Genomic DNA, 227960 nt, shown 5'->3' with positions numbered 1-227960 from the left:
CGGACGGTGACCGGCACGGCCGCCGAGCCGACGTGCAGCGTCAGCCGCCGGGGCAGTTCCACCGCAGCCGCCCCGTGCAGGCGTACGTCGATCAGCTCGGCGGCGAGCCAGCGCCCCGGAGTGAGCAGGGCGTCGCCGCGCCGGATCCGCCCGGCGCGCGGGCCGTGCACATTGACCGCGACCCGGGCGACGGCGCTCATCTCGTCGTGGTCCTCGTTCAGCGATTGCAGACCCCGTACCCGTAGCGGCTCCGCGCCGTCCCCAGGGACCAGGTGGTCGCCCACCCGGATCGTGCCGCCGCCCAGTGTTCCGGTGACGACCGTTCCACGGCCGCGCACCGTGAACGCCCGGTCCACCCACAGGCGTACATCGGCGTCGGCGTCGGGAACGGGCAGCGCTTCGGTGAGCCGTGCCAGGGCCGCCCGCAGTTTCTCCAGGCCGGCCCCGGTGAGCGCGCTGACCGCGACCGACTCGACGTCGCCGAGGGAGCTCGCCGCCATCCGCTGCAGCGCCTCGGACCGTACGGGTTCGGGGTCGGCGAGGTCGCTGCGGGTCACCGCGAGGAGCCCGTGCCGCACTCCGAGGGCGTTCAGAATGGCCAGGTGTTCCTCCGACTGCGGCTGCCATCCCTGATCGGCCGCGACGACGAAGAGGACAGCCGGCGCCGGCCCCACCCCGGCGAGCATGTTGCCGACCAGCCTTTCGTGGCCGGGCACGTCGACGAAGACCGTCTGCTCGCCGCCGGGTGCCCGCGGAGTCCACACGAACCCCAGGTCGATGGTCAGGCCGCGACGGCGCTCCTCCTCCCACCGGTCGGGCTCCATGCCGGTCAGCGCCCGGACCAGAGCGGACTTCCCGTGGTCGACGTGCCCAGCGGTGCAGATCACGTGCATGAGGCGTCACCCCGCGCGGCGACGGTACGGATCGCGCGGGCCACATCCGGGTCCTGGTCGCCGGGGACCGCGCGCAGGTCGAGCAGACAGCGTCCGCCCTCGATCCGGCCCATCACCGGCTGCGGCCCGGTGCGGAGCTCCACGGCATAGAGCTCCGGCAGCGAGACGGCGGCGCTCGGCAGGGTCACCCCGGGGGCTCCCCCGCCCCCGACGGTCGCCTCACTGCGGACGGCCCGGGCGTCGATGCCTTCCTCGCGCAGTCCTGCGGCCATCGATTCGGCCCGGACACAGAGTGCCGCCGGATCGGCGTGCAGCGCGGCGTGAGTGGGGGTTTCCGGTCCCCGCAGGCTCGCCTCGAGTGCGGCCAGGGTCATCTTGTCGACCCGCAGTGCCCGGGCCAGCGGATGCCGGGCCATCCGCCGGACCAGGTCCTCCTGTCCCAGCACCAGGCCGCACTGGGGGCCGCCGAGGAGCTTGTCGCCGCTGGCGGTGACGAGGGCCGCGCCGGCTGCCAGCCAACTGCCCGCATCAGGCTCCTCGGGCAGCAGCGGGTCCGCCGCGAGCAGGCCGGAGCCGATGTCGGCGACGACCGGTACACCGAGGCGGGACAGGTCGGAGACGGGCACGCTACGGGTGAATCCGGTGATGCGGAAGTTCGACGGGTGAACCTTCAGCAAGAAGCCGGTATCGGCTCCGACGGCTTCCGCGTAGTCGTCAGGTGTCGTCCTGTTGGTCGTACCGACCTCACGGAGCCGTGCACCGGTCGAGACGAGCAGATCGGGGAGACGGAATCCGTCGCCGATCTCCACCATCTCGCCCCGGCTGACGATGATCTCCCGGCCGGCTGCGAGCGCGGTCGCGGCGAGTACCAGTGCCGCCGCACCGTTGTTCACGATGTGTGCGGCCCCGGCGAGCGGCGCCCGCTCCAGAAGTGCGTTCAGCACCGAGCGGCCACGGCGGTCGCGGGTGCCGGTCCGCAGGTCGAGTTCCACGTCGGTCGGTCCACAGGCGTCGGCCACCGCCTCCCGTGCCGCCGCCGACAACGGGGCGCGCCCGAGGTTGGTGTGCAGCAGCACCCCCGTGGCGTTGATCACCGGTGTCAGCCCCCCTGCTGTCCGGGGCAGCGCGGCCACTGCCGCGTCAGCGACGGCCGCCGCGGCGATCTCACCCCTTCTGGCTCGCTGCTGGGCCGACTTGACCAGAGGTTTCACCACGCCGGGGCCCAGTCGGTGCAGGGCCTCCACGAGTCGGGGATCCGTCAGCACGGTGTCCGTCCGCGTCACCTGACGCCGTATATCGGTGGGCATCCGGGCCGGTGCCCGCACGCTGTCGCCGTTCATCGCCTCGACCGCTCCTCTCGTCCCTGCTCGTCATGTCGACCGCTGCTCTGCGGATACCCACCGTGGTGCCCTTCCTGCGGGCGGTTCCGCCTCGGCCTGCGCACGCTGCCGCCACCCGGGCGAACCTGGCGCGTACGGCCCGGTTGGGGTTGCGTGCGGGCGTGTTTGCCCAGTGAATGGTGGGGCAGGCGGTTTTTCGTGCTTCGGACCGGAGGCACGTCCGTTGGGCACGGTTTGATGGCTCCGGGCGCGCGGCTTCCTGCAACAGGCCCGGCCCGGCGGCGCCGGTCCCGCGGTGACTGGTTCGGCTGCGTGCTCGAGGAGCGGATCACATGCACACTCTGACCAGGGACCGGCGTTCGTACGAGGACGCCCCCGACACCCTGGACGTGTTCACCCGACTGGCGGCGCTGCCGGAGGGCCCCGAACGCCGGGCGGTACGGGACGAATTGGTCAGGGCATGGCTGCCCATGGCCGAGCGGATCGCCCGCCGCTTCCGCAGCCGTGGCGAGTCGCTGGAGGATCTCTGCCAGGTTGCGGCCCTGGGCCTGGTGAAAGCCATCGATGGTTACGACGTCGAGCGCGGGGCCTTCGAGAGTTACGCCGTCCCCACCATCACGGGCGAGGTCAAGCGGCACTTCCGCGACTACATGTGGACCCTCCATGTACCGCGCCGAGTCCAGGAACTGCGCAACACCGTGCGCATCGCCCGGCGGAACCTGCAGGCCGCCGGCAGCAGCGAGCCCACCGTCGCTCAGCTCGCCGAAGAGACCGGGCTGAGCCAGGAGAACGTGAAGGCCGGGCTCGAAGCGCTCGGCAGCTTCAAGGCCCTCTCGCTGGACGCCGAACTCGCCGGCCCTGACGGGGGCTTCGCCCTCAGCGAGACCGTCGGCGGTCCGGACACCGCTCTCGACATCGTCCTCGACCGGGAAGCCGTCAAGCCCCTGCTGCGCCATCTGTCCCAGCGCGAACAGCGGATCCTCTATCTCCGCTTCTTCCACGACATGACGCAGAGTCAGATCGCGAAGGAGCTCGGCCTGTCGCAGATGCACGTCTCGCGCCTCATCAGCACTTCCTGCAGCCGCATCCGGGAACAGGCCACCCGGGAGCTCCCGAACCGCATCCACGGTGAGAAAGCCACGCTGACGGTGTGAGGCAGCATGGGTGAGCTGACGGCATGACGGACGCGGAAGGCCGCCTGCGGGTCCTGACCATGAACGTGCTGGAGCTGCGCTACGCCGACGGCCCCCGGCGAAGGGCCGCACTGCGCCGGACACTGCTCGAGCTGAGCCCGGATGTGATGGCTCTGCAGGAGGTCGGCCGCCAGGAGGTGACCGGCCTCCACGAGGCGGGCTGGCACGTCGCACCGCATCCTCACTGGTCCGCCGACGGCGTCGGGTCGGGTCGGGTCCGGCAGGGAGACATGGCCGAAGAGGCGGGGCGCCGGATCGATGTGATCATGGTGCGCTGCGACCGCTACGGGCCGACCCTGCACCTCGCCGACTGCCGGCGGATCCTGGTGACTCCGACGGCAGGACCACAGGTCAGCGATCACTACGGCCTGGTGGCCGATCTGACTCTTCCCGATCACCTGCCCGGGAGCTGGGCATGAAGCCAGGCGGCTGTGTCCGGTGGCAGGAGCGGTTGCGCTTCCGGCAGGCGCGCGCTCGTCAGGAGCGGCGGTGGCGAAGCGGGTAGCAGGGCAGGCTCGTGGCCGGCGTTGACGACACAGCGCAGAGCCCCGACCGTGAAGTCCAGCACGCCTTCGGGCGCCGACGGGTTCCAGCTGAGGTGAGCGCTCGGCGGTTGGGTGCGGCGCAATCGCAGGGCTGCCCGGTACAGGCTCAGCGTGCTGTCCGGGTCCTCCGACTGGGCTTCGACGGACAGCGCGCCGAAGAGGTCGGGTTGCGGCAGCCAGCCGGGTCCCGTACCGAAGCCGTACGACGGCCCGGTACGGGACCAGGGCAACGGCACCCGGCAACCGTCCCGGCCCTTGCGGGCGCCTCCGGAACGCCGGTGCACCGGGTCCTGGAGGACGTCGACCGGCAGGTCGGCGACCTCGGGCAGGCCGAGTTCCTCGCCCTGGTAGAGGTAGGCGGCGCCGGGAAGCGCGAGGAGCAGCAGGGCGGCCGCCCGGGCGCGGCGCCGGACCGCAGCAGGGTCGAGCGCGGGCTGCGTACCACCGGAGACCAGCCAACGCTCGTGGTCGGCGCCCTCGGGCAGGCACAGCCGGGAGGCATGGCGGATGACGTCGTGGTTGGACAGGACCCAGGTGGGCGCGGATCCGGAGGTTTCCGCGAGGGCGATGGACCGGTCGATGGTCGCGCGCAGCGCTGTCGCCCCCCAGCCCGCCCCGAGGAAGTCGAAGTTGAATGCCTGGTGCAATTCGTCCGGGCGGGTGTAGAGAGCCCGGCGGTCCAGGGCGGCCCAGGACTCGGCGACCGTCACACGCGGTGGGCGGTATGCGTCGGTGACCTGCCGGAAGCCCCGCAGAATGTCATGTACGCTCTCGCGGTCCCAGAAGGGATGATCGCCCTCCCAGCCGTCCCCCACGATCTTGTGGTGGACCTGGCCCGGGCCGAGATCACGCAGGGGTTCGGCCAGGTCCTTCGCCATGCCGTGGGCCACGTCGAAGCGGAAGCCGTCGACTCCGCGATCGAGCCAGAAGCGCAGCACACTGTGGAATTCCTTGACGACCTCGGGGTGTGCCCAGTCGAGGTCGGGCTGTTCGGGGGCGAACAGATGCAGGTACCACTGCCCGTCGGGCACCCGCTGCCAGGCCGGGCCACCGAACACGGACCGCCAGTCGGTGGGCGGGGTCGCACCGCCGTCGCGGCCGTCCCGGAAGACGTACCGCGCACGGGCGGGGCCGCCCGGTTCCGCCAGGGCCTGCTGGAACCACGCGTGCTGGTCGGAGGTGTGGTTGGGGACGATGTCGACGATGACGCGCAGGCCCAGTTCGTGGGCGTGGACGAGCAGGGAGTCGGCGTCTGCCAAGGTGCCGAAGCGGGGGTCCACATCGCGGTAGTCGGCGACGTCGTAACCGCCGTCGACCATCGGCGAGGGATAGAAGGGCGTGATCCATACGGCGTCCGCGCCGAGCGCGGCGACGTGGTCCAGGTGGGCCGTGATGCCGGGCAGGTCCCCGAGGCCGTCGCCGTCGCCGTCGGCGAAGCTGCGGACGTAGATCTGGTAGATGACGGCCCTGCGCCACCAGGCGTGGTTCTCGGACATGCGGGGTTCCTAACCAATCTCGGCGGTGAGTTCGGCGCGCTGGCCGGGGGTGAGCGGTCGTACGGGACGGCGGTCGCCGAGCAGCAGCTGGAGCGTGGCGCTCTCCTCCAGCTCGACCGCCGCCTGTATCGCTTCGTCAAGGGTGGCGCCGGTGGTGACCTGTCCGTGGTTGGCGAGGAGGAAGGCCCTGGTACCGGGGTCCAGTGCGGCTGTTCCGGCAGCGAGACGGTCGCTGCCGGGAGCCGCGTAGGGCAGCAGGGGCACCCGGCCGAGCCGCAGCACGGCGTAGGGGGTGAGTGGCGGCAGCACGTCGGTGGAGTCCAGCGGGTCGAGGCAGGCGACGGCGACGGCGTGCGTGGAGTGCAGGTGCACGACGGCCCGCGCGTGCGGAAGCCGGGCGTACACCGCCAGATGCAGCGGGACTTCCTTCGTCGGGGGCGGTCCTGCCCGGTGTTGTCCGGCTGCGTCGAGGGCGCTGATGCGGTCCGGAGTCAGGGCTGCCAGGGAGCTACCGGTCGGTGTGGTGAGGAAGCCGGTGGCCGTACGGACGCTGAGGTTGCCCGAGCTTCCGGGGCTGAGACCGAGTGCGGCGAGGTGGTTCCCGCCCGCTGTCAGGGCTTCGGCGGACGACTCGTCCGTCTGCGGTTTCGCGGGCTCGAGTGTTCTCACAAGAATGCCTCCGCTGTGGTGAAGAGATCCGCCTCACCGAAGTTGCCCGATTTCAACGCGAGATTGATGGTGTGGCCACGGCGCTCCGCCGCGGTCCAGGGGACGCCGGGCGCGATGGCCGGACCGATGCGCAGGAAGCGCAGGCCCAGTGCCTCGACGACCGCGCCGGACGTCTCCCCGCCCGCGACGACGAAGCGGCGCACGCCGCTGTCGGCGAGATCCCGGGCGCACCGGGCCAGTGCCCGTTCCATCGCATCGGCGGTGCGTACGGTACCGAACCTCCGTTGTGCGGACATCACTTCGGACCGGGTGTCGGCGCTGTGGATCAGCACGTTCCGGCCGGCCGTGAGGTGTCCGCGGGCCCAGGCCACCGTGCCGGCGATGGTCGGCCCCGGCGCGGACAGCAGGGCGGCGGGGTCGATCCTGCGGTGCGGCAGGCGTGCGCGGGCGTGCTCGATCTGGGCCAGGGTCGTGTCCGAGACGCTGCCGGCGAGTACGGCCGTGGGGCCGGGGGCGACGTCGATGTGCGCTGCCTCGGTGTGCTGGTGGGGCAGTGCGAGAGCCAGGCCCGATCCGCCGGTGACGAGCGGGAGATGCCGGGTCGCGCGTTCGACGGTTGTCAGGTCCTGGTGCGTGAGCGTGTCGGTGACGACGATCCGGACGCCGTCAGCGGCGAGTCCGGCCAGGCGGTCGCGTACGGCCTGGCCACCGGCCTGCAGCGCGGCGTACGGGAGCAGCCCCACGCGGTGGCCGGTCTGGGCGCCGAGCACCCGCACCAGGTCGGAGTCGGTCATCGGGGTGAGCGGATGGTGGCGCATACCGCTGTCGGCGAGGAGACGGTCACCGACGAACAGGTGCCCCTGGTAGACGGTGCGGCCGGTGTCGGGGAAGGCCGGGCAGGCAATGGTCCAGGGCGATCCGGTCGCGTCCAGCAGGGCGTCGGTGACCGGGCCGATGTTGCCGTGCGGTGTGGAGTCGAAGGTGGAGCAGTACTTGAACCAGAAGCGCCGGCACCCCAGTCGGACGAGCGCACGGTGGGCGTCGAGGGCTGCGGCAACGGCCCGGTCCGCCGCCACGGTACGGGTCTTGAGTGCGACGACCACGGCATCGGCGTCGGGAACCGGCGTACCGGGCACGCCGATGGTGACGACAGCCCGGCGACCGGTGGCCACCAGGTTTCCGGCGAGGTCGGTGGCTCCCGTGAAGTCGTCTGCGATGCAGCCGAGTTCCGTCATGTGGGCAGCTCCCGCCGGGTGAGCGCGGCCAGTTGGGCGACGCCGCTCCGGGTGGAGGTGAGCACCGGGACGGTGATGGCTTCCTGCGGAAGCCGGCCGAGCGCGGTGGCCATCGACGCCTGGGCCAGCACGAGCACGTCGTGATCGGCGGCGAGACGGTGCGCCTCGTCGGCGATCAGCGCGTCGTGCCGGGCCAGGTCCCCGGCGGCCCTGGCCGCGTAGCTCCCCGGGCAGACGGACGTCGTCAGGCTGATCGCGCCCGGAGCGGCCTGCCTCCGGACGAGGTCGGCGGTGGGGGCGAGCGTCGACTCCAGGGTGGCCAGCACCGCTATACGCGAGCCCGTACGGACCGCAGCGGCCGCCATCGGCTCGTCGACCCGCAGCACGGGGATGCCGACCAGCGGGCGGACCTGCTCGGCGGCGGCTCCGATGGAGGAGCAGGTGACGAGGACGGCTTCGGCGCCGGCGGCCGCTGCCTGGGTGATGTACGCGGCGATCCGCGCGGTGGTGCGGGCCAGCGGACCGTGGGCCACGGTGTCCGCGAGGAGACTCTCGTCCACTACGTGGTAGGGCCGGACGCCGGGGGCGAGTTCACGCAGCAGCGGGTCGAAGACGGCGGGCAACGCGGCCACGGTGTGCAGCAGGCAGACACGGGGACCGGTGCCGTTGCCGGCGGCGCCCGCTGGTGCGGCCGTCATGCCGTCACCCGCTCGCCTGCCGCGGCGGCGTCCCACCAGGGCCGGCCGTATCGGTCGACGACGTCGCCGAGGAACCTCAGCCGGTCGGCGCTCGCCCCGCGCAGCGTGCTGTCGCGGTCACCGGCCAGGGCGTCGGTCCACAACGCGCGACCCGCGAGGAAGCCGGAGGCACCGGCACGGCAAGCCGCCTCGACGGCGCGGGGGAAGTCGGCAGCCCGGACGCCCTGGGAGAGGACCACCCAGGGGACGTCGACGACGGCGTCGATCCGCTCCGCCTGCCGGGCCAGCCCGGCCACCGGACCCGCACCGCCGTCGGGGACCTGGCACTTGTACAACGACGGTCCCAGCGGCGCCAGTTCACGAGCGGCTTCGACGATGGAGTCGTTGAGCCGGAAGGCCCCCGCCCCCTCTTCCTCGTGGGTGGGACGTGCCACGGGTTCCAGCACGGAGGCGAGTCCGGCGGCTCGGCACATCCCGATGAAACGGTCGGCGAGGGCGATACGCCGGTCGCGATGGCCGTCGCGGCGCCAGATGACGAGGAGCTTCAGCCCGCGGGTGCCGTCGGCGACGATCGCTGCGGTGTCCACACTCTCATCAAGCGCGGTGTCCTCGACGGGGCCGCCCGGCTGCTGGTCGAGCACGTCGACGGCGAGGATCGGGGCGCAGCCACCGGGCAGGACGCACTCGTCCACGAGCCGGCGGTAACCGTAGTCGCGGTCGATGAGCAACGCGGAGGCGTACGGACCCAGTTCACGGGCGACGGCGAGTTTGAAGGCGGTGAGCCGGGTGTCCGGAACAGCGCTGCCCGGGATCCGCTCCTGCTGGGCCATCATGGTGCGCAGCGAGTCGCGCTGGTCCGCGGCGACCATGGCGAAGGTGCCGGACGGGCGGGCCAGCGCGGCGGGGGCGATCGAGCCGCCGGTGAGGACGGCGGGACGGGTGGTCACGCGGGGTGCTCCTTGTCGTTCGGGACGTCGCGGGGAATGTCGTTCGGGACGTCGTTCAGGGGGCTGTTCAGGGGTGGCGTCGCGGTGACGCGCGGCAGGAACCGCTCGCGGTGATGGGTTCGGTACGCGTCGGCGGCAGCGGGGTCGGGGACGAGATCGGTGGTGGGCGCGCAGACGGTCACCGGGTCGAGACCGAGCGCGGCGCCCGCCCAGGCCGCCGCTCCGAGACCGGGGGCCTCGGGTTCGCCGCACAGCAGGGTGGGCCAGGGGCTGACAGCGGCCTTGAGTTCCGTCCAGGCCCGTATCCGGGTCGATCCGCCGAGCAGGGTGACCGCCGCGGGGGCGAGCCCGGCAAGCACGGCCTGCGTGTCGGTCATCCACCGGGCGTGGTGGGCCGCGCCCTCCAACAGGGCGCGGGCCAGGTGGGCGGGCCCGTGTGCCGGGCGCAGGCCGTGGATGGCGAGGCCGGCGCCGGGACTGGGACGCGGGGAGCTGCGTCCATGGAGGTACGGTTCGACGACCAGGCCGGTGGGCGCCGCGGGAACGGTGTCGATGAGCTGCGCGAAAGCGGCGTAGCGCTCGGGACCGGAGGTACCGGGCAGGCCGAGGAATCGATCGCAGAACCATTCGACGAGAGCGCCCGACGCCTGCATACCCGCCAGCGTGATCCAGTGCGTCGCATCGACGTGACGGCCCCAGGACATCCCCTCGCCGGCGGCTGCGACGGTGTCCGGTGCACCGGCGGAGACGGTGAGGACGGCCTCGGCGGTGCCCATGGAGTCGGCGACCTGCCCGGCGCCGCGCACCCCGGCCGCCCATGCACCGACCAGGTGGTCGTGCCCGGCGACGACAACCGGGGCCCCGGGCCGCAGCCCGGTCGTCGCGGCACTTGCGGCGGTGACCGGGCCGACCGGCCGGCCGGCCCGGTGGACGGGTGGCATCCGCTCCGGGCCGATCCCCGCTTCCGCGAGCAGCTCGGGGATCCAGCATGCCCGGGCGGGGTCCCATGCCATGGTGCGCTGGGCGAAGGTGGCGTCTGTGCCGACGTGTCCGGTGAGGGCGTGGGCCACCAGGTCCGCCGCACCGGCCCAGGTCCGCATGCGGGCGAGCGTTCCGGGCGCCAGGTCCGCCATGGCGCACCACTTGGCGAGCGGCACTTTCGCGCTCGGCAGGACACCGGTGCGGCGGTGCAGGGCGGTTGCCCCGTGCGTCCCGCTGAGCCGATCGGCGTACGGGCCGGGGGTCGGGTCGGACCAGGCCTGTACGGGGCCGAGCGGCCGCCCGGCCGCGTCGAGGGCGACTCCCGCCTCTGCCATGCCGGTGAGTCCGACGGCTTCCGGGCTGCGGCCCGCCGCCCGTACGCAGTCGGCCAGCGCGCCCAGACCCGCGGCGATCACGTCGTCCGCCGGGTGCGAGTGGCCGTCGCGCCCCCGGGGGGTTCGGCGCTGGGCCCGGGCCACGACGGTGCCGGAGGCGTCGCACAGCAGTGCCTTGCAGTGGGTGCTGCCGATGTCGACTCCGGCAAGCAGCAGCGGTTCGGCGCTCATGAGCGGTCCTCCGGTGCTGTCGGGCGGCGGCCCGGTACGAATCCCTCGGGCAGATCGGCCCGGTGCGGGTCGTGGGGCCAGGGCAGGGGGCACGGCCCGGGCATGCCCTGCTCGGCGAGCAACCGCTCCCAGCTGCCCGGTTCCCGGGCGGGAGCGTCCTCGGCCTCGATGCCGAACCGCAGCCGGAGCCGGGTGTGGGCCTGCGCGGACAGCGGGGCGCGCACGTCGTCGAGGTAGGCGATGAGGGTGCGTACGCCGTCGGCGTCGCCGCACTGGGCGCGGGCGCGTGCGACGGCGAGTTCGAGCATGGCGCGCCGCTCCTGGAAGTCGTCCGGTTCCACTCCCGTGTGCCTCCACTGGTTTCGTAGGGCGGGTCGCCGGTGCAGGGCCCGGAGCACGGGCAGTGCGCGGGGATCGCCGAGCCGTTCGGCTCCCGCGGTGATCGCCTCGACCCAGAAGAAGGTGCCGGCCATCGGGTCCCTGAGGGTCTCGTCGGTGATGTCCAGGAGCTTCTCCACCTGTTCCCAGAGGGGGACAGCGCGGATGTCGCGGGCGAGGGCGAGGGTGTTGAGGAGGTAGACGGCGGCGGGCATCGCCGACTGGTCGGGCGGCAGTTGGGCCTCGCGGATACCGCTGTCACGTACCGGGAGGGCCGGTCCCGTCAGGGCGTCGGCGAGGTGGCCGAGCAACTCGTCCGTGCCGGTGGTGTCGCCGCGGCAGACGAGGATCTGAGCGAGGACGAGCCGGAGTTCGCCGTTCGCGCTCCGCATGGCCTCCCGGAGGGTGTCGGTGGTGCCCGGGTCCGGGTCCAGGACCAGGTCGACGAAGGAGACCCGGCCTCGGAACACCTCCCCCCGGCCCATGTCGGAGTAGCTGTGCAGCGGAACGTGCCTGGCCAGGTCACGCAGGGCCTCGTGCACGGGAGCGGGATCGCGGACCGTGCCGTCCGGCTCGCCGGACGGGAGCAGCCCGTCGTCGATGAGGCGGCGTCGCAACCTGCGCACATCGAGGTGCCGGGGCGTGGTGGTGTCCCGTACGCACTGGGCGGCGGCGAGTCCGGTGGCCGCGCCGAGGTTCTCCAGGTCCGCCTGCATGCGCAGGGCCGGCAGCGCGTCATGGGTGGCGGACAGGGCCTTGCCGGTGACCAGCAGGCCGTCCAGCCCGCTGGGCAGGAGCGCCCGGTAGGGGACCTCGATCTCCAGGTTCGGGGGGATCAGGCCGAGCTGGGGCCAGAGGGCCTCGCCCTTCCCCTTCAGGTCGTGGTTGGAGAAGTGCACACCGATGGCGTCGGGCCAGCGGCGTTGGGTCAGCTGGTCGGTGAGAGTCAACACGGTCGTTCCGACGAGGTGGCGGCCTTCGCGGGTCACGGGATGGGTACCGTGGTCGTGGAGTTCAGGGGTGCGCCGGCGGGCCGCGAGGACAGCGCGGGTGGTGTCGATGCCGTCGGTGAGGTCGGCGAGTCCACCGAAGTTGTTGCGGGTCGTGCCGGGTGCGTCGAACTGTGCCAGCGAGGACCACATGAGCGTGTGGGTCGAGGGCGCGCCGTGGACGACTGGTGCGCCGCCCCACGCTGCCAGGTCCGCCTCTCCGGTGGCGTCGACGACGACCGTGGCGGTCAGCGCGTAGGCCCGTGCGCCGGGTCCGACGACGACGGCGCCGCACACCGCTTCGTCTTCGGTGAGTACCGCGAACGCCTTGGTGTCGTACCGGACGTCGACGCCCCGCGCGGTGAGTGCGTCGTGCAGTGCGAGCGACTTGGCCTCGATGTTCCAGGAGCCGATGCCGCCTCGGCGCAGCCCGAGGTCGCGGTGGGTGCGGCGGGTGGCGTCCTGGATCCTGGCCGCCTGTGCGGTGCGACGGCCGAACCAGTAGCTGGCCACTCCCCCGTGGGTTCCGGTGCCGCCGGGCCCCGGACCGTGTTCGACGAGCAGCGTACGGGCGCCTTCCGCCGCGGCGGCGAGGGCGGCGGAGGCGCCGCTGGTGCCGCCGCCGACGACCAGGACGTCGAACGGCGCCTCGCAGGGCAGTTCGATGTCGGCGACGGCTTCGCCGATGGCCGCCGCGCGGTTCCGGGCGGTGTATCGCTCGCGGACGGCCGGGGTGCGGTCGGGGTGGGCGGGCGGCGGTTCGGCCGGCGCGGCAGGGTCACAGGTTGCGGGGGGCGCCGTCCGCGCCGGACGGCGGGTGCCGGACGGGCCGCCCTGTTCCGTGGCGTGCGCCGTCAGCCGTTCCGCGACGGCGACACCCACCGCCAGCGCTGCCACCGGGTCGAGCAGTGGGTCCGCGATCCGCACGGCCGGCCGTGGCGCCGGAAGCCGCCACCAGCCCGCTGCCGGGCCGGGCGCCGGGTCCGTGCTCCCGTACGGGCCCGCCACCGGCCGAAGGCCCACCGCTCCCGGTCCGGCATCGGCGAAAGACGGATGCGCGCGCAGCAGCTGCGACGCCGCACGCAGGGCCGCCCGTCGGCCGCCCCGTACCGCGGTCAGCGCGTACAGGTGGCCGGTGCCCCGGTAGCCGTCGACCAGCCGGAACGCGGTGGCCGACGGGTGTCGGGACGCGTCTGCCGCGTCCGTGGTGGCCCGGTCGAACTCGACGCTCCACACCGCCTGTTCACCGTCGGCGGGCGGTGGTGGCGTGGTGTCGAGCACGGTGCGGCACAGCACCAGGGCCCGGCCGGCCGCGGTGACGACGACCGGACCGCGGCCGGGGTGCGGGCTCAGGGTCCGTGTCCCGTACAGCAGGCGGACGCCCGCCTCGGCCAGCGCGTCCTCCAGGCACAGCTTCACCGCGGCCGGGCGCAACGCGACCCGCTCCCCCGCCGCGTGACCGGCCAGCAGCGGGGCCAGCAGCCCGGCGCTGCGGGGGTCGCTCGGCACGGTCAGCCACGGCCTTCCCGCATCGGTCAGTTCACCGCCCGGCGCCGTGCCCGCGTCGACGAGGAGGACCTGCTGTCCCGCGCGGGCCAGGGCGACGGCCGCCGCCGTGCCCGCGAGGCCGGCGCCGACCACCGTGGTGTCGGTCTCGTAGAGCACGGGCAGGGCCCGTCCGGGCAACCGGACGGTCGTCACAGCACGTCCTCGCCGATCGGCGGCAGCGCTCCGGACCTGGCCACGCCCGCGTACCAACGGCCGCTGTCCTTGACGGTGCGCCGCTGCGTCCGGTGGTCCACATGGACGAGACCGAAGCGGGGCCGGTAGCCCATGGCCCATTCGAAGTTGTCGATCAGTGACCAGTGGTAGTAACCCTCCACCGGTGCTCCGGCGCCGATGGCCCGGTGCACCGCGCGGAGGTGCGCGTCGACGAAGGCGATGCGCCGGTGGTCGTGGACGGCGCCGTCGTCGCCCGGCTCGTCACCGTAGACGGCTCCGTTCTCGGTGATCAGCAGCGGGACGCCGGGGTAGTCCTTGTGCAGCCGTATCAGGAGGGCAGCGAGGTCGTCGGGGACGATCTCCCATCCGAGGTCGGTGCGTGGAACGTCCGGCCGGCCCTTCTCGACCTTCCAGGGCCAGGGGCCGTCGCCGCTGCCGGCGCTGATGATCCGCCGGGAGTAGAAGTTGACGCCGATGAAGTCGCTGCCCGCCGCGATGGTGTCGAGATCACCGTCGTGGACGAAGTCCAGCTCCCCGACGGCCTGTTCCCAGTGTTCCCGCATGTCCTGCGGATAGCCGTGGCCATGCACCGGATCCAGGAACCAGCGGTTGACGTATCCGTCGGAGCCCGCAGTGGCGGCCACGTCGGCGGGGTCCGAGGGGTCATCGGGGGTGTTGGGAAACAGGCTGTACGCGATTCCGGCGCGGGCGTCCTCGCGGCCGGTCGCCCGCAGCGCACCCACCGCGAGACCGTGGGCGAGGAGCAGGTGGTGCATGACCGTGACGGAGGCGTTGAGGTCCTTCTCCCCCGGCGCGTGCAGGCCGAGCTGGTGGCCGAGGAGCCCGACGATCCACGGTTCGTTGATGGTGACCCAGTCGCGGACCCGGTCGCCGAACGCGTCGAAGCAGACGGCCGCGTACTCCGCGAAACGCTCGGCGGTGTCCCGGTTCCGCCAGCCGCCCCGGTCCTGGAGAGCGACCGGCAGATCCCAGTGGTAGAGGGTGGCGAGCGGGCTGACGCCCTGTTCGAGCAGCCCGTCGATGAAACGGTCGTAGTGGTCGAGTCCGCGTTTCTCGACGCGGCCGCCTCCCTCGGGGATGATGCGCGGCCAGGCCAGCGAGAACCGATGGGCGTTGGTGCCGAGTCCGGCCATCAGCGCGATGTCCTCCGTGCCGCGCCGGTACTGGTCGCAGGCGACGTCGCCGGTGTCGCCGTTCTCGACGGCGCCGGGCACCCGGCAGAAGCGGTCCCAGACCGACTCGCTTCGGCCGTCCGCACCGACGGCGCCCTCGACCTGGTACGCGGAGGTGGAGGTGCCCCAGCGGAACCCGTCGGGGAACCGCAGGAATGCGGTGTCGTCGGTGGTCACATGTCCTCCTGGAATTCGGGCAGTTCGCGGGCGACCTCGCAGGCGTACAGCAGGACGCCGGCGGACCAGGCGTGGGAGAGGGTCAGCAGCATGCCCTTCGCCTGGAAACACTCGGTCTGGTAGAAGCGTTCGCTGACCATGCCCCGGTAGGCGTTGAAGTCCCCGTCGGCGCGGGCCACGAACTGCCGGAAGCAGTCGAAGTTCTCCCGCGCCGACCGCAGGTAGTAGGGGTCGTCGAGGTGCCGTGCGAGACGCACGGTCTCCGGCAGGCAGATGAGGCCGAAGGCGTGCAGATGCTGGTTGGACGGGGACGCCTGATCGCCGCCGCGGGTGCGGAAACCGTACTGCCCGAGCAGGGTGTGCGGAGCGAACCGCACGTCGTAGGTGTACCGGAAGGTCAGGGTCCAGTCGGCCGCGCGGCGGGCGAGGTCGAGCCAGGGGCCTGCGGGATCCGCTTCGTGCAGCAGGGTGTACGCGATGATCGCGTTGTAGCCGTCCTCCGATGTCGGGGCCAGCGAGACGTCCTCGGGCGCCCCGCAGAGGAACTCCGAGCGCACGTCGGAGCCGAACGCCTCGCCCGCCCGGCGGGCCGCGTCCAGGTATCCCGGCTCACCGAAGGCCTCGGCGGCCTCGACGAGCGCCCCGATCCAGGCCAGCCCGGCCGCGCCCACCCGGTCGATGCCCGCTCCCGTCTCGCTGTCGTGGGCCGCGGCGAGGCGTCCGGTCGCCGGGTCCTGTCCGGCCAGCGCGGCAGCCAGGTTGGCGCGTACGGCGGCCTCCCACCGAGGGTGGTCGTGCCCGAGGGCGCGCTCCGCCGTCAGCGCCCGCAGCAGGAACAGGGTGGCATCGCCCAGCGTGCGGGCGTGCAGGCGGCGCCGGTCCCCGGTCCAGCCCGCGGACCAGCCGCGGTCGGCCGACCACTGGCCCCAGAAGGTCCCGCCGGGCGCCGGGTTGGCGCAGATGTGGTCGATGACGGCGACCGCCGCTCCGGCTTTCGCGCTGTCCCCGACCCGCCGGCCGTGCAGGAGCAGAGCGTGTGCGTACGGGATGCCGCTCACCCACGAGACGTGCATGGCCGGCCGGTCGCCGCGCTCGCCGAGCGCCTCCCGGTCGAAGGCCGCGGTCTCCAGCAGCACCGGCGGGTCGCTGCGGTAGTGCCAGCGGTGCAGGCCCTCGGCGGACAGCGCGGCGGCCCGGTCGGCGCCGACCCATGCGGCGGGTGCGTCCGGCGCCTCGGTGGCCGTGTGCAGGGAGCGCAGCACCGGCGCGTAGGCGTGCGGGTCGTTGTCGAGGAGGTGCGCCGAGAAGCGCAGCGTGTGCTCCTCCCCGGGGTGCCAGTGGTGCAGCACGGTCTCGGCCGGACGGGGGGTGCCTGAGCCGTAGTACGAGAGGGGTTCTTCCCGGTAGGGAGCGTGCAGCCGCAGGGCGGGCCGGCCGCCGTCGAGCAGCGCGAAGCCGACGCCTTGTTCACCGAGCGTGCCGTGCTCGGTGGTGGCGAGCGCCGCACCACCGCGCCGGTCGCGGGCGAAGACGGCCGGGGTGGCGCAACGGTCGGCGCGGAACGCCCAGGCGTCGGCGGTCATCGGGTCACGTCCATCCGCCACCGGTGCGTACCGCGGATAGCGGCGGGTGCAGCCGGGGAGCCGGTTCTCGCCGTAGAAGACTCCGGGTATCAGCCAGCCGGGGTCGTCGCTCTCACCGAGCAGCAACTCGACGCGCAGCCCCGCTTGGAGAGGCTCGGGGGCGGTGCGGCGGACGGTGAGCGTGGCGCCGTACGCGGTCGGTCCGTCCGGGACGAGCCGCAGCGCGGCGCTGAAGCCGTGGGCATCGCCGACGGCGTGCAGTGTGCCGTCCTCGTCGTGTGCCGTCCCGGAGACCGGCACGGGCAGGCAGTGGCCGTCCTCGGTCAGCAGGCCGACGGCACAGGGGAACGTGACGGTCCCGTCGGCATCATCGCGCAACCGCAGTTCCCGGGTGCGCTCAGCCACATTCGCGGGCATGGACGTTCCAGCCTTCCAGTAGTACGGTACGGCCCCGCTCGGGGGCGTTTCGCCAGGTGAGCGGCGTCTCGACGGATTCGCCGGGCATCAGGTCGAACATGGAGTCGCCGAAGACCGCCCAGCCGCCGGCTTCGATGGGGCGGGCATCGCTCAGGCACAGGCCGAGCGCCGCGACACCACCGGTGTGGGTGAGTCGTACGGCGCCGGGGAGGACGGTGACATCCACTTCGGCGGGTGCGAGGTCGAGGAGCGGTGCCAGGTCCGCCGTGGTGGTGTGCACGTAGCGGTTGGACGAGCGCAGTTCCCCCGCCGCGCACCGCTGTTCGAGGTCAAGAACAAACAGTTCGCCGGGCACCGCGGAGAGCGGCACGCTCAGCACCGGGCCGGTGCTCGCGGCGATGACCGTTCCGTCGACGGCGAGCAGCCGGGCCGTCACGACGTCGCCGCGGGAGCCGCCCCATGCCCGTACGTCGGCCTCGAACCGGTCCCGGCCCGCCCACGCCTGGGTGGCGAAGGAGGCGCACACATGGGCCCTGCGGTAGGCGCGCCGCACTCCGTAGTAGGCGGGCTTGGGGTCGCCGCGGTAGTCGACGGACGCCGTGCACCAGGCGTTCGGGAACGGCTCGTTGAACTGCCACGGGATGGTGCCGGAGTTGCGCGGTGCCCGGCGCAGCCCCGCCTCGACGGCGTACCGCAGACCGTCGTACTGCAGCTGCTGGCTGGCGCGGCGCACGGTGTCCACGTCGGTGGGCCGCCCGCCGAACGCGGACAGCACCAACGGCGTGTTGTTCCACCAGGCCCCGAGGTGTTCCATCACGGGGTTGTCGCGGCCGGTCGGCCAGTGGGCACCGTCCGGCACGACGGCGTTCCAGGTGCGGCGGTTGGCCATGCCCTCGACGCCGAACTCCGAGTGCAGCAGGGACGTACCGGAGTCGTAGAGCGCGTGGTGGGCGCCGAGTCCCTGGTGCTCCCACGGACCGTGTACATCGTGCTGCCCCGCCGGGTGGGCGGCGATCACGTCGGCCCGGTGGAGGAAGGAGGGGCCGGAGGGCGAGCCGGGCAGCCAGCAGCGCTCCGGGTCGGCCTCCGCGACGGCGCGGGCCAGCACACCGATGACCGGGGAGGTCTTCTCGTCGAGCGGCCGGGCGGTCGCCGTGTCGTGCAGTTCGTTTCCGGGCCCCCACACGACCAGGGAGGGGTGGTGGCGCAGGACCGGCAGGATCGCCCGCGCCTCGCGGTCCATCAGCGCGAGGTAGGCGTCGTCCGTCGCCGGAACGCTGTCGATGCCCGAACTGGAGAGGCTGAACTCCTGCCAGACCAGCAGGCCGAGCCGGTCGCACAGCTCGTAGAACGCTTCGGTCTCGATAAGACCGCCGCCCCAGACCCGCAACAGGGTGACGTGCGCTTCGGCCGCCAGCCGCAGCAGGTGGTGGAGCCGGCCCGGCCGGTCGGCGCCGTACAGGGCGTCGTGCGGTACCCAGTTCCAGCCCTTCGCCGGGATACGCCGGCCGTTGACCTCCAGGGTGTACGGCAGCGCGTCGGCCGGGGCGCCGGGGTTGGGCACCAGGCGGACACTGCGGAAGCCGGTCGTCCGTTCGTGCCGGCCGGTGGTGCGGTCCGCCGTGTCCCGCGTCTCGACGGCGACACGGTAGAGGGGCTGCTCGCCGTGGCCGTTCGGCCACCACAGCAGGGGTTCCGGGACGATGAGCTCGACGTCCGCCGTCTCGCAGCCGGCCCGGAAGGACACCCGCGCAGAACCGACCGCCTGTTCCTCGGGCCCGTGGACGGTGACATCGACCGCACCGGGCGCGGTCGCCTCGAGATGGGCGCGGACGCGCACGGTGCCTGCCGCGTCCGCGCCGACCGTCACGTCCCGCAGCCGAACCGGCCCGGCCTTCTCCAGCCGGACCGGCTTCCAGATGCCCTGATGGATCAACCGGGGGCAGAAGTCCCAGCCATATCCCATGCGCGACTTGTGGGTGCGCACCCGGTCGGTGCGTCCGACCTGCGGCTCGCCGGGCGGAGCCGGGTGCACGACGACGGCGAGCAGGTGGCGGGCGCCGTCCGCGACGTGGTCGGTGATGTCTGCCTCGAACGGTACGAACATGCCTGTGTGATGGGCGACTTCGTGTCCGTCGATGAGCACGGTGGCCTCGTGGTCGACGCCTTCGAAGCGCAACAGGGCGCGCTCGTCGGCGTCGACGTCGACCCTGAGGGGGCGCCGGTACAGCCAGGAGCGCTGCGGAACCCACTCGCTCCGCAGGCTGTTGAGGCCGACGTACGGGTCGGTGATCTGCCGGCTCCGGCGCAGGTCGTCGAGGACCGACCCGGGTACCCGGGCGGGGAACCAGTCGGGTTCCCCGTCCGGGCGGCCGGGGCCGCAGAGCCAGCGCCAGGTGTCCCCGAGGCAGGCCCGCAGCTCCCAGCCGTCGTCGAGCATGAGCACGCTCAGGCTCCGCTCTTCGCCGTGATGTCCGGCTGCTTCAGGGGCAGTTCCAGCAGGTCGGTCTCCACGACAGCTGCCTGCGGGTCGCGCGGCACCCGGAACGTCTTGATCTCGCAGGGCCCGAAGCGCCCCTCGATCACCCGGTCACCGAGCATCGGCAGGGCGATCCGTGCGTCGGCGGCCCGGCCCTGTGACTCGTAGGCGCGCACCATGAGGTCGCCGGAGCCGTCCTCGTCGCCCTTGACGACGGTGACCAGCACACTGCCCGAGCCGTCGTCGGCGTATGTCTCGCACTGTCCGATGGGCCCCGGATGGAACGTTTCCAGCAGGGCGAACGCCGGCTGGTTGAGCTCGGCCGCACGTCGCGCCGGGTCGGCCTCGCGCCAGTCCGCTCCGTGCGGCAGCAGCAGATAGCGGAACTCCTGGCGGCCCTGGTCGAGGTACTCGTAGACCCCGTCCTCGTCCAGGGTCTGGGGCTCGTGCCAGGCGTAGACGGGACTGCGCAGCGCGGTCATGCCGATCTCGCCGCCCAGCACGTCGTGGCCGTGCTTGCTGTCGTTGAGGACGGTGAGCCCGGCGCGGGCGCCGCCGGGCAGGCTGCCGGTGACGTCGACCCATGCCTGGGTGGGCTCCTCGGTACCGTCCGGGGTGCGTTCCAGGTGGCCGTAGGGGATCTCATGGGTGGCCGTGACGTCGGTGAGCGCCGTCGGGAAGCGCAGTTTGAGCAGCTTCAGCCTTTCGTGCCAGTCGATGACGGTGCGGACCTCGACCTGCCGGGACCCCGCCGAGAGGACCAGCTCCTCGGCCATTTCGGAGCGGCCGTGGGTGCTCTCGATACGGAGCACGGCACGCACCGGGCCGGACTCCACCAGGCGGACGCGGGTGGCGGCGAAGGAACCCACTGCCTTGTCGTAGGCACGGATGCGGTGGCCCCAGGTGTCGCTGTTGTCCTCGATGACGACCGCGTGCGGTCCGGGAGACGCGGGGAGCAGTTCGGCGCCGGACGCCTTGTCACGCAGCGAGCTGAGCCAGCCGGTGGCGGGGTCGACCTCCAGGCGCAGGTACTCGTTCTCCAGTGTGGTGCCGGTGGCGGTGACCGGGCCCTCGCGGCGCGGGTCGGCGCCGGGAAGCAGGTGATAGACGCGGTGACCGAGCGGCGGGACGCTCGCGCGGAAGGCGATCCGGCCTCGGGCACCCGCCAGCGTCGACTCGGAACGGGTCAGCTGGACGGGCACGTGCTCGCCGTTCTCGTCCGTCAGACGCACCTCGCTCGCCCGGGTGAACTCGGCCTCCACGTCGGATTCCAGCGGCCAGGGGTGCGGGTTGAAGACGACCAGCGGAACCGTGCCGTCCCGGAGCGGGATGTCGATACGACGGGCGACGGCCTGCACGGCGCGATTGAACACCTCGGCCGCGAGGGAGCGGGCCCGGCCGTACTCGTCGCGGGCGTCCTCGTAGGCGGACCGGATCGAGGTGCCGGCGAGGATGTCGTGGAACTGGTTGAACAGCACCAGCTTCCACGCCTCCGACAGTTGCTCGGCCGGGTACGCCTCCTGAGCCACGGTCGCGGCGACGGCCGCCCACTTCTCCGCGCGCTGCAGTTCGTTCTCGGCCCTGCGGTTCCACGACTTCACCCCGGAGTGCGCGGAGTAGCAGCCCGGGCCGTGGTGCTGCAGCTCACCGGCGTGCACGGGCACGTTCTCGTTGTCGCGTATCCGCCGGAAGAACTGCTCGGGGTGGCTGAGTTCGAGGGTGGGCAGGCCGCCCAGCCCGTCGAGGCGGCGGATGGAGTCGAGGTTGGCCTTGGTGGGGCCACCGCCGTGGTTGCCGACGCCGTAGAAGACCATCAGCTCGGGTTCGCCCGGCGGCATGATTGCCAGCGACTTGTCGAGGTGGTTGCCGATGTCCTTGCCCGGCGTGCAGTACTCGTTGGGCAGCCGGTACGCCATGACGCGCGAGCCGTCGGGCGCCTCCCAGTGGAAGAACTGGCCGGGCAGCACCTGTTCGTGCGGACCGGGGCGCAGGAAGACGTAACTGTCCATGCCCGCCTTGCGGAGCAGCTGCGGGATCATCGCGTTGTGGCCGAACGGGTCGAGGTTGCAGCCCACCGTGGCGGCGGCGCCGAACTTCTCCAGCAGATACCGCTGCCCGTACAGGCCCTGGCGTACGAAGGACTCGCCGGACGGGATGTTGCAGTCGGGCTCGATCCACCAGCCCCCGACCATCTGCCAGCGGCCTTCGGCGGCGCGCTTGCGGATGGTCTCGAAGAGATCGGGGTCGTGGCGTTCGATCCACTCCAGGTACATGACGGAGTCGCAGGTGAACACGAAGTCGGGGTACTCCTCCATACGGTCGACCGCGGACTGGAAAGTGGCGCGTATCTCCTGGAGCCCTTCGGGCCAGCGCCACAGCCAGACCGGGTCGATGTGGGCGTTGCCCACGAGGTGCAGGGTCCGGTCGCGGGAGGCCGGGTTCGGGGTGGTCATTCGGCGTTCTCCTGCCGGACGTCGTCGGGTGCGGGTTCGGATGCGGGCGGCAGGAGACCGTCGGCGGCCCAGGCGTCGACCTGCTCGCTGAGCAGGTGGAGCAGCGTGAGGTGCATCTCCTGGATGCGCGCGGTCGCGGTGGCCGGGGCCGGCAGGATGTGGTCGGCGTACTGGGCAGCGGGCATGCCGTCGTGTTCGCCGCCCACGAAGAGCACCGTCACGGCGCCCGCCTTGCGGGCTTCCGCCAGGCCGCGGATGACGTTGGCGGACCGGCCCGATGTGGTGAAGCCGACCACCATGTCGCCGGGTGTCACCAGGGCTTGGACCTGGCGGGCGAAGACCTCGTCGTAGGAGTAGTCGTTGCCGATGCACGACGTCACGGAGGGATCGGTGACCAGCGAGACAGCCGGCAGCGGGCGCCGTTCGCGCAGGTATCGTCCGATGAACTCGCCGGCCAGATGCTGGGCGTCGGCGGCGCTGCCTCCGTTGCCGAAGGTGTAAAGCCGGCCGCCGGTCCGGTAGACGTCGATCAGGCGGTCTCCTACGGCGTTGAGTTCCGGCAGGAGTTCGTGCAGACGCTCGGCGGCGGCCAGGTGGTCGGCGAGCTGACCGGCGGGGGCGCAGCGGCCGGTCGGTGGGGCGGACATGAGGCTCCAGGCGGTGTGCGGGTACAGGTACGGGGAATCGCGGGTCTAGGAGACGGGCGCGGTGCGGGGGTGTGGTCCCGCGGACGGCCGGGCCGTGACCGGAGGGACGGGCCGGGTCGCGGGTGCCGTGGCCACCGGGGAGATGCCGGGACGCGACGGGTCGGCCGCCAGACGTTCGAACGCGATGGCGGCGGCGCCCAGTACTCCGGCCAGATCGCCCGCCTCGGCGGGCACGATCCGCGCGGCGTCGGCGGCCGGGCCCATCGCCAGCTGCGCCACCTTCTCCCGCAGCGGCAGCAGGAGCTGGTCTCCCGAGCGGAGCACGCCGCCGCCCAGCACGACGATTTCGGGCTCCCACAGATTGATGATGGAAGTGAGGCCGCCGGCGAGCGCGTCCACCGTCTCGTGCCACACCCGGGACGCCAGCTTGTCGCCCTCGCGGGCGGCACGGGCGACGTCGGCCGCGGCGGGTGGCGGGACCGCGACCAGGGTGGTGCTCTCACCGCGTTCGGCCGCGTGGCGCATCGCCTCATGGGCCCGTTCCGCGATCGAGGTTCCCGAGGCGTACGCCTCGAGGCAGCCGGTTCGGCCGCAGCCGCGGCAGCGGCGGCCCTCGGAGCGCACCGTGACGTGACCCGGTTCCCCTCCGTTGCCCGCGGCCCCCCGATAGGTGCGTCCGTCGATGACGACGCCGCCGCCGATACCGGTGGAGACCGTCAGGTAGACGAGGTGGCGGCTGCCGCGCCCGGCACCGAACCGCCACTCCCCCGCGGCGCCCGCTGTGCCGTCGTTGTCGAGGACCGCAGGCAGTCCGTAAGCGTCCTGAGCGAGCGCGGTGACGGGGATGTTCAGCCAGCCGGGCAGATGCGGTGGAGCGATCAGGACCCCGGCGGCCGAATCGAGCGGCCCGCCGCAGCCGATGCCGCAGCCGATGAGCGGGCCGTCGGCCCGGGCTGCTTCGATGCCGGCGTCGGACAGCGCGCTCGCTCCGAGAGTGAACAGCCGATCGAGGACCGCGTCGGGGCCCTCCTGCCCCTCGGTGGGGCAGGTGACGAAGGACAGGGCTGTGCCGTCCTCCCGCACCACGCCGGCAGCGAGTTTCGTACCGCCGATGTCGAGTGCGAGGACAGCTCGGCCGGTGGTTCCCCCGTGGTCGTACGTCTTCATGTCCTGCTCAACCTTTGCTTCCTGTGGTGGCGATGCCTTCGGTGAAGTGCCGCTGGCAGACGAAGAAGGCGACGATCATGGGCACGGTGACCACCACGCTGGCCGCGCAGACGACCTCCCACCGCATCTCCCCGCCGTCCCCGAACTGGTCGAGCACGGCCTTGAGACCGCGCGGAACGGTGTAGAGGTCGGGGTCCCGCAGATAGATCAGCGGGCGCACCAGGTCCGTCCACGACGCCTGCACCTCGAAGATGAAGGTGACGATGAGGGCGGGGCGGCACAACGGCGCGGCGATGCGCCAGAACATCGTCCAGTAACTGGCGCCGTCGATGCGGGCCGCCTCGAACAGCTCCCGGGGCAGGCCGAGGAAGAACTGCCGCAGCAGGAAGATGTAGAAGGCGCTGCCGAAGAGGTTCGGCGCCCACAGCGGAATCTGGGTACTGGCCAGATGCAGCCAGTTCCAGATCAGGTACTGCGGCACCATGGTGACGACGGACGGCAGCATCATCGTGCCGATCACCAGGGCGAAGAGCACGTTACGGCCGGGGAAGCGGAAGTACGCGAAGCCGAAGGCCACGACGGCGCTGCTCACGGTCACCGTCACCGCGGCGGCCAGGGTGACCGCCACGCTGTTGCCGATCCAGGTCAGCAGCGGTACGGCGTGCCAGATCTCGACGTAGTTCTTGAGCTGCCAGATGTGCGGGATCAGCGCGTTGTCGAAAACGTCCTGGGAGGGCTTGAGCGAGGCGCTGATCAACCAGAGGAACGGATAGATGAACACGACCGAGGCGACGGTCAGGCCGAGTATGCGAAGGACTCGTCCCACCGGCCCGGCCTGACCACGCGGGTCGGCGGCACGGCGTGCGGGACGTTTCCCCGCTTCGGGCGGAACGGGCGGGGCCGCACCGTCCGCCGGGACGTCCGTGGTCTGCACGGAGAGCTGGGTCATCGCTCATCCCCCTCGTAGTAGACGAACCGCTTGCTCACCTTGGTCTGGACGATGGTGATGATGAGGATCACCAGGAACAGCAGCCAGGCCAGGGCGGAGGCGTAGCCCATGTGCGTGTACTGGAAGGCCTGCTGGAAGAGATAGACGACGTAGAAGAGCGCCGCGTCGTTGCTGTACGTCTGGGAGTTGGAGCTGCCGAAGAAGGCTGTGTAGGCCTCCGTGAAGGTCTGCAGGGAAGCGATCGTGTTGACGATCAGAGTGAAGAAGAGGGTCCCGGAGATCTGCGGGAACGTGACGTGCCGGAAGGCGTTCCAGCGGCCCACGCCGTCGAGTTCGGCCGCCTCGTAGAGATCGCGGGGCACACTCTTCAGGGCGGCGAGATAGATGATCACCGTGGAGCCGACGGACCAGAGACTGGTGAGGACGAGACCGGGCTTGACCCACAGGCCGTCCGTGGTCCAGGCGGGCCCGCTGATGCCGAACCAGCCCAGGACATGGTTGATCAGTCCGACATTGCCGTTGAAGAGCAGCAGGAAGAGGATGCCGACGGCTACCGAGGGGGTCATCACCGGCAGGTAGAAGACCGTACGGAAGAAGCCGGATGCGCGGCCGACGCGGAGCAGCAGCATGGCGAGCAGCAGCGCCACCGCCATGGACAGCGGCACCCGAAGAGCCGCGAAGATCAGCGTGTTCATGAGGGACTTGGCAACGGCCGGGTCCTCGAAGAGGTGCCGGTAGTTGGCAAGACCCACGGTGTGGGAGGCGCCTATGCCGTCGTAGTTCGTAAAGGACAGGATCAGACTGGCGATCATCGGGCCGGCCGTGAAGACCAGGAAGCCGATGATCCAGGGCGAGATGAACCCGTAGGCTGCCCAGGTCTCGCGTCGGCGCCAGGCCCTTCTCCGGCTCCCGCTGCCTCGTCCTGCCCGGTTCTCGCGCAGGGTGTCGGTGGTGGTCACGGCGCTCACCTCTCACCCTCATGGGCGAGGTCGAGGGCGCTCTGCGCCTCGCGCTGTCCCTGGTCCAGCGCCTGTTGGGGGCTCTGTTCCCCCGACAGGACCCGGTTCACGGCGTTCTGCCAGGCGTCCTTGAACTCGCTCCCGGCCGCATTGGAGGGGACGGTGAAGCCTTTCCTGGAAATGGCGTAGAGGGTACGGGTGGCCTTGTCGAACGCGGCGTTGCCGGTCGGCTTCCACACGTCCTTCTCGATGATCCGGTCGGCCACCGCGTTACCGGTGACGTCACCCGTGTAGGGCGAGCCGGTCTTCCGGACCTGCTTCGCCTTGGCTTTCGCGGCGTGCACCCAGGTGTCGGTGGCCGTCATGGTCTTGACGAAGGTGCAGGCCTCGGCGGCGTGCGGGGAGCCCTTGGGGATGGCCCAGCCGTAACCGGACGTCCAGTTGAGCATCTTGCCCTTGCGGTCCTTGAAGGTGTCGGTGCCCAGGTCGATATGGGGAGAAGTACCGGCGAGAACGTTCACGTACCAGTCCTCCATCGGGTACACGCCGACCTGGCCGCGTACGAACTGGTTCTTGGCCCCGAACTGGTCGAAGGAATCGCGCAGCGCCTTGAAGCGGCCCCAGCCGCCCTGTGCGTCGATCAGCCCCACCGCGTAGCGGAGCGCCTCGACCACGCGGGGGCTGTTCAGCTGCGCGGTGCGCCCGTCGGCGCTGATGAGGTCCGCGCCGTTGGCCTTCGCCCACAGCGGGAAGAACTCGGGGATCTTCGGGTCGAACCCGATGCGAGTCAGCTTGTCGCCGTGATGGCGCTGCAACTTCTGGGTGAGCTTCTTCAGCGCGGACCAGTCGGAGGTGGTCACGTCGGCGGGATCGGTGCCGTTCTCCTTGAGGACTTTGTCGTTCATCAGGAGGATGCGGCTGTCGTAGGAGTCCGGCAGGGCGTAGACCACACCGTCCAGTGAGCCCTCGTCGATGGCGGTGCGGTAGTAGTCGCCGGTGTCGATGTGCTTGCGGCTGATGCAGTCGGTGAGCGGCATGAGCGCTCCCCTGGCGGCGTATCCGCCGATCAGTGCGCGGTCCATGTGCACGACGTCCGGCGGGTCGCCCGCGGCGACGGCCGAGAGGAACTGCTGCTGGTCGAAGGCGCCTTCGTTCACCTTGATGTGCAGGCCGGGGAGCGCGGCGCGGGCCGTGTCGATCCGGTCGGTGGCGAGGGCGTCACCCATGCCGTACCCCATGGTGGTGAACGAGTCGGGATCGCCACCGGTGACGCTCAGACCACCGCAGCCGGTCAGAACCGGGAGCAGGGCGAAGCCCGAGACAAGTCCCACTGTCTTCCGGCGGATCGCCTTTCGGCGGTTTGCCTTCCGGCGGGTTGTCTGCCGGCGGATTCGCCGGGGTGGTGCCGCCATGATCTCTCCTTTGAGCAGCTGGCTACACGGGTGACCGGCACTGCGGACGCGGCCGGGGAGGGGCGGAACGACTCGTTCCGGTGTGTGGCATCGATCCCACATGAGAACGTAACCACGTTGGCCGGGCCCGTCAACGGTTTCGCTCGGGTATTACCGAACGGCTCGTACGGTGTCCGCCGGCACCGCAACTGCCACGCCGCCGCCCGTTTTCGGGCAGGCGTATGTCCCGGCAGCAACGCACGTCGCGCCGGGGTGCCGGGGAGTGCGGCGGGTCAGCTCTTCGGTGCCGCCGTCGAGCCGCGGACCACCAGTTCCGGCTGCAGAACCTCGGTTCCCGACCGACCACCGCCGCCGCGTCCGACCCGTCCCAGGAGCAGTTCGGCGGCGCGGTTGCCCATCTCGAAGACCGGTTGCCGTACCGCGGTGATCCCCGGCTCGACCATCCTCATCCAGCCGAGGTCGTCGAACGACACCACGGAGCAGCGTTCGGGCACATCGCTGCCACGTCGCTTGAGTTCCTGCCAGATCAGCTCGGCGACCACGTTGTTGGCCGCGAAGACAGCCGTCACTTCGGTGCCGCCGTCGAGGAAGCGGGCCAACTCGCGCTCGTGCCCCGACTCCACGAGGCCCAGATCGAGCACGTGCCGGCGCGAAGCGGGCAGCCCGGCCGCGCGCAACGCGGCCCGATACCCCTTGAGCCGCCCCCGGCCGGTGTCCCACTTGGTCTCGTCCACGACCATGGCGATCTCCCGGTGGCCGAGATCGATCAGATGCTCGACCGCGATGCGGGCCCCGTGTTCGCTGTCGATGGCCACGACGTCGCAGCCCCGCACACCGGATCTGCGGTCCACCTCCACTACGGGTGTTCCGTGCTCGACGAGCACCTCGGTGGCGGCCCGGCCGACCGGGGCGAGCAGCACCCCGTCCGCCCGCATGGCAAGGAACGCCCGGGCTCCGTTCACGGCCCGGTGCTCGTCGCCGTGGTCGTCGGCCAGTACCACCTGGTACCCGGCAGCGGACAGGGTGTGCTCCACGCCGGCGGCCAGTTCGGCGTAGAACTGGTTGCGCAGGTCGGAGACGAGCAGTCCGACCAGTCCGCTGGAACTGCCCTTGAGGGTCCGCGCCGAGGCGTCCGGCACGTAACCCAGCCGGTCGGCGGCCTCGCGTACGCGTACCTTGATGTGCTCCGCGACATAGCCGTGGCCGCCCAGCGCACGGGAGGCAGTGGAACGGGAGGTCTGGGCGGCCTCGGCGACATCGCGCAGCGTTGCCCGCGCGCGCCTGACCCGGGGACCGCCGGGTCCGGCCTCTTCCTTGCCCATCAGGCTCCCCCGCCCCTTTCCCCGGCACGCTCACGCCACCGGGACCACAGTCGCCGCAGCGAAGCGTAGTCGAACTCCTCCAGCGGTTCACCTGTGCGGTCGAGGTGCGTCGCCACATAGAGGGCGGGGACGCCCAGTTGATCCTTCATCGCGGTGTAGGCCCGCCACTGGTCGCGATCGGGTGCGCACCAGTCGTCGGTGTCCACCGGCAGTCCCGGGCAGGCCGCCGCGGCGACCGCGGCGCGCAGACGCATCTGGGGCACGATCGGGGCGTACGGGTCGGGGTCGTCCAGACGCAGCATGTCGTTGAGGCGGATCATGTCGGTGACGTCGGCGAAGGCCGGGTGCGGAGTGTGGGTCACGACGAGGGCGTCGGCCTTGGCGGCCTTGGCCGCTCGGTGGATGACACCGAGATGCTGATGCAGCAGCGCGATCCCCCAGGCTTCGCCGTGCGCGCGCAGCCCCTCCCCGGTCGGCGTGTCGGCGGTGAAATCGATTTTCAGCCCATCGGCGTCCAGGCCGTCGGGCGACAGCATGTGGCGGATGTTCTCGGCGAGCAGGGCGCGGGCGCCGGGGTGCCCGGGGTCGATGGCGACCGGCCGTCCTTCGGCGGTACGGACGCAGAACTCGTCCGGCACACCGTCGGTGGACCACGCCTTCCACCACAGCAGCACCCGCTGTCCCCGGGCATGGCGCTCGGCGATCCAGTCCGCCAGACCGGGCCACCTCTCCTCGTCCGGCTGCCACCGGCCGTAGTGGCGCTGCCAGCTGTCGTCGATGACCACCGTGCCGGGCACCAGTCCGTGCGCCTCCAGGTGGGCCAGGTGCGTGTCGTACTCGGCGCGGCTGGAGAGCGAGGTCGCCGGCCGGCCGGTGCCCCGGGCCCGGGCCATCTGGGCGCCCCATCCGCAGAACATCGGCTCGGTCCACCAGGCCGGCTGTTGGGCTCCGGCCGCCGGGGGCGCGGATGCCCAGCCACGGGCCTCCAGCCAGCGCCGGTGGGCGCTCAGCCCCGCGTACGGGTCCCGGTGTCCGGGGGCGACGAGGACCGCGGGGCTGCGGTGAACACCGTCGACCCGGGTGTGGCCCTCGTAGGCGAAACGCAGGTGGAAGCCACTGTCCGACGGCACATAGGCCAGCTCGGTGAAGGTCAGTTCGGCGACGGGGGCGCCGACCGACAGCGTCCACCACGGATGCCCGGCGGGGTGCTCCTCGGGCGCCGCGTCATCCGGCAACCGGTCCTCGGTGAGGGCGAAACAGAGCGGCGCCGGGGTGAAGAACCAGTGGCCGCGTCCGGGGCGCGCGTCCCCGTGCACCCCGATGACAGCGCTCTCCCCCGCTCCCCTGCTGAGCCGCCGCGGCGGCCCCGGGTTGGGGGTGAAGAGCGTCTGCCACGCGTGACCGCTGGGGCGCAGTCCGCCGCCGCGCCCGCCGAGCGCGGCGCGCACGGCCAGCGGGAGCACCTGACTCAGGGCTCCTTCCCCCGTCACCTCGAAGCCGATCCGGGGCCCTTCGGGGGTGCACTCGATCCGGGTGAGAGCGCCGGTCCAGGCGCTGCTGCGACGGCGGACGGTGATGACTGGCAGCTCGCCGCGTGTGTCGAGTACGGGGGGATCGATGGCCAGCGTCTCGTCGGTGCGGTCGACCCGGTCCAGTACCCCCGCGACTTGGAGCTCGACGGGATGGGATCCCTGTCCGGTGTCCCGCAGCAGGGCGCTCATGCCGTCGGCGGCCACGGTCATCCGCCAGACCGGCGCCTCCACCTCGATCGCGCCCTCCGTGCTCCGCTTGGCGGTCGGACGGTTCATCGCACACTCACCAGGGCCTCCGCCTGCTGGCCGAAGGCCATCCGGCCCACCATCATGTCCACGGCCACCCGCTGCCTCTCGGCCGGCGCCGCGGATGCCGGTATCCGCACCAGGAACTCCGTCTCGGCGCAGCGGTGCCCGTCGATGTCCAGCTTCTGTACCAGGGGCTCGGCGCTCCATCCGGGGGGAACGACGAGAGTGAGCAGGGCCTGTTCCTGCTGCGGGAAGGGGTTGCGCACCTCGACGGTCATCCGGACGGTGCCGCCGGGACCGGGGGTGCTGCGGTACGGGGAAATCCGCGCTCCGAAGCCCTCGGCCTCGAAGTCCACGTCGCGCGGCAGGATGTCCCGGTGCAGCCGGGCGAGCCGGGTGCCTTCGGTGAGCAGCATGTCCAGATAGCCGTCGGTGACATCGAACGGGGGCCAGTGCCCACTGATCATCACTTCCGGGCGGAGGACCTGGTACAGCTCGGCGCTGCGCACGAAGTCGTCGATCCGGAAGCGGTTGCGGTACTGGTAGTTGAGCAGTTCGGGCTCGGCCGTGCCGGGGTCCCAGACGGTGTTCTGCTGGTCCCCGGTGGCGATGACCCGGCGGCCGTCCACCGTGAAGGAGTACGCGGCGGCGTACAGCGTGTGCCCGGGCAGGTGGTGCACACCGATCTCGTACTCGCGCCAGCGGACCGGACCCTCCTGGGGCAGCACCCGGTCGACCGCGATGGGGTCGTACCACAGGCACGGCAGGTCCCAGCGGGTGGGCGCGGAGAGAACGTCCGCGATGTGGTCGGGCGACCAGATCTCCGTGCCGTGCACCTCACGCAGCAGGTTGAATCCGGCCACGTGATCATCGTGATAGTGCGTGGGCAGCGCGACCTCGACGCGGTCGATGCCGTGGTCACGGTGCAGCGCCTCGATCGACGCGAGGAGCGGACGACGGGAGGAACGGTCGTGTCCCCCGGGCAGTCCGGTGGTCAGGTCGAAGCCGAAGTCGAACAGCAACGCTGTGCCGCTCTGGGAGAGCAGGGCGTAGGAGCGGGCCATGCTGGTGGTGTTGCGCAGCAGGTGCGGAGTGACGTGCTTCCAGGGCTCGTTCAGCATGCGGTCGGGGTTCCACGGGGTGCGGCGGCGCATGTCGAGCAGTTCCTGGAGCCGCTCACGCAGCCGGGCGATCGAGGCGGGGGGGTCGGTGACCGCTTCGCCGTGCGAAGGGAGCAGCACATCCGGCTCCTGCCGGAGCAGTTGCATGCAGGACAGGATGGTCGCGGCCACCCCCTCCATGCCGGCGTTCTCGTGAAAGCCGGTGTAGGCCCATTGGGTGGCGGCCAGCGACCACAGCCGACCCTCGCCGTGGATCAGGTCGCCGGTGAACGCCAGGCGCCGGCCGCCCAGGTCGAGCAGGTATCCGACGGAACCGACGGTGTGCCCGGGCAGCGGGACCGTGTGGATGTCGAAGGCGCCGTACCGGGTGGTCCGGTATTCGGCGACGGTGCCGGCGACGGGCACCTGATTCAGCAGGGAGTAGCGGTCCTGGCGTACGTCGTAGTCGTTGTCGAGCGGGCGGGTACGCCAGTGTTCGTCGACGGCGTCGATGAGATTGCGTTCGACCGGCGGCACCCAGACCCGGATGCCGGCCGCGGCGGCACGGGAGAGTCCCTGCACCTGATCCCGGTGATGGTGCGTGATGAGAATGTCGGTGATCCGGTCGATGCCCAGCTCGGGCAGGTGATCAAGGACGCCCCCCGAGCCGAAGTCGATCAGCACCGCCGCGGCGCCGGACCGGAGGACATACACATGACAGGTGTCCTCGTAGCGGAAAACATCGTCGGCTATCCAATGGCACTGCACAGACGTTCCTCACTGCGCCACGCGGCGCCACATGGCATCGATCCCATGTGGGAACGATGCCATGGCAGGTGAGGACGCGTCAACGGTCCCACGACCGGCTTCTGCGACAGATGCGTTGACGCCTCCGGCCGATGTGGCTACGTTCCCGCATGGGATCGATCCCATGCGGGAACGCAGCCACACCCGGTTCGTCGATGACGGAGGACGGAGAGCTTGTGATCGAGGACGACGACTCCCGAGCGCAGCAGGAGACGTACAGCGGACGGACCGAGGCGTCGGGGGGAGGAGACCGGAGCGAGCACCGCTGGAAAGGACTCGTATGCCGCCCGCGTGCCCGACTGGCGGGCAGCAGCCTCGTCCTCGCGCTCGTAGCCGGCACGACCGTGGGCCTGCTCCCCTCGGGGTCGGCCGAGCCGCCGTCCACCGGCAAACACCTCAGCATCTCCCCCACGCCCCAGCAGGAGCAGCAGCGCCGCGACTTCGTCACCGTCACGTCAAGCGTCTCGCTGGTGACCGGACCGACGGCGGACGGACCCGCGGTACGGGCCACGGAGGCCGCACTCCGGGCGGCCGGCGCGCATCATGTGGTGCCGGCGAAGATCGGCAGTCACCTCAGCAGGGGCCGTCTGACCGTACGCGTCGGCCTCACGGGCGACTCGGGCGTGACAGCGTCGCTGCGCGACCTCGGTGTCGCCCGGTCAGGAGCCTCGCACCATGAGGGATACATCCTGGCCGCGGGCGGCGGATCGGCCCATTCCGCCGGGGAGATCGTGCTGGCGGGCAATGACGGAGCGGGAATGTACTACGCCGCCCAGTCGCTGAGCCAGCTGCTCCCGCGCCGGGAACACGCGGGCAACCGGGTGCCGGGCGTGGCCGTGCACGACTGGCCGACGACATCCACGCGCGGCGTCATCGAGGGCTTCTACGGCACGCCGTGGTCGCAGAGCAGCAGACTCGACCAGCTCGACTTCTACGGCGAGCACAAGATGAACACCTACACCTACGCGCCGAAGAACGACCCGTACCTGCGTGACAAGTGGCGGGATCCCTACCCGCGGAAGGAACTGGCCGACCTCAAGGCGTTGGTCGACAGGGCCCGGGAGCGTCATGTCGGCTTCACTTATGCCCTCTCCCCCGGGTTGTCCGCCTGCTACAGCTCGGACGCCGATCTCCGGGCGCTGACCGACAAATTCACCTCCTTGTGGAAGATCGGGGTCCGGCGCTTCGTCGTACCGCTGGACGACGTCAACTACACCCAGTGGAATTGCGCCCAGGACGAAGCGAAGTTCGGGGCGGGTGCCGCAGCCGCGGGCAGAGCCCAGTCGTATCTCCTGAACCGCGTCGACCGCGAGTTCATCGCCGGTCACGACGGGGCGGCGCCACTGCAGATGGTGCCGACCGAGTACGCCGGCGTGACCTCCACTCCCTACAAGAAGGCGATAGCCACCGATCTCGACTCCGACGTCATCGTGCAGTGGACGGGCACCGACGTGGTGTCGCCCACCGTCACCGTCGCGACGGCGGACGCCGCACGCCGCGTGTTCGGGCACCAGGTGCTGCTCTGGGACAACTACCCGGTCAACGACTACGCGACGGACCGGCTGATGCTCGGGCCCTACACCGGCCGGGAGAAGGGCCTCGGGGCCCACGTCGCCGGTATCGTCGCCAACCCGATGATCCAGCCGTCGGCATCCAAGATCGCGCTCGCCACGGTCGCCGACTTCGCCTGGAACGACGACGCGTACCACGCGGCGTCCTCCTGGTCCTCCGCCCTCGGCCGACTCGCCGGGGGAAACCGATCGGTGGCGCAAGCGTTGCGCGCGGTGGCGGACGTCACCTACGACTCCGTCCTGGACACCGGTCAGGGCCCCGACCTCAACTCGGCGATATGGAACTTCTGGCAGCGCGGCGACACCGCAGCGTTGCGCGGCGCACTGCGGGAACTGAGGACTGCGCCCGGAGTGCTGCGCGCGCACCTCGCGGACCAGCAGTTCGTCCGGGACACACAGCCGTGGCTGGATGCCGCGCAGGACTGGGCCCGGGCCGACGCGACGGCGCTCGACATGGTCGTGGCCGCGCGCCACGGACAGCTGGAAAAGGCAAGCACCCTGCGCCGGAGCCTCAGGGGACTCGTCGACCGTGCAGGCTCACACCATTACACCGACGTCGACGGCAACCGTGTTCCCGCCGTCGTCGGCGAGGGCACGCTGGACAACTTCGTGGCGGACGCCGAAGCCGCCGATGACCGGTCGCTCGGTCTGCCCCTCCCCGCGCGGGCGTCCACCAACATGCGCACTCACCAGGACCACACCCCGCTCCGTATGACGGACGGTGACGACGCCACGTGGTACTGGAACAAGTCTCCCGTGACCAAGGGGTCTTACGTGAGCCTGGACCTGCGTACCGAGCGTCCGCTGGGCCGGATCAGTCTCGACATGGGCGCCCCCGGTGCCACAGGGGACATCATCGAGCACGGCGAGCTCGAGTACTCCGCCGACGGACGGCACTGGACTCCCCTGACCGCCTTCGACAAAACGGCGGACGTGTCCTTCCAGCCCGCCGGCGGTGTCACCGCCCGCTATGTCCGGGCCCGTGCCACCGCCGACCAGGACGCACTGCTCGCCGTACGGTCCTTCGAGGTGTCCTTCGTCCCCTCGGCGTCGGCTGTTGCCTGACCCACTATGCCGCCGCAAGGCCAAGCTGCGGGTGCGATGCACGTCCGTGCGCCTGTTCACGTCCGTGCGCGCAGCTTGGCCTCGGTCGGCGGCCGATCTTTCGTCACCAGTAGTGCCTGCGTCCTCCGACCGCGCGGCCCACTGCTCCGAGCACCCACAGGACGACCCCGATCGCCAGCAGGATGATTCCGATGGTCCACAGGATGCCGAGCCCGGTCACAAGCCCGACAATGAGAAGAATGACACCGAGAGTGATCACGACGAACCTCCGATCGCGGAACGCCCTCTCTTGTTCCCTATGAAGAATACCGCTGGAATGCCGCGCCGACGCTGTGCGAACTCGCGCGCTTCAATCGGCTGAAAAACAATGAACAAGGGGATACGAACACCTCCGAAGGGCAGTCCACTGCTATGAAAACACCGGAGCTCGCTTCATCTGTCGGGTCTGTCGGGGCCGGGGCGTGGTTCTACCTCCCCCTCGGCGGACTGGTCGTCGTGGGTCTGCTGCTCGCCGCGTTCGCTTGGGGGCGCAGGGTCCGGGCCAATGAATCGCCGCCGCCCAAACCCGAGGAACAGCCGAAACTGCCGAATGGCGGGCCCGTCTACGAGACGAGCGAGTACCGGGAACCGGACGAAGTGCCCCGGGGCAAGGAACGCCTTCTCCCGCACGAGCTCAAGGACTTCGGGACGACCGGGTCCAAGCGAAGCGAGTCCCAGGATCCGCGGGAAGACGACGAGGACGAAGGAGGCGGCTTCGGCAGCGGCGGTTTCGGCGGCTGAGGCGGCTGAGGCGGCTGAGGCGGCTGAGGCGGCTGAGGCCAAGCTTGCGGGGGTCAGCCCACGTACCTTCGCGCCACGGAGACCCGCTGTGCCCGCTCAAGCAGTGCCAGTCGGGCTTCCAGCTCGGGGGGCACCGGGTCGCGCTGCCTGAGGACCCACGGCAGCCCGGCCGCCGCGCGGGCGAAGGCCCGTACGGACGCCGCGTCCCGTGGCACGGTCCGCAGGAGGTATCCGGTACGGCGCAGGGCCGGCACCAGAGGGCGGCGCAGCCAGGTGTACCAGAGTGTGTTGCGAAGTCCCACGGTGCGCCGTGCCGTGCTGTCGCGCACGGTGGACGCCGCATGGTGGATGGTCAGGCCTTCCACATAGCTCAGCCACCATCCGCGTCGCAGCAGATCCGTGGAGAGCAATTCTTCTTCGCCACCGAACCACAGCCCGGGATGGAACCCTCCGACGTCCCGGAAGGCGTCGGTCCGCAGCACCGTAGCGGCGGCCAGGAACGATCCGAGAGCCGGGCCCGGCAGCCAGTCCGGCCCGGAGAGCGGCGAATCCCGCATGTCGGCGACGACGGGATCCTCTTCGCCCGCGGGCTCCACGATGATCCTGGCGGTGACCGCCGCCAGCCGTGGCCGTTCGTCCAGCAGGTCTCCGGCTTCCCGCAGCGCCCCGGGGTCCCACCAGGTGTCGTCGTCGCAGAAGGCCACGTAGGGCGTACGCACCCGGCTCACTGCCAGGTTGCGTCCCACGGCGCCGAGATTCCGGCCGGGTCGCAGCAGCAGCACCTCGGGGAAGTTCCGCGCGACGGCATCGGCCGTGCCGTCGGCCGAGCCGTTGTCCGTGACGATCACCGGGGGCCGTTCCGGCAGGGCTTGCAACGACTTCAGGGTGCGGAGCAGCTCCTGGCAGCGGTCCTTGGTGATGACGACCACCGTGGTCCGGGTGTCCATGGGGCCCTTCATGGTTCGCTGCATTGTTCCCTCCGTTGTCGCGCTCATCGTTCGGCCGTCTCCCGTTCGAGCAGCCGCACGGCGTTCTCGACACGGACGGGAAGCGGGCGGCGTTGTTTCAGGGCGGCCGGGAGCCTGACGAGTGTTCCCCGCAGCGCGGTCGCCGCGCCGGGTTTCCGGCGGGCGGCATCAGCCGTCAGCCCGGCCGTACGGCGGAAGGCCACCGGCAGGGGTCGCCGCAGCCAGTCGGTGAGCAGCGCGTTGCGCCGCACGACGGGCGAGCGGCCGGGACGTTCACCCGGGGCCGGGTGATGATGGGCGATGACGGACGGCTCGTAGGACACGCCCCAGCCACAGGCGGTGAGGTCATAGGCCAGCAGGGTCTCCTCCGCGCCGAAGAACAGCACCCGGTGGTAGCCGCCGGCCTCGAGGAACGCGCGGCGTCGGACCACGGCGGCGCATCCCAGGAACCCCAGGACCGGACGACCGGGAAGGTCCGGCTCGCCGGGGAGGGGCGAGTCGGCCAACAGCGCGTTCAGCGGGTCCTCGGCGTTGCCCGGACCGACGAGCGTGTGTGCGGCCAGCAGTCCGAGGCGCGGGTGCCCGTCCAGCAGGTCCGCGGCGGCCCGCAGGGCGCCCGGTTCCCACCACGAGTCGTCGTCGCTGAAAGCGACGTAGCGCGTGGTGGCCTGCCGCACCGCCAGGTTCCGGCCGAGGGCCCCGGTGTTCTGTCCCGGGCTCAGCAGACGTGCCCCCGCCGGATGCGAGCGTACGGCCGCAGCGGTCGCGTCACTGGAATCGTTGTCCACGACGATGACGGGGGGCCGCTCGGGGAGCGCGGCCAGCCGGTCGAGGGTACGCAGCACGCTCTCGCGGCGGTTGCGCGTGATGACGGCGACGGTGATCCGGCTGTCGGGCCGTTGGGCGCTCGCCGCTGCGTCGTCGGTGGCCGGCCGGGCGGACCGGTCCGCGGTGTCATCGGCCATGACCGGCCGCCTCCAGGCCATCGGGGGACAATCCCGGCGAGGCCGTTCGCGTCGCGGCTGCGACGACCTGGTGCGCAGTGATCTGCAACAGCAGCGGGTCCGGCTCGGTCCCGTGCGGATCGCCGGGCGGACCGGGGTGCCAGAGGGCCACGTGACGATCGTCGGGAGGCGGCCCCCACAGATGCGGTGCGACGGGGCCGAAGAGCGTGACCGACGGGGTTCCGTGGGCGACCGCCAGATGCGCGGGGCCGGTGTCACCGCTGAGAAAGAGCGCCGCCCCGGCGACGAGCGCGGACAACTCGCCGAACGGCAGGCCGCCGCACAGCACGTCGCGGCGGTCGAGCCCCGCTCGGTCCGCGAGGTACGTGCAGAGCTCGTCCTCTCCGGGGCCGCCGGTGAGCACGACCCGGTGACCGTCCGCGCGAAGGCGTCCGACGACGTCGGCGTAACGGTCGGCGGGCCACCGCCGGGCCGCGGAGTCGGCGCCGGGGTGCACCACGACGGCGCCGGGGGCGGCCGAGGGGCCGGCCGGGCGGGGCAGGGCCACATCGTCGGGGTCGGCCGGGATGCCGTACGCGGCCAGGAAGCGGCACCAGCGGGCCCGCTCGTGTTCGTCGTCGCGCCAGCGGGGCGGGGCGTCCAGTGCCGGCTCCGGCCTGGCGTACGAGAGCAACCGGCGGGGGCGCAGTTCGGCGAGCGCGTCGTGGCTCTCGGGGCCGTTGCCGTGCAGGTCGACGGCCAGGTCCGGCGGGGGCCCCGGCCACCGGTGCAGGGAGGGCACCCCGCGGCCGGGCGCCTCGGCCGGAAACACCGTGTCGATGGTCCCGGTGGCCAGGGCGGCCTCGCGCAGTCCCGGAGGCAGGGCGAGGACGATCTCGTGCCCGGGAAAGGCCCGCCGCAGCCCGCGCAGCGCCGGCACGCCGGCCAGCAGATCTCCCAGGCCCAGCGCACGCAGCACCAGCAGACGGGGCCGCGCCGGAGCGGAGGACGCCGAAGTCAGGGGCGAGTCGGGGGACGTGGAGGTCACCGGGGCCGTCACTTCCGGAGGTTCGCGTTCGCGTGGGCGGCTCCCGGCGCCAGCGCCGCCCGTTCGGCGAGCTCGGTGGTGGAGCGTCCGTCGAGGTAGGGCAGCAGCATGACCTGGCCGCCCCAGCTCTCCACCAGCGCCGTTTCCGGCAACTGGCCCAGGGCGTAGTCCCCGCCCTTGACCCAGATGTGCGGACGCAGTCCGCGCAGCAGCCGTTCAGGGGTGTCCTCGTCGAAGACGACCACCGCATCGACGCACTCCAGTGCCCGCAGCACCCGGACCCGGTCGGCGGCGGGCACCAGGGGCCGCCCGCTTCCTTTGCGCCGTCGCACGGACGCGTCGGAGTTGACGCAGACGATGAGGCAGTCGCCGGTCCTCCTGGCTGCCTGCAGCAGCGCGACATGGCCGGCGTGCAGCAGGTCGAAGCAGCCGCCCGCCGCGACGACGGTCCCTCCGGTGGCACGGACCCGCGCCGCCACATCGGAACCGTCGGCCGCCTGTTCGCTGCCGGCCGGCTCCGGACTCGTGGATGCTTCTTCGATGACCAGGGCGCGGGCACCGCCGTTGGCCACGTACTGTGTGGCGGCCCGGACAGCGCCCTGCACGGCCGTCTCCGGCAGCACGTCATCGGCCAGCAGCCCTGCGGCGGTGGCCGCGAAGCAGTCGCCCGCACCGCAGGCATCGCCCTCGGCCTGCCATGGGGTGGGCACCAGCAGGGGCGCTTCACCGTGCGACAGCAGAGCGCCGCGCTCGCCGAGCGTCACCGCCACGGAGGTGACCCCCCAGGACCGGACCAGGGACCGGGCGTCGGCGGCTGCGCTGCGCAGCTCTCTTCCCGGGTCGTCCGCCGCGGTACGCGGTGTGTCCTGTGCCGGACGACCGTTGCCGGCGAACGCGCGCGCCTCGGCCGCGGCGGGAGTGGCCAGCCGCACCCCTCGTGCCGGCGGTCCGCCCCGCGGATGCGGGTCCCACACGACGGGTACCCGTGCGGCGGCTCCCACCAGGGCCTCGCGCAGTACGTCGGCGGTGCCGCGGCCGTAGTCGGCGACGAGAATCCCGCGGGCCGCCGCGACCGCGGAGCGTGCCTCGTCCGTCGCTGCGGTGGCCCGCCCCTCACCGTCGTCCAGCCTGAGCAGCGCCCGGCCCTGCGCCATGATGCGCGTCTTGCAGGGCAGTTCACCGGAGAGCGGCAACTCCACCAGGCGTACGCGGCCCTTCAGCAGCCGTCGCAGGGTGCTGCTGGATTCGTCGTCGCCGAGGGCCGTGATCAGGGTGACGTTTCGGCCCTCCGCGGCGGCCAGGCAGGCCGCCAGGGCAGCCCCGCCCGGCCTGGCGACCAGGCGGGCATCGCTGACGACGGGGACCGGCGCGTCGGGCGCCAGTCGTTCGGCCCGACCGGTCAGGTCGTGGTCGAGCAGCGCGTCTCCGACCACGAGCAGGGGCGTGGGGCGGTTCATGCGCTGTCCTCCTTCCGCGTGCGGTGCTCGCCGGCGGTACGCCGCTCAGCGGCTGCCGTGTTCTCCTCGATCGCCCGGTCGAACGCCTCGCAGACCATGTGTACGGCGACCAGGTGCAGTTCCTGGACGGTGGCCGACACCGGCGCGTTGACGCACAGCGCCTCGTCGCTCACCGCTTCCAGCGGATTGGGCGCCGGCCCGGTCATGGCCCACACCCGCATGCCGATGCGGTGTGCTTCGGTGGCCGCGGACAGCAGGTTGGCGCTCGCGCCGCTGGTCGACAGCAGCATCAGGACGTCGCCCGGCCGGCCGTGGGCGCAGGTCTGCCGGGCGAACACCTCCTGTACGCCGTAGTCGTTGGCGATGGCGGTGGTGGACGAGGTGTCGGCGTGCAGCGCCAGTGCGGAGAACGGCGGGCGGTCCTCGCGGTAACGGCCGACCAGTTCGGCCGTCAGGTGTTGCGCCTGCGCCGCGCTGCCGCCGTTGCCGGCGACGAGCAGTCTGGCGCCGCCGCCGAGGCGGCCGGCCAGTTGGGCGCCCCATCGCTGGACGGTCGGGCAGGACTCACGGAACTCGGTAAGCGCGTCCATCAGGTCGTCGCAGTGCTGACCGGTGGTGACGAGTTTCATCGCGTGGCCTCCGAGAGTGAGGGAACCGCGGTGACGCCGTCGTAGACGCGGGCGACGCCGTCCGCCACCCGGTCCCAGGTGTAGCGGCTCAGCACCCGTTGGCGGCCGGCCGCGCCGTAGCGTGCGAGACGCTCGGGGTCGTCGAGAAGCGAGCGGATGACTCCGCTCAGTTTCCCGTCGTCGCGAGGGGGCACCAGCGCCCCGGTCACCTGGTCCACGACGGTGTCGAGGTGGCCGCCGACCGCGGTGGCCACCACCGGGGCGCAGCAGGCCATGGCTTCGATCGGCACGATGCCGAACGGCTCGTAGCGGGGAATCGACAGGACCAGATCCGCGCTGGACATCAGCGCGGGCATCTCCGCCGGAGGTATCCCGCCGAGCAGCCGCACCCGGTCCGCCACACCGCACTCCTGCGCGATCTGGCTGAGCCGCTCGGCCTCCGGGTCGGCGAAGAGCAGGGCCGCCTCGGGGCCGCCGGCGATGAGCAGTTCGGCGTCCGGCACCTCGGCCAGGGCGCGGATGGCGCGGTCGAATCCCTTGCGCGGGACGAGACGGCCGACGGCCACCAGGCGTCGCGGTGCCCGCGGGTCCCGCGCCGCGTCGCCGACGGGTGTGAAGTGCGTGGTGTCCACGCCACAGGGAACGACCGAGATGTGGTGGCGTGGCACCCCCATGGCGGTCAGCTCCGACACCTCGTCCGCGCAGGTGGCCAGCACGCGCCGGCAGTCGCGGCCGATGCTCGCCTCGATGCCGATGCGTTCGGCGGGACTGGTGTCCTCGGCGCCCTGGTACCTCTTCTTCACCGTCCCCAGGGCGTGGTACGTCTGCACGACGGGGATACCGAGGCCCCGGGCGCCCGCCAGGGCGGCCATGCCGGACATCCAGAAGTGTGCGTGCACCACGTCGGGTGGATCGGTGCTCCAGCACCGGCCGAGGAAGTCACCGAACACCGGCATATGGACCGGCAGTTCGTCCTTCGGTACGGGGGCGGGCGGCCCGGCGGGCACGTGGACCACCTTCACGCCGTCGGGGGTGGTGACCTGAGCCGGCAGGTCGGGGTCGTCGCGGCGGGTGTACACGGTGACCTCGTGGCCGCGTCGGGCGAGATGCCCGGCGAGCTGCGCGACGTAGACGTTCTGGCCACCCGCGTCGGGGCCGCCGAGCGCGGCCAGCGGGCTGGCGTGCTCGGAGACCATGGCGACGCGGGGAGTGGAATGGGCGTACCTCATCGCGTGACCTCTTTCATCAGGTGTTCCCAGTCGTCCAGGAAGCGCCGCACCCCGTAGCGTGCTTGCGCGGCGGCTCTGGCACCCTCCCCCATGCGTTTGGCATGTCCGTGATCCGCGAGAAGTTCCCGCACGCCCTTTTCGAGGACGTCGAACCGATTGGAGACGACTCCCACTCCGTCAGGAACCGCTTCCCGGATTTCCGTGGTGTCCAGTGCCACGACCGGCATGCCGAGGAACATCGCCTCGAGCAGCGACAGCCCCAGTGACGTCCAGCGGATGGGGTGGAGGTAGAGCCGGCAACCGGCCATCGCCGGGTGGAGCTGGGCCTGGGGAAGGTCCCGGGTACGGCATCGCTCGGCCGACAGGCCCAGGTGGTCGGCCAGTTGCTCGGTCCGCATGCCGAAGACGTCGAGCGGGGTCATTTCGGCGAAGCGGGGCAACAGGTCGGTGCCGGTCGTGCGCCCCCTGCGTACCGGCTCGTTCACGACCACCGCGGCGCGCTCCTTCTCGCCGGTCCACAGCCGCCCGGGATCGATGATGCCGTGTTCCACGACGGTGGTGGGCGCCCGGCCGTTGTCCCACATCAGCCGGTTGAAGTGGGTGACGTGCACGATCGGGATGTCGTCCCGGTCGGCCAGCGGGTGCCGGGTCTCCACGGGGGTTTCGTGCGGGCTGTTGTGCTCGACGTAGACGGCGGGCACGTCGCTGCCCGGGCGCCGGCCGGTCCAGGACTCGGCGAGCTTCACTTCGTGCGGACGCTGCAGCACCATCAGGTCGATGGGTGCTGCGCGGAGCTGTTCCGGGGTGAGTTCCCGTACTGATTCCGGCCAGTCCCAGGTCCTGGCCCGCCCCAGTCCGTCCGGCCCGCGGTCCGGGGTGACGGGAACCAGATAGGTGTGCGGACCCTGGACGAAAGAGGTGATCCAGGAACCGTGCACATGCCAGATGAGGACGTTCATGCGCTCTCCTTGAGCAGTTTCTGCACAGCGCGCACCACGTCCTGAGGTGTGACCTCGTTCAGACACGGATGCCCGGGGACGGGGCAGTGCCGGGCGCGGCTGTCCGCGCAGGGTGCCCGCTGGTCGCCCAGCAGCACGCTGCGCACTCCGTACGGTCCCCAGCGGTCGGCCGGAACCACCGGGGAGAAGAGTGAGACGACGGGTGTGCCGACCGCGGCGGCCAAGTGGGCGGGCCCGGTGTTCCCACTGACCAGCACGTCGGCCGTGCGCAGAATGCCGGCCAGCTTCCTGGCGTCGGTCCTGCCGCCGAGGTTGAGTGCCACGTCGCCGCTGACCCGGCGGGTCAGCGCGGCCTCGTGCGGACCGCCGGTGACGACGACGCGAAAGCCCGCGTCGGCCAGCAGGGTCACCGCCTCGGCGCAGCGGTCCGGGCTCCAGGCGCGCGCGGGCGCGCTGGCTCCCGGGTGCACCACGACGTAGGGCCCGTTGCCGGTGAGGCCGACCGTGTCGGGTGCGGGCAGCACCCGCAGCCGGCCGTCGTCACCGGCGGCGGGTACGAAGCCCATCGCGGCGGCGGTGTCGAGTGCCGCTTCCGCCTCGTGCCGTCCGGGCAGCCGGCGGTGGCGTACGTCGAGGAGGCGGCCGGGATGGTCCACGCTGTCGGCGCCGATCCGGGGCACCTGTGCCATCCGGAGCATGAGCGCGGTCGGCAGCGGGCTCTGGTGGAAGGAGGTGAGGATGAGCGCGGTGTCGTAGGCGGCCGCCCGTACCCTGCGCACCACGGCTTCGATGTCCGCCTCGTCGACGCTCGGCGGGCTCACGCCCTCCCAGGGGGCGTCCCAGACGAGTACCTCGTCGACGCCCGGCAGCAGCCGGGCCGCGGGTTCGCCGCGCGGGCCGCACAGCATGGTCACGTGCCGCGCCCGGGCGGCGACGGCCCGGACCGCGGGCCCCGCGAGCAGGACGTCACCGAAGCTGTCCAGGCGGACGACGAGGGCTTTCACGGCTTCTCCCCCTTCTCCTCCAGCAGTTCGCGCACCGCGGTGAGGACGTCGGGCGCCGTGCGGGGTTCCGATGCGATCTCTGCGGGCAGTGTCGCCGCGTTCGGGACGAGCACCGCGTGCGCCCCGGCCGCGCGCGCGGCCGCCATGTCCGCCTCGATGTCGCCCACCACGGCACAGTCCTCGGGTGCCACACCGAGCCGCCGGGCGGCCTCGACTATCAGCCCGGGTGCGGGTTTGCGGCAGTGGCAGCCGTCGTCGGGACCGTGCGGGCAGAACACCCAGGTGCCGAGCGGACCGAGGAGCTTGTCCACCTGTTCGTTGACGCGGTGGACCTGTTCCTCGGTGAGCAGGCCGCGGCCGATGCCGGACTGGTTGCTGACCACGCCCGTCGCGACGCCCCCGGCCCGCAGCAGTGCGACGGCTTCCCGGGCGCCGGGCATGAGCCGCACCAGGGCGGGGTCTCCGTTGTACGGCACGTCCTCGATCAGCGTGCCGTCACGGTCGAACAGCACCGCGGCCACCGGGCGCCGCCGACTCGGTGCGCCGGTCATGTCACACCCCGCACGGGAGTTGCACCACGGTGCCGGATCAGTCCGGAGAGCCAGTGCCGGACGGCAAGCGGCGGGATGACGGCGCTGGTGGCGACCATGGTGGCGACCTCCCGCGCGGTACGCGGTCCCGGCGCGATCCGGGCGTGGGCGAACTCGGCGGTGCCCAGGGCCCAGAGCGCCGCCGCGGCCGCCGCGGCGTGGCGGCGGCCGACCGCCGCAAGGGCGGGTGCGGCCAGCACCGCGGCGGTCACCACGAGATGCTGGGGCAACCGGCCGCGGGGGGCTTCGGCACGGTGCCACCAGTCGCGGCCGTGCAGATGGCTCATCAGGGCGTCGTCGGCGTTCCCGCGCTGCGCACGTACGGACACCCAGGGGTCCGCGGAGCGGACCGGGTGGCAGGTGAGACGTTCGCCGACCTGCAGCGACCAGTCGGCAGCCATGACGCGCAGCGCGATGTCCGCGTCCTCCCGGAACGCCCGTACGAACCGCTCGTCGAATCCACCGACTTCCTTCAACGCGGCCGTCCGGTAGGCCATATCGGCCGTGGCCCAGGCCGCCTGCTCGAGCCCTGCCGTTCCCCGCTCCCAGTCGGTCGGCCTGCGGTCTTCGGGCAGCGGTACCCGTAGCCGGCCCTGCACGCCGCCCATACGGGCGCCGGCCGCCGCCAGGTCGTCGCGGAGCCGGGCAGCCCAGTCGGGGTACACCCGTACGTCGTCGTCGAGAAACACGACCCAGGGAGCTCCGGTGGCTCGCCACCCGGCGTTACGTGCGGCCGCCGGGCCGCGACCCCCGGTTGCGAGGACACGGACCCGGTCGTGCAGAACGCCGGCAGCGGCCGTCGACAACGCGCCGGCCGGGTCCGGGCGGTCGTCGACGACCACCACCTCCACCGGCGCGGGCCCCTCGGTGGCGGCCAGCGCGCGCAGACAGTCGGCCAGGCAGGCGCGACCGATGGTCGGGATCACCACGGCGTACGTGTCGTCGGCCGTCAAGAGAACACCTTCCCTCGTCGCACGGCGAAGGGTCCGAGTGCCAGCAGGTCGACGGGCGCCGATCCGAAACACTCCAGGGCATCGCGCGGGTCGTCGACCATGGGCCGTCCCGCGGTGTTCAGACTGGTGTTGACGACGACGGGCAGACCGGTGCGCCGCTCGAAGGCGCTGAGCATGCGTGCCACGAGGGGTTCGGTGGCGCTGTCCACCGTCTGGATCCGTGCGGTGCCGTCCACGTGGACCACAGCGGGGATGCGCGTGCGCCATTCTTCGGCCACGTGATGGACGAAGAGCATGTAGGGGCTGGGGAGCGGACCTTCGAAGAGTTCCGACGCCCGTTCGGCGCGCACCATGGGGGCGACCGGGCGGAACTCCTCACGTCCCTTGACCGCGTTGAGGCGTTCCAGGTTCTCCGCCCTGCCGGGGTGGGCCAGCAGCGAGCGGTGGCCGAGCGCCCGGGGGCCGAATTCGCTGCGTCCCTGGAACCAGGCCACCACCCCGTCCCTGCTCAGTTCCTCCGCGACGGTTTCCGCGATGTCGTCGGGCTCCTCGTAGGGGATCGCGGCGCGCTCCAGCCAGCCTCGCAACTCCTCGTCGCTCCAGCCGCGTCCGAGGGCCGCGGTCGGCATCGCCTGCACGGGTTCCTTCTCGTTGGCGACGTGCAGGGCGGCGCCCAGCGCGGTGCCGGCGTCGCCTGCCGCGGGCTGTACCCAGATGTGCTCGAAGGGGCTGTCGCGGTAGAGCCTGGTGTTGGCCACGCAGTTCAGCGCGACTCCGCCGGCCAGGGTGAGTACGTCTTCGCCGGTCCGCGCGTGCAGCCAGCGCGCCAGGTCGAGGATGACGTCTTCGAGGCACGACTGGGCGCTGGCCGCCAGGTCGGCGTGGTCCTGGGTCCAGGGGCTTCCCGGGTCCCTCGGCGGGACCAGTGAGGCCCACGGAACGGGCGCGGCCCGGAAGCCGCCGTTGCCGTCGGCGTGCACCAGCTCGGCCAGCTGCTTTTTGTAGCGCGGGGTGCCGTACGAGGCCAGTGCCATGACCTTGAACTCGTCGCTGCTGCGCAGGAACCCGAGATGCTGGGTCAGGTCCTCGTAGAACAGGCCGACGGAGTCGGGCAGGCTCTGGGTGCTGAGTACGGTCAGTTCCCGGTCGGAGTAACGTCCGGCCAGGTGGGAGCCGCATTCGCCGCGGCCGTCCAGGACCAGCACCGCGCAGTCGGGGTGCGGGGACGCCTGGCCTGCCGATGCCGCATGGGCCACGTGGTGGGCCACGAAGCGCACCTTCTCCGGAGCCAGCCCGGGCAGCGCTTCGGCAAGGAAATCCGGTGCCCGCCGGGCGTAGTCCTGACGCAGGTGGTCCCACGGGTCGTTGAGGCCCATCTGGTCGGCGGGGCGGGCGAGCGTCGGGTCGTAGGAGTAGGCCACCGCGTCCAGATCCGCGGGGGTGAGTCCGGCCTGCTCCAGGCACCAGCGGGCGGAGAGTTCGGGCAGTTCCCACGCGGAGAACGGGATCGGCCGCTTGCCGTGCTTGCGGCGGCTGAAGCGCTCCTCCTCAGCCGCCGCCACGATCCGCCCGTCGATGATCAGAGCAGCGGCGGGATCGTGGAAGAGAGCGTTGACACCAAGGACACGCATGCGTTGGCCTCCGTCAGGACTGCAGAGCCGGATGTTCGGTCAGCGAGGCGAAGTGGGCGATGGTCCGTTTGATGCCGTCCTCCCACGGCACGGTGGGTTCCCAGCCCAGCAGTTCGCGTGCCAGCGTGGTGTCCGGACGGCGCCGCGCGGGATCGTCCGTCGGGCGTTCGATGAACTCGATGCGGGAGTGCGACCCGGTGACCGCCACCACCCGGCGGGCAAGGTCCAGCATGGTGACTTCGTCGCCTCCGCCGATGTTGACCGGGCGGACCGAGTGACTGGCCGCCACCAGCAGTACGCCTTCGACGGTGTCGTCGACGTAGCAGAGCGAACGGGTCTGGCTTCCGTCGCCGGCGACGGTGAGCGGCTCGCCGGCCAGTGCCTGGCTGACGAAAGTGGGCACCGCGCGGCCGTCGTGCGCGCGCATCCGCGGGCCGTAGGTGTTGAACATTCTGACGATGCCCGCGTCGGTTCCCCTGGTCCCGGCGTGGGCGGTGACGAGCGCCTCGGAGAACCGCTTGGACTCGTCGTACACGCTGCGCGGACCCACCGGATTGACGTTGCCCCAGTAGTCCTCGCGCTGCGGGTGCACCAAGGGGTCGCCGTACACCTCCGAGGTGGAGGCGAGCAGGAAGCGTGCGCCGTGGCGGTGCGCCACGGCCAGCATGTTGCGCGTGCCGATACTCCCGACGTCCAGCGTTTCCAGCGGCCAGCGCAAGTAGTCGGCCGGTGAGGCGGGACAGGCGAAGTGCAGGACGAGGTCGTACGGCCCGTCGAGCATCGCGACAGTGTCCGGCGACGAGACATCGCATTCGAGGAACCGGAAGCCCGGCCGATCGGCGAGGTGCTGTACGTTTCCGGCCGATCCGGAGAGCAGGTTGTCCACGCAGTCAACTTCGACATTCGAATCCAACAGCCGCTCACAGAGATGTGAGCCGAGAAACCCGGCCCCGCCCGTCACCGCGGCCCGTCGCCACGGGGCGTGGGTGGTGGTCGATGTCATAACGGGGCCCTCCGTCCATTGATGGTGAGGTTGGCGGTGCGCCCGCGGGTGCACTCCGGGGGTGCCGGCGACCGAACGGAGACGGGAACGGATATCCGCCGGTCCTGGCCGAGTCGCTCACGGTGACCCTTTCGGGCCACAACGACGACAGAGAGTGGAGTTCCCTTGTCAGTCACTTTCACACGTCGAAGCTTTTTGTGCAGCTCCGGATGTCTCGGTGCAGTGGGGTACCCGAACCACCGGAACCTCGCCACGACGGACGTCCCCCGGAAAGGAATGGCGCATGCGCGACCCCGCACTCGACGTACTGGAGACCCTCCGTACGCCGCCGTACGACACCGGTCGTCTCCTGCTGACCGGCTGGTTCAGCTTTCTCGACGGTGAGGTCACCGTCGGTGATCTCATGGCCCAGCAACGGATGTCGCTGGCGCTGGACCAAGCGGGTGTCGCGCACGACACCGCGTGGAGCCCCGGTTTCCGGCCGGGCGCGCTGACGTTGGAGGACGCCGATCCGGCGTCCTACGGCCGGCTGCTCTTCGTCTGCGGTCCTGCGCACGGCGATCAGCTTCTCGCGCTGCACCGCCGCTTCGAGCGGTGCAGGCGGCTCGCCGTCGATGTGACGGTCGTCGATCGCCGGGACCCCGCCGTCACGGCGTTCGACCATGTGGTGGCGCGGGACGGCGTGCCCGGCGGGCCGCGGCTGGACATGTCCGCGACGGCGCCGCTCGGCCGGCGGCCGCCGGTGGTCGGCGTCCTGCTGACAGGCGGACAGGGCGAGTACGGCGCGCTGCGGCGTCACGCGGACGTCAACGAGCGTCTCACCGGCTGGGTCGGTCGGCAGGACTGCGCCCGGGTGGAAGCGGACACCCGGCTGGCCATCGACGACTGGCGGCACTGTGCGACCGCTGAACAGTTCATGGCGCTGGCCGAAAAGTTCGACCTCGTCCTCACCACCCGCCTGCACGGCCTGGTGCTGTCCTTGCGCGCGGGGACACCGGTCATCGCGGTCGACCCCGTGCACGGTGGGGCCAAGGTGTCGGCGCAGGCGCGCGCGTTGCGGTGGCCGGCCCTCGTTGCCGCCGGTGACGGGTCGCCCGCCGTACTGGACGCGTGGTGGTCCTGGTGCCTCTCCCCCGCCGGCCGGGCGGCCGCCGAGCGGCGGGCCCGCCTCATGCACCGGAGAGCAGCGGGAGTCGGTCAGGAGCTCCGGTTCGGCTCCCGGCCCTGAGGTTGCCGCGGTGCGGGCCGTGGTGCGAGACGCGGAATGCGACGGATCTCGGATGTGCCGCGCGGGACGGTGAACAGTTCGCCGTGGTGCCGCATTGTCAGTGATTCTCCCTCGAGCAGCGTGTAGGTGACGTCGGACCGCTTGACCTCCACCTGCAGGCACCGCCCCATGACCTTGAGCTTGAACGCGAGGCGGCTGAACTTCTCCGGCAGCCTCGGCGCGAACTCCAGTGACCCGCCGCGGTGGCGCATGCCGCCGAAGCCCGCGACCAGAGCCATCCAGGTGCCGGCCAGCGAGGCGATGTGCAGCCCGTCGCGGGTGTTGTTCTCCAGGTCTTCCAGGTCCATCAGAGCCGCTTCGACCAGATAGTCGTAAGCAAGGTGCAGATGGCCGACCTCGGCGGCGATGACCGCCTGGCAGCAGGCCGACAGCGAGGAATCCCGGACGGTCAGCGGTTCGTAGTAGTCGAAATTGCGAGCCTTCTGTTCCGCTCCGAAGTAGTCACCGCGCATGTACATGGCCAGCACCAGGTCGGCCTGTTTGACGACCTGCCTGCGGTACAGGTCGAAGTACGGGAAATGGAGCATCAGCGGATACTGGTCGGGGCCTGTGCCGGCGAAGTCCCAGGCTTGGTGGCCGGTGAAGCCGGAGTGCTGTTCGTGCACGCCCAGTTCCTTGTTGTACGGCACCCACATGGCCTCTGCCGCGTCCCGCCAGGCGGCGCTCTCCTCGTCGTCGACCCCGTGCGACGCCGCTTTCTGCGGGTGCCGCTCCACCGCGTCCGCGGCGGCGTGCAGGTTGGCCTGGGCCATCAGGTTCGTGTACGTGTTGTCGTCCATGACCGCGCTGTACTCGTCGGGGCCAGTGACCCCGTCGATGTGGAAGCGGCCGTGGTGGTCATGGTGTCCGAGTGAGCTCCACAGGCGTGCGGTCTCCACCAGGATGTCCACACCGACTTCGCTCTCGAACTCCGTGTCGCCGGTGGCGGACACGTACCGTACGACGGCGTCGGCGATGTCGGCGTTCACATGGAATGCCGCGGTACCGGCCGGCCAGTACGCCGAGCACTCGGCGCCGTCGATGGTGCGCCACGGGAAAGCCGCACCGGCCAGCCCCAACTGAGTCGCGCGGTCGCGGGCGGCCGGGAGGGTTTCGTGGCGCCAGCGCAGCGCCTCCTGCACCGCGTGCGGTGAGGTGTAGGTCAGCAGAGGCAGCACGAAGGCCTCGGTGTCCCAGAAGGAGTGGCCGTCATACCCGGATCCCGTGAGTCCCTTAGCGGGAATCGCACGCTTCTCGGCGCGCGCCCCGGCCTGCAGGACGTGGAAGAGCGCGAACCGGACCGCTTGCTGGATCTCGCCGTCGCCCTCCACCTCCACATCCGCGCCGGCCCAGAACTCGTCGAGATAGCGGCGCTGCTCGTGGGCCAGACCTTCCCAGCCGGTACTCCGCGCTCCGGCCAGCGCGGCGTCGACCTGATCGCGCAGCGCGGGGAGCGAACGGACCCCTGACCATCCGTAGGAGATCATCTTCTCGATCCGCAGGCATTCACCGGGTGCGAGCACCGAGGTGACGGTCAGCCGGCTGACATCACCGCTGCTCTCACAGCTCGTCCGGGTGGGTTCGGGACCGTGGATCACGTGGTCCGCCGCTGTCGCGACGCGGAGCCCGCTGCGAGAGGTACGGTGCACCAGCCGCAGACGCATACCGGAGGCCACGTCCTCCTCCGCAATGAGCGGTGATTCCAGACCGGCCGCGACGCGTGGGTCCTTGGTGGTTTGCGGCAACTGCTCGTTGGCCACCAGCTCGGACTGCACGACGACGCGTACTTCGGCGTCCACCGGCTCGACCTCGTAGGCCACCGCGGCGATGGCCCGCTGGGTGAAGGAGACCAGCCGGGTCGAGCGCACCCGCACCGTCCCGCCGGCCGGTGATGTCCACTCGCAGGTCCTGCGCAACAGCCCGCTGCGCAGGTCGAGTACCCGCTCGTGGGAGTGCAGCTTGCCGTAGCGGAGATCGAACGGTTCGTCGTTGACCAGCAGCCTGATGATCTTGCCATTGGTGACGTTGATGGCCGTCTGGCCGGACTCCGGATAGCCGTAGCCGGCCTCCGCGTAGGGCAACGGGTGCAGCTCGTGCACACCGTTCAGATAGGTACCGGGCAGGCCGAACGGCTCCCCCTCGTCGAGGTTTCCCCGCCAGCCGATATGGCCGTTCGACAGGGCGAAGACCGACTCGCTCTGGGGGAGCACGTCAAGGCTGAGCGCACTCTCGCGCAGCGCCCAGGCTTCGACCGTGTAGAAGGAATGGCTGATCACGAGTGGCCCTCCAGCTCGGCGAGGTCTTCCACGACCCGATCGGCTCCGTGGGCGCGCAGGGCGTCGGCCTGGCCCACCCGGTCCACCCCCACGACGTAGCCGAAGTGGCCGGCCTTGCCGGCGTCCATGCCTGCGAGCGCGTCCTCGAAGACCGCGGCTTCGGCGGGCGCCACCCGGAGCTCACGGGCTGCTTCCAGGAACGTGTCGGGCCGGGGCTTGCCGGGGATTTTCCGCTCGGCCGCGACCACCCCGTCGATCCGCACCTCGAAGAGAGACTGTGCGCCGATCGACTTCAGGATGTCGCGGCAGTTCGTGCTGGACGAGACGACGGCCGTGCGCAGGCCCTTGGCCCTGATGGCTTCCAGGTACTTCAGGGATCCCGGGTAGGCCTCGACCCCCTGGGTGCGGATCTTGTCCAGTACCAGGATGTTCTTGCGGCGGCCGAGGCCCCCCACGGTGTTGTCTTCCGGCGGGTCGTCCGGGCTTCCCTCGGGGAGCGAGATACCGCGGGAGGCGAGAAACGTCCGCACGCCGTCGGCGCGGGGGCGTCCGTCGACGTATTCGTCGTAATCCGCCACCGGGTCGAACGGACGGAAGCCGGGGCCGCCACGCTCACGGAGGAAGGCGTCGAACATTTCCTTCCACGCGGCTGCGTGCACGACCGCCGTCTTGGTGATGACTCCATCGAGATCGAACAGACAGGCCCTGATTCCGTCCGGCAGTCCAAGTTTCATAGAGGGCGCCTTCCCCGCCCGGCGCCTCCGGCATACCTGCCGTGGCTGATTCCGCTCGCACGCCGGTCATCCGCGGATGACGAGGGTGTCCTCCCGGCGGGCCACCAGCTCACCCACCACGGGCGCTCCGGGAATCTCACCGGCGATGAGCAGCCCGCCGGAGGTCTGCGCGTCGGCCAGCAGGAGCCGGGTCTCCTCGTCGGCGTCGCCGAAATCGCAGTGCGGGGCGACCCACTCCAGGTTGCGCCGGGTGCCGCCGCTGACGTAACCGTCCCGGACGGCTGCACGGGCGCCGTCCAGATAGGGCACGGCGGCCGCGTCGATCACCGCGGTCACGCCTGAGGCGCGGGCCATTTTGTACAGATGGCCGAGAAGCCCGAAGCCCGTCACATCGGTGGCGCAGGTGGCACCTGCGCCGACAGCGGCCTCCGCCGCTCCCCGGTTGAGGGCCACCATGGTCGACACCGCCTGTTCGAACCGTTCGCCGGTGGCCTTGTGCCGGTTGTTGAGCACCCCGAGACCGAGTGGCTTGCTCAGCGACAAAGGGGTTCCGGGAGCCCCGGTGTCGTTGCGCAGCAGCCGGGCCGGATCCGCGATGCCTGTCACCGCCATGCCGTACTTGGGCTCCACATCGTCGACGCTGTGACCGCCTCCCATGTGGCATCCCGCCTCCGAGGCGATGTCCAGCCCGCCCCGCAGCACCTCCCTGGCGAGCTCGAAAGGAAGCACCTCGCGCGGCCAGGCCAACAAGTTGACCGCCACGACCGGCTGCCCGCCCATGGCGTACACGTCGGACAGCGCGTTCGCCGCGGCGATCCGCCCCCAGTCGTACGGATCGTCCACCACCGGCGTGAAGAAGTCGGCGGTGACCACGACCGCGGTCCCGCCCGGCCCCGGGCCGGGCAGCGCCACCACGGCCGCGTCATCACCGGTCTCCATGCCGACGACGAGCCGGGAGGCGTGGCGGGCGGACGGCGGGGCGTGTGTCAGGCCCGCGACGATCTCCTCGAGTTCGCCCGGCGGGATCTTGCAGGCACACCCCCCACCGTGCGCGTACTGCGTCAGGCGAACGGGGGTGGCCAGGGCTTCGTCAACGGCTCGCATCGCGCTCCTCAGCAGGGCGTCCACAGATGTTTTCTCACCCGGCAGCCGGTCACTCGGGAAGCAGCCGCATCTCGCCACTGGGCGCTCATGTCCTGCCGGCCGCTCTTGCACCCTACCCATTTCAGGCACATCCAAGGAGGCACCCGATGTCACCTCTGACCGCTCCGCCGTCCATGTCAGGCCTGTCAGCCGTGGTCACCGGCGGCTCACGGGGCCTGGGGCTGCTCATGGCCCGCCAACTGGCTGCGCAGAACTGCACGGTGACGATAGTGGCCCGGGACGGCGAGGAGCTGAAGCGGGCGGATGAACTCCTCCACCAGCGGCCCGGGGCGCACATTCGCACTGCTGTGTGCGACGTGCGCGACCGGGAGGCGGTCCGGGAGATGTTCGACGCCACGGCTCAGGACTGCGGAGGCATCGACGTCGTCATCGCCAATGCGGGGATCATTCAGGTGGCGCCGGTGAAGTCCATCGGCGCCGACGAGTTCGATGCCGCGATGGACACGATCTTCCACGGCGCGCTGCACACATCGCTGGAGGCGCTGCCGCATCTGCGCCGGAGCCGGGCGGGCGGCCGGCTCGCCCTGATCGGTTCGGTCGGCGGTCTGCTCGGGGTACCGCATCTGCTCCCGTACTCCTGCGCCAAGTCGGCCGTGGGTGCACTGGCGGAAGGTCTTTACGCCGAAGCCGCTCCCGACGGCGTCACCGTCACGGCCGTTCACCCGGGGCTGATGCGTACGGGTTCGCATCTGCACGCCGAGTTCGGCGGCCCCCAGCAGCAGGAGTTCGCCTGGTTCTCGGCACTGGCGGGCACGCCGTTGGTCTCGATGGATGCCGGCCGCGCGGCGAAGGCCATCGTCCGGGGTGTGCAGCGGCGGCGGACGCGTATCGTCCTCACGCCTGCGGCCCGGGCGGCGGGCTTCGCTCACGGCGTGGCGCCGGCGCTCACCACCCGGCTCACCGCCCTGTCGGCCAGGGCGCTGCCCGCCGCGGAAGGCGACGGCGGTGCCCTTCGCGAAGGCGCTGCGGTCGAGCCCCCCTCCCACCCGGTGGCGCGGAAGCTCCGCGCCTGGGGCAGCGCACTCAACGACCGTGCCGCCAAGGCTTACAACCAGCGGGCCGCGTAAACCTTTCCCGCGCAGGCCTGCATTGCCGCGCAGGCCTTCATTTCAGGGCGTCGGCGGCCACCCGGAGGTCGGACACCAACCCGCCGTAGGCGCCCTGACGGTCCGTGGCCCTGAGCACGGCCGACGGGTGCACCGTAGCGACCAGACGGTGCGCGCCGTCCCTGGTGACTGAGGCGTCCGCTCGGGCACTGTGGCCCAGCTCCTCCCAGGAAGGCACCGGCAGGAGCAGGCCACGCTGCTCGTTCACCCGGAAGGAACCACCCAACAGGGCTTTGCCCGCGGTGGCCCCGAGAGCCACCACCAGTTCGGGATCGATGACTTTCAGTTCGGCGGACAGCCACGGGCGACACGCCGTCATCTCGTGCAGGCTCGGTGGTTTGTGGATACGGCGCTTGCCCGGCGCGGACTGAGCGAACTTGAAGTGCTTGACCGCGTTCGTGAAGTAGGCGTCGTCTTCCTCGATCCCGGCCTCGGCGAGCGCCTTGCGCAGCAGCCGTCCGGCAGGCCCCACGAAGGGCTCACCGCTCCTGTCCTCCTGATCACCCGGCTGTTCCCCCACCAGCACGATGCGTGCCGTCCTGGTTCCCGAGCCGAACACCGTCCGGGTGGCGCCCTCGAAGAGCGCGCACCCCTGGCAGTCGGCTGCGGCACGCCGCAGCGCCGGGAGACCGCCCCGTGAGGGGAGATAGTCCGCGGCGCTCGACGGCGCGTCCCGCCCGGTGCTGGTGGGCATGCGGCCCGCCTCCTGCGATGTCGGCTCGGTCAGGGCGTGGGCTCGGCCGGCGCGGGTTTCGGTCAGGGCGTGAACAGCACCTTCACCGCGCCGTCCTGCTTCTTCTGGAACATCTCGTACGCGTGCGGAGCCTCGTTCAGCGGCAGGCGGTGAGTCGCGAAGTCGTCGACGCCGAGAGGATCCTCATCGGTGAGGAGCGGCAGAAGATCGTCCACCCAGTGCCATACGTTGGCCTGGCCCATCCGCAGCTGAATCTGCTTGTCGAACATGGTCAGCAGCGGCATCGGGTCGGTCATGCCGCCGTAGACGCCGGAGAGCGATATGGTCCCGCCCCGGCGGACGAGTTCGATCGCCAGCTGCAGGGCGGCCAGCCGGTCGACACCGAAGCGCCGCATCATCTTCGCGGCGACGCTGCCGGGCAGCACCGTGGTCATCTGCTGAGCCCCTTTGGCCGCCGGAGCGCCGTGTGCTTCCATGCCGACCGCGTCGATGACCGCGTCCGGTCCGCGACCGTCGGTGAGGTCACGGACCACCTGCGCGATGTCCTTGCCGTGCTCGTTGAGGTCGAGCGTGTGGACACCTCGCGCCTCGGCCCGGGCGAGCCGCTCCGGTACCAGGTCGATGCCGATGACCAGGCCGGCGCCGCGATGTGCCGCGATGCGAGTGCTCATATCCCCGATGGGCCCGAGCCCGAGCACGGCGACGCTGCCGCCGGGCGGAATCGCCGCGTACTCGACCGCCTGCCAGGCGGTCGGCAGCACATCGGAAAGGTAGACGAAGCGCTCGTCCGGCGGGCCGGGCGGAACGGCGATGGGCAGCGTGTTCCCGAAGGGCACCCGCAGGTACTCGGCCTGTCCGCCCGGCACTTGGCCGTACAGCTTGGTGTAGCCGAACAACGACGCGCCACTGCCGTGCTCGTGCACCTGGGTCGTTTCGCACTGTGACTGCAGTCCGTGCTCACACATGAAGCAGGTGCCGCACGACACGTTGAAGGGGATCACCACGCGGTCGCCCGGACGCAGCGTGGTCACGTCGGGGCCCACTTCCTCAACGATGCCCATCGGTTCATGGCCCAGGATGTCGCCGGCTTCGAGGAACGGCCCGAGCACCTCGTAGAGATGCAGGTCGGACCCGCACAACCCGGTTGTGGTCACCTTCACCACCACGTCGGTGGGGTCCTGGATCCTGGGATCGTCCACGGTGTCCACCTGGACATCGCGCTTGCCGTGCCAGGTCAGTGCTTTCATTGCGTCTGCTCCTCAGTCGGATGGTGCGCGGTCCCCCGAGCCCCGTTCGGCCCTCCTGCGGTGAGCGTCGGCCTCCACGACATTCTTTGGGTGATTTATACCCGTTTTGGTCGGCTTCATCGCGGGCCCGCCCGTTTGTCGAGCCGCCGTCGAAACGAGTGCCCCATCGCGCCGGGGGTATCCGCCATTCGGTGGCATCCGGGCGAGGCGACCGCGAGGGGCCGCGGCGTCGTACACCAAGGTGGTCGGGGAGCCTCATGCACCTGGGCCGAACGGCATGGGTGCGGGTCGGTGCGACGGCTCCGCCGCGTCCGGCACTCGTTCCGACGAAGGAAACAGCTCATGACGGATTCGTTTCAACTTCCGGGCCACGCCGATTCGTTCTGGATGAAGACGAGCGACGCCACGTCCTACCCGGCCCTGGACCGGCACGTCGATGTCGACGTGGCCGTGGTGGGTGGGGGGATCGCCGGACTCAGCACGGCCTGGGAGCTGGCCAGGACGGGCCGGAGCGTAGCCGTCCTCGAGGCCGACCGCATCGCGGCCGGGGTCTCGGGTTACACCACCGCCAAGCTGTCCTCGCTGCACACGCTGGTGTACGACCGGCTGTGCCGGACACGGGGGCAGGAGGCGGCCCACCTGTACGCCCGCTCCCAGCAGGGCGCCGTGGAGCGGGTTGCCGAGATCGTCGCCGAACTCAACATCGAGTGCGATCTGGAGCACCTCAGCGCCTTCACGTACGCCGTTGACCCGGGCGGGACGTCCGCGCTCCAGGCGGAGGCGAAGGCGGCCGCCGACGCGGGCCTTTCGGCGGCCTACGTGACCGAGACCGATCTTCCGTTCGCCGTCAGCGGCGCGGTACGCGTCGACGGCCAGGCCCAGTTCCATCCCCGTAAGTACCTGCTCGCGCTCGCCGAGGATCTGCGGACGCGCGGCGGGCTCGTCTTCGAGCGGACCAGGATCACCGGACTGTCCGAGGGCTCCCCCTGCGAGGTCACAGCCGAGTCCGGCCACAGCGTGACGGCGCGCGATGTGGTGGTGGCGACGCAGTACCCCGTCTTCGACCGCGCGCTGCTCTTCGCCAGGCTGACTCCGCGTCGTGAACTCGCCGTCGCGGCGCCGCTGCCTGCCGATCAGGATCCCGGCGGGATGTACATCACCGAAGAAGAGGGCAAGCGGTCGGTGCGCACCGTCCCGCTCGGTGACGGCCGGCGGCTGCTCATCGTCACCGGCGAGAGTTTCACCCCCGGTACCGGAGAGCCACGCGAGAGGTTTCGCCGCCTGGATTCCTGGATGCACGAGCATTTCGGGGTGGGCGACACCGCCTATCACTGGGCGGCCCAGGACAACGACTCCACCGACAGGGTCCCGCTCGTCGGGCCCTTCCATCCGGGCGCCCGCCACACCTATGTCGCCACCGGCTTCGGTGGCTGGGGCATGAGCGGCGGTGTCATGGCCGGGGGCCTGCTCACCCGCCTGATCAGCGGCGACCCGCCGCCATGGGCCGAGCTGTACGACCCGCGACGGCTGTGGAGCACGCTGCGCGGGGCTCCCGCCCTACTGAAGCAACAGGCCGAAGTCGGCGGTCACTTCATCGGTGACCGGCTGCGGACCAGTCATGTGGGGTCGGTGGCCGACATCCCACCCGGCTCCGGTGCGGTGGTCCGGGTGGACGGGCGGCGCTGCGCCGTCTACCGGGACGAGGGCGGCACCGCCCATGCGGTGTCCGCCCGCTGCACCCACCTGGGCTGCCTGGTGGCCTTCAACGCGGCTGAAACCACCTGGGAGTGCCCCTGCCACGGATCTCGCTTCGGGGTGGACGGCGCCGTCCTCCAGGGGCCGGCCCTCCGGCCGCTCGAAGCGGTGGAGGTGACGGCCGCAAAGGGCGACTGACCTACTCGCAGTTCCCCGACCCACCAGCAGCATGACGAGATGAGGAATTGATGACAGTCACCGCTCCGGCCCACCGTGCCGGTGCCCGCGGGGCCGACGTCCACGGGGCCGGCCCGCACGCCGCCGACTTCCTCGGTGCCGGTCTCGAGTCGGTTCTCCAGGAGACCGTGGCGGCCCAGGCCGACCTGGTGGACCGCGACGGGCGGTTTCCCGCAGAGAGCATCGCTGCTCTCCGGCGCCGGGGTGTACTCGGTCTGATGAGCCCGCGGGAGTTCGGTGGCGGTGGCGCCGGCCTCGCCGAAGCCTGCCACGTCATCGAACGCCTGGCCGCCGTGTGCGGCTCCACCGCCATGGTGCTGCTGATGCACTACGCGGCCACCACCGTGATCGAGGCATACGGTCCCGAGGACGTACGGCGCTCGGTCGCCGACGGCAGCCATCTCTCCACGCTGGCCTTCTCCGAAACGGGAACGCGCAGCCACTTCTGGGTGCCGGCGGGCACAGCGGCCCCCGAGGGTGACGCGGTCCGTCTCGATGCCGAGAAGTCCTGGGTCACCTCGGCAGACCGGGCCGACAGCTACGTCTGGTCGAGCAGGCCACTGAGCTCGCCGGGGCCGATGACGATGTGGCTGGTGCCCAGGGCCTCGGCGGGACTCCACGTGCAGGGTGACTACGACGGATTCGGACTCCGGGGCAACGCGTCGAGTCCGGTGACCGCCACGGGCGTTTCCGTGCCGGCGTCGGCCATGCTGGGCCCCGACGGCGGCGGTCTGGACGCGGCCCTGGAAAAGGTACTGCCGTGTTTCCTGGTGCTGAGTGCCGCCTTCTCGCTCGGTGTCATGGAGGCGCTCACCACGATCGCCCGCGAGCACCTGATGAGCACCCGCTTGGCGCACCTCGACCGGAGCCTGTCGGAGCAGCCGCTGCCGCGGCAGACGTACGCCCGACTGCGGATGCGCACCGACGGGGTGCGCACCTTCCTCGACGACACGTTGACGGCTGTCGCGTCCGGCCGGGAGAACGCAATGCTGCGCGTACTGCAGGCCAAAGCCGTGGCAGCCGAGGCGGCGGGCGAAGTGGCGGATGGCGTCATGCGACTGTGCGGTGGCTCCGCCTTCCGGCGGGAACTGGGTGTGGAGCGAAGGTTCCGGGACGCGCTGGCCGCCCGTGTCATGGCGCCGACGACCGAGGCGCTGTACGACTTCGCCGGCCGCGCCGAGTTGGGCCTGCCGCTGTTCGAGGAGGCCCGGTGAAGGCGCTGGTGATGGGAGCGGTGGCGTACGACCCCAAAGTCGTCACGATCTGGGAAGGGTTCCGCTCCTGGCTCCGCGGCCAGGGCCTGCCGTTCGACTTCGTCCTGTATTCGCATTACGAACGTCAGACCGAGGACCTCGTCGACGGCCGCCTGCAAGCCGCTTGGCAGTCTCCGCTCGCCTGGGTCCGCACACGGCGCCTGGCTGCCGCCCGCGGTGTGGACGTCAGTCCGCTGGTCATGCGTGACACCGACCGGGATCTGACCTCCGTGGTGGTGGTCGGGTCCGACTCTCCGTACACCTCGGTGGCCGACCTCAAGGACCGGACCGTGGCAGTGGGGGCCGTCGACTCGCCCCAGGCCACCCTCCTTCCGCTGTCGTACCTGCGGCGGTTCGGTCTGCGGTCGGACGACACCTTCCGGGTGCGCCGCTTCGACACCGGGGTCGGCCTGCACGGCGACCACATCGGCGGCGAGCGGGAGGCCGCCCGGGCGCTCGTCGCCGGGGAGGTGGCGGCGGTCTGCATGATCGATGCCAATCACCTGCTGTTCGGCCGCGACAGCACCCTGCCACCGGGCAGTACCCGGATCCTGGCGCGGACGGAGCCGTACGATCACTGCCTCATGGCGGGTGGCGGAACGCTTTCCGCGGAGCTCGCCGCCACCTTCACCGGTCTGCTGCTTTCCATGTCGTACGCCGACCCGGAGGTCCGCCGCCTGCTCGACCTCGAAGGACTCACCGCATGGTGTCCGGGGCGGGAGAGCGGCTACGGCGCGCTGACCACCGCGGTGGACGAGGCGGGCTTCTATGCCGCGGACGGCCGGGTGACGGCAACGGGCTACCACCCGTGACGTCCGGGGAGCCGCCTGCCGTACGGGTGGACCTGGGCGATCTGGGCTTCGAGCGGGGCGCCCATCTGCTGGTGCAACGGGCGCTGGCGCAGGTGCCTCCCGGCACAGCCATCCACGTCGTCGGCCATGATCCGGCGCTGGCCGTGCACTTGGCGGTCTGGTGCCGTCGGGAGGGCCATCGCGTCCTTCCGAACCCGTCCGCGGACGGGTTCGCGGGGGCCCGGGTCGTAGGGGGCCGGGCCGCGCTCGACCGGTGGCACGGCGCCGAGCGGGCCGGCGGACCCGCCCCCGCCGAGACGGTCGCCAGGCCGCCGCTGCACTGGGGGCTCGCCGCCCGCGGCGCGCTGGTCGAGGCGGGCGGTCCGGACGTACTGTTCGGCGTCACCGAGCGCAGTATCGCCTGGGCGGATCTGGCCCCCCGGTTGTACGCGCACGCGGCTGCCGCCCAGTGGGATCCCGCCTCGGCGGTGCCGTGGGACGCGGACTTCCACCTGCCGGACGAGGTGGAGAACGCCGTGGTGCAGGTGATGACATATCTGGTGGAGAACGAACAGGCCGCGCTGGTCATCCCCGGCCGGCTGCTCGCGCAGGTACACCCGCACTTCCGGGAGGTCCTGCAACTGCTCGCCGTGCAGGCCGCCGACGAGGCCCGGCATGTCGAGGTGTTCACCCGCCGGGCACTGCTCAAGGGCGGGCGGATGGGCACCTCGTCCGCCGGTGGCCGTGCTTCGCTTGCCACCCTGGTGTCCGAGCCGGATTTCACCATCGCTTCGTTTCTGCTGTCGGTACTCGGTGAGGGGAGCTTTCTCCATCTGCTCTCCTTCCTCGACCGGCACGCCCCTGATCCCGTGACCCGCCGGATCACCCGGCTGGTCCGTCAGGACGAGGCCAGACATGTGGCCTTCGGGGTGGCTCACCTCGAACACCAGGCGTCGCTCGATCCGAGCCTCCGTGCCCGCCTGCGCGCCGCGGTGGAGCGCCGTCATGAGGCTCTCGTCGACACCGCGGGGCTGAACCAGGACGTCTTCGACGCGCTGGTGGTCCTCGCCGCCGGCTCGTGGACTTCCGCGGCGATCGCCCACGGGTACAGCGCCGTCCAGTCCTTGCAGGCGGAGATGGACGAAGGCCGCCGCCACCGGCTCGTCCGCCTGGGCTTTCCCGATGACGAGGCTGGCGAACTGTCCCTGCTGCACACGCGCAACTTCATGTAACGCAACCCGCACCGCTACGGGCCGACCGCTCGCGAGCGAATGCCTCGCCCGTCGGAGTGAGTTCCGCTCCGCCCGGCGTAGCTCCGGTGGTCGGTGCGGTACATCGCTTCTTGCCCGACCTGCCGGGTGGGCGCAGCAGCTGAAACGGAGCGGAGCACCCTCACGCGCCGGTACAACGACGAAGGGACTGGCCGAGATGGCACACGGCGGGAACGTGATCGCGGAGCTCACCACCGATCACCGCGAGGTGGATGCGCTGTTCACGAAGATCGAGGAGCAGCCGCTGGGAAATCCCCGCCGGCGGGAACTGGCGGACGAACTGACGGCGGAGCTGGTTCGGCACTCCGTCGCGGAGGAGCAGTATCTGTACCCGGCGGTGCGGGCGCACGTCGAAGGGGGCGAGGAACTGGCGGACAAGGAGATCGGCGACCACGCCAAGGTGGAGCAGCTGCTCAAGGATCTCGAGGGCCTGACCGCGGAGGACACCAATTTCGACAACCTGGTGGCGAAGCTGAAGTTCGAGGTCGCCGATCATGTGCGGGACGAGGAAGGACGGCTGTTCCCCATGCTGACCGCCGCCTGTACACCGCAGATGCTCGACGAACTCGGTGACAAGGTCCGCCGCGCCAAGCAGACGGCGCCGACCCGTCCGCATCCCTCCGCTCCGAGCGCCCCGCCCGCGAACAAGCTCCTCGCACCTGGTGCGGGTCTCGTGGACCGGGCCCGCGATCTCCTCAGCGGTCGCAGCCACTGAGCAGCAGGTGCGGGACGCGGCGACCAGGGTACCCGGCCGTCTCGAAAGCCGTAGGCACCATCGAGGCCGGTCAGCACCGAAGACGGTGGGCGCGGAAGCCGGCAGCACCCGGACGTGAGCGGGAGACAGTCATGGCATTCAATCCCCTGGAAGCAGCGCAAGATCCCGAAGGCCCGATCAACCCCTCTCCCTCGACCGACGACGCGAGCGGTGGGGGCTCCTCGGAGGGCGGTGGCTACGCACCGGACGAAGAGCTGCCGCTGGCCGGTTACGCCACGCTTGCCGCGGTCTTCACCGGCGGTGCCGGGCTGTTCGCGCTCTGGGCGCGCAGAAGCGGACGGGCGCTGCCGTCCGACGTGCCTCCGTGGGACCTGTTCCTGCTCGGCGCCGCCACCTACAAGACGTCGCGCCTGGTGGCCAAAGACAAGATCACCAGTTTCGTCCGAGCGCCTTTCACCAGGCGCCAGGAGGTGATCAGTGCCAGCGAAGTCACGGACGTGCCCCGCGGACACGGCCTGCGTCTGGCCACCGGGGAGCTGTTGGCGTGCCCGTTCTGCCTGGGAGCGTGGGTCGCCGGCGGACTCCTCTGTGGATACGCCACTGTCCCCCGTGCCACTCGGCTGGTCGCAGCCGGACTCACCGCCGCCACCGTCTCGGACTGGCTTCAGTACGCCTGGAGCTTCACCCAGCAGCAAGTGGACAACTGATCGGGGCCGAGGAAACCCGCGCCCTATGCCCGCGTAACGCCTACTTCGTCGGGTACTCGCTCCTCCCGGAAGACTCTCACCGATTCCTGGAGAAACCATGAAGCTCGCACCTCTCGCGCCGCTCTTCGAGCGTCCGGGACCCTGGGCTACCGTCTACGTCGACACCTCCGTCGCCGATGAAGCGACTCTGGACCGGCGGGAGCTGCAAGCCCGGCAGGTCACTCGGGATCTGACCGAGCAAGGGGCCGACGAAGCCACCTGCCGGGCGGTCCGTGAGGCGCTCGGCGCCTACTCGCACGGCGCAGGCGCCGCTGGGCGCGCGCTCTTCGCGGCCCATGGCGAAGTGGTTCTTGATCCCCCGCTGAGTGTCCGGCCTCCCCGCGAATCGTCCAGCACCTGGTCACCACTGCCGCATGTCGGACCGCTGCTGGAACTGGCGCCGGCCGAACCCGTCTGTCTCGTCGCCTACATCGACCGCACCGGAGCCGACTTCGAGCTGCGCACCGAGGTCGAGAAGCAGCCGGCGGGCCAGGTGACCGGCAGGACCTGGCCCATCCACCGCACCTCGTCCGTCGACTGGTCGGAACGTCACTTCCAGCTGAGCGTGGAGAACACCTGGGAGGAGAACGCGCAGACCGTCGCCGAGGCACTGCAGAGGTGCCAGGAGGAGACCGGCGCCGACCTGATAGTCCTGGCCGGTGACGAGCGGGAACGACGGTACGTACGGGATCGTCTCCCGCAGAATCTGGCGGCCACGGCGGTCGAAACGGATCGGGCCGGCCGCGCGGCGGGCTCGGCGACCCCGCTGCTCGACGAGGACATCGCGCGGGCACGCGAGGAGTACGTCCGCCGCCGCACGGCCGATGAACTGGAACACTTCCAGGAGGCCAGGACGCTCTCCGGCGGGCACCTGGACGCCGCGGAGGGGATACCGGCTCTGATCGAGGCAGCCCGCGAGCATCGCATCGACACCCTGTTCCTGCGGCCGGACGGCCCGGATGTGCACCGCGAGATCTGGGCGGGCCCGGACCCCGACCAGATCGCACTGCGTCGTACCGATGCCCGGTCCCTGGGTGAGCCGGAGCCCTTCGCCGCTCCCGCGGACGACGCCCTGCTGCGTTCGGTGGCGATGACCGACGCGGAAGCCGTGCTCCTGCCCACGAACGACGCCGGGGACGGCGACTCCGCCGGAACGACACCGGTCGGTGGTCTCGGGGCGTTGCTGCGCTGGTCCTACGGCGGCGAGCACTCACAGCCGGAGGCCGGCACCCGGTGACCCGACACCGGACGCCCCGGTCCTCGGTCCTCAGCGGTCAGCACTCAGCGGATCACCGAGGCGCGGGTCACCGAGGCCTTGAGGACCGGGCGTCGACTCGGGCGTCGTGCCGCCCTCGTGCACCGGCTGCCCCGCCACCGTCTCCCTCCGCGCCGACTGGCCGCCCGGGTGCGCGCTCACGTAGCGCCTGCTCCCGTATGCGGGCGCACGTCCTGCTGATCAGCCGCGATATGTGCATCTGGGAAAGCCCCAGTTCGGCACCGATCTGGCTCTGCGTCATGCCGCGGAAGAACCGCAGGTAGAGCACCTTCTGTTCCCGCTCGGGCAAGCGGCGCAGAGCGGGCTTGACGGCCTCCCGGGCCAGAATGACGTCGAACGCCGCGTCCGGTGCGCCCACCGTGTCGCTGAAGCTGAACCCACCGTCGGTGCCCAGCAGCTCCGCGTCGAGCGACAGGGCCGTGAAGCTGTCCAGCGCCTCCAGCCCGGACCGCACATCGTCCTGGCTCAGTCCTGTGTGGGCAGCGATCTGCTCGATGGTCGGCTCCCTGCTGCCGCTCGCCTGGAGTTCCTTGCGCGCGGCGCGCACCGTGTTACGCAGATCCTGCACGCGACGCGGTACATGCAACGTCCACATACGGTCGCGGAAGTGCCGTTTGATCTCTCCGGTGATCGTCGGGACGGCGTAACTTTCGAACGCCCCGCGCTCGACGTCATAACCGTCCACCGCTTTGACCAGTCCGAGGGCTGCTACCTGGCGCAGGTCCTCGAGGAACTCTCCCCGGTTGCGGAATCGGCTCGCTATGCGTTCGGCCATCGGCAACCAGGCCCTGACCAGCTCCTCCCGCACCGCATCACGTTCCGGACCGCAGGGCAGAGTCGCCAGGCGTTTGAAGGCGGCGGATGTGTCAGGGGAGTCGTCGTGCGGGCGGCGGGACGGGGCGGGAGTTCGCATTCGATCTGCTCCTCGGGCATGCAGCCGGACGGATCTCCGCGGGACCAGCTCACCGGACCGGGCCTGCCGGGGCCACGGCATGCGATGCGCCGCTCCCACGGCGCGTGCCTACTGGCCGAAGCACGAAAAATCGCCTGCCCCACCATTCACCCATCAAACAGCCCACCGTGCCACCGCACTACCGGCCGCACGGGAGCCCGGCGCGCCCCTCGGACGGTCTCTGTCGGGCTACGAGTCGGCGATAAGGTGGCGGGCTTCGGCGTCCCAGTCGACGTGCTCGCCCTCCCGTTGCGGTGGCACGACCTCGAAGGTGCGGGACAGCCATGCCGCGAGCCTCGAGTGATCCACTTCGAACAGGGCCCCGTCCTCCTCCGGGCCGAGCCGCAGGCGCAGCGTTCCGGACGCGCCGCGCCCCGAGGCCGGCCACACCCGTACGTCGCCCATCCCCGCTGGTGCGTCCATTCCGGCCTGCAGCAGTTCCCGAGAAAGCCGCCAGCATGCCTGCTCCGCCTCACCGGCACCCAGCGTCAGCGTGACCACGAAGGGATCCGCAGGTGCGTACGCGAACCGCGCCAACAGCGTGAGTCCACGCTGGAGTCCGGGGTAGTGATGGGCCGCCATGGTGATGCTGAGGCTGCGAGCGGCCGGGAGTCCCGGCTCGGGGGCGCTCCGGTCGGTCGCCGGCAAGGACGTGATGATGTTGAGCACATCGTGGAGACCTGCGAGCCGTACCACTTTGCGGGTCAGCGGCTCGCGCAGCAGGACCAGCAATCGGTGCCCGTCCTCGTCGGCGCACTGGTGGCACCCCAATAGCACAGCCAAGCCGGACGCATTCAGCAGCGGAGCGTGCACGTCGAGCACATAGCTGTCCTGCGTCTCCCCGTCGATGAGATCGAACAGCTGTCGCTGAATGGTCGATGCGTTCTCACCGTCGATGACGTCGTGCACCTCGATCACCAGACAGTCCGCGTCACGACGGGAGAGAATCAGCATGTCGGCCCTCAGAATGCCGTAGGCGTCAGGCCGACGCCTTGAGTGGGTCGTGTCCCAGCCGCATCAGTTGATGACGCCATTGCGTCCCTCCCGCTTCGGGATCGTTGTCGGTGGCATCGCCGCGCCGGCTTTCGACGCTGTCGACGACGAAGTACATGACACGCACGTCCTCGTCGGTCACATCGGTCCGCCGCTTCTGCAGAATGGAGAGGACCTGCTGACCGATTCCCGCTCCGGCGTCCTCCGGCAGAGATTCACTGTCCTCGGCCGCGTCGTCGACACGGAGCCAGGCGGCCAGCTCTTGCGAGGTCATGTTGACCGCGCTGTGAAATCCCTCCCACAACGCGTCGAGCTCCAGCTCGGAGATGTCTGCCACGGAGTCCTCCCTGCGCTCTGCGCCCACTGTTGACGCTGAGAGTGCGGATCGGTGGTCGGTGCGCCGTTCGGCGCACCGGGCATGCGAGTGCCCGGCGCCCGGCGGGCGAAACCTCCCGGTGACGTCCCCGGCTATTCGGCGGCGGGCGCGGCCGGTGAGCGCCGCGCAGCCGGCTTGGTGTGGATGTACAGGTCCTGACGGTTGGGGGTACTGGGCTGTTTCGGCAGGGGCAGTTCGTACCGGACGTGACGCTGGTGATCGGCGAGTTGGCGCCCGGGGTTGTAGACCTGGGTGAACTTCCAGAGCATCCTGGCGAAGTTGGTCTGCCCGTGTGCGAGATTGCGACCCAGTACGCCCAGCGCCCCGATGGCGGTACTCAGGCCCAGGTGCTTGCGGTTGATGACCGACTGGGTACGGACGAGTTCCCGATAGAAGACGTCCAGTGGCAACGTCGTCGGTACCACGGCGTGCTGGATGTCGAAGAGCCGATAGTCCCGTGTGGTCAACTGGCGGGCCTCCGTGTGCCAGATCTCGGTCCCCGGGTAGGGGGTCATCACCGTGAGGTGCACGATCTCCGGAACGGACAGGGCGAACTCCCTGACGACGCGGAACCGTTCCTCGTCCCAGGCCGGGTCGACGATGAGGTTGATCGCCACACTGATCCCCAGCTTCCGCGCCACCTCCAGGGCCCGGATGTTCTCGTCGGGGCTCACCCGTTTCCGGTACAGGTCGAGGCCATCGGCGTCGATGGCCTCCATACCCAGGAACATGTAGCGAAGTCCCAGGCGGGTCCAGCGCTCGAACACCTCCTGGTTGCGCAGCAACACGTCACTGCGCGTCTCCAGGTAGTACTTCTTCCGGATACGGCGGCGCTCCAGTTCGGCGGCGATGCCGTGACCGTGCTCGGGACGGATGAACGCCACATCGTCGACGATGAACACGTTGGGTTCCCGGATGGAGGCCATCTCCTCCGCCGCGGCCTCGGCGGACGCCTTGCGGTAGCTGCGGCCGTAGAACGTCCACGCGGAACAGAACGAACAGTCCCAGGGACAGCCACGGGTGAACTCGATGGAGGCGCAGGGGTCGAGTTCACCGATGAAGTACCGGTTGCGCTTGCGCATGAGGTCACGTGCCGGCCGGGGGAAGTCGAGGGTCTCCAGCATGGTCGGTGCCGGTCCGCGGCCTTCGGCGCAGACCACCCCCGGTACCGTCTTCAGCCCGCCGTCCCGAGCGGCCTGAAGGAGCGGTACGATCGCTGGTTCGCCCTCTCCGCGCACGATCGCGTCGACGGCACCGTCCGCCTGGGCCAGCACGTGCTCGGCGATGAACGAGATGCTGTGGCCGCCGAAGAAGACGAAACACCCCGGCACCGTCGCCTTGACCTGCTGCGCGATCTCGATGGCCTCGGGGACATTGGCCAGGTAGTTGAGTGAGATGCCCAGCGCTTCCGGAGCGAAGGAGGCGATCTCCCGGTCCAGGAGACCGCGTGACAGGACCTGCAGGTCCACCACCCGCACGTCGTGACCGGCGTCCCGGGCGGCTGCCGCGACCCGTTCCAGACCCAACGGCTCCAGACGGAGAAAGATCTCCGAGTACATCAGCGAACTCGGATGGACGAGCATCAGACGCATGTGATGCCTCCGGTCGACAGCAGGGCTCTCCTTTATCCCGTTCCGCCGGCACACCCGTGCTGAGGCTCGCCGCCGGCCTGCCACATGTCACCTCTTTGTCTGTCGCTCCGCCCGGGCCGCGAGCACCCGGGCTGAAGCATCGGCGGTGGCGACGTCGCGCGGGTAGGTGCGCAGAGCTGCCAAGCCCAGCAGACCTGCGGCGATCAGTGGAATGAGGGCGAGCAGAAACGTGTACTCCAGCCCGTCGGGACCACCGAACACCTGCGTCGACACCCAACCGAACAGGGTGGGCGCCGCCGCCTCCCCCACGGTGCGCAGCAGCGTCCGGACTCCCTCCGCCCGGCCCCACATCAACGGATGGATGATGTCCAGTCGAGCGGCGTCCAGTGGCGGGTTCGCCGCACCGAGCAGAGCGGTACCGCAGATCAGGAGCGGCAGCGCGACGAGCAGTGAGGTGCTGTAGAGGGCGGGTGCCACCAGCAGGGGAAGGGCGAGCAGACACACCGTGGGTACCAGCACCCGGGCGTTGGCCCGGTCCCGGCTCAGCAGCCGGTCGGCGACACGGCCGCCGAGGAGCACGCCGGCCAGGGCCCCGATCCCCACCACCAGTACCAGGGAACTGGCGACCGACGTGCTCACCCCGTAGTGGTGGGTCATGAACAGGGTGGCGAAGGAGCGCAGCCCGGCGAAGAAGAAGTAGCCGAGCGCGGAAGCGATGATCAGAACCAGATTGGTACGGACCCGCAGGACGTACACGACGGTGCGCCACAGCGGGATCTTGCGCGGGTCGGAACGGAGCACCAGCCGCTCGTCCGGCTGTACACCACTGCGCTCCACGGCCAACTCTGCCGCGCTCCGCTCCGGTGGCCCGCCGTCCCCGCCGGGATCACCCGGCGAAGCGCCATTCGGCTGCGACCGGTCGGCGGTGATCTCCCGTTCGTCCTGGATGCGTTCCTGTCCTGGCTGGATATGGCCCTGTCCGCCGCGGGCCGGCTCAGGGAGCCGCGCGACCGCCCAGACCAGGAGCAGGCCGGGGATCACCAGCCACCAGAAGGCGAACCGCCAGCCGAGCGCGGACCCTACGATGCCGGAGACCGCGAAGCCCAGACCGGTGCCCAGCAGTTCGCCGCCGAGGACAGCCCCGTACATCCGGGCGCGGTCCCGTACCGGGAAGAAGTCCCCGATCAGCGAGGCGACGGTGGGGCCCGCCGTGGCGGAGACGGCGCCCAGGGCCGCCCGCGCGACCAGCAGCCACAGGTAGGACGGGGCCATGGCGGACATGGCGGTGGCCGCCACCCACAGTGCGGTGCTGGCGGCGAGCAGGCGGGTGCGGCGCACCCGGTCGGTGAGGATCCCCACCGGAATGGTGCAGGCTGCTCCCACCAGGGAGACCACGGTGAGCAGCAGGCCGATCTCGGTGTTGTTGATACCGAAGGCGTGCTTGAGCGGGCCGGCCATCGTGGAGACCGCGCCCTTGTCCGCCCCGTCCAGCCCGAGGATGGCACCGAGGACCAGGACGGCTCTGGTCCGCGCCGCCCCGCCGAGAGCGCGGTGCACCTTTTCTCTCAGCCGGGGGATCAGCCGGTTCTTACGGCCCGGCCGGTTCTCGCGGCCCGGCCGGTTCTCGCGGCCCGGCCGGTTCTCGCGGCCCGGCCGGTTCTCGCGGCCCGGCCGGTTCTCGCGGCCCGGCCGGTTCTCGCGGCCCGGCTGGTTCTCGGGAGCCCGGCCGCTCACGAAGGAGCCGCGTTCATGGGTTCTCCGCCTCGCCGTGGCCCCGGGGCGTCTTCTCCTCCTGCCGGCCGGCCTCCCCGGCGAGCAGCGGGGAGCGGGTCAGCATGATGACCGCGCCCGCCACGACGAGGGCGGCCACGACCGACAGAATGATGAACACCCCGCCGCGTACCTCCTCGCCGAAGACGAGGACGCCCCACAGGATGGAGACGACGGGGTCCGCCATGGTCAGTCCGGGCTGGGTGGCCAGCAGGCGGCCGGCCTGCATCGCCGACTGCAGCAGGAACATCGCTCCGGCGCCGGCCACGATCATGGCGTACACCTGCCAGCTGGTGAACAGGGCGGCGACGCCCTGGGAGTACGTCTGCGTCATGCCTTTGATCAGGGCAGCCGTGAAACCGAAGCCGCACCCGGTCGCCACACCCAGCAGCGCTGCTCTGCGCGCGCCGGGCGGTGTCGTCCGGGCCCACCACACGAGGGCGCCGACCAGCAGCAGGTTGACGCAGGAGGCGACCGCCCACAGCCGTCCGGAGACGTCGGCGCTGGAGCCCGCGGACGGCGACAAGAAGTACAGCAGTCCGGCCAGGCCGGCAGCCATCGCCGCCGAAGCGCCCCACTCACGCGCGCCCAGCCGGCTCCGGAACACCAGCGCGGAGAGGAGCAGCGTCACGGGAAGTTCCAGCACGAGCACCGGTTCCACCACCGAGAGGCGGCCGTTGCTCAGCGCGACCGCCTGCAGGAGGAAACCGACGATGATGGACAGGATTCCGGCGAACCACACCGGCCTGTGCAGCAGAGACAGGAGCAGCCGCCAACTCAGGTTCTCGCTCTCCGGCTGGTCCCGCGCCGCCTTGCGCTGGAGGACCGAGGCCGCGGCATTCGCGACAGCGGCCAGCACGGCGAGCAGGACACTCAGCAAGAACCGCTCCTGGGGTGTGGGCTGCTGCGAGCCTACGAGAGAGAGCGCGAGAACCCGGCGTAACACGCGCTGCGCCCGAAGATGCATATCTCAGCCGGTCCTGATGCGTGCCCTGTCCCGGCGACGGGTACTCCAGATCACGACCAATACCCACAGAACGGACCTATAGGCAGGTGAGGACGGTGCCCGAACCCGGCAGCAAGAAGTACGACGCACGCCGCGCTCGTCTCCGCAAGGAGGCGGAAGACAGCGGGACTCCCGACCGGCAGGCGAACGAGGCAGCCAACGAATCGCTGCAGGAAGACCCGCAGTGGCAGAGCAGTGGCCCGCGCACCGAGCGTGGTTACGGGCCGAAGGGCGAGCCTTCCCAGCGGCGCGACTGACGGGCGCGACTCCGCCCGCCCTGACCTGCCGCCACGGTGCTCTTACTGGAATGGCGCGGCCCCGATACCGCTTCCCTGGGTACCCCGGTGGAATGGTGAGCAGAATCCTGCTCATACCACTGACCGAAGGGAGGACGGGTTCTCGTGGTCTACCTCTTCGGGCTGATCTCCGCCTGCCTGCTCGGTCTCGGCTTCGTGCTGCAGCAGCACGCCGCCGAACAGGCGCCCGTCAGCGATGCTCTCTCCTTCCGTCTGCTGTGGGACCTGGTACACGTTCCGCTGTGGCTGGGGGGTATCGGCTGCATGGTGGCCGGCCAGATCCTCAGCGCCGTCGCCCTCAGCAAGGGAGACCTCTCCAAGGTGGAGCCGCTGCTCGCCACCAACCTGCTGTTCGCCATGGCGCTCGCCCGCAGGACGAGCGGTCAGAGTCTGGGCAGGTCCGGTTGGGCCGGCGTGCTGCTGCTCAGTGGCGGGGTGGCCGCCTTCATCATCGCAGGGCGGCCCACCGGCAGTTCCGCGCAGGTCGGCCCGCTGCGGCACTGGCTCGTCATCGGCCTTCTCACCGGACTGGCACTCGTACTCGTCGCCATCGCCCGCCATCTGCCGTTCTTCGAGGAACCTCCCCTGCTGGCTGCCGCCGCCGGAATTCTTTACGGACTGCAGGACGCCCTCACCCGGGTGTCCAGCCAGCTCGTGCATCACTCGGGGGTGGCCGGCCTGCTGACGAGCTGGAAACCGTACGCAGTCGTCGCCCTCGCCGTCACCGGCCTGATGCTGGTTCAGAGCGCCTTCGAAGGGGGCCCGCTGCGCATGTCCCTGCCCGCGCTCACGGCTGCCGAACCGCTTGCCGGAATCGTCTGCGGCATCGGCTTCCTCGGAGACCGGCTGCGCACCGATGCCGTCGCCCTGGCCTGGCAGACCATCGGGCTGATCGCGGTGGTCGTCGGCGTCTACGTGCTCGCGCGCCACCCGGCCATGCCCGGCTCGGCGGCCCCCCCGCCCGACCCTGCCGAGGAGGGCTGACCACACCGTCGCCCGGACAGCGGTTTTGTTTGCGCCGTCGCGTCCGGGTAACTCGGAGGAGGTTCTGCCGGTTCTGCCGGTTCTGTTCCTGTGAACCATGAATGGGAGAGGCCATGCCAAAGGTTGCCGACTTCATCCTCCAGCGTCTCAGCGAATGGGGCGTGAAGCGCGTGTACGGCTATCCGGGTGACGGCATCAACGGGTTCCTCGGCGCGTACGACCGGGCCGAGGGCAACCCTGAGTTCATCCAGACCCGGCATGAGGAAATGGCCGCGTTCATGGCCTGCGCCCACGCCAAGTTCACCGGCGAGGTCGGCTGCTGTACTGCTACGTCGGGGCCCGGGGCGGTGCATCTGCTCAACGGGCTCTACGACGCCAAACTCGACCACCAGCCGGTGGTGGCGATCGTCGGTCAGCAGAAGCGGCTCTGCCTGGGATCGCACTACCAGCAGGAGATCCACCTGGACCGGCTCTTCGCGGATGTCTCCGAGTTCTGCGAAATGGTCGTGCACCCGGGGCAGGCGCGACACGTCGTGGACCGTGCTTTCAAGACGGCGCTGACCACCCGTGGTGTGGCCACAGTGATCGTCCCCGAAGACATCCAGGAGGAGGAGGCCCAGCCGTCCCCGCCCAAGGCGCACGGTTCGGTGTTCTCGAGCGTCGGCTGGAGTCAGCCGCGGGTACTGCCCAACGAGGACGAGCTGCGCCGGGCGGCGAGCGTCCTCAATGAGGGCAGCAAGGTCGCCATTCTCGTCGGACAGGGCGCCGCCAAGGCGCAGTCCGAGGTCATCGAGGTCGCCGAACTGCTGGGAGCAGGTGTGGCCAAGGCCCTGCTCGGCCGGGAGGTGCTGCCGGACGATCTGCCGTTCGTCACCGGGCCGATCGGGCTGCTGGGCACCAAGGCATCCGACAACATGATGCAGGAGTGCGACACCCTGCTCATGATCGGCAGCAGCTTCCCCTATGCCGAGTGGCTGCCCGACGAGGGCCAGGCCCGCGGCGTCGAGATCGACATCGACGGTCGCATGATCGGCATCCGTTACCCCATGGAGGCCCACCTCATCGGTGACTCCAAGGAGACTCTGCACGCTCTGATCCCCCACCTGCGGCGCAAGGAGGACCGCAGCTGGCGGGAGAAGATCGAGAAGGACGTGCGGGAGTGGAACGACGTCTGCGAACGCCGCGCCGACCAGCACTTCGGCAACACCATCAACCCGCAGGCGGTGGCCAGTGAGCTCTCTCCGCTGCTTCCCGACGGCGCCCTCGTCACCGCGGACTCCGGCTCCGGCACCAACTGGTGGGCCCGGCACCTCAAGCTGCGCGACGGCATGCGGGCCTCTCTCTCCGGCACCCTCGCCACCATGGGCCCCGGCGTGCCGTACGCGATCGCCGCACGGTTCGCCTACCCGGACCGGCCGGTCATCGCGTTCGTCGGCGACGGTGCCTTCCAGATGAACGGCATGAACGAGATGATCACCGTCAAGCGGTATCTCGACCGGCTCGCCGGAACCGCGCCGTTCATCTTCTGCATCTTCAACAACCAGGACCTCAACCAGGTCACTTGGGAACAGCGGGCGATGGCCGGCGACCCGAAGTATCCCGGCTCGCAGTACATCCCGGACGTGCCGTACGCCCGCTACGCCGAGCTGCTCGGGCTGAAGGGCATCTACTGCGACCAGCCGAAGAAGGTCGGCAAGGCCTGGGAAGAGGCGCTGGCCTGCGATCGGCCGGTGGTACTGGAGTTCAAGGTCGACCAGGAGATCGCCCCCATCCCGCCGCACATCATGCTGGAGCAGGGCAAGAAGGCCGCCAAGGCGGCCGTCCACGACCCCGAGAAGGTCGGCATCGCAGCCCGTGGGATGCGGCAGAAGCTGACGGAGTTCGCCGAGCGTCTCCCCGGGCGCGGAAACGAGGAGTGACACCCGGTCGCGTTTACTTCCCGCTGTTCCGGACACCCCGGAAGAGCCTCCGTCACCCGTGGCGGGGCGCAGCGGGAAGGGAGCGACCGTGGGCGTGGAGCGGACGATCGATGCGGTGGAGGTGCACGCCTTCGAGGTTCCGACGGACGGGCCGGATGGCGTGGAGCAGGACGGGACACTGGGGTGGGACTCCACCACCATGGTGCTGGTCGAAGTGCGCAGCGGGGGCACCACCGGGATCGGTTACACCTACGGGGACGTCTCGGTGGCCTCCTTCATCGAGTCGAAGCTGGCTTCCACCGCTCTGGGGAGCTGCGCGCTGTCCCCTCCGGCGATCTGGCACCGCATGTTCGCCGGGATCCGTAACGCGGGGCGGCCCGGCGTCGGCGCCATGGCGGTCTCCGCGGTGGACGTGGCGCTGTGGGATCTCAAGGCCAGACTGCTGGAACAGCCGCTGACCGCCGTGCTGCCCGCCTTCCACGACGAGGTACCGGTGTACGGGAGCGGAGGTTTCACGAACTACCCCCCGGAACGGCTCGCCGATCAGCTCTCCGGCTGGGTCGAGCAGGGCATCGGACGGGTCAAGCTCAAGACGTCCCGCCGACCGGACGAGGATCCCGGACGGCTGTCGGCGGTACGCCGGGCGATCGGCGACGGGCCGGAGCTGTTCACCGATGCCAACGGTGCTTTGACAGCGAAGCAGGCGCTCTACTGGTCCCGGCGTTTCGCCGAGGAGTGGGGGGTGACCTGGTTCGAGGAGCCGGTGAGCTCCGCCGACTTCGAAGGACTGCGGTTGGTGCGTGAAAAGGGGCCGGGAGGGCTGGATGTCGCGGCCGGCGAGTACGCCTTCGTGCTGCGGGACTTCGTCAATCTGATCGAGGCCCGCGCAGTGGACTGCCTCCAGGCGGACGTCACCCGGTGCGGGGGGATCACCGGTCTGCTGCACGTCTCGGGGCTGTCCGCGGCACACCTGATCGATCTTTCTGCGCACTGCGCCCCCGCGGTCTCCGCGCATGCGTTCTGCGCGGTCGACAGGCTCCGCCATCTGGAGTACTTCCACGACCACGTGCGGGTGGAGCGGATGGTTCTCGACGGCACGCTCTCCCCCGTCGGGGGCGCGCTCCGGCCCGACACCGGCAAGCCCGGTCTCGGGCTGGAGGTGAAGTGGACGGACGCGGAGCGGTACCGCGTCCATGGCCGCCGGCCGGCCTGAACATGGCAGAACGTCATCTTCGAGAGGGACATACGGACATGTCGAGTACACCGCGGCGAGCGACGCAACAGGTTCCGGCCAAGACGGACCCCGGCCTCGCCGGTCCCCCGCGAGCCCGCGAGACCATCGCGGTGGGGAAGCTGGAGCGTGCGCTGCGCAAAGCCGTGCGCGGCGAGGTGCGCTTCGACAACGGCACCAAAGCGCTGTATGCCCAGGACTCGTCCAATTACCGTCAGGTGCCGATCGGTGTGGTCATCCCCCGCACGCTGGACGACGTGGTGGCCGTCCACCGGATCTGCCACGAGTTCGGCGCGCCGATCCTGAACCGCGGCGGCGGCACCAGCCTCTCCGGCGAGACGGTGAACTACGCCGTGGTCATCGATCATTCCAAATACCTGACCGACATCGGGGAGTTCGATCCTGCCGCCCGCGTGGTGACCTGCCAGCCCGGAGTCATCAACGAGGAGCTCAACCGGCACACCGGTCAGCGGAATCTGGTCTTCGGCCCCGACCCGTCCTCCCACTCGCGTTGCGTGATCGGCGGGAACCTCGGCAACAACTCCTGCGGTATCCACTCCGTGCAGTCCCAGCTCTACGGACCGGGCCCGCGCACCTCCGACAACGTACACGCGCTCGAGATCGTCACCTATGAAGGTGAGCGGTTCTGGGTGGGCGTCAACGAGGAGAAGCAGCTCGACCGGATCATCGCGGACGGCGGCCGCAAAGGGGAGATCTACGCGGCTCTGCGCGCATTGCGTGACCGGTACGCCGACGTCATCAGGGAGGGCTACCGGTCGGTCGATGAGATGCCGCGTCGGGTGTCGGGCTACAACCTGGACGAGTTGCTCCCCGAGAAGGGTTTCAACGTGGCGCGCGCCCTGGTGGGCACCGAAAGCACCTGTGCCACCGCGCTGCAGGCGGTGCTCATGCTCACGCCGGCCCTGCTGCAGCGCACCCTTGTCGTGGTGGAGTATGACGAACTGGCCGACGCGGCCGAGCACTGCGAGGAGATCGTCGAGCGTTTCCGGCCGATCGGTCTGGAAGGGCTCGACCATGAGCTGATCCGGGACCAGCAACTGCAGGACATGCATGTCGACGACATCGAGGAGCTGCCCCGCCTGGGCGGCGCAGCATGGCTGCTGGTCCAGTTCGGAGCAGACACCACCGAGGAGTCCGTGTCCCGGGCGGAAGCCTTCATGGAGTGGCTGACCACCGAGAAGGGGTATGCGCGCGACCGGATCGTCATGGCCAGGAGCGCTCAGGAGGGCGGCAACAGCGGCGATCTGTGGGCCATCCGGGAAGGCGGCCTCGGATCCACGGCGTTCCCGCCGGACGGGAAGGATCACTGGCCCGGCTGGGAGGACTCAGCCGTACCGCCGAGCAGGATCGGCGAATACATCAAGGCGTTGCGCAAGGTCATGGACAAGCACTCCATCACCGGAGCGATGTACGGCCACTTCGGGCAGGGCTGCATTCACTCCCGGCTCAGCTTCGACCTTCGGCACGCCGACGGCCTGGCCACCTATCGCGCCTTCATGGAGGACGCCGCCGACCTCGTCACCAGCATGGGTGGCTCGCTGTCCGGCGAGCACGGTGACGGTCAGCAGCGAGCGGAACTTCTGGAGAAGCAGTACGGCACGGAACTCGTGACCGCCATGCGTGAGTTCAAGCGGATCTGGGACCCGCAGGGAAAGATGAACCCCGGCAAGGTGGTCGATGCGTACCGGCTGGACGAAGACCTCAAGCTGGGCACCGACTACAACCCACCGCGCCCGCAGCTGAAGTTCGCCTATCCGGAGGACAACGGCGACTTCGCTCACGCGACCCTGCGGTGCGTCGGCGTCGGCAAGTGCCGCGTCCCCGACGCACAGACCACGATGTGCCCCAGCTATCAGGTCACCCGCGAGGAGAAGCACACCACCCGGGGGCGGGCCCGCATGCTCTTCGAGATGCTGCAGGGCGACGTGATCACCGACGGCTGGCAGTCGAAGGAAGTCGCCGAATCCCTCGACCTGTGCCTCGCCTGCAAGGGATGCAGCAATGACTGCCCGGTCAACGTGGACATGCCCACCTACAAGTCGGAGTTCCTGCATCACCATTACCAGTCACTGCGCCGCTGGCGTCCTCGCTACGCCTACGCGTTCGGCTTCATCGACCAGGCGGCGCGCATCGCTTCCCGGCTTCCCGAGGTCGCCAACTTCGTCACGCACACTCCGGGTCTTTCCCACCTCGCCAAAGTGGCGGCCGGTATCGACCGGCGCCGACCGCTGCCGCGCTTCGCCCCCATGACGCTTCAACAGTGGTTTCAGCGCCGTGGCGGCACGGTCAACCCCGGCGGTCGACCGGTGGTGCTCTTCCCCGACACCTTCAACAACCACTTCCACACCGAGGTGGGGGTCGCCTGTGTGGAAGCCATCGAAGCCGCCGGCTGGCAGGTGATCATGCCGGAGGGACATCTCTGCTGTGGTCGGCCACTGTACGACTACGGCTTCCTGGACACCGCCGAACGTTACCTGCACAACGTCATCGACACGCTGCGCGAGCACGTGCGCGCCGGCACGCCGGTCGTCGGCATGGAGCCCAGTTGCCTGGCCGTCTTCAAGGACGAACTGAGCAAGATGCTGCCGCACGACGACGACGCCGCCCGGCTGGCCCGTAACTCCTACCACTTCGCGGAGTTCTTCCGCGCACACGACATCCGGCCCCCGAAACTCGAGGGCAACGCCCTGCTGTGGGGCCATTGCCATCAGCGGGCGACCGGCGGCATGACGGCCGAACAGGAACTCCTGCAGGACATGGGACTCGACGTCGACAACCTCAAGGGCGGCTGCTGCGGGCTGGCCGGCTCGTGGGGGTTCGAGGACGGCAAATACGAGATCTCCATGGACTGCGGCGAACAAGCCCTGCTCCCCGCCGTACGCCAGGCCGACCGCGACACACTCGTCGTCGCCGACGGCTTCTCCTGCAAGACGCAGATCCAGCACGCCGGCACCAAGCGCAAGGCCCTGCACACCGCCGAGGTCATGCGGATCGCTCGGCAGAACGAGACCCATCCCGACCGGAAGAAGCGATCGCGTCACGCGGACCGCCGCCGCCCGTCCCCACCGGCGGCAGTCCGCGTGACGCGCACCGCTCTGCCGGCGCTGCTGGGCGCGGTACTGCTGTGGACGGGTCGCCGCGCGGCCCGAGGTACGCGCAACTCGGGGTAGCGATCCGCCCGACCGGGCAGCTGATACGACGATATGTGTGGATGATGGTGGTTGCGGGCACTCGTGGGACATGAGCGCCTCAACGGAGACTCAGACGCAGCCGACCGGCCCACCGAGCACGGAGAGCACTCCCGTATCGGTGGTGGACACCTTTCTCAAGGCGATCAATACCGGGGATCTCGCCCAGCTGTTGAGCTGCTTCTCCGCGACGAGTGTGATCACCGACGCGGGGCGGCGCATCAAGGGCCTGCAAGCCATCACCCAGTGGGCAGAAGAGGAGTTCCTCCTGCCGCACGGAACGCTGACCGCCACCGACTCGCGGCCGGTGTGCGGACTCCCCGGCGACACCGTCGTCGAGGCCCGGATCAGCAGCGCCCACCACAACGGTCGCAGCCGGCTCCTCATCACCGCGATAGGCGACACGATCGCCTACCTCAAGGTCCGGGCCGACGTGTCGGCAGACGACGCTCCCGCGAGCAGGCCCGGGCTCGGAGCGGGCACGTCTTCATCCGGGCGAGGCCGCAACGGGCCTTAGACTCGGCGGATGGCGAAGTATTTCGACGTGCACCCCGACAATCCTCAGCGGCGCACCATCAGCACGGTGGCCGACAGCATCCGATCCGGTGCGCTCGTCGCGTATCCGACGGACTCCTGCTACGCACTGGGATGCCAGCTGGGCAGTCGTGACGGCATCAGCCGGATCCGGTCGATCCGGAACCTCGACGACCGTCACCACTTCACACTGGTGTGCCAGAATTTTGCGCAACTGGGTCAGTTCGTGCATGTCGACAACGACGTGTTCCGCGCGATCAAGGCAGCGACACCCGGCAGTTACACCTTCATCCTGCCCGCGACGAGGGAGGTGCCGCGCCAGTTGCTGCACCCCAAGAAGAAGACGGTGGGTGTCCGGATCCCGGACCACCCGGTCGCTCAGGCCCTGGTCGCCGAGCTCGGCGAACCGCTGCTCTCCAGCACCCTCCTGCTGCCCGACGAGGAGGAGCCGCTGACCCAGGGCTGGGAGATCAAGGAACGGCTCGACCACGTGGTGGATGCCGTGATCGACTCGGGCGACTGCGGCACCGAGCCGACCACGGTCATCGACTTCTCCGGCGGCGAGCTGGAGATCGTACGCCGGGGGGCGGGCGACACCGACCGGTTCGAGTAACCGGGCCGGTGCCCTCCCGCACCATCGTCCGCTTGCCGCCCGATGGGTGACGGTCCCGTCAGTACGGGCCGTTCACGTTGTCGATCGAGCCGTACATCGCGGCAGCGTAGTTGCACGCGGCGGTGATATTGGCGACCGGGTCGTAGATGTCCATCGACGTGCCCGCCACGTGGTAGGTCTGGAAGGTGGGAGCGATGACCTGCAGCAACCCCTTGGATGGGGTTCCGGCGGCCGCGTTGGAGTCGTAGTTGTTGATCGCCTGCGGGTTGCCCGAGGACTCGCGCATGATGTTGCGGTAAATCCCGTCGTAGGTGCCGGGAATACCCTTCGCGGCCATGACGTCCAGCGACTCCTTGATCCAGCCGTCCAGGTTGTCGGAATACGTCTTGGCGGACGCGGGGACGGCGCCGGTGCTCGCACCGCTCTGCGCTGACTTACTGGCGGTGGTCGACGCGGTTCCCTGGGAGTCGTCCGTGGACTTCGACTTCTCGGCCTTCGCGCCGAGCGTCAGCGTGAGACCGGGCTGGATCAGCGACGGGTCCTCGCCGATGGCCTGCCGGTTGTCCCGGTAGAGCTTCTTCCACCCGCCGCTCAGGTCATGGGCACGTGCGATCTTGAAGAGCGAGTCGCCGGCCACCACGGAGTAGGTCTCGGGGGTGTCCTTGTGGGCAGCGGTAGTCGCCGGCGCCGAATCGGCGGGGGCGTGGTGAGCGACCGGCGCCGCTTCCGCAGTGGTAGCCGCCACCAGGGGGAGTGCGAGCGCGGCGCCGCCGGTGCCCACGGCGACGAGACGCCGGGCAAGCGGGGTGCTCTTCGGACGACGGTGCTTGGCCTTTGCAGCCATGACGAATTCCTCTCCGTCGCCTACGGGGTGAGCTGTCGGGTTCGGGCTGGAGAAGCCCGGCCGCACGAATGCGACTTCACCCCGAGCCGATCTCGTACTGCGATCGGCGAACTTACCTGGGTCCCCCGCTCCTGCCGTGCGTGAGTGGGTGAGTGCGGTTTCCGGACAGTGGCAGGATTCGGCGTTCCGTCCGGGGTGACGAGAACGTAAGCGAGAACGTCGGGATGAAACAAGTCCGGAAATGACGTCGACATCTCGTTTGCGAATTCGACCATGGAAATATGCAGCCGCTCCCGCGCTGCTGTCGAACTCAACTTTCTTTCCTGGCAGGCGAAGTGAGCAAGGGAGCCGGTGCTGCGGCGCACTCCCGGGCGTGACTCACTTCACAGACAGGGCAAGATCCGGCCCCTCAAGCGCGTGCAGAGAATGACAAATTGATGCATTGCACCGCATGAGGACTTATAGAATGAGACAGTCAAATCGCCCATTTCGGCCGCGAATGCCGTTCACCTGCGCGCACCGGAAGGAGACTGTCCGCCGACAATTGATCGCTTCCCTTTGCGACTGAACACGTCGCCCGGATCAGCCGACTGTGAGTCAAGAGCCCTTTTGTGATCGGTCATTTGTCGCGAGGAATTCCGTCGGCCGGTTCAACACTTCGGCGTGGGTGGTTAATTCAGCTCAGCACACCGATGGCGGCTACCTGCAGGGCCGGCCGGAGACGGATCCCGGCGGCAGCCGGTCTCTGATTCCATCGAATGCGTCCGCATCGCGGAGGCCGCGCGAGGCCCATCGGCAGCGGCGATGGCGTCGACGATCTCCCGGTGATGGGCGAGGGTCGTGGCCGGGTCTTGGTGGGCATCGCCGACGTCGTCACGCACCTGGTCCAAGGCAGCCCAGAAGGGGTCGAGTACCTCGCTGAGGAGGAGGGCGCGCGTTCCATGGCTGATACGAGTGCGCGCGCCCGGAGGCCCTCGGCCGGCACCGACGCCGCAACGCCGTCGATCAGACCGGTTTCCAACGCCTCACGTACATACAAGAGTTCATACGCCAAGAAGGTGCCCGGGGAGCCCGGGGAGAGCCCGCAATCCGGGATCAGCTACCGGATGCGGGACCGGTGACTCTTGACGTTTCCTGCCGGCCGGGGACTACTCTAGCGCCAGACATAGGACATCAGACGTCCCATGTCGCACACAGCCACCACGATCGTGCGCGTTTCCGCGACCGACGACGCTTCCGCGCCCAGCAGCACCAGGAGTAGTACCCATGCCTCTGACCGCCCCCCTTCGCGGGGTCGTCCCGCCCGTCTGCACCCCGCTCGATGCCACCGGCGAGGTCGACACACAGTCGCTCTCCCGACTGGTCGAGCACCTCGTCGGCGGAGGCGTGCACGGCCTGTTCGCGCTGGGGTCGACGAGCGAGGTCGCCTATCTCACCGACGCGCAGCGCAGCACCGTCCTGGAGACCGTGGTGCGCACGGCAGCCGGCCGGGTGCCGGTGCTCGCCGGCGTCATCGACGCCACGACACCGCGGGTGAGCGACCATGCTCGCGTCGCGGCCGGGCTCGGCGCGGACGCGATCGTGGCCACCGCGCCCTTCTACACGCGCACCCACCCCGCCGAGATCGCCCGGCACTTCCGCCGTATCCGGGAGAACATCGACCTGCCGCTGTTCGCGTACGACCTTCCCGTGTCCGTGCACAGCAAGCTCTCCACGTCCCTCATACGCGAACTCGCCGAGGACGGCACGCTGGCCGGTCTCAAGGACAGCAGCGGCGACGAGGGCGGGCTGCGTCGCCTGATCGTCGAACTCGGTGGCCGCGGCGGGCGCGAGGAAGGCCCGGCGCCCCGCTTCAGCGTTCTCACCGGTTCCGAACTCACCGTGGACGCAGCCCTGCTGGCGGGCGCCGACGGCGTCGTTCCCGGCATCGGCAACGTGGACCCCGCGGCCTACGTCCGCTTGTACGAGGCTGCGCTGGCCGGCGACTGGACCCGGGCCGCCGAGGAGCAGGAACGCCTGGTCGAACTCTTCGGCATCGTCGATGTCGGCCCCGACGCGGAGATGGGACGCAGTTCCTCGGCGCTCGGTTCCTTCAAGGGAGCTCTGCGGCTGCTCGGCGTCATCGACTGCGGTGACACGGCGTTCCCGCAGATCCAGCTCAGTGCCGCATCGCTCGCGCTCGTCGGCCGACGGCTGCACGCAGCCGGACTGATGCCGGCCCGATGAACAGCGTCCTCGGCTCCGTGGCGGGGCCCGTGATCGGACTCGATCTGGGCGGTACGAAGATCGCTGCCGCCCTGGTCGGAACGGACGGGAGCGTCCTCGCCCGGTACAGCCGGCCGACTCCGTCCAGCGCGGGCGCCGATGCCGTGCTCGACGCGCTGTGCGCCGCCGCCCGGGCCGTCGACCGCGGCGCGACCGCGATCGGTGTGGCGGCAGCCGGAGTCGTCGACGCGCGTTCCGGCACTGTCACCAGTGCGACGGACTCGATCCGCGGGTGGGCGGGTACCGCGCTCGGACCCGGCCTCGCCGACCGCACGGGTCTGCCGGTCGCCTGTGACAACGACGTCCGCGCCACAGCGGGGCCCGAACTGGCAGCCATCGGCGGCGACAGCGCCTCCCTGCTGTTCGCCGCCATCGGCACGGGGGTCGGCGGCGCCCTCGCCTGTGACGGGCGCATGCTGCACGGCGCAGCCGGCATCGCCGGGCATCTGGGCCACCTGCCGAGCCCGGAGGCCGCCGGTCTCGACTGCACCTGCGGGGGCGCCGGGCACCTCGAGGCCATCGCGTCGGGGCCAGGCATCACCCGCCTGTACCGGCGCCTCGGCGGACGGCCCGTCGACCGGTTGCAGACCGTCGCGGAGCGGGCCGGCGAAGGCGACCGAAACGCTGACCATGCCATCGCCACCGGAGCGCGGGCCGCAGGCCGCGCGCTCGGTGGGCTCGCCAACGCCCTTGGCCCCGACCGGGTTGTCATCGGCGGCGGTGTACCGCAGATCGGCCCCCGCTACTGGGAAGCGCTGAGCGACGCCTTCATGGGCGAGCTGATGCCACCGCTGCGTCATCTGTGCCCCTCGCCGCCACGTCATGGCCCCGACGCCGCCGTGCTCGGCGCCGCCGCCCTCACCACCGCTGTGTTCCTCCACCGACCGGGAAGTCACCCATGAGCAGTCCGTCCCCAACACTCGCCCGCACGCTCGAAGGCCGGCTGATCGTGTCCTGTCAGGCCCCGCCAGGTGACCCCATGCGGGAGACCGCCACGCTCGCCCGGCTCGCGCAGGCCGCGGAGGCGGGCGGGGCAGCGGCGATCCGTGCCAACGAACCCGAGGTGGTGGCCGCGGTGCGGGCGTCCGTGGATCTTCCGCTGATCGGGCTCTGGAAGGACGGCGATACGGGCGTGTACATCACCCCCACCGTCCGCCACGCCCTGGCGGTCGCCGAAGCGGGAGCCGACGTGGTGGCCGCCGACGCCACGGACCGCCCACGCCCCGACGGCAGCACGTTCGCCCAGCTCGTCGAGGCGGTTCACGCTGCGGGCGCCCTGGTGATGGCCGACGTGTCGACCCTGGCCGAGGGCATTGCCGCCGCGGCCCAGGGTGCCGACCTGGTGTCGACCACTCTGTCCGGATATGTCACTGGATCTCCGCAGCAGGACGGCCCGGATCTGGATCTGGTCGCCGCGCTCGCCGATGCGGTGGACGTGCCTGTGGTCGCCGAGGGCCGCATCCGTACTCCGCAGGAGGCGACCAAAGCCCTCGCTCGGGGCGCCCACAGTGTCGTCGTCGGCACAGCTATCACCGCTCCCACCGCCTTGACCAGCAAGTTCGTCTCAGAGCTGGCCCAGCGATAACGCATCCCCGCCTGCAGACATCGCCTCATCGTCGAGTCCGTCCGGCATTCTGGAGACACTGTGCACAACAAAGCTCAAGCTCAGCTCCGCTGGTACCACGAGATCTCCCGCCCCCGGTGGAAGTCGTTCTTCGCCGCCTGGATCGGTTATGTCCTCGACGGCTTCGACTTCGTCGTGATCACTCTGGTCCTCACCGAGATCAGTGACGAGTTCCACCTGAGTACGGTGCAGGCCGCCAGCCTGGTGTCCGCCGCGTTCATCACCCGCTGGCTCGGCGGAGCGGTACTCGGAGCCCTGGGCGACGGGTACGGGCGCAAACTGTCGATGATCGTGAGCATCCTGCTCTACTCGCTCGGCACCTTTGCCTGCGGGCTGGCCTGGGACTACACCAGCCTGTTCGTCGCGCGGCTCGCGATCGGCATGGGCATGGCGGGCGAGTACAGCGCCAGCGCGACCTATGCCATGGAGAGCTGGCCGACCCGACTGCGCAACCGGGCCAGCGGCTTTCTGATCTCCGGCTTCTCCGTTGGTTCGGTGCTGGCCGCCCAGGCGTACAAGTGGATCGTTCCGACGCTGGGCTGGCGCTGGATGTTCTACATCGGTCTGGTGCCGATCGTGGTCGCCCTGTGGCTGCGGCGTGCACTGCCGGAGGCTCCCGAATGGAGCGAGCGGGTCAAGGCGCGCGCCGCCAAACCGAATCCGTTCCGCCCCCTCTTCGCCACCACGGGCCGGGCCACGGCCAACACCGTGCTGGTGGTCGTCGCGACCGTCACCCTGTTCGCCGTCTTCACCCCGACCGGTGCGGGCCTGGTACCCGTGCTGTCCGTACTGGCCGGCGTGAGCCTGATCGCGCTCGCCGTCCAACTCGGCGGACGGCGCGGCTGGCTGTTGTACGTCTCGATGATCGTGACCGTCTTCTTCGCCTTCCTCTACACCTGGCCCATCCAGGCCCTGCTGCCGACGTATCTGAAGTCGGAGCTCGGCTACTCCCCCGGCCAGGTCAGCGACGCCCTGTTCTTCGCGGGCTTCGGGACGATGGTGGGCTGCTGGCTCGCCGGATTCGTCGGCGACCGGATCGGCACCAAGAAGGCGTACGCGTTGACGCTGCTGGCGTCACTGGTCTTCGTGTTCCCGGTGTTCGCCGTCAAGAACAACCTGCTGCTGCTCGGCGGCCTGCTGTTCGTGCTCCAGGCGCTCAGTTTCGGCATCTCGGGCCTGCTGCCGCGCTACATCGGCGGCCACTTCCCGACCGAGAGCCGGGCCGCAGCACTCGGCTTCACCTACAACGTCGGTGCGCTGGGCGGTGCGGTGGCCCCGGTGCTCGGTGCCCATCTGGCCTCGGGCATGCCGCTGGGCCGCGCGCTCGCCGTACTGACCTTCGCCGGCACGATCCTGGTCGTGCTGCTGGTCGGCTTCGACGTCCCGGCCCGGCTCAACCGGCTGACGGACCCCGACGGCATTCGCGACCACCTCGCGGCGGAGCTGCCGGACTTGTCGGACGCTCCGCTGCCGGTCGGGAACAGCTGCTCCCCGGGCGACTGAGCGGCGCGCGGCGGCGTTCTGCTCATCCTGGCCGCGATGGGCGACGGCTGCGGGAGTCCGGTGGGCCGGGGCGGCTGCGCGGCGCCAGGCGGCGTCGCGCAGCAGGCGCAGACCGTTGAGGCCGACGATGACGGTGGAGCCCTCGTGGCCGAGGACGCCGAGCGGGAGCGGCAGGTGTCCCAGCAGGTCCCAGACGACCAGGCCGGAGATGAACACCCCGGCGATGAACAGGTTCTGCACGACCAGCCGCCGCGCCGCGCGCGACAGTGCGATCACGGTGGGTACGGTGGCGAGTTCATCGCGGACGATGACGACGTCGGCGGTTTCCAGGGCAAGGTCGGACCCGGCGCGGCCCATGGCGATGCCGGTGTGCGCGGCGGCGAGCGCGGGGGCGTCGTTGACGCCGTCCCCGACCACCAGCACCTTGTGTCCCGCGTTCTGCAAGGTACGGACCGCGGTGACCTTGTCCTCGGGCAGCAAGCCGGCACGGACGTCGGTGATACCGGCCTCGGCTGCGAGGCGGGCGGCCGCGCGGGCGTTGTCCCCGGTCACCAGGAGCGGCGGGCCGACGGTGAGCGCGGCGAGGGACGCGACCGTCGCGGCGGCGTCCGGACGCAGTCGGTCGGCGATGCCCAGCACGCCGACCGGGGCACCGTCGCGGTGCACGAGGAGGGCCGTACGGCCGTCTTCTTCCAGCGTTTGTGCCATCTCGCGGGCCCGGTCGGCTGCCGGACCCGATGTGCCCTGCAGCAGCCGGGCGGGCGCGCCGACCGCGATGCTGCGGCCGTGCACGGTGGCGCTGATCCCGATGCCCGGCGCAGATACGAACTCGTCGGCGACGGGCAGCTCCAGGCGACGGTCCCGGGCGGCGTCGAGGACGGCGCGGGCGAGCGGGTGTTCGCTGAAGTGCTCGGCGGCCGCCGCCAGGGCCAGCAAGCCGTTTTCATCAAGGCCGCTGTCGCCCAGGGGACGGAGGTCCGTGACGCGGGGTGTTCCTTCGGTGAGCGTGCCGGTCTTGTCCAGTGCCACCGCATCTACCTGGCCGATGCGTTCCATGACCACGGCCGACTTCACCAGGACGCCATGGCGTCCGGCGTTGGCGATCGCGGAGAGCAGGGGCGGCATCGTGGCCAGCACGACCGCACACGGGGAGGCGACGATCATGAACGTCATCGCCCGCAGCAGACTGCTGGTCACGTCGGCGCCGAACCCCAGCGGGACCAGGAACACGGCCAGGGTGGCAGCGACCATGCCGAGCGAATATCGCTGCTCGACCTTCTCGATGAAGAGTTGGCTCGGGGCCTTGGTCCCGGAAGCCTCCTCCACCATGGCCACGATCCGCGCGATCACCGAGTCGGAGGCATCCCGCTCGACGACGACCCGCAGCGCCCCGGTGCCGTTCAGCGTCCCGGCGAAGACCTCGTCCCCGGCCCCTTTCACCGCGGGCAGCGGCTCGCCGGTGATGGTCGCCTGGTCGACCTCGCTCGCCCCGTCCAGGACCCGGGCGTCCGCCCCGACGCGTTCGCCGGGCCGGATGAGCACGGTGTCGCCGACCGAGAGATCGTCGGTGCGGACCGATTCCTCGCGGCCGTCCGCAGTCAGACGGGTGGCTGTGGTGGGGGCCAGGTCGAGCAACCCGCGCACGGCGTCCTGGGTACGGGCGGTGGCCAGCGCTTCCAGAGCGCCGGACGTCGCGAAGATCACGATCAGCAGCGCGCCGTCCGTCACCTCCCCGATCGCGGCTGCCCCGAGCGCGGCCACGATCATCAGCACGTCCACGTCAAGGATCTTCGCCCGCAGGGCCTGCGCCCCTGACCAGGACGGCTCCCAGCCGCCGGTGAGGTAGACGAAGACGTACAGCGGCCCCCAGGACCAGGACGGGCCCCCGGTCAGCTGGAGCGGCAGCGCGATCAGGAACAGCAGCAGCGCGGTTCCCGCCCAACGGGCCTCCGCCAGCGCGAACACCCGCGTCCGCCGCCTCGGTACCCCGGACGCGGTGGGGGCCGTCGGCCCGGGAGGCCGGCTGAGAGCAGAACGCATGACAAAGCGACCCTTCACGGGCAGGAAAGCGACACCACCACCATACAGGAACACCTGAACAGGTCTTCATATGTCGTAGGTAGGATGAGGCCTATGGGTCACCGAGCCGAGGACAGGAGCACCGCCACCCCACGCGAACGTCTGGACGCCGTGGGGACCTCCGACGTCGCGGCAACGCTCCAGGCCCTCGCCACACCGTCCCGCCTGCGCATCCTGGCCCGGCTGCAGGAAGGCCCGTGTGCGGTGGGCGACCTCGCCGAGGCCGTCAGCATGGAACCGTCCGCCTGCTCCCACCAGCTCCGTCTGCTGCGCAACCTCGGGCTGGTCACCGGCGAGCGTCGAGGCCGTTCGATCGTGTACGCGCTGTACGACCACCACGTCGCCGAACTGCTCGACCAGGCCCTCTACCACGTAGAGCACCTGCGTCTCGGACTGACCGATGCCGCCGATGAGCAGAGATCGCCGTCGCCGCGAAGCGCGTTCCTCCCGAAACTCACCCCGCCGCAAATCTAAACTCTGCTCGAGCTCGAGGAATGCCCAGCCCGGAAAGCAGGGTGCCATGCTTGCCGTCGCGGTCATCGCCGGGATTCTGTTCGTCTGGACGCTTCTTTCCCATCGACTGTCTCGCTGGAGCATCACCGCACCGATCGCCATGATGGCAGCGGGCATCGCCCTGACCCATGGCGACGACCCGCCGCTCCACTTCGACCTGGACACGAACGCTTTCGAGCACATGGTGGAAGTCATCCTGGCTCTGTTGCTCTTCGTCGATGCCATCGAAGTCCCGGGAGGAATCCTGGGCAAGGAGAAGAGCATCGTCGCGCGCCTGCTCGGCGGCGCCCTGCCGCTCACCCTGTGCGCGGCGTTCCTGACCGCTGTCGCCTTCTTTCCGGACCAGCCGGGCTGGATCCTCGCGGTGCTGGCCACGGTCGTCGTCCCCCTCGATCTGGCGCCCACCGCGGGCATTGTCCGTGACCGCAGGATTCCGGGGCGCCTGCGTGAAGTTCTCAACGTCGAAGGGGGCCTCAACGACGGTGTCATCTCGCCGGTCTTCCTGCTCTGCATCGCCGCCAGTGTCGAAGCGCACGGCACGGGCACGCACTACAAGGACGCTCTGCTCGAGGCGCTCGGCGCGGCCACCTGGGCCATCGCCACCGGCCTGGTCGTCGGCTATGCGGCAGGGTGGCTGCTGCGCCAGTCGTGGTCGCACGGCTGGATCCGGTCATCGGCGATGAGACTGGGGGTGCTCACCGTTCCGGTGGCCGCATACACCCTGTCGGGCGCGCTGGGCGGTAACGGGTTCATCGCCTCCTTCGTCGCAGGGGTGTGCTTCGCCCCGGCGGCACGGCGGCTCCCGGAAAACGCGGTCACGATGACCGATGACCTGGTCACCCTGATGACCATCGCGCTGTGGTTCCTCTTCGGACAGATCGTCAACGACGAGTTCTGGGACGGATTCCAGTGGTCGGTGATCCTCTACGCTCTTCTCGCCGTCACGCTGGTCCGTATGGTCCCGATCCTGTTGGCGCTCATCGGGACGGGGATGAACCTCACGGACAAGCTCTTTCTGGGCTGGCTGGGACCACGAGGCGTGACATCCATCGTGTTCGGGTCGCTCGCGGTCATCGACCTGCCCGCTCGGGAGGGTGACTTCATCGCCCGGGTCATGACGATGACCGTCATGCTCAGCATCGTGCTGCACGGGCTGAGTTCCGAGCCGATCGGCCGCTTCTACGAGCGCTCGGGGAACGCCCGGCCGGCCGCTGCCACCGGCTGACCCGGGGCGCTGTCGTCCCTGGCTGATCCCGGCGGCGTTCACCCGGCCGGCGCAGTGGGGGCGCGTCCGTCGTCTCCCCCGTCGCGAACAGCACGTCCCGTCCGCCGCCTCGTTCGCCGGGCGTCCGCGGGCCCCGAAGCGGCGGGCCGGCCGCCGGTCGAGGTCCGGGGCACCAGTGGCCGGTTCTGCGGGATCAGCATTCTGTCGGGAGGATGGCACTGTCGAGATCCATGGTCCGTGGTGAAGAGCCGTCAGACATTCGCCGAGCACGAGGAGGAACGCCGGTGTCCCGCGCCGCAGGATTGAAGTCACGTCTGGTCGTTCTGCTGCTGGGGACAGCGATCACCGCCACCGCATGCGGCGGTGGCGGCAGTGCCGGTGGCAGCAGCAGTGGATCGACCCGGTCGACCGCCACCGCCGAACGCTCGTCGTCCCCCACTGGAGCCTCCTCGTCGGCCGCTGAATCTCCGTCCCCCGGTGCGGCGGCCGGCGGCAGCTGCGTCAGCCGGGTGCTGGCGGGCATGACGACCGCTCAGCGCGTCGGTCAGCTCTTCATGTCCGCGGTCAGCAGCTCGGGGCCGACCGCTACGGAGCTGGACGTCCTGCGCCGCGACCACGTCGGATCGGTCATCCTGATGGGGCATACGACCAAGGGCGCGGACAGCGTCAAATCCGTCACCCAACGTGTGCAGTCCACCGCCCCGAAGGTGGCCGGAACCCAGGTCGGCATGCTCGTATCGGCCGACCAGGAAGGCGGTCAGATCCAGGTGCTCACCGGCCCGGGCTTCTCCACGATGCCCAGCGCGGTCACCCAGGGAAGTCGGCCGACCGCCCAGTTGCAGCAGAACGCCACGCAATGGGGACGCCAGTTGAAGGGGGCGGGCGTCGGTCTGAACCTCGCCCCGGTCGTCGACGTGGTGCCCGCCGACCAGACATCGGTCAACCAGCCGATCGGTGTCCTCTCCCGGGAGTACGGCCACACCCCCGCCACCGTCGCCCGGCAGTCCTCGGCATTCGTACGGGGCATGGGCAAGGCCGGCGTGCTCACCACCCTGAAGCACTTCCCCAGTCTGGGCCACGTACGCGGCAACACGGACTTCTCGGCCGATGTCACCGACGACGTGACGACGGTCGACGGCGAGTTCATCCAGACGTATCGCTCGGGCATCCGGGCCGGCGCGCAGTTCGTGATGATCGCCCTGGTCAGCTATACCAAGATCGACCCCCACCAGCTGGCGGTCTTCTCACCCAAGGTGCTGCGCACCTTGCTGCGTGACAAGGTCGGGTTCCACGGCGTCGTCATCTCCGACGACATGGGCAAAGCCGTAGCCGTGCAGTCCGTCCCGGCCGGACAGCGGGCCACCGGCTTCCTCTCCTCCGGCGGGGACATGGTGCTCACCGTCGACCCGTCCACGGTCCATGCGATGACGTCAGCCGTCCTCGCCAAGGTGAAGAGCGATGCGGCTTTCCGGAAGAGCGTGGACGCAAGCGTGCGGCGGATTCTCGCTGCCAAGGCTGCCGCCGGGCTGCTCAACTGCCCGAGCTGACCCGCCCGGCTGACGGCTCACGGCGTGGCGCCAATCGCCCGGGCCGGGGAATCCCGTCCCTCGTCCGGCGGGGCCGTTGCCTCACCGAACCGGGCCAGAGCGAGGGCGCCCGCCACTGCCACCGCGAACCCCGCGATGGCCAGCCACCCCAGGCCGTCCCGGGTCCGGTCGCCGAGCCACACCACACCGACCAGCGCCGGGCCGATGGTCTCGCCGATCACCATGCCCGCTGTGGCCGTGGTCACCGAGCCGCGCTGCAAGGCGGATGTGAGCAGCAGGAACCCCGCACCACCACCGATGAGCAGGGCGTACAACGCCGGATTGGCGAGGTCGGCCGAGTCGATGAGCCGGACCGCCACTTCGACCACGCCGAAACCGATCCCCGCACCGAGGCCGAGGATCAGGGCACGGCTTCTGCCGGGGAGTCTGCCCGCCGCCGCGCCGACGAGAAGAACAGCCAACGCGATGCCCAGCATCGACCAGCGCAGAGTCATCGATCCGGCGGTGTCGCCCTCCGCCCCGGAGGAGAGCCCCAGCATTCCGAGTCCGGCGCACACGACACCGACCGCTCCCCATTCGGTACCGGTGAGGCGCACACCCAGTACCCGAGCGGCGACGACCGCGGTGACGGCGAGGCTGGCGGCGAGGGCGGCTCCTACCGCGTAGATCGGGATCGACCGCAGGGCAATGATCTGGAGCACGAACCCGAGCCCGTCGAGCCCGAGTCCCAGGATGTAGCGCCACTGACGGAGCGCGCGCAGCAGCAGCGCCGCGTCGAGACCCGAGCCCGATCCGGGGGTGGAAGCAAGCGTCGCGGCAGCCTGAAACACGGAGGCGGTGCCGAAGCAGACAGCAGAAGCGAGCGCGCAGATCATCCCGGGAAGCACACAGGGACTCTACGGGAGAGCCCGTTGCGCGGACCGGCATCCACGGAGGGCAGCGCCCCGGTGGTGCACATGTGAACCGGGCGTGCCCGGCTCCCGGCCGGCCTAACCCACCGCAGCGATGACCAGGGCGGCGGTGACGCCCACCAGAGCGCAGAGCGAACCGGCCGCCGCCATGGCCACGGCTCTCGCCTCCACCATGGTCACGTCCTCGCCCTCGTACCGGGTACGCCCCAGGTCCCAGACGGCCTGAATGAGTAGCGCCGCGCCGACAACTCCGAAGATCACAAACATGACATCGATCACGGTCGCTACTTTCCATATTTTCATCTCCGTACCGCGACTCCGCGCCGTGCACGACCCCACTTCGGACCCGGTCGGCCTACGGCGCTTCGGTCCTGCGACAGCACAGGCCCGGCACGGGGGCTGTCGGGCCGGCGGTCTCCCGCCGGGCCGACAGGTGGTACTCAGCGGGCGATGGCGCCGCAGTTCGTTCCGATCTTTCCGGCGGAGATACCGGAGATGACGCCGTACCAGTTCACGCAGTAGCCGGCCGCATGGAGGTACACCGGGCCGGCGTAGGTGGTGTAGTTGCCACTGTCGCGGACCCTCTTTCCCGTGGAGGTGATGGAGAGTTCGGCGACCATGGGCACCGCCTTGCCAGGTGCGTTGCGGACGGTCACCACACAGTTGTCGCCGGTGGTCGAGCTGTATGTCAGGTAGACCGTGCCCAGCGAGTTCGGCGTGCCGACCTGCGCCGAGTTGACCACGCGGTAACCGCTGCCGCAGGCCCCGTTGTAGACCGCTGCCGTGGCAGCGGCCGTGCTCCTGGCGGCCGAAACCGGACTGGCGACTGCGGTCCTTGCGGCCCCGGCTGCGGTCTCACTGGCGCCCGCGGAGGGCGCGAGTGCCACTGTGGCACCGACGAGAGTGGCCACGGCGGTTCCGGCCATGGCGATCCGGCGATTGAGTTTCACAGGTGTCCCCGATCTTCTGCGATGTACGAGATGCGGCGTTGGTCAACACCACATCCAGTACGACCGGTATCAGCGCAGAGAGGTTGTACGCTCACGCACTGTTACAGAACCGGGACAACCCTGGCGATGAAGGCATTCAGATTGGCCATGGCACGTGCCACCTTCTCGTCCACGGTGAGGCTCTCCTCGTAACGGCTCAGGCGCAGCTTGGGCTGCCGCTTGCCGCGAACGTAGAGCGGGCAGGCGAGATCCGCGCAGAAGTAGATGCCCACCGAGTTGCCGTCCCTCCCCTGCTTGCCCGCGAGCGGAGCCGCGAGGAGATTCACGCCGGACGACGCATGGCTGGTCAGGCAGATCTGACAGAGGCTGGTCCGTACGGCGCTGGCGCTGGTGACGCCCGGGACGCGCAGCGTGATACCCAGGGGTCCGGATTCCCGTGGGACCACGATGTGGGCGCGCAGCGGAGCTCCCGGGTCCACCTAGCCGAGAAAGTCCAAGTCGGGCCACGGCAACTCGGCGAAGTCCAGCGGAAGCCTCAGTCGGCTCGCCTCGCCCTTCGTGCAGTTCACGAACGACGACCGGATCTCTTTGGCACTGAGCGGTTCCACGCAACGGACCGTACCGGGATGGCGCGGGAAGGGCATCCGGTTTTTCGAACGCGGTCCCGGTCAGCCGCACGGACCGCAGGGCGGGCCCGGTAGCGAGTCGATGCCGGGAACGAAGCCACGACCGGTGTTATATGCAGATATGCCCATCGGGCACACCCCTTCCGCGGATGGAACCTCGCGACGGCGCGATCGCTCTACACGATGTAGTAGTTGCTTTCGGGGTTCTCACACCAAGAAGGAAGCCAGCATGGCCGACACGCCACTCATCCGTGCGACAGCCACAGGAACGCGGCAGCCCGCCACCCCGGCCGTTCGACCGACCCGCCCCGAACGGCCGCCGGACGACACCGCCCCGCCGCAATGGCATCGGGGGATGACGCTGGTCGCGACCATCAGCCTGTTCATCGGCACCCGGTCCGCATGGACGCACGGCATGGCGAGCAACCCGCCGATCGCGGCGGCCATTTCGGTCTGCTACGCGGGGATCCTGGTCTGTGGGGTCCTTGCTTTGTGCGTGCGCGGCCGCAGAGCCATGGGCCGGGTGGACCTCGGCGTCCTGACGGTGGCGGTCGTTCTGGTGATCTGCGGCTACTGGCTGAACCACGCCGGTACCGACGAGGGCGTGCTCACGGCGAAGGCCGCGAGCCAGATCCTTCGGGGCCACCCCGTGTACGGCCAGGACTGGCCGTGGCTCTTCGGCACACCGACCGTCGGCGTCACCAAGACCATGTCCGGCGGCGCGGACTACTCCTACGGCTACCCACCGCTGACCGCGCTGCTGGCTGTCCCCGTATACGCCGTCGCGCACTCCACCGCCGCAGCCACGCTGGTGACCACCGGTGCACTGATCGTGGGCACGCTCGTACTGTGGCGGCTTCTCCCGCCACCCTGGCGGTCATCGGCCACCGCGGTGTGCCTGGGCTTCGGCCTGCTGCCCGGCTACGCCAGATCGGGGTATCCGGCCGTTGTCGCCCTTGCCCTCCTCGTCCCCACCGTGCTCCGCTGGCCCGCCACCGGCGCCGGCGGACGGCTCGGAAGATACGGAGTACAGCGAGCCGTCTGCCTCGGTGCGGCCTGCGCCGCCCAGCAGTTGGCCTGGTTCTTGCTTCCTTTCCTGCTGATCGGCATCTACGCCGTCCGGCGGGGCGACCTCGGAGGCAGGACGGCCCTCGTCGTGATCGCCCGGTACACCGGTATCGCCGCCCTGACCTGGATGCTGATCAACGCCCCCTTTGCCGCTCAGGGCTTCCACGAGTGGCTGACCGGCACCATGCTGCCGATCACACAGGGCGCGATCCTGCACGGCCAAGGCCTCATGGGCATCTCGTACTACTTCACGGCAGGCAGCAGCCGCCTGGACTTCTACTCCTATGCCAGCTTCCTGCTGCTGCTCGGCCTGCTCGCCGCCCTCGCCCTCTTCACGCGGCGGTTGGGCCCGGCGCTGACCGTCCTGCCATGGCTGCCCTTCTATCTCGCCACGCGTTCCCAGGACGGCTACTTCCTTTTGATGACCCCGCTGTGGCTTACCGCGGCCGCTACCGTGCCGAGCGCCATGGTGGCCAACGCCTGGCAGCCACGGATCCCGCGTCTGCACAGCCGACCGGCGAAAGCCGCACTCGCCGCCGGGTTGCTCGCGCCTGCCTTCCTGTGTGCCGGCATTGCCGTCACCAGCCCGCCACCACTCCGCCTCGAGCTCTCCCCCCGGTTCACCCACCGGATCCACGAAGGGGTCAGCTCCGTCGTCGTGCGCGCCGAGAACACCACCGATACGGCTCTCTCTCCGCACTTCGCCAGCCGCGTCGGCCAGGGCGCTTCCCCTTGGTGGACCATCGTTTCGGGACCTGCCACCCTCGGGCCGCACGCGTCGGCCGAGTACGTCGTGAAGCCACCGGGCGGCTTCCGGCCTCTCCCGAGCCGCGAGCGGCCCCGCCTGGCGCTGATCGCCGTCACCGGTTCCCCCATGACCATCAGCACGGCTCACTTCCCCGCCGCTACCCCTGTTCCACGGTGATCGCCCGAACGGGGCAGGCGCGGGCGGCCTCCCCGATCATCGGGTCGCCGGCGCCGTCCTCCTGACCCGGGAGCAGTTCGCTGAAGCCCTCGTCGTCCTGGGTGAAGACCTTCGGCGCGGCCAGCGCGCACTGACCGGCACCGATGCACACATCCGTATTAATGCTGATCCGCATCATCTCTGCACCCTTCCGCGGGGAGTCGGTCACCATGCCACGGGCAGTTCGATCATGCCCTGAATCGTGTCGCCCGGCTTGAAGGGGATCTGCTCGGCCGGAGCGGCCAGCCGCAGCCCGGGGAGCCGGCTGAAGAGGGACCGCAGGGCGATCTCCATCTCGGCGCGGGCCAGATTCTGACCGAGACACTGGTGGATGCCGAAGCCGAAGGCCACATGGTGGCGCGCTCCTCGGCCGAGGTCCAGTTCGTCGGGCGCCGGATACGCCGAGGCGTCCCGGTTGATCACCGACGTGGAGAGTACGACGCCTTCACCGCTCCGGATGGTCACTCCGCCCATCTCGATGTCCTCGGTCGCCACCCGGGACATGCCGTCGGCTATGGACAGGAACCGCAGCAGTTCCTCGACCGCTGAGGGCATCAGGGCCGTGTCACGGCGCAACCGATCGAGTTGCTCCGGGTGTTGCAGGAGGGTGAACGTACCCAGCGAAATCATGTTCGCAGTGGTCTCGTGCCCCGCGATGAGCAGGATCTCGGCCAGTTGGACCAGTTCGTCACGGTCGATGGCTCCGGCATCGAGCTGCTGGGCTATCAGCTCGTCGAGCAGTCCCTCGCCCCGGCCGGTCCTCTTGCGCTCGATCAGCGCCCGGAAGTAGTCGTCGAGCGCGTCCCGGGCGGACTGCACCTCAGCGGCTCCGGGACCGCGCAGCAGTCTGCGTGACTGGGATTCGAAGAAGTCGTGATCGGTGTACGGGACGCCGAGCAGCGCGCAGATCACCATGGACGGGACCGGCAACGCGAAGGCGCCGACCAGCTCGGCCGGTGGGCCCTGCTCGATCATCGTGTCCAGCAGCCGGTCCACGGTTTCCTGAATCCGCGGCCGGAGTGCGGCGATCCGCTTGACGGTGAAGCTGGGGATCATCATCCGACGTTGGGCATGGTGTTCCGGGTCGTCCACTCCCAGCAGCTCGATGCGTCGTCTGGCGGTCCGCGCGAAGCGCTCGGTGAGCACCGGGAACGCCGGGTTCTCCCGGTCGGCCGACAGACGCTGGTCGACGAGCAGCGCACGGGCCTCGGCATGTCCCGTCACCAGCCAGACCCGGCGTCCGTCGAACAGGGTCGCAGGCGACAACGGACGCTGCCCTTCCTGCGGGGGCCGGTATCCCGTGGGCGGGTGGTAGGGGCAGGAGCGGTCCTGAGGGAAGGAGACGGTGTCGGTTTCTGCCATGACGCCTCGCAAACAGGTCGTGGGGGGTTCCGCTGATCTCCCCACTAGATGCCCCAGTCACCTAACCGGTCTACACACTCTTCGGCCAACTCACGCGCACACCAGCCGGATGCACCAGCTGACGGTCAACGATATGCGGGCGTGTTTGGTGCAGTATCTGCTCCGTGGGGCCACCCCGCCCGGCCCGGCCCCACGATGCATCCACACGGAACAAGGAGCGCTCCTCTTGCGCAGGCATACATCACGGCGACTGCTGGTGGGAACGGTCACGAGTGCGGCAGTGACGGCAGGCTGCCTCGCCCTGACCCCGGCCGCCGCCGGGGCGCAGGGGTCCGGCATCGCCCCGCACACCGACAGGCAGGCTCAATTCGCAGCGGCGGCCGCTGAGTTCCATGTCCCGGAATCGGTGCTGCTCGGGGTGTCCTTCCAGGAGTCCGCCTGGGAGGCTCACCGCGGCCACTACAGCACGGCCGGCGGCTACGGGCCGATGAACCTCACCGATGTGACAGCGGGAATGGTGGCATCCGGAGGTTCCGGGGCCGGGGGGCGAGCGGACCTCGACGGTCTCCTGGCGGACCCGGCTCTGCACACACTGCCGGTCGCCGCCCGCCTCACCGGCAGCTCGGCCGAGCGGCTGCGCACGAGTGAACGCGACAACATCCGCGGTGGCGCCGCGCTGCTCGCCTCGTACGAGAAGTCGCTGACCGGCAGTACCCCCGCCGACCCGGCGGACTGGTACGGAGCGGTCGCCCGGTACGCCCAGTCGCCCGACCGCAAGGCGGCCGGAGTGTTCGCCGACCGGGTGTACGCCGTGCTGCGGGCCGGTATGCAGCGGCAGACTGGAGACGGCCAGCGGATGAAGCTCGCCGCCGACCCCGCTCTGCATCCCGCCACCGGGCTGCTCGCCGCGCTGCATCTTCGGGCAGCACCGACGACGCACACCGAGTGCCCGGCCACCGTGGACTGCCGCTTCGTCGCGGCTGCACCGGCGAACGGCCAGGTCGCCGACCGGCCCGCCGACGGGATGAACGTGAAGTACATCGTCATTCATGACACGGAGTCGTCGTACGACTCCGCCGTCTCCGCCTTCCAGAAGGCGGACGGTGCTGCCGCGCACTACGTGATGCGGGCGTCCGACGGTGCGGTGACGCAGATGGTGCCCGGCAAGGACCTCGCCTTCCACGCGGGCAACTACTGGTTCAACATGCACTCGATCGGCATCGAACACGAGGGGTTCGCCGCACAGGGCGCCACCTGGTACACGCAGACCCAGTACCGGGCGACTGCCGACCTGGTGGCATACCTCGCCCGGCGGTACGACGTCCCGCTCGACCGCGAGCACATCATCGGCCACGACAACGTCCCGGGGCCGCTGGACCACAGTGTGGCGGGTATGCACTGGGACCCGGGACCCTCCTGGGACTGGTCCGCGTTCATGGGCATGCTCTCCGCCACGCCTCGGGCCGCCAGTCCCGGGGTCGGCCCGGTGGGATCCGTGGTGACGATCACGCCGGGCTTCTCCGGCAACCGACAGGCCGTCAGGGTCTGCCCGGCGGATGACCCCACTGGCTCGACGCGGGCCTGCACGACCCGGACCCAGGCCGCGAACTTCCTGCCCGTGCGCACCGGTCCGAGCACGACCGCGCCGCTCTTCGCCGACCCGGCCATCCATCCCGGTGGCACGGCGGGCACGACCGAGGTCAACGACTGGGGCAGCACCGTCCAGGACGGCCAGCAGTACGTCGTCGCGGGGCGCAGCGGGGACTGGACGGCGATCTGGTTCAGCGGAACGAAGGTGTGGTTCCACAATCCAGGCGGTGCGAACACGACGATCGCCACCGGGGTGCGGGTGGTCCGAGCGGCGGGCACGTCCGCCGTACCGGTCTTCGGCCTCGGCTACCCCCAGCCATCGGAGTACCCGGCGGGCCTCACCCCGTCGGCCGAGCAACCGCTGAGCATCTACTCGCTCCCGGCCGGCCAGGCGTACGTGGCGACACAGCCGGCGGTCCGCACGGACGACTACTTCACCAAGGGCGGCAGAGTGGTCACCGGTACCGGGAAGCTCTACACCATCCAGTACAACCATCGGGTGGTCCTGGTCAACGCCGCCGATGTCTCCTGTGACGACGCATCCTGACGCGCCGTCATAACACCCGGACGCAGCAGTGCGCCGGCCTCACGGATGTGGAACGTATGGCCCGCGGACGGTGACGCCGTTTCCGCCCCTGCGATGCCCCTTTCCGTTCCACCGAAGGAGCCGTCATGCACTCACCCCGCCCGCGCAGGACGCCGATCGCACTGGCCCTGGCCGGCTTGCTGGGTGCGGCCGCCGTGGGGGGAGCCGGCGCGGCCACGCCCCACGACCCGCTCCCCGCCACACGGACGGTGACCTATGCGAACCACCGGTTCGTGATCCCCGCCTCCTGGTCCGTGGTCGACCTCGCCGCCCGGCCCACCGCCTGCGTCCGCTTCGACCGGCATGCCCTGTACCTGGGCAACCCCGGCAGCGGCCAGTCGTGCCCGGCCGGTGCCGTCGGCCGTACCGAGGCGGTGCTGGCGCAACCAGCGACCACGCCCGCAGCAGAGACCGGCACCGACGATCAGAGCCTCGACCATCAGTACGTGGCCACCGACACGAACATCCGGGTGACTGCCACCTACCGCACCGACAAGTCCCTGGTGCGCGGGATCCTCGGCGACGCCGGCCTGCCCTCCCGGGCTCCGACCCGAAATCAGCATCCGGCCCCGAAGCCACCCGCCCCACTGCCCCTGGCAGCCACCAATTACACCGGCCGGGGGTTCGACGCCTGCACCGCGCCCAGCAACGGCGCGATGTCGGACTGGCGAACCGACTCCCCCTACCGCGCGGTGGGCATCTACATCGGCGGTGGGCAACGCGCCTGCAGTCAGCCCAATCTGACCGCGTCCTGGGTCAGGACCCAGGCCACCGCGGGCTGGCATTTTCTTCCGCTGTACGTGGGGCCGCAGGCCGACGACATCACATCGGCGACCGAAGAGGGCACCGAGGCCGCCGACGATGCCGTCAGCCACGCACAGAGCCTGGGCTTCGGCGCGGGAGCCCCGCTGTACTACGACATGGAGGCCTACAGTTCGAGTCACCGCTCAACTGTTCTCACCTTTCTGTCCGCCTGGACCAAGGAACTGCACACGAAGGGGTACACGTCGGCGGTCTACAGCTCCTCCTCCTCGGCCATCACCGATCTGGTGGGTGCCCGCGGAAGCAGTACGACCGAGCCGGACATCATCTTTGACGGGTTGTGGAACGGCGTCGCCGACACCGCCGACGACGCGGTGCCGAGCGACGCCTGGCCCGACCACCAGCGCGTGCACCAGTACGCGGGCAACGTGTCGGAGACCTACGGGGGGACGACCATCGACATCGACCGCGACTATCTGGATGTTGTTACGCCAATTGCCGCACCGCAGGATGACGACAGCCGAAAAGCCGGTACGCAAGCGGCGCCGTCCCATGTTGCAAACGATCCATCAGGCGTAGCCTACTCAGTGATCGACTGAAGACTTCCTGCTGTTTTTGCACAGAGCAAGTATGTCGGAGCCAGTTCGTCGGACCGCCGTCACTTCTGCGCAACTCTCGTGTGGTTCACCCTTCACGACGGGGCGTCAGCGAGTCACGGCCCCCTGGAGGAGCCCCCGTGGCAGACAACGAAAAGCTCGATCCACAGCCTCCGGCCCGTGGAGGAGGGCGGGCAACCGCACTCCCCGTGGCCGCGGATCCCGGTATCGCCGATCCGGCGGGCCTGGGACTCGGCGCATTCGCCATGACGACGTGCGTCCTCAGCTGCTTCAACGCCGGGCTGATCGACGCGTCCGTCGAGGGAGTCGTCGTCCCCCTCGCTCTCTTCTACGGCGGGCTGGCCCAGTTGCTGGCAGGCATGTGGGAGTTCCGGCGGGGCAACACTTTCGCGGCCACCGCGTTCTCCTCGTTCGGCGCCTTCTGGCTGTCGTTCGCCGTGTATATCACCCAGATCGCCCCCCATCTGCCCCCAGCCCACGCCAACGACGCGACGGGCGTGTTTCTGCTGGTGTGGACGGTCTTCACCGCCTACATGACCGTGGCAGCGCTGCGCACCACCGGGGCCGTGCTGGGCGTCTTCGTCGTCCTGACCCTCACCTTCCTCCTCCTGACTATCGGCGCGTTCGCGCAGTCCACCGCCCTGGACAAGGCCGGCGGCTGGGCCGGGCTCGTCACCGCGGTGATCGCGTGGTACGCCTCGTTCGCTTCCGTCGCCAACAGCACCTGGAAGCGGAACCTGGTCCCCACCTGGCCGCTGGGCTGAGCCGGTACACATCGGGCACCACCAGGGCGCTCCCGCTCCACCGGACTCCGCCGAGGTGCGGGGCGGGAGCGGGAGCGTCATTGTAGGCAAGACCCTCCGGGAACAACGCCATCGAGGAGCGCGGATGAGCGACGAGACGCTGTCCAACCTGATGCATGAGAACCGGCGGTTCCCGCCACCCGAGGGCCTCGCCGCGGAGGCGAACGTGTCCGCGGAAGCCGTACGGGAGGCAGACGCGGACCCGTTGGCCTTCTGGGAGGCCCAGGCTCACCGTCTGACCTGGTCGGAGCCGTGGACGCAGGTGCTGGACTGGAGCAATCCGCCGTTCGCCCGCTGGTTCACGGGTGGCCGCCTCAATGTCGCCTACAACTGTGTGGACCGGCATGTCGATGCCGGCCTCGGGGCGCGGCCCGCTTTCCACTGGGAAGGCGAGCCGGGCGACCGCCGCACCCTCACCTACGCGGACCTCAAGGACGCCGTGTGCCGTGCGGCCCATGCCCTGGAGGAGCTCGGTGTCCGTGCCGGAGACCGGGTCGCCATCTACATGCCGATGATTCCCGAGACGGCCGTCGCGATGCTGGCCTGTGCCCGCATCGGAGCTCCGCACACGGTGGTCTTCGGTGGCTTCTCGGCGGACGCTCTGCGTGACCGGATCCTCGACTGCGACGCGCGGGTCGTGATCACGGCCGACGGCGGTTACCGCAAGGGCGCCCCGGCTGCGCTGAAACCGGCGGTCGACGCGGCTGTCGCGCAGTGCCCGGACGTCCGTAACGTGCTGGTGGTCCGCAGGACGGGCCAGGAGGTCGCGTTCACCGAGGGCCGGGATGTGTGGTGGCACGATCTGGTGGACCGCCAGTCGCCCGAACACCAGGCGCAGGCCTTCGACTCCGAGCACCCGCTGTACATCATGTACACCTCCGGGACCACCGCGAAGCCCAAGGGCATTCTGCACACCTGCGGCGGCTATCTCACCCAGGTCGCCTGGTCCCACTGGGCCGTGTTCGACATCAAAGCCGAACAGGACGTGTTCTGGACGGCCGCGGACATCGGGTGGGTCACCGGGCACTCCTACATCGTCTACGGTCCGCTGGCCAACGGGGTCACCTCGGTGATGTACGAGGGGACGCCGGACACCCCGCATCAGGGCCGCTGGTGTGAGATCGTCGAGCGGTACGGGGTGACGGTGCTCTACTGCGCGCCCACGGCGATCCGCACGTTCATGAAGTGGGGCGAACAGATCCCCGCCGAACACGACCTGTCGAGTCTCCGCCTGCTCGGTTCGGTGGGCGAGCCCATCAACCCCGAGGCATGGATGTGGTACCGCCGCAACATCGGCGGAGACCGCTGCCCCGTCGTCGATACCTGGTGGCAGACCGAGACCGGCGCACAGATGCTCTCCCCGCTGCCGGGCGTGAGCGTCTGCAAGCCGGGGTCGGCGATGGGCACCCTGCCCGGCATCACCGCCGAGGTGGTCGACGACACCGGAAAACCGGTTCCCAACGGTTCCGGCGGCTACCTGGTGCTCACCCAGCCGTGGCCGGCGATGCTGCGCACCATCTGGGGTGACGAGCAGCGCTACCGCGACACCTACTGGTCCCGGTTCCCGGGGGTGTACTTCGCCGGGGACGGTGCCAAGAAGGACGAGGACGGTGACATCTGGCTGCTCGGCCGGGTGGACGACGTGATGAACGTTTCCGGGCACCGGATCTCCACCACCGAGGTGGAATCCGCTCTGGTCTCCCACCCGGACGTGGCGGAAGCCGCGGTGGTCGGCGCCACCGATGCGACGACCGGGCAGGGCATCGTCGCGTTCGTCATCCTGCGTACCCGGCCGGACGGCGCCGGCGAGGCCCAGGGCACCGTGGCACAACTGCGGACCCATGTCGCGTCGGAGATCGGCCCGATCGCCCGGCCCCGGCAGATCCTGGTCGTCCCGGAACTGCCGAAAACCCGGTCCGGGAAGATCATGCGTCGCCTGCTCAGGGATGTCGCGGAGAAGCGCGAACTCGGGGACGTCACGACCCTGACGGACGACACCGTGATGGACTTCATCAAGGACCAGCTGCCGACGGCCACCGAGGAGTAAGGGCGAGAGCTTTGGCCCGGTCTCACCCCGGTTGTCGCGTCTCACGCGGCGTCCACCGCTCGGTGAGGAGTAGCTTCCGCGCCTTTCACAGGCCCGACCCATCGGTGGTGCCAACAACCCGGCCGTGCGCCCGCTGTTCGCCGAACATCTCGGTGAACAGCGGGACCGCTTGTGGGCGGCCCTCGGCGCTCTCGTGGCCAATCTTGAGAACACCGGGACGCTGCTCGGCATGCTGCAGAATCTCGGCCGTCGGCACGCCGGTTACGGGGCGCTTCCGGAGCACTATCCGGCCGTGGGCGCCAGTCTCCTCACCACCCTGGAGCACTATGCCGGGGATTCCTGGACGCCGGAGGCTGCAGCCTCCTGGGCCGCGGTCTACTCGGTGATCAGCAGAACCATGACCGAAGCGATGGCACAGGTCTCTCCGCCGGCCCCGGCTCCGTGACCTTCCGCCGTCAGGGCGTGGCCGCCGTGCCGCCGGGCTCGCCCGCGCTGTCGGCGCCGATGGTGGCTCCGGTGGCGGCCAGGGCCGCGGTGACCGGCATGAAGAAGGTTTCCCCGCCGGCCGTGCAGTCGCCGCTGCCCCCCGAGGTGAGGCCGATGGCCGCGTCGGCGGCGAAGAGCGGGCCGCCGCTGTCGCCCGGTTCGGCGCAGACGTCGGTCTGGACGAGGCCGTTGACGATGTCGCCATTGCCGTAGTTGACCGTGGCGTCGAGGCCGGTCACAGTGCCGCCGTGAAGGCCGCTGGTGCTGCCGCTGCGCTGCACCTCCAGGCCGACCGCGGCGTCGGCGGCATGGGTGATGTCCTGAGCCCGTCCGTCGCCGAGTGCGACGGAGCTCGGTGCGGCGGTCGTGGCGTCGTCGTACGTCACGAGCGCGAAGTCGGCGACGGGGAATGTGGTGGCCGCGACCGTGCCGAGCTGCTGCGTGCCGGTCCGGTCGGCGAACCAGGTGTCGGCCTCGTTGCCGCAGTGACCGGCGGTGAGGAAGGCCGGCGCTCCGCCCATGCTGACGTTGAAGCCGAGGGAGCAACGGACGTTCCCGCCGAAGATCGCGTCTCCGCCCTGCACTCCGGCGGCGGCGGCGGTCGGCGCGGTGGGGTCGGCGGCACCGTTGTTGCCGCCGTCGGCGCCGCCGCGAGCCATCCGGTGGCCCCGGGCCCGTCCGCCGGTGAACGCGGTGAACTCGCCGGTGGTCCGCTTGGCGGTCACCAGTCCGTCCAGCCGGCTCAGGGCCCGGTTGAGCGTCGCCATCCCGGGCCCCGTGACGGTGCTGTCGGCGAGAACCGAGACGGTGTCGGTCTTCGGGTCGACCGACCAGGCCGTGCCGGGCACCGAGGCCGTCATCCGCAGCGTCCTGGCGGCGCCCTTGAGGTCGGCGGTGCTGTTACGCACCACCTTCGCGACCGCGCCCGTACGGTCGACGCGCTCGGCCGTACGGGGGTCGAGAACATTGACGACCAGTTGCTTGACGTCGGCGTTGTAATACCACCCCGCTGTGCCGTCGCCGAGGGCCGACGCGAGCGTTGCCCCCAGCTGAGCGGCCGCCTGCGGGGCGAAAGACCTGACACCCGGGCCGTGTTCGGAGCTCGCGTCGGCATTCGGCAGCAGGAAGGCCGCGGCGGCCACTGCTACCGCGGACGCCCCGGCTATGAGACCGGTCCTTCTGTTCACATGTCGGTGGCTCAACTCACTGTCCTCCAGGGGGAGAGGGCTCGTCCTGTCCACCGGGAGTACGCATGGCTGCCACCGGATTCTCAATCCGCGGGCGTCCGGACACGCAGGCCGGATCAATGACCGGTACGTTTCCGTGGACAAAGGACTGCAATAGTGGCATTTGCCATAGTTGACGGCCACTCACTTATCCGGGAAGACACATGGCTACTCCGAGCGGTTCGAGCAGGGGAGCAGCGCGGTCTGCCACGAAGACCGGAGCGGGGCCGCTCCAGCGACTCGGCGAGTGGTGTGCCCGCCACTTCGTCGTGGTCATCGTGCTGTGGCTGATCGGTCTCGGCGCGCTCCACGCCCTGCAGAACACCTTCGGCGGCATGTACTCGGACGACTTCACCCTGCCCGGCACGCAGTCGAATACCGGTGCCGAGGTGCTCAGCGAACACGCACCCGGTGCGGGCGGCATCGGCGCACAGGTCGTGCTGCACGATGCTCAGAAGCCGCTCACCGGCGTGCAGAACCAGGTCGACCAGACCGTCGCCTCGCTCCAGAAACTCCCGCACGTCCTGTCCGCGGCGAATCCGCTACCTGCCAACTCTTCGTCGCCCCCGACAGGTGCTCTCTCCTCGGACGGAAAAACGGGATACATCACCGTACGGTTCACCGCCAACCCCTCGTCGTTCGGCCACTCCTACCTGCACGGGGTGGATCAGGCGGTCGAGCCGCTGCGGGCCTCCGGTGTCGAGGTCGAGTACGGGGGTCCCCTCGGGGAACTCGCCCGCCCGAAGGCGACCGATCTGGTGAGCGAGGCCATCGGGTTCGCGGTGGCGGTGATCGTCCTGCTCATCGGTTTCGGCAGCGTCATCGCCGCCGGCGTCCCGCTGGTCACCGCCCTGATGAGCGTGATCGTGGGTCTGAGCTGTCTGAGCCTGCTCGCCGCGGCGTTCACCTTCGCGAGCGTCTCACCGACACTCGCCACCATGATCGGGCTCGGTGTCGGCATCGACTACGCGCTGTTCCTGATCACCCGTCATCGACAGCAACTCATCGACGGGGCGGACCCGACGACCGCAGCGGGCCGTGCGGTCGCCACCAGTGGCCGGGCGGTCCTGGTCTCGGGTTGCACCGTGGTGGTCGCGCTGGCCGGGCTGTACGTCTCCCGGGTCGGCTTCATCGGGAAGCTGGGGGTTGCCGCCGCGGTGACGGTCATCACCGCGGTTCTCGGCGCCGTCACCCTGGTGCCGGCCCTGCTCGGGCTCGCGGGTCGGCGTATCGACCGATACCGGGTGCGGCAGCCGGTGGCGGAGGGTCTCAGCGGGCAGACCGGCGAACCGGCCGCAGGCACGACGGCCGGAGGCTGGCACCGCTACGCACAGCGCGTCGAACGCCGGCCTTCGGCATTTCTGGTCAGCGGTCTCGTGATCGTGGGCATCCTCGCCATCCCGCTCTTCTCCATCCGACTCGGACACATCGGAGACGGTGCCGACCCCACCAGTTTCACGGACCGGCGTGCCTACGACCTCATCAGCACGGCTTTCGGGCCCGGCGCCAACGGCCCTCTCACTCTCGTCGTCGACCAGAGCAAGGTGCCCTCCTCCGATCGCTCCGCGCTGGCCGACAGCCTCAAGAAGTCCCTCTCCGGCGTGCCGGGCGCCGCGAGCATCACTTCCCTCACGCCCACCAGCGACGGCCAGGTGCTGACCGGCACTGCGATCTCGCGCACCTCGCCGCAGGACGCCGGCACCACCACGCTCTTCCGCCACCTGAAGAACGACGTCCTCCCCCAGGGTGTCGCCGGCACCAAGGCCACGACCTATGTGACCGGCACGACCGCCGCCCAGGACGACTTCCTCGACATCATTTCGGCGCGGCTCCCCCTGATCATCGCGGTCGTCGTGGCCGTGGCCTTCGTCATCATCCTGATCGTGTTCCGGGGGATCCTGGTAGCGCTCAAGGCCGCCGTACTCAACCTCCTGTCGATCGCCGCGTCCTACGGCGTCATCGTGGCGGTCTTCCAATGGGGCTGGGGCGGGCCGTCGTTGGGCGTATCGGGGACCGTGCCGATCGAGAGTTACGTGCCCATGATGATGTTCGCCATCGTGTTCGGACTGAGCATGGACTACGAGGTGTTCCTGCTCGCCCGTGTCCACGAGGCCTGGGTACGCACCCGCGACAGCAGGGGCAGCGTTGCACACGGACTCGAGATCACCGCGCGCGTGATCAGCTGCGCGGCGCTCATCATGGTCAGTGTCTTCGCCGCCTTCATCCTCAGCGACAACATCGTCGTGAAGATGCTGGGCCTGGGACTGGCCGTCAGCGTGCTCATCGATGCGACGATCGTCCGTCTGCTGCTCGTGCCCGCGGTGATGACGCTGCTGGGCAGAGCCGCCTGGTGGTCCCCCCGCCGGCTGGACAGGATCCTCCCGCACCTGGACACCGAGGGAGAGCCGGTTGCCGGGCGGACCCGCTGATCAGACGACTCCGGATGTCCGTCCGGGGTCCGGTGACGAGTTGGCCCGGCGCACGCTTGCGTCACACTGGAGGGAGCACGATGTGTGTGAGTGGCGCCCCGGACGGAGGTTCCTCATGTCGCACCACTACGTACCGGGCCGGAGCCGACGCTCGGTACCTTCTTCCCGGTCGGGGTCCGTCGGTCGCCGATCGAGGCGGACGGGCACCGAACCGCTGACTGCGTACAGCGCGCTGGGCCTTCGCCTGTTGCTGTCCTCCGTGGCACTGCCCGTATTCGCCGCCGGGACGGCATTGCTCGCGCTGTGGTCGGCCTCCTCGGGTCCGCGCGACGTGCCGAGCCCATCCGTGCTGACGGGGCTGGCCATCGCCTGCGGTGTCATCACTGTGCTGACCGTGATCGATCTCGCCGTCATCCTGCGCCGGCGTTCGCAGGAACGGAACTGAGCACTCCATAGCCTGAAATCGGCGTACCGGTGCGGGTCACCATCCACCGGACCACCCCGGAATGTGCTCTGCCTCAACATGACCTGTTGCAGCGGCCGTAGACTGTCCGGAATTCTGCTTCACACGCCACAGCAGAGCCCACTGATCCGCGGCCACCGGTAGTTACGTAGCCACCCTGATCGGCCAAAACCTACCCGGCATCGAATCCGACCGACGAAAGGTGAGCTGACATGTCAGCCAACTCCCCCGACAACACACTCAAGTCTCAGTACCACGCGCAAGTGACCGCGGACCTGGAGTCCAACGTCAAGGAGCAGGAGCGCATCGCCACGGAAGTGGCAGCCCTCAAGGAGCAGTTGACGGCACTGGAGCGGGACCACGAACTGCTGACCAGCATGCAGCAGGCGCTCGCGACGGCCGAGGCACACGCGGGCATCCCGGCGACCGAGGCAGGCGGTCGCACCGCCAAGGCCGCCTCGGCGACAGCTGCCGTGCCCCGCCCGCGTGCCTCCCGGAAGTCGGGACGGACGCCCGCCGCGGCCAAGGCGTCGGAGAAGGCTGCGGCTGCCGGCCGTACCAAGAAGGCATCGCGCAACGGTGCTCCCACCCTGCGCGACCTCGTCAGCGTCCAGCTGTCCCAGCAGAAGGAACCGCGTTCCGCGGCCGAGGTCACCGCTGCCCTGACAAAGGCCCACCCGCAGCGCAACGTCGGTGCGACCGTGGTGCGCAACACCCTGGAATCCCTGGTCGCCAAGGGAGAGGCGGTTCGCTCCAAGCAGCAGAACTCCGTCTTCTACTCCGCCGCCGGTACGACCAAGCAAGCCACCAAGCAGGCCGCGGAGAACTCCGTGGACCGCACGCCCGCCACTGCCTGACGCACGGGGCCCCGGGGTCCCGTGCCGGCCGGTGACGTCAATGACGCTGATCCGGGTACCCGGCGTGGCACATGCAACGCAGGGCACACCACCTCCGGAGGTGCGGTATGAAGACAACCGGACGGACAGAGCACGGGACCCTGGCCCATCGCCTCATCGCGGATCACCTGGTGGAGGGCCGGATGGACCCCGGCAGCGAGATCGGTTTGCGGATCGACCAGACGCTCACCCAGGACGCCACCGGCACCCTGGTGATGCAGGAACTCGAAGCGATCGGTCTCGACCGGGTGCGCACCGAGGTGAGCGTGCAGTACGTGGACCACAACATCTTGCAGGCGGATGAACGGAACGCGGAGGACCACGCCTTTCTGCGCTCCGCCGCCCGGCGGTTCGGCGTCTGGTACTCGAAGCCGGGCAACGGCGTCTCGCATCCCGTGCACATGCAGCACTTCGGCGTCCCCGGACACACCCTGGCGGGGTCCGATTCGCATACGTGTGCTGCCGGGGCGCTGGGCATGTTCGCGGTGGGTACCGGAGGGCTGGAAGTGGCGCTCGCGATGGCCGGACGACCACTGCGCATCACCATGCCGGAGATCTGGGGTGTGCGGCTGACCGGCGCCCTCGCGCCGTGGGTCAGTGCGAAGGACGTCGTGCTGGAGATGCTGCGCCGTCATGGGGTGAAGGGCGCGGTCAACCGGGTCATCGAGTACTACGGGCCCGGCCTGGAATCCTTGACGGCGATGGACCGGCATGTGATCGCCAACATGGGCGCCGAGCTCGGTGCCACCACGACGGTCTTCCCCTCCGACGACGCGGTGCGGGCCTTCCTCAGCAGTGAGGGACGCGAGGCCGACTTCACACCACTGCGGGCCGCTGAGGACGCGCACTACGACATCGACGAGGAGATCGACCTCTCCGCTCTCGTACCGCTGATCGCACGGCCCACCTCACCCGGCAACGTGGTGCCGGTGCGGGACGTCGCGGGCCGGCGAGCCGACCAGGCGGTGATCGGCTCGTCGGCCAATCCCGGCCTGCGGGACTTCGCCATGGCCGCCGCGATGGTCCGGGGACGCCAGACCGCGCCCGGCGTGAGCTTCGACATCAATCCGACCTCCCGGGAGACGCTCCAGGACCTCACCAAGTCGGGTGCGGTTCTCGATCTGATCACCGCAGGGGGACGCATCCACCAGGCCGGCTGTCTCGGCTGCATCGGCATGGGTCAGGCCCCGGCCGTCGGCCGCAACTCACTGCGCACCTTCCCCCGGAACTTCCCCGGCCGGTCCGGGACAGAGGACGACTCCGTGTGGCTGTGCTCGCCCGAGACGGCTACGGCGTCCGCGCTGACCGGTGTCATCACCGATCCACGCGACTGGGCGGCCGAGACCGGGGCGGAGTACCCGTCGGTGGGGGCGCTGCGACAGGAACCGGTGAACACCGCCATGCTGGAGGCTCCGCTGCCCCCGGAGGAGGCGTCGCGTATCGAGTTGGAGCGGGGTCCTGGCATCTCCGGTCTGCCGGACCTGGACCCGCTGCCGGACACCCTGCAGGGGCCGGTACTGCTGAAGGTGGGCGATGACGTGTCCACCGACGAGATCTCCCCGGCCGGCGCTCGAGCTCTCCCCTACCGATCCAACATTCCGCGCCTTGCGGAATTCACCTTCACCCGGATCGACCCGGATTACCCGCGCCGCGCGGCCGAGCACCGGAAGAACGGCGAGCATCTGATCGTCGGCGGGGACAACTACGGTCAGGGATCGTCACGCGAGCATGCGGCGCTCACCCCACGCTATCTGGGGCTGCGCGCGGTGATCGCCAAGTCCTTCGCCCGCATCCACTGGCAGAACCTCGCCAACTTCGGCGTTCTCGCGCTGGAATTCGATGATGCGGCGGACTACGACCGCATCCAGCCCGGCGACGAACTACGCCTGGAAGGGCTGCACACAGCACTCACCGCCGACGCCGCACCGACGCTGGTGGTACGCAATGCGACCCGGGACGAGGAGTACCCGGTGCACCATCACCTGCCGCCGAACCGCCGCCGGTCGGTGCTCATCGGCGGCATCATCCCGGCCCTGGCCGCAGAGGAGTCGGGAGAGGCCGGCGAAACGGCCGACTGAGACCGGGGCCGGTCCCGGGGCGGCCGGGTCGGCCCGTGCTGGACACTCACAGTTCGGCCCGTGACCGCAGTGCTTCCGTGGTGCCGCGTAGCCGGCGGGCCGCCCCGGCGAGGATCGGATGGCGCTCGCCGAGGGCAGCGGATCGGCTGTTGAGCTCCTCGGTGAGACGCTCGGTGCGCTTGTCCACGTCGAGTTCGTCCAGGATGCGCTCGACCTCGGTCAGCATGGCGCCGTGCAACTGCCACTGCCGGGGGTGCTTCTGCATGCTCTCCAGAAGCAGGTCCGCGACCCGGTCCCGAGTGGCCCGGCCGTGGGCCAGCGACTCCGTCAGACGGGTCTCCGCTTCCTCCGCGCCGGCCGCGACGGGGGTGGTGATCAGCAGGGCGAAGCTCTCGATGGCGTCGGCCAACGCCACCAGGAGCACTTTGATCTCCACGGCGACTTCCGTGGCGAACAACGGCTCGCCGGTGCGTGCCTTGGACAGATCGGTCATCGTCCGGGTGATGACCCGGAGGACCACCGCACAGATCTCCAGCGTGTCCAGGCCGGTCCGCAGCACGACACGCGACAGCAGGCCCTGACGCACCCGCGGGTTGAGACGAAGGCTCTCCTCGGCCTGGCGCAGTGAGGCATCGACATCGGCGATGTCGTGGTCGAGCCGACGAGCCTCGTGCAGCCGGGCGGCGGCGTGCGCCACGGGCGTGTGGCTGCCGACGTCTTCCGCCATCTCCCGGAACATCCGGCCCATGGCACGGGCCATGCCCTCGATCGACGCCCCGGCGGGTTGGACCCACACCGGGGGCGCGAAGAGCAGATTGAACATCAGCCCCACACCCGCGCCGATCAGCGTCTCCAGGATCCGGTCCCACGCCGTGGCGGCCAGCTGGGAGACGCCGAGGACCAGCATGGCGCTGATCGCCACCTCGGGTACGAACTCGTCCACCCGCACGAAGCGCCCCACGATCAGCGCGGTGAAGATCGTCAGGCCGAGGCTCCACCAGGTCAGACCCACCAGGGCGCTGAAGCCGATGGCGATGAGCACTCCGACGACGACGGCGTTCACTCTCCGCATGCCCGTGGTGATGGTGGCATAGAGAGTCACCTGGACGACCAGCAGTGCGGTCAGCGGCGCGGTGAGCGGCGCAGGCTGCGGCAGGGTCAGCACGGCGATGACGAAGGAGATGACAGCGGCCGCTGTGGACCGCAGCGTCTGCACGGCGACCGGTTCGGCGGTCCGCCGCACGAGCTTGACCACAGGCGCGGGTACATCCGGCATCCGCCTACCTCTTCCCGGGCGGGCAACTCCGCACCCCTGCCGCGGAGCTGGAAAATCCGGTCAAGCGCCCGACCTCGTCGGACGGGTACTCACTGCAGCGCTTTCCGGATCTCGCCGACGAAGTCCGGCAGGTCGCCGGGGTTGCGCGAGGTGATGAGCACCCACCCGCCGGACGGGTCGGTGACCACCGACTTGTCCACCCAGTTACCGCCCGCATTACGCACGTCCGTGCTGAGCGACGCGTACGAAGTGAGGGTCTTGTCCGCCACCAGAGCGGCCTCGACCAGCATCCAGGCGCCGTGGCAGATCGCCGCCACCGGGCGCCGGGTGCCGGCGAACGTCTTGACGAGGCCGACGGCTGTGTCGTTCAGGCGCAGCGAATCGGCGTTGAGCGTGCCGCCCGGGACAAGGAGCAGGTCGTAGGCGTCCGGGTCCACAGCGGCCAGGTTCAGGGTCGGCTGGACGGTCTCCCCCGGGTCCTTGTCACCCACGAGTGTCTTGATGGGCTCCGACGCCACCGCTGCGACATCGACGGTCGCGCCGTCCTCGCGCAGGTGGTGCACCGGCACGACGAGTTCGTCCTGTTCGACCCCGTAGTTGGTCACGATCGCGAGGATCCTGCGCCCGGCCAGGTCGTTGCTTCCCACTTTGCGTCCTCCGTCGTCGGTAGCGGGCGGCCTCTGCGGCGGTGGTCAGCCATCACCATGTCGGCGGCCAGGAACAACGCCTCCCAGGTAACCACCGATCTTGCCCGTCAGCACGGCGGGTACCCCCGTACGGCCCCGTGCAGTCCTTCCTGAACCCGGAGGCCGCGAGCGGCCTGCTCGCGCCGCGGTCCTACCGCGGCGGGCTGCTCCCATCCGCTCGCCATGTGCCGTTCCCACAGGGCTCGTTGGGTAGATGCAGTGGCCGTCACCATGTCCTCCCGCCGGGGCTGCTTCTACCGTTCGGGCCATCACCCACGGCGGACAGCGAATGAATTCCAGGAGTCGCTCACCATGCCTTTCAGTCCCGCAGACCTTGTCAGAAGCAGATGTGCGCGCGCCGTGACGGCATTCACCGCGGGCATCGTGCTGGCCGGATGCAGCGCCGCCGGTACCGCCGGTTCCAGTACCTCGGACAGCGCGGGTCCCGCCACGGTCGAGGTCGGTCTGGTCTACTCCCGCAGCGGGCCGCTCGCCGCGTACGGCAAGCAGTACAAGGAGGGCTTCACAGCGGGGCTGGACTACGCCACACACCACACCGGCAAAGCGGCCGGGCACCGGATCGTGGTCACCGAGCAGGACGACGCCGGTGACCCGTCGAAGGCCGTCGCCGAGGCGAAGACGCTCATCGGCAAGGGCTGCAGGATCCTTGCCGGGAGCACCGACTCCGGCGTGGCACTGCAGCTGGCGCCGCTGGCCGCACAGAACAAGGTGCTCGACATCAGCGGTCCGGCGGCTACCGACGGCGTCACCGGCATCAACACGTACACCTTCCGGTCCGGCCGGCAGTCCTACCAGGACATCCTCACGGCCGGTTCGCTACTCGGCGACGCCAAGGGCAAGAAGGTGACGGTGCTGGCCCAGGATTCGGCGTTCGGCCAGGCCAACGTGACGGCGGTCAAGGCGGTGCTCGGCAAACAGGGCGCCCGGGTCGGATCGGTGCTCGCCCCGCCGAGTGCCGGCGATCTCACGCCGTTCGCCCGGCAGGTGAAGTCCGGCGGGCCCGATCTGGTCTTTGTCGCCTGGGCCGGAGCGAGCGCACCCGCGCTGTGGACCGCCCTGGACCAACAGGGCGTGCTGGATTCCAGCAAGGTGGTGACCGGTCTTGCGGGTACCGCGTCGTACCCGGTCTTCGGCGCGGCCGGATCGAAGGTATCCTTCCTCGCCCACTACTTCCCGGGTGCCGGCAAGAACGCCGTCGAGAAGGCCATGCTCGACGGCATCACGAAGGCGGGCGGCACACCTGATCTGTTCAGCCCGGACGGCTTCACGGCGGCGCAGATGATCGTGCATGCCATCGAGTCCGGCAGTGCGACCGACACCTCGGCGATGGCCGCGGCGCTGGAGGGCTGGAGTTTCGACGGCCCCAAGGGCCGGGAGCAGATCCGGGCCGCCGATCACGCACTGCTGCAGCCGATGTTCACCGCGGAGCTGACCGGGAGCGGCGCGTCGATCAGGCCCCGGCTGCTGACGACCGTACCGGTGTCGGCGGCCGCTCCCCCGGCGAAGCCGCTGGCGGGCTGACCGGTGACCTCCGGCAGCAGAGCGCCGGTGGGCGCCACCGAAGCGGCGGACGGTTCCGCCGGTGTCCCGGTACTGCGGCTCAGCGGACTGGGCTGGTCCGTCGGCGGCGCGGTCATCATCGAGGACGTCTCGCTCGATGTCCGCGATGGCGAGTTCGTCGCCTTCATAGGCCCCAACGGTGCCGGGAAGACCTCCCTGTTCAATCTGATCAGCGGACTCACCCCGGCCTCCCGCGGCACGATCGAGCTCGACGGCGTCGATGTGACGAACGGACCGGTGCACGCCCGTGCCCGGGCGGGTCTCGGTCGTACCTTCCAGACGTCGAGCCTGTGGCCCGCCATGACAGTGGCCGATCATGTGCGGCTCGCCGCCCAGGCGGCGACCGGCGGATCGCTGCGGATCTGGCGTCGTGCCGCCGGCTTCCCGGACCGGGTCCGGCAGACACTCGATCGGACCGGGTTGGCCCACCGGGCCCACACTCCTGCCGGCGCACTGTCGCACGGTGAGAAACGGAAGCTGGAATTGGCGGTACTGCTCGTCGGCGAGCCACGGCTGATGCTGCTGGACGAACCGATGGCCGGGGTCAGCGCGGAGGAGGTGCCGGCGTTGACACGCCTGATCAGCTCGCTGCATCAGGACGAGGGCCGCACCGTACTGATGGTCGAACACCACATGGATGTGCTCCTGGGGCTGGCCGACCGGCTGGCTGTCATGCATCACGGGACGCTGCTGGCCGCGAACACGCCGCAGGCCGTGATGAAAGATCCCCTCGTCCAAGAGGCCTATCTCGGGGAGTCGTTGTGACCTCGTCCGGCACCGCCCGGCTCAGCGTTCGTGGCCTGCGGGTCGTCGTGGGCGGCCGGCACATCCTGCACGGCGTCGACCTCGATGTCGCGGCGAGCGGGGTCACCGCGCTGCTCGGTCGCAACGGGGCGGGCAAGACGACCACGGTGCGCGCGGTCGTCGGTCTCGTCCCGCGGAGCGGCAGCGTGCTGCTCGACGGCAGGGAGACCGTACGGCTGGCCACCCATGCGCTGGTCCGTCGCGGAGTCGGGTACGCGCCGGAGGACCGCGGGGTGTTCGCGGCACTGACCGTCGCCGAGAATCTCCGGCTCGCCGAGCGCCGGGACACCGGGGAACCCGCGTATGCACTGGTGTACGAGCTCTTCCCGGAGCTGCGGCAGCGTGCGCGCCAGGCCGCGGGCACCCTGTCGGGGGGTCAGCAGCAGATGGTGGCGATCGCCCGCACCCTGCTGAACGCCAACCGGCTGATCATCGCCGACGAGCCGACCAAGGGCCTGGCGCCCAAGGTCGTCACCGAGGTCGCACAGGTACTGGAGCGAGCCGCCGAGGCGGTGCCGATCCTCCTGGTGGAGCAGAACCTCGCGGTGGTCCGCCGCCTCGCGACGCACTGCGCCGTGCTCGCCGACGGCCGCACGGCGCACCGGGGACCGGTCGCCGCCTTGCTGTCGGACGCCGGCGCGACCCGCCGACTGCTGGGTGTCGGGGACGACTCCGCGCACGGCCCGGCGACCGCGACCACGGAGGCGAGCCGCTGATGTCCACTGCCGTCCTGCTCGTCTTCACCGGCCTGGGGCTGGGCGCCCTGTACTTCCTGGTCGCCTCCGGTCTGTCACTGATCTTCGGACTGATGGACGTGCTCAATTTCGCTCACGGTGCGCTGCTTTCGGTGGGTGCGTACGCCACCTGGTGGGCGTCGTCCGGCCGACTCCCGGGCGCCGGGCCCGGTGGTGCCGGTTTCCTCCTCGCGGTGGTCTTCGGCACTGCCGTCGGCACCGCCGCGGCCGTACTGCTCGAACTCGCGGTGATACGCCCGCTCTACACCCGGCCGCGCGACCAGGTCCTCGCCACTGTCGGAGTGGGTCTGGCCGTCCCCGCCCTGCTCTCGGCGATCTGGGGGGCGGACGCCCGCCCGTTCCCCGGCCCGCGCGCCCTGGCCGGTACCTTCGCCCTGGGCGGCGCCCGTATACCGGTCAATCGTCCGGTGCTGATCGCGGCCGCCGTGCTGGTGCTGGTGGCGCTGAAGGTTTTCCTGGCCCGCACCCGTCACGGCCTCGTGGTGCGGGCCGGCGTCGAGGACCGGGCCATGGTGACAGCGCTGGGTATCGACGTCCGCAAGGCCTTCACGCTGGTCTTCGCCATCGGTGGAGCGGCCGCGGCACTGGCCGGCGCCCTCGGCGGCCTCTACTTCGGATCCGTCGATCCGGGACAGGGCACTTCGCTGCTGATCTTCGCCTTCGTGGTGGTCGTGATGGGCGGGATGGGCTCCACGACCGGCTGTGCCCTGGCCTCCGTCGTGGTCGGTCTGGTTCAGCAGTTCGCCAACTACTACACCACCGCAGGGCTCGGCGACCTCTCCGTCGTCGTCCTGCTCGCGGCGCTGCTGCTCACCCGCCCCCGCGGCCTCACCGGGAGACTCGTGTGACTGCCACTCGGACAGCCGATCAACCACATCCGCAGACGAAGCCCGTCCCGGTGCCCGACCGTGGTGAGCGGAGCCGTCACCTCGCTCGCTGGTGGCCTGTCGCGGCCCTGGCCGCGCTGATTGCCGCGCCCTACAGCGCGCTGCCGCTTCCGGGGCTGCTCGACGGTCCCATCGGCAGCGCGGGAAATCTCCAACTGCTGGCACTTTGCCTTGTGTTCGGTGCACTGGCCACCGGATACGATCTTTTGCTCGGCCGTACCGGACTGCTTTCGTTCGGTCATGCTCTGTACTTCGCGGCCGGCTCCTACGCCACCGACACGTTCATGCTCGAAGCCGGGCTGCCCTTCGGGGTCTCGGCTCTGCTCGGCCTGCTCTTCGGAATCGCGCTGGCCGCCCTGCTCGGTTCGGTGAGTCTGCGGGTGAGCGGCATCCGGTTCTCCATGGTCACCCTGGCGTTCGCCCAGGCGGGATCCATCCTCGCCGAACGCAATCCGGGTGGCATCACGGGCGGCGAGGAGGGCCGCGCGGTGCCCGCCGACCGGCTGCCCGCCGCGCTGGTCGGCATCGAGCACACCGTGAACCTCTACTGGATCGCGGTGGCCTACCTGGTGTTCACACTGGCCGCCGTGCACTGGGCGGTCAGCTCGCCGACCGGGCGGGTGTGGGAGGGCATCAAGGAGAACGAGGGCCGGGTTGAGGTGCTCGGACTGCGGCCGTACGGTTTCAAACTGGTGGCCTTCGTGCTGGCCGGGGCGCTGGCCTCGCTCGGCGGCATCGTCCATCTGCTGCTCACCGGCGGTGCCACCCCGCAGACCACCACATCGGACTTCACCTTGTCGCTGCTGGTCATGGTGGTCCTGGGTGGATCGGGTTCGCGCTGGGGGCCGCTCATCGGTGGCGTGCTCTACACCTGGGCCGACCACCGGCTCGGCGACCTGGCCGGCTCGGGCCCGGTCGCGGACCTTCCCGCGGTGCTCCGGGTACCGCTGTCCCAGCCGCTGTTCCTGCTCGGGGCCGTCTTCGTGCTGGTCGTCCAGGTGTTCCCGGGTGGTGTGGTGCGCATACCCGAGCGCGTGCGCACCGCACGCGCCACCCGCCGACATCGCGGGTGACCTGTACCTACTGGCCCTGGGCCAGCAGGTGCAGCCGCAGGGCCAGGCGGAGTTCCAGAGCCCGTTCGGCACTGTTCCAGTCGGCCCCGAGCAGCGCCTGGATCCGGTCGAGCCGCTGCACGACCGTGTTGACGTGGACGTGCAGCACGTCTTTGGCGCGGGTGAGGCTGCCGCCGCTGGCGAAGTACGCCTCCAGGGTGCGGACCAGGGCGGTGCCCCGCCGGGCGTCGTACTCGAGGAGGGATCCGAGGGTGGCGTTGACGAAGCCGGACACGTCACGGGAGTCGCCCAGCAGAACGCCGACGAAGCCGAGCTCCAGGACGCCGGCGCCGTCCCCCACCCGGCCCAGCGCCTGCAGGGCGCGCAGGCAGCGGGCCGCCTCCGCGTGGGCGGCCGCGATGGCCCGGGGCCCGGCGGCGGGGCCGGTGGCTCCCACGGTCACCGGAGCCCCGACGAGATGGGCGAGCTGAGCAGCCGCCGCCCTGGCCGCCTCTCCGGGCGGCCGGTCATCCCGGACGAGCAGCACCGCGGCTCCGGAGTGCTCGGCGCTGATGCTCTCGCTGCCGAACAGATACTGCACGGCCGCACCGGGCAGCTTCTCCTGCGCGCAGCCGACGGCTTCCGCGACCAGCAGCAGGTGCGGCTGCTCCAGGTCGATGCCGAGCCGGCGCCCGCGCCCGACCAGCGCGCCCGGGTCACGATCGGGCGCGGCCAGCAGGTCGGCGATGAGCTCGCCGCGGACCCGGTTCTCCGTCTCGGCCACCGAGTGGCGCAGCAGCAGAAGCAGAGCGGTGATGACACCGGCGCGCTCGAACAGCCGCCGGTCCGGGTCGTCGAGGTGCGGACGGTCGTGCAGCGTCAGGCTGCCGAGCAGCCTGGGGCCCGCGAGGACCGCACAGGTCCAGGTCGCGTCCCGGTGGACGGCGCGGCCCGCGGAGAGCGATGCCTGGGTGGCGTCGGACGCCCGCGCCGCGTCGGTCGCGGTCTCCGTGAAGGCACTGCCGTCGGGTCGGACCGCTGCGAGGTTGCGGCCCTCACTGTCGTGGATGGTCAGGGCGCCGTCCAGCAGCTTCGCCACCGCGGTGGCGACTTCCGTGAGGTCGCCTCCGCGCAGCACGAGGTCGGTGAGCCGGTCATGGGCTTCCTCGGCGCGCTGCATGGCCTCGGAGTGTTCGCGGATGACGGCATTGGCGTCGGCCAGCTCGGCGAGCGCAGCGCGGGAATCCGCGATGGCGCCGGCCGTGTCGATCGCGATGGCGGCGTGCGCGGCGAGGGAGCACAGCAGGGCGACCTCGTCGGGGGTGAAGGGGCGTGGTGACCGGTCCGCGGCGAAGAGCGCCCCGATGACCTTGCCGCCCCGGTTCCCGCGGGAACCGAGCAGCAACGGCACCCCGAGGATCCCGACGAGCCCCTCGTCGACCACGCCGGCGTCGATATTGCCGGTGTGGTGGAAGCGCTGGTCGGTGCGGTAGTCCGGGGTGGCGTACGGGCGTGCGGTCTGTGCCACCAGTCCGCCGAGGCCCTCGCCGAGCTCCAGGCGCAGGTTCTGGAAGAGCGGCGACACCGAGCCGTCGGTCACCCGCATGTAGGTGTCCCCGGCTTCCTCGTCGGGGAGGGTCAGGTAGGCCGTGTCCGTGCCGAGCAGCAGTCTGGCCCGGCGGACGATCGACTTGAGTACGGCGTCCAGGTCCCGTAGAGCCGCGAGATCGCTGGCCGTGTCGAACAGCGCGCTGAGCTCCATCTCGCGCCGCCGGTGCTGGCGCAGGGCGCGTCGGATGCGCAGGGCCGTCGCGGTGGCCCTCTCGATCTCCGAGAGTTCCTGCGGACTCGCGCCGCCGGTGCGGGCAGCCGTGGCGACCGCACCGAACTCCTCGGCGGGTGCGTCGTCGGCGAGCAGCTCCAGGAGGCGGTGCACGGGCCCGCACGGGGCGGCGTGCCCATTCTGCTCGGACATCGGGGTCCGTTCGGACATGTGTTCAGGCATGAGGGGAACCATCGTGCCGCAGGGACGTGGAAATGGGGAGTGGCTGCCGCCCCTCCCCGACGCGGACCTCAGGCGGACGTGGCTTCCGGGCTCTCCGACGTCACCGGCCTCGCCGAACTGTCCCGGGCCGCGGTGACCGAGGTGCCGGTGACCCGGGCGAGGTCGCGGCCGCGCGTCTCCCGCGCGGCGATCAGAGCGATCACCGTGATGACGGCGGCCAGGCCGACGTAGACGGAGATCGGCGCGGAGTTCCCGTAGGACCGGAGCAGCGCCACCGCGATGAGCGGCGCCGGCGCCCCGGCCGCGACGGACGCGAACTGGGCTCCGATGGAGGCACCGGAGTACCGCATGCGGGTGGCGAAGAGTTCGGAGAAGAACGCCGCCTGCGGGGCGTACATGGCGCTGTGGAAGATCAGACCGACGGTGATGGCCAGCACCAGGGCCGGAAACGACTTGGTGTCCAGCAGTCCGAAGAACGCCCACGACCAGGCTCCCACGCCCACCGCGCCGACCAGATACACCGGCTTGCGGCCGATCCGGTCCGACAGTGCTCCGAACAGCGGTATCAGGCAGAACTGCACGGCGGAGCCGATGAGGACCGCATTCAGCGCCGTCTGCTTCTCGATCTCGAGGTGTTCCACGCAGTAGGTGAGCACGAAGGTCGTGATCACGTAGTACGAGATGTTCTCCGCCATCCGGGCGCCCATGGCGACCAGCACATCCCGCCAGTGGTGGCGCAGCACGGCCAGCACCGGTGGCTGCTCAGCGGCTCCCTCCTCGGCCTTGCGCTTTTCGGCCTTGGCCAGCGCCGCCTTGAACACCGGGGACTCATCGACGGACAGGCGGACCCACAGGCCGACGCCGACCAGGACGGCGGAGAGCAGGAACGGGATACGCCAGCCCCAGGCCACGAATGCCGCGTCACTCTGAAAGGTCGTCATCAGCGACAGCACACCGACGGCTATCAGATTGCCCGCGGGCGCGCCGCCCTGTGGCCAGGACGCCCAGAAGCCGCGACGCTTCGCGTCTCCGTGTTCGGAGACCAGCAGCACGGCGCCGCCCCACTCCCCGCCGAGCGCGAAGCCCTGGACGAGGCGCAGCACGGTGAGCAGTACGGGGGCGGCGACGCCGATCGTCCGGTAACCAGGGACGCAGCCGATGAGCATGGTGGCGCCGCCCATCATCAGCAGGCTGATGACCAGGAGTTTCTTGCGGCCGATCCGGTCACCGAAGTGGCCGAAGACCATGGCTCCCAGTGGCCGGGCCGCGAAGCCGATGGCGTAGGTGAGGAACGAGAGCAGTGTGCCGGTGAGCGGGTCGGACTCGGGGAAGAAGACGTGCCCGAAGACAAGCGCCGCGGCCGAGCCGTAGAGAAAGTAGTCGTACCACTCGACGGTCGTACCGACGAGGCTCGCCGCCACGACTCGGCGCAGTGCGGCCGGTTCAGTGGGTTTGCCGGGTTCGGTGGGTTCGTGGGGAGAGTGCACGGCGGCGCTGGCCATGAGGACACCATTCTGGAGGGGTGGGGACGTGGGTGGTTGTCGTCGTACGAGGTCGTGTTCATGGGGCCCGCCGGCGGACCCAGCCGTTCAGCCGGCCGTCCAGCCGCCGTCCAGGGGCAGTGACGTACCGGTGAGATAGCCGGTATGCGGGGAGCACAGCCACAGGGCGGCCTGCGCGACCTCTGCCGGTTCGATCAGCCGTTTCAGCGCGCTGCGTTCGAGCATCACCTTCTCGATGACCTCATCCGGCGGGACACCGTGGGCACGGGCCTGGGTGGCGATCTGCTGCTCGACCAGAGGGGTGCGCACGTAGCCGGGGTTCACACAGTTGCTGGTCACCCCATGCGGGGCACCTTCCAGCGCGGCCACCTTGCTGAGCCCCTCAAGGGCGTGTTTGGCGGCCACGTAGGCCGATTTGAAGGCGCTGGCACGCAGTCCGTGGACCGAAGAGATGTTGACGATCCGGCCCCATTGCTGTGCGTACATGTGGGGCAGAGTCCCGCGGATGATGCGGAAAGGCGCCTCCACCATCACCCGCTGGATGAGGGCGAACCGCTCAGGTGGGAACTCGTGGAGGGGCGCGATGTGCTGGAGCCCGGCGTTGTTGATCACGATGTCGGCGTCGGAAGGCAAGGTGTCGACACTGTCGAGGTCGGCGAGGTCGACGACATAGGCGCTGCCACCGATCTCTTCGGCGACGCTCTTGGCCGCCTCTCCGGCCCGGTCCACCACGTACACGGTGGCGCCGGCTGCCGCGAAAACGCGTGCACAGGCCCGCCCGATGCCACTGGCCGCACCGGTGACCAAGGCCCTCCTGCCTTCCAGGAAGCGGGATCCTGCGGCCGGGACGGCGGCCACGGGATCGGCGACCCGGCCGGAACCGCTGCCGGATTTCTGGGTACTTTCCATGGCCGACACGCTAGGAACGATGGGAGGCCGGGCACACGTGGCCGACAGCCACAGTGACCGGGCGCGAGGTGGTGTTCCGCGCCATGTCGCCGACGTCTCCGCGGCGCTTGTCCCGCGACCACGCGGTGGTCCCGGTACCGGGTCTCACCTCGTTAGGGCATGGGCCGGGCTCTCACCATGGCCGGGGGCGACACGGAGACCGACGGGGCCGTATCGGGCCGTCCTATAGGCAGTGTGCGCCGAACGGTCGTACGTTCCGGCGTCAGTGGCTTCCGTGGCCGGGCCGGGCGTACCGCAGCGCCCGTTCCGGTGACGCGACGTCGCCTGCCGACGCTCCCCACCAACAGGAGTCCGCCATGCGCTCGTTCCGCCCGCGCGACGTCGTCCGACGTCTCACCCTCACCACCGTCCTCAGTATGGTTGTCGCCTGCCTGGGCACGATGGCCGGCGCGCCCCCGGCTGCCGCAGCCGCCGGTACCTTCCAGCAGGTCACCGGCTTCGGTTCGAACCCGGGTCATCTCACGATGTACACCTACACTCCGGCAGATCTGCCGGCCGGCGCGCCGCTGGTGGTCGCCCTGCACGGCTGCACGCAGTCTGCGGAGGACTACTACACACACTCGGGATGGCAGAAATACGCCGACCTGTGGGGCTTCGAAGTGGTCTTCCCGCAGACCGACTCGTCCAACAACGCGCTGTCGTGCTTCAGCTGGTTCGACACCGCCAAGGACACCCGCGACCAGGGCGAAGCCGCTTCCGTCCGGCAGATGGTGAACGAGGCCGAAACCCAGCACGGCTCCGACAGTCACCGGATATTCGTCACCGGGCTGTCCGCCGGCGGCGGTATGACCGCCGATCTGCTCGCCGACTATCCGGACGTCTTCGCCGGCGGCGCGGTGGATTCGGGGCTGCCCGCGCAGTGCGCCACCACGTCGGCGGCGGCCTCCGGCTGTCAGTACAGCGACCAGAAGCTTTCGCCCGCGCAGTGGGGCGACAAGGTACGCGGTTCCCATCCCGGTTACCCGGGCCCGTGGCCCCGCGTCGCCATCTGGCAGGGATCGTCCGACACCACGGTGAATCCGGTGAACGGCAGCGAACTCCGCGATCAGTGGACGGATGTCTGGGGCATCGGCCAGACCGCGTCCAGTACTCGGAGTCTGCCCGGAGGGACGACCCTGAGCAGTTACGACGACGGCACGGGGAAACCGGCTGTCGAGCTCTACTCGATCGCCGGAATGGCTCACGGGCTCGCGGTCCAGCCCGGGTCGGGCACGGACCAGTGCGGCACGACCGGCACCTACTACCTCAGCTCCATCTGCTCGAGTTACTACACCGCCCTGTTCTGGGGACTCGACGGGTCAGCCGACGGCGGTGGTACGGGTTCGCTGCCCGCCCCCACCGGTGTGCAGGTCGGCGCAACCACCGGGACGACGGTGTCCCTGGCCTGGAACGCGGTGGACGGCGCGGCGTCGTACACCGTTTACCGTGATGGCACGGCGGCCGGATCGGTCACCGGGACAGCGTTCACCGACACCGGGCTGAGCGGCGGAGCCAGTTACCGCTACACCGTCGCCGCAGTCGACGCCGGGGGCGCCGTCGGCGCGTCGTCGACCGCGGTCACGGCGACGACGACCGGTAGCGAGCCGCAGTGCTTCACGGACACCAACTACGACCACGTGGCGGCCGGCCGGGCGCACCGGAGCGGAGGCTACACCTATGCCAACGGATCCAACCAGAACATGGGTCTCTACAACGTCTTCGTCCGGCACACCCTCGCGCGGACTGCCCCGGGCTACTACCTGATCGCCGACTCCGGCTGCCCCTCCTGACCGCCCGGTCGTCCGGGCTTCAGCAGCCCCGGTGGACGTAACCGTCCTGGCCGGCCGGGACGACATCACGGTCCCGCAAGGTGATCGACAGCTGACTGCCCCAGGAGCGGCAGGCCGTGTCGAAGTCCTTCCGCCGGTACTCCACGTCGAAGACCCGGCCGTCGTACGCCCCGGCGAAGTCGGCGCACTCGTGATAGCTGCCGCATTCCTCCACGACGGCGAAATCGAACCCGGCTCGGGCATGTCTGCCGAGGAGGTCAGCGGTGTTCTTCTGCGCGATCGCCAGACCTTTCCGGTGCGCCCGATGTGCCAGGAGTTTCGTGAAGGCCAGCGCGTCGTCCGGCGTGAGAAGACCGTGTGACCGCTCGTAGGAATCCAGATTGTCGGGTTCCACGGCATCAAAACCCGCTGCGGCGCAGCCATCGATCCAGCCACCCACAATGTCTGCGAGGTCCCTGCGCTTCGCACCGGTGGAGATGTCGAGCAGCGGTTCGTCCCAGTCCGTATCGGTGACCGGCTTTCCGGCGTCGTCGCGCAGCAGCAGCCGCGGATGGTTCCGCTTCCACCAGTCCACCGCTTCCCCGGGCTGAGACTGAAAGGCGTTCACGTAGCAGATGTTGTACAGGCCCGGCACCGGCGGCGCGCTGCGGTCGCGGGAGACGGCCCGGGTCCCGGCAGGAGGCGTATAGGCGCCGCCCAATTGATAGTCGAAAGCGGCGTCGGCGTGGGGCCGGCGAACGACCTTCCCCGTCGCAGCCGTTGACCCCTGACCGGCATCTCCCGCACCGGAATCTCCGGGACTGATGGGACCTGCGGAGCACCCGGCGAGAGCGAACACCAGAAGGACGCCGGCGGACCGACGGATCACGGAGAGCAAAGAGGGCAGCTTTCGTCGGTCCGGTAACCAGCCGTTACGCCGCGCGAGTGCTCCCTCGCACCGTTCAGCGCGGCGTGTCCGGAGCGATCCAACGGAGCCAGTATGACTTTCAGGTAATCACATTAATAGAACCCGAGAAAAACGCCCGCGTGGAAGGGGCGTGAAGGGAGCGGCATGTCAGAAGCCAGCCGACGAAGCGTTCTGAGTGCGGGGCTCGGAGCCGTCGCCGCCATCGCCCTCGGGGGCTGCGACAGCAGCAAGACCGCGACCCTTCCGGAGAAGAACGGACGTGCGGAGTCCGGCGCCGCCGCCCCCACGAGTTCGGTACGGCTCATCGGTGACGGTTCGACCGCCGACACCGGAAAGCAGCCGCACCAGCCGGACCCTCCGGTCCCCCTCGAACCGGGGCAGACGCCACCGCAGTTCGTCATCTTCTCCTGGGACGGCGCGGGCGAAGTCGGAAACGGCCTCTTCCCGCGCTTTCTCGAACTGGCGAAACAGCACAACGCGGCCATGACGTTCTTCCTTTCCGGGCTCTATCTGGTGCCGGAATCGAAGAAGAACCTCTACCGCCCCCCCAACAACCCGGTCGGTGCTTCGGACATCGGCTACCTCACCGATGAGCACATCAAGCTCACCCTCAAGTACACCCGCCAGGCATGGCTGGAAGGCCACGAGATCGGAACCCACTACAACGGTCACTTCTGCTCCGGGAGCGGGTCGGTCGCGAACTGGACGCCCGCCCAGTGGTCGAGCGAGATCGAGCAGGCCAAGTCATTCGTCAACCACTGGCGTACCAACACCGGCTGGCACGATCTGGAACCGCTGCCCTTCGACTACGAGAAGGAACTCGTCGGCTCCCGTACCCCGTGTCTCCTCGGGCAGGACAACCTGCTCCCCACGGCCTCCCGGCTCGGGTGGCGTTACGACGCCAGTTCCCCCGGTGGCCGACAGACGTGGCCGGTCAAACGAAACGGTCTGTGGGACCTGCCGCTCCAGGGAATTCCCTTTCCCGGCCATTCCTTCGAAGTCCTGTCCATGGACTACAACATCCTCGCCAATCAGTCCAAGAATTCGACGCGTGGTCCCGTCGCCAACTATCCCGGCTGGCGCAAACAAGCCACCGATTCCTACCTCGCCGGTTTCCAGCGCGCGTACACCACCAATCGCGCCCCCCTCTTCATCGGGAACCACTTCGAGGAATGGAACGGCGGGATCTACATGGACGCGGTGGAGAACGTCCTGACCGGCATCTACGACAAGAGCGACGTAAAGCTCGTCTCCTTCAGGCAATTCGTCGACTGGCTCGACGTGCAGGATCCGCAGGTCCTCGCCAAACTCCGCACCCTCAACGTCGGCCAGGCCCCGGCCGGCGGCTGGAACAGCTTCCTCCGGACTTGAGCGATCAGCGCGGCGGTCCGGGATCGCGGGTGTGCCCGGCCGGGTCCGGGGCACCACCGATCAGCTCCTGGGCGCGGCGCCGGGGCCCGGCCCAGCGCCGGTCGTGCCGGAAGGCACGAAGAGCGGCCCGGGCACGGGTCCGGGGGCGGCGCCTGTACCAGCGCTTCGACCACACGGATCCCGGCTTCGCCAGCCGGATCGCCCCGATCAGGGCGACGAAGGGAACCACCGCACCGATCAGCGCGGTCCGCGGTTTCCCCTTGGCCAGCGCGATGAGGGCGAAACAGAAGTTCAGCAGCCCATCGACGATGATCGCAGCGCGGTTCTGCTTCTCCTGCGGGCTGACATCGTTGACTCCGAACGGCAGGAAACCGCCGAGCACCAGCGCCACCAGCGCCGCGGTGAGCACCACGATCTCGATGCTCTTGCGGCCCTGCTCGCTCCAGTACACGTCGTCCAGGTGGAGCAGCAGGGCGAATTCGTCGAGGACCAGCCCCGCCCCCGTACCGAACAGCACGGCGCAGACCGAGGCTCCGACACCGAACATACCGCTGGTCACCGCGCCGAAGCCGCCGACGACCACCAGCACGACTCCGGGAACCACGTGATGAACATGGAGCCCGCCGGGTGACACATTACGGAACGGTCCATGCCCCGCTCGGATGAGACGAGCGATGGTGCGAGCGATCAGAAATGACAGAACGAACGAGATGAGGGCCAGCAGCAGCGGCAGTTTGCCCGGCTCAACGATGTTTCGGTGCAGCCAGTGACCCATCCCGACCCTTTCGTTCCGCCCCGTAAAGGGGCAACTTATCCGGTCGGTGCGCCTGACGGCCCGCACGGCATGAGCGGCGCCACCACATGGCACGACGTCGGGCCCGTGCAGGCGCCCGGTCAGCGATGCGGCAGGTGCACGCCGATCCGTCCGCCCCGAAGGGTGGTGCGTGATGGCCGGCCGGGCGGTGGCCCGACAATAGCCTCATGCAGATCCGTATCGAGGCGTCCGCCCTCCCGGGCCGCACCTGTGCCGCCACCGACTTCGCCGATGCCGACGACATCCACGTGGGCGTCCAGGCCAGGAACCGACCGGACGAGGTGATCGGCCTGCATTCCGGGGACAGCGCGTCCGCCGCCTGGACCCTGGACTGCACGGTCACCACTGACGCTGGGGACGTCGCCCTGACGGGGCCCTACGTCCAGAACCGTCTGGGCGGCCGGTTCGTCTACCTCTCCTGGGTCACTCTCGACGGGAGCGGACGCCCCGTCATGTTCCGCCGGGCCAAGCTGATGCTCGACGCCGTGCCGCCCGAGGTGCTCGACGCCGCCGTGTGGTCGGGCCGCCTCACCGGGAGGCTGCGACTCACCGATGCCCGTGGGCAGCCGGTGTGCGCCTCGGTGCGGCCGCCGCGGATCACCTGGTCGGCCGAGCCGCCCGAGTGACAGCTGCTATCAGTCTTACTTCCGCATCAGGTGATCCGCATCGTCGACTCATAGCTCCGTCCGCCCACCGTGAGCTCGAAGCGGGCCGTCGCACCGGCACGCCGAAGCTGCTGCATCCCGACCCCGAAGACTGCGCTGAAAGACGGCCACTGGTCGGTGTTCCGCTCCGTCCCCTGCGCCGTTGGCGTGGGGGACGGGGACATCGGGGTGACAGCGGCCCGGTGTGAGGCGCCTCCGCTCTCCGTCAGGACGAGATCCAGCCGGCCGTTCTGAAAGTTCTGCAGTCCGATGCGCCCCCGGACGACAACTTCGCGGTCCGCGCCGCCGCGCCCGACCTGCGAGATAAGCACCTGTGTCCCCGGCGTGAAGTGATGCTCCCCGCTGTGGATGACCGCATAATTGTGGGCGGTGACGACGGGCGTGATGAAACCGAGGTCTCCCTGAGAGCCAGTGAGAATGTGGGTGCGCCACAGATCGCGCGGGTCGATCGTGTCCGCCGCCCTGAGCCGCCCGTCCTGCACCAGACCGGGGGCCGCCAGCCGAAGGAACACGTCCCACACGCCGCCGGGCAGCGGCGCGCCCGCGTACACGTTCAGCGGATCAAGCGCCGCAGAAAACGCGAGGGCCTCGCGCGGCTCTGGCGTCACCACCTGTTGCGGTGCGAACCGAGTGTCGACGGCGACCTCGTGGCCGTCGCCACGGCGTCTGAGAAACACCTGGGCTTGGAAGGGAGACCCCGGAGCGTTCTCCATCCACCCCGTGCCCCGCAGATACAGAACCCCCTCGGTCCAGAACTCCTCAAGAACCTGGGCCCGGGTCGGCACGGTGTGGAAGGTGCCGCCGATATCCAGGCTCAGCTTCCCGCCCTTGGTGCGGTAGGCAACTGCGCTCTCGCGATGCTCGTGCAGCGCCTGGGGCCGCGACGCCAGACTCGCCGGCGCGGCCAGTCGGGTCTCCCTCATCACCCCCTGTGCCTCAACCTGGATGTGCAGATCCCACACACCGTCCGGCAGCGCGCCGTCTTGCCCCATGTGGTCCAGATCCAGCTCCGCCTCCCATCCGGACAGCCCGTAGTCGTGTCGTCCCGCACCATGCTTTTCGGTCAGCTGCGGGGTCGCGGTGTGCCGGACTGCCACGGTCCGTTCACCGTCCCCGCCCCGCTCCCGCAGCACCAACCGGGTCGCCATGTCACGGGTGTCGATCATCGGGATGAACGCTGCGCCCGCTATCCGTAGCAGCCCGTCTGACCAGCACACGACCGACACGCTCTGCTTGATCTTGAGCCGGTCCGTGACGTCGTACGCCGCGTCAGGTACCCGAGCGGCCGGATCACGGAAGTAGGGGAAGTCCCTCCGGTACGCGCGACCGCCTTCCAGTACCAGATCCGGCGTGCCGGGCGCGGTGTACCGGGCCAGTTCGGGCAGCAGCTGATCGTTCCCCGTCATCAGCACGTACAGCTGGAGCCGGGTCAGGGCGGACAGTTCCGGCGCCATCGATTCGTCCCAGTAGGAATGGCACAAGGCCCGGCAACGGGCCGTCACTTCGGCCCGGTCGGCCATGTCCTGATCCCGGATGAGCGACAGGAGCAGCGCCTTTTCGATCAGGGAGCGGAAGTGACGCGCGAGCATACGGCGACGGCCCAGCGGATCGGTCACCCGCTCGGCGACCAACGGCATCACCCGCTCGAAGACCAGCATCCGATCGTTGGGAGCGCGCCGCCGGGATGTCAGGTTCGTGCCACCGTCCAGGGCGCGGAGGAAGTAGCAGTCGTAGTCACCGACCACGGAGATCACCTGAGCCGCCAGGAACGCTTCAGTGACGAAGATCTGGTCCTCGCCCAGCCAGAGGTCCTCCGGGAAGCGGATCCCGGCCTCCTCGATGAGAGACCGCCGGAAGAGCTTCATCGGCAGCAGCGAGCGGTACACCTCGGAGGTGTAGAGATCCACCCGCTCGGCGTGCCGGTAGGCCTGCGGGGCCGAGCCACGGCCCACTCCCACCACTTTGGCGACGACGACATCACTGTTCTGGGCTTCAGCCATCGCCACAAGCCGCTCCAGGGCCTCCGGGCCGAGGTAGTCGTCGGGATCCGCGATGAACACGTAGCGGCCACGGGCGAGGTCGAGCCCGCGGTTGCGCGGCTGACTCGGGCCACCGGAATTTGCCTGGTGCACGACCCGCAGTTGGCGGTAGAGGCTCGCCAAGCGGTCCAGTTCCGCCGGACTCCCGTCGGTCGAACCGTCGTCCACCAGCACGATCTCGAGCCGGTCCAGACCGATGGACTGATGCAGCAGCGAGTTCAGGCACTCCGTGAGATAGGGCATGGCGTTGTACACGGCCATGACCACGGAGACATCAGGAACCGCACTGACGGCAGACGTACCGACTTCAGACATCTTCAGCGCTTTCGGCTAGGAGAAGAAACGATAAGTTACCAAGCTCCTGCCTTTTACGGCTAAGGACACTTTCCGCCCCTGCGGACATCTCGGGAGGCACTGTGACAAAAGACCGGCCGACGCCCGTTCGATGGCGCCGGCTGAGTCCTCTGCCGGGGTGCGGAGACCGACCGCGATCAGAACTTTCTGAGGAAGGTGTCTGCGATCACCTGGTAGCCCGTGTCGTTGGCATGGATGTCACCGCGCGCCATATTGGTCCACTGCAGTATGCGGGCGACGTTCAGCGGCACCTTCTGGCCGTTGAGCGACGTGAGCGGCAGGAAGGAATTGGTGCGGAAGGCTGCGGCGACGTCGGCGGTCGGCACGCCGTGGGCGGCGTCAGTCAGGCCGATGGTGGCGTTCAGCGCGTCCCCCAGCGGCACCGAGAGCGCAGCGGCCGTCCGTCCCTGGGACCCCGTCAGCCACGCTGCCAGGTAGGGGTCGTAGAGGTTCATGCCGACGATCCGGGTGTTCGGGCCGGCGACAGCCTTCAGGCGGTCCAGGATCGTGTCGAGCCCCGTACGGACCTTGCCTATCCCGGTCACGGTGCATCCGACATCGATGGCGCCACCGGTCATACAGCTGTCGACATCATTGGCGCCGATGTCCAGGGTCACGACGGTCCGGTCGTCGTGATGGGCGCGCAGGAAGCCGACGGCCTCGGCCAGTTGCGAGTCGGTGTACGGGTGGGGGTACGGGCAGCCACCGTTGATCATGGAGCCGGTGGTCTCACCGGGACAGCCGAGTCCGACGAAGTCGAACGGCCGGCCGGCGGTCGAGGCCCGGGCGGACAGCGTACGGGCGATGTCCTGTGCGTAACCGCGGCCGGTCACGTGCCCCCCGCCGGGCAGCGTCTGATAGCCGGCGGCCAGCGAGTCGCCCAGCGCCAGGTAGTAACGCGGGGGTTGGTGCGGCGACGCGGCGTCCGACGCCGAGGCGGATGTCTCGGTACCGAACAGCGCCACGGCGGCGAACAGCGCCGTCGTCAGGGCGATCCGGGCGGGTCTGAGCAGTGCTGCGCGCATGGAGCCTCCAGCGGTGTCGGGTGGAGAACCCCGTTGACGCTACTGCCTGGTAGCCACGGTGAGTAGATTCCGGACCGGACTACTCGAAGCGTCTCGCGCGTCCGTGCTGTTCCTCGCGATGAGTTTCCGGCGGCCCGGGAGTCGGAACAGATGACGGACCGTATTCCCGACAACGGCAGGAGAGAGTGCCATGCCCCGGATCACCCCCAACCTCTGGTTCGACACCGAGAGCGAGGAGGCCGCCCACTTCTATGTGTCGGTCTTTCCCAACTCGAAGATCAAGAACATCACCTATTACGGAGAGGCCGGTCCCCGTCCGGCCGGCATGGTGCTGACCGTCGACTTCACTCTCGACGGCCAGGACTACATCGCGATCAACGGTGGGCCGCAGTTCACCTTCGACGAGGCGATCTCGCTGATGATCACCTGTGCCGACCAGGAGGAGGTGGACCGCTACTGGAGCAAGCTCTCCGAAGGCGGCGAGGAGGGCCCGTGCGGATGGCTGAAGGACAAGTACGGTTTGTCCTGGCAGGTCGTCCCGGACGGGATGAACGACCTGCTGGGCGACCCGGACAATGCCCGCGGTCAGCGCGCGATGAAGGCGATGCTCGGAATGAAGAAGATCGACATGGCGGCGCTTCAAGCAGCCGCCGACGCAGCCTGACCACGCGCGGCCGGCTCCGTGGTCCCCGGCACTCCGCCCGGCGGGCACGGACCGGGCGACCCGAGTGACGCGGTCTCAACGCTGCCGGATGCGCTCACGCACGGCAGCGCGGTCGATACCCAGTTCTCCCATCAGTTCCGCCGCCGGATCGGGTCGCTCGCAGTCGAGGAGCGCGAGCAGCAGGTGCTCGGACTCGATCCGGCGGTTGCCGCTCTTCCGCACCTCGGACAGGGCGCGTGGAAACACGGAGCGCGCACCGGAGGTCAACGGGGTCCGCTTGCGCGAGGCAGGAATCCGCGGCCGCTCGATGCCATCGACCTCGATGCCGATCGCGGCCAGCGACGACCTGTCGAGGGCGTCGAGCGCGGTGCGTGCGTCCTCCAGGCCGACGCCCAGCGACCGGACGGCAAACGATTCGGGCTCGTACAGCACCCCCAGGAACAGGTGCTCGGTGCCGATACGGCGATCGCCGCGCAGCTGGGCTTCTTCCAGGGCCGAGGAGACGACCGCGCGGGCTCCGGTTGCGAATTGTTCGAACATGGCTCTCTCACTTCCCGTGTTTGGTGTGTGCGGACTGCCGTGACACGCCCAGGGCGTCCCCGATCTGCTCCCAGGACCAGCCCTGCTGTCTGGCACGGGCCACCGAGGCCGCTTCGACCTGCTCGGCCAGTCGATGCAGGGCTCCTACCGCGCGCAGCCCCACCGCCGGATCGTGGGACCTGAGGCGTTCTTCGAGATCTCCGGTTTCCATGATGTCAGGCTAGCCTGACACCCAGATTTGCGTCAACGCAGCCTGACATGCCGCGCAAATCAGCCCCCGGAGTGAAGTAGCCTCAGAGCCATGAGCGGCGAGAAGGACCTGCGGAAGCTGCTGAGCCGCATGGGTCCCGAACTGCACGAGGGCCGCTACGTCTTCACCACGGTCACCGCCGCAGTACCGGCCGGCGTCACGCCGGTGGTGACGGTCCGCGAACCGGAGGGCCTCACGCTGGTCACCACAGCGGAGGAAGCAGACTCGGCGGGACTGAGTTACGGCTATGTGGCGGGCTGGATCACTCTGCGTGTCCACTCGGCGCTGGAAGCGGTGGGCCTCACCGCGGCCGTCGCTCAGGAGCTCGCCGCCTCGGGACTCAGCTGCAATGTCGTCGCCGGATACCACCACGACCACTTGTTCGTCCCACACGAGCGGGCAGCGGACGCGGTCGCGCTCCTGCAGGAACTGGCGCTACGGTCCCACTGACGTCCGCCCCGTCCGGCGGTGTGCGCGACGGGGCGGACGGGGCTTCAGGCGGGCGGCATCCGCCGGGTGGTGCCAAGACGGCTGTCGCGGGCGGGACCTCGGTGGCATCCGCGTCCTGTTCCGCGCCCGTGGCCACGCCGGGCGTCAGCGGCGCAGCCGGCCCGCCGTCGACGTCGTGGGAACCACGGCTGTTCTCCGTGGTGGCCTCGACCTCGGCTTCTACCGGCAGCCCGAGGTTCTGCTGCGGCAGGTCCAGGACGGTCAGGCGGATGTCATAGCTGCCGTGAAGGGGAGTTCCGGTCGGCACGGGGAGGGTCAGCGGGGGCGGCGGGCGATCACGCCGAACAGGGTGACCGACATGTGCAGCGCGCCGCGTCCCGCTGCCGCGGTGAGGTCCGCATACAGCCGGTCCCGCTGCTGCTCCGTGATCAGTCCGCGGCGCAGAGCCTGCTCGCCGAGCATCCGGACGAGCGGCCAGTTGACCTTCCCGGGGTCCTGGATGAGTGCCTGGGAGCCGATGTCCTGGGTCTCGAGTCCGGTGGCGGCCAGTTGCCCCACCAGTTTTCGCCCGGCATGCGGATTGGCGGCCGCCGAGAGGGCGCCACCTGTCAGGGCGCTCACCACGTCCGGCTCGCCGGGGTAGAGGATCGTGGTGGCCCAGTCGGTGTCGAGCAGCGCGACCCGCCCACCCGGCCGCAGCACCCGGGCGATCTCGGCCGCCGCTCGGTCCGGCTCGCTGAGATGCTGGAACACCCGCTCGCACCAGACCACATCGGCGTCCGCGTCATCGACCGGAAGCGCGACCGCGTCGCCGTCGACGAAGCGGGCCGTGCTGCCCGCATCCGCCGCCCGCTGCGTGGCGAGCGCCCGCAGCCCGGGGTGGGGTTCCACGCCGACCGCGTCGCCGCTCGATGTCACGGCGGCGGCGAGCACCCGGGTCTCCGAACCCGTCCCGGCTCCGATGTCCAGCGCCCGTTCACCGGGCCGGGCAGCGATCCCGCGATGCGCCCAGTCCCGCAGCCGCCGCACTCCTGCGGCCGACGCCTGGGCGTCCAGCGCGCCGGCCAGCCGGTCGGCCGGCGAAGCGTTCAGGTTGTCCGCGTGGAACGGCGAGGTCGGCCGTGAGTCCCCCATGCCGACCACTGTAGAGCCGACCGAGTCCGGCTGCCTGCGCCGGACGGACCCGGTAGGCAAGCGCGGTTGCGTGCCAACGCCTGCCCGGGTGTGTTGACCTGCGTCGCAAGCCCGTTGCCCGACCGGCGGCGCGCTGGGGCGTTCATTTCTCCGTGACCGACGATCAGCGGAACGCCCCAGTCGGGCGGCGAGCACGGCCGGCCCGAACACCAGCCCGCTGAATGGCAGCCGCCCGCTCGCGCCGGTGACCGGTGCGAGCCCTCGTCATATCCGTATCACTCATGGGTGCCAAGTACGTCCGGAGAACCGGCCCTGATCCCGCCCCGGGCGCGGCGTCGACGGGCTCGGCCGCCGCATTCAGCAGGCGAACTCGCGACCGGCCCGGGAAGATGGTCTGTGGCATGCAGCGGTTAGTGGGCAGGCGGGTGGAGACGACCGTGCAGACCCGAGAAGGGACGAACACCGTGGGACGACCCAGGATTCTCGTAGTGGGCGCCGGCTTCGCCGGAGTGGAGTGCGTACGCCGCCTCGAACGGAAGCTTTCCGTGGGAGAAGCGATGATCTCGCTGGTGGCGCCGTTCTCCTTCCAGCTCTACCTGCCGTTGCTGCCGCAAGTCGCGTCCGGCGTGCTCACTCCGCAGTCGGTCGCGGTTTCGCTGCGCCGGAGCCAGAAGCACCGCACCAGGATCATCCCCGGCGGCGCGATCGGAGTGGATACGAAGGCGAAGGTCTGCGTCGTCCGGAAGATCACCGGTGAGATCGTCAATGAGCGATACGACTACATCGTGCTGTCACCCGGCAGCGTCACCCGGACCTTCGACATTCCCGGCCTCGTCGACAACGCGATCGGGGTGAAGACGCTTGCCGAGGCCGCGTACATCCGCGACCACGTGATCGAGCAGCTGGACCTCGCCGACGCGAGTCATGACCCGAACGAGCGGATCTCCCGGCTGCAGTTCGTCGTGGTCGGCGGCGGATACGCGGGCACCGAGACCGCCGCCTGTCTGCAACGACTGACCTGCAACGCAGTGAAGCACTACCCGCACATCGATCCCAAGCTGATCAAATGGCACCTGATCGACATCGCCCCGAAGCTGATGCCCGAGCTGGGGGACAAACTCGGGAAGAGCGCACTGCACATCCTTCGGGAGCGCGGTATCGAGGTGTCGCTCGGCGTGTCGATCGCCGAGGCGGGGCCCGACAAGGTGACGTTCACCGACGGCCGGGTGCTGCCGTGCCGCACGCTGATCTGGACGGCGGGCGTGGCGGCGAGCCCGCTGATCGCCACGCTCAACGCCGAGACGGTGCGCGGCCGCCTGGCCGTCACGCCCGAGATGACGCTGCCCGGCAGCGACGGTGTCTTCGCGCTCGGCGACGCCGCAGCGGTCCCCGACCTCGCCAAGGGGGACGGCGCCGTGTGTCCGCCGACCGCCCAGCACTCGATGCGTCAGGGCCGGAAGATCGCCGACAACATCATTGCCTCGCTGCGCCACCGGCCGCTGCAGCCGTATGTGCACAGGGACCTGGGCCTGGTGGTGGATCTCGGTGGCCGGGACGCCGTTTCGAAGCCGCTCGGCGTCGAACTGCGCGGGGCCTCCGCGCAGGCCGTTGCGCGCGGCTACCACTTGGGGGCGTTGCGGACGAATGTCGCGAAGACCCGGGTGATGACCAACTGGATGATCAATGCCATCGCCGGCGACGATTTCGTACGCACCGGGTTCCAGGCTCAGCGGCCCGCGACCCTGCGGGACTTCGAGTACACGGATGCCTACCTGACTCCCGAGCAGGTGCGCGAGCACACCGCTTCCATGGCAGCCGGAGACAACTGACGCGGCAGACAACTGACGGCTCACGCCCCGGGTTCCGCCTTGTGCCTGGCACGGCTCGGCTGTACGCGGGTGGGCTCGCCCGGCATCTTCGGATGCTCGGGGGGGTACGGGAGGTCGCCGAGGCCACCGTCCCGCTCCTGCCGGTCGGCGAGTTCGATGAGGGCGTCCAGACGGAAGGCATGGTCGTCCATGTCAACGTGGACGTCACCCCGTGCGGCGAAGCGCACGGGCATGGAGGCGATGTCGAAGTCGGCGGGTGCCGCGGTGTCCAGTTCCTCCCAGCACAGCGGCGCCGAGACCTGCGCACGGGGATGGGCGCGGACCGAGTAGGCGGAGGCGATCGTACGGTCTCGCGCCGTCTGGTTGTAGTCGACGAAGATGCGCTCTCCCCGCTCCTCCTTCCACCATGCCGTGGTCACCCGTCCCGGCATGCGCCGCTCCAGCTCGCGACCGCAGGCGATGGCGGCGCGGCGCACCTCGGTGAACGTCCACCGGGGCTCGATCGGGACGAAGACATGCAGTCCGCGCCCGCCCGATGTCTTCGGCCAGCCCCGCAGTCCGCCGAACTCGTCCAGCACCGAGCGGAGTTCATGGGCCGCACGCCGCGCGTCGGAGAAGTCCGTGCCCGGCTGTGGGTCCAGGTCGATACGCAGCTCGTCGGGATGGTCCAGGTCGTGACGGCGTACCGGCCAGGGGTGGAAGGTGAAGGTGGCGAACTGTGCGGCCCATACCACCGCGGCGGCCTCGGTGGGACAGAACTCGTCCGCGGTACGTCCGCTGGGGAAGCTGATGGTGCTGGTGGGGATCCAATCCGGGTGGTTCTTCGGGGCACGCTTCTGGAAGAAGGATTCGCCCGCCAGGCCCTCCGGATAGCGCTCGAGGGCGGTGGGGCGGTCCCGGAGCGCACGGATGATGCCCTCGCCGACAGCGATGTAGTACTGGGCGAGATCCAGCTTCGTGAAGCCCCGTTCCGGAAAGTAGATCTTGTCGGGGCTGGACAGACGTACGGTCCGCTCCCCCACTTCGAGTTCCACTGCTGCGCCCATGCGCGTCACGGTAGGCGCCGCGCACCCACTTCGCATATCGGGCGCGCAGCGCTGTACGGCAGCAGAATCAAGCCATGGAACTACCGGTGATGCCACCCGTGAAGCCGATGCTCGCCAAGTCCGTGAAGAGCATCCCGCCCGGCATGCAGTACGAGGGCAAATGGGACGGCTTCCGGGCGATCATCTTCCGGGACGGTCCGGACATCGAGCTGGGCAGCCGGACAGGAAAGCCGCTGACCAGGTACTTCCCCGAACTGGTCGACGCGCTGCGGAAAAACCTGCCGCGGCGGTGCGTGCTGGACGGCGAGATCGTGATCGCTCGCGAGGGGCGGCTCGACTTCGACGCGCTCACCGAGCGGATTCATCCCGCGCAGTCCCGGGTGAAGCTGCTGGCCGAGCAGACCCCGGCCTCCTTCGTGGCGTTCGACCTGCTGGCCCTGGGGGACGAATCCCTGCTGACGGTCGGCCAGGCCGACCGGCGGGCCCGGCTCGTGGAGGCGCTGGAGACTGCCCGGACACCGGTGTTCGTGACCCCCGCCACCACGGATGCCGCGCTGGCCGAGGAGTGGTTCCACGCCTTCGAGGGTGCCGGTCTCGACGGTGTGGTCGCCAAACCGCTGGATCTTCCCTACCGGCCGAACGAACGGTCGATGTACAAGATCAAGCACGAGCGGACCGCGGATGTGGTGGTCGCGGGCTACCGCTTCCACAAGAGCGGCCCGGTCGTCGGGTCCCTGCTGCTCGGTCTGTACGACGCCGGAGGTGTGCTTCAGCACGTCGGCGTCTGTGCGGCCTTTTCGATGAGTCGCCGGAAGGAACTGATCGAGGAGCTGGAGCCGCTGCGGATGGATACCGTGGCCGACCATCCCTGGGCCGCCTGGGCGGAGGAGGCGGCTCACGAGGCGGCACGGCTGCCGGGGGCGCCGAGCCGCTGGAGCGGGAAGAAGGATCTGTCGTGGGTTCCGGTACGTCCGGAACGGGTGCTCGAGGTCGCCTACGACCATCTGGAGAACGGCGCACGGTTCCGGCACACCACGCAGTGGCGCCGGTGGCGACCCGACCGGACCCCGGAGAGCTGCACCTACGCCCAGTTGGAGGAGCCGGCCGGGTATGCGCTGCCGGACATCCTCGCCGGCGGCACCTCCTGACGGGCCACTCCTGACGGGCCGCCACCGCCGACGGAAAAAATATCGCAATGCCGTACATCCATCAGCCTCTCTCGTGCGTCTCATGGGGAAGCGCCACGTCCACGTGGCCGCACAATCGGGGCATTTGGAGTATTCGACTTGATCACCGGCATCAAAGGCATGCGTCGCGTATCCACGGTCGTCATCACCGGGGGGGCCGTCCTGGCCGCCGGGGCATTCGCCGCCCCGGCCCGGGCCGCCACGCTCAAGACGCCCACGATCGTCGCCAAGGGCGGCTTCGTGATGAACAACGGTACGGGGAAGACCCTCTTCACCAAGGCCGCGGACACCCGTCGTTCCACCGGCTCCACCACCAAGATCATGACGATCAGGGTGGTGCTCGCGCAGAAAGACCTCAATCTGGACTCCAAGGTCACGGTCCAGAAGGCGTACAGCGACTACATCGTCTCCAAGAACGCGTCGTCGGCCCATCTGATCGTCGGGGACAAAGTAACCGTCCGTCAGCTTCTCTACGGCCTGATGCTCCCCTCGGGTTGTGACGCGGCGTACGCGCTGGCCGACAAGTTCGGCAGCGGCTCCACCCGGGCCGCACGGGTGAAGTCGTTCATCGGGAAGATGAACACGACCGCCAAGAGCCTCGGCTTGAAGAACACGCACTTCGACTCGTTCGACGGCATCGGCAGCGGCGCGAACTATTCGACGCCGCGGGACCTGACGAAGCTGGCGAGCAACGCGATGACGTACTCGGCGTTCCGTACGGTCGTGAAGACGAAGTCGACCAAACAGAAGGTCACCACGAAGAGCGGTGGCTACCGCTACATGTCGTGGACCAACACCAACACCCTGCTGGGCAGCTACTCGGGCACCATCGGCGTCAAGACCGGCTCCGGTCCTGAGGCCAAGTACTGCCTGGTCTTCGCCGCCACCCGGGGCGGCAAGACGGTCATCGGTACGGTTCTCGCGTCCTCCTCGGTGGCCAACCGCACCGCGGACGCGAAGAAGCTGATGGACTACGGCTTCAAGAAGTAACCGCCCGGGACGGTCTTCGGCCCTGCCCATGACCGTCCGGTCGTGGACAGGGCCGAAGCTCTCTCGTCGCGGGGGCCGCCCCCGCGACGGACCCGACACTGCTTGCAGGCGCCGTCTATCCCATACGCGGTATAGTGCTGTACGCGTTACGCTGTGGGCTCCCCGGTTTTCCGACCCGCCCCGCAGAGCTCTTGTCGCAGGAGGCACTGATGACCGCAACCGATCCGGCGCTGACCGCCCTCGCACAGGGTTGGTGCGCACTGTCCTTGCTGCACGGCCGGATCGAGACGCACATCGAACGCCGCCTGCAGGCGCAGCACGGGCTGAGTGTGCGCGAGTATTCGCTGCTGGACGTGCTCAGCCGGCAGCACGACGACGACGGCGGCCATCTCCAGATGAAGCAGGTCGCCGACGCCGTGGTGCTCAGCCAGTCCGCGACGACCCGGCTCGTCACCCGGCTCGAGGACCGGGGGCTGTTGTCCCGGTACCTCTGCCCCACCGATCGGCGCGGCATTTACACCAACGTGACCGAGACGGGCCTGGAACTTCTGGAGCAGGCCCGCCCCACCAACAATGCCGCCCTGCGCGCCGCGCTGGACGAGGCGGCCACGCATCCGGAACTCGCCCCGCTGGTTCGGGCCGTCGAAGCAGTACGGCCCGCGGCCGGCTGCTGATCCGCGCCTGCGCAGCGGAATTTCTATTTCTCCGAGTGCAGAAATAGACCCGGGAGGACGGAAGATCCGGTACACGACGCACCGCGGCAGGAATGCTTGCCGTGCCGACCGGTCCTCAGCGTGCTAGTGTCGTCACTAGTTGCAGTTGTGGTTCCCAAAGACTTCAAGTGCTCTCGTCGACTTTATGCGTCGATGAGCGCACTTTTGTATTTCCGGAGCATTCCGGATGGGGCAATCATCTCAGTGACGCGAGGCTCGCACAGTGCGGTCCTCCGGGCATTTTGCCCTGAAGGAGTGTTTGACATGGCAACTGGCACCGTGAAGTGGTTCAACGCGGAAAAGGGATTCGGCTTCATCGAGCAGGAGGGTGGCGGCGCTGACGTCTTCGCCCACTACTCGAACATCGCCGCCCAGGGCTTCCGCGAGCTCCAGGAAGGCCAGAAGGTGACCTTCGACGTCACGCAGGGCCAGAAGGGCCCGCAGGCGGAGAACATCGTCCCTGCCTGACGCGCGACACGCAGCTGGGGCCCGCACCTTGGGGTGCGGGCCCCAGCTCGTTGTATTCCCCGGATCGCCTCCGGCCGCCATTGAGGGCCGCGGAAGGCACATCCGAGTCACAAGCCAGCATCTCCGCCGCCTTTGCATGGCAGGCGATGCTGGCCATTTCAATGTGTACGGCCCGGCGCTTCCGCAGAACGTCCGGCCTGGATTTCATTTTTGCTTCGGCTCGTTCTTGCGATTCTTCGGCCCTTACCCACCCTGCCGGGAATTCCTCGATACGTGCCACGTCGAGGAGGTTCCGTATGGACCGCACAGGGCGCACGAACGATCGATATTCACGGACCCGTACCGGCGGCGGCGCCGGCCGGGGTGGCTTCCGCTCGCAGGGGCAGAACCGCTCAGGAGCACCCAGCCGTTCGGGAGGCCCGAGCCGTACCGGCGGCCGCGGCCGCCGGCCCGCTGCGCCACAGGGCGAGTTCGCGCTGCCGGTCACCCTCACCCCCGGGTTGCCGCCGGCGGACAGCTTCGCCGAGATGGAGCTGCCCGCCGAGCTGCTGACGACACTCACCGGTCTCGGCATGAACGAGCCGTTCCCGATCCAGTCGGCCACCTTGCCGAATTCGCTGGCCGGTCGCGACGTGCTGGGCCGTGGCCGCACCGGATCGGGCAAGACGCTCGCCTTCGGTCTGGCGGTGCTCAGCCGTACGTCCGGGCAACGCGCGCAGGCCCGCCGGCCGCTGGCGCTCGTACTGGTCCCCACCCGGGAACTGGCCCAGCAGGTCACCGACGCGCTCACCCCGTACGCCAGGACGCTGCGGCTCCGGCTGGCCACCGTGGTCGGTGGCATGTCGATCGGCAGGCAGGCGAGTGCGCTGCGGGGCGGGGCCGAGATCGTCGTGGCGACCCCGGGGCGGCTCAAGGACCTCATCGAGCGGGGGGACTGCCACCTGGACCGGGTCGCCATCACGGTCCTCGACGAGGCCGATCAGATGGCCGACATGGGGTTCATGCCGCAGGTCACCGAGCTCCTCGACCAGGTGCGCCCGGACGGTCAGCGGATGCTCTTCTCGGCCACGCTGGACCGCAACGTCGATCTGCTGGTCCGCCGCTATCTGCACGATCCGGTGGTCCACTCCGTCGATCCCTCGGCAGGCGCGGTCACCACCATGGAGCACCACGTCCTGCACGTCCACGGGGCCGACAAGTACGCGACCACCACGGAAATCGCCGCGCGGGACGGCCGGGTGCTGATGTTCCTGGACACCAAGCACGCCGTCGACCAGCTCACCAAGCACCTGCTCAACAGCGGTGTACGAGCCGCCGCACTGCACGGCGGCAAGTCCCAGCCCCAGCGCACCCGGACGCTCGCCCAGTTCAAGACGGGTCACGTCACGGTCCTGGTGGCCACCAACGTGGCGGCCCGCGGGATCCACATCGACAACCTCGACCTGGTGGTGAACGTCGACCCGCCGAGCGATCACAAGGACTACCTGCACCGGGGCGGACGCACCGCGCGCGCCGGAGAGTCCGGGAGCGTGGTGACCCTCGTACTGCCGAATCAGCGGCGCGAGATGAGCCGGCTGATGGCCGATGCCGGGATCACACCGCGCATCGCGCAGGTGCGCTCCGGAGAGGCCGAGTTGAGCCGGATCACCGGCGCCCAGGCTCCGTCCGGCGTGCCGGTGACCCTCTCGTCACCGGTCACCGAGCGGGCCAAGGGCAGCTCCGCGTCGGCCCGTGGCCGGCGCAGCGGTCCGGCGCAGGCCCGTCGTGCCTCCGGTTCCCCGCGGGGCCGCTCGGGCAACCCGCCGCAACGGCCCTCGTTCAGGGACGTCGCCTGACAGTGCGGATGCGGGCGGGCGGGGAGCTTCTTGCGGCTCCCCGCCCGCCCGCTTCCGGTACCGACCGCGTCAGCAGCTCAGGTTCGAGCCGGCGGTGGTCCCCAGGATCTGCACGAAACGCTGGTAGTTGTCGATCCGGCTCTGCACCTGGGCGGGGTTGCCGCCGTCACACTCGATGCTGCCGTTGATGCTGCGGATGGTCTGTCCGAATCCGGCGCCGTTGACCATGGCGTCGTGCGGGGTCATCGTGCCGGGGCCGGTCTGGGTGTTCCAGTACCAGAGTCCGGTCTTCCAGGCCACCGCCGAGTCGGTCTGCACCAGACCCGGGTTGTTGAGCAGGTCGATGCCCAGGGCGTCCCCGGCGGCCTTGTAGTTGAAGTTCCAGCTGAGCTGTATCGGGCCGCGGCCGTAGTAGGCGGCCGTGCCGGCCGGGCATCCGTAGGGCTGGGACGTGTCGCAGTAGTGCGGGTAGTTGGCGGTGTTCTGCTCGACGACATAGACGAGCCCGCCGGTCTCATGGCTGACGTTGGCCAGGAACGCGGCCGCTTCCTGCTTCTTGACCGTATCGCTTCCGGTGGTGGCGAAAGCGGGATAGGCGCTCAGTGCCGCGGTCAGTCCGCTGTAGGTGTAGAAGGAATTGCGGTTCGGGAACATCTGGTTGAACTGGGCTTCGCTGACCACGAAACCGGAGCTTGTCGGCGGCTCGGTGCTGCCGCCGCCACAGGACCCCTGGTCCGCCCAGACGTCCGAGGACCCGGGCCTCTCGTTCTGGGTCCACCATTTCGCGGACCAGTTGTGCCCGTTGTAGGAGGCCACCAGGCCGCCGGTGTACACGGAGGAGGAATTCCATGCGGTGGCACAGGTCGCCGCCGATGCCGATGTCATGGGCAGGAAGGCGGCGAGTCCGATGGCCGCCGCCAGGGCGGTGAGAAGAGCCATGATGCGTCGTGACACGTGAGCACTCCTTCGCGGCGGCGCATCGGCAGGATGATGGCCGCCTGTGGGGGTGCAGGCACTTAAGCGCCCCTGGTCTGAACCTGTCAAGGTCTAGACCACACACTGATGCACGGCGAACTGCTCCGGTGGCGCTTGCGGATCGATGCCGACCAGGATGAGGCTCGATATGGTGTGTCCGAGGTTTGGAGGCCCGCTTGCACGCTCTCGCCCTGCCTCTGTTTGATCCCGGCGCGGGTCAAGGAGTACGTCAGTTCGCCGAACTCGGCTTGGCGTTGCTGCTGTCCACCCTGATCGGGGCGGAACGTGCGACCAAGCAGAAGAGTGCGGGGCTGCGCACGCACACCCTGGTCGGCGTCGGCAGCGCCTTGTTCATGGAGGTGTCGCAGCACGGCTTCAACGGGGTTCTCGGTCTCGACAACGTCTCCTTCGACCCGTCACGGGTCGCCGCGCAAGTGGTCTCCGGCATCGGCTTCATCGGCGGCGGCCTCATCTTCGTGCGCCGGGACGCCGTACGGGGGCTGACCACTGCGGCCACGGTCTGGCTCACCTGTGCCATCGGCATGGCCTGCGGTGGAGGCCTGCCGCTGCTGGCCATCGGCGTCACTCTGGTGCACTTCGTGGTGGCGCAGGGATACCCCTGGGTGACCCGGCGGATCCCCGCCATCGCGACGGCCGAACAGACCAGGCTGCATCTCGCCTACCGGGTCGGCACGAGTGTGCTGACCCGGATCCTCGAGCACACCACCACCGAGGGATTCCAGGTGCTGCAGGTCAGGGTGGACCGCCCGGACCGGAAAACGCCGCCGGACAGCGGGCACCGGCGCGACGAGGATGACACCGTCTCGGCCGGTACCGTGTTCGTCCAGCTGGATATCGAGGGCACCGCCAGCGTCCACCGACTCGTCGCGGAGCTTTCCGAGTTCGACGATGTACTGAGCGTCTCGTCCATCAAGGACGAAATCGCCGACTGATCCGGTGCCCGTGGGCGCGCGGACGCAGCGACGCCGGGTGGTGGAGCCCGCGATGGGGCTCCACCACCCGGCGTCGGTTCGCATCACAGCACGGTCAGGGCTGGGAGGGACCGCCCTGGCCCTGGTCCCGCTCCGAGTCGATCCGGTTCTTCAGCTGGTCCTGAGCGGTGTCGACCTGGCTGCTGTACTTGCTCTGGGTCCTCTCGTCGGCAAGATCACCCGCCTTGTCGACGCCCTTTCCGGCCTGGTCCTCATGGCCCTTCATCATCTGCTTCAGCTTGTCCATCATGGACATGTGTCAGCCTCCTCTTTCCCCACTCCTCCAGGGTCACCGCACTTCACTCGCTTCGCATCCGGACGCACCCGGTCCCCGCGGTTCCCGCCGCACCCAGCGCAGCATCAGCACCGCGGAAACGGCCGCGAACGCACACCACGTGGAAGCGAACTCGAGGCGCCACAGCAGAAAGCAGATCACCGCTCCGGACGCCATCACAGCCCCGCACAACCGCAGCAGGGAGTCCCCCGCGAGCACCAGCGAGCCGACGGTGGCGAAGAGGTAGCCCACGATCAGCAGATACGGCAACGGCAGGTGAAGCGCATAGCCGACGGTGTGACCACGCACTTCGGCAGTCACCGGCCTACCGGCCAGGCAGCCCGAAAGGACCGCCGCGACGGCGAGCCCCGCAGCCGCGGGCCACCAGAGGCGGCGCCTGGCGGTCGGCGGGGCGGCGAGCAGCACGCCGAGCGGCACCCACACGGCGAGCAGGGGCAGCGCGATCACGGCCCAGGCCGTGACGGCCGGGCCACTGCCACCCGCGGAGCGCCAGACGGCCGACTCGATGACCTGATGGACGCCCAGAAGCAAGGGAAGCGCCGCGAGCGGCAGGTCCCTGCGCCGGCGCACCGGCACCAGGCAGGCAATTCCGATCGCGGCGATTCCGGCGCCCGCCGCGAGGTCGGCTGTCGCACTCCAGCACATGGCGCCTCCTGGGACCGGTCCAACACTGTCGCGCCTGCCCCGGCGCCCGCCGCGGGAACCGGCGGGCACCGGACCGGCGGCGGACCGCTCATCGCCGACGCCGTTCCGCCACCAGGGCGACCACCACCGCCGCAGCCGTCAGAACCGGGGGCGGACATGCGGCCCAGGCCGGCGTCCAGGTGTGCAGCGCCGCCGCACCGACGGCGCCCACCATCAGTGCGGCGAGCCGGAAGGCAGCGACGCCGCTGCCCGACGGATACGTCAGCAGATTGCTCAGGGTGCTGGTGAAGTACGTCGTCGGCGCGCCCTCCGGGCCGGCGGCGAGCATCGCACCGGTCTGCAGTCCCATCGCCACGGCCAGCACGGCGATCAGGACGGCGCGTCCGACGCCGTCCGGATGCCCTCCGACCGCCGCCCAGGCCACGCCTACGCCGGCCAGCACGACAGTGTCGGCGGCGAGGCAGGCGTACACGCCCCCGTCCCACCTGCCCGGACCGGCCCTGCCGCCGGACCCGGCAGCGCCGTCGGCCGCCTTGCCCACTCGGCAGATCCGTCCCGCGACGATCACGGCGATCGAGAAGCCCGCGAGGGCCACCAGCGGGAACCCGGCATCCCCGGGGGAGCGGCTGCCGAGAGCGATGGCAAGCAGGATGAGGTTGCCGGTCATCACCCCGGCGAAGACGTGCCCCAGCGCGATGAACGCCAGCGCGTCGACCGACCCCGAGGCGGCTGCGAGCAGGGCCAGTGCCGTGGCGCGCGAAAGCCGTGCTGTGCGTGTGCTGGTCAAGATCAGCCTCCGAGCCCATGCTCGCCGCCGGCAGCGGACAGCACAACGCCACAGACGGCGCTCGTCCGGATGGCGCAACCACCACAAAACCTCACTGATTCGCCCGAATGGCGTAAGAAGCACATAACGGCGCAAGATGGTTGAACAGGGGGCACGAGCGCCCTCCTCGCGCCATGCGGCAGCCGACCGAGCCAGCCCTTGGTTGCCGGGAGGCGGGATCGAGCACCCGATGGAAGGACGCGCGATTCCCCGGGCGGGGGCCACCCGACCCCCTGCCGGACCACGCACAAGGGAGTGATCACTGATGGCAGCCGACTTCCGTAGCCCCGATGAGCTGACCGGCCTGACGGTCTATGACGTCGCCGGGGACAAGATCGGCGGCGTCGAGCAGGTCTACCTCGACGACCAGAGCGGTACCCCCGAGTGGGCCACAGTCAAGACCGGCCTGTTCGGCACCAAGGAAACCTTCGTCCCCCTCGAAGGCGCCCGGCGTGAGGGCGATGCCCTGCACATCCCGCACGCCAAGGAACTCGTCAAGGGCGCCCCGCGCCTGGAGGCCGAACAGCACCTCGACCTCGCGCAGGAACAGGAACTCTACGAGCACTACGGGCTCAGCCGGCCAGGTCGTCCCAGTGGTGCCCCCGGCGTCGGTGACAGGCGCCCCAGCCGGCCCATGCACGGCAAGGCAGCAGACACCGCAGGCACCCGTGACGCGACGAGCGGCATGGAGGAGACCGGCATGCGCGGCGGCCGGACCACCGGAACCGGCGGCATGTACGGCGGCGCTGCGGGCACCGGAACGGCTGCCGGGTCCGGAGCGGCAGTCGGGGCCGGTACACCGGTCGGAGCCGGGGCGGGCACCCGCGGCACCCAGGACCTGACCGGGAAGGCAGCCATCCAGGAAGAACTCATACGCTCCGAGGAGCAGCTGCGGGTCGGCACCGAGGAGCACGAGTCGGGCCGGGCGCACCTGCGCAAGGTCGTCGTGACCGAGAACGTCACCACCACCGTCCCGGTGAGCCACGAAGAAGTCCATCTGGTGCGCGAACCGATCAAGGACGGGGACCGTACCGCTGCGGAACGTGCGCGCATCGGTGAGGCCGAGACCGAAGTGGTGCTGCACGCCGAGGAACCCGTCATTCGCAAGGAGGCTGTCGCCGTCGAGCGTGTACACATGGAGACCCAGAAGGTCACCGAGCAGCAGGAAGTCTCCGCCGACCTCCGCAAGGAGCAGATCGAGTACGACGACGGTCGGCGCGAGCAGCTGCGCGACAGGAAGAAGGGCCCCGGCCCCGGCCGCTGACGGGACGACCCCGGACAGCACTTCACGGCTTCACGCCACCGGCAGAACGAGGGCGGTGTGTCTCCACCGGGAGACGCACCGCCCTCGCCCGCGAGTGCCCCTAAGGTCATCCTGTGGCTCTCTTCCGTGTCGAACGCTCCGCCGTGCTGTCTGCACCCGAGGCATGGCGCCGGCTCACCCGGTGGGAGCTGCACGCCGCGCCGGTACCACTGACCAGGATCACCGTCATCGGCCCCGGGGCCACTGGAGTGGGCGTCCGGTTCGTGGCGCACACCGGGCTCGGTCCGGTGGGATTCGACGACCTGATGGAGGTCACCCGCTGGGAGCCGCCCCGGCCCGGCCACTCGGGCATGTGCCGTCTGGAGAAGCGCGGCCGGGTGGTGCGCGGCTGGGCCGAGATCGAAGTGCACCCGGCTGCCCCGGGCTGTCGCGTCGTATGGCGCGAGGAACTGCGGATCATCTGGCTGCCCCGGATCTTCGACGCCCTCGCCGCGGGAGCGGGACGGCTGCTGTTCGGGCGGGTCATGAGCCATCTGCTGCGCGGATGACCGCCCCGCACCACCACACGTGCCCCGCGCAGCTCGACAGGCCTGCGCAGGGCACGGTGGGAACGGGCGCGGGGCCGGCGGCGGGAGCCACGGACCGCAGGAGCGCACTAGGATCTGCCCGCCTCCACGAGTTCCGCGAAGTGCACGTCCTCTGCTGCGAACTGCGCGTCTTCGGTACGCCGTTGGGGCAGCGCGGGCTTTTCGGCCTCCGCGGCCGCACGGGCGGCGGTGGCGGCGAACGGCTTGGGGGTACGGAGGACGCGCGGACGACCGGTGCCGGCCTGGGCGCGAAGGGTGAACCAGACGACCTTGCCGTCCGCGGTGGCCTGGGTGCCCCAGCTGTCACTGAGGGTGGCGACCATGGGCAGCCCACGACCGGTGGTGACGAGCGGGCTCGCACCCCGCAGCCTGGGCAACCGCGGGCAGGCGTCCAGCACGGCCGCGGTCAGGTTGCGGCCGGTCCAGCGGAGTTCCAGCGTGCAGTGCTTGTCCTCACCCGCGTGCAGATGGACGTTGGTGAGAAGCTCACACACGCCCAGGCTGACAGGCTGGATCAACTCTTCCAGCTGCCAGTGGCGAAGGTGGGCTGCGACGATGCGCCGGACCTGCGGCACTCGGGTGGGAGTTGCTTCCAAGTCCAGTACGTACTCGCGATGAACTTCAGTGATCACGACTGCGTCTCCTCATCAGGGTGAGCGGCGCTGGGCCGATCTCACCTCGTCTGACATGACAGCCCCGAGGACACCGAAAGTAATCGGGTGAACACACTTTGACTGGAACAAGCGTCCCCCCACGCGGGTGAATTCGCAACGCGCAGCCCGTCGGCCCGCCTCCACCTGGGCTTTCTCGGACCGGTCGGCGGTGGGCGGCCGCCATCCCGGCCACCCACCGCCACCGCGTTCAGGAGAGGATCAGCTCCGGCGTGTAGAGGTCCAGCCAGAGCGCCAGGTCCAGGGTGCGCTCCAGACCGCGGCGCGAGGCCTGGGTGATCTGTGGTACCTCGCGTTCGGCTGCACGGCGCACCCTGGCCCGGTCAACGAGCTCGAAGACCGGATGGGACGGGTTGGCGAGCAGGTCCTTGGCATGCTCCTGGAGGGCGATCGCGTACTTGGGGTCCTGGGTGGAGGGGTAGGGGCTCTTCACCCGGTCGTACACCGACTTCGGCAGCACGTCCGCCGTGGCCTCCCGCAGCAGGCTCTTCTCCCGGCCGTCGAAGGACTTCAGCGACCACGGAGCGTTGTACACGTACTCGACCAGCCGGTGGTCGCAGAACGGCACGCGTACCTCGAGGCCGACCGCCATGCTCGCCCGGTCCTTGCGGTCGAGCAGCACCCGGACGAAGCGGGTCAGGTGCAGATGGCAGATCTTCCGCATGCGGTACTCGAAGTCGCTCTCCCCGGTGAGCCGTGCGATGCCGCTGACCGCGTCGGCGTAGCTGTCAGCGAGGAACGACGGCAGGTTCAGAGCGGTGCTCAGTTCCGGGCGCAGCACGTCGGCGTCGTCACCGAAATGCCGGGCGAAACGCACCAGCCACGGAAACATGTCGGCGTTCCTGGCTTCCTCGTCGAAGAACTGCAGATAGCCGCCGAAGACCTCGTCGGCCGACTCGCCGGAGAGCGCCACGGTGGACTGTTCCCGGATCGCGCGGAAGAGCAGATACAGCGAGGCGTCCATGTCACCGAATCCCATGGGCATGTCCCGTGCGGTGATCATCTTCGCGCGCACGGCCGGGTCGGCCAGCGCATTCGAGTCGAGGACGATGTCCCGGTGGTCGGTGCCCGAAGCCGATGCGACGTCGTGCACGAACGGGGTATCGGGGGTGGTACGCAGTTCGTCGGCGACGAAGTTCTCCGCCTGGCCCACGAAGTCGACCGCGAAGCTGCGGACCGTCTCACCGGATGCGGCGAGCTTGCGCGCCGCCAGCGCGGTCATGGCGGATGAGTCCAGGCCACCGGAGAGCAGCGTGCAGCGCGGCACGTCGGAGACCAGTTGGCGCTCGACGATGTCCTCGAGGAGTTCACGCACCCTGGCGATCGAGGCGTCCCGGTCGTCGGGGTGCGGCCGGGTCTCCAGCGACCAGTAGACATGTCGGCGCAGGCCGCTGTGGTCGACGGTCACGATGGTGCCCGGTTCGACCTCGTGCATGCCCTCCCAGAAGGCATGACCGGGCGTCTTGACGAAGGCGAACAGCTCGCGCAGTCCGTCGAGTCCGACCCGGGCGCGGGCCAGCGGATTCGCGAGGATGGCCTTGGGCTCCGAGCCGAACAGCACTCCGTCCGGGGTCGGGTAGTAGTAGAAGGGCTTGATGCCCATACGGTCGCGGATCATCACCAGTTTCTGGCTGCGTCCGTCCCAGACCGCGAAGGCGTACATGCCGTTGAGCCGTTCGGCGACGGCCTCGCCCCACTCCAGGTAGCCGTGCAGCACGACCTCGGTGTCGGATTCGGTGGTGAAACGGTGGCCTCGGCCCGTGAGTTCACGACGCAGCTCGGTGAAGTTGTACGTCTCCCCCGAGTAGACGACGGCGAGCGGGCCCTGTGGTGTCTGAACCTCCATCGGCTGACGTCCGCCCGGCAGGTCGATGATGGCCAGGCGGCGGTGGCCGAGTCCCACCGGGCCGCTGATCCAGGTACCGCGGTCGTCGGGACCGCGGCAGGACATCGTCTCCGTCATCGCGTCCAGCGTCGCGGCTTCCCCGCGGATGTCACGGTCGTAGGAGACCCAGCCGGTGATGCCACACATGTGTTTCCTCCTGCTTCCGATCGCAGGCCCGACGCGCCGACGCCCTGCGGTGACCGCGTATCTGCGGGCGAACGAGGCGCCCCGACCCAGATCGTTGTAGTCAGCACCTATATGGCGAGCCTGAGTCATCCGACCGGGTCGAGTCAACGCACCCCCGGTGCGTCGTACCGCCGCAACCTGGGTGTTTCGGCCGCCGGGCGGCGATCGGCACGGCGCACCCGACACGGGCCCCCCGGGCATGGCCGGTCCGCACCGACCGGCGGGCGCGATGGAGCAGCATGATCAGGCCACAGGCAAAATCTTGACCAACCAGCCGAGTCAGTGGACTTGGAGCCGCTCGAGCCGTTGTTGCAGCAGTTGCAGCGCGCCGCGCTGGCGGCCCGGCACGCGGCGTCGCAGTTCGAGCAGGTCCGGGGCGAGCGTGCGCGCCTGTGCGACGTCGGCGATCTGCTGCCACTCGTGGTGGGCCCGGTCCACGGCCGCCTCGACCTCGGGGTCGTCCGCGCTCGGCCGGCCCTGCAGGCGTGCACCCGCCGCCATCATCCACAACTCGCAGCTACGGCCGGGGTCCTGGGCCAGGTGCGCCAGATCAGCCCGCACCTCCAGCCAGTGCAGCGCCTGCGCCGAACCCGGCCCGTGGGCGCGCAGAGCCTCGCTCTCCCAGGCGGCGGCCGCCGCAGCGGCTTCCGTGTGCCGTCCCGCATGGGCGGCCGAGAGTATCGCCGGATGCGGATCCGGGACGGGGGCAGGTGCTTCGGCGGGCACGGAGCGGCGGTCGGACTGCCCGGGAATGGGTGCCCGTTCGCGCTGCGCCGCCGGTTCGCGCTGCGGTGCCCGTTCATGCTGCTCTGCACGAGCCCCCGTGGGGCCCGCGGTGAAGAGCCGGGCGCCTTCGGGTCCGCTCCGCACTGCGGCCATCTCGTGCAACTGGTCCATCTGCGGCCTCGCGCCGCTGCGCCAGATCTCGGCCATGGCCTTCAGATAGGCGGGGGTGGCAGTCGCCCGGCGCGCGGGCGGCGGGATCAGGCGCCCGAACATCCGGACACCGGGACCGAGTCCGAGCCCCTCACCCGAAAGGTGCTGCCAGGTCTCGGCATCCGCGACCAGGTCGACGACCACCGTCGTGGTGCCCGGCCCGCGTACGCCGAGTTCGCCGGCCAGCCAGTGCCACGGCAGGCCGTCGTAGCGCACGGTGGCCGGAGTCGTGCGGGCGAGCGCGAGGTGCACCAACCGCTGTCTGCGGTCGAGTTGCAGTTGACCCGCGAGATACAGACACAGCGGACCCGGTGTGGCCGCGACCGCGCGGAGCCGGGTCAGGACGGTCTGCGGCTCCAGCGGGTCGGCGAGTTCGACCACGGTCGCCGTCGCGGTGCCCGTGAGCGCGCTCGGGGGCACCGCCGCGAGCGGCGCCAGGACGGAGGTCGCGTCCGTCAGCCGACCCCTGCCCGCCGGGGCCACCGCCAGCAGCAGCGCGGTCCCCGGTGTCTTGTCGTCCCCCTCGATCACCACAACAGAACCGTATCCGGTGCGGGGCGCGATCAGTGACGCAGCCGGCGTCTGAGGCTACCGGCGCTCCGTGTCACCCCTCCTTCCGGCCGGCCACCACGGCGTCGAGGGCGTCGGTGACGGCGGTTTCGACGGCTCCCTTGTCGATGCCGAGTCCGGCCAGGACGCCTGCCCCGTCCTCGAGTTCCAGCAGGGCGAGCAGGATGTGCTCGGTCCCGATGTAGTTGTGTCCGAGCCGCAGGGCCTCCCGCAAGGTCAGTTCCAGAGCCTTCCGCGCGGACGCGTTGTAGGGGATCAGCTCGGGCACCTCCTTCGCGGCCGCGGGGAGCGCTTGCACCACCGCCCCACGGACCGTGTCGAGTTGCACGCCTTGGGCGAGGATCGCGTACGCGGCGAGCCCCTCGGGCTCGGTCAGCAGCCCCAGCGTCAGATGCTCGGGGCCGATCTCCGCGTTTCCGGCTGCCTGGGCCTCGTTGTGCGCCGCCGTCACGACGTTGCGCGCCCGCACGGTGAAGCGGCTGAACCCCTGGGCCGGGTCGAGGTCGGAACCCTCGGCGGGGGTCTTGGGTACGAAACGCTTCTGGGCGGCCTGCCTGGTGACCCCCATGCTCTTGCCGATGTCTGTCCAGGAGGCGCCGGAGCGCCTCGCCTGGTCCACGAAGTGGCCGATCAGATGGTCCGCCACTTCGCCGAGGTGGTCCGCGGCGAGGACGGCGTCGGTCAGCTGCTCCAGCTCATCGGTGTGGACCTTCTTGATGGCTTCGATCAGATCGTCGAGACGGATCTGGGGCGTCAGCGGTACTGGATTCACCATGTGTCAACCTTAAGTTGACACCCCTGAGCTGTCAACCGAAGGTTGTCACTCGGAAGCGGCGCCTCGCACCTCCCAGCCCGCGGGACCGCTACCACGGCGCGGCCGTGGAGCCCTCCGGCCGTCTCGCGGAAACCGCCAGGTGCTCACCGACCCGGTTGACGAGCAGCGTCATCTCGTACGCCACCTGGCCGATGTCCGCCTCCGCGGCGCCCAGTACGCACAGGCAGCTTCCCTCCCCTGCCGCGGTGACGAAGAGGACTCCCTCGTCGAACTCGACCATCGTCTGCCGGACCGCCCCCGCCCCGAAATGCAGTCCCGACCCCTTGGCAAGGCTGTGCAGGCCCGAGGAAACAGCCGCGAGATGCTCCGCGTCCTCGCGGACCAGCTCCTGGCTCGCACCGGTCACCAGGCCGTCGTTGGACAGTACGAGCGCATGCCGGACATGCTCGACCCGGCTCGTCAGATCATCCAGCAGCCAGTCGAGTCCCTTACCCAGCGCCATGTCTCCGGTCCTCCCCGATCACTCGTTCCCCTGATCCCGCGATGTGCGCCAGCCTCCACCAATGCCGCCCCGCGGGCAAGGAGATGCGCTTCTCGCAGGGGACAGATCGCCGGCCGACCGACCTGCCGCCAGCGGGCCGAACGGGTCGTCCTTCGGCGCATTCGCCGCCCGGGACCAATCCTTCGACTCTTCTGTGCCGAAGACCAGTGCGTGACGACGACATCGAGGAACTGGACCCGGCCACCGCTGGGCGCGCTCGCCGGACTGCTCGCAGGGTATGCGGCGCTCGCCGTAGCGGAATTGGTCTCGGCCGCGGTGCGCCCCGAAGCCGGACCGGTGATCGCGGTGGGCGGCGCGGCGATCGACCGCACTCCCCCGGCGTTCAAGGACTATGCGATCCGGCACTTCGGGACCCACGACAAACTCGTGCTGCAGCTGGGCATTCTGGCCGTACTGACGGTGCTGGCGATCGTGCTGGGTCTGCTGTCGCTGCGCCACCGGAAGGCCGGCGCGCTCGGAGTGCTGCTGTTCGGCGTGGTCGGCGGTGTGGCCGCGACCGGTCGTCCCGACTCCACCGGCATCTCCGATGCGCTGCCTTCGGTGGTCGGGGCGCTGGTGGGAGCCGCGCTGCTGTACTGGCTGGCCGGACGCCTGACGGCCGCACCGCCATCGGCCGCGGCCGGCGCCGATGCGCGGGAGGGCGGCTGGGACCGCCGCGGTTTCATCGTCGCGGCGACTGCCGCGGCTGCGGCGTCCACCGGTGCAGGAGCGCTGGGCAGAACGCTGAACAACTCGCGGGGGCACGACGCTGTCGCATCACGGGCCGCGGTGCGCCTGCCGAAGCCCGCATCGTCCGCTGCCCCTGTTCCGAAGGGCGCGCAGCTCCGGGTTCCCGGTATCAGCCCCTTCATCACGCCCAACGGTGACTTCTACCGTGTCGACACCGCTCTGGTCGTGCCCCAGGTCGATGCTGGCACCTGGCGCCTTCGTATCCACGGCAAGGGCGTCACCCGCCCGATCACCGTGGATTTCCACGACTTGCTGCACCGCGATCTCATCGAGCGGGACATCACCCTGACCTGCGTGTCGAACGAAGTCGGTGGCCCCTACGTCGGAAACGCTCGCTGGATCGGTGTACGCCTCGCGGACCTGCTCGAGGAAGCCGGTGTGCGGCCGCCGTCGAAGGGCGGGGCCGCCGACCAGCTGGTGGCCCGCTCGGTGGACGGCATGACGATCGGCACCCCGGTCGAGGACATCATGGACGGCCGCGACGCGATGCTCGCGCTCGGCATGAACGGCTCGCCACTGCCCTTCGTCCATGGCTTCCCGGTCCGGATGCTGGTGCCGGGGCTGTACGGATATGTCTCCGCCTGCAAATGGATCCAGGACATCGAGCTCACCACGTTCGACAGCTACGACCCGTACTGGGTGAAGCATGACTGGTCCAAGAAGGCGCCGATCAAGACGGAGTCGCGCATCGACACGCCCAAACCCTTCGCCCGTCCCAGGACCGGTGTCACGGTCATGATCGCCGGGGTCGCCTGGGCACAGCACCGCGGTATCGACAAGGTCGAGGTCCAGGTCGACGACGGCCCGTGGCAGCGAGCGCAGCTCGCCGCCGAGGACACCACCGACACCTGGCGGCAGTGGTCCCTGCCCTGGAAGCCCACACCGGGCCCTCACACACTCACCGTCCGTGCCACCGACCGTACCGGCCGGCTCCAGACCGAGAAGCGCACCAACACCATCCCGAACGGGGCGAGCGGCCGGCACTCGGTGGTCGTCACGGCGGGCTGACGCGGCCCGGTCTGTTGCTGGGATCATCCTCGGATGACCGACGACAGCAGAGATGTCCAGGCATTCTTCGGCGCGCGGGCAGCGGGCTGGGATGCGCGCTTCCCCGACGACGGACCGGCGTTCGCCGCTGCCGTCGCCGAGCTGGGGCTGCGCCCCGGTGATGCCGTTCTCGACGCCGGCTGCGGTACGGGGCGGGCGCTGCGTCCGCTGCGTGCCGCGGTGGGGACGGCGGGTTGGGTCATCGGGGCCGATCTGACCCCCGCGATGCTGCAGGCGGCGGTGCGCGCCGGGCGGCAGCACGACGCGCACCTGCTGCTGGCCGACGTCGCGCGGCTGCCGGTGTTCGGGCAGTCGCTGGACGCGGTGTTCGCGTCGGGGCTCATCGCCCATCTGTCCGATCCCGGTGCGAATCTCCGGGAACTGGCCAGGGTGGTCAAGCCCGCCGGTGTGCTGGCGCTGTTCCACCCGATCGGGAGAGCCGCGCTCGCCGCCCGGCAGGGCCGCGCGCTCACCGATGACGATCAGCGCGCGGAGTCCCGACTGCGGCGACTGCTGTCTGCCACGGGCTGGCGGCTGAGCCGCTACGCCGATGAACCCGACCGGTTCCTTGCGCTGGCCGTCCGTCGGAGCTGAGTTGGGCGCCGCGCTGTTAGGCGGGGCCCACTCGGGAAGAACCAGGGAGTGAGGGCCGGTTCGACTCGTTGCCCGGGGAAGGTGGTCCAGTTGTTGACCAGACTCAGAAGACTCTTCGCCGTCGATCCGGACGGCTCCGCTCCGCTGGGCGAGCAGCCGGGGCGGCAGCACAACATATTCGAGGCGGCGGCGGCCTATGTGTCGGCGTCCGCCGAGGACGATCAGGACCGGATGGACCAGGCCGTGCAATGGGTGTCACCGGAAGCTCTTTCGTTCGGCGTCAGCGAACTGGCCTGCCGGGCCGTCATCGCGCTTGCCCGTGAACGCGGCGACAGCCCGCAGGCGGTGGCCCGTGAGCTCCTCGGGCTGCCGGTGGTTTGACCTCTCCGTGGTGGTTTCCGGGCCCCGCACTCGACGCCGGGGTTACCCACTGGTTATGGTGCGCCGACGACTGATCAACCAGGAGGCGGCCGTGACCGGGACGGACGATGCCGACGACGACGCACTCTTTGTGCTGACTGCGGTATTGCTGACCCCAGCTCAGTTTCCGAGCGTGCTCGGCGACGACTACCCGTCGGCGTGCGAGGCGCTCGGCCTCGCGCCGTACCCGGACGGGTACGGCGTCGTGCTCGGGCAGGACGGGACCGGCGCGCGGTGGACGGTGGTCATCGACGATGTGTCGCTGGTCGCGGTCGCCATCGCGTCGTGGGACTGCGGTATGGAGTACGACCTCTCACCGGACGACCGCTCCATCGTCGTCTCGCTGCCGGGCTGGCCGCTCGCGGTGGCCGTCGCCGCGCCGGGGCTGCCCGCGCCGCACGATCCCCGCGCCGAGGGCGGCCGGCCACCGCTCGCGCCCCCCGACACCGACGCCTGGGGCCCGGCCCAGCGGCGGCTCGGCGCCGATGAGATCGCCTCGCAGTGGGCTGCCTGGCGCGAACAGCTCGGCGATGCGGACAGCTTCAGCACACCGGCGGACGCCGAAGGAAAGCCGGCAGGACCGGCCCGGCATGTCATCGACGAACTGCTCGGCTATGTGGACTCCCCGCCACCGCCCGGACGCATACGGTCCTCCTTCGCACCCGACGGGGCCCGCACCCTGCGCGCCGAGGGGCCCGGGTGGTCCTTGGTCGCCAGGACGGACGACATCGCCTTTGTGCTGCTCGACGACCGGCCGGGCGAAGTGGTGCCCGTCGGGCGTGGGCCGGAGCTGCCCGGACTGCTGAAGGCACTGGACACGCTGGCCGTACGACCCGCCTGAGCGGGACCGGGCCGGAGGAGCGGGACCGGGCCGAGCGGCCGGCCGGTCAGACCACTTCGAGGGACCGGCGCGGCCCGTCGGGCAGTTCGGCCAGGATCGGGTCGCCCGGTCGCACCACACCGCCTGCCACCACCACACTCATGATCCCGGCCTTGCGGACGATGTTGCCGGCGTCGTCGCGCCCGACCATCTGCTTGAGCAGTCCCTGCTGGAAGTTGTCGATCTGCAGGCACGGGTTGCGGAGACCGGTGACCTTCACCACGGCGCTGTCGCCGAGGCGGAGCAGCGTCCCGGTGGGCAGTCCGAGCAGGTCGATCCCCCGGGTCGTGACGTTCTCACCGAGTTGACCCGGTGCGAGGTCGAAGCCCTCGCCGAGGGTCTCCTCGAAGAGCTCTTCGTGTATCAGGTGCACCTGACGCAGATTGGGCTGTGTCGGGTCCTTCGCCACCCGCGAACGGTGCTTCACGGTGACGCCCGCATGGACGTCGCCCTCCACACCGAGCCCCACCAGCAGGGTGATGCTCTCGCGGTTCGGCTTGGTGAAGGTGTATTCGCCGTTGCTGCTGACCGTCGTGACCCTGCTGTCCGCCATGGGACGCCCCCTCGTCGTACCGGTGACCGTCCCCCGACGATAACCCGGCGCAATCCGAGGGGGCCGAGGAGCAGCGGTCAGCGGCCGATCTCCTTGCGGGTGATCCTGCGCAGCCTCCGGCGCTGGCCGGAGTCCAGCAGCAGATACGCCACGACGGGCACCCCGACCAGTACCAGCAGGGCCGGGAAGAAGCCGATCAGGGGAATCAGGATGACACCGGCGACCACGCCTCCGACGGCGATCATTGCGGGCTTGGACATCTTCGACGCCTCCTCAGCGGCTACTGCCGCTCTCTGACTACAGGAACGCACGGCTGCGCTCCGCGGTTCCGCTAGCCGGATACCGTACGCGCGGCGCGCAGCGGCTCACCGACCTGATGCATGTGCGTGAGCGCCTGCCGGTAGGAGTCGATCAGCGAGGTCTGCGCATAGGGCATGCCCAGTGCATCGCAGTGCTCTCGCACCAGCGCCTGGGCACGGCGCAGGTGGGGACGCGGCATGCTGGGGAAGAGGTGGTGCTCTATCTGGTAGTTCAGGCCGCCGAGCAGCCAGTCGGTGAGCACGCCGCCGCGTACGTTCCGCGAGGTCAGCACCTGTCGCTGAAGGTGCCCCCAGCGCTCGCCGTCGGGGTCGGGCATCTCCATGCCCTTGTGGTTGGGCGCGAAGGTCATCCCGAGGTGCAGGCCGAAGAGAGCGTGGTGCACCAGGGCGAAGACGACCGCCTTGCCCGGGGACATCACCATGAGGAGCAGCGTCGCGTACGCGGCCAGGTGCGCGAACAGCAGGATTCCCTCGACCGCCCGTTCGCCGGCGGGCTGACGGGACGCGTCGTCCTTCGCGAGCACCGTGCGGAATCCGTAGACCTTCAGCGCGATGCCTTCGAGCAGCAGCAGCGGGAAGAACAGCCGCGCCTGGTTGCGGGTGAGCCACCGGGCGAGACCTTCGCGTTCCGCCGCCTGGTTCTGCGTCCAGACCATGACGCCGACCCCGACATCGGGGTCCTTGTCGACGTGGTTCGGATTGGCGTGATGCCGGTTGTGCTTGTCGTTCCACCAGCCGTAGCTCATCCCGAGCAGCAGGTTGCTGTGGAACAGCCCGACCGCCCTGCTCACCCTGCGGTCGCCGGATATCTGCGCGTGTCCGGCGTCATGGCCGAAGAACGCGGTACGCGACCACAGCACCGCCAGCGGGATCGCGAGCGCCAGGGTCCACCAGGAGTCACCGGTGAGGACCATGCCGGTCACCGTCGCGGCGAGCGCCAGCAGATTGGTGGTCATGCTGAGGCCGTACCAGCCGGTGCGCCGCGCGAGCAGCCCGTGCGCCTTCACCGTCCTCAGGAGTGGGGCGAAGTCACTGCCCGTCTTCTGCTCGGGTTCGACGAGCAGCGCGGCGGTGTACGGCATGTCGGTCTCCGGTCTGTTGGCCCATGCGCTGACCTCATGAAACGTAGGACTTCGTGACCCTGTGGAACCATGGCGCCATCACCCGTTCAGGGAGGGGGAAAGCCCCCTGCCGCAGGGGTGGTGCTGCCTCCACCATGAGCCGGCACTGCCGGGTCTCATAGTGGTGTCGTTCGCCGGGGCGCCACCGGTGAGGTACCCTCGGCGATCCCGGCCCGCAGTAGTCAAATTTGAGGAATGCGCTATCGCTGTGCACGGACATCCCACGGCAACGCTCTCCGAGATCGCCCGACTCTCCCACTGCTCCGCGGTGTTTCTGGCTGCGGACCCGGCCCGTGCCGGCCGGGTCGCCTTCTGGCACCCCAATGACAGCGAACCCCCGAACCACGGCTCCCTCGAGGAGCTGACCGTCGTCGGCGGTGACGCCCGGCCCTACTCCGTACGGGCGATGGCGCTGACCGTACAGCAGGCCCTGCCCGTCCTCACCCGCGCCCGCGCCTCCGCTCAGTCGTCTGCTGCCGCTGCGTTCTGGGGCGCGGCCGCCGTACTCGCGCTTCAACTCGCCGCCCGCGGGCGGTTGCTGCCCGGTGTGAGCGCCGCAGGGCACGACATCTGGCAGCTCGGCCCGCTCTCGGCCGCCGACCTGGCACGGGTGCGCGAACTGGCCGCCGCGATGCCGCCGGAGGCGCACGCCGCACCGCTGGACGCGACACAGGATCCGGTCCGGCTGCCCCAACCCGAGCGGCTGGTACGTGACTTCCTCGACGCGGTCGCCGACGGACTGCCCCGTACCCCTGCGGCGTCCTTCGCAGCAGGCGGCGCCGCCTTCGCCGTGGACGCACCCCAGCCGGTGCCCGAACTGCGGTCCTGGGCCGCCGACATCGCCGCGGCGCAGGACGAAGGCGTACGGATCTCACTTCGGGTGGAACTGCTCCACCGCACGGCGGCGCTCAGCGGCACCGGGTCCGAAGCGGGGCCCGGCTTCCGGGCGGTCCTGCAGCTGCACAGCGTCAGCGACCCGTCCCTGGTCGCCGATGCCGCAGCGGTATGGTCCGGCGAAGCGGCCGGGTTCGGGCGGCGTGCCCGGATGGATGCGCTGCTCGCCCTGCGCCGGGCCGCGCGCGCCTGGGTCCCGCTGGCCCCCCTGCTGTCGGCCGCCGTGCCGGACGCCGTCGAGCTGGCCGACGAGGACATCACCGAACTGCTCGGCGAGGCCGCCCCGGCCCTCGCTGCCTGCGGGGTGCACGTGCACTGGCCGAGAGAACAGGCCGGGACACTGACGTCGCGAGCCGTCATCGGTCCGGCCGTAACGGAATCCGACCGAAACGGGCCGGCCGACAGGCTGTCCTCCGCTGCGCCGTCCGTCCTCTCCGCCGACGCGCTGCTGTCGTTCAACTGGTCGTTCGCACTGGGTGATCGCCGGCTGAGCCGGAGCGAACTCGACCGACTCGCCGAAGCCGGCAGGCCGGTGGTGCGCCTGCGCGATCAATGGGTACTGATCGACCCCGCCGAGGCCAGACGCGCCCGCGACGCCCAGGACCGCAAGGTCACCCCGCTCGACGCGCTCAGCGCCGCACTGACCGGCAGCACCGAGGTCGACGGTCGCCGGGTCGATGTCACCGCCACCGGCTGGCTCGCGCAGTTGCGCGACCGGCTGGCCGACCCGGAAGGCGCCGGCGGGCAGGTGGTCGGACAGCCGGCCGCACTCGCCGCGTCGCTGCGCGACTACCAGTTGCGCGGCCTGAACTGGCTGCACCGGATGACCTCGCTGGGGCTCGGCGGCTGCCTGGCCGACGACATGGGCCTCGGCAAGACCATCACGCTGATCGCGCTGCATCTGCACCGGCAGACCGACGAGGCCTCGGCGGGCCCCACGCTGATCGTCTGTCCGGCCTCGCTGATGGGCAACTGGCAGCGGGAGATCGAGAAGTTCGCGCCGGGCACGGCGGTACGCCGTTTCCACGGGACGTCCCGGAATCTGGCGGACCTGGCCGACGGGGAGTTCGTTCTCACCACCTACGGCACGATGCGGCTGGACACCGAAGGGCTGCGCGGGACGCGCTGGGGTCTGGCCGTCGCCGACGAGGCGCAGCACGTGAAGAATCCGTACTCGGCGACGGCCAGGCAGCTGCGGACGATCGACGCGCAGGCGCGTGTCGCGCTGACGGGTACCCCGGTGGAGAACAACCTCTCCGAACTGTGGGCGATCCTCGACTGGACCACCCCGGGACTGCTGGGCCGGCTGGGCCACTTCCGCCGGCACTACGCCCGCACCATCGAGGGCGGTGCGGACCCGGCCGCTGGCGAGCGGCTGTCGCGGCTCGTCGCGCCGTTCCTGCTGCGCCGACGCAAATCAGACCCCGGGATCGCGCCGGAGCTCCCGCCCAAGACGGAGACCGACCTGGTGGTCTCCCTCAGCGGGGAGCAGACCGGCCTGTACGAGGCGGTGGTACGGGAGACCCTGGCGAAGATCTCGGGAACCGACGGCTTCGCCCGGCGCGGTCTGGTGGCGAAGCTGCTCACCACGCTGAAGCAGATCTGCAATCACCCCGCGCAGTACCTCAAGGAGGAGTCACCGCGCATCGAGGGACGCTCGGGCAAGCTCGAGCTGCTGGACGAGTTGCTGGACACCATCCTCGCCGAGGGCGCGAGCGTTCTGGTGTTCACCCAGTACGTGCAGATGGCGCGGCTCATCGAGAAGCACCTGGCGGCTCGCGCGGTGCCCACCCTCTTCCTGCACGGCGGCACGCCGATCGCCCGGCGCCAGGAGATGGTGGACCGGTTCCAGGCGGGCGAGGTCCCCGTCTTCCTGTTGTCGTTGAAGGCGGCGGGCACCGGGCTCAACCTGACCGGCGCGGCCCACGTCGTGCACTACGACCGCTGGTGGAACCCGGCGGTCGAGGCGCAGGCCACCGACCGGGCCTACCGCATCGGGCAGACCAGGACCGTACAGGTGCACCGGCTGATCACCGAGGGAACCGTCGAGGACCGGATCGCCGAGATGCTCGACCGCAAACAGGAACTCGCGAACGCGGTCCTGGGCTCCGGTGAGGCGGCGCTGACCGAACTGACCGACGAAGAGCTGGCGGATCTGGTGAAACTGCGAGGGAGTGGGCGATGAACGCCGCGGACGGACACGAACGCACCTTCGCGCCGCCGGGCACCGTGGGCGGCCGGGCCTTCGCGCAGAGCTGGTGGGGCCGGGCCTGGCTGAAGGCGCTGGAGGACACCGCCCTGGACGGTGCGCAGCTCAGGAAGGGGCGGACGTACGCCCGGAAGGGAGCGGTCGGCGCGGTCTCGGTACGACCGGGACGGATCACTGCCGTGGTGCAGGACCCCGACTCCTCCCATTGCCGCAGCGATGTGCTGTTGCAACAGCTGAGCGACGAGGAGTGGGACCGTTTCCTCGACATGGCCGTGGACAGGTCGGGCCACATCGCGGCACTGCTGGACCGCGAGATGCCGCCCCATCTGGTGGAGGACGCGGCCGCGGCCGGTGTTGACCTGCTCCCCGGCCCAGGGGATCTGGAGCCGGAGTGCTCCTGTGACTCCTGGGACCACTGCCCGCACACGGCGGCTCTCTGCTACCAGGTGGCCGGTCTGCTGGACCAGGACCCCTTTGTGCTGCTGCTGATGCGGGGACGCGGCGAGCGGGAGCTTCTCGACGAACTCCAGGCGCGCAGCATGTCCCGGGCGGCGCGGCCCGGACCCGAAGCGGACGGCACACCGGCGGACGGCACACCCGTAGGCGGCACAGCAGCGAACGGCACAGCAGCGAACGGCAGCCGACAGGAGACCTCGCAGGAGGGCATACGCGCCGATGAAGCATTCGCCGCGGTGGGTCTGCTGCCGCCCCTGCCGCCGCTGCCCCCGCCGCCCGACGGGCCCGGCCGGCCACCGTCGCTCGACACCGAGTCGGGGCCGCCGCCCGGCATCGACCCCGCCGCGCTGGAGTTCCTCGCCGCGGATGCCACCGCCCGGGCCTGCGCCCTGCTCGCCGATGCGCTGGCAGCGGATCACGAACACCGGCCGGTGGGAGCGGACCTGACACCTCGGCAGGACGCGGTACGGCTGGCCGCCACTGCCCCCGAGGGACGGATCACGGCCCGGCTCGCCGAGGGGTCGGGCCGCGACCCGGCCGCACTGGCGCTCGCGGTGCGGGCCTGGCAGTGCGGCGGTGCGGCGGCGCTGGCCGTACTGGAGGAGCGGTGGACCCCGGGGGCGGAGGCGCTCGCCCGAGCCCGCACCCAGCTCGAGCAGGCCTGGGAGGACGGCGCCCGCCCCGCTCTGGGGGCGGATCGCGATCGCTGGACCGTGGCGGGCACGGATGCGCAGTTGCGGTACGGACGGGACGGTCGCTGGTGGCCGTACCGCAAGGACCGCGGCCGCTGGACACCCGCCGGACCCGGGGATCACGACCCGGCTGCCGCCCTGGCCGTGGTGCTCGACGAAGGGTGAGCGCCGCCCCGCCCGGCGGTATGGGTCTGTCCGCACTCGGTCCGCCCCCGGTATTTCGTCATGGGACTTAACAAATTACTATCCAGGAGCCGGCCGTGGCGTCGCAGACGTCGCGCGCCCCCGGCCACACCTGAGCACGGCCCCCTCAGAGCGGAGAGATCGATGGCAGCACCCGAAGGCCCCCTCGTCATCGGTGTGGACTCCTCCACCCAGTCCACCAAAGCGCTGGTCGTCGATACCGCCACCGGGGATGTCGTGGCCCGGGGACAGGCCCCGCACACGGTCTCCGGCGACGGCGGGGCCCGGGAGAGCGACCCCGAACAGTGGTGGCAGGCGCTCACGGCAGCACTGCACCAGTGCGGGCCCGCGGCCGGTCGGGCGACGGCCATAGCGATCGGCGGGCAGCAGCACGGCCTGGTGCCGCTCGACGCGGCCGGCCGGCCGGTGCGCAAGGCGATGCTCTGGAACGACGTGCGCTCCGCCCCGCAGAGCGAGCGGCTGATCGAGCAATTGGCAGGTTCCGACGGTGCAGGTCCCGGCGCCTGGGCCGAGCGCACCGGGAGCCTGCCGGGGCCCGCTTTCACCGTCACCAAGTGGGCCTGGCTGCTGGAGAACGAGCCCGAGGCCGCGCGGGCCACGGCTGCCGTCCGCCTGCCGCACGACTATCTCACCGAACGGCTGACGGGACGCGGCACGACCGACCGCGGTGACGCTTCGGGCACCGGCTGGTGGTCGTCGGCGACGGAGAAGTACGACGAGGACATCCTCGCGCTGGCCGGCCTCTCCCCCGCCCTGCTCCCCGAGGTGGTGGCCCCCGGGGAGACCGCGGGAATCACCCGAGAGCTGCCCGGCCTGCCGCTTCGGGCCGGTATCCCGGTGGCGCCGGGCACCGGCGACAACGCGGCCGCCGCGCTCGGGCTGGGGCTGCGCCCGGGGCAGCCGGTGCTCAGTCTGGGCACGTCCGGCACCGTCTATGCGGTGTCGCAGCGGCGGCCCGTCGACCCCTCGGGGACCGTGTCGGGTTTCGCCGACGCGCGCGGCGGCTGGCTGCCGCTCGCCTGCACCCTCAACTGCACGCTCGCAGTCGACCGCATCGCCGCGCTGCTCCAACTGGACCGGGAAGCCGTCGAGGAGGGCGGCAGCCCGGTGCTGCTGCCGTTCCTGGGAGGGGAGCGCACGCCCCACCTGCCGCACGCCTCCGGTCTGCTGTACGGGCTGCGCCACGACACATCGGCGGGCCAGCTCCTGCAGGCCGCCTATGACGGCGCCGTGTACGCCCTGCTCGCCGCGCTGGACCGGGTGCTCGACGAGGACGCGGACCCGACAGCGCCGTTGCTGCTGATCGGCGGTGGGGCGCAGGGCACGGCCTGGCGGGAGACCGTGCGCCGCTTGTCGGGGCGGCCGGTGCAGGTGCCTGCGGCGAAGGAACTGGTCGCGCTGGGCGCGGCGGCGCAGGCCGCGGGGCTGGTACTCGGTGAGGACCCGGCCGATGTCGCGCGGCGGTGGGACACCGCTCGCGGACCTCAGTACGCACCCCGTGCGCTGGACGAGGCGGCGCTGCACCGGATCGGCCACACCCTCGCCGATGCCGGCGCGCTGCTGCAGCAGGAGAACCGGCGTCCGTGAAGCGCCGCTTGCCGCACTGCCAGCTCGCTCGTACCGGGCCAGGGCGCGACGGCCCTGCCCGGTACGCCTGTTGAGCTCAATCTGTCCTGCGCCGGCTACTTCCTGCGCCGCAGACGCGCGGCGTTCAACCCGGTGCTGCATCTGCTCTTCCCGCTGCTGGGCATCTTGGCCTTCGTCCCGGCCCTGCTGACGGCCGCCGGGATCCCGGTCTTCGACTTCGTCTCCAAGCTCTCCGCCCCCGTGTCGTACGCCGGGCCGATCGTCGGCGGGTGGATGCTGCTCGGGGTGGTGGCCCTCGCCGTGCTCACGCGCAGGCACCCGGAACGTTTGGCGGAGACCGGGCGGGTCCATCTGGACGAGGGCCCGAACACCGTCAAGGAGCCCGGGACAGTGCACCGTTGACTGTGGCGGTGACTGCGTTCGTTACCGGGCGAGTAGTTGTCTGAACCGTTGACCCGCAACGGGTTCGATTCTACAGTCACGTCCGAAGTTGCGACCGACGTTCGATATATCGACCGCTCCACACCTGCTCACGTTCCGCAGCATGAAGGAGTCCGCGTGCCCCCCACCGCCGCCCGCGTCAGGACCGTCCTCCTGGCCGTCCCCGCAGCCGCCCTGCTCGCCCTCATGCCGTCGGCTGCCTCCGCGTACCCGAATCCCGGCCGGGTCACGGGTGACACCGTGGTCCACGACCCCACCATGGTCCGCACCTCGTCCGGCCGGTACCTCCTGTACGCGACCGGCGGCGGCCTCGGCTACCGCACCTCCACCGACCGGATCACCTTCACGGCGGGCAGTGACGCCTTCGCCCGCAAGCCGTCCTGGTGGTCGTCGTACGCCAGCGAAGCCTGGGCGCCGGACATCTCGTTCCACGGTGGCAGGTACCTGATGTACTACGCCGTCTCGACCTTCGGCTCCAACAAGTCCGCGATAGGACTGGCCACTTCAGCAACCGGCCTGCCCGGATCATGGAGCGATCACGGGGTCGTCTACACCTCCACCGCGTCCAGCGACTACAACGCCATCGACCCGAACCTCTTCGTCGACGACGACGGTACGTGGTGGCTGTCCTTCGGAAGCTGGTGGACCGGCATCAAGATGATCAGGATCGATCCGTCGACCGGCGAACAGCTGTCCTCCCGCACCACCCGCTACTCACTGGCGTCCCGCCCGACCGGCACCAAGGCCGTCGAAGCCCCGTACATCGTCAAACGCGGGAGCTACTACTACCTGTTCGCGTCGTACGACGTGTGCTGCGCCGGCACCAGCTCCACCTACAAGGTGAAAGTGGGACGCGCCACCAGCATCACCGGGCCGTACTCCGACAAGAACGGCGTCGCGATGATGAACAACGGCGGCACGCCCGTCCTCGAGTCGCACGGCAGCGTCATCGGCCCCGGCGGCCAGTCCATCATGAAGGACACGGACGGCGATCTGATCGTCTACCACTATTACGACGGCAACGACAACGGCACGCCGAAGCTCGGGATCAACCTGTTGAACTGGGCGTCCGGTTGGCCCGTCGCGTACTGATCCGCCCCGCTGCGGGTTCCTACGGGATATCCTGCTCCGCCCAGACGATCTTGCCGCTAGGGGTCCGGCAGGAACCCCAGCGCCGGCACAGCATGTTGATCAACTGGAGGCCCCGGCCGCCCTCGTCACTGAGCGAGGTGTGCTGGATCCGGGGCAGGTCCGGCCCGGTGTCCGAGACCTCCACCACCAGGCGGTCGTGGAGGAGCAGACGCAGATGCCCGGGGGCGCCTCCGTAACGCAGCGCGTTCCCGACGAGTTCACTGACCACGAGTTCGGTGACGTCCGCCAGATCGCCGAGCTGCCAGGTGTCGAGCTGCTCCCTGACGAACTTGCGTGCCGCGCCCGCCGCCGAGCCGTTGGCGGGCAGGTCCCAGATGCACAGATCGGTCCCGGCGAGCGGCCGCCGGGTAGCGGCCACCAGCATGACCGCCTCGTCGAACCGGGCGCTTCCGTCGGGCGCGAGGTCACTGAGCGCGCAGGCGTCGAGCTCGGCCGGACCCATCCCGGACGCCCTCGCCCGCAGTCGCTCCAGCTGGACGTCGATGTCCTCCGTACGCGACTTGATCAGTCCGTCCGTGTAGAGCACCAGCCTGCTGCCGGGCGGGACGGTCATCCGCCGCGAGTCGTACGGGATGACGCCGGCGCCGATCGGAGCGCCGACGGGCACGTCCACGTACGAGGCGGAGCCGTCGGGCGTGACCAGCAGGGGCGGCGGGTGCCCGGCGCTCACCAGGGTGTAACTGGCGTCGGCGGGATCGTAGACAGCGCACAGGCAGGTCGCTACCTGGTCCTCTGCGAGGTCCCGCGCGGCCAGGTCCAGCCGGGCGAGCATCCGTTCCGGGGTCATGTCCAGCGCCATGAGGGTCCGGGTCACGGCGCGCAGTACGCCGGTGGTGGCCGCCGCCGCGAGGCCGTGGCTCATGACGTCCCCCACCACCAGGGCCGTCCGGCCGCCCGGTAGCGGAGCCACGTCGAACCAGTCGCCGCCGACCCCGAGCGGGTCGGCGGTCGGGGTGTACCGGGAGGTGACCCCGAGGCCCGGCGTGCGGGGAGTGGCATGCGGCAGCAGATTCCGCTGGAGCCGCGCCACGTGCTCGCGCTCGCGCCCGTACAACCGCGCGTTGTCCACGTACACGGCGGCCTTCGAGGCGAGTTGGGTGGCGAGCGCCAGGTCCGCCTCGGTGAACCCCGGCCGACTGCCCACCCGGACGAAGTCGGCCGCGCCGAGGAGTACACCGCGGGCGATCAGCGGCACCATCAGATAGCTGTGTACGCCCGCTTGCCGCAGCTTGTCAGCGGCGCTGTCCGTGGGTGCCACCTGACCGTACTCATGCGGCCTGATCCTGCCCACCAGCACGGGCCGACCGGTGGCCATGGCTCGTGAGAAGTACGTCTCCCGCTCCCGGGGAGCGGAGATCTCGCCCACCTTGTCGGGCTCCAGTTGCTCGGCCAGTCCGTCGATCGACGCGACAGCCATGGCCCGCTTGACCGAACGCCCGCTGCCACTCGGGCGTTCCCCTTCCTCCCCTTGCAGCACCGATTCCAGAAGGTCGACGGCAGCCCCGTCGGCCAGCCGGGGGACTGCGAAGTCCGCCAGTTCCTGGGAGGTGGTCAGCAGGTCCAGAGTGGTTCCGATGCGCACGCTTGCCTCGTTGAGCCAACCGAGCTGGTCACGGGCGACCCGGGCCCGCGGAGTCAGGCCCTGGGTCAGCGCTGCCGTGAGACGACGCGCGACGCGAAGACCCTCGCGTTGTTTCCGGCCGTGCCCCACGTCCACCCTCCCGCTCATCCGCCGGCCCTACCGTTGTCCCTGACTCTGCCGCCCGTCACCCGCTCGGGGCTACCCTATGAGCGATTTGGCGGACAGGCACCCGAAGATTCGCCGGGGCGTTTCCGGTCGTCCGGGGCCTTTCGCCTCCGCCGGCACCGGGCCGGCCGGCCCACCCTTCGTTCGGCCGAATGAAGCTGCCCCGTTGCAGCGACACCTGAATGCGGTTTTGCTGGTGAACGGCCGGTAATACGCCAAAGAAGAACGAGCAGAGGTCGGGCCGCGGCCAACAGTATTCTCGTCGGCCACTCGACCTCTCCCGGAGAGCGGGGAGCCATGTCCGATCCGCAGTCCCCCGGTGGCGGCGGTTCTCACCGTGACGAGAAGACGTCGGGCCGGCGGCCCGAGGGGCCACCACACACGAAGACCGGCAGCCTGGGGCAGACGCTTCGGCGTACCCTGACGGAGTTCAAGGAGGACAACCTCTCGGACTCCGCCGCAGCGCTGACCTACTACGCGGTCCTGTCCATCTTCCCGGCCCTGATCGCACTGGTCTCACTCGTCGGCCTGGTCATGGACCCGAAGACGATCATCGACAAGGCGACCAGTCTGGTCAATCTGATCGGCCCGGCCTCCGCGGTGGACACCTTCAAGGGACCCATCAAGGGCATCGCCTCCCACCGGAGCACCGGCACCGTCCTGCTGATCGTCGGGCTGGCTTCGGCGCTGTGGACGGCGTCCGGATACATCGGGGCCTTCATGCGCGCGTCCAACCGGATCTACGAGGTGGAGGAAGGCCGTCCCTTCCTCAAACTGCGCCCGCTGCAACTGCTCGTCACGCTCATCCTGGTGCTCCTTCAGGCCCTGGTGCTGGTGGCCCTGGTCATCAGCGGCCCGCTCGCCAGGAAGGTGGGCTCGGCGATCGGCGCGGGCGATGCGGCGGTGACCGTGTGGAACATCGCCAAGTGGCCCGTGCTGATTCTCGTCGTCGTGCTGATCTTCGCGATCCTGTACTACGCCTCCCCGAACGCTCGTCTGGCGGGACTCAAGGCCGTGTTTCCCGGCGCGGCGCTCGCGCTGATCCTCTGGCTGGTCGCCTCCATCGGTTTCGCCTTCTATGTGGCCAACTTCGGCTCGTACAACAAGACTTACGGCGCCCTCGGCGGCATCATCGTCTTCCTGGTATGGCTGTGGATCACCAACCTCGCCATCCTGCTGGGAGCCGAGTTCAACGCGGAACGGGAACGCGGCCGGCAGCTCGCCGAGGGAGTGCCGGGAGCCGAGCGTGAACTCCAGATGGACGAGCGGGAGAAGCCCAAACGCAAGAAGCGCTCCCGGACCGCGTAGCCCGGCGGGCGGGCCGGATCAGGTGCGGCGTACGCGGGTGACGGCCAGCAGGGCGAGAGCGGCCACCTGCACCGCGGCGACCACCGTGATCAGTACCGGGATCGAATAGGTGTACAGCGCGCCCGTCATCGCCCCTCCGACCAGACTGGCAGCGCCGACCACACCGGCGAAGACGCCATAGGCAGTGGCCCGGCGCTCGGCGGCGACGAGATCCGCGACGGTGGCACGCAGCGTCGACTCCTGAATGCCCAGGGCGGCGCCCCATACCAGCGAGCCGATCACGGCGATGGCGAGGGTGTTGGTGAAGGCGAGGGCCGGCACCACCGCAGTGAGCAACGGCAGAGCCACCAGCACCCGGGGTCCCACCCGGTCGTACGCCCAGCCGGTGGCCAGCGCGGCCACCGCGTCGACGGCCATGGCACCCGCGTACAGCACGGGAACCAGGGACGCCGACAGCATGCCCCGCTCCACCAGATGAAACGAGAGCACGCCGAACGTGGTGAACCCCGCCGTGGTGGCGGCGGTGAAGCAGGCGTAGACCCAGAAGTCGCGCGGCAGTCGTCCCGGCACATGGCCCGTGGTGTCCTGCTGCGAAGCGGGCGCCGAGCCTCGCTCATAGGCTGCCGGATCCCGCACGCGCCTGCGCAACCACACCAGCACGGCGAGCACAGCGACCCCGGGCAGGGCGAGCACGCCCAGGGCGGGAGCGTAGTCGTTCCCGGTGAGGGCCAGCACGCCGGCCACGGTGAGCGGGCCGATCAGCGCGCCGATCTGGTCCATCGCCTCGTGGACGGCGAAACCGCGCCCGCGTCCCGTCGCGGCCGTCGCATAGGAGAGGAGGGTGTCCTTGGCGGGCGAGCGGACCGCTTTGCCGACCCGCTCGGCGACCACCAGGGCACACGCCACCCACAACGCTCCCGCGAGTCCGAGCAGCGGCACCGAGGCGACCGCCAGTGCGTAACCGGCGATCGCCCACGCCCAGAACCGCTGCGTCCGGTCGGTCAACGGCCCGGAGACCAGGCGCAGTCCCAGTGCCGCCGCCTCGCCGGCACCGGTGACCACACCGATCACCGTCGCCGATGCACCCAGCGAGGCGAGCAGCGGGCCCGTGATGGAGCGGGCACCCTCATAGACGATGTCCGCGAGCAGACTGACGGTTCCGAAGGCGACGACGAATCGCCACGGTCCCATGCCGGGACCGCCCCTCTGGCCGCTCGGCAGCGTCATCCTGTCATCATCTCCCCACGTTCATGTCTGTTATGTCACAAGGGGCAGCGCGCATGGGGCCTTGCCGCATGGGAACTTGGAGGGGCGTCAGCGATTGGCCGAATGAGAGAGGGAGGTGGCTGCGGTGGCGAAGACGTCACTGAGCATGCACCAGCACCCGGACATCATGGCGCTGCGAGAGCATTCGGAGCAGGCCGCGGTGAACCCGGCGGCACAGGGGGTGGAAGCACTGAGCGTGCTGTCCGGCCTGTACCTGGCAGCGTCGCCGTGGATCGCCGGCTTCAACGACTTCAGCACTCTGACGGTGAACAACCTGATCACCGGCCTGGCGCTGACCGTTCTGGCGATCGGCTTCGGCTCGGCCTACGAACGTACCCACGGCATGAGTTGGGCGGCCGCCGGGATCGGCGCATGGACGATCATCGCTCCCTGGGCGGTGGCCGGAAACGTCGACACCACTTCGACGATCGTCAGCAACGTGATCGTGGGGGCCGTGGCACTCGCCTGTGCTCTCACCATGGCCGGGATGGGCGCAGCGCGCCGCCGGTGAGGTGATGCCGTACCGGCTCCGGGCGCAGTGAGGCCCGGGCCGTGAAGCTCATGGAACCCGTAGTGTCCGTGAAGAACGGGCGCTACGGGTTTCGACGTTATCGGGGCCGGCCACCCGGTATCCCGTGTCCTGGTGCAATGCCGGTTTCCGGCAGTGTTGTCAGTCCGCACCTGCGGGATGTGGCCGCTGCCAGGGGGCGTACAGGATCTGTAGGATTCAGCACGGTGTGCCGGGAAGTCTGGTCGGCGAGCAGGGAGATCCGCTCCAAGGGTCTCCGGCTCAGTGTGCTGCCGATCGGGGTCTCTTTCGTATGTTCCACGTCAATGGTCTCGTCAGCATCCGGACACGGGCGCCGATGACACAACAATCAACGACGCAACGGACTACGAGAAGGAGCCGACGTGCGCGCACGTGATCTGGCCGTGGAGTACGAAACCGTCGCTGTCGGCAGCGACGCCCTGGACGCCGCCCGGCTGATGGCCGACCGGAAACTGCCCGCCCTGCTCGTGGTCGACGGGGCGGGCGCGCCGGTGGCGATCATGCCCGCGTCCCAGTTGGTGAAGGTGCTGGTGCCGGCCTATGTGATCGAGGACCCCACCTTGGCGGCGGTCATCGACGAGGAGCACGCCGACCGGCTGTGCGCGTCGCTGACCGGTCGCACGGTGGGCGACTGCCTGCCTGCCAAGGCAGGTCCGCCGCCGATCGCCGACCCTCACGACACCGCTCTGGAGGTCGCGGCGCTGATGGCCCAGGCGCGCAGCCCGCTGGTGGCGGTCGCCGAGAGGGGCGAACACGGGGTCCGCCTGCTCGGCGTGGTCACCGCCTCCCACCTGCTGCACCAACTCCTCGAAAGCCCCTAGTGCCGTCAACGGCAGCCCCTGCTTGGAGACTTGGTGAATGACTGGCACAGCTGGGCGGCGATCGCCGTCTTCGTCGGCACCTATGCCCTGATCATCAGCGAGAAGGTGCACCGCGTCGCGGCCGCGCTCGGCGGCGCGGGCCTCATGCTGGCGATCGGGGCGACCGACGACGTCTCGGCGTTCTATTCCGAGGACTCCGGCATCGACTGGAACGTCATCTTCCTGCTGCTCGGGATGATGATGATCGTCGGCGTGCTGAAGAAGACGGGGCTCTTCGAGTACCTGGCCATCTGGTCCGTCAAGAAGGCGAAAGCCAGACCCTTCCGGGTCATGGCCATGCTGATCATCATCACGGCGGTGGCCTCGGCACTGCTGGACAACGTCACCACCGTCCTGCTCATCGCACCCGTCACCCTGCTGGTCTGCGAACGCCTCGCCCTGCCCGTCGCGCCCTATCTGATCGCCGAAGTCCTCGCGTCCAACATCGGCGGCACCGCCACCCTCGTCGGGGACCCGCCCAACATCATCATCGCCAGCCGGGCCGGCCTGACCTTCAACGACTTCATCGTCCATCTGGCCCCGCTCTCCGCCTTCCTGACGCTCGTCCTCATCGCGCTCTGCCGGTTCCTCTTCCGTAAGTCGTTCGTCTACGACGAGGAACGGGCAGCCGAGATCATGGAACTGGAGGAGAAGGAAGCCATCCGCGACCCGAGGCTGCTCATCCAGGGTCTGGCCGTGCTCGCCCTGGTCATCGCGGGTTTCGTCCTGCACCCGGTCCTGCCCTACCAGCCGAGCATCGTGGCGCTGCTCGGCGCCGGGCTCCTGGTCGCCGTGTCCACCGTCGAGACCGGCGACGTGCTCTCCGAGGTCGAATGGCCCACCCTCGCCTTCTTCGCCGGACTGTTCATCATGATCGGCGGCCTCATCGACACCGGCGTCATCGGCGAGGTCTCCACCGCCCTCGCGAACGCCGTCGGCGACAAGGAACTCGGCGGCTCGATGCTGATCCTCGGCGCGTCCGGCGTCCTGTCCGGCGTCGTCGACAACATCCCCTACGTCGCGACCATGGCTCCCATCACCGGAGACCTGATCCACAGCATGGGCGGCGACAGCAACCACGTCATGTGGTGGGCGCTCGCCCTGGGCGCCGACCTCGGCGGCAACGCCACCGCCGTCGGCGCCAGCGCCAACGTGGTCGTGCTCGGCATCGCCGAACGCAACCGCACCCCTATCTCCTTCTGGCAATTCACCAAGTACGGCCTCACCGTCACCGCCGCCACGCTGGTCATCTCCGCCGTCTATCTCTGGCTGCGCTACTTCGCCCTCGCCTGATTCCGCGTCGTGCGTCCCGCCCACTGTCATGCGGATGCCCTATTTCCTTGCCCGGGATCCGAACCGCTGATTCGTAAGATCGGGGGACCCGGGCCTCCAGGTACGGCTGTCATGTGGTGGCCCACCGAGCCACGAACCGGATGCCGGAAAGAGATACATGCCGGAAAGTGATACTGGTGTCCCCCACACCGGCCACGCTGATCATTCGAGCCGACGCGGCAGAGAGACGGGCCCGTAATGGTGTACGTGTATGGGCTCGCCGCCGCGTGCCTGCTCGGGCTGGGTTTCGTGCTGCAGCAGCGCGCAGCCGAGCGAGCCCCGGTAGCGGACGTGCTGTCCTTCCGCCTTCTGCTCGACCTGGTGCGGGTGCCGTTGTGGCTGGCCGGGATCGGTTTCATGATTGCCGGGCAGATCGTCAGCGTCTTCGCTCTCGCGCACGGTGAGCTGAGCCGGGTCGAACCGCTGCTGGGCACCAGCCTGCTGTTCGCGATGGCGCTGGCGCGACGGCTGACCGGGCTACGGCTCGGTTGGACCGGCTGGATCGGCGTGGTACTTCTCAGCGGCGGTGTGGCGGCCTTCATGATCGCGGGTCAGCCGTACAGCAGCACGGCGCTCGGTGGGCCGCTGCGCCACTGGTTGGTCGTGGGCATCGTGCTCGCCCTGGCCCTGGTGCTCGTCATCCTGGCCCGGCGGCTGGCCGGTTCCGCGGAGCCGCCGCTCCTGGCCGCAGCGGCCGGGACCCTGTACGGGCTGCAGGACGCGCTGACCCGGACCTCCAGTGACATCTTCGCCAGCGGCCGGCTGCCGGGCCTGCTCTCGAGCTGGCAGCCGTACACCGTGGTCGCCCTGGCCCTGACCGGGCTTCTGCTGGTGCAGAGTGCCTTCGAACTGGGGCCCCTGCACATGTCACTGCCGACGCTCACCGCCACCGAACCGCTGGTGGGTATCGCCTGCGGCATCGGCTTCCTCGGAGACCGTCTTCTCGTCACTCCCGGCGCTCTGGCCGGGGAGGCATTGGGGCTCGGGGCCATTGTTTTCGGGGTTTTCCTCCTCGGCCGCCATCCCATGCTACCTGCAGGGGCTCACCGGGAGAACGGCGCGCAGAACGGCGTGGAGGGCAGCCAGGTTCCGTGACGCAGCGGGCCGGCGGCCGCCCCCGGCCGCACGCCGTGTTCCGCGAGGGGCCCCACGGTCAGTCCCGCGGAACGGCAGCCGTCGACCAGGTCGGGCAGCATCGCGAGGGTCGCCCGCCAGCAGCCGGGCTCAGCCGCCCGGTCGGTGTCGTGCAGCAGGACGGTACCGCCGCCCCGCAGATCGCGTCGCACGGTGCGCAGCACGGAATCGGGTGTCGCATCGGCTGTCCAGTCCCGGCCCCAGGCCGACCACAGCACCGGACGAAGCCCGGAGCGTGCCGCTGCCAGCCACCGGCCGCCGGTCAGGATGCCGTAGGGAGGTCGGTACCACCGCGGTCCGGTGCCCGAGATGTCCCGCACGGCTGCGGCGGCCCGGGCGACCGCACGGATGTCCCGGGACGGCGCCGGCAGCCAGGGGCGGCTGTGCGTCCAGCCGTGGACGGCGAGTTCGTGACCGCGGCGGATGATGTCGCGGCCGAGTTCCGGATGGCGCAGCAGGCTCTCTCCGAGCACGAAGAAGGTGGCTCGTGTCGCCAGCCGGTCCAGGGTGTCGAGGAAACATGGCGTGGAGTCCGGATCGGGTCCGTCATCGAAGGTCAGCGCGATGTGGCCGGGGTCTCCGAGTCCGGCGAGTGCGGGGAAGACCTGCCGACGCAGCTCCGGCAGCCAGGTACCGGCCGGGACGATGTGCGCGGCCACGGCCAGCGCCGCAGCCGTGACGGGGAGGCGGCCCAGGACCGGGGCTTTCTGACTCCGACGACTCATCGGGGCTGATCTCCTCTGCTGTCCCGTGGGTGGGTGTTACGGGGGGTGTCGTCCTGCGGAGTGCTGTCCCGTGGGCTGCTGCCCCTCGGGGTGCTGCCTCCTGGGCTGCCGACCGATGCGCTGCGCCGCGTGGGGGCGCTCGTGGCGTCCCAGTCGCCGGCCACCGCCGGGGAGTGCGCGAGACCGGTCGTACCGGCCGCGATCAGGCATGCGCCGAGGCCTGCCACCAGCAGATGGAGGCCGAGGGCGATCCGCTCATCGAACAACGCCCACCCCAGCGCCACGCTCACCAGCGCGTCCCCGAGGGTGAGCGCCGGCTGGGAGGCGGCCAGCGTCCCGGCGCGTAGCGTGATCTGCAACAACAACAGACTCAACAGGCCGGCCCAGCACATCGCGTACAGATGCCACGTGGTGAAGAGGACAGCGACGCCGTCCGAAATCCGGCCGGTGACCTCCTTGATCAAGGCGGCCGTGCACGCGAAACAGACGGCGGTGGCGAACCCGAGCATCGCGGCGCGCGAAGCGCCGCGGAGCGTCCGGGCGAGCGCGGCCAGGGCGATCACTGCCACGGTGGCGCAGATGCCGACCGGCAGCCAGCGGCCCGCGGTCGCGGTCTCCTCACCGGCCGACGGTGCGACGGAGCCGAGAAAGAGCGCCAGACCCACAGCGAGCATCAGGAACGACAGCCACGTCAGACGGCCCGGGCGGTGATGGAAGACCCAACTGCCCAGCAGCAGGGTGAACAGCAGTTCGCTCGCCAGCAGTGGCTGCACCACGGCCAGGCTGCCGACCGCCAGCGCGCCCGCCTGAAAGACGGCCGACAGACCGAGCGCCGCCGCTCCGGCCAGCCAGATCGGGCGACGCAGAAGCTGCCCCACTCGACGCAGTGTGCGCCGCGCACCCCGCTGTTCCCCCTTCGTCTCCTGTTTCGCCTGGTCGAGTGCCGCCCGTCGCTGCAGCACCGACGCCGCCCCATTGGACAGGGCCGCCAGCAGCGCCAGAACCGCAGTGAGGACGCTCACCGGGTCAGCCGATCAGCCGAAGCGGGCGGCGAGCCGGTGATAGAGCGTAGGGGCGACGGCGCGTACACACCCGGGCAGCCGCAGCCAACCGGGGACGTACACCTCGTCCTGTCCTCGCAGCAGCGCCTTCCAGATCGCGTCGGCGACCCGCTCGGCGGGGATCGGCCTCGGCCGGGAGCGCGTGTACGGCATACCGCGTCGTTCGAAGAACGGAGTATCCACCACGCCGGGGATCACGTGGGTGACGTGCACACCCGTCCCTTCGAGTTCGTACCGCAAGGCATCGGCGAAGGCGGCCACCGCGGCCTTGGCCGCTGAGTAGACGGCTTCGCCGCGGACCCCGAGGGTGCCTGCCACCGACCCGATCAGCACGATGTCTCCGCGTCCGGCGGCCAGCATGTGCGGCAGCACAAGCCGGACCAGATGGACGACCGAGACGAGGTCAACGGTCAGGACCCGTTCAGCGGCGGTGGCCGGCATCGACCGGAAGGGCCCCGCCCAGCCGACCCCGGCCGCTGCTACCAGCAGGTCGATGCGGCCCGCGACGTCGAGAGCGTTCTCGACCAGCCGCTCGGTGCTGTCCAGGGTGGTCAGGTCCGCCCGCAGCGCCATGGACGAGGTCGTCGCTGCCACGTCGTCCAGACGCTCCCGGTCCCGGCCGCTGACCAACAGCCGCCAGCCGCCCTCGGCCGCGATCCGTTGTGAGATGGCGGCCCCGATGCCGGAGGAAGCTCCCGTCACCAGGGCCACACCATTCGGAGCGCCGTAGCCGTACAGCACTTCCCGGCCGGTGGCCTCGCGGGAAACGATGTCGGGAACGGTCCGTGCCATGGCATCTCCCTGCATCAGCGCTGTCAGTGCGGCGGGCCTGCGTGACACCGAGGGGTGCGGCCGCGCCGGTCGAGGTTCTGCGTAACACGAGGTGAACTAGGAGTAGCCCGAGCGGGACTCGGTAAACACTTCCCACGCCGTCATGGGACCAGGAGAAGGGCAAAATTACGTTTCGGGCAGGACAGGCGGATACTCCAGTAAGGTCGGCGACCTCAGAGGTGACTATGCGTCCGTTTCCCGTACAAGCATGTGCCAGGTTGTATTCGGAGGCATCTCCCGTCGGAACGGCCCGGACATGAGCACGGTTCCGGGGCGCTTCCTGGTTCTGAGCGCCAGCATGGGGTCCGGTCACGACGCGGTGGCCACAGAGCTGACCCGTAGGTTGGAGGCCGCCGGGAACCAGGTCGCGCGGGCCGATGTACTGGAGCTGCTCCCCGCCGGTATCGGCAGCGGACTGCGGACCTTCTACCGGACAGTCATCTGCCACCTGCCGGGACTCTACGCGGGCCTCTATACGGCGTTCTTCCGGTCCGGGGGCGGCCCCAGGCCCGGCAGTGCGCCACTGGCCGCGCTGGCCGAACGGGAGTTGCTCGCACTCGTCGGCCGCACGCGCCCGGACGTGGTGGTACCGGTCTTCCACCTCGCCGCTCAGCTCACCGGCAGACTCCGCTCGCGCGGGGCACTGACCGTGCCGAGCGCGGTGGTGATCACCGACTTCGCCGTGCACCGCCAGTGGCTGCACCCGGGCAACGACCTGCATCTGTGCCTGACACCCGACCTCACCCGCCAGGTACAGCAGGCAGTGCGGCGGCCGGCTGCCACGTCCGGGGCTCTGGTCGCCGAGCGTTTTCTTCGCTCCGCGCCCATCGACGCGGCCCGCACCGAGGACAGCGCCGAAACACCCGCTGCGGCACCGCCGGACCGGCCGGCTGTGCTCGTCTCGGCGGGTGCCTGGGGCGCGGGAACCCACATGGTGCGCACCGCTCGGTTGCTGGAGTCTGCCGGGTACCGGCCGGTCGTGCTGTGCGGCAGAAACGCCCGGCTGCGCAGCAAGGTGTCGCGGATAGCGGGCGTATGCGCAACCGGGTGGGTCGACGACATGCCCGGGCTGATGGCGGGCGCCCGAGCTCTCATCGACAACGCTGCCGGACAGACCGCCCTGCAGGCGCTGGCCGCCGGAGTACCCGTGGTCGGTTATCGGCCCATCCCCGGCCACGGCGAGGAGGGCGTCCGCCGGATGGCCGAACACGGGCTGACCGAATACGCGCGGGATCCCTGGGCGCTGATCCAGTCGCTGGACACCCTCAGTGAGCCCGGCCCGGCGCGCGAGCAACGGATCGCCACGGGCAGGTCGCTGTTCTCCGCGGACGCGGTACAGCCGCTGACGGCGCTGGCCCGCCGGGCCTAGGCCGGTCGGACGAGCCCGGTGCGGCCACCGCACCGCTGGGCCGTGTCGGCATGTTTTGCCCCTGGTGGACGGGGAACCCCGGCTAACACTCACGTGTACGGCGAGGTCAAGGAGCGGGCAGTGAGCATGGCGGACGACAGCGCGGAAGCGAAGGACGGACGGCGGCTGGGTGACGCTGCGGCCCGGCTGACGGAGGACACCACGGAACTCGTCCGCCAGCAGTTGCGCGAGGTACGTGAGGAGCTCACGGCGACCCTGCAGCGCGCCGGCATCGGGGCGGGGCTCCTGGGCGGAGCGGCGCTCTGCGGAGGTCTCGCTCTCGCGGCGGCCCATCAGACGGCGCTGCGCGCGCTGGAGGGGGTGCTGCCCCGCGCGTCCGCCGCCGGCGTGCTGTGTACCGTCTACGGCGCGACCGGAGCTACCCTGGCAGTCATCGGTCTGAAGAAACTGCGAGCCGTCGCCGATGTGTCCGACGCAGCCCTCGACCAGGCACGTCACAGCACACCCAGGGAACCCGGCGCCATCTGACCGGCCCTGGAGAGACCTTCCGGGAATGTGCCGACGGGGCGGACAGGGGTGATGATGAGGAAGCATGAGATCCCCGGGGAACGAGCGTTGCCGGAGCTGTGCGATGCCTGCGGCGCCGTCATCCTGAGCGGACTTCCGCTCTACGCCTACGTGCCGGATTCGTCAGCGGTCCAAGCCGGGAAGGAGTGGCTGGACGGCCTGCGTTTCATCGCCGCGTGCTGCGAAGAACATCTCAACGCCCTGCGGGACCAGTATCGCCGGCGGCCGTTCATCGAGGAGGAACTCTGGGCCGGCAAGATCTCCCGGGCCCTGGACCAGCATCCCGACGGTCTCACCGCCGAGGAGCTGGGCAGAGCGACCGGACTCATGCTCCCGGACATCAGAAGCGCCATGGCCTGGCACAACCGGTGGATGCATCAGGAGACGCAGCCATAAGGGGAATCGTCGTGGCCGACCCGGCGGCCACGACAGGAGCGGCTCAGCGACGACTTGCCGCTTCCTGTACCCGGGCAGCGGCCTTCTTGTCGAGAGCGACGCGTACCAGCGCGGCCGCGAAGGCGGGCAGTGTCTCGGTGTCGACGAGCCGTGCCAGTCTGCGGGCATCCTCGGGCAGCCCGACGGCCGCTGCTCCCTGCAGTGCCTTCGCGTCGAGGAGTGGGGCCGCCTCCGTCCAGATGCCCTGGACCTCGCGCAGGAAGATGTTGGCGCCGGCCGGACCGAGCCCCTGCACTTCCTGCAGCAGTCTGCGCAGGTGTTCGACGTCTCCGTCGGCCTCGCCGCGCATCTTCCGCAGGTCTCCCCCGTACTTGTCCAGCACCAGCTGTGCGCCGTCACCCAATTGCGTCGCGGTGCGCTCGTCATACCGGCGGTAGCCGCCGCGGCCGAGCGAATCCACCCGTTCCTGCCAGGTGGCCTCGCGCATACTGCGCGCGTCACGCATGCCCGACTCGCTCAGGTCCCGGGCGGCGGCAACGGCGACGCTGCTGCGGATCCGGGCGCTCAGCAGACAGGCGAGCACGAGGAGCCGGTACAGCGGCTGAGGGGTGTCACGCAGCCCGATGCCGGCCTCCGCGGCGAACGTGCGGCCGCACGTGTCGAGCAAGGCTCTTGTCGTGTCCCGTTGCGTGGGCATGCGCGTCACCGGCAGAGGCAGAACGGATGGCCTGCCGGGTCGGCGTAGACACGGAAGTCACGCTCGCCGCCGCCGTCATCGAGGTCGAGCGGGGTAGCCCCCAGGGCGAGCACCTGCTCCTGTGCCCGCTCGATGTCCGCGACCTTGAAATCGAGGTGCAGTTGCTGGGAGTTGGCGTCGGCACGTGGCCACTCCGGTGGGCGGTGCTCGGGGACGCGCTGGAAGGCGAGTCGCACTCCGTCCGGTGCGTGGAGCTCCAACCAGTTCTCCCCGTTGTCGCGCTTCACCTCTCCGCCCAGCACATCGGCGTAGAACCGGGCGAGTGACTCCGGGTCGGGGCAGTCCAATGCCACCAGACAGAACGTGGCGACCGGCATCACAACCTCCAAGACGGTTACGGGAAAAGCGCGACGCCGACGATGATCACGACGATCACGCCGATGACGATGGCAGCCACGGTCCAGGATCCGCGGTGCGGCACCGGTTCCCTTGGTTGGCCTCCGCGCGGCCGGTCTTCCGGAAGCTCTGGATGCTCCGGCCGATCACGTGCGTAGAACTCGTCGTCGTTCTCGCTGTTCACCACGAGAGCCCCTTCATAGTGGCCTGAGACATATGCGTAGGTACATTTACCCGCAAAGGGGGCAGACATGCGCGCCCGTCCCTGCCCCCGCGCCGGCCGAGCCGGCGCACGAGCTCTCAGCCCGTCAGTCGCTCCGGGCTGCTCAACAGACTGTGATCGATCTTCGCCAGCAGGTCCGCCGGGCCGTCATAGACCTGCTCGACGCCCGCGTCCATGAGTTCCTCACGGGAGATTCCGCCGGACAGCACCCCCAGGCTGCGGACGCCGACCCGGCGGGCGGCTTGCGCGTCCCACACCGCGTCGCCGACGAACACGGCCCGTTCCGGCGGTACATCTGCCCGTTTCAGGGCCTGCTGCACCAGATCGGGTGAGGGTTTGCTCTTCTGGACGTCATCGCCCTTGGTGCCGGCGTCGATGGCTCGGTCGGCTCCGAGCACCTCCTTCATGACCCGGAATTCGTCGGCCGATGCGGAGCTGGCCAGGACCACGACCCACCCCCGATCGGCGCAGGCCTTCAGCAGGTCGGCTGCTCCCTCCAACGGTGCCAGCCGTGACCAGTACTGAGCGTAGAGAGCATCGTGCGCAGCGCTCATCGCCTGATCGCCGTCCCGCTCGCGGTCCTCGCCGAGCAACCGGTCCAGCAGGTGATCGCTGCCCATGCCGATCGAACGGTGGACGGCGGCCATGGGCACCCGATGCCCGTTCTGCCGCAGCGCTTCCCACCACGCCACCGTGTGCAGGTACACGGTGTCCATCAAGGTGCCGTCCACGTCGAACAGCACCGCGGCACTGTCCTGCTGCTGCCTCATAAGAGTCACCTCTGTTCGCGTTTCCGAGTGTGCAACCCCGCCGGGGCGGGCGAGTCGGACAGGGCTGCCAGTTCACCCAGCAGCTGCTGGGTCTCGACGACGAGTTCGCCACCTACCGCGACCGCTGTTCCGTCTTCCCGGTGAAAGTCGGTGGTAAGCGAACGGTGGGCGGACATTGCCTCCTGCAGTGCGGCGTCCCGCTGGTCCCGCAGGGCTTGTGGCCGTCCGGATCCCTCGATGATTTCGGCGTCCGCACGGCACACGATCCCTGCCTGCTGCGCCACGTCGGCCCAGCGAGCCAGGTACGCGGACGAAGGGACAGGCAGCGGCGTGTCCTCGTTCGCGGCCCTCGCCAGGGTGCGGGTGATGGCGACGAGATGACCGCCCACCCGCTCCCAGGCCGCGTCCACTTCGGCCGGGGGCGGCAAGGAGACGTGGTGGCGCAGGCGGCGGAACGGATTGAACCGGAGGCTCTCCGTGGTCCACTGCCGGGCGTCGGCCAGTGCCTGAGCCGTCTGACCGAGCCGCCAGGCACGGTCGTGCCATCCGGCGGCTCCCGCGAGCCCGTCCTCCGCACGGAGCCCTTCGGCGACCTCCGCCAGTAGCTCCCCGCTGCGGCCGGCCATCGCCTGGAGATTGTCGTGCACGCTGCGCAGATGCACCGGCGGGAGGACGAACGCATTGACGGCAACACCGACCGCGGCACCGATCAGCGTCTCGAGCAGCCGGTGCCCGACATCGCTCACCGTGGACGCACCGTAGGTGATGACGAAGAGAGCGGTGGTGGCCCCATAGATGCCCTGACTGCCGAACCGGCGGTAATTGCCGAGCAGCACCATGAACGGCAGGGTGATGGTCATGGCGCCCAGGGTCGAGTTCCCGGTTACGGCCAACGCCCCCGAAGCCCACAGCGCGCCGACCACGATGACCGCGAACTGCTGCGCCCCGGAACGCAGGGATCGGTACACGGTGCTGGTGACCAGCGCGACGGCGGTCCAGGGCGCCATCAACGCCAAAGGTGCCTTCAGCCACCAGCCGGTCAGCGTCCAGGCGATGATGGCCGCCGCCGCAGCTTTGAGCGACTGCACCATGGTGTCGCGCTCCGGGCCCGGATGCCGGACCGCGGAACGGGCGGTACGGCCGACCGCGGCGAGCTCCCACCCCAGCCACCGAGCCGCAGCACAGCACTGCTCCCGCACCGCCAACCGATCTCACTCCCCTTTCAGCATCCGCCCTCTGCGTTGTCGGCCGGGACGGCCGCAACCGGCCATCCGGCGGCCCCTGGCCCTGTACCCACAGGCGCGGAGCCCATCCACCACGGAGCCGCATGAAGGCGGCTCGCCGGGGCACGCGGGACTCAGCCGTCCACGTTGCGCGCCCGCACGGGGCGGGGCAAGGTCGGGGAGAGCCGTACGCCGCCGCACATCGAACGGGCCGTTCCGCCTCTGTCGCGCATGAGTCGAAAGGTGAGCACCATGGTGGACATCGGATACACGATGATGACCGAGCACGCCGGTCCGCGCGATCTTGTCGATCAGGTGGTCGGTGCCGAGCGGGCCGGGTTCGACTTCTCCGTCACTTCGGACCATTACTTTCCCTGGCTCGACAGCCAGGGCCATGCTCCGTACGCCTGGAGCGTGCTCGGTGCCGCCGCACAGGCGACCACGCGCATCCCGCTGATGACGTACGTGACCTGCCCGACCACCCGTTACCACCCGGCGATCGTGGCCCAGAAGGCGGCTACGATGCAGCTCCTCTCCGAGGGGCGTTTCCGCCTCGGGCTGGGATCCGGCGAGAACCTCAATGAGCATGTCGTCGGGCAGGGCTGGCCCACCGCGCCGGTCCGCCTGGAGATGCTGGAGGAGGCCGTGGAGATCATCCGCGCCCTCTTCGCCGGGGAAGTCGTCAGTCATCACGGCAACCATTTCGATGTCGAGAAGGCCAAGCTCTGGGATCTGCCCGACACGCCACCTCCGATCGGTGTCGCGGTGTCCGGGAAACGGTCCTGCGAGATCGCCGGGCACCTCGCCGACCTGATGATCTCCACCGAGCCGAAGAGTGAACTCATCGACGCCTTCGAGCGGCACGGCGGCGCGGGCAAGCCCAGGGTCGGTCAGGTCCCGGTCTGCTTCGACACGGACCGGGACGCGGCGATCGCGCGGGCCCACGATCAGTTCCGCTGGTTCGGCGGCGGCTGGAAGGTCAACTCCGAGCTGCCCGGGCCGGACAGCTTCGCCGGGGCCACCCAGTTCGTGAGGCCCGAGGACGTAGCCGATTCGATCCCGTGCGGCGACGACGTCGACATGTTCGTGGAGGCCGTACGGCCGTACGTCGAAGCGGGGTTCACCGAGGTGGCGCTCGTGCAGGTCGGCGGCGATCAGCAGGAACCGTACCTGGATTGGGCCGAGCGCAAACTGCTGCCCGCGCTGCGTGAACTCCGGGCCGGCTGACACCGCGGGTTCCCCCGGCCAGGCATCCCGGAAGAGGACGCCGGAAGAGGACGAGAGAATGACAGTGCACGCAGCTGCCGGCGTGAAATGGAGCGGCGAGGTCTTCGGGGCGCCCTGCTGGGTGAGTCTGACCGCCCGGGACCTGAACCGCGCCCGGGACTTCTACCGTGCGGTCCTGGGCTGGGAGTACCGGCCCACAGGGCTGGGGGACGAGTTCACCCTGGCGGTCTCCGGTGGGATTCCGGTCGCCAGCATCGGAACAGTGGCACCATCCTTGCAACGGTCCGTCGAATGGACATCCTATTTCGCGGTGGAGGACGCGGACCGTACGGTCAGCCGTATCCGCGAACGCAGCGGCACCGTGGCAGTCGGGCCGCTGTCCCTTTCAGTGGGCCGGGGAGCACTGGCAGCGGACCGGGACGGTGCGGCCTTCGGCATCTGGGAGGGGCAGCTACCGGCGGACTGGGCGCTGTGGCGCCAACGCACCCCGGCCTGGCTGGGCCTGCACACTCGCGATGCCTTCGACGCCGCGATCTTCTACGGCGAGGTCCTCGACTGGGCCAGCGACCGTCCCGGTTCCTGCCAGGTGGACTTCGAGGGCGGGGAAGTGATCCTGCGCAGCGCAGGGCACACGCTGGCGCGACTGAGTTCCGGTGCCGTAGGGGCCGCGTCGGACCCGGACGTCCGGCCGCGCTGGGACGTCCACTTTCCGGTCGCCGACGTAGCAGCAACCGCCCGGGCCGCGGAGCGCAACGGCGGTACCGTTCTTCCGCCGCCTCATGCGCACGGCCCGGACGTCACCGAGGCGACGCTGCGTGACCCCGACGGCGCCCGGTTCACCGTCACCACGCGTCCCTCCCCGGAGTGAGCAGCGGGCGCGGCCACCGGGCCGGTCGGTCAGCCGCCGAGCCCGCCGCTACCGAAGCCACCGCCGGAATCCTCGTTCGTGTCCCGCGGTTCTTCGGAGGTGCTGCGGCGTGTGCTGTGCCCCTTCAGTTGGTGCGGAGTGAGCCGCCCGTGCTCCTGGCGTGGCACTTCCTCCGGCTCGCGGTTCTCCCTGGCCTCGAACACCGGTCCGCCTTCCGGCAGTCCGGGGTGCTCCTCGGGCAACGGCGTGCGGGTCTGGCGAGCCCGCACTCTGCGCTCCCGGAGGAAGGCGGCGATGAGCACGCCGACCACGATGAGGCCCACCAAGGGGAAGAGGTAGACGCCCGCTCCTGATGAGGCAGCAGATTCCCAGTAGGTCGTGTTCATAGGAGGCGCCTACCCGGAAGAGATGCCCGATAACAAGATGTTCGTCGTCCGAAGCGGCGTGGCTCCCCCTCGACGGCCATCTTTTGCCCCAGTATGACCGCGACGGCACAGCCGCGACCGGCAGCTGCCGGCGTCGCTGGAGGCCCCGTGAAGGTTGTGGACACCCCCCCGGACTCCCGCATGTCTTCGAGCGAAGGGCGACTGCGGACCGGGCAGGCATTCCTCTCCTATGTGACGACGACCGATCACAAGAAGATCGGCAGCATGTACCTGGTCACCTCCTTCGCGTTCTTCATGTTCGCCGGCCTGCTGGCCATGGGGATGCGCGCCGAACTGGCCCGTCCGGGGCTTCAGATCTGGTCTAACCAGCAGTACAACGAGCTGTTCACCATCCACGGCACGATCATGATGCTGCTCTTCGCAACGCCGACTTTCACCGGCTTCGCCAACGCGATCATGCCGTTGCAGATCGGCGCCCCCGATGTCGCGTTTCCGCGGTTGAACGCCTTCACCTACTGGGTCTTCCTCTTCGGCGGACTGATGGTGATCGGCGGTTTCCTCACGGCGAACGGCGCCGCGTCGTTCGGCTGGTTCGCCTACGCGCCGTTGAACAGCGCGATCCACACCCCCGGTTCCGGCGCCGACCTGTGGGCGATGGGCCTGGTCGTGGCCGGACTCAGCACGATTCTCGGGGCGGTCAACTTCATCACCACGATCGTGTGCCTGCGGGCACCCGGGATGACGCTGTTCCGGATGCCGCTGTTCACCTGGAACACGCTGTTCACGTCAATCCTCGCGCTGCTGGCCTTCCCGGTGCTCACGGCTGCGCTGTTGGCGCTCGAATCCGACCGGAAATTCGGCTCGCACGTCTTCGATCCCGCCAACGGCGGAGCGCTCCTGTGGCAGCACCTGTTCTGGTTCTTCGGCCATCCGGAGGTCTACATCGTGGCACTCCCGTTCTTCGGCATCGTCACCGAGATCTTCCCGGTCTTCAGCCGGAAGCCCACCTTCGGGTACATCGGCCTGGTGAGTGCCACCGCCGCCATCACCGGCCTGTCAGCGACGGTGTGGGCCCATCACATGTTCGCGACCGGGGGGGTGCTGCTGCCGTTCTTCTCCCTCATGTCCTTTCTGATCGCGATCCCCACCGGAGTGAAGTTCTTCAACTGGATCGGCACGATGTGGCACGGCTCGCTGTCCTTCGAAACGCCGATGCTGTGGGCAGTCGGCTTTCTGGTCACCTTCCTGCTCGGCGGGCTCTCGGGAGTCCTCATCGCCTCACCCCCGATCGACTTTCATGTCACCGACAGCTACTTCATCGTCGCGCATCTTCACTACGTCCTGTTCGGGACCGTGGTCTTCTCCATGTTCGCCGGCTTCTACTTCTGGTGGCCGAAGATGACCGGACGGATGCTGGACGAACGCCTCGGGAAAATCCACTTCTGGACGCTCTTCGTGGGCTTCCAGACCACCTTCCTGGTCCAGCACTGGCTCGGTGAGATCGGCATGCCGCGACGCTATGCGGACTATCTGGCCGCTGACGGATTCACCGCGCTCAACACCGTCTCGTCCATCGGCGCGTTCCTGCTGGGCCTGTCAACCCTGCCGTTCCTCTACAACGTCTGGAAGACGCACCGGTACGGCGAGAAGGTCACCAGCGACGACCCGTGGGGATGGGGCCGGTCCTTGGAATGGGCGACCAGTTGCCCGCCGCCCCGGCACAACTTCCACGCCCTCCCCCGCATCCGCAGCGACTCACCGGCCTTCGACCTCCACCATCCCGCGGTGCCCACCTACGGCCCGGCCACGCCCGATACACCGGACTTGACGCCCCGACCGGGGGTGACACGGTGAGGTACGAGTCGTTCCTGTTCTGCGGGATGGCCCTGTTCTTCGCGATCACCGCCGTCATCTACGGCTGGTTCTCCATGGAACCGGCCGGCCTCGCCGCCCTCATCGTCTCGTTTCTGATGTCCTCGCTCATCGCCTTCTTCCTGTGGACCCAGCATGTGCGCCGCGGTGAGCGCCTGCAGGACCGCAAGGACGCGCAGACGTACGAGGCGAGCGGGCCGTTGGCCTTCTTCCCGGCGCGCAGCTACACCCCGCCGCTGACCGCGGCCGGCGCGGCGCTGACCGGCCTCGGCGTGGTCTTCGGGCTCTGGCTGTTTGTCATCGGAATCGGCGTCCTGGGGGCGGGCGTCGCGGGATTCGTCTTCCAGTACAACAGCCGAGAAGCGTGACCAGCAGACGGGCACACCGGACGAGGATCGAGGATCAGCCATGCCGTTCGCGCGAAGGAAGGCGCAGCAGAGGAAGGCACAGCTGAAGGCGAAGGCGCGGGTGTCGGCCCAGAAGGGCTTCGTGGTCCTGGACAGTCGTCTGCCGGTGGCCGAAGCGGGCCGAGAGCTGCTGCGCAAGCCGTTTCCCGAGCACTGGTCTTTCCTGCTCGGGGAACTCGCGCTCTACAGCCTCCTCGTCCTGATTATCACCGGGTCGTATCTCACGTTCTTCTTCACGCCGAGCATGATGGAAGCCCCGTACGCCGGCGCGTACACCCCGTTGCAGGGCGTCCCGGTGTCGGAAGCGTATGCGTCCGTTCTCCGGATCAGCTTCGAAGTCCGCGGCGGGCTGCTCATCCGGCAGATGCACCATTGGGCGTCGCTGGTGTTCGTCGCCGCCGTCGCCGTGCACATGCTGCGGATCTTCTTCACCGGGGCATTTCGTAAACCGCGGGAGAGCAACTGGCTGATCGGTGTCACCCTGTTCGTCCTGGCTGTACTCGAGGGCTTCTGCGGCTACTCGCTGCCCGATGATCTGCTGTCCGGAACCGGGCTGCGCATCGCCCAGGGCGTCTTTCAGTCGATTCCGGTGTTCGGTACCTACCTGACCATGTTCATCTTCGGCGGGGAGTTTCCGGGACACATCATCATCTCCCGGCTGTACGCCCTGCACGTCCTGTTCGTGCCGGGCGCCATCATCGCCCTGGTGGCGCTGCACCTGGTGCTGGTCGTCTACCTCAAGCACACGCAGTGGGCCGGGCAGGGGAAGACGAACAGCAATGTGGTGGGAACGCCGATGTTCCCGGCCTTCACCGTCCGTTCGGTGGGCCTGTCACTCACGGTCTTCGGTCTGCTCGCGGTCCTGGGCGGCGTCGCACAGATCAACCCGGTCTACGTCTACGGCCCCTACCGCACCGACCAGGTGTCCACCGCGTCCCAGCCGGACTGGTACATCGGTTTCCTCGAAGGGTCGCTGCGGATCATGCCGCCCTTCGAAACCAACCTGTGGGGCCATACGGTCATGTGGAACGTCCTGGTGCCCGCCGTGCTCCTGCCGGGGCTGCTGTTCGGGGCCCTCTACGCGTATCCCTTCATCGAGCGATGGGTGACGCGCGGCACCGGCGAACACCATCTGTGCGACCGGCCTCGCGACCGGGTCACCCGCACCGGACTCGGCGTCGCGGGCATCGTGTTCTACGCCGTTCTGCTACTGGCCGGCGGCAATGATGTGCTCGCCATGACGTTCGGCATCTCCCTGAACGTGCTGACCTGGATCTTCCGGGTCTCTCTGGTGCTCGCCCCGATCGTCGGGTTCCTCGTCACCAAGCGCTTCTGTCTCGCTCTGCAGGCCCATGACCGCGAGCGGGTCACCAAGGGCGACCCCAGTTCCGAGATCGCCCAGGACGTCCAGGGCGGCATGCACGAGGCGCACCTGCCCCTGACGAGCGCGCAGCTGCTGCCGCTGCTGGTGCGCGACCTCCCCGAACCTCTCGCCATCGAGACGGACCCCGAGGTGGTGCCCTCGCGGCGGAGCCGCCTGCGGGCCGCTCTGAGCCTCTGGTTCTACCGGGACCGTGTGACCACACCCCTCACCCCCGTGCAGCAGCAACACGTCACGGCCGTTACCGCTCCGCCCGCCCTGGCCAAGAAGGAGCAGGAATAACGGGTGTGGTCTCGGCTTGTTATCAATCGCGTCCGCGGGGGTACCCGCGTGCCATGCAGAAGACACCTTTGCGCGCGGTCGCGCTGGTATGCACCCTGAAGGCGTCCCCTGACCGGTCGAGCTCTCTTCTTCTCGCGACCCAGGTTCTGGAGTCGCTCCACCAGCAGGGCGTGACGGGTGAGGCCATCCGGATCGCGGATTTCGATGTCCGGCCCGGCGTGCAGGTCGACATGGGCGAGGGTGACGCCTGGCCGATGATCCGCGCCAAGATCATGGACGCCCACATCGTGGTCCTCGCCACACCGATCTGGCTCGGCCATCCGTCCAGCGTGGCACAGCGCGTACTGGAGCGGCTGGACGGCGAGCTGTCGGAAACCGACGAGGAGGGCCGGCTGCTCACCTACGGCAAGGTCGCCGCGGTATGCGTGACCGGCAACGAGGACGGCGCCCACAAGGTCAGCGCCGACCTGTTCCAGGCTCTGAACGACGTCGGATTCTCGATGGCGCCCGGCGCCGCCACCTACTGGGTGGGTGAGGCGATGCAGGGCACCGACTATCAGGATCTACCGGAGACACCGGAGGCAGTAGCGTCGACGACGAAGCAACTGGCCGTTAATGCCGCCCACTTGGCGAGTCGACTGCAGGCCGACCCCTACCCGGCCGGCTGACGCGCCGAGACGGGCGAAGACCATGGGAAACATCCGGAACGAGCCGGTCATGCCCACCGCGCGGGGCGACATCTCCGCAGCCCTCATCAGCTTCCTCCGCGGCGATGCGGAGGTGCTCCCTGCCCCCGGGGCCGTGGCGACCTCCGAGGCTTACGGCGACGATCTTCAGTTGGCCCTGTATCTCTGTTACGAACTCCACTACCGGGGCTTCGCCGGCGTGGACCCCGCTCTCGAATGGGACCCGGCGCTGCTCACCGTCCGGGCCGCCCTGGAGCGGCGCTATCTCGAAGCGCTCCGCATGGACGTGACGGGTCCGACCGACGTGGACGACGCGCTCGCGGGCATCCTCGTCGAGCCGGTCCATGGCACCGGGGTGCCGCACTTCCTCGAGGAGCACGGAGAGCTGTGGCAGGTGCGCGAGTACGTGGTGCAGCGGTCGCTGTACCACCTCAAGGAGGCCGATCCGCACGCCTGGGTGCTTCCCCGGCTGTACGGGCGCGCCAAGGCCGGCATGGCCGCCGTCGAATACGACGAGTACGGCGGCGGGCGAGCTGAGCGGGTCCACGCCCAGTTGTTCGCGAACCTGATGGCCGACCTGGGTCTCGACACCACGTACGGCGGTTATCTCGAGGACGGACACGCGGAAATGCTGGCGCTGGTCAATCTCATGTCCCTGTTCGGGCTGCACCGCCGCCTCCGGGGCTCCCTGGTGGGCCACTTCGCCGCCGTCGAGATCACCTCCTCACCCGCCTCCCGCCGCCTGGCCGCGGCGATGAAACGGACCGGCGCGGGGTCCGCCGCGGAATTCTTCTACACGGAACACGTCGAAGCCGATGCCGTCCATGAGCAGGTGGTCCGCCACGAGGTCGTCGCCGGGCTGCTCCACGAGGAGCCGGAGCTGGCGGCGGATGTCGCGTTCGGCATCACCGCGACGTCCTATACCGAGGACCGGCTGGCCCGGCGTCTGCTGGGGGCCTGGCAGCGTCCCGGAGTGCGCTGAGATGAGGATGCTGGTTCGCTGAGGAGACCGTACCTCTGCGTCCGAAGGAGTGACCGCACTTGATGGAGCCGTCGTGATGTCCACTGAAACAGCCGCACTGTCCGGACCGGGGCGCCTGCTGACGCTTCCCGGCGTGTACGCACCGCAGCACGACACGCGGATCCTCCTGGCAGCCATGGGCCGAGAGGAGATCGGTCCCGGTATGGATGTCCTGGATCTCGGCACGGGTTCCGGTGCGCTGGCCGTGCGCGCGGCGCGACGGGGCGCGCGGGTGACCGCGGTGGACATCGCCTGGCGGGCCGTAGTGACCACACGGCTCAACGCGCTGCTCTCCCGGCAGCGCATCAGGGTCCGCCGCGGCGATCTGACCGCATCGCTGACCAGCCACGCCTACGACCTGGTGATCTGCAACCCACCGTACGTACCGGGGCCCGCCTCGCGGCTTCCCGTGCGGGGCGCGGCGCGCGCCTGGGACGCCGGAAACGACGGCCGCGCCGTCATCGACCGCGTCTGCGGCGCGGCGCCTTCGGTGGTGCGGCCCGGAGGCGTCCTGCTCATGGTGCATTCCTCCCTGTGCGATCCCGCCCTCACGGTGCGTCGCCTGTCGTACGGCGGGCTGAAGGCCGAAATCAGCGACCGTGCGTTCGTGCCGATCGGGCCGGTACTGCGCTCCCGGCGCGCATGGCTGCACGAGCAGGGTCTGCTGGCAGCTGACGAACACAAGGAAGAGCTGGTGGTCATCCGTGCCGAACGCCTCTGAGCGCCCTCGCCGCATCACACTCAACGACGACGGCCCCCTGCTCGTCGAAGGTCCGGTCGAGGTGGTGGACGCCGACGGCCGGGCCACCGTCTCGGACCGTTGCGTCGTCGCGGTCTGCATGTGCCGCCGCAGCCGGATCTACCCGTGGTGCGACACCAGCCACCGCCGCCGGGCGAAGGCGTAGGCCGCCGATTCGGACCACCGCGAGAAGAACCCGGAACCGAACGGAAGGAGACAGAGGTGTCGAACGCAGCCGGCCCCCCTCAGGACCCCACGAATCTGCACCCGCAGCCGGAATTCCCCCAGCAGGACCAGCCGCATCCGGGGTGGACCGGCCCCATGGACCCGCCACCCGACCACGGGGAGGAGTCCTACCGAGGCAGCGAGCGGCTGCCGGACCGGAAGGCCGTGGTCACGGGGGGCGACTCCGGTATCGGCCGCGCCGTCGCCCTCGCGTACGCCAGAGAAGGCGCCGATGTTCTCTTCACCCACCTGTCGGAGGAGGAAGACGAGGCGCGGGAGACGTCACGTCTCGTGGAGGAGGCCGGCCGTCGAGCGGTGGCCGTCCCCTGCGACATCCGCGACGAAAAGCAGTGCCGGTCGCTGGTCGAGAAGGCAGTGTCGGAGTTCGGACGGATCGACGTTCTCGTCAACAACGCCGGTTACCAGATGGGGCAGCCGGAGGGCATCAGCGCCATCTCCACCGAGCAGTTCGACCGGGTGGTGCACACCAACCTCTACGGCATGTTCTGGCTGTGCAAGATGTCGTTGCCGCACATCCCGGCCGGCGGGTGCATCATCAACACCACCTCGGTGCAGGCCTACAAGCCCAGCCCCCATCTGCTGGACTACGCGATGACGAAGGGTGCCATCGTCACCTTCACCCAGGGCCTGGCACAGATGGTCGCCTCCGACGGAGTGCGGGTGAACGCCGTGGCCCCGGGCCCGGTGTGGACCCCGCTGATCCCGGCAACGCTGGAGGACACCGCCAAGTTCGGCAAACAGAGCCCGCTCGGCCGCCCGGCCCAGCCGGCCGAAATGGCACCCGCCTACGTCTTCCTGGCGTCGGCGCAGGCCGGCTTCATCACGGGCGAAATCATGAACGCAACAGGGGGGACGCCACTGCCCTGACCACCTCGGGCACTCATGACTCGTTGCGGGGAAGCAGCGAACCCAGCGGCCCCAGGTCCAGGTTGAGATCGTCCATGGTCAATCCGTAACGCTCGCAGAGTTCGGACATGCGGTCCTGCAGGATCATCAGGGTCAGCCCGATGCGTTCCTCCTGGTCGTCACTCAGGTCGCCCTGGTCCACTCGGTGCAGGGCGGTTCTTTCCATGAGTTGGCGGAGCAGTTCCACGATGGTGAGCACCAGTTTGATGAGGTCACGTTCCACCGTTTCGGGATCTGTTCCCAGACGCCGTGCGATGTCGGCTTCACCGACCTTCCGGGGCTGCTGGGTCGTCATGTCACTCCTCACCAGGGGGCGGGTTCGTCGGACGTGATGGAGCGGATGACCGCGCGCAGATTGATGTGCACCAGGTCGACATCGGCGACGGACAGGACGAGGTCGCCGGTGAGGACCGCCCCACCGTTCAGCAGACGGTCCAGCAGATCGATGAGAGCGACCTGGCGTCCTGCGGGTGACTCCGCGGTAGGGAAGTCACCGACGACGCCGGCGTCACGGGCGGGCAGCGCGTCGTTCACCGTGGGTCCTCCGTACGTGCAGCCGTGGCCGGTGGGGTGGCGAAGGAGTACGGGGCCCACGGGCCGGTGATCTCGATCCGGACACCGGGCACGTCATCGGCCAGTGCGCACAACGCGTTGCGAAAGCCCGCCACGCCGGTCGCAGGCACGAGATAGGCCTCATTGGCGATGTTCTCACCCGCGGCAGCGGCCAGTTCTGCCTGCTGCGGCCGGTGCACGACCCGGGCAGTGGCCAGGGCGGCAACCCGGTCGGGCACGGCGGCAGCGAGCGAACCGGCCGCTCGGTGCGCATCCTGATGGCTGCGCCGCGCCGCCCGGCGCTGCTGCAGATAGGCCCGTCCGGGCGAGGTCGGGACGAGGGTGTCGGTCGGAGCTTCCGCATCCGGGCGGCCGGTCTCCCGGGGATCCGCGTACACCTTGACGCCCAACTCGACGTGGCCTTCCAGCCGGCCGAGGAGCTCACCGAACTCCCGGTGGCGTTCCTGCAGCATGGTGGCCACGCGTGCGTCATCCAGATAGACCGTCGCCAGACGCATCGGCAGAACCGTCGTGCACGCGTAGGCGGCTTCCACCACCGCGTGGTGCGTACGGGCGATCGCCTCCAGCCGCTCCAGGTCCTCCAGCTGCGCCTGCATGCCCTCGCTGCTGAAGGTGTCCCGCGGCACGGACGACACCCATGCGACCAGACCGTCCGAGTTCACCGTGCGCAGCCTGCCTCCGTCCAGACCGGCCGTCCGGCCGGCCGCGCCGTCCAGGGGTGTCCCGGCGCGGCCGACGGCGTAGACGTAGGAGACCTCCGCCGCAGGGGTCGTGGCCGAGGAATGGGTGCTCACTGCCGCTCTCCCTTGCTGTCGGCCCCCGCAGCCCTGCGGAGCTCGGTCAGCTCGGCCTTGAGACGGGCGTTCTCCTGCGCCAGCTCCTCATCGCCGGCCGGGGAACTCTGGCCGTCCACCTGTCGGGGTGGGCGGGCGCCGGAGGACAGCGAGGGATCATGCTCCCACCAGTCGATGCCCATTTCCTTGGCCTTGTCCACGGATGCGACCAGCAGCCTGAGTTTGATGGTCAGCAACTCGATGTCCAGCAGGTTGATCTGGATATCGCCCGCGATGACGATGCCCTTGTCCAGGACACGCTCAAGGATGTCTGCCAAGTTGGCAGAGGACCCCTGCTGGCCATAGGGAGATATGCCGGAAGGGGACCCCATACGGCCCGCCAGTGAATCGGACACGTGAATTCAGCCCCTGTCTTTGCTGTCTGCTCGAATCAGCGACGAGCCGATGCGGTACGGCGCCGGGTACGGGCCGGCCGGTCTTCTTCCTCTTCGTCCTCGTACCGGTCCTCGGCCTCGGGTGCCGGTTCCGGCTCGGCCTCGGCTTCCGGCTCGGCGTCGGCTTCCGGCTCGGCGTCGGCCTCCGCATCCGCATCCGCATCCGGAGCGGCGTCTCCCTCGGCCTCGTCGTCCTGCTCGTCGGGGAACTCTTCGTCCTCGCGGTATTCCTCGTCGAGGTCTTCGGCGTCCGCGGCGCTCGCCTCCTCGTCCTCCACCGCGTCGTCGTGTTCCACCACGACCTCGCCGTCCCGGATCTCACCGCGCCAGCCGTCGGTGGCTTCGCCGCGCATCATGATGAACTTCCGGTAGAGCTTGAGGTCGAGCCGTGCACGGCGGCCCTGCGCGCGCCATATGTTGCCGGTCTTCTCGAAGAGTCCCTTGGGGAAGTACTCGAGGACGAGCAGCACGCGCGTCAGGTTGTCAGTGATGCGGTGGAAGGTGACCACCCCCTTCACTGTCCCCTTCGCGCCCTCCGTGGTCCACGTGATCCGCTCGTCAGCCACCTGCTCGGTGACATTGGCTTTCCAACTCCGTGTGGACTTGGCGACCTTCACCTTCCAGTTACTGCTGGTGTCGTCGGCCTTCTCGACGCTGACGACGCCCTTGGCGAAGGTGCTGAACTCCTGGAACTGGGTCCACTGGTCGTACGCCTCGCGCACCGGCACGCCCACGTCGATGTCCTCGACGATCGTCACACTCTTGGACTTGCCTCCGCCGCCCTTACGACCCTTGCCGAACATGCCCTTGACCTTCTCCCTGAGGGTGTCCTTGAGGTGGGATGCCCCCACCGAGAGCGCCGCCTGGGCCGGTGACTTGCCCTCGCTGATGGCGCGGCCGCCCTTGGCCAGACTCCCGGCCAGCCCGCCGGTGGCCTGCCCGGGTTCGGCGAACTTTCCGACGCTCTCCCCCAGCTTCTGACCGAGACGCGTGACGGTGTGCTCGGCACGGGCCCGCAGATAGTCCTGCAGCTCTTCCTTGAGCCGGTCGGTGGCCGGATTCCGCGCCACCTCGTCCTTCAGCTTGCCGAAAGCGGAGTCACTCATCGCGGCCTCCCCGTGTCTTCGTCGTACGGCTCCGGGAGGCGGCCTTACGCGTGCCCGAAGTGGTCTTGCCTGCCGCCGACGCGGTCTTACGGGCACGCCCCGACGTGTTGCGGGCGCGACGGGCACCGGACGACTTCTCCTCCTCAGAGGAATCGTCCGTTTCATCCCTGTCGTCCGGCTCACCGCGATCGCTCGGTTCTTCCCGGTCGTCCGGTTCGTCGAGCGCTCGCGTCCGTTTCTGGAGCGAATCGGCCAGTCCGGTCGCGCGTTGGGTGAGGGCCGAGGTGGCAGCCGACTTCGTGGCCTCCACCAGTTCCTTGCGCACCTGGCTGTTGAGACGGCCGAGCGCCGGCGAGTCAGCCACCAGCTTGCCCAGCTGCGCCGGATCCAGACTGAGCTTCTTGCCCGCCAGGAACATGCCCAGGCCGATGGCCATCTTGGCCTTCTTTGTCCGGCCCAGCAGGTAGCCCCCCGCCAGGGCCACCCCTATCTTCGCGTTGCCTTTCATCTCACGTCACCTTTCTCATGGTCATCAGGTGGGGGTCTGCAAGCGCCGGTTCTGGGTTTCGAGCCACTCCAGGCGGTCCAGCAACTCGTCCTCACGGCGGTCGAACTCGTCCTCGCTGATGCGGCCGCTCAGGAGATCCCGCTCGAGCGCGGCCAGTTGTTCGCGCACCGGCGCAGGGTCGTAGTACTCCCGCTCGGCGGTCACCAGCAGTTGGTCGATGACCCAGGCCGTGCCGCGCACAGGTGCCAGCGGTAGCGTCAGGATGTTGGTGATGAGGCCCATGGCAGGGCCCTCCCTCCAGCAGGTCCGGCCGGCGGGATCAGACGAAGCTGTAGGGCGGCAGCGGCCCGTTCACCGAGAACGTGTAGACGTCGCCCCGGGCCTCGGCTTCCTCGTGCACCGACTGGGAGAAGGTGGCCGCGTCCTCCTGCCTGACAAGGAAGGAGGCATTCAGGAAGTACGCCTTGGCCGGCTCGCCGATCGAGACCCCCGCTGCGTGCCGCGTCAGACGGGCCACGAGCTCCTGACTCGCGCGCTCGTGACGAGTCTGCACCTCGGCCGAAACGAGCTCACCGAGGGCCACCTTGTCGTCGTGTGCCGCCGGGTTCTGACGGGTCCTGCCGTTCAGCTCCCGTATCTCGTCGGACTCGGTGACGATCTCCCGCAGGAGGTCCTCCTCGTCACGAGCCACTTTGACGTTGTACTCACGACACCCGTCCACCTCCTTGAGCCGGTCCAGGTAGGCGTCACGCTGCTGTTCCAGCACCGCGATCACCTGATCGTCGTCGGGTCCCACGAGGCCGAACCGCATGGGCAGCGCGGCGCCGTCGGTCATCAGCCCCTCCAGCACCGTCTGGTGCGCGACCAGATCGCGCCGCTTGGCCCGCAGATCCGCCGGTGCGTCGCTGACGACGGCGGTGAGCTCCTTCGTCCCCACTGCGCGGAGTCGCGCGGCCGGCTCTCCGACCCCTGCGACGTCGGTCAGGTTCACCGGGTGGTCGGCTGCGGTGATGGCGTAGACGTAGGTGGACACGGGGACTACTCCTCTCGGCGGCTTGCGGTACGGCGGCTGCTCGACGCGGACTTGCGGGCAGGGCGCTCTTCCTTCTCGTTCTCGTCCGACCCGTCCCGGCCTCGCTGAAGGGAATCGCTGAACGCCTCGACGGCGCCGGTCAGCGCCCCTTTCGACTTGCCCTTGGCCCCGCTCTCGGTCGCCTCTCCGACCAGGTCGGTGAGCTGGCTCGGTGCCTTGCGTCCGGACTCGAGGTCCAGCCGGTTACAGGCCTCCGCGAACCGCAGGTAGGTGTCGACGCTGGCTACCACGACCCGCACATCGATCTTGAGTATTTCGATCCCGACGAGGGAGACCCGGACAAAGGCGTCGATGACCAGCCCCCTGTCAAGAATGAGCTCCAGGACGTCGTACAGATTGCCCGAGCCGCCTCCACTGCTGCTCACTGAACTGGATTGCTGCACCATGCTCATGGTGAATGTCCTTTCCGCTGGAACCGTTGGTGATCTTCTCCGCGGGACTCCGGTCGGTATGCGTCGAGCCGTTCGAGGATCAGCGGTCGATCTGGCCCCTCGCGTACCGACGAGTGCGTTCGTATCCGACGAGTTGACCCTGAGGGTCGAGCGAGACACGGTAAGTAGCCATCACACTGGCGGTGTCGGGGATCTTCTCGATTTCCACGACCTCCACGTCCACGGACCAGCCCTGGTCCGTGGCCTTCAACGAAGAGACGGAACTGGGCTCACGCTGCAGCAGTTCGGCAAGTTGGGCCGCAGCGCGGCGGATTGCGGTGGAGACATCGAGGCGCTCCTGACCGTTGCCGCCGTCCTTGTCATCCGTCGTCGTCATGATTCCGCCCGTCATATCCAGTGACTTCTCGTCGCGTCTCCCAGGACTTCTCATGAAGTCCGGCGTGCCGCCATGTGCGGCTGACAGAGCGCGTGCCCGGGCTGTTCGAACGTATTCGTCCGTGTGGCGAAGGCGGGACCACGGGACGCGGGCGGATGTTTCTCCACCGGGCAGCCGGTCACCCGATGGGCCACCTTGCCCGCAGGAGGAGTTATGACGGATTACGGCTACTTTCTGTCCAGCGAAGAGCACAGTCCGGCCGCCCTGGTCGATCAGGCCAGGATGGCTGAACAAGCAGGATTCACCTCACTGTGGATTTCCGACCACTTCCATCCGTGGAATGACGAACAGGGGCAGTCCCCCTTCGTCTGGTCCGTGATCGGTGCGCTCTCCCAAGCCGTATCGCTGCCGGTGGAAACAGCGGTGACCTGTCCGATGATGCGTACGCACCCCGCGGTTGTGGCGCACGCCGCAGCCACCGCCGCCGTCCAGCTCGAGGGGCGCTTCCGCTTGGGCGTGGGTACCGGCGAAGCCCTCAATGAGCACGTGCTGGGTGGCCCCTGGCCCGAGGCGTCGGTGCGTCTGGAGATGCTCGAGGAGGCGGTCCAGGTGATGCGGATGCTGTTCACCGGCGAACAGAGCAGCTACCGGGGCACGCACTACACACTGGAGAACGCCCGCCTGTACACGTGTCCCGACGAACCGGTCCCCATCGACGTGTCCGCCTTCGGCCCGCAGGCCGCGGCCGTCGCAGGTCGGATCGGGGACGGGCTCATCACCATGGCACCCGAATCCGAGTCCATCGAACGCTTCCGGCGCAGTGGCGGCGGCACCAAGCCGGTCATGGCCGGTGTCAAGGTGTGCTGGGGCACGGACCGTGAGGAGGCTGTCCGGACAGCACACCGGCTGTGGGCCAACGAACAGCTGCCGGGCGAACTGCCGCAGATTCTTCCGACTCCCCGCCATTTCGAGCAGGCGAACGAACTCGTCACCCGCGACCGGATCGCCGAGAACGTCGTCTGCGGGGACGACGCGGACGCCCATGTCGCGCTGCTGAACACCTATGTGGAAGCCGGATTCGACACGGTCCACATCAACCAGATCGGGCCGGACCAGCGCGGATTCTTCGACTTCTACCGCACCGAGGTGTTGCCGCAGCTGACCGGCTGACAACCCGGTGGCAGCGGCCATTCGTCCGTCTGACCCACCTGGTGTGCGGGTGTTCTCACCTCGCGATGTGATAGCTGCGCCGCAGCGGGCACTCGTTGGCCGAAGGCCGTTTTTCCGGCCCTTCTGCCCGACGACGCCCGAAGGAAGAAGGAAGAGAGGAGTCACGCCATGCCGCGAGGTTCCAGCGGGAAGCGCGAACGACAGTACGAGCACATCAAGGAAGGCGCCGAGGAGCACGGCGCGTCCGAGAAGCGCGCGAAGGAGATGGCGGCGCGCACGGTCAACAAGGAACGAGCCCGTTCGGGCGAGTCCAAGCAGGCATCGAAGACCTCCACCAAGGACAGCAAATCGGCCTCCCAGCGTGGCGGCGAGCGCTCACACAGCGGCGCCGAGGGGCCGACCCGTGACCAGCTGTACGCCGAGGCCAAGAAGCGCGGCGTCGACGGACGGTCCAAGATGACCAAGGCAGAGCTCGCCAAAGCCGTCGGACGCTGAGGCCTCACCGGATCCAGAACCGACACGGGCCCGATCGCGTAACGGTGATCCGGCCGGGTAGTCGCGCGAAGAGAGACAACGGTGCGAGGCCCGGAAGACCCATATCCGGCAGACCCTTACGAGGAAGGTGCCCATGACCGCGACACGCAAGGCATCACCCGACAGCGAAGGTGCGGCGAGCAAGCAGGCCGAACTGGACGTAACGGCGCTGGAGAGGGTGTTGCGTGAGCGGGTCGACGGCGAAGTGCGGTTCGACGCGGGCAGCCGGGGTGCCTATGTCACGGACGGTTCGAACTACCGGCAGGTGCCGATCGGGGTTGTCGTGCCGCGCAGCGTCGACGCGGGGGCCGAGGCGGTCGCGGTCTGCGCTCGGTTCGGCGCGCCGGTGCTCTCCCGGGGGGGCGGGACCAGCCTGGGCGGCCAGTGCACCAACACCGCTGTCGTCATCGACTGGACGAAGTACTGCAACAAGGTGGTGTCGGTCGACCCGGAACGCCGGACCTGTGTCGTCGAGCCGGGGCTCGTGCTGGACGAGCTCAACCGGCAGCTGGCAGCGCACCAGCTGAAGTTCGGCCCCAAGCCGGCCACGCACAGTCACTGCACACTGGGTGGGATGGTCGGCAACAACTCGTGCGGTGCGTCCGCCCAGGCGTACGGCAAAACCGTGGACAACGTGCGCCGCCTGGAGATCCTGACCTATGACGGTTTCCGGTCATGGGTCGGTCCGACCTCTCCGGAGGAGCTCGCCGAGGCGGTGGCGGCCGGTGGTCGGCGGGGCGAACTCTACGGCGGCCTCAAGACGCTCATCGACGGCTGCATGGCCGACGTCCGGCGCGGCTTCCCGGACATCCCGCGCCGTGTCTCGGGGTACAACCTGGATTCGCTGCTGCCGGAGAACGGCTTCCATCTCGCCCAGGCACTGGTCGGCAGCGAGGGGACCCTCGTCACCGTGCTGCACGCCGAGCTGGACCTGGTGCCCGCTCCGCCGTACGAGTCCATGGTGGTGCTCGGTTACGACGACATCTGCGCCGCAGCCGACGACGTACCGCGCCTCCTGGAGCACTGCAGTCCGACCCAGCTGGAAGCCCTGGACGGGCGGATGGCGCAGCTGATGCGCGAGGAGCACGCCTACCTGGAATCCCTGGACGCCTTCCCCGACGGGGAGAGCTGGCTGCTGGTGCAGTTCAGCGGCGACAGCCAGGACGACGTCGATGAACAGGGTCATGCGCTGCTGCGCGCTCTGGGACGCAGCGAAGACGACGGAACGGTGGCCTTCTCCGACGATCCGGCACGCGAGCAGAAGATGCTCAAGGCCAGGGAGGCCGGCCTCGGCGTGACCGCCAGGCCGCCGGACGACCGCGAGACCTGGGAGGGCTGGGAGGACTCGGCCGTACCGCCGGACCGGCTCGGTGACTACCTGCGGGACCTGAAGCGGCTCTTCACCGAGTTCGACTACGATCACCCCTCCCTGTACGGGCACTTCGGGCAGGGCTGCGTGCACACCCGCATTCCGTTCGCGCTGAAGAACGCGGAGGGCGTCGCGGCGTTCCGCGAGTTCCTCTTCCGGGCTGCGGACCTGGTTGCTTCCTACGGGGGGTCGCTGTCGGGCGAGCACGGCGACGGGCAGGCGCGCGGTGAACTGCTGACCCGGATGTTCGGTGAGCGGCTGGTCGGCGCGTTCGGTGAGATGAAGGCGCTGTTCGATCCGGACAATCGGATGAACCCCGGCAAGGTGACCGCCCCCTACGCGGTCGACGAGAACCTCCGTCTCGGAGCGCGCTGGCGGCCGGAACCCTCGGATACCCACTTCGGGTATCCCGAGGACGATCACTCTTTCACCCGGGCGGTACTGCGGTGCGTCGGGATTGGTAACTGCCGGTCGCACCGCGGCGGGGTGATGTGCCCGTCGTACCGGGCGACCGGGGAGGAGGAGCACTCCACCCGGGGGCGGGCCCGGCTGCTCTTCGAAATGCTGGGCGGCCACGCGGACTCCGCCATCACCGACGGCTGGCGCTCCACCGAGGTCAAGGATGCCCTCGATCTCTGTCTGGCCTGCAAGGGCTGCAAATCCGACTGCCCGACCGGCGTCGACATGGCCACGTACAAGGCGGAGTTCCTGTCCCACCACTACGCCGGGCGCCTGCGTCCGGCCGCCCACTACTCGCTGGGCTGGCTTCCGCTGTGGGCACGTCTGTCGCGGCTCGCTCCGCGGCTCGTCAATGCTTCGTTGCGGGCTCCGGGGCTCGCGCGTGCCGGGAAGGCCCTGGCGGGGGTGGCGGTGGCGCGGGAGGCGCCGGTCTTCGCGCAGGAGTCCTTCGTCCAGTGGTGGCAGAGGCGCCAGGTCGGGGAGCCGGATCCGGCCGACCCGCGCACGGTCGTGGTGTGGCCCGACACCTTCAGCAATTACTTCCATCCGGACATCGCGAAGTCGGCGGTGCGGGTGCTGGAGGACGCCGGGTTCCGCGTCGCGGTGCCGACCGAAGCGGTGTGCTGCTCCTTGACCTGGATCTCCACCGGACAGCTGGCCACGGCGAAGCGCGTTCTTCGCCGCACTCTCGATGTCCTGCGGCCCTGGATCGAGGCCGGCACCCCCGTCATCGGTCTTGAACCGTCCTGCACGGCCGTCTTCCGCGCTGACGCCCCAGAGCTGATGCCCGAGGACCAGGACGTTCAGCGGCTCTCCCAGAAGTTCCTGACCTTCTCCGAGCTGCTTCTCAACCACGCCCCGGACGGCTGGCAGCCGCCGAACCTCACCCGCGCCGCCACCGTGCAGACGCACTGCCACCAGCACGCGGTGCTGAAGGACGACGCGGACCGGGAACTGATGCGGCGGGCCGGTATCGACGCCGACGTACTGGACGAGGGGTGCTGCGGTCTCGCCGGGAACTTCGGGTTCGAGCAAGGCCACCACGACCTGTCCATGACGATCGCCGAGCAAGGGATGCTGCCCGCGGTACGCGACACCGCTCCCGGCGCACTGGTGATCGCGGACGGGTTCAGCTGCCGTACCCAGATCGAGCAGGGCGGGGCCGGGCGGCGGGCCATGCATCTGGCGGAGGCACTGGCCCTCGGCTTGGACGGGCACCTTCCCGTTGACCATCCCGAACGGCTGCTGGCACGCCCGGAGGCGTCGGCATCCGACGCCCGGCTCCTCGCAGCGGGGGCCGCGTCGGCGCTCGCCGCCACCGCGGCCCTGGCATACGGCGTCGTGCGCCGCAGGCGTGGTTGAGCAGCGGCCGAACAGCGTTGGACGGACGGTTGGAGCAACCACGATGAGCAATCTGCGGCCACAGGCCGACCATGACCTGTATCCGCCTCAGGCGCTGCGTGACTATGCCATGATCGCCGACGGCGAGCGCGGCGCGCTCATCGGCCCTCGTGGGGAGATCTGCTGGCTGTGCGCGCCGCGCTGGGACAGCGATGCCGTCTTCTCCACTCTCATCGGCGGCTCCGGTGTGTACGCGGTGACGCCCGAGGGCCGGTTCGTACCCGGCGGGCACTATGAGGAGGGGTCGCTGATCTGGCGCAGCCGCTGGATCACCGAAACGGGCATTGTGGAGTGCCGGGAGGCGCTGGCTATGCCCAGCGCCTCCGACCGCCTCGTCCTGTTGCGGCGTGTCACCGCCCAGGAGGCGCGGGCCCAGGTCCACGTGGTGCTGCACCCACTCGGCGGGTTCGGCAGCGAGCCGGTACGCGAGGCCAAGCGGGACGGCGGGGTATGGACGGCCCGCGTGGGCGACCTGTATCTGCGTTGGTCGGGCGGGCAGCAGGCGCGGCTCTCCGCCCCTGACAGCGAGGGGCCTCGATTCCTCCTGGACCTCACGCTCGACGCGGGCGACCGCCATGATCTGGTACTCGAGATCGGCACGAAGCCGCTGACGGGCGAGCCTGTCGAAGCCGCCCGCGCCTGGGCCTCGACCGAGCAGGCGTGGGACGCCGACGTGCCCGCCCTCGACAACACGATCGCGCCCAATGACGCCCGCCAGGCGTACGCCGTACTGCGCGGCATGACCGGGGCCGGCGGTGGCATGGTCGCGGCGGCGACGACCAGCCTGCCCGAGCGCGCCGAAGAGGGACGCAACTACGACTACCGCTATGTCTGGATCCGGGACCAGTGCTACGCGGGCCAGGCGGTGGCCGCCACAGGAGCTCACCCGCTGCTGGACGATGCGGTGCGCTTCGTCGGGGCTCGCCTGCACGCCGACGGTCCGAAACTGTCCCCGGCCTACACGATCGGCGGGGGCCCGGTGCCCTCCCAGCGCGAACTCCACCTGCCCGGTTACCCCGGCGGCTACGACCGGGTCGGCAACCATGTCAACCGTCAGTTCCAACTCGACGCCTTCGGGGAGGCGCTGCTGCTCTTCGGAGCCGCGGCACACCGGGACCGTCTCGACGAGGACGGCTGGGCAGCGGCGGAGATCGCCGCGAACAGCATCGAACAACGGTGGCAGGAGAAGGACGCGGGTATCTGGGAACTCAACGACCGGGCGTGGACGCAGAGCCGGCTGATCTGCGCCGCAGGTCTCCGCAGGATGGCCAGAGCCGGAGCCGGCCGGTCCCGCGCCGAGCGCTGGTCCGGCCTTGCCGACACCATCCTTGCCGATACCGAGGCCAACGCGCTGCACGCCGACGGATACTGGCAGCGCTCGCCCGACGATCCGGCGCCGGACGCTTCGCTGTTGCTCCCTCCCGTGCGCGGCCTGCTGCCGGCCGACGATCGCCGGACCCGGGCCACGCTGAGCGCCATCAAGGAGCACCTGGCAGTCCGTCATTACGCCTACCGCTTCCGGCACGACGATCGACCGCTACAGGAAGCCGAGGGGGCATTCGTGCTCTGCGGCTTCGTCATGGCCATGGCCGAATACCAGCAGGGGAACGAGAACGAGGCGCTGCGCTGGTTCGAGTGCAACCGTGAGGCGTGCGCGACAGCGGGACTGTACTCGGAGGAGTACGACATCACCCAGCGGCAGCTGCGCGGCAACTTCCCTCAGGCGTTCGTTCATGCGCTGCTGCTCGAGAGTTCGGCCCACCTGGCCGGTGGTGCCGAGTTCTGACGCCCCTTTCCCGTATCGGTTTCCCGTATCGATGGAAGGCATGAAAGTGGACCGGACAGTTGTCATCACCGGCGCGAGTGGCGGGATCGGCCGCGCCGCCGCCCGCCTGTTCGCCGAACGGGGCGCCAATGTGGCGCTGCTCGCCCGCGGACAGGCCGGCCTGGACGCCGCCGCGGCAGAGGTCGAGGAAGCCGGCGGCCAGGCGCTCGCGCTGCCCACCGACGTAGCCGACTACGCGCAGGTGGAAGCCGCCGCGAAGGCGACGGAGAGCGCCTTCGGACCGATCGACGTCTGGGTCAATGTGGCGTTCACCTCGGTGTTCGCCCCGTTCACCGAGATCGAACCGGACGAGTTCAAACGCGTCACCGAGGTCTCCTACCTGGGGTTCGTGCACGGCACGCGCGTCGCTCTCAACAGCATGCTGCCCCGCGACGCAGGCTCCATCGTGCAGGTCGGATCGGCGCTGGGCGACCGGTCCATCCCGCTGCAGTCGGCCTACTGCGGCGCCAAGCACGCGGTCAACGGCTTCACCTCGTCGGTCCGCACCGAACTCCTGCACCGCAAGAGCCGGGTGCACATCACCGTCGTACAGATGCCGGCGGTCAACACCCCGCAGTTCTCCTGGGTTCTCTCCAGGCTGCCCAACCATCCGCAACCGGTGCCGCCCATCTACCAGCCGGAGATCGCCGCGCGAGCCGTCGTGCACGCGGCGGATCATCCGCGCCGCAAGCAGTACTACGTCGGTGCCTCCACCGTGGCGACCATCCTGGGCAACAGGGTGGCCCCCGCCCTGCTGGACCGCTACCTCGCCCGCACCGGGTTCGACTCCCAGCAGACCGCCGACAAGGCGTCGCCCGACCGGGTGAACAATCTGTGGCAGCCGGCCGACGGCCCGCGGGGTCACGACTACGGAGCCCACGGTGTCTTCGACGACCAGGCCTCCGCACGCTCCCCGCAGACGGAACTGGCCCGCCACCCCGCCCTCACCGCCACCGCACTGGCCGGTACCGCCCTGGGTGCGGCGGCGGTGCTGCGAAGCATCCGTCGCCGCGTCAGCTCGTAGCCGGCCCCGGTTTCAGCCGAGGCCGAGCCAGCCCCTGGCGCGCAGTTCCGCGACGAACCGCTGATAGGACTCGTCGATCGCGGCCTGTTCCGCCGGGACCGGATCGACGAGCCGCCCCGGTCCCGTCATCGCCGCCGCGCTCGCCGACAGATCGGGATGGAGCGTACCTGCGGCGGCGAGCAGCGCCGCGCCGAAAGCGGTCTCGGCCCGGTCGGCGATGCGCAGCGGCCGATGGAGAACGGTGGCCCGGATGCGGCTCCACAGGGCGCTGCGGCTACCGCCGCCCGCCGCATGCAGCGGCCCGTGCACCTCGATGCCCAGCGCCTGCACCCGTTCCAGTGCGAGTCGTTCCAGGAAGGCCACCCCCTCGAGAGCGGCCCGGTGCTCGTCGGCCTCGTCCTGCGGCGCCCCGGCGGTGAAGCCGCGGGCCTCACCGGAGACGAACGGGAACCGCTCCCCCTCCCGGCGCAGCGGGTAGGCCAGGCAGGAGGCCGGGCCGCGGGCACCGGCCGCCGCGTCCAGGTCGGGCAGGCGGGCCGGATCCACCGTGGCCAGCGCCTCACCGCCGGTGTTGGAGGCACCGCCCGGCAGCCACCAGCCGTCGGGATGACGATGGCTGTAGAGCGCACCGGCCGGGTCGGTGACCAGCTCGCGGGTGACGCCTTTGAGGACGTATGTGGTGCCCAGCACGCCGACGAACTGGCCGGGGTGCACCGCGCCGGTGGCGATCTGGCCGGCGCACCCGTCGGTCATGCCGAGACGTACCTCGCACCCGACGGGCAGCCCTGTTTCGGACGCGGCGGAGGCCGAGACCGTGCCGATGGGGGTCCCGGGGGCCTGCACAGCGGGCAGCAGGGCTGACGGAACGTCGAAGGCGTCGAAGATCTCGGTGGCCCACTCCCCCACCTGGGGGTCGTAGCCGGTCTTCAGCGCGTGGCTCCAGTCGAGAGCCACCTGATGGCCGGTCAGCAGGCGTCCGATCAGGTCCGGGGTGTGCAGGACGAGCTGACCGGGCTGCGCCCGGCCGGCGCAGCTGACCAGCTTGCCCAGCGACGCCGTCGGCCCGACGGAGAGGCCCAGGGCCCGCCAGCGTGCTGCGCCGAGTTCCTGCGCCTTGGCGTTGAGGTCGGCGGACCGCCGGTCGTCGTACATCAAGGCAGGGCCCACCGGTTCGCCTTCCGAGGTGGCCAGGACCAGGGTCCCCGAGGTGGCGGAGACCGCGACCGCGATCACTTCCCGGCCACCGCCCGGCAGTGCGGCGGTGGCCTGCCGAAGGGCGGCGGCCGTCGCCGGCCACCAGCTGCGGGCGTCCTGTTCGCTGCGGCCGCCCGTGCCGCGTACCGGCTGGGGCAGCGGCGCCCGCCCCTCCGCGAGGATCCGTCCGCCGGCATCGGCGCACAGCACCCGCACCGCAGCGGTCGCCACATCGATACCGGCCACCACGGCGTCGGCGGTTCGGAGGACATCGGCGGCGGGGCTCATGGGCGGGACGGGTTCCTCTCGGGCGGGGAAACGGGCGGCGACGCGGCGGTGAGTGGCTCGGCCGCTTCCTGGAGGTTCTTGCCCTGTTGGATGGCCTCCTCCGACACTCTGGGCAGCCTCAGGAAGAGTGTCAGCACGGCGGCGACGACATAGAGCCCGGCGAAGATCATTACTACCCCGTCCCGGCCGAGCGGGCCGAGGAAGACCGAGACGATGGCGGGGCCGACGAAGGCGGCGCCGCCCGCGCCCAGGTTCAGCAGGGCCATCGCGCCGCCCTTGTTCTCCGGGGCCAGCGAGGGCATCAGCGCGGAGATCGGCACGAACCCCGCGAGGGTGGCGCCGTAGACCATGCCGACACCGACCGCGACCCAGTAATTGCCGGTCATCAGCTTGGGCACGAAGTACAGGGCGAGCACGCTCAGCGCGCAGCCGACCGCACCGAACCAGCCGATGGTGGTACGCCAGCCGATCCGGTCGCTGACCACACCGAACAGCAGATTGAAGAAGATGTTGGTGGCGAACATGATCGACAGCAGTCGCAGCCAGTCGCCGTCGGTGAATCCCATCTCGTCGGTGAAGAAGGCCGGGAGGATGACCCAGAGGCCGAACTGCGGGGCGGTGTTGATGATGCGTACGACGCAGCCGACGGCGACCTTGGGATTGGTCCAGGCGATGGAGAGACTCCGGGTCAGCGACTGGACCGGGCGTACCCCGGGCGGAGCGAGCCGGGAGAACCCGGTGCGTTCGCGCACCCCGATCAGACAGCATGCGCCGCCCACCGCGATCAGACCGAGCGCGACCCAGAGCGTGCCGAACTTTCCGAGCAGGGGGTTGGTGACGGACGCGGTGAGCGATCCGAGGGTGGGCAGGCCGCCGGTGAAAGCGAAGTAGAACCATCCGACGGCGGCGCCGAGCCTGGCCACCGGAGCGGTGGCCGTGACCCACACCAGGAACGAGAAGGCGAAGAGCGGGTAGCCGAAGCCGCGCAGCCCGTAGAAGACCAGCATCAGGGTGTAGTTGCCCTGGGCGGCGCCGAGCGCCAGGAAGAGCGCGTCGAAGACGATCCACACGGCCAGGCCGATCTGCATCACCCGCCGGGGGCCCCACAGTTCGGACAGCGCGCCCGACAGCCAGGACGCGAGCATCACCGTGACGCCGTACGCGGTGATCACATAGCTCGCCCGGACTTCGCTGCCCGCGCCGTTGTCCTCGATGAACGGGGCGATCAGGCCGGACTCGACGCCGTCGCCGATCATGAAGATGAGGACCCCGATGAAGCCGAAGAGGAGCGGTCGCGGGATGCCGATGCGGTCCCAGACCGTTCCCTGGTGTGCGGCGGATGCGGCAGTGTCGCTCATTGCTCGTGCCTCCACAGTGAGGTGTCATGGGCCCGCGGACGTACAGCCGCGACGAGAACGCATCATGACCTCTGTGAAATTAACACGCAAGAGTTTAGGAAGCCCGGTGGTGCGTCGCGGCGCTGTCGGCCGCAGGGGCGACCCGGACGTCCGTGCGCTCCCGCAGCGCCGTGAGCAGCTCCGCGTCGACCCGGTCGTCCACCACCAGATGGTCGAAGTCCTCCACCGGACCGAGCCGGTGCAGCGCCGTCCTGGCCATTTTGGTGCGGTCCATCAGCAGCACCTTGCGGGTCCCGGAGGCCAGCATCGCCCGCTTGACCAGCACCACGTCCTGCTCCTGGTGATACGTCATCCGGGCGTCCATCGCGGAGGTGGAGACCAGCACCATGTCCACCGAGAGCGCCTCGATGGCCTCCAGACAGGCGACACCCAGGAACGAGTCGTGCGGCGGGGAGTACTCCCCGCCCAGCGAGATGAGGCGTATCCCGTCCCGGCCCACGAAGAGGTCAATGACCCGCCGGGCGTTGGTCACCACCGTCAGCGGGGTCTGCTCCACCAGCAGGGCGGCCAGCGCGAGCGCGGTCGTGGAGTCGTCCAGCATCACGGAGACGCCCGGCTCGACGAGCTCGGCAGCCGCTCGCGCAATGGCGTCCTTCTCCATGGTGTTGACCCCCAGCCGGTAGTCCAGGTTGGACTCGAAGACCGTGGAGGGCAGCGCGGAGACACCGCCCCTGAAGCGGCGCAGCACCCCCCGCCTCGCCAGCTCGTCCAGATCCCGGTGCACGGTCATCAGGCTCACCCCGGTGAGCTCCGCCAACTCGGAGCCGCTCGCCGACCCGTGTTCCAGGACGTGTTCGGTGATGATCTGTCTGCGGGCTTCCGCGCCGGTCGTCGTCATGCGTCCAAGTTTCCCGCACCACCGGTGAGCGGCGCCCCGGCGGGGACGTTCATCGAGCGCAGCGCGGTCCGGGCGCCCGTGACCTCGATCTCGGTGACGGCCGCGTTGTCCAGCCCGGGGAAGACCAGCCGGTAGCGGCCCACCGGGATGCCGAGCATCGCGCACAGCGCCATGCGCAGCAGCGTGTTGTGGGCCACCACCAGCACGGTGCCTCCCGGGCGCCTCCCGGCCAGGCCGCGCAGCGCGGCGGACGCACGCGCTGCGGCGGCGGACGGTGGCTCGGACCCGGGGAAGGCCCCGGCCTCGGCATCCTCGCGGAAGCGGCGTACGGCCTCCGGGTCCTCGGCCGTCATTTCCGCGATGGTCCGGCCTTCTCCCCAGCCGAAGTCCACCTCGCGCAGCGCATCGACGACCTCGGGCTCCCGGCCGAGGGCCCGGGCGGCGGGCCGGGCGGTGAGCAGCGCCCGGCTGACCGGCGAGCAGGCCACCGCGTCGACACCGCGCTGCCGCGCCCAGCCGGCCAGTTCGTCCGCCTGCCGCCGTCCCTTCGCGGTCAGCGCGACGTCGGAGACCCCGGCGTACCGGTTCTCCGCATGCCATTCGGTCTCGCCGTGCCGGACGAGCAACAACCGGGTTGCCATCGCAAGCCCCTCCCTCGCAGCCGGCCGGCCCGGGCAGGGAGGCGTCACCGGCGCATTGATTCTGCAAAACAATGATGTTAGATCTATCAATGTCAATGATAGTGGTACTGCGGGAGCTCTCCCTCAGTTGCACCACCGTGACCCCGAGGAAGGGCCCCGCTCGATGCGTATCCTCGCCGCCGGCGATCATTTCGTCCGCCCCGGACTTCTCCGCGCCGCCCTGCTCGAGGAGCTCGGCGATGCCCAGGAGGTCACCGAACTCACCCTGCCCTGGCCGCACGAGCCGTTCGGTCCGGTCGGCGACGTCCAGGAAGCCAGTGGCACGGAGGACGAGGTCATCAGGGCGCTGGACGGCGCCGTGATCTGTGTGACGCAGATGGCACCCTTCACCGAACGGGTCTTCGCATCCTGTCCCGCTCTGCGCCTGGTCGCCGTCTCCCGCGGCGGTCCGGTCAATGTCGACCTCCCCGCGGCCACCCGGCACGGCGTGGCCGTCTCCTTCGCGCCGGGCCGCAACGCCCCGGCGGCCGCCGAGTTCGCCATCGGGCTGATGCTCACCGCGATGCGGCGGATCACCACCGCCGACGCCGAGCTCAAGCGCGGCAAGTGGCGCGGTGACTTCTACGCGTACGACGAGGCCGGCATCGAACTCGACGGGGCGACCGTCGGACTCGTCGGCTACGGCGCCATCGGCCGCATCGTTGCCCGGGTGCTGCGGGCCTTCGGCGCCCGCGTCCTGGTCTGCGACCCGTACGCCGATCCGGCGGCGGCCCGCGCCGACGATGTCGAACCGGTCGCCCTCGACGAACTGCTGCGCCGCAGCAGTGTGGTGAGCCTGCATGCCCGCCTCACGCCGGAGACCCGTCACCTCATCGACTCCGAAAAACTGGCGCTGCTCCCCCACGGGGCCGTACTGGTGAACTCGGCCCGCGGTGGCCTGCTGGACTACGGCCCGCTGCCCGAAATGCTGAGCAGCGGCCGGATCGGCGCCCTCGCCGTGGATGTGTACGACGTCGAACCGCCGCCCGCCGACTGGCCGTTGCACCGGGCCCCGAACGTCGTCACCGCTCCGCATCTGGCCGGCGCCACCCGGCAGACCGCACACCGCGCCGCCGCCATCACCGCTGCCGAGGCGGGCCGCTTCGTGCGCGGGGAGAAGCTCGCACACCCCGCCAACCCCGAGGTCCAGGAGGGCCCGCGGTCATGAGCGTGCTGATCGGTGTCGACATCGGGACGTCCGTCACCAAAGCCGTCGCTTTCGACAGCGGAGGCACGCAGCTGGCCTCGGCGGCCCGCCGCAGCCGACTTACGCAGTTGCCGGGCGGCCGCGTGGAGCAGGACCTCGACGACGTCGTACGCACGGTCGTCGAGGTGGTGCGGGAGACCGTGGCCGCGCTGGCCGGGCCGCCCGCTGCGCTGGCTCTCACCGGTCAGGGCGACGGCTTGTGGCTGCGCGACGCCGACGGCCGGGCGGTCCGCCCTGCCATCTCCTGGATGGACGGCCGGGCCTCCGAACGGGTGGCGGGCTGGTTGGCGGACGGCACCGTCCAGGAGGTGTACCGGCACACCGGTTCCGGCATGTTCCCGGGCTGCCACGCCCCGCTCCTCGCACACCTGCAGGAACACGAGCCGGAAACCCTGGCACGTGCGGCTACCGCCGGTTACTGCGTGGACGCCGTCGCCCAGCGGCTCACCGGCCAGGTCAGTGTGGACGCGTCCGACGCCACGCTGCCGTTCCTCGACCCCGTCACCCGCACCTACTCCACCGAAGCGCTGGCCGCCTGCGGCATCGGTGACCAAGCGCGTCTGCTGCCCGCCCCCGCCGTGCCGGGAACGGTGCTGGCTCTCGACCCGCAGGGCGCCGGACTGCTGGGGCTGCCGGTCGGCCTGCCGGTCACCGCGGGACCGTATGACCTGCCGGCCTGCGCGGTGGGCAGCGGCGTCCGTGATGTGGGCGACGGACTGCTGATCGTCGGCACCACGCTGGCCTGTCAGGTGCTCACCGACTCGGCGCTCACCGACCCGGCCGGCTCCGCGGAGCCGGCCGGTATGTGGTTGTGCACCCCGGCTCCCGGCCGCTGGTTGCGCGCCATGCCGGCGATGGTCGGTACCGCCGCCCTCGAGTGGGCGCTCGCCCTCACGGGTACCACCACGGCCGATCTCGACGAGCTGCTGGGCGACAGCCCGCCGGGGGCACACGGCGTCACCGCGCTGCCCTTTCTCTCCGGGGCCGGGGAGCGGGCGCCGTTCGTGGACCCGGAGGCCCGCGGACGCCTCGACGGGCTCAGCCTCGCCCACACCCGCGCCGACGCGGTCCGGGCCGTCTGCGAGGCCATCGGCTACGCGGCCCGCCACTGTCTGGAAACGGCCGGCCTCACCGGGGTCCTCGCCGCCTGCGGAGGGGGCACCCGCTCCGGCCCGTGGGCGCAGCTCTTCGCCGACATCCTGGGCCGCGAGATCCGTATCCCGGCCGAGACCGAGGTGGGTGCGCTGGGCGCGGTGCGGGTGGCACGGCTCTTCCTCGGCGAACCGGCGGAGACCGAACCGCAGTCGTTCCGCACAGTGGAGCCGCGCGCCGCAAGCCGCGGAGTGTACGAAGACGGCTACGCCGCCTACCGTGCCGCCCTGGAAGGGGCGCGGGCGCAGTGGGGCGGGCCGCGGTGGACGGCCGAGGACTGAGGCGTCGGCACGCACATCAGGGATGAATGGTGCTGACCATGCGCGCGGTGCCGGTGACGGCCTGCTGGATGGTCGGCGCGATACTCGTGCTCGCCAGTGTGAAGCCGAGCAGGGCGCATACGATCGCATGGGAGATCTTCAGCCCGCCGCCGCGCAGGAAGATGATCGCGAGGACCAGCAGAAGCAGCAGCAATGAGACCGAAATGGCCATGGTCACCCTCCTCCGCCGCACCGGATATGCGGCTTTCGGCCGCCAGTGTGGCGGAGGAGGCACCCGCTGCCGGCATAAGATCTGTACGCCGTACGGGTGTTGACTCACGGTGACCGTCGTCCTGGCGCTATCGCGGCGCCGGCAGGTCGACCAGCGAAGCCAGCTCCGTCCGGTGGGCACCGGGCGAACCCAAGGCGACCGCGTCGGACTTGGCCCGCTTGAGATACAGATGCGCGGGGTGCTCCCAGGTCATGCCGATGCCGCCGTGCAACTGGACGCACTCCTCCGCGGCGTGCACCGCGACCCGCCCGCAGTAGGCCTGCGCGACCGCAACCGCGAGCTCGGTCTCCGGGCTGCCGGTGGCGAGTGCGTCGGCCGCGTTGCGGGCGGCGGCACGAGCCGACACGACTTCCAGCCAGAGCTGGGCCATCCGGTGCTTGAGCGCCTGGAACCCGCCGACGGGTCGGTTGAACTGGTGCCGCTCGCGGGTGTACCTGACGGTCTCCTCCAGGCACCACTCGGCCAGACCCAGCTGTTCCGACGCCAGCAGCCCCGCACCGGCCAGCAGACCCCGGTGCACCGCGGCCCGCGAAGTCGCCGGATCGGCAAGGAACTTGCCCTGCGCATGGTCGAAGGTGACGGCGGCCAGCGGGCGGGTCAGGTCGAGCGCGACCAGCGGGTCGACGGTGACTCCGGGTGCCTGCGTGTCGACCGCGTACAGCCCCTCCTGCGTGGGCACCAGCAGCACCTGTGCGGCGATCGCGTCGGCGACCCCGGCGACCGTGCCGGTCAGGCCGGGGAGCAGCGTGTGCGACGCGCCGGGTGCCGCGGTCAACGGCAGGGTGAGGACCGCGACGCCCTCGCCTGAGGCGAGCCGGGTCAGGAGTTCGGCGACCGGTCCGCTCCCCGTATCGAGGCCGAGCAGCACCTCCGTCGCCACGACCGAACCGGTGAGATAGGGCGCCGGGACGACGCTGCGCCCGAGTTCCTCCAGCACGACCGCGGCCTCCCGGTGCGAGGCGCCCTGACCGCCGAGCTTCTCCGGCACCAGGAGCCCCGCCGCGCCGATGTCCGCGGCGAGCGATGCCCACACCTGCGGGTCGTAGGGCGTGTCGGACTCGACCGAGGCCAGCAGGCCCGGCGTGTCGACGCGGTCCGCGAGCAGCGACCGGACCGCCGAGCGCAGGTCGTCCTCGGTCTCGGAGTAGAGCAGGTCGGTCATCGGGTCAGGTCCTTCCAGGCGGCGTCCTTGTCGTTGCGCGGCTCGGACGGCAGCCCGAGTACCCGTTCGGCGACGATGTTCAGCAGCACCTCGCTGGTGCCGCCCTCGATGGAGTTGCCTTTCGAGCGCAGATAGCGGTAGCCCGCGTCGCGCCCGGTGAAGTCGACGTGCTCCGGGCGGCGCATGGTCCAGTCGCTGTACAACAGGCCTTCGTCGCCGAGCAGTTCGACCTCGAGGCCGCTGATCTCCTGGTTGAGCCGGGCGAAGGCGAGCTTCATGCCGGAGCCCTCGGGGCCCGGCTGGCCTGCGACGAGCTGCTGGCGCAGCCGTTCAGCGGTGAGCCTGGCCACTTCGGCGTCCACCCAGAGGGTCAGGAGGCGCTGGTGCAGGTCGTGGGTGCGCAGTTCGGGCCGTTCGCGCCAGGTCCGTGCGACCGGACCGATCATGCCGCCCTCGCGCGGGATGCGGGCGCCGCCGATCGAGACCCGCTCGTTCATCAGGGTGGTCTGCGCGACTTTCCAGCCGTCACCGACCGGGCCGAGCCGGTGCGCGTCGGGGATCCGGACGTCTGTCAGGAAGACCTCGTTGAACTCGGCCTCACCGGTGATCTGGCGCAGTGGCCGCACTTCGACGCCGGGGTCGGTCATATCGCAGATGAAGTAGGTGATCCCCCGGTGCTTCGGCACGTCCGGGTCGGTGCGCGCGATGAGGATCGCCCAACGGGCCAGGTGCGCGCTGGATGTCCAGACCTTCTGCCCGGTGACGATCCAGTCGCCGCCCTCCTGGCGCACCGCGCGGGTGGCGAGCGCCGCGAGGTCGGAGCCCGCGCCCGGTTCGCTGAAGAGCTGACACCACACCTCTTCACCGGTCCACAGCGGGCGCAGGAAGCGCCGCTTCTGCTCGTCGGTGCCGTAGCGCAGGATGGTCGGCGCCGCCATGCCGAGTCCGATGCCGATACGGCGGGGGTCGTTGTCCGGCGCCTCCGTGGCGGCGAGTTCGGCGTCCACGACGGCTTGCAGCGAGCGTGGCACGCCGAGCCCGCCCAGGCCCTCGGGGTAGTGCACCCAGGCCAGCCCGGCGTCGAAGCGGGCCCTGAGGAAATCGCTGTGGCCGGTGGCCGCCGGGGGATGCGAGGCCAACAGGTCACGGGTACGGCGACGCAGGTCTGCGGCGTCCGGCTGAGGTGCGTTGTCCGTCATCGGGCGGCTCCTTCCGGAATGATCACGACACGACCGGTGGTGACGCCGTCGGCGACACGCTGCACGGCGGCTGCCGCGTCCTTCAGTGCGACACGCTCGGAGACGAGCGGCTTGATGGCGCCCTGTGCGGCGAGCTCGGTCAGCTCCGCGTGGCAGCGGCCGATCGACGCCGGGTCCTTCTGGGCGTAGAGCCCCCAGTGCAAGCCCATGATCGTGTAGTTCTTGACGAGCGCGTGATTGAGTGCGGGACTCGGGATCGTGCCGCTGGCGAAGCCGATCACCACGATCCGCCCCTCGAACGCGACGCACTTGGCGGACTTGGCGTAGGCCTCGCCGCCGACCGGGTCGTAGACGACGTCCGCGCCCTTGCCTCCGGTGAACTCCTTGACCTTGGCGATGATGTCCTCGGACCGCCGGTCGATGACCAGGTCGCAGCCGAGGTCCGTCGCGGTCCGCGCCTTGTCCGGGCCGCCCACGACTCCGATGACCGTGGCGCCGGCCGCCTTGCCGAGTTGTACGGCGGCGCTGCCGACCCCGCCCGCGGCGGCATGCACCAGCAGGGTCTCGCCCGCCTGCAGACGGGCGCGGCGGTGCAGGCCGAACCAGCCGGTCTGGTAACCGATGTGCAGGGCGGCCGCTTCCGCGTCGTCGAGCGCCGGGGGTGCGGGGAGCACGGTGGCCTCGTCGACGACGACGTACTCCGCGAAGCCGCCGTGCGGCAGCGCCGGGTTGGCGATCACTCGCCGTCCGTCCGCGGTCCGGCCGCAGATCTCCACGCCGGGGGTGAAGGGAAGCGGCGGGCGTACCTGGTACTGGCCCCGGCAGAGCAGCGCGTCGGGAAAGTTGATGTTCGCGGCCAGGACCTTCAGCTTGAGCTGCGCAGGCCCGGCCTCCGGCTCCGGCACCTCGTCCAGTCGCATCACCTCACCGGGCTCGCCGTTCTCGTGCACTTGCCATGCCTGCATCGCGGGCCTCCACACACCGTAGGCTGAACTGCGCTCAGCGCATACTAAGCGGTCGCTTGCCTCTTGTGAACCCGTTCCCGCTCCGGCTCAGCGGCGGAAGAGCTCGAAGGTGACGGCGGGCCTGCCGCCGAACCTTCCGGCCGCGGCCTCGGCGTTCCCGGTCAGAAAGGTGCGGCAGTACGTCTCGGGGTCCTCATCGGTCAGTACCTCGATATAACTGCGGTGCTCCAACAGGGAGCGCACCGACCGCTCGAGCCCCGCGGTCGCGTCCACCGCGTGGGTCGGCGTGACGGACCCCGCCACGGCCACCCAGCGCACCCCGTTCCACGGCTGGAGTCCCTGCGCCGACAACTCGGGGAAGATCCACCTGTTTCCGGCGTCTCCCGCCGCGTCGAGCACCGCCCGGCCGACCGCCACATGGTCCGGCGTGTTCCAGGCGATCCCACCCCAGGTGTCCCGGTGGTTGAGCGTGAGGACCAGTTCGGGCCGGTGCCTGCGGATGGCGGCCGCGATGTCCCTGCGCAGTGCGGTGCCGTACTCGACCACACCGTCCCGGTGGTCGAGGAATTCCACGGTGTTCACCCCGACCACGGCCGCACTCGCCCGCTGCTCCCGCTCACGCAGCGGGCCGCACTCGGCGGGGGCGATGGTGTCGATGCCCGCCTCACCCCGAGTGGCCAGCACATAGGCCACCTCGCGTCCCTCGTCGGTCCACGTGGCGACGGCGGCCGCGCAGCCGTACTCCAGGTCGTCGGGGTGCGCGACGACGGCGAGTGCGCGCTGCCAGTCGGCGGGCATGGGCTCCAATTGGTCTGTCATGGCCGCAGGATAGGACCTCGCGCGGTCTCCGTCAGACTTCGCCGCGGACCAGCGCCAGCAGCCGGTCGAGCACCCGCGGGCCACCGGCCCTCAGCCCGTCGTGCTCGTACTCGTCGGTGACCCAGGTGCGCAGGCCGCGGATGGCCCGGGCGGTGCGCAGGGCGTGGCCGGTGTCGACGTACATGTCGTCGTGGTAGATCGCGGCAGCGACCGGTACGTCATTGGCGGCGAGTCGGTCCCGGTCGTACAGCGGGGCCCAGTCGGTACGGGCGGCCAGCAGGTCCGCGGTCTCCCGGAGGGGTCGCAGCGCCGGGTCCACCTCGAAGTGCCAGGGGTGCACGGACTCCCCGGTGAGGGGCAGCGGCGCGTCACCGGCGAGGGCCGGGCGGGCGTCGAAGGCGGGGAATTCGGCCCGTACCCGCTCGGCGGACCATGCCGTGGGGCGGGTGTCCCGGCCGTAGATGGACTCGTGGACCAAGGCGTACAGCGGGTGCGCGGCGAAGGAGAGCGCGGCATGCACCCGCTCCTGGAAGGCGTCGGCCAACTGCGGGCCCTGCGGCGTCCGGACGAAGGCGTCCGCCAGCAGGTGGTGCAGGGCATGACTGCCGTCTCCGGCCCCGAGCATGATGCCCAGCGACTGGAAGGCCTCGACGGTGAACCGGTATCCGCTGTTGAGCACCGGCCGGTGCGCACGGAGATGGGCGGCGATCTCGCGGGCGCGTGCGATGTCCTGCGGATAGCGCGCGTAGTGCGCGGCCGTCTTCCGGGCGATACGGGGATACGCGGCCCGGTAGACGTCATCGGCGTGCGCGTCGAGCGACGGGAGACCGCCGGTGATGAGCGCGGCGGTCAGCCCCTCAGGGGCCGCCGACAGGTAGTGGACGGTGCAGAAACCGCCGAAGCTCTGGCCGAGCACGGTCCAGGGCGCACCGCCGGTCAGCTGCGGCCGGATGAGCTCGCAGTCGCGGACGATGGAATCGGCCCGGAAGTGCGCCAGGTAGTCGGCCTGCTCCTGAGGGCCGCCGCGCAGCGGCAGCGTCTGACGGTTGGCGGGCGTGGAGGCGCCGGTACCGCGCTGATCGAGCAGCAGCACCCGGAACTCCTGCACCGCGCGACCGAGCCAGGCCTGCTTGCCGGTGAACCGGTTGGCGCCGAAGCCGGGGCCGCCCTGCAGATACAGCAACCAGGGCAGCCCCGCCAGGTCGGAGGCGCCCTTGTCGGAGGCGACGACCTCACGGGCGTAGAGCTCGATCCGTTCGCCGCCCGGCTGCGCGTGGTCCACGGGCACCCGGAAGCGGTGGTCGGTGAGGACGAGGCCGGGCTGACGGTAGCTGGTCAAGGGGGCTCCTGGTCGTACGGCTGAACGCCCCTCATCGTCCACCATCGCCAGGACGGTTCGGACAGCGACCTCCACCCGGGCGGCGATCGGGCAGCGCCGGGGTGGACTGGATTAGATTGGGCGCATGAGCAATCTTGAGCGCCCGGCGACGCTCTCCGTCTGCGGGGGCCGCGGGTTCGTCGCGGCCGAGCCGGTACGCGAACTCCTCAGCCCGCGACGGGTCAAGCTCGGCGAATCGACCGAGGTACGCAGGCTGCTCCCCAATCTCGGCCGGCGCATGGTCGGCGCATGGGCTTTCGTCGATCACTACGGCCCCGACGACATCGCCGACGAGCCGGGGATGCAGGTGCCGCCCCATCCGCACATGGGCCTGCAGACGGTGAGCTGGCTGCACGAGGGGGAGGTGCTGCACCGGGACAGTCTGGGCAGCCTGCAGACGGTGCGCCCGCGCGAGCTGGGTCTGATGACCTCGGGCCGGGCCATCAGCCACTCCGAGGAGAGCCCCCGTCCGCATGCCCGCCTGCTGCACGGCGCGCAGCTGTGGGTCGCGCTCCCCGACGGGCACCGCAACGTCGAACCGCGTTTCGAACACCACAGCGCACTGCCGACGGTCATCGCCCCGGGCCTCACGGCAACCGTGATCCTCGGCGAGCTCGACGGTTCCAGCTCCCCCGGCACGACGTACAGCCCCCTCGTCGGCGCCGACCTGGCCCTCTCCGCCGGAGCAGCAGCCGCCCTGCCGCTCGAACCCGACTTCGAGTACGCGGTCCTTGCGATGTCGGGCGAGGCGTCCGCCGACGGCGTACCGCTGGAACCGGGCTCCATGCTCTACCTCGGCTGCGGCCGTACGGAACTGCCGTTGCGCGCCAGGTCGGACGCCGGGCTGATGCTCCTGGGCGGCGAGCCGTTCGAGGAGGAGATCGTCATGTGGTGGAACTTCGTCGGACGCTCCCACGAGGAGATCGCCCAGGCCCGTTCGGACTGGATGTCCGGAACTCGCTTCGGCGAGGTGCACGGCTACGACGGCGGTCGGTTGCCTGCTCCGGAACTCCCGCCCGTACCACTGAAACCGCGCGGACGGGTGCGCTGAGCGAGGCGATCGCCCGATCGCTCTCGTCACATGTTGATCATGTGTCCGGCGAGGCCGTGCACGGCCTCCTTCACCGCCTCGCCCAGGGTCGGATGGGCGTGGACGTTGCGGGCGACCTCGTGGACGGTGAGGTCCCACTGCTGGGCCAGGGTCAGCTCGGGCAGCAGTTCGGTGACCTCCGGGCCGATCAGGTGACCGCCGATCAGCTCGCCGTACGTGCCGTCGCTGATCAGCTTCACGAAGCCACTCGCGTCGCCCAGGCCGTGCGCCTTGCCGTTCGCGGTGAAGGGGAACTTCGCCACCTTGACGTCGAAGCCCTTCTCCCTCGCCTGCGCCTCCGTGTAGCCGAAACTGGCGATCTGCGGCTGACAGAAGGTGGCCCGCGGGATCATCACGTAGTCCAGCTCCATCGTCTCGGCGCCTGCGATCGTCTCCGCCGCGACCACACCCATCGCCTCTGCCGCGTGCGCGAGCATCAGCTTCGCGGTGACATCACCAATGGCGTAGATGTGCGGCACCGAGGTCCGGCAGCGGCCGTCGACATCGATCGCACCGCGCTCGGTGACCCGCACACCGGTCTTCTCCAGACCGTAGCCCGTGACGTTCGGAGCGAACCCGATCGCCTGCAGCACCTTGTCGGCCTCCAGGACCTGCTGGGTACCGTCCTTGCCGGTGACGGCGACACGCACCTGCGGGCCGGACTCGTCGATCGACTCGACCCGGGTCGAGGTGAGGACGTCGATGCCCAACTTCCGGTATTGCTTGGCGAGTTCGGCGGACACCTCGGCGTCCTCCAGGGGCGCCGCGCGGTCCAGGAACTCGACGATCGTCACCTTGACGCCGTAGTTGTGCAGGACATACGCGAACTCCACACCGATCGCGCCGGCACCCGCGATCACGATGGACTGCGGGAGTTCCTCGGCGAGGATCTGCTCCTCGAACGTCACCACGCGCGAGGTCCGGCGGGTGCCGGGCAGCAGCTTCGGCGTCGCGCCGGTGGCGACGATGCAGTGATCGAACCCGATCGTCTGCGTCGAGCCGTCGAACAGCGCCACATCGAGCGTGTGCGGGTCGCGGAAGGTGCCGCGCCCGCTGATCTCCGTGATCTTGTTCTTCTTCATCAGGTAATGGACGCCCTTGACCCGGCCGTCCGCCACCTTGCGACTGCGCCGGAACGCCTCGCCGTAGTCGAAGGACACCTGCCCCTCGACCTTGATGCCGAAGGTCTTCGCCTCGCGCATGAAGATGTGCGCCAGCTCCGCGTTGCGCAGCAGAGCCTTGGAGGGGATGCACCCCACGTTCAGACAGACGCCGCCCCAGTACTTCTCCTCGACGACCGCGACCCGCTTGCCCAGCTGAGCCGCGCGAACGGCGGCGACATACCCGCCCGGACCTGCTCCGAGTACCACGACGTCGAAGTGCTCGCCCTGCTCGTCCATGAAAGTTCCCTTCCGCTGGGGTGGCTCCCCTCCTGCGAGGGCCCGCTCGGTCCCGGTCGAACAGGCCGCTCACCACTTCTCCGGCTGCCACCTGATCTTCCTCAGCCAGCATGCCCCATCAGCCGGGCAGCCTCGAGCCCGGCGCCGATGCCACGTCGGCAGGCGACAGCGACCCGCTGACCGTTTCGTCACCTTCGCGGTCCGCTCGAGTGCGTTCTGCTCTGCAGGACGAGGAAGGCCAGGTCGTCAGCGCGCTGCCGGGCGGGACGTACCTGCTCCAGCAGGGAGTCGATGAGCCGGTACAGATCCCGGTCGTCGGCGCGTGCGAGACGGCGTGCAAGGTCTGCGATGGAATCGTCGAGATCGATTCCCGGGGTTTCGACGAGACCGTCGGTGTAGAAGGCGAGCAGCAGTCCCGGAGTGAACGGGATCTCGGTGACCGGATAGGTGGCGCCGGGCTCGACGCCCAGCAGCGGCCCCGGTGTGACGTCAAGGGGGAACGTGCGGCGGTCCGGCAGGCGCACGAGCGGCGGCGGGTGTCCGGCGCTGGCGACGCAGACACGTCGACGCTCGAAGTCGAGATGGGCGTAGAGGCAGCTGGTGAACAGACCGGGGTCGAGGTCGATGAGGAGGCGGTTGGTCCTGGCGAGGACTTGGTCGGGCGGCGTACCGAGGGTGGCGTGCGCGTGGACCCCGGTGCGCACCTGGCCCATGAGGGCGGCAGCGGCCGCGTTGTGCCCCTGAACGTCTCCGATGACGGCCGCGGCGGCGGTCCCGCCGAGTCGGATGAGGTCGTAGAAGTCGCCGCCGATTTCCATGCCGCGGGTGGCGGGCAGGTAACGCGCGGCGACGTGCAGCCCGTCGATGCCGGGCAGGGTGTGCGGCAGCAGTGCCTGCTGCAGGCCGTGGGCGAGCTGATGCTTGGTGTCGTACAGGCGGGCACGGTCGAGTGCCTGGGCGATGAGCCCGGCGAGCGCGGTCATCACGGCGCGTTCTTCGGCGGAGAACGTGTGCGGGTGCTCGTAGGACAGGACGCAGCAGCCGACCGGCCGACCCGATATGTTCAGCGGCAGAAACGCCCATGCCTGCTTGCCGCTGACCAGTGGAGCCTCCGGGTAGCTCCGCTGCATTTCCTGAGGGTCCGCGAAGAACGAAGGGATGCCGCTGGTGAGCGCTTGCCCGGCGGGCGTGAAACCGGTGTCGACGGGGAGGCCGTCGAGGCGCTCGATGGCCCGGGAGGGGTAACCGCGGTGACCGGTGATCCGTAGCCGGCCGGTCTCCGCGGCGGACAGGACCAGGCCCTGGGCGCCGAAGGCGGGCATGATCTGGTCGGCGATGAGATCCACCACGTCCTGGACGCCGACGACTTCGGTCAGGGCGGCGGCCAGGTGCATCAGCTGGTAGAGCTGCCCCGCGCGGGCCGGCGCGGCGGTGTGCGTGGACAGCCGGGCAGCCGGTCTGGGCGGGGGCTGGGCGCCGGTGGGGATGATCTGGATGCTGATGCCGCTGGCGTCCGGGTAGAGGTGGAAGTCCAGCCATCGGTCCGGTGGGCGGCAAGCGGCGAACGCGACGGGCTCGCGGCTGATCACCGCGGCACGGTAGCGGTCCTCGTATGTGGGGTCGTCGAGCCAGGGCAACGACTGCCACGGCAGCGTCCCCAGCAGCTGACCGGCGTCGCGGCCCAGCAGCTCGGCGCCGCGGGAGCTGAGAAACGTGATGCGCCCCTCGAGGTCGAGTGCGCAACACCCGCCGGGCAGACGCTCGGCGAAGTCGGCGGCGGCCAGCGCGGGCCCGGAGACCGGGCTGCCGGTCGCGACGGGAAGTGCCCGTGGCCGGCCGCCCGGGAACGGGAACATCCCGGCCTCAACGGCTTCCTCAAGCGTCCGAGCCAGCGTTCGGCAACAGGCGGCGATATGCCCTTGCTCCCGCCGAGTCATGTCCGGCGGACGGGTGGCCGGCCACAGCAGAAGCAGGGAACCCCACTGCCGGATGCCCGTCACGGGTGCGGCGGCCAACGCGAACGGGTAGGGCAGCGCCATCGCCGTGCGGGGATAGGACCGCGCCATCTCCTCCTGACTGCCCACCCAGACAAGCCGGTTCTCCCGGATCGCCTCGGCCACCGGAGCCGGGCCTCCCACCGGAACCCGGCCCCAGGGAGCGGCGAACTCCACCGGCGCCCCGGACAGTACCTCGATGCGCAGGACATTCTCAGCCGGGTCGAGCAGAAAGAGCGCACCGATGGAGGCCCCGGTCCGGCGCACCGTTTCGACGAGTGCCCCGTCCACCCCGCCGGCATGGACCGCCGGGTCACTTGCGCTGGTCACGATGCACCTCCAGCGTCGCCGCACTACCCGGGCCCGAGTACCCGATCAAGCCGCAATATCCCGGAAGAGCACGGGGACCTTTTCGACGCAGGACTCCACTGTGTTCACGTTCATGAATAATAATCAAGCATCCGCATATTGACGCGTCCACGGCAACGCTTTAGCGTCTCGAGAAAACGCTTCCTACGCGGCGCTCCCCGCTCCATGCGCCGGCCGACCGTGCGACTCGTGCAAGCTGTCGAACCGATCCCCACCGTGACTCGGGGCTGCAGATCTCGCGCATCGCCTCCTCCACCCCGGACGACCAGTGGCCGTCCAACAACCTCATCCTGAGCTCGGAGTCACACGACAACGCCGACTCCGACGGCGAGGACGCCGACGGCTTCGCCGCGAAGCTCACCGCAGGCCCCGGAAACGTCTTCCGCTACGACGTGTCCCACAACAACATCGATGACGGCTGGGACCTCTACACCAAGACCGCCACCGGTCCCATCGGCCCGGTGACCATCGAGGACTCCCACTCCTACGGCAACGGCACCCTCACCGACGGCACCACGAACTCGAGCGGTGACCGCAACGGCTACAAGCTCGGCGGCGACGACATCAAGGTCGACCACGTCGTACGGCGTGACAGGTGGTCCGGTGCGTCACCCGAGCCGGCCGGTGGTGTCCGTAGCGGTGCGGTGAGGGCTGTCGTCGCCTTGGCGGAGCTGATCGGTACGGCCCGCAATGGTGTCGACGCGGGCCGCGAGATCGGGGTTTCGGGCTTCCAGGTAAGCGCGGCTGTGCAGCAAGGGTGCAAGGAGGCGGGCGGCGTCGCTGTCGGCGAGGGCGTCGGTGAGGGGGACACGGTCACCGGCGGGGAGATCGGTGAGCGCGATGATCTGCCCGGCGAGCTGGCGCAGGTCTGCTGCGTTGTCGCGAGCCCAGCTGGTGACGGTGCGGTCGGCGGCACGGCGGTCGCGGGTGGCTTGCACCCGCTCCTCCCCGGTCGTGCCCGGGGGGCCGGGGCGTACGCGCAAGTAGCGGCGCTCGGCGGCCTGTCGGCTGGCGACGCCGAGGGGCTGGGCCAGGTCGGCCCAGCTGGTGCCGGCCGCGCGGGCCGCTTCGATCAGTCCCGCCTCCCAGCCGGCGAGTTGTTCGCGCAGTTCGCGCAGCAGCAGCAGCGCGGCCAGCGCTTGCTCGGAGCTGGCTTGCCCGCGTTCCGGGCGTTGCCCGGCCTGCGGGGTGCGGGCGGTCCGAAGGGCCTCGTCGGCCGCGCGCAGTGCCGCGGCCGCAGCGAAGAAAGAGGTGGGGTCGCCGACCTGGTCGGAGTGCTCGGATGTGGTCATGGGTCGCCTTCCCTTGATGTCACCCTTCGGATGACGTCGCGCTTGTCATCGTCTGGACGACATGTTACAACGGTGGGGATGAAGCGCATTGGCAGCTACTGCCTGAACCAATTGGAGGTGTTTCGCGATGTTGATGCGCACCGACCCGTTCCGCGAACTCGATCGAATCGCCCAGCAGCTGACAGGTACGACGGGAACCTGGTCCAGGCCCTCGGCGATGGCCATGGATGCCTACCGCGAGGGCGAGGAGTACGTCATCGCCCTCGACCTTCCGGGTGTCACCAAGGACGCGATCGACATCGACGTCGAGCGGAACATGCTGACCGTCAAGGCGGAGCGCCGGCCGGAAGCCAAGGCCGAGGACGTGCAGATGGAGCTCTCCGAGCGCCCGCTGGGCGTCTTCTCGCGCCAGCTGGTGCTGGCCGACACCCTGGACACGGAACGCATCAGGGCCGACTACGACGCCGGGGTCCTCACCCTGCGGATCCCGATCGCTGAGCGCGCCAAGCCCCGCAAGATCACCATCGGCGGAGAGTCCGCGCACCCCCAGATCAGCAGCTGAGCAACCGCGCGGCAGTGGAGGGCGGGAAGTGATCTCCCTCTGCCCCGCCCTCCACCGGGCGCCCCCATCCTGCTCAACCCGCTACAGGCCGCAGAGCCCCCTTCACAGGAACGAGAAAGGCACACTCCCCCGATGTCTCCCCTCCCGCTGCCCGAGCAGACCCCTTCCGCGCCGGAGATGACGTTCGACCGGATGCTGGAGACAGTCCGCTACGAAGGCGTGTATCCGACGCGCGAGCGCGCAGAGGAGGTCACCCACGCCGTGCTGGCCGCTCTGGGCCGTCAGCTCACCGGCGACGAACGCGTCGCCCTCGCCGCTCGTCTCCCGTTCGAGGCCGCCCGCACCTTCACCGGGCAGGTACCCGACACCGAACCGCTCACCGGCTGGGGCATGGTCAAGGACCTCGCCACCCGCACCGGTGGTACCCCCGCCACGGCACGCTGGGACACCGGAACCGTCCTGGCCGTCGTCGCCGGCCTGGCCGGCCCCGCCCTTCTCGACCGTATCCTGGCCCAGCTCCCCTCCGGCTACGCGCTCCTGTTCGGCCGCGCCGAACTCGTACAGGCCGCATAGCCGCCCCCGAAGGCATCCCGGTGGGTAGAGATGTCACATGCAGACTTTTCTTCCCTTTCCGGACTTCACCCGGTCAGCAAGCGCGCTCGACCCCCGGCGGCTGGGCAAGCAGCGGGTCGAGGCGCTGCAGGTACTCCGCGGGCTGACCGTGCCCGGATACGGTTGGCGCAGACATCCGGCGGTCCGTATGTGGGCCGGATACGAGGAGGCGCTGGTTCTTTACGGGCTGGACGTGTGCCGGGTGTGGACGGCCCTGGGGCATGCCGACACCTGTGCTGTCACGTTGGTGAACGACTTCCGGAACTGGCTGCCGGGCGCAACGGTGCGGACCCAGGTCCGGCTCAACGTGGACGGTGACCTCCCGCCGTGGCTCGGCTCCCGGGACTTCCACCGCAGCCACCAGTCGGCGCTGCTGCGCAAGGACCCGGACTACTACCGCGGTCGGTTCCCCGGTGTGCCGGACGACCTGCCGTACGTGTGGCCGGCCTCGGACCGTGCTCCGGAACCGCGACCGGGCGCGGAATAACCGCCGAACTGGCGCGGAGCGCCCGGCGGCGCTCCTCAGCGGCTCGGGGACGAGCCCGTCACAGGCCGAGAGCGAAAACCCGGACCGCGAGTGAGTCTGCGCCCGGCTGACCACGTCGGTCAGTACAGCGTCGACCACGCGCGGCGCGGCCAGGCGAGCACGGCGTAGATCTGGGCGACTGCCGCCTGCTGGATCGCCTGAGTGGTGCCGCCGGCGTCGAACCGCACGAGGCCGGTCCGGGGATCACGTTGCTTCGCCCACACATGGTCGGCGTAGTCGGCCATCGCCTTCCGGTACTTGTCTCCGCCGGTCGCCGATTCGAGCAGCAGGAGGTTCTTGAAGAAGATCGAGTTGAAGTAGGGCGGCTGCGTGAGCAGACGTCCTTCGGTGATG

The 227960-nt window shown here is 69.9% G+C and carries 206 protein-coding genes, 5 pseudogenes and 1 riboswitch (2 of these 212 only partly in view); of the genes and pseudogenes, 96 read left to right on the top strand and 115 right to left on the bottom strand.

The features are described 5' to 3' along the window. On the top strand, positions 1 to 245 hold the final stretch of the coding sequence (locus AB0436_RS07705; RefSeq protein ID WP_366466790.1) for a hypothetical protein. It extends 364 nt beyond the left edge of the window; the window shows 245 of its 609 coding nt (coding positions 365–609); its start codon lies off the left edge, out of view; its stop codon occupies positions 243 to 245. A gap of 216 nt (positions 246 to 461) precedes the next feature. Here AB0436_RS07705 and AB0436_RS07700 read toward each other — a convergent pair. Both AB0436_RS07700 and selA read right to left on the bottom strand, forming a co-directional pair. Further along, positions 462 to 893: pseudogene (locus AB0436_RS07700) on the bottom strand (GTP-binding protein); the annotation flags it as partial. Next, positions 884 to 2233: an L-seryl-tRNA(Sec) selenium transferase gene (selA, locus tag AB0436_RS07695; protein WP_366466789.1), complete on the bottom strand. Its 1350-nt coding sequence runs from the start codon at positions 2231 to 2233 to the stop codon at positions 884 to 886. The pseudogene AB0436_RS07700 and the gene selA, both read right to left, overlap by 10 nt. Positions 2234 to 2565: 332 nt before the next feature. Between selA and AB0436_RS07690 the strand changes: the two genes are divergently transcribed. Continuing rightward, positions 2566 to 3387 carry a SigB/SigF/SigG family RNA polymerase sigma factor gene (locus AB0436_RS07690; protein WP_366466788.1) on the top strand — a complete coding sequence of 274 codons (822 nt, stop codon included), beginning with the start codon at positions 2566 to 2568 and terminating at the stop codon, positions 3385 to 3387. A 23-nt stretch (positions 3388 to 3410) separates the two neighbouring features. Next, complete coding sequence (locus tag AB0436_RS07685; RefSeq protein WP_366466787.1) at positions 3411 to 3845, top strand: endonuclease/exonuclease/phosphatase family protein; 435 nt, start codon at positions 3411 to 3413, stop codon at positions 3843 to 3845. Here the strand turns inward: AB0436_RS07685 and AB0436_RS07680 are convergent. The 19 genes from AB0436_RS07680 to AB0436_RS07590 all read right to left on the bottom strand — a co-directional run bounded on the left by AB0436_RS07680 (position 3821) and on the right by AB0436_RS07590 (position 32059). Continuing rightward, on the bottom strand, positions 3821 to 5467 hold the full coding sequence (locus AB0436_RS07680) for a glycoside hydrolase family 13 protein (RefSeq protein WP_366466786.1): 1647 nt from the start codon (positions 5465 to 5467) through the stop codon (positions 3821 to 3823). The two genes, AB0436_RS07685 and AB0436_RS07680, sit on opposite strands and share 25 nt — an antisense overlap. Positions 5468 to 5476: 9 nt before the next feature. Continuing rightward, positions 5477 to 6136 (bottom strand): class II aldolase/adducin family protein, encoded by a 660-nt coding sequence (locus AB0436_RS07675; RefSeq protein ID WP_366466785.1) that lies wholly within the window; start codon positions 6134 to 6136, stop codon positions 5477 to 5479. Continuing rightward, on the bottom strand, positions 6133 to 7371 hold the full coding sequence (gene otnK / locus AB0436_RS07670; RefSeq protein ID WP_366466784.1) for a 3-oxo-tetronate kinase: 1239 nt from the start codon (positions 7369 to 7371) through the stop codon (positions 6133 to 6135). Before otnK ends, AB0436_RS07675 begins: the two co-directional genes overlap by 4 nt. Next, on the bottom strand, positions 7368 to 8069 hold the full coding sequence (locus AB0436_RS07665; protein WP_366466783.1) for an aspartate/glutamate racemase family protein: 702 nt from the start codon (positions 8067 to 8069) through the stop codon (positions 7368 to 7370). Before AB0436_RS07665 ends, otnK begins: the two co-directional genes overlap by 4 nt. Beyond that, entirely contained in the window at positions 8066 to 9016 is a 951-nt protein-coding gene (locus AB0436_RS07660; RefSeq protein ID WP_366466782.1) for a hypothetical protein, read from the bottom strand. The genes AB0436_RS07665 and AB0436_RS07660 overlap by 4 nt, the downstream gene beginning before the upstream one ends. Then, on the bottom strand, positions 9013 to 10563 hold the full coding sequence (locus AB0436_RS07655; protein ID WP_366466781.1) for an FGGY family carbohydrate kinase: 1551 nt from the start codon (positions 10561 to 10563) through the stop codon (positions 9013 to 9015). The genes AB0436_RS07660 and AB0436_RS07655 overlap by 4 nt, the downstream gene beginning before the upstream one ends. Next, positions 10560 to 13631 (bottom strand): FAD-dependent oxidoreductase, encoded by a 3072-nt coding sequence (locus AB0436_RS07650; RefSeq protein WP_366466780.1) that lies wholly within the window; start codon positions 13629 to 13631, stop codon positions 10560 to 10562. Before AB0436_RS07650 ends, AB0436_RS07655 begins: the two co-directional genes overlap by 4 nt. Further along, complete coding sequence (locus tag AB0436_RS07645) at positions 13628 to 15022, bottom strand: GH1 family beta-glucosidase (protein ID WP_366466779.1); 1395 nt, start codon at positions 15020 to 15022, stop codon at positions 13628 to 13630. The genes AB0436_RS07650 and AB0436_RS07645 overlap by 4 nt, the downstream gene beginning before the upstream one ends. Continuing rightward, positions 15019 to 17022: a hypothetical protein gene (locus tag AB0436_RS07640; protein WP_366466778.1), complete on the bottom strand. Its 2004-nt coding sequence runs from the start codon at positions 17020 to 17022 to the stop codon at positions 15019 to 15021. The genes AB0436_RS07645 and AB0436_RS07640 overlap by 4 nt, the downstream gene beginning before the upstream one ends. Further along, complete coding sequence (locus AB0436_RS07635) at positions 17003 to 19462, bottom strand: sugar-binding domain-containing protein (RefSeq protein WP_366466907.1); 2460 nt, start codon at positions 19460 to 19462, stop codon at positions 17003 to 17005. The genes AB0436_RS07640 and AB0436_RS07635 overlap by 20 nt, the downstream gene beginning before the upstream one ends. An 8-nt stretch (positions 19463 to 19470) precedes the next feature. Next, positions 19471 to 21954 carry a glycoside hydrolase family 38 C-terminal domain-containing protein gene (locus tag AB0436_RS07630; RefSeq protein ID WP_366466777.1) on the bottom strand — a complete coding sequence of 828 codons (2484 nt, stop codon included), beginning with the start codon at positions 21952 to 21954 and terminating at the stop codon, positions 19471 to 19473. Beyond that, positions 21951 to 22601: an SIS domain-containing protein gene (locus AB0436_RS07625; RefSeq protein ID WP_366466776.1), complete on the bottom strand. Its 651-nt coding sequence runs from the start codon at positions 22599 to 22601 to the stop codon at positions 21951 to 21953. The genes AB0436_RS07630 and AB0436_RS07625 overlap by 4 nt, the downstream gene beginning before the upstream one ends. A 45-nt stretch (positions 22602 to 22646) precedes the next feature. Beyond that, entirely contained in the window at positions 22647 to 23768 is a 1122-nt protein-coding gene (locus AB0436_RS07620) for an ROK family protein (protein ID WP_366466775.1), read from the bottom strand. Positions 23769 to 23775: 7 nt separating this feature from the next. Continuing rightward, a complete protein-coding gene (locus AB0436_RS07615) occupies positions 23776 to 24717 on the bottom strand; it encodes a carbohydrate ABC transporter permease (protein WP_366466774.1) in 942 nt (313 codons plus the stop codon). After that, entirely contained in the window at positions 24714 to 25676 is a 963-nt protein-coding gene (locus tag AB0436_RS07610) for a sugar ABC transporter permease (protein ID WP_366466773.1), read from the bottom strand. Before AB0436_RS07610 ends, AB0436_RS07615 begins: the two co-directional genes overlap by 4 nt. A gap of 5 nt (positions 25677 to 25681) precedes the next feature. Further along, complete coding sequence (locus AB0436_RS07605; RefSeq protein WP_366466772.1) at positions 25682 to 27007, bottom strand: extracellular solute-binding protein; 1326 nt, start codon at positions 27005 to 27007, stop codon at positions 25682 to 25684. A gap of 353 nt (positions 27008 to 27360) precedes the next feature. Next, positions 27361 to 28410 carry a LacI family DNA-binding transcriptional regulator gene (locus AB0436_RS07600; protein ID WP_366466771.1) on the bottom strand — a complete coding sequence of 350 codons (1050 nt, stop codon included), beginning with the start codon at positions 28408 to 28410 and terminating at the stop codon, positions 27361 to 27363. Further along, a complete protein-coding gene (locus AB0436_RS07595) occupies positions 28410 to 30218 on the bottom strand; it encodes a hypothetical protein (protein ID WP_366466770.1) in 1809 nt (602 codons plus the stop codon). Before AB0436_RS07595 ends, AB0436_RS07600 begins: the two co-directional genes overlap by 1 nt. Next, positions 30215 to 32059 (bottom strand): MBL fold metallo-hydrolase, encoded by a 1845-nt coding sequence (locus AB0436_RS07590; protein ID WP_366466769.1) that lies wholly within the window; start codon positions 32057 to 32059, stop codon positions 30215 to 30217. Before AB0436_RS07590 ends, AB0436_RS07595 begins: the two co-directional genes overlap by 4 nt. 194 nt (positions 32060 to 32253) lie before the next feature. Between AB0436_RS07590 and AB0436_RS07585 the strand changes: the two genes are divergently transcribed. Further along, a complete protein-coding gene (locus AB0436_RS07585) occupies positions 32254 to 34734 on the top strand; it encodes a beta-N-acetylglucosaminidase domain-containing protein (RefSeq protein WP_366466768.1) in 2481 nt (826 codons plus the stop codon). A 103-nt stretch (positions 34735 to 34837) separates the two neighbouring features. Here AB0436_RS07585 and AB0436_RS07580 read toward each other — a convergent pair whose 3' ends face one another. Next, on the bottom strand, positions 34838 to 34993 hold the full coding sequence (locus AB0436_RS07580; RefSeq protein WP_365852850.1) for a DUF6131 family protein: 156 nt from the start codon (positions 34991 to 34993) through the stop codon (positions 34838 to 34840). 152 nt (positions 34994 to 35145) lie between these two features. Between AB0436_RS07580 and AB0436_RS07575 the strand changes: the two genes are divergently transcribed. Beyond that, positions 35146 to 35514, top strand: coding sequence for a DUF6479 family protein (locus AB0436_RS07575; protein WP_366466767.1), 369 nt, complete (start codon positions 35146 to 35148; stop codon positions 35512 to 35514). 53 nt (positions 35515 to 35567) lie between these two features. Here the strand turns inward: AB0436_RS07575 and AB0436_RS07570 are convergent, their stop codons facing one another. Genes AB0436_RS07570 through AB0436_RS07515 form a run of 12 tightly spaced genes read right to left on the bottom strand, consistent with a single transcriptional unit; the run spans position 35568 to position 47929 of the window. Next, positions 35568 to 36485 carry a glycosyltransferase gene (locus tag AB0436_RS07570; protein ID WP_366466766.1) on the bottom strand — a complete coding sequence of 306 codons (918 nt, stop codon included), beginning with the start codon at positions 36483 to 36485 and terminating at the stop codon, positions 35568 to 35570. 20 nt (positions 36486 to 36505) lie between these two features. Then, positions 36506 to 37447: a glycosyltransferase gene (locus AB0436_RS07565; protein ID WP_366466765.1), complete on the bottom strand. Its 942-nt coding sequence runs from the start codon at positions 37445 to 37447 to the stop codon at positions 36506 to 36508. After that, on the bottom strand, positions 37437 to 38447 hold the full coding sequence (locus AB0436_RS07560; RefSeq protein WP_366466906.1) for a glycosyltransferase family 9 protein: 1011 nt from the start codon (positions 38445 to 38447) through the stop codon (positions 37437 to 37439). Before AB0436_RS07560 ends, AB0436_RS07565 begins: the two co-directional genes overlap by 11 nt. A gap of 35 nt (positions 38448 to 38482) precedes the next feature. Then, positions 38483 to 39931: a D-glycero-beta-D-manno-heptose 1-phosphate adenylyltransferase gene (gene rfaE2, locus AB0436_RS07555; RefSeq protein WP_366466764.1), complete on the bottom strand. Its 1449-nt coding sequence runs from the start codon at positions 39929 to 39931 to the stop codon at positions 38483 to 38485. Continuing rightward, positions 39928 to 40560 (bottom strand): SIS domain-containing protein, encoded by a 633-nt coding sequence (locus AB0436_RS07550; RefSeq protein ID WP_366466763.1) that lies wholly within the window; start codon positions 40558 to 40560, stop codon positions 39928 to 39930. The genes rfaE2 and AB0436_RS07550 overlap by 4 nt, the downstream gene beginning before the upstream one ends. After that, a complete protein-coding gene (locus AB0436_RS07545; protein WP_366466762.1) occupies positions 40557 to 41789 on the bottom strand; it encodes a glycosyltransferase in 1233 nt (410 codons plus the stop codon). Before AB0436_RS07545 ends, AB0436_RS07550 begins: the two co-directional genes overlap by 4 nt. Next, on the bottom strand, positions 41786 to 42748 hold the full coding sequence (locus AB0436_RS07540) for a glycosyltransferase (RefSeq protein WP_366466761.1): 963 nt from the start codon (positions 42746 to 42748) through the stop codon (positions 41786 to 41788). Before AB0436_RS07540 ends, AB0436_RS07545 begins: the two co-directional genes overlap by 4 nt. Then, the gene (locus tag AB0436_RS07535) at positions 42745 to 43752 is read right to left on the bottom strand and encodes a glycosyltransferase family 9 protein (RefSeq protein WP_366466760.1); all 1008 of its coding nucleotides are present in this window, start codon (positions 43750 to 43752) and stop codon (positions 42745 to 42747) included. The genes AB0436_RS07540 and AB0436_RS07535 overlap by 4 nt, the downstream gene beginning before the upstream one ends. Then, the gene (locus AB0436_RS07530; protein ID WP_366466759.1) at positions 43749 to 44303 is read right to left on the bottom strand and encodes an HAD-IIIA family hydrolase; all 555 of its coding nucleotides are present in this window, start codon (positions 44301 to 44303) and stop codon (positions 43749 to 43751) included. The genes AB0436_RS07535 and AB0436_RS07530 overlap by 4 nt, the downstream gene beginning before the upstream one ends. Continuing rightward, positions 44300 to 45295: a glycosyltransferase gene (locus AB0436_RS07525; RefSeq protein ID WP_366466758.1), complete on the bottom strand. Its 996-nt coding sequence runs from the start codon at positions 45293 to 45295 to the stop codon at positions 44300 to 44302. The genes AB0436_RS07530 and AB0436_RS07525 overlap by 4 nt, the downstream gene beginning before the upstream one ends. Beyond that, on the bottom strand, positions 45292 to 46926 hold the full coding sequence (locus AB0436_RS07520) for a carbamoyltransferase C-terminal domain-containing protein (RefSeq protein ID WP_366466757.1): 1635 nt from the start codon (positions 46924 to 46926) through the stop codon (positions 45292 to 45294). The genes AB0436_RS07525 and AB0436_RS07520 overlap by 4 nt, the downstream gene beginning before the upstream one ends. Positions 46927 to 46939: 13 nt before the next feature. Then, positions 46940 to 47929 carry an NAD-dependent epimerase/dehydratase family protein gene (locus AB0436_RS07515; protein ID WP_366466756.1) on the bottom strand — a complete coding sequence of 330 codons (990 nt, stop codon included), beginning with the start codon at positions 47927 to 47929 and terminating at the stop codon, positions 46940 to 46942. A 283-nt stretch (positions 47930 to 48212) separates the two neighbouring features. Between AB0436_RS07515 and AB0436_RS07510 the strand changes: the two genes are divergently transcribed. Beyond that, entirely contained in the window at positions 48213 to 49157 is a 945-nt protein-coding gene (locus AB0436_RS07510; protein ID WP_366466755.1) for a polysaccharide pyruvyl transferase family protein, read from the top strand. On the opposite strand, the gene AB0436_RS07505 is transcribed toward AB0436_RS07510, so the two are convergent. From AB0436_RS07505 to selD, 3 genes are all read right to left on the bottom strand, one after another. Beyond that, positions 49127 to 51472 carry a glycoside hydrolase family 65 protein gene (locus tag AB0436_RS07505; protein ID WP_366466754.1) on the bottom strand — a complete coding sequence of 782 codons (2346 nt, stop codon included), beginning with the start codon at positions 51470 to 51472 and terminating at the stop codon, positions 49127 to 49129. The genes AB0436_RS07510 and AB0436_RS07505 overlap by 31 nt on opposite strands. Next, a complete protein-coding gene (locus AB0436_RS07500) occupies positions 51469 to 52206 on the bottom strand; it encodes a beta-phosphoglucomutase family hydrolase (RefSeq protein WP_366466753.1) in 738 nt (245 codons plus the stop codon). The genes AB0436_RS07505 and AB0436_RS07500 overlap by 4 nt, the downstream gene beginning before the upstream one ends. Positions 52207 to 52272: 66 nt before the next feature. Continuing rightward, positions 52273 to 53310, bottom strand: a complete 1038-nt coding sequence (gene selD, locus AB0436_RS07495) for a selenide, water dikinase SelD (protein ID WP_366466752.1) — start codon at positions 53308 to 53310, stop codon at positions 52273 to 52275. 146 nt (positions 53311 to 53456) lie between these two features. Here selD and AB0436_RS07490 point away from each other — a divergent pair, with 146 nt between their 5' ends. Next, positions 53457 to 54437, top strand: coding sequence for an SDR family NAD(P)-dependent oxidoreductase (locus tag AB0436_RS07490; RefSeq protein WP_366466751.1), 981 nt, complete (start codon positions 53457 to 53459; stop codon positions 54435 to 54437). Positions 54438 to 54474: 37 nt separating this feature from the next. Here AB0436_RS07490 and AB0436_RS07485 read toward each other — a convergent pair whose 3' ends face one another. Further along, positions 54475 to 55170, bottom strand: a complete 696-nt coding sequence (locus AB0436_RS07485; protein ID WP_366466750.1) for a UdgX family uracil-DNA binding protein — start codon at positions 55168 to 55170, stop codon at positions 54475 to 54477. Positions 55171 to 55232: 62 nt separating this feature from the next. Continuing rightward, complete coding sequence (locus AB0436_RS07480) at positions 55233 to 56417, bottom strand: alcohol dehydrogenase catalytic domain-containing protein (protein ID WP_366466749.1); 1185 nt, start codon at positions 56415 to 56417, stop codon at positions 55233 to 55235. Positions 56418 to 56759: 342 nt separating this feature from the next. Here AB0436_RS07480 and AB0436_RS07475 point away from each other — a divergent pair, with 342 nt between their 5' ends. The 7 genes from AB0436_RS07475 to AB0436_RS07445 all read left to right on the top strand — a co-directional run bounded on the left by AB0436_RS07475 (position 56760) and on the right by AB0436_RS07445 (position 64362). After that, complete coding sequence (locus AB0436_RS07475) at positions 56760 to 58310, top strand: FAD-dependent oxidoreductase (protein WP_366466748.1); 1551 nt, start codon at positions 56760 to 56762, stop codon at positions 58308 to 58310. Positions 58311 to 58360: 50 nt separating this feature from the next. Further along, a complete protein-coding gene (locus AB0436_RS07470; RefSeq protein ID WP_366466747.1) occupies positions 58361 to 59563 on the top strand; it encodes an acyl-CoA dehydrogenase family protein in 1203 nt (400 codons plus the stop codon). Continuing rightward, positions 59560 to 60414 (top strand): PhnD/SsuA/transferrin family substrate-binding protein, encoded by an 855-nt coding sequence (locus AB0436_RS07465; protein WP_366466746.1) that lies wholly within the window; start codon positions 59560 to 59562, stop codon positions 60412 to 60414. Before AB0436_RS07470 ends, AB0436_RS07465 begins: the two co-directional genes overlap by 4 nt. Further along, entirely contained in the window at positions 60411 to 61625 is a 1215-nt protein-coding gene (locus tag AB0436_RS07460; RefSeq protein ID WP_366466745.1) for a ferritin-like domain-containing protein, read from the top strand. Before AB0436_RS07465 ends, AB0436_RS07460 begins: the two co-directional genes overlap by 4 nt. Before the next feature lie 196 nt (positions 61626 to 61821). Further along, positions 61822 to 62379, top strand: coding sequence for a hemerythrin domain-containing protein (locus AB0436_RS07455; RefSeq protein ID WP_366466744.1), 558 nt, complete (start codon positions 61822 to 61824; stop codon positions 62377 to 62379). Positions 62380 to 62510: 131 nt separating this feature from the next. After that, positions 62511 to 63086 carry a DUF1360 domain-containing protein gene (locus tag AB0436_RS07450; RefSeq protein ID WP_366466743.1) on the top strand — a complete coding sequence of 192 codons (576 nt, stop codon included), beginning with the start codon at positions 62511 to 62513 and terminating at the stop codon, positions 63084 to 63086. Between the two features lie 97 nt (positions 63087 to 63183). After that, positions 63184 to 64362, top strand: a complete 1179-nt coding sequence (locus AB0436_RS07445) for a Vms1/Ankzf1 family peptidyl-tRNA hydrolase (RefSeq protein WP_366466742.1) — start codon at positions 63184 to 63186, stop codon at positions 64360 to 64362. Positions 64363 to 64429: 67 nt separating this feature from the next. Here AB0436_RS07445 and AB0436_RS07440 read toward each other — a convergent pair whose 3' ends face one another. The 6 genes from AB0436_RS07440 to AB0436_RS07415 form a co-directional block, all read right to left on the bottom strand. Beyond that, positions 64430 to 65314, bottom strand: coding sequence for a SigB/SigF/SigG family RNA polymerase sigma factor (locus tag AB0436_RS07440; protein WP_366466741.1), 885 nt, complete (start codon positions 65312 to 65314; stop codon positions 64430 to 64432). Positions 65315 to 65542: 228 nt separating this feature from the next. After that, positions 65543 to 66307 (bottom strand): SsgA family sporulation/cell division regulator, encoded by a 765-nt coding sequence (locus tag AB0436_RS07435; protein WP_366466740.1) that lies wholly within the window; start codon positions 66305 to 66307, stop codon positions 65543 to 65545. 25 nt (positions 66308 to 66332) lie between these two features. Then, a complete protein-coding gene (locus AB0436_RS07430; protein WP_366466905.1) occupies positions 66333 to 66674 on the bottom strand; it encodes a DUF3140 domain-containing protein in 342 nt (113 codons plus the stop codon). A 140-nt stretch (positions 66675 to 66814) separates the two neighbouring features. After that, the gene (gene hpnR / locus AB0436_RS07425; RefSeq protein ID WP_366466739.1) at positions 66815 to 68314 is read right to left on the bottom strand and encodes a hopanoid C-3 methylase HpnR; all 1500 of its coding nucleotides are present in this window, start codon (positions 68312 to 68314) and stop codon (positions 66815 to 66817) included. Positions 68315 to 68401: 87 nt separating this feature from the next. After that, positions 68402 to 70048, bottom strand: a complete 1647-nt coding sequence (locus AB0436_RS07420) for an MFS transporter (protein WP_366466738.1) — start codon at positions 70046 to 70048, stop codon at positions 68402 to 68404. A gap of 13 nt (positions 70049 to 70061) precedes the next feature. Beyond that, a complete protein-coding gene (locus tag AB0436_RS07415) occupies positions 70062 to 70964 on the bottom strand; it encodes a DMT family transporter (protein WP_366466737.1) in 903 nt (300 codons plus the stop codon). A 182-nt stretch (positions 70965 to 71146) separates the two neighbouring features. Between AB0436_RS07415 and AB0436_RS07410 the strand changes: the two genes are divergently transcribed. From AB0436_RS07410 to AB0436_RS07380, 7 genes are all read left to right on the top strand, one after another. Beyond that, the gene (locus tag AB0436_RS07410) at positions 71147 to 71347 is read left to right on the top strand and encodes a hypothetical protein (protein ID WP_366466736.1); all 201 of its coding nucleotides are present in this window, start codon (positions 71147 to 71149) and stop codon (positions 71345 to 71347) included. A gap of 144 nt (positions 71348 to 71491) precedes the next feature. Further along, positions 71492 to 72370 carry a DMT family transporter gene (locus AB0436_RS07405; protein ID WP_366466735.1) on the top strand — a complete coding sequence of 293 codons (879 nt, stop codon included), beginning with the start codon at positions 71492 to 71494 and terminating at the stop codon, positions 72368 to 72370. Positions 72371 to 72483: 113 nt separating this feature from the next. Continuing rightward, positions 72484 to 74289, top strand: coding sequence for a thiamine pyrophosphate-requiring protein (locus AB0436_RS07400; protein ID WP_366466734.1), 1806 nt, complete (start codon positions 72484 to 72486; stop codon positions 74287 to 74289). 94 nt (positions 74290 to 74383) lie between these two features. Next, a complete protein-coding gene (locus AB0436_RS07395) occupies positions 74384 to 75502 on the top strand; it encodes an enolase C-terminal domain-like protein (RefSeq protein ID WP_366466733.1) in 1119 nt (372 codons plus the stop codon). Positions 75503 to 75540: 38 nt separating this feature from the next. Then, complete coding sequence (locus AB0436_RS07390) at positions 75541 to 78711, top strand: FAD-linked oxidase C-terminal domain-containing protein (RefSeq protein WP_366466732.1); 3171 nt, start codon at positions 75541 to 75543, stop codon at positions 78709 to 78711. Positions 78712 to 78853: 142 nt separating this feature from the next. Next, positions 78854 to 79246, top strand: coding sequence for a nuclear transport factor 2 family protein (locus AB0436_RS07385; RefSeq protein ID WP_366466731.1), 393 nt, complete (start codon positions 78854 to 78856; stop codon positions 79244 to 79246). A gap of 9 nt (positions 79247 to 79255) precedes the next feature. Next, positions 79256 to 79876: an L-threonylcarbamoyladenylate synthase gene (locus AB0436_RS07380; protein ID WP_366466730.1), complete on the top strand. Its 621-nt coding sequence runs from the start codon at positions 79256 to 79258 to the stop codon at positions 79874 to 79876. A gap of 58 nt (positions 79877 to 79934) precedes the next feature. Here AB0436_RS07380 and AB0436_RS07375 read toward each other — a convergent pair whose 3' ends face one another. Both AB0436_RS07375 and AB0436_RS07370 read right to left on the bottom strand, forming a co-directional pair. Beyond that, on the bottom strand, positions 79935 to 80720 hold the full coding sequence (locus AB0436_RS07375) for a transglycosylase SLT domain-containing protein (RefSeq protein WP_366466729.1): 786 nt from the start codon (positions 80718 to 80720) through the stop codon (positions 79935 to 79937). 4 nt (positions 80721 to 80724) lie between these two features. Then, positions 80725 to 80914, bottom strand: a riboswitch (cyclic di-AMP (ydaO/yuaA leader). A gap of 505 nt (positions 80915 to 81419) precedes the next feature. Then, positions 81420 to 81765: pseudogene (locus AB0436_RS07370) on the bottom strand (FCD domain-containing protein); the annotation flags it as partial. Between the two features lie 221 nt (positions 81766 to 81986). On the opposite strand from AB0436_RS07370, the gene AB0436_RS07365 reads away from it, so the two are divergent. Genes AB0436_RS07365 through AB0436_RS07350 form a run of 4 tightly spaced genes read left to right on the top strand, consistent with a single transcriptional unit; the run spans position 81987 to position 86112 of the window. Then, positions 81987 to 82946 (top strand): dihydrodipicolinate synthase family protein, encoded by a 960-nt coding sequence (locus tag AB0436_RS07365; protein ID WP_366466728.1) that lies wholly within the window; start codon positions 81987 to 81989, stop codon positions 82944 to 82946. Next, positions 82943 to 83887 carry an ROK family protein gene (locus AB0436_RS07360; protein WP_366466727.1) on the top strand — a complete coding sequence of 315 codons (945 nt, stop codon included), beginning with the start codon at positions 82943 to 82945 and terminating at the stop codon, positions 83885 to 83887. Before AB0436_RS07365 ends, AB0436_RS07360 begins: the two co-directional genes overlap by 4 nt. Then, positions 83884 to 84570, top strand: a complete 687-nt coding sequence (locus AB0436_RS07355; RefSeq protein ID WP_366466726.1) for a putative N-acetylmannosamine-6-phosphate 2-epimerase — start codon at positions 83884 to 83886, stop codon at positions 84568 to 84570. The genes AB0436_RS07360 and AB0436_RS07355 overlap by 4 nt, the downstream gene beginning before the upstream one ends. Positions 84571 to 84630: 60 nt before the next feature. Further along, positions 84631 to 86112: a sialate:H+ symport family MFS transporter gene (locus tag AB0436_RS07350; protein ID WP_366466725.1), complete on the top strand. Its 1482-nt coding sequence runs from the start codon at positions 84631 to 84633 to the stop codon at positions 86110 to 86112. 75 nt (positions 86113 to 86187) lie between these two features. Here the strand turns inward: AB0436_RS07350 and AB0436_RS07345 are convergent. Then, positions 86188 to 88152, bottom strand: a pseudogene (locus AB0436_RS07345) (heavy metal translocating P-type ATPase); the annotation flags it as partial. 93 nt (positions 88153 to 88245) lie between these two features. Between AB0436_RS07345 and AB0436_RS07340 the strand changes: the two are divergent. The 3 genes from AB0436_RS07340 to AB0436_RS07330 all read left to right on the top strand — a co-directional run bounded on the left by AB0436_RS07340 (position 88246) and on the right by AB0436_RS07330 (position 91476). Beyond that, positions 88246 to 88665, top strand: a complete 420-nt coding sequence (locus AB0436_RS07340) for a metalloregulator ArsR/SmtB family transcription factor (RefSeq protein WP_366466724.1) — start codon at positions 88246 to 88248, stop codon at positions 88663 to 88665. A gap of 46 nt (positions 88666 to 88711) precedes the next feature. After that, complete coding sequence (locus tag AB0436_RS07335; RefSeq protein WP_366466723.1) at positions 88712 to 89929, top strand: cation:proton antiporter; 1218 nt, start codon at positions 88712 to 88714, stop codon at positions 89927 to 89929. Between the two features lie 284 nt (positions 89930 to 90213). After that, complete coding sequence (locus tag AB0436_RS07330; RefSeq protein ID WP_366466722.1) at positions 90214 to 91476, top strand: glycoside hydrolase family 3 N-terminal domain-containing protein; 1263 nt, start codon at positions 90214 to 90216, stop codon at positions 91474 to 91476. 17 nt (positions 91477 to 91493) lie between these two features. Here AB0436_RS07330 and AB0436_RS07325 read toward each other — a convergent pair whose 3' ends face one another. The 4 genes and pseudogenes from AB0436_RS07325 to AB0436_RS07310 form a co-directional block, all read right to left on the bottom strand. Further along, positions 91494 to 92351, bottom strand: a complete 858-nt coding sequence (locus AB0436_RS07325) for a hypothetical protein (protein ID WP_366466904.1) — start codon at positions 92349 to 92351, stop codon at positions 91494 to 91496. A gap of 114 nt (positions 92352 to 92465) precedes the next feature. Beyond that, positions 92466 to 92666 carry a hypothetical protein gene (locus AB0436_RS07320; protein WP_366466721.1) on the bottom strand — a complete coding sequence of 67 codons (201 nt, stop codon included), beginning with the start codon at positions 92664 to 92666 and terminating at the stop codon, positions 92466 to 92468. A 161-nt stretch (positions 92667 to 92827) separates the two neighbouring features. Next, positions 92828 to 93313, bottom strand: a complete 486-nt coding sequence (locus AB0436_RS07315; protein WP_366466903.1) for a spore-associated protein A — start codon at positions 93311 to 93313, stop codon at positions 92828 to 92830. Between the two features lie 125 nt (positions 93314 to 93438). Further along, positions 93439 to 93945: pseudogene (locus AB0436_RS07310) on the bottom strand (FBP domain-containing protein). 247 nt (positions 93946 to 94192) lie between these two features. Between AB0436_RS07310 and AB0436_RS07305 the strand changes: the two are divergent. Continuing rightward, a complete protein-coding gene (locus AB0436_RS07305) occupies positions 94193 to 95956 on the top strand; it encodes a hypothetical protein (protein WP_366466720.1) in 1764 nt (587 codons plus the stop codon). Here the strand turns inward: AB0436_RS07305 and AB0436_RS07300 are convergent. Both AB0436_RS07300 and AB0436_RS07295 read right to left on the bottom strand, forming a co-directional pair. After that, positions 95937 to 96131, bottom strand: coding sequence for a ferredoxin (locus AB0436_RS07300; RefSeq protein WP_366466902.1), 195 nt, complete (start codon positions 96129 to 96131; stop codon positions 95937 to 95939). The genes AB0436_RS07305 and AB0436_RS07300 overlap by 20 nt on opposite strands. Positions 96132 to 96160: 29 nt before the next feature. Then, positions 96161 to 97357, bottom strand: coding sequence for a cytochrome P450 (locus AB0436_RS07295; protein WP_366466719.1), 1197 nt, complete (start codon positions 97355 to 97357; stop codon positions 96161 to 96163). A gap of 226 nt (positions 97358 to 97583) precedes the next feature. Here AB0436_RS07295 and AB0436_RS07290 point away from each other — a divergent pair, with 226 nt between their 5' ends. The 5 genes from AB0436_RS07290 (at position 97584) to AB0436_RS07270 (ending at position 104207) form a co-directional block, all read left to right on the top strand. Continuing rightward, on the top strand, positions 97584 to 99494 hold the full coding sequence (locus AB0436_RS07290; RefSeq protein WP_366466718.1) for an N-acetylmuramoyl-L-alanine amidase: 1911 nt from the start codon (positions 97584 to 97586) through the stop codon (positions 99492 to 99494). A 125-nt stretch (positions 99495 to 99619) separates the two neighbouring features. Continuing rightward, positions 99620 to 100894: a DUF1906 domain-containing protein gene (locus tag AB0436_RS07285; RefSeq protein WP_366466717.1), complete on the top strand. Its 1275-nt coding sequence runs from the start codon at positions 99620 to 99622 to the stop codon at positions 100892 to 100894. A gap of 137 nt (positions 100895 to 101031) precedes the next feature. Next, positions 101032 to 101676: an acetate uptake transporter gene (locus AB0436_RS07280; RefSeq protein WP_366466716.1), complete on the top strand. Its 645-nt coding sequence runs from the start codon at positions 101032 to 101034 to the stop codon at positions 101674 to 101676. Between the two features lie 124 nt (positions 101677 to 101800). Further along, on the top strand, positions 101801 to 103762 hold the full coding sequence (gene acs, locus AB0436_RS07275) for an acetate--CoA ligase (protein ID WP_366466715.1): 1962 nt from the start codon (positions 101801 to 101803) through the stop codon (positions 103760 to 103762). Positions 103763 to 103886: 124 nt separating this feature from the next. Further along, positions 103887 to 104207 (top strand): globin domain-containing protein, encoded by a 321-nt coding sequence (locus AB0436_RS07270; protein WP_366466714.1) that lies wholly within the window; start codon positions 103887 to 103889, stop codon positions 104205 to 104207. A 10-nt stretch (positions 104208 to 104217) separates the two neighbouring features. On the opposite strand, the gene AB0436_RS07265 is transcribed toward AB0436_RS07270, so the two are convergent. Beyond that, positions 104218 to 105435 (bottom strand): S1 family peptidase, encoded by a 1218-nt coding sequence (locus tag AB0436_RS07265; RefSeq protein ID WP_366466713.1) that lies wholly within the window; start codon positions 105433 to 105435, stop codon positions 104218 to 104220. Between the two features lie 203 nt (positions 105436 to 105638). Between AB0436_RS07265 and AB0436_RS07260 the strand changes: the two genes are divergently transcribed. The 4 genes from AB0436_RS07260 to AB0436_RS07245 all read left to right on the top strand — a co-directional run bounded on the left by AB0436_RS07260 (position 105639) and on the right by AB0436_RS07245 (position 111340). After that, positions 105639 to 107903 (top strand): MMPL family transporter, encoded by a 2265-nt coding sequence (locus AB0436_RS07260; protein ID WP_366466712.1) that lies wholly within the window; start codon positions 105639 to 105641, stop codon positions 107901 to 107903. A 115-nt stretch (positions 107904 to 108018) separates the two neighbouring features. Beyond that, positions 108019 to 108348 (top strand): DUF6343 family protein, encoded by a 330-nt coding sequence (locus AB0436_RS07255; RefSeq protein ID WP_366466711.1) that lies wholly within the window; start codon positions 108019 to 108021, stop codon positions 108346 to 108348. A gap of 230 nt (positions 108349 to 108578) precedes the next feature. Further along, positions 108579 to 109223, top strand: coding sequence for a hypothetical protein (locus tag AB0436_RS07250; RefSeq protein WP_366466710.1), 645 nt, complete (start codon positions 108579 to 108581; stop codon positions 109221 to 109223). Between the two features lie 107 nt (positions 109224 to 109330). Further along, positions 109331 to 111340 (top strand): aconitate hydratase, encoded by a 2010-nt coding sequence (locus AB0436_RS07245; RefSeq protein WP_366466709.1) that lies wholly within the window; start codon positions 109331 to 109333, stop codon positions 111338 to 111340. A 46-nt stretch (positions 111341 to 111386) separates the two neighbouring features. On the opposite strand, the gene AB0436_RS07240 is transcribed toward AB0436_RS07245, so the two are convergent. Then, positions 111387 to 112616 carry an aromatic acid exporter family protein gene (locus AB0436_RS07240; protein WP_366466708.1) on the bottom strand — a complete coding sequence of 410 codons (1230 nt, stop codon included), beginning with the start codon at positions 112614 to 112616 and terminating at the stop codon, positions 111387 to 111389. An 89-nt stretch (positions 112617 to 112705) separates the two neighbouring features. Beyond that, entirely contained in the window at positions 112706 to 113263 is a 558-nt protein-coding gene (locus AB0436_RS07235) for a type 1 glutamine amidotransferase domain-containing protein (protein WP_366466707.1), read from the bottom strand. Between the two features lie 351 nt (positions 113264 to 113614). Here AB0436_RS07235 and AB0436_RS07230 point away from each other — a divergent pair, with 351 nt between their 5' ends. The 5 genes from AB0436_RS07230 to AB0436_RS07210 are packed head-to-tail and all read left to right on the top strand — an operon-like array spanning position 113615 to position 118402. After that, positions 113615 to 114844 carry a substrate-binding domain-containing protein gene (locus AB0436_RS07230; protein WP_366466706.1) on the top strand — a complete coding sequence of 410 codons (1230 nt, stop codon included), beginning with the start codon at positions 113615 to 113617 and terminating at the stop codon, positions 114842 to 114844. A 27-nt stretch (positions 114845 to 114871) separates the two neighbouring features. Continuing rightward, positions 114872 to 115648 carry an ABC transporter ATP-binding protein gene (locus AB0436_RS07225; RefSeq protein ID WP_366466705.1) on the top strand — a complete coding sequence of 259 codons (777 nt, stop codon included), beginning with the start codon at positions 114872 to 114874 and terminating at the stop codon, positions 115646 to 115648. Then, entirely contained in the window at positions 115645 to 116403 is a 759-nt protein-coding gene (locus AB0436_RS07220) for an ABC transporter ATP-binding protein (protein ID WP_366466704.1), read from the top strand. Before AB0436_RS07225 ends, AB0436_RS07220 begins: the two co-directional genes overlap by 4 nt. Beyond that, positions 116403 to 117290 (top strand): branched-chain amino acid ABC transporter permease, encoded by an 888-nt coding sequence (locus AB0436_RS07215; protein WP_366466703.1) that lies wholly within the window; start codon positions 116403 to 116405, stop codon positions 117288 to 117290. The genes AB0436_RS07220 and AB0436_RS07215 overlap by 1 nt, the downstream gene beginning before the upstream one ends. Before the next feature lie 50 nt (positions 117291 to 117340). Continuing rightward, positions 117341 to 118402 (top strand): branched-chain amino acid ABC transporter permease, encoded by a 1062-nt coding sequence (locus AB0436_RS07210; protein ID WP_366466901.1) that lies wholly within the window; start codon positions 117341 to 117343, stop codon positions 118400 to 118402. Positions 118403 to 118409: 7 nt separating this feature from the next. Here the strand turns inward: AB0436_RS07210 and AB0436_RS07205 are convergent, their stop codons facing one another. The 3 genes from AB0436_RS07205 to AB0436_RS07195 all read right to left on the bottom strand — a co-directional run bounded on the left by AB0436_RS07205 (position 118410) and on the right by AB0436_RS07195 (position 122797). Next, a complete protein-coding gene (locus AB0436_RS07205; protein WP_366466702.1) occupies positions 118410 to 120356 on the bottom strand; it encodes a GAF domain-containing protein in 1947 nt (648 codons plus the stop codon). Positions 120357 to 120454: 98 nt separating this feature from the next. Beyond that, a complete protein-coding gene (locus tag AB0436_RS07200) occupies positions 120455 to 121888 on the bottom strand; it encodes an MFS transporter (RefSeq protein WP_366466701.1) in 1434 nt (477 codons plus the stop codon). 87 nt (positions 121889 to 121975) lie between these two features. Then, positions 121976 to 122797: a 3-hydroxybutyrate dehydrogenase gene (locus AB0436_RS07195; RefSeq protein ID WP_366466700.1), complete on the bottom strand. Its 822-nt coding sequence runs from the start codon at positions 122795 to 122797 to the stop codon at positions 121976 to 121978. 416 nt (positions 122798 to 123213) lie between these two features. Between AB0436_RS07195 and AB0436_RS07190 the strand changes: the two genes are divergently transcribed. Continuing rightward, positions 123214 to 124626, top strand: coding sequence for a PHB depolymerase family esterase (locus AB0436_RS07190; protein ID WP_366466900.1), 1413 nt, complete (start codon positions 123214 to 123216; stop codon positions 124624 to 124626). Between the two features lie 19 nt (positions 124627 to 124645). On the opposite strand, the gene AB0436_RS07185 is transcribed toward AB0436_RS07190, so the two are convergent. Next, entirely contained in the window at positions 124646 to 125464 is an 819-nt protein-coding gene (locus tag AB0436_RS07185; RefSeq protein WP_366466899.1) for an endo alpha-1,4 polygalactosaminidase, read from the bottom strand. Between the two features lie 213 nt (positions 125465 to 125677). Here AB0436_RS07185 and AB0436_RS07180 point away from each other — a divergent pair, with 213 nt between their 5' ends. After that, positions 125678 to 126904 (top strand): hypothetical protein, encoded by a 1227-nt coding sequence (locus AB0436_RS07180; protein ID WP_366466699.1) that lies wholly within the window; start codon positions 125678 to 125680, stop codon positions 126902 to 126904. 4 nt (positions 126905 to 126908) lie between these two features. Here AB0436_RS07180 and AB0436_RS07175 read toward each other — a convergent pair whose 3' ends face one another. Then, positions 126909 to 127679: a hypothetical protein gene (locus AB0436_RS07175; RefSeq protein ID WP_366466698.1), complete on the bottom strand. Its 771-nt coding sequence runs from the start codon at positions 127677 to 127679 to the stop codon at positions 126909 to 126911. A 206-nt stretch (positions 127680 to 127885) separates the two neighbouring features. Here AB0436_RS07175 and AB0436_RS07170 point away from each other — a divergent pair, with 206 nt between their 5' ends. Next, complete coding sequence (locus tag AB0436_RS07170; protein ID WP_366466697.1) at positions 127886 to 128344, top strand: DUF5990 family protein; 459 nt, start codon at positions 127886 to 127888, stop codon at positions 128342 to 128344. Between the two features lie 26 nt (positions 128345 to 128370). Here AB0436_RS07170 and AB0436_RS07165 read toward each other — a convergent pair whose 3' ends face one another. Then, positions 128371 to 130737 carry a glycosyltransferase gene (locus AB0436_RS07165; RefSeq protein ID WP_366466696.1) on the bottom strand — a complete coding sequence of 789 codons (2367 nt, stop codon included), beginning with the start codon at positions 130735 to 130737 and terminating at the stop codon, positions 128371 to 128373. A 176-nt stretch (positions 130738 to 130913) separates the two neighbouring features. Further along, a complete protein-coding gene (locus tag AB0436_RS07160) occupies positions 130914 to 131801 on the bottom strand; it encodes an SGNH/GDSL hydrolase family protein (RefSeq protein WP_366466695.1) in 888 nt (295 codons plus the stop codon). Between the two features lie 190 nt (positions 131802 to 131991). Between AB0436_RS07160 and AB0436_RS07155 the strand changes: the two genes are divergently transcribed. Next, positions 131992 to 132465, top strand: coding sequence for a VOC family protein (locus tag AB0436_RS07155; RefSeq protein WP_366466694.1), 474 nt, complete (start codon positions 131992 to 131994; stop codon positions 132463 to 132465). A 75-nt stretch (positions 132466 to 132540) separates the two neighbouring features. On the opposite strand, the gene AB0436_RS07150 is transcribed toward AB0436_RS07155, so the two are convergent. Beyond that, positions 132541 to 133005 carry a Clp protease N-terminal domain-containing protein gene (locus AB0436_RS07150; RefSeq protein ID WP_366466693.1) on the bottom strand — a complete coding sequence of 155 codons (465 nt, stop codon included), beginning with the start codon at positions 133003 to 133005 and terminating at the stop codon, positions 132541 to 132543. A 7-nt stretch (positions 133006 to 133012) separates the two neighbouring features. Continuing rightward, positions 133013 to 133216: a helix-turn-helix domain-containing protein gene (locus AB0436_RS07145; RefSeq protein ID WP_366466692.1), complete on the bottom strand. Its 204-nt coding sequence runs from the start codon at positions 133214 to 133216 to the stop codon at positions 133013 to 133015. A gap of 90 nt (positions 133217 to 133306) precedes the next feature. Between AB0436_RS07145 and AB0436_RS07140 the strand changes: the two genes are divergently transcribed. After that, positions 133307 to 133705, top strand: a complete 399-nt coding sequence (locus AB0436_RS07140; RefSeq protein WP_366466691.1) for an ACT domain-containing protein — start codon at positions 133307 to 133309, stop codon at positions 133703 to 133705. A 315-nt stretch (positions 133706 to 134020) separates the two neighbouring features. Here the strand turns inward: AB0436_RS07140 and AB0436_RS07135 are convergent, their stop codons facing one another. Next, positions 134021 to 134839 (bottom strand): methyltransferase domain-containing protein, encoded by an 819-nt coding sequence (locus AB0436_RS07135; RefSeq protein WP_366466690.1) that lies wholly within the window; start codon positions 134837 to 134839, stop codon positions 134021 to 134023. 464 nt (positions 134840 to 135303) lie between these two features. Between AB0436_RS07135 and AB0436_RS07130 the strand changes: the two genes are divergently transcribed. Next, entirely contained in the window at positions 135304 to 136668 is a 1365-nt protein-coding gene (locus tag AB0436_RS07130) for an NAD(P)/FAD-dependent oxidoreductase (RefSeq protein ID WP_366466898.1), read from the top strand. 20 nt (positions 136669 to 136688) lie between these two features. On the opposite strand, the gene ligD is transcribed toward AB0436_RS07130, so the two are convergent. Further along, complete coding sequence (ligD, locus tag AB0436_RS07125; RefSeq protein WP_366466689.1) at positions 136689 to 137714, bottom strand: non-homologous end-joining DNA ligase; 1026 nt, start codon at positions 137712 to 137714, stop codon at positions 136689 to 136691. Between the two features lie 74 nt (positions 137715 to 137788). Between ligD and AB0436_RS07120 the strand changes: the two genes are divergently transcribed. The 5 genes from AB0436_RS07120 to AB0436_RS07100 all read left to right on the top strand — a co-directional run bounded on the left by AB0436_RS07120 (position 137789) and on the right by AB0436_RS07100 (position 142907). Then, positions 137789 to 138862, top strand: coding sequence for an ATP-dependent DNA ligase (locus tag AB0436_RS07120; RefSeq protein WP_366466688.1), 1074 nt, complete (start codon positions 137789 to 137791; stop codon positions 138860 to 138862). Positions 138863 to 139021: 159 nt separating this feature from the next. Continuing rightward, positions 139022 to 139891: a D-alanyl-D-alanine carboxypeptidase gene (locus AB0436_RS07115; protein ID WP_366466687.1), complete on the top strand. Its 870-nt coding sequence runs from the start codon at positions 139022 to 139024 to the stop codon at positions 139889 to 139891. A gap of 209 nt (positions 139892 to 140100) precedes the next feature. Next, on the top strand, positions 140101 to 140565 hold the full coding sequence (locus AB0436_RS07110) for a MarR family transcriptional regulator (RefSeq protein WP_366466686.1): 465 nt from the start codon (positions 140101 to 140103) through the stop codon (positions 140563 to 140565). Between the two features lie 303 nt (positions 140566 to 140868). Beyond that, positions 140869 to 141072, top strand: coding sequence for a cold-shock protein (locus tag AB0436_RS07105; protein WP_030072012.1), 204 nt, complete (start codon positions 140869 to 140871; stop codon positions 141070 to 141072). Between the two features lie 296 nt (positions 141073 to 141368). Then, complete coding sequence (locus AB0436_RS07100; RefSeq protein WP_366466685.1) at positions 141369 to 142907, top strand: DEAD/DEAH box helicase; 1539 nt, start codon at positions 141369 to 141371, stop codon at positions 142905 to 142907. Between the two features lie 69 nt (positions 142908 to 142976). On the opposite strand, the gene AB0436_RS07095 is transcribed toward AB0436_RS07100, so the two are convergent. Continuing rightward, positions 142977 to 143861 (bottom strand): glycoside hydrolase family 19 protein, encoded by an 885-nt coding sequence (locus AB0436_RS07095; RefSeq protein ID WP_366466684.1) that lies wholly within the window; start codon positions 143859 to 143861, stop codon positions 142977 to 142979. 197 nt (positions 143862 to 144058) lie between these two features. Here AB0436_RS07095 and AB0436_RS07090 point away from each other — a divergent pair, with 197 nt between their 5' ends. Beyond that, positions 144059 to 144835, top strand: a complete 777-nt coding sequence (locus tag AB0436_RS07090) for an MgtC/SapB family protein (protein ID WP_366466683.1) — start codon at positions 144059 to 144061, stop codon at positions 144833 to 144835. A gap of 94 nt (positions 144836 to 144929) precedes the next feature. On the opposite strand, the gene AB0436_RS07085 is transcribed toward AB0436_RS07090, so the two are convergent. From AB0436_RS07085 to AB0436_RS07075, 3 genes are all read right to left on the bottom strand, one after another. Beyond that, a complete protein-coding gene (locus tag AB0436_RS07085) occupies positions 144930 to 145130 on the bottom strand; it encodes an antitoxin (RefSeq protein ID WP_366466682.1) in 201 nt (66 codons plus the stop codon). 33 nt (positions 145131 to 145163) lie between these two features. Then, the gene (locus AB0436_RS07080; protein ID WP_366466681.1) at positions 145164 to 145814 is read right to left on the bottom strand and encodes a DUF6629 family protein; all 651 of its coding nucleotides are present in this window, start codon (positions 145812 to 145814) and stop codon (positions 145164 to 145166) included. An 88-nt stretch (positions 145815 to 145902) separates the two neighbouring features. Continuing rightward, positions 145903 to 146601 carry a YoaK family protein gene (locus tag AB0436_RS07075; RefSeq protein WP_366466680.1) on the bottom strand — a complete coding sequence of 233 codons (699 nt, stop codon included), beginning with the start codon at positions 146599 to 146601 and terminating at the stop codon, positions 145903 to 145905. 304 nt (positions 146602 to 146905) lie between these two features. Between AB0436_RS07075 and AB0436_RS07070 the strand changes: the two genes are divergently transcribed. Together AB0436_RS07070 and AB0436_RS07065 are read left to right on the top strand one after the other, a co-directional pair. Continuing rightward, a complete protein-coding gene (locus tag AB0436_RS07070) occupies positions 146906 to 147904 on the top strand; it encodes a PRC and DUF2382 domain-containing protein (RefSeq protein WP_366466679.1) in 999 nt (332 codons plus the stop codon). A gap of 113 nt (positions 147905 to 148017) precedes the next feature. Further along, on the top strand, positions 148018 to 148452 hold the full coding sequence (locus tag AB0436_RS07065) for an SRPBCC family protein (RefSeq protein ID WP_366466678.1): 435 nt from the start codon (positions 148018 to 148020) through the stop codon (positions 148450 to 148452). A 107-nt stretch (positions 148453 to 148559) separates the two neighbouring features. Here the strand turns inward: AB0436_RS07065 and AB0436_RS07060 are convergent, their stop codons facing one another. The 5 genes from AB0436_RS07060 to AB0436_RS07040 all read right to left on the bottom strand — a co-directional run bounded on the left by AB0436_RS07060 (position 148560) and on the right by AB0436_RS07040 (position 154016). After that, a complete protein-coding gene (locus AB0436_RS07060; RefSeq protein ID WP_366466677.1) occupies positions 148560 to 149123 on the bottom strand; it encodes an ATP-binding protein in 564 nt (187 codons plus the stop codon). A 229-nt stretch (positions 149124 to 149352) separates the two neighbouring features. Then, positions 149353 to 151194, bottom strand: a complete 1842-nt coding sequence (gene asnB / locus AB0436_RS07055) for an asparagine synthase (glutamine-hydrolyzing) (RefSeq protein ID WP_366466676.1) — start codon at positions 151192 to 151194, stop codon at positions 149353 to 149355. A gap of 318 nt (positions 151195 to 151512) precedes the next feature. After that, positions 151513 to 152703: a hypothetical protein gene (locus AB0436_RS07050; RefSeq protein WP_366466675.1), complete on the bottom strand. Its 1191-nt coding sequence runs from the start codon at positions 152701 to 152703 to the stop codon at positions 151513 to 151515. 70 nt (positions 152704 to 152773) lie between these two features. After that, positions 152774 to 153514, bottom strand: a complete 741-nt coding sequence (locus AB0436_RS07045) for a Clp protease N-terminal domain-containing protein (protein WP_366466674.1) — start codon at positions 153512 to 153514, stop codon at positions 152774 to 152776. An 88-nt stretch (positions 153515 to 153602) separates the two neighbouring features. Then, the gene (locus AB0436_RS07040; RefSeq protein WP_366466673.1) at positions 153603 to 154016 is read right to left on the bottom strand and encodes a roadblock/LC7 domain-containing protein; all 414 of its coding nucleotides are present in this window, start codon (positions 154014 to 154016) and stop codon (positions 153603 to 153605) included. Between the two features lie 210 nt (positions 154017 to 154226). Here AB0436_RS07040 and AB0436_RS07035 point away from each other — a divergent pair, with 210 nt between their 5' ends. The 4 genes from AB0436_RS07035 (at position 154227) to AB0436_RS07020 (ending at position 157707) form a co-directional block, all read left to right on the top strand. Next, entirely contained in the window at positions 154227 to 155813 is a 1587-nt protein-coding gene (locus AB0436_RS07035; protein WP_366466672.1) for a molybdopterin-dependent oxidoreductase, read from the top strand. 33 nt (positions 155814 to 155846) lie between these two features. Next, a complete protein-coding gene (locus AB0436_RS07030) occupies positions 155847 to 156446 on the top strand; it encodes a methyltransferase domain-containing protein (RefSeq protein ID WP_366466671.1) in 600 nt (199 codons plus the stop codon). A 144-nt stretch (positions 156447 to 156590) separates the two neighbouring features. After that, complete coding sequence (locus AB0436_RS07025) at positions 156591 to 156827, top strand: hypothetical protein (RefSeq protein WP_366466897.1); 237 nt, start codon at positions 156591 to 156593, stop codon at positions 156825 to 156827. A 91-nt stretch (positions 156828 to 156918) separates the two neighbouring features. Further along, positions 156919 to 157707 carry a hypothetical protein gene (locus tag AB0436_RS07020; RefSeq protein ID WP_366466896.1) on the top strand — a complete coding sequence of 263 codons (789 nt, stop codon included), beginning with the start codon at positions 156919 to 156921 and terminating at the stop codon, positions 157705 to 157707. 46 nt (positions 157708 to 157753) lie between these two features. On the opposite strand, the gene AB0436_RS07015 is transcribed toward AB0436_RS07020, so the two are convergent. The 3 genes from AB0436_RS07015 to AB0436_RS07005 form a co-directional block, all read right to left on the bottom strand. Continuing rightward, positions 157754 to 158299 carry an MOSC domain-containing protein gene (locus AB0436_RS07015; protein ID WP_366466670.1) on the bottom strand — a complete coding sequence of 182 codons (546 nt, stop codon included), beginning with the start codon at positions 158297 to 158299 and terminating at the stop codon, positions 157754 to 157756. 77 nt (positions 158300 to 158376) lie between these two features. Further along, positions 158377 to 158559 carry a hypothetical protein gene (locus tag AB0436_RS07010; protein WP_366466669.1) on the bottom strand — a complete coding sequence of 61 codons (183 nt, stop codon included), beginning with the start codon at positions 158557 to 158559 and terminating at the stop codon, positions 158377 to 158379. 71 nt (positions 158560 to 158630) lie between these two features. Next, positions 158631 to 159701, bottom strand: a complete 1071-nt coding sequence (locus AB0436_RS07005; protein WP_366466668.1) for an acyl-CoA desaturase — start codon at positions 159699 to 159701, stop codon at positions 158631 to 158633. Positions 159702 to 159948: 247 nt separating this feature from the next. Here AB0436_RS07005 and AB0436_RS07000 point away from each other — a divergent pair, with 247 nt between their 5' ends. The 5 genes from AB0436_RS07000 (at position 159949) to AB0436_RS06980 (ending at position 167315) form a co-directional block, all read left to right on the top strand. Further along, a complete protein-coding gene (locus tag AB0436_RS07000; RefSeq protein ID WP_366466667.1) occupies positions 159949 to 162819 on the top strand; it encodes a DEAD/DEAH box helicase in 2871 nt (956 codons plus the stop codon). Further along, positions 162816 to 164156: an SWF or SNF family helicase gene (locus AB0436_RS06995; RefSeq protein ID WP_366466666.1), complete on the top strand. Its 1341-nt coding sequence runs from the start codon at positions 162816 to 162818 to the stop codon at positions 164154 to 164156. The genes AB0436_RS07000 and AB0436_RS06995 overlap by 4 nt, the downstream gene beginning before the upstream one ends. 162 nt (positions 164157 to 164318) lie before the next feature. After that, positions 164319 to 165782, top strand: coding sequence for a xylulokinase (gene xylB, locus AB0436_RS06990; protein ID WP_366466665.1), 1464 nt, complete (start codon positions 164319 to 164321; stop codon positions 165780 to 165782). A 132-nt stretch (positions 165783 to 165914) separates the two neighbouring features. Further along, complete coding sequence (locus tag AB0436_RS06985) at positions 165915 to 166184, top strand: hypothetical protein (RefSeq protein WP_366466664.1); 270 nt, start codon at positions 165915 to 165917, stop codon at positions 166182 to 166184. A 225-nt stretch (positions 166185 to 166409) separates the two neighbouring features. Continuing rightward, positions 166410 to 167315 carry an arabinan endo-1,5-alpha-L-arabinosidase gene (locus AB0436_RS06980; RefSeq protein ID WP_366466895.1) on the top strand — a complete coding sequence of 302 codons (906 nt, stop codon included), beginning with the start codon at positions 166410 to 166412 and terminating at the stop codon, positions 167313 to 167315. A 19-nt stretch (positions 167316 to 167334) separates the two neighbouring features. Here AB0436_RS06980 and AB0436_RS06975 read toward each other — a convergent pair whose 3' ends face one another. Then, complete coding sequence (locus AB0436_RS06975; RefSeq protein ID WP_366466663.1) at positions 167335 to 169104, bottom strand: SpoIIE family protein phosphatase; 1770 nt, start codon at positions 169102 to 169104, stop codon at positions 167335 to 167337. Positions 169105 to 169419: 315 nt separating this feature from the next. Here AB0436_RS06975 and AB0436_RS06970 point away from each other — a divergent pair, with 315 nt between their 5' ends. Beyond that, positions 169420 to 170430 carry a YihY/virulence factor BrkB family protein gene (locus AB0436_RS06970; protein ID WP_366466662.1) on the top strand — a complete coding sequence of 337 codons (1011 nt, stop codon included), beginning with the start codon at positions 169420 to 169422 and terminating at the stop codon, positions 170428 to 170430. An 18-nt stretch (positions 170431 to 170448) separates the two neighbouring features. On the opposite strand, the gene AB0436_RS06965 is transcribed toward AB0436_RS06970, so the two are convergent. Continuing rightward, positions 170449 to 171657, bottom strand: a complete 1209-nt coding sequence (locus AB0436_RS06965) for an MFS transporter (RefSeq protein ID WP_366466661.1) — start codon at positions 171655 to 171657, stop codon at positions 170449 to 170451. Positions 171658 to 171802: 145 nt separating this feature from the next. Between AB0436_RS06965 and AB0436_RS06960 the strand changes: the two genes are divergently transcribed. From AB0436_RS06960 to AB0436_RS06945, 4 genes are all read left to right on the top strand, one after another. Beyond that, positions 171803 to 172207 (top strand): SPW repeat protein, encoded by a 405-nt coding sequence (locus AB0436_RS06960; protein WP_366466894.1) that lies wholly within the window; start codon positions 171803 to 171805, stop codon positions 172205 to 172207. Between the two features lie 401 nt (positions 172208 to 172608). Next, complete coding sequence (locus AB0436_RS06955) at positions 172609 to 173067, top strand: CBS domain-containing protein (protein ID WP_366466660.1); 459 nt, start codon at positions 172609 to 172611, stop codon at positions 173065 to 173067. Between the two features lie 33 nt (positions 173068 to 173100). Next, positions 173101 to 174399: an ArsB/NhaD family transporter gene (locus tag AB0436_RS06950; RefSeq protein ID WP_366466659.1), complete on the top strand. Its 1299-nt coding sequence runs from the start codon at positions 173101 to 173103 to the stop codon at positions 174397 to 174399. Between the two features lie 237 nt (positions 174400 to 174636). Next, positions 174637 to 175533, top strand: a complete 897-nt coding sequence (locus AB0436_RS06945) for a DMT family transporter (RefSeq protein WP_366466658.1) — start codon at positions 174637 to 174639, stop codon at positions 175531 to 175533. Here AB0436_RS06945 and AB0436_RS06940 read toward each other — a convergent pair. The 3 genes from AB0436_RS06940 to AB0436_RS06930 are packed head-to-tail and all read right to left on the bottom strand — an operon-like array spanning position 175482 to position 178150. Beyond that, entirely contained in the window at positions 175482 to 176297 is an 816-nt protein-coding gene (locus AB0436_RS06940; protein ID WP_366466657.1) for a polysaccharide deacetylase family protein, read from the bottom strand. The two genes, AB0436_RS06945 and AB0436_RS06940, sit on opposite strands and share 52 nt — an antisense overlap. Further along, on the bottom strand, positions 176294 to 177319 hold the full coding sequence (locus tag AB0436_RS06935) for a DMT family transporter (RefSeq protein WP_366466656.1): 1026 nt from the start codon (positions 177317 to 177319) through the stop codon (positions 176294 to 176296). Before AB0436_RS06935 ends, AB0436_RS06940 begins: the two co-directional genes overlap by 4 nt. A 12-nt stretch (positions 177320 to 177331) precedes the next feature. After that, positions 177332 to 178150, bottom strand: coding sequence for an SDR family NAD(P)-dependent oxidoreductase (locus AB0436_RS06930; protein WP_366466655.1), 819 nt, complete (start codon positions 178148 to 178150; stop codon positions 177332 to 177334). Positions 178151 to 178445: 295 nt separating this feature from the next. Between AB0436_RS06930 and AB0436_RS06925 the strand changes: the two genes are divergently transcribed. From AB0436_RS06925 to AB0436_RS06915, 3 genes are all read left to right on the top strand, one after another. Continuing rightward, positions 178446 to 179558, top strand: coding sequence for a galactosyldiacylglycerol synthase (locus AB0436_RS06925; RefSeq protein ID WP_366466654.1), 1113 nt, complete (start codon positions 178446 to 178448; stop codon positions 179556 to 179558). A gap of 126 nt (positions 179559 to 179684) precedes the next feature. Continuing rightward, positions 179685 to 180086: a phage holin family protein gene (locus AB0436_RS06920; protein WP_366466653.1), complete on the top strand. Its 402-nt coding sequence runs from the start codon at positions 179685 to 179687 to the stop codon at positions 180084 to 180086. A gap of 51 nt (positions 180087 to 180137) precedes the next feature. After that, entirely contained in the window at positions 180138 to 180521 is a 384-nt protein-coding gene (locus AB0436_RS06915) for a hypothetical protein (protein ID WP_366466652.1), read from the top strand. A gap of 43 nt (positions 180522 to 180564) precedes the next feature. Here the strand turns inward: AB0436_RS06915 and AB0436_RS06910 are convergent, their stop codons facing one another. The 5 genes from AB0436_RS06910 to AB0436_RS06890 form a co-directional block, all read right to left on the bottom strand. Next, positions 180565 to 181218: an endonuclease gene (locus AB0436_RS06910; RefSeq protein WP_366466651.1), complete on the bottom strand. Its 654-nt coding sequence runs from the start codon at positions 181216 to 181218 to the stop codon at positions 180565 to 180567. A gap of 5 nt (positions 181219 to 181223) precedes the next feature. Further along, positions 181224 to 181595 carry a VOC family protein gene (locus AB0436_RS06905; protein ID WP_366466650.1) on the bottom strand — a complete coding sequence of 124 codons (372 nt, stop codon included), beginning with the start codon at positions 181593 to 181595 and terminating at the stop codon, positions 181224 to 181226. 17 nt (positions 181596 to 181612) lie between these two features. Next, positions 181613 to 181798, bottom strand: a complete 186-nt coding sequence (locus AB0436_RS06900; protein ID WP_366466649.1) for a hypothetical protein — start codon at positions 181796 to 181798, stop codon at positions 181613 to 181615. A 116-nt stretch (positions 181799 to 181914) separates the two neighbouring features. Beyond that, the gene (locus tag AB0436_RS06895) at positions 181915 to 182607 is read right to left on the bottom strand and encodes an HAD family hydrolase (RefSeq protein ID WP_366466648.1); all 693 of its coding nucleotides are present in this window, start codon (positions 182605 to 182607) and stop codon (positions 181915 to 181917) included. A gap of 5 nt (positions 182608 to 182612) precedes the next feature. Beyond that, the gene (locus AB0436_RS06890) at positions 182613 to 183806 is read right to left on the bottom strand and encodes an aromatic acid exporter family protein (RefSeq protein ID WP_366466893.1); all 1194 of its coding nucleotides are present in this window, start codon (positions 183804 to 183806) and stop codon (positions 182613 to 182615) included. Positions 183807 to 184082: 276 nt separating this feature from the next. Here AB0436_RS06890 and AB0436_RS06885 point away from each other — a divergent pair, with 276 nt between their 5' ends. Next, positions 184083 to 185057, top strand: a complete 975-nt coding sequence (locus tag AB0436_RS06885; RefSeq protein ID WP_366466647.1) for an LLM class F420-dependent oxidoreductase — start codon at positions 184083 to 184085, stop codon at positions 185055 to 185057. 58 nt (positions 185058 to 185115) lie between these two features. After that, positions 185116 to 185925 (top strand): VOC family protein, encoded by an 810-nt coding sequence (locus AB0436_RS06880; RefSeq protein ID WP_366466646.1) that lies wholly within the window; start codon positions 185116 to 185118, stop codon positions 185923 to 185925. Positions 185926 to 185954: 29 nt separating this feature from the next. On the opposite strand, the gene AB0436_RS06875 is transcribed toward AB0436_RS06880, so the two are convergent. Next, the gene (locus tag AB0436_RS06875) at positions 185955 to 186311 is read right to left on the bottom strand and encodes a DUF6479 family protein (protein ID WP_366466645.1); all 357 of its coding nucleotides are present in this window, start codon (positions 186309 to 186311) and stop codon (positions 185955 to 185957) included. 180 nt (positions 186312 to 186491) lie between these two features. Between AB0436_RS06875 and ctaD the strand changes: the two genes are divergently transcribed. The 8 genes from ctaD to AB0436_RS06835 all read left to right on the top strand — a co-directional run bounded on the left by ctaD (position 186492) and on the right by AB0436_RS06835 (position 193812). Next, positions 186492 to 188165 (top strand): cytochrome c oxidase subunit I, encoded by a 1674-nt coding sequence (ctaD, locus tag AB0436_RS06870; protein WP_366466644.1) that lies wholly within the window; start codon positions 186492 to 186494, stop codon positions 188163 to 188165. Then, positions 188162 to 188551 (top strand): cytochrome c oxidase subunit 4, encoded by a 390-nt coding sequence (locus tag AB0436_RS06865; protein ID WP_366466643.1) that lies wholly within the window; start codon positions 188162 to 188164, stop codon positions 188549 to 188551. The genes ctaD and AB0436_RS06865 overlap by 4 nt, the downstream gene beginning before the upstream one ends. A gap of 40 nt (positions 188552 to 188591) precedes the next feature. Continuing rightward, positions 188592 to 190253 (top strand): cytochrome bc complex cytochrome b subunit, encoded by a 1662-nt coding sequence (locus AB0436_RS06860; RefSeq protein ID WP_366466642.1) that lies wholly within the window; start codon positions 188592 to 188594, stop codon positions 190251 to 190253. Between the two features lie 53 nt (positions 190254 to 190306). After that, the gene (locus tag AB0436_RS06855) at positions 190307 to 190921 is read left to right on the top strand and encodes an NAD(P)H-dependent oxidoreductase (protein ID WP_366466641.1); all 615 of its coding nucleotides are present in this window, start codon (positions 190307 to 190309) and stop codon (positions 190919 to 190921) included. Positions 190922 to 190943: 22 nt separating this feature from the next. Next, complete coding sequence (locus AB0436_RS06850; protein WP_366466640.1) at positions 190944 to 191921, top strand: iron-containing redox enzyme family protein; 978 nt, start codon at positions 190944 to 190946, stop codon at positions 191919 to 191921. Between the two features lie 76 nt (positions 191922 to 191997). Further along, positions 191998 to 192681: a HemK2/MTQ2 family protein methyltransferase gene (locus tag AB0436_RS06845; RefSeq protein WP_366466639.1), complete on the top strand. Its 684-nt coding sequence runs from the start codon at positions 191998 to 192000 to the stop codon at positions 192679 to 192681. Then, positions 192665 to 192865: a CDGSH iron-sulfur domain-containing protein gene (locus AB0436_RS06840; protein ID WP_366466638.1), complete on the top strand. Its 201-nt coding sequence runs from the start codon at positions 192665 to 192667 to the stop codon at positions 192863 to 192865. The genes AB0436_RS06845 and AB0436_RS06840 overlap by 17 nt, the downstream gene beginning before the upstream one ends. 56 nt (positions 192866 to 192921) lie before the next feature. Then, complete coding sequence (locus AB0436_RS06835) at positions 192922 to 193812, top strand: SDR family oxidoreductase (RefSeq protein WP_366466637.1); 891 nt, start codon at positions 192922 to 192924, stop codon at positions 193810 to 193812. 13 nt (positions 193813 to 193825) lie between these two features. Here AB0436_RS06835 and AB0436_RS06830 read toward each other — a convergent pair whose 3' ends face one another. The 10 genes from AB0436_RS06830 to AB0436_RS06785 form a co-directional block, all read right to left on the bottom strand. Continuing rightward, complete coding sequence (locus AB0436_RS06830; RefSeq protein WP_366466636.1) at positions 193826 to 194146, bottom strand: gas vesicle protein K; 321 nt, start codon at positions 194144 to 194146, stop codon at positions 193826 to 193828. A gap of 8 nt (positions 194147 to 194154) precedes the next feature. Beyond that, a complete protein-coding gene (locus AB0436_RS06825) occupies positions 194155 to 194298 on the bottom strand; it encodes a gas vesicle protein (protein WP_366466892.1) in 144 nt (47 codons plus the stop codon). Positions 194299 to 194381: 83 nt separating this feature from the next. Then, positions 194382 to 195218: a GvpL/GvpF family gas vesicle protein gene (locus AB0436_RS06820; RefSeq protein WP_366466635.1), complete on the bottom strand. Its 837-nt coding sequence runs from the start codon at positions 195216 to 195218 to the stop codon at positions 194382 to 194384. Further along, entirely contained in the window at positions 195215 to 195613 is a 399-nt protein-coding gene (locus AB0436_RS06815) for a gas vesicle protein (protein WP_366466634.1), read from the bottom strand. Before AB0436_RS06815 ends, AB0436_RS06820 begins: the two co-directional genes overlap by 4 nt. Positions 195614 to 195648: 35 nt before the next feature. Further along, positions 195649 to 196758: an SRPBCC family protein gene (locus AB0436_RS06810; RefSeq protein WP_366466633.1), complete on the bottom strand. Its 1110-nt coding sequence runs from the start codon at positions 196756 to 196758 to the stop codon at positions 195649 to 195651. Next, positions 196751 to 197266, bottom strand: a complete 516-nt coding sequence (locus AB0436_RS06805; protein WP_366466632.1) for a hypothetical protein — start codon at positions 197264 to 197266, stop codon at positions 196751 to 196753. The genes AB0436_RS06810 and AB0436_RS06805 overlap by 8 nt, the downstream gene beginning before the upstream one ends. A gap of 24 nt (positions 197267 to 197290) precedes the next feature. Next, complete coding sequence (locus AB0436_RS06800; protein ID WP_366466631.1) at positions 197291 to 197548, bottom strand: gas vesicle protein GvpG; 258 nt, start codon at positions 197546 to 197548, stop codon at positions 197291 to 197293. 37 nt (positions 197549 to 197585) lie between these two features. Beyond that, on the bottom strand, positions 197586 to 198299 hold the full coding sequence (locus AB0436_RS06795; protein ID WP_366466630.1) for a GvpL/GvpF family gas vesicle protein: 714 nt from the start codon (positions 198297 to 198299) through the stop codon (positions 197586 to 197588). A gap of 5 nt (positions 198300 to 198304) precedes the next feature. Next, positions 198305 to 198751, bottom strand: a complete 447-nt coding sequence (locus AB0436_RS06790; protein ID WP_365853130.1) for a gas vesicle structural protein GvpA — start codon at positions 198749 to 198751, stop codon at positions 198305 to 198307. Between the two features lie 79 nt (positions 198752 to 198830). After that, positions 198831 to 199127 carry a gas vesicle protein gene (locus AB0436_RS06785; RefSeq protein WP_366466629.1) on the bottom strand — a complete coding sequence of 99 codons (297 nt, stop codon included), beginning with the start codon at positions 199125 to 199127 and terminating at the stop codon, positions 198831 to 198833. 213 nt (positions 199128 to 199340) lie between these two features. On the opposite strand from AB0436_RS06785, the gene AB0436_RS06780 reads away from it, so the two are divergent. From AB0436_RS06780 to AB0436_RS06760, 5 genes are all read left to right on the top strand, one after another. After that, positions 199341 to 200297, top strand: a complete 957-nt coding sequence (locus AB0436_RS06780; RefSeq protein ID WP_366466628.1) for a TIGR03557 family F420-dependent LLM class oxidoreductase — start codon at positions 199341 to 199343, stop codon at positions 200295 to 200297. 168 nt (positions 200298 to 200465) lie between these two features. After that, complete coding sequence (locus AB0436_RS06775) at positions 200466 to 200792, top strand: plasmid stabilization protein (protein WP_366466627.1); 327 nt, start codon at positions 200466 to 200468, stop codon at positions 200790 to 200792. 133 nt (positions 200793 to 200925) lie between these two features. Next, positions 200926 to 204021: an FAD-linked oxidase C-terminal domain-containing protein gene (locus AB0436_RS06770; RefSeq protein WP_366466626.1), complete on the top strand. Its 3096-nt coding sequence runs from the start codon at positions 200926 to 200928 to the stop codon at positions 204019 to 204021. 43 nt (positions 204022 to 204064) lie between these two features. Next, entirely contained in the window at positions 204065 to 205846 is a 1782-nt protein-coding gene (locus AB0436_RS06765; protein WP_366466625.1) for a glycoside hydrolase family 15 protein, read from the top strand. Positions 205847 to 205892: 46 nt separating this feature from the next. Continuing rightward, positions 205893 to 206909: an SDR family oxidoreductase gene (locus AB0436_RS06760; protein ID WP_366466624.1), complete on the top strand. Its 1017-nt coding sequence runs from the start codon at positions 205893 to 205895 to the stop codon at positions 206907 to 206909. Between the two features lie 12 nt (positions 206910 to 206921). On the opposite strand, the gene AB0436_RS06755 is transcribed toward AB0436_RS06760, so the two are convergent. The 4 genes from AB0436_RS06755 to AB0436_RS06740 form a co-directional block, all read right to left on the bottom strand. After that, positions 206922 to 208391: an FGGY family carbohydrate kinase gene (locus AB0436_RS06755; protein WP_366466623.1), complete on the bottom strand. Its 1470-nt coding sequence runs from the start codon at positions 208389 to 208391 to the stop codon at positions 206922 to 206924. After that, entirely contained in the window at positions 208388 to 209749 is a 1362-nt protein-coding gene (locus AB0436_RS06750; protein ID WP_366466622.1) for an MFS transporter, read from the bottom strand. The genes AB0436_RS06755 and AB0436_RS06750 overlap by 4 nt, the downstream gene beginning before the upstream one ends. Before the next feature lie 94 nt (positions 209750 to 209843). Next, on the bottom strand, positions 209844 to 210647 hold the full coding sequence (locus AB0436_RS06745) for a DeoR/GlpR family DNA-binding transcription regulator (protein ID WP_366466621.1): 804 nt from the start codon (positions 210645 to 210647) through the stop codon (positions 209844 to 209846). Then, complete coding sequence (locus AB0436_RS06740; protein WP_366466620.1) at positions 210644 to 211288, bottom strand: histidine phosphatase family protein; 645 nt, start codon at positions 211286 to 211288, stop codon at positions 210644 to 210646. Before AB0436_RS06740 ends, AB0436_RS06745 begins: the two co-directional genes overlap by 4 nt. 163 nt (positions 211289 to 211451) lie before the next feature. Between AB0436_RS06740 and AB0436_RS06735 the strand changes: the two genes are divergently transcribed. Together AB0436_RS06735 and AB0436_RS06730 are read left to right on the top strand one after the other, a co-directional pair. Continuing rightward, the gene (locus AB0436_RS06735) at positions 211452 to 212495 is read left to right on the top strand and encodes a 2-hydroxyacid dehydrogenase (RefSeq protein ID WP_366466619.1); all 1044 of its coding nucleotides are present in this window, start codon (positions 211452 to 211454) and stop codon (positions 212493 to 212495) included. Next, positions 212492 to 213967 (top strand): FGGY-family carbohydrate kinase, encoded by a 1476-nt coding sequence (locus AB0436_RS06730; protein WP_366466618.1) that lies wholly within the window; start codon positions 212492 to 212494, stop codon positions 213965 to 213967. Before AB0436_RS06735 ends, AB0436_RS06730 begins: the two co-directional genes overlap by 4 nt. Positions 213968 to 213983: 16 nt before the next feature. Here the strand turns inward: AB0436_RS06730 and AB0436_RS06725 are convergent, their stop codons facing one another. The 6 genes from AB0436_RS06725 to AB0436_RS06700 form a co-directional block, all read right to left on the bottom strand. Beyond that, a complete protein-coding gene (locus AB0436_RS06725; protein WP_365853154.1) occupies positions 213984 to 214178 on the bottom strand; it encodes a hypothetical protein in 195 nt (64 codons plus the stop codon). Positions 214179 to 214305: 127 nt separating this feature from the next. Continuing rightward, positions 214306 to 215400, bottom strand: coding sequence for an acyl-CoA dehydrogenase family protein (locus AB0436_RS06720; protein ID WP_366466617.1), 1095 nt, complete (start codon positions 215398 to 215400; stop codon positions 214306 to 214308). After that, positions 215397 to 216599, bottom strand: coding sequence for an acyl-CoA dehydrogenase family protein (locus AB0436_RS06715; RefSeq protein WP_366466616.1), 1203 nt, complete (start codon positions 216597 to 216599; stop codon positions 215397 to 215399). The genes AB0436_RS06720 and AB0436_RS06715 overlap by 4 nt, the downstream gene beginning before the upstream one ends. After that, on the bottom strand, positions 216596 to 217564 hold the full coding sequence (locus AB0436_RS06710) for an NADPH:quinone oxidoreductase family protein (protein WP_366466615.1): 969 nt from the start codon (positions 217562 to 217564) through the stop codon (positions 216596 to 216598). The genes AB0436_RS06715 and AB0436_RS06710 overlap by 4 nt, the downstream gene beginning before the upstream one ends. Before the next feature lie 87 nt (positions 217565 to 217651). Beyond that, positions 217652 to 218383, bottom strand: coding sequence for a PIG-L deacetylase family protein (locus AB0436_RS06705; protein WP_366466614.1), 732 nt, complete (start codon positions 218381 to 218383; stop codon positions 217652 to 217654). Positions 218384 to 218414: 31 nt separating this feature from the next. Continuing rightward, entirely contained in the window at positions 218415 to 219767 is a 1353-nt protein-coding gene (locus tag AB0436_RS06700) for an alpha/beta fold hydrolase (protein ID WP_366466613.1), read from the bottom strand. Positions 219768 to 219846: 79 nt separating this feature from the next. On the opposite strand from AB0436_RS06700, the gene AB0436_RS06695 reads away from it, so the two are divergent. Next, positions 219847 to 220812, top strand: coding sequence for a pirin family protein (locus tag AB0436_RS06695; protein ID WP_366466612.1), 966 nt, complete (start codon positions 219847 to 219849; stop codon positions 220810 to 220812). A 26-nt stretch (positions 220813 to 220838) separates the two neighbouring features. On the opposite strand, the gene lpdA is transcribed toward AB0436_RS06695, so the two are convergent. After that, positions 220839 to 222251: a dihydrolipoyl dehydrogenase gene (lpdA, locus tag AB0436_RS06690; RefSeq protein ID WP_366466611.1), complete on the bottom strand. Its 1413-nt coding sequence runs from the start codon at positions 222249 to 222251 to the stop codon at positions 220839 to 220841. Between the two features lie 188 nt (positions 222252 to 222439). Next, complete coding sequence (locus AB0436_RS06685) at positions 222440 to 224575, bottom strand: SpoIIE family protein phosphatase (RefSeq protein ID WP_366466610.1); 2136 nt, start codon at positions 224573 to 224575, stop codon at positions 222440 to 222442. 257 nt (positions 224576 to 224832) lie between these two features. Here AB0436_RS06685 and AB0436_RS06680 point away from each other — a divergent pair. Beyond that, positions 224833 to 225207 (top strand): annotated as a pseudogene (locus AB0436_RS06680) (right-handed parallel beta-helix repeat-containing protein); the annotation flags it as partial. 15 nt (positions 225208 to 225222) lie between these two features. Here AB0436_RS06680 and AB0436_RS06675 read toward each other — a convergent pair. Further along, positions 225223 to 225906, bottom strand: a complete 684-nt coding sequence (locus AB0436_RS06675; protein ID WP_366466609.1) for a type III effector protein — start codon at positions 225904 to 225906, stop codon at positions 225223 to 225225. A gap of 127 nt (positions 225907 to 226033) precedes the next feature. Here AB0436_RS06675 and AB0436_RS06670 point away from each other — a divergent pair, with 127 nt between their 5' ends. From AB0436_RS06670 to AB0436_RS06660, 3 genes are all read left to right on the top strand, one after another. Further along, positions 226034 to 226468, top strand: coding sequence for an Hsp20/alpha crystallin family protein (locus AB0436_RS06670; protein WP_366466608.1), 435 nt, complete (start codon positions 226034 to 226036; stop codon positions 226466 to 226468). 132 nt (positions 226469 to 226600) lie between these two features. Beyond that, on the top strand, positions 226601 to 227041 hold the full coding sequence (locus AB0436_RS06665; RefSeq protein ID WP_366466607.1) for a DUF2267 domain-containing protein: 441 nt from the start codon (positions 226601 to 226603) through the stop codon (positions 227039 to 227041). Positions 227042 to 227078: 37 nt separating this feature from the next. Continuing rightward, positions 227079 to 227567, top strand: coding sequence for an MSMEG_6728 family protein (locus AB0436_RS06660; RefSeq protein WP_366466606.1), 489 nt, complete (start codon positions 227079 to 227081; stop codon positions 227565 to 227567). A 119-nt stretch (positions 227568 to 227686) separates the two neighbouring features. Here AB0436_RS06660 and AB0436_RS06655 read toward each other — a convergent pair whose 3' ends face one another. Continuing rightward, positions 227687 to 227960, bottom strand: partial view of a glycoside hydrolase family 76 protein gene (locus AB0436_RS06655; RefSeq protein ID WP_366466605.1) — the 3' portion only. The gene runs 908 nt beyond the window's last position; 274 of the gene's 1182 nt are visible here — the last part of the coding sequence; its start codon lies off the right edge, out of view — the gene reads right to left on this strand; the stop codon is at positions 227687 to 227689.

This window comes from Streptomyces sp. NPDC051322 (assembly GCF_040689485.1).
GTDB lineage: Bacteria > Actinomycetota > Actinomycetes > Streptomycetales > Streptomycetaceae > Streptomyces.
The sequence above is the reverse complement of the archived record's forward strand: the minus strand, read 5'-3'. Positions and strand labels throughout refer to the sequence as shown.

What these genes read in the sequence shown, in the direction of transcription:
- AB0436_RS07630 (WP_366466777.1), bottom strand. Translation starts at nt 21,954, where the DNA reads ATGACCACCCCGAACCCGGCCTCCCGCGACCGGACCCTGCACCTCGTG.
- AB0436_RS07240 (WP_366466708.1), bottom strand. Translation starts at nt 112,616, where the DNA reads ATGCCGGATGTACCCGCGCCTGTGGTCAAGCTCGTGCGGCGGACCGCC.
- AB0436_RS07190 (WP_366466900.1), top strand. Translation starts at nt 123,214, where the DNA reads ATGGTTGTCGCCTGCCTGGGCACGATGGCCGGCGCGCCCCCGGCTGCC.
- AB0436_RS07360 (WP_366466727.1), top strand. Translation starts at nt 82,943, where the DNA reads ATGAACAGCGTCCTCGGCTCCGTGGCGGGGCCCGTGATCGGACTCGAT.
- AB0436_RS07165 (WP_366466696.1), bottom strand. Translation starts at nt 130,737, where the DNA reads ATGTCTGAAGTCGGTACGTCTGCCGTCAGTGCGGTTCCTGATGTCTCC.
- AB0436_RS07575 (WP_366466767.1), top strand. Translation starts at nt 35,146, where the DNA reads ATGAAAACACCGGAGCTCGCTTCATCTGTCGGGTCTGTCGGGGCCGGG.
- AB0436_RS06715 (WP_366466616.1), bottom strand. Translation starts at nt 216,599, where the DNA reads ATGACGGACAACGCACCTCAGCCGGACGCCGCAGACCTGCGTCGCCGT.
- rfaE2 (WP_366466764.1), bottom strand. Translation starts at nt 39,931, where the DNA reads ATGAACCGCCCCACGCCCCTGCTCGTGGTCGGAGACGCGCTGCTCGAC.
- AB0436_RS06970 (WP_366466662.1), top strand. Translation starts at nt 169,420, where the DNA reads ATGTCCGATCCGCAGTCCCCCGGTGGCGGCGGTTCTCACCGTGACGAG.
- AB0436_RS07200 (WP_366466701.1), bottom strand. Translation starts at nt 121,888, where the DNA reads ATGGCCAGCGCCGCCGTGCACTCTCCCCACGAACCCACCGAACCCGGC.
- AB0436_RS07600 (WP_366466771.1), bottom strand. Translation starts at nt 28,410, where the DNA reads ATGGGCAAGGAAGAGGCCGGACCCGGCGGTCCCCGGGTCAGGCGCGCG.
- AB0436_RS06750 (WP_366466622.1), bottom strand. Translation starts at nt 209,749, where the DNA reads ATGAGCGACACTGCCGCATCCGCCGCACACCAGGGAACGGTCTGGGAC.
- AB0436_RS07335 (WP_366466723.1), top strand. Translation starts at nt 88,712, where the DNA reads ATGCTTGCCGTCGCGGTCATCGCCGGGATTCTGTTCGTCTGGACGCTT.
- AB0436_RS06735 (WP_366466619.1), top strand. Translation starts at nt 211,452, where the DNA reads ATGCGTATCCTCGCCGCCGGCGATCATTTCGTCCGCCCCGGACTTCTC.
- AB0436_RS06660 (WP_366466606.1), top strand. Translation starts at nt 227,079, where the DNA reads ATGCAGACTTTTCTTCCCTTTCCGGACTTCACCCGGTCAGCAAGCGCG.
- AB0436_RS07040 (WP_366466673.1), bottom strand. Translation starts at nt 154,016, where the DNA reads ATGGCGCTGGGTAAGGGACTCGACTGGCTGCTGGATGATCTGACGAGC.
- AB0436_RS06975 (WP_366466663.1), bottom strand. Translation starts at nt 169,104, where the DNA reads ATGAGCGGGAGGGTGGACGTGGGGCACGGCCGGAAACAACGCGAGGGT.
- AB0436_RS07490 (WP_366466751.1), top strand. Translation starts at nt 53,457, where the DNA reads ATGTCACCTCTGACCGCTCCGCCGTCCATGTCAGGCCTGTCAGCCGTG.
- AB0436_RS07440 (WP_366466741.1), bottom strand. Translation starts at nt 65,314, where the DNA reads ATGCGAACTCCCGCCCCGTCCCGCCGCCCGCACGACGACTCCCCTGAC.
- AB0436_RS07205 (WP_366466702.1), bottom strand. Translation starts at nt 120,356, where the DNA reads ATGTCCGAGCAGAATGGGCACGCCGCCCCGTGCGGGCCCGTGCACCGC.
- AB0436_RS07570 (WP_366466766.1), bottom strand. Translation starts at nt 36,485, where the DNA reads ATGCAGCGAACCATGAAGGGCCCCATGGACACCCGGACCACGGTGGTC.
- AB0436_RS07380 (WP_366466730.1), top strand. Translation starts at nt 79,256, where the DNA reads ATGGCGAAGTATTTCGACGTGCACCCCGACAATCCTCAGCGGCGCACC.
- AB0436_RS07120 (WP_366466688.1), top strand. Translation starts at nt 137,789, where the DNA reads ATGGAACTACCGGTGATGCCACCCGTGAAGCCGATGCTCGCCAAGTCC.
- AB0436_RS07070 (WP_366466679.1), top strand. Translation starts at nt 146,906, where the DNA reads ATGGCAGCCGACTTCCGTAGCCCCGATGAGCTGACCGGCCTGACGGTC.
- AB0436_RS06790 (WP_365853130.1), bottom strand. Translation starts at nt 198,751, where the DNA reads ATGAGCATGGTGCAGCAATCCAGTTCAGTGAGCAGCAGTGGAGGCGGC.
- AB0436_RS07665 (WP_366466783.1), bottom strand. Translation starts at nt 8,069, where the DNA reads ATGACGGCCGCACCAGCGGGCGCCGCCGGCAACGGCACCGGTCCCCGT.
- AB0436_RS07250 (WP_366466710.1), top strand. Translation starts at nt 108,579, where the DNA reads ATGTCAGCCAACTCCCCCGACAACACACTCAAGTCTCAGTACCACGCG.
- AB0436_RS06945 (WP_366466658.1), top strand. Translation starts at nt 174,637, where the DNA reads ATGGTGTACGTGTATGGGCTCGCCGCCGCGTGCCTGCTCGGGCTGGGT.
- AB0436_RS06930 (WP_366466655.1), bottom strand. Translation starts at nt 178,150, where the DNA reads ATGGCACGGACCGTTCCCGACATCGTTTCCCGCGAGGCCACCGGCCGG.
- AB0436_RS07550 (WP_366466763.1), bottom strand. Translation starts at nt 40,560, where the DNA reads ATGAAACTCGTCACCACCGGTCAGCACTGCGACGACCTGATGGACGCG.
- AB0436_RS07530 (WP_366466759.1), bottom strand. Translation starts at nt 44,303, where the DNA reads ATGACCGGCGCACCGAGTCGGCGGCGCCCGGTGGCCGCGGTGCTGTTC.
- AB0436_RS06915 (WP_366466652.1), top strand. Translation starts at nt 180,138, where the DNA reads ATGATGAGGAAGCATGAGATCCCCGGGGAACGAGCGTTGCCGGAGCTG.
- lpdA (WP_366466611.1), bottom strand. Translation starts at nt 222,251, where the DNA reads ATGGACGAGCAGGGCGAGCACTTCGACGTCGTGGTACTCGGAGCAGGT.
- AB0436_RS06700 (WP_366466613.1), bottom strand. Translation starts at nt 219,767, where the DNA reads ATGGTGGACGATGAGGGGCGTTCAGCCGTACGACCAGGAGCCCCCTTG.
- AB0436_RS07640 (WP_366466778.1), bottom strand. Translation starts at nt 17,022, where the DNA reads ATGCCCGCGAATGTGGCTGAGCGCACCCGGGAACTGCGGTTGCGCGAT.
- AB0436_RS07475 (WP_366466748.1), top strand. Translation starts at nt 56,760, where the DNA reads ATGACGGATTCGTTTCAACTTCCGGGCCACGCCGATTCGTTCTGGATG.
- AB0436_RS06755 (WP_366466623.1), bottom strand. Translation starts at nt 208,391, where the DNA reads ATGAGCCCCGCCGCCGATGTCCTCCGAACCGCCGACGCCGTGGTGGCC.
- AB0436_RS07100 (WP_366466685.1), top strand. Translation starts at nt 141,369, where the DNA reads ATGGACCGCACAGGGCGCACGAACGATCGATATTCACGGACCCGTACC.
- AB0436_RS07115 (WP_366466687.1), top strand. Translation starts at nt 139,022, where the DNA reads ATGCGTCGCGTATCCACGGTCGTCATCACCGGGGGGGCCGTCCTGGCC.
- AB0436_RS07230 (WP_366466706.1), top strand. Translation starts at nt 113,615, where the DNA reads ATGCCTTTCAGTCCCGCAGACCTTGTCAGAAGCAGATGTGCGCGCGCC.
- AB0436_RS07520 (WP_366466757.1), bottom strand. Translation starts at nt 46,926, where the DNA reads ATGCGTGTCCTTGGTGTCAACGCTCTCTTCCACGATCCCGCCGCTGCT.
- AB0436_RS07470 (WP_366466747.1), top strand. Translation starts at nt 58,361, where the DNA reads ATGACAGTCACCGCTCCGGCCCACCGTGCCGGTGCCCGCGGGGCCGAC.
- AB0436_RS07325 (WP_366466904.1), bottom strand. Translation starts at nt 92,351, where the DNA reads ATGATCTGCGCGCTCGCTTCTGCTGTCTGCTTCGGCACCGCCTCCGTG.
- AB0436_RS06880 (WP_366466646.1), top strand. Translation starts at nt 185,116, where the DNA reads ATGACAGTGCACGCAGCTGCCGGCGTGAAATGGAGCGGCGAGGTCTTC.
- AB0436_RS06905 (WP_366466650.1), bottom strand. Translation starts at nt 181,595, where the DNA reads ATGCCGGTCGCCACGTTCTGTCTGGTGGCATTGGACTGCCCCGACCCG.
- AB0436_RS06810 (WP_366466633.1), bottom strand. Translation starts at nt 196,758, where the DNA reads ATGAGTGACTCCGCTTTCGGCAAGCTGAAGGACGAGGTGGCGCGGAAT.
- AB0436_RS07355 (WP_366466726.1), top strand. Translation starts at nt 83,884, where the DNA reads ATGAGCAGTCCGTCCCCAACACTCGCCCGCACGCTCGAAGGCCGGCTG.
- AB0436_RS06675 (WP_366466609.1), bottom strand. Translation starts at nt 225,906, where the DNA reads ATGACCACATCCGAGCACTCCGACCAGGTCGGCGACCCCACCTCTTTC.
- AB0436_RS06670 (WP_366466608.1), top strand. Translation starts at nt 226,034, where the DNA reads ATGTTGATGCGCACCGACCCGTTCCGCGAACTCGATCGAATCGCCCAG.
- AB0436_RS06725 (WP_365853154.1), bottom strand. Translation starts at nt 214,178, where the DNA reads ATGGCCATTTCGGTCTCATTGCTGCTGCTTCTGCTGGTCCTCGCGATC.
- ligD (WP_366466689.1), bottom strand. Translation starts at nt 137,714, where the DNA reads ATGGGCGCAGCAGTGGAACTCGAAGTGGGGGAGCGGACCGTACGTCTG.
- selD (WP_366466752.1), bottom strand. Translation starts at nt 53,310, where the DNA reads ATGCGAGCCGTTGACGAAGCCCTGGCCACCCCCGTTCGCCTGACGCAG.
- AB0436_RS07315 (WP_366466903.1), bottom strand. Translation starts at nt 93,313, where the DNA reads ATGGCCGGAACCGCCGTGGCCACTCTCGTCGGTGCCACAGTGGCACTC.
- AB0436_RS07455 (WP_366466744.1), top strand. Translation starts at nt 61,822, where the DNA reads ATGGCACACGGCGGGAACGTGATCGCGGAGCTCACCACCGATCACCGC.
- AB0436_RS07300 (WP_366466902.1), bottom strand. Translation starts at nt 96,131, where the DNA reads ATGCGGATCAGCATTAATACGGATGTGTGCATCGGTGCCGGTCAGTGC.
- AB0436_RS07195 (WP_366466700.1), bottom strand. Translation starts at nt 122,797, where the DNA reads ATGGAAAGTACCCAGAAATCCGGCAGCGGTTCCGGCCGGGTCGCCGAT.
- AB0436_RS07285 (WP_366466717.1), top strand. Translation starts at nt 99,620, where the DNA reads ATGCACTCACCCCGCCCGCGCAGGACGCCGATCGCACTGGCCCTGGCC.
- AB0436_RS07375 (WP_366466729.1), bottom strand. Translation starts at nt 80,720, where the DNA reads ATGGCTGCAAAGGCCAAGCACCGTCGTCCGAAGAGCACCCCGCTTGCC.
- AB0436_RS06770 (WP_366466626.1), top strand. Translation starts at nt 200,926, where the DNA reads ATGACCGCGACACGCAAGGCATCACCCGACAGCGAAGGTGCGGCGAGC.
- AB0436_RS06710 (WP_366466615.1), bottom strand. Translation starts at nt 217,564, where the DNA reads ATGCAGGCATGGCAAGTGCACGAGAACGGCGAGCCCGGTGAGGTGATG.
- AB0436_RS06920 (WP_366466653.1), top strand. Translation starts at nt 179,685, where the DNA reads ATGGCGGACGACAGCGCGGAAGCGAAGGACGGACGGCGGCTGGGTGAC.
- AB0436_RS07540 (WP_366466761.1), bottom strand. Translation starts at nt 42,748, where the DNA reads ATGAACGTCCTCATCTGGCATGTGCACGGTTCCTGGATCACCTCTTTC.
- AB0436_RS06665 (WP_366466607.1), top strand. Translation starts at nt 226,601, where the DNA reads ATGTCTCCCCTCCCGCTGCCCGAGCAGACCCCTTCCGCGCCGGAGATG.
- AB0436_RS07595 (WP_366466770.1), bottom strand. Translation starts at nt 30,218, where the DNA reads ATGAACCGTCCGACCGCCAAGCGGAGCACGGAGGGCGCGATCGAGGTG.
- AB0436_RS07305 (WP_366466720.1), top strand. Translation starts at nt 94,193, where the DNA reads ATGGCCGACACGCCACTCATCCGTGCGACAGCCACAGGAACGCGGCAG.
- AB0436_RS06830 (WP_366466636.1), bottom strand. Translation starts at nt 194,146, where the DNA reads ATGACGACCCAGCAGCCCCGGAAGGTCGGTGAAGCCGACATCGCACGG.
- AB0436_RS07105 (WP_030072012.1), top strand. Translation starts at nt 140,869, where the DNA reads ATGGCAACTGGCACCGTGAAGTGGTTCAACGCGGAAAAGGGATTCGGC.
- AB0436_RS07135 (WP_366466690.1), bottom strand. Translation starts at nt 134,839, where the DNA reads ATGGGGGACTCACGGCCGACCTCGCCGTTCCACGCGGACAACCTGAAC.
- AB0436_RS07620 (WP_366466775.1), bottom strand. Translation starts at nt 23,768, where the DNA reads ATGAAGACGTACGACCACGGGGGAACCACCGGCCGAGCTGTCCTCGCA.
- AB0436_RS07005 (WP_366466668.1), bottom strand. Translation starts at nt 159,701, where the DNA reads ATGCCGTACACCGCCGCGCTGCTCGTCGAACCCGAGCAGAAGACGGGC.
- AB0436_RS06730 (WP_366466618.1), top strand. Translation starts at nt 212,492, where the DNA reads ATGAGCGTGCTGATCGGTGTCGACATCGGGACGTCCGTCACCAAAGCC.
- AB0436_RS06850 (WP_366466640.1), top strand. Translation starts at nt 190,944, where the DNA reads ATGGGAAACATCCGGAACGAGCCGGTCATGCCCACCGCGCGGGGCGAC.
- AB0436_RS07080 (WP_366466681.1), bottom strand. Translation starts at nt 145,814, where the DNA reads ATGTGCTGGAGTGCGACAGCCGACCTCGCGGCGGGCGCCGGAATCGCC.
- AB0436_RS06875 (WP_366466645.1), bottom strand. Translation starts at nt 186,311, where the DNA reads ATGAACACGACCTACTGGGAATCTGCTGCCTCATCAGGAGCGGGCGTC.
- AB0436_RS07145 (WP_366466692.1), bottom strand. Translation starts at nt 133,216, where the DNA reads ATGGAAACCGGAGATCTCGAAGAACGCCTCAGGTCCCACGATCCGGCG.
- asnB (WP_366466676.1), bottom strand. Translation starts at nt 151,194, where the DNA reads ATGTGTGGCATCACCGGCTGGGTCTCCTACGACCGTGACATCCGCGGG.
- AB0436_RS06860 (WP_366466642.1), top strand. Translation starts at nt 188,592, where the DNA reads ATGCCGTTCGCGCGAAGGAAGGCGCAGCAGAGGAAGGCACAGCTGAAG.
- acs (WP_366466715.1), top strand. Translation starts at nt 101,801, where the DNA reads ATGAGCGACGAGACGCTGTCCAACCTGATGCATGAGAACCGGCGGTTC.
- AB0436_RS07160 (WP_366466695.1), bottom strand. Translation starts at nt 131,801, where the DNA reads ATGCGCGCAGCACTGCTCAGACCCGCCCGGATCGCCCTGACGACGGCG.
- AB0436_RS07340 (WP_366466724.1), top strand. Translation starts at nt 88,246, where the DNA reads ATGGGTCACCGAGCCGAGGACAGGAGCACCGCCACCCCACGCGAACGT.
- AB0436_RS07565 (WP_366466765.1), bottom strand. Translation starts at nt 37,447, where the DNA reads ATGGCCGATGACACCGCGGACCGGTCCGCCCGGCCGGCCACCGACGAC.
- xylB (WP_366466665.1), top strand. Translation starts at nt 164,319, where the DNA reads ATGGCAGCACCCGAAGGCCCCCTCGTCATCGGTGTGGACTCCTCCACC.
- AB0436_RS07510 (WP_366466755.1), top strand. Translation starts at nt 48,213, where the DNA reads ATGCGCGACCCCGCACTCGACGTACTGGAGACCCTCCGTACGCCGCCG.
- AB0436_RS07155 (WP_366466694.1), top strand. Translation starts at nt 131,992, where the DNA reads ATGCCCCGGATCACCCCCAACCTCTGGTTCGACACCGAGAGCGAGGAG.
- AB0436_RS06925 (WP_366466654.1), top strand. Translation starts at nt 178,446, where the DNA reads ATGAGCACGGTTCCGGGGCGCTTCCTGGTTCTGAGCGCCAGCATGGGG.
- AB0436_RS06695 (WP_366466612.1), top strand. Translation starts at nt 219,847, where the DNA reads ATGAGCAATCTTGAGCGCCCGGCGACGCTCTCCGTCTGCGGGGGCCGC.
- AB0436_RS06910 (WP_366466651.1), bottom strand. Translation starts at nt 181,218, where the DNA reads ATGCCCACGCAACGGGACACGACAAGAGCCTTGCTCGACACGTGCGGC.
- AB0436_RS07175 (WP_366466698.1), bottom strand. Translation starts at nt 127,679, where the DNA reads ATGGGTCACTGGCTGCACCGAAACATCGTTGAGCCGGGCAAACTGCCG.
- AB0436_RS06765 (WP_366466625.1), top strand. Translation starts at nt 204,065, where the DNA reads ATGAGCAATCTGCGGCCACAGGCCGACCATGACCTGTATCCGCCTCAG.
- AB0436_RS07110 (WP_366466686.1), top strand. Translation starts at nt 140,101, where the DNA reads ATGACCGCAACCGATCCGGCGCTGACCGCCCTCGCACAGGGTTGGTGC.
- AB0436_RS07215 (WP_366466703.1), top strand. Translation starts at nt 116,403, where the DNA reads ATGTCCACTGCCGTCCTGCTCGTCTTCACCGGCCTGGGGCTGGGCGCC.
- AB0436_RS07255 (WP_366466711.1), top strand. Translation starts at nt 108,019, where the DNA reads ATGTCGCACCACTACGTACCGGGCCGGAGCCGACGCTCGGTACCTTCT.
- AB0436_RS06960 (WP_366466894.1), top strand. Translation starts at nt 171,803, where the DNA reads ATGCACCAGCACCCGGACATCATGGCGCTGCGAGAGCATTCGGAGCAG.
- AB0436_RS06780 (WP_366466628.1), top strand. Translation starts at nt 199,341, where the DNA reads ATGACGGATTACGGCTACTTTCTGTCCAGCGAAGAGCACAGTCCGGCC.
- AB0436_RS07030 (WP_366466671.1), top strand. Translation starts at nt 155,847, where the DNA reads ATGACCGACGACAGCAGAGATGTCCAGGCATTCTTCGGCGCGCGGGCA.
- AB0436_RS07500 (WP_366466753.1), bottom strand. Translation starts at nt 52,206, where the DNA reads ATGAAACTTGGACTGCCGGACGGAATCAGGGCCTGTCTGTTCGATCTC.
- AB0436_RS07545 (WP_366466762.1), bottom strand. Translation starts at nt 41,789, where the DNA reads ATGAGGTACGCCCATTCCACTCCCCGCGTCGCCATGGTCTCCGAGCAC.
- AB0436_RS07680 (WP_366466786.1), bottom strand. Translation starts at nt 5,467, where the DNA reads ATGTCCGAGAACCACGCCTGGTGGCGCAGGGCCGTCATCTACCAGATC.
- AB0436_RS07295 (WP_366466719.1), bottom strand. Translation starts at nt 97,357, where the DNA reads ATGGCAGAAACCGACACCGTCTCCTTCCCTCAGGACCGCTCCTGCCCC.
- AB0436_RS06980 (WP_366466895.1), top strand. Translation starts at nt 166,410, where the DNA reads ATGCCGTCGGCTGCCTCCGCGTACCCGAATCCCGGCCGGGTCACGGGT.
- AB0436_RS07445 (WP_366466742.1), top strand. Translation starts at nt 63,184, where the DNA reads ATGAAGCTCGCACCTCTCGCGCCGCTCTTCGAGCGTCCGGGACCCTGG.
- AB0436_RS07515 (WP_366466756.1), bottom strand. Translation starts at nt 47,929, where the DNA reads ATGACATCGACCACCACCCACGCCCCGTGGCGACGGGCCGCGGTGACG.
- AB0436_RS07655 (WP_366466781.1), bottom strand. Translation starts at nt 10,563, where the DNA reads ATGAGCGCCGAACCGCTGCTGCTTGCCGGAGTCGACATCGGCAGCACC.
- AB0436_RS06745 (WP_366466621.1), bottom strand. Translation starts at nt 210,647, where the DNA reads ATGACGACGACCGGCGCGGAAGCCCGCAGACAGATCATCACCGAACAC.
- AB0436_RS06885 (WP_366466647.1), top strand. Translation starts at nt 184,083, where the DNA reads ATGGTGGACATCGGATACACGATGATGACCGAGCACGCCGGTCCGCGC.
- AB0436_RS06740 (WP_366466620.1), bottom strand. Translation starts at nt 211,288, where the DNA reads ATGGCAACCCGGTTGTTGCTCGTCCGGCACGGCGAGACCGAATGGCAT.
- AB0436_RS07365 (WP_366466728.1), top strand. Translation starts at nt 81,987, where the DNA reads ATGCCTCTGACCGCCCCCCTTCGCGGGGTCGTCCCGCCCGTCTGCACC.
- AB0436_RS06720 (WP_366466617.1), bottom strand. Translation starts at nt 215,400, where the DNA reads ATGACCGACCTGCTCTACTCCGAGACCGAGGACGACCTGCGCTCGGCG.
- AB0436_RS07400 (WP_366466734.1), top strand. Translation starts at nt 72,484, where the DNA reads ATGCCAAAGGTTGCCGACTTCATCCTCCAGCGTCTCAGCGAATGGGGC.
- AB0436_RS06895 (WP_366466648.1), bottom strand. Translation starts at nt 182,607, where the DNA reads ATGAGGCAGCAGCAGGACAGTGCCGCGGTGCTGTTCGACGTGGACGGC.
- AB0436_RS06800 (WP_366466631.1), bottom strand. Translation starts at nt 197,548, where the DNA reads ATGGGCCTCATCACCAACATCCTGACGCTACCGCTGGCACCTGTGCGC.
- AB0436_RS07170 (WP_366466697.1), top strand. Translation starts at nt 127,886, where the DNA reads ATGCAGATCCGTATCGAGGCGTCCGCCCTCCCGGGCCGCACCTGTGCC.
- AB0436_RS07245 (WP_366466709.1), top strand. Translation starts at nt 109,331, where the DNA reads ATGAAGACAACCGGACGGACAGAGCACGGGACCCTGGCCCATCGCCTC.
- AB0436_RS07690 (WP_366466788.1), top strand. Translation starts at nt 2,566, where the DNA reads ATGCACACTCTGACCAGGGACCGGCGTTCGTACGAGGACGCCCCCGAC.
- AB0436_RS06775 (WP_366466627.1), top strand. Translation starts at nt 200,466, where the DNA reads ATGCCGCGAGGTTCCAGCGGGAAGCGCGAACGACAGTACGAGCACATC.
- AB0436_RS06940 (WP_366466657.1), bottom strand. Translation starts at nt 176,297, where the DNA reads ATGAGTCGTCGGAGTCAGAAAGCCCCGGTCCTGGGCCGCCTCCCCGTC.
- AB0436_RS06965 (WP_366466661.1), bottom strand. Translation starts at nt 171,657, where the DNA reads ATGACGCTGCCGAGCGGCCAGAGGGGCGGTCCCGGCATGGGACCGTGG.
- AB0436_RS07625 (WP_366466776.1), bottom strand. Translation starts at nt 22,601, where the DNA reads ATGTCCGCCCCACCGACCGGCCGCTGCGCCCCCGCCGGTCAGCTCGCC.
- AB0436_RS07685 (WP_366466787.1), top strand. Translation starts at nt 3,411, where the DNA reads ATGACGGACGCGGAAGGCCGCCTGCGGGTCCTGACCATGAACGTGCTG.
- AB0436_RS06845 (WP_366466639.1), top strand. Translation starts at nt 191,998, where the DNA reads ATGTCCACTGAAACAGCCGCACTGTCCGGACCGGGGCGCCTGCTGACG.
- AB0436_RS07450 (WP_366466743.1), top strand. Translation starts at nt 62,511, where the DNA reads ATGGCATTCAATCCCCTGGAAGCAGCGCAAGATCCCGAAGGCCCGATC.
- AB0436_RS06785 (WP_366466629.1), bottom strand. Translation starts at nt 199,127, where the DNA reads ATGACGACGACGGATGACAAGGACGGCGGCAACGGTCAGGAGCGCCTC.
- AB0436_RS07180 (WP_366466699.1), top strand. Translation starts at nt 125,678, where the DNA reads ATGTCAGAAGCCAGCCGACGAAGCGTTCTGAGTGCGGGGCTCGGAGCC.
- otnK (WP_366466784.1), bottom strand. Translation starts at nt 7,371, where the DNA reads ATGACGGAACTCGGCTGCATCGCAGACGACTTCACGGGAGCCACCGAC.
- AB0436_RS06995 (WP_366466666.1), top strand. Translation starts at nt 162,816, where the DNA reads ATGAACGCCGCGGACGGACACGAACGCACCTTCGCGCCGCCGGGCACC.
- AB0436_RS07260 (WP_366466712.1), top strand. Translation starts at nt 105,639, where the DNA reads ATGGCTACTCCGAGCGGTTCGAGCAGGGGAGCAGCGCGGTCTGCCACG.
- AB0436_RS06805 (WP_366466632.1), bottom strand. Translation starts at nt 197,266, where the DNA reads ATGAAAGGCAACGCGAAGATAGGGGTGGCCCTGGCGGGGGGCTACCTG.
- AB0436_RS07435 (WP_366466740.1), bottom strand. Translation starts at nt 66,307, where the DNA reads ATGCTGATTCTCTCCCGTCGTGACGCGGACTGTCTGGTGATCGAGGTG.
- AB0436_RS07485 (WP_366466750.1), bottom strand. Translation starts at nt 55,170, where the DNA reads ATGCCCACCAGCACCGGGCGGGACGCGCCGTCGAGCGCCGCGGACTAT.
- AB0436_RS07480 (WP_366466749.1), bottom strand. Translation starts at nt 56,417, where the DNA reads ATGAAAGCACTGACCTGGCACGGCAAGCGCGATGTCCAGGTGGACACC.
- AB0436_RS07635 (WP_366466907.1), bottom strand. Translation starts at nt 19,462, where the DNA reads ATGCTCGACGACGGCTGGGAGCTGCGGGCCTGCCTCGGGGACACCTGG.
- AB0436_RS06705 (WP_366466614.1), bottom strand. Translation starts at nt 218,383, where the DNA reads ATGACAGACCAATTGGAGCCCATGCCCGCCGACTGGCAGCGCGCACTC.
- AB0436_RS07015 (WP_366466670.1), bottom strand. Translation starts at nt 158,299, where the DNA reads ATGGCGGACAGCAGGGTCACGACGGTCAGCAGCAACGGCGAATACACC.
- AB0436_RS07085 (WP_366466682.1), bottom strand. Translation starts at nt 145,130, where the DNA reads ATGTCCATGATGGACAAGCTGAAGCAGATGATGAAGGGCCATGAGGAC.
- selA (WP_366466789.1), bottom strand. Translation starts at nt 2,233, where the DNA reads ATGAACGGCGACAGCGTGCGGGCACCGGCCCGGATGCCCACCGATATA.
- AB0436_RS07615 (WP_366466774.1), bottom strand. Translation starts at nt 24,717, where the DNA reads ATGACCCAGCTCTCCGTGCAGACCACGGACGTCCCGGCGGACGGTGCG.
- AB0436_RS06855 (WP_366466641.1), top strand. Translation starts at nt 190,307, where the DNA reads ATGCAGAAGACACCTTTGCGCGCGGTCGCGCTGGTATGCACCCTGAAG.
- AB0436_RS07010 (WP_366466669.1), bottom strand. Translation starts at nt 158,559, where the DNA reads ATGTCCAAGCCCGCAATGATCGCCGTCGGAGGCGTGGTCGCCGGTGTC.
- AB0436_RS07150 (WP_366466693.1), bottom strand. Translation starts at nt 133,005, where the DNA reads ATGTTCGAACAATTCGCAACCGGAGCCCGCGCGGTCGTCTCCTCGGCC.
- AB0436_RS07390 (WP_366466732.1), top strand. Translation starts at nt 75,541, where the DNA reads ATGTCGAGTACACCGCGGCGAGCGACGCAACAGGTTCCGGCCAAGACG.
- AB0436_RS07585 (WP_366466768.1), top strand. Translation starts at nt 32,254, where the DNA reads ATGACGGAGGACGGAGAGCTTGTGATCGAGGACGACGACTCCCGAGCG.
- hpnR (WP_366466739.1), bottom strand. Translation starts at nt 68,314, where the DNA reads ATGCGTCTGATGCTCGTCCATCCGAGTTCGCTGATGTACTCGGAGATC.
- ctaD (WP_366466644.1), top strand. Translation starts at nt 186,492, where the DNA reads ATGTCTTCGAGCGAAGGGCGACTGCGGACCGGGCAGGCATTCCTCTCC.
- AB0436_RS07045 (WP_366466674.1), bottom strand. Translation starts at nt 153,514, where the DNA reads ATGGTGAATCCAGTACCGCTGACGCCCCAGATCCGTCTCGACGATCTG.
- AB0436_RS07140 (WP_366466691.1), top strand. Translation starts at nt 133,307, where the DNA reads ATGAGCGGCGAGAAGGACCTGCGGAAGCTGCTGAGCCGCATGGGTCCC.